The 228,009-nt window shown below is 70.2% G+C and carries 165 protein-coding genes and 7 tRNA genes; 93 read left to right on the top strand and 79 right to left on the bottom strand.

Features of this window, described 5'->3' with window-relative positions; genetic code table 11:
• Positions 1–524: 524 nt before the first annotated feature.
• The gene (locus OEB96_RS10800) at positions 525–1,142 is read right to left on the bottom strand and encodes an RNA polymerase sigma factor (RefSeq protein WP_266215468.1); all 618 of its coding nucleotides are present in this window, start codon (positions 1,140–1,142) and stop codon (positions 525–527) included.
• Positions 1,143–1,204: 62 nt separating this feature from the next.
• On the opposite strand from OEB96_RS10800, the gene OEB96_RS10805 reads away from it, so the two are divergent.
• The gene (locus tag OEB96_RS10805; RefSeq protein ID WP_266215469.1) at positions 1,205–4,258 is read left to right on the top strand and encodes a serine/threonine-protein kinase; all 3,054 of its coding nucleotides are present in this window, start codon (positions 1,205–1,207) and stop codon (positions 4,256–4,258) included.
• 57 nt (positions 4,259–4,315) lie between these two features.
• Here the strand turns inward: OEB96_RS10805 and OEB96_RS10810 are convergent, their stop codons facing one another.
• Positions 4,316–4,993, bottom strand: a complete 678-nt coding sequence (locus OEB96_RS10810; RefSeq protein ID WP_266215470.1) for a hypothetical protein — start codon at positions 4,991–4,993, stop codon at positions 4,316–4,318.
• 121 nt (positions 4,994–5,114) lie between these two features.
• Here OEB96_RS10810 and OEB96_RS10815 point away from each other — a divergent pair, with 121 nt between their 5' ends.
• On the top strand, positions 5,115–5,387 hold the full coding sequence (locus tag OEB96_RS10815; RefSeq protein WP_266215471.1) for a hypothetical protein: 273 nt from the start codon (positions 5,115–5,117) through the stop codon (positions 5,385–5,387).
• Positions 5,388–5,435: 48 nt separating this feature from the next.
• Here OEB96_RS10815 and OEB96_RS10820 read toward each other — a convergent pair whose 3' ends face one another.
• Complete coding sequence (locus OEB96_RS10820) at positions 5,436–6,377, bottom strand: DUF1963 domain-containing protein (protein ID WP_266215472.1); 942 nt, start codon at positions 6,375–6,377, stop codon at positions 5,436–5,438.
• A gap of 211 nt (positions 6,378–6,588) precedes the next feature.
• Here OEB96_RS10820 and OEB96_RS10825 point away from each other — a divergent pair, with 211 nt between their 5' ends.
• The gene (locus tag OEB96_RS10825) at positions 6,589–7,170 is read left to right on the top strand and encodes an SEL1-like repeat protein (RefSeq protein WP_266215473.1); all 582 of its coding nucleotides are present in this window, start codon (positions 6,589–6,591) and stop codon (positions 7,168–7,170) included.
• Between the two features lie 42 nt (positions 7,171–7,212).
• Here OEB96_RS10825 and OEB96_RS10830 read toward each other — a convergent pair whose 3' ends face one another.
• The 6 genes from OEB96_RS10830 to OEB96_RS10855 all read right to left on the bottom strand — a co-directional run bounded on the left by OEB96_RS10830 (position 7,213) and on the right by OEB96_RS10855 (position 12,193).
• Positions 7,213–7,461, bottom strand: coding sequence for a hypothetical protein (locus OEB96_RS10830; RefSeq protein WP_266215474.1), 249 nt, complete (start codon positions 7,459–7,461; stop codon positions 7,213–7,215).
• Between the two features lie 53 nt (positions 7,462–7,514).
• Positions 7,515–7,964 carry a hypothetical protein gene (locus tag OEB96_RS10835; protein ID WP_266215475.1) on the bottom strand — a complete coding sequence of 150 codons (450 nt, stop codon included), beginning with the start codon at positions 7,962–7,964 and terminating at the stop codon, positions 7,515–7,517.
• Positions 7,965–8,341: 377 nt separating this feature from the next.
• Entirely contained in the window at positions 8,342–9,055 is a 714-nt protein-coding gene (locus tag OEB96_RS10840) for a hypothetical protein (protein WP_266215476.1), read from the bottom strand.
• Positions 9,052–9,765 (bottom strand): ATP phosphoribosyltransferase, encoded by a 714-nt coding sequence (gene hisG, locus OEB96_RS10845; RefSeq protein WP_266215477.1) that lies wholly within the window; start codon positions 9,763–9,765, stop codon positions 9,052–9,054. Before hisG ends, OEB96_RS10840 begins: the two co-directional genes overlap by 4 nt.
• A gap of 16 nt (positions 9,766–9,781) precedes the next feature.
• A complete protein-coding gene (murA, locus tag OEB96_RS10850) occupies positions 9,782–11,047 on the bottom strand; it encodes a UDP-N-acetylglucosamine 1-carboxyvinyltransferase (RefSeq protein ID WP_266215478.1) in 1,266 nt (421 codons plus the stop codon).
• Between the two features lie 33 nt (positions 11,048–11,080).
• Entirely contained in the window at positions 11,081–12,193 is a 1,113-nt protein-coding gene (locus OEB96_RS10855) for a hypothetical protein (protein ID WP_266215479.1), read from the bottom strand.
• Between the two features lie 174 nt (positions 12,194–12,367).
• Between OEB96_RS10855 and OEB96_RS10860 the strand changes: the two genes are divergently transcribed.
• The 6 genes from OEB96_RS10860 to OEB96_RS10885 all read left to right on the top strand — a co-directional run bounded on the left by OEB96_RS10860 (position 12,368) and on the right by OEB96_RS10885 (position 17,472).
• The gene (locus tag OEB96_RS10860; RefSeq protein ID WP_266215480.1) at positions 12,368–12,868 is read left to right on the top strand and encodes a hypothetical protein; all 501 of its coding nucleotides are present in this window, start codon (positions 12,368–12,370) and stop codon (positions 12,866–12,868) included.
• Positions 12,869–12,949: 81 nt separating this feature from the next.
• Positions 12,950–13,795 (top strand): OmpA family protein, encoded by an 846-nt coding sequence (locus OEB96_RS10865; protein WP_266215481.1) that lies wholly within the window; start codon positions 12,950–12,952, stop codon positions 13,793–13,795.
• Between the two features lie 17 nt (positions 13,796–13,812).
• Complete coding sequence (locus OEB96_RS10870) at positions 13,813–14,673, top strand: tetratricopeptide repeat protein (protein ID WP_266215482.1); 861 nt, start codon at positions 13,813–13,815, stop codon at positions 14,671–14,673.
• A gap of 120 nt (positions 14,674–14,793) precedes the next feature.
• Positions 14,794–15,303 carry a hypothetical protein gene (locus OEB96_RS10875; RefSeq protein ID WP_266215483.1) on the top strand — a complete coding sequence of 170 codons (510 nt, stop codon included), beginning with the start codon at positions 14,794–14,796 and terminating at the stop codon, positions 15,301–15,303.
• A complete protein-coding gene (locus OEB96_RS10880) occupies positions 15,300–16,535 on the top strand; it encodes a hypothetical protein (RefSeq protein WP_266215484.1) in 1,236 nt (411 codons plus the stop codon). The genes OEB96_RS10875 and OEB96_RS10880 overlap by 4 nt, the downstream gene beginning before the upstream one ends.
• A 151-nt stretch (positions 16,536–16,686) precedes the next feature.
• The gene (locus tag OEB96_RS10885; protein ID WP_266215485.1) at positions 16,687–17,472 is read left to right on the top strand and encodes a DNA-methyltransferase; all 786 of its coding nucleotides are present in this window, start codon (positions 16,687–16,689) and stop codon (positions 17,470–17,472) included.
• A gap of 33 nt (positions 17,473–17,505) precedes the next feature.
• On the opposite strand, the gene OEB96_RS10890 is transcribed toward OEB96_RS10885, so the two are convergent.
• The gene (locus OEB96_RS10890) at positions 17,506–18,801 is read right to left on the bottom strand and encodes a tetratricopeptide repeat protein (protein WP_266215486.1); all 1,296 of its coding nucleotides are present in this window, start codon (positions 18,799–18,801) and stop codon (positions 17,506–17,508) included.
• 856 nt (positions 18,802–19,657) lie between these two features.
• Between OEB96_RS10890 and OEB96_RS10895 the strand changes: the two genes are divergently transcribed.
• The gene (locus OEB96_RS10895) at positions 19,658–20,230 is read left to right on the top strand and encodes a hypothetical protein (protein WP_266215487.1); all 573 of its coding nucleotides are present in this window, start codon (positions 19,658–19,660) and stop codon (positions 20,228–20,230) included.
• A 15-nt stretch (positions 20,231–20,245) separates the two neighbouring features.
• Here the strand turns inward: OEB96_RS10895 and OEB96_RS10900 are convergent, their stop codons facing one another.
• Positions 20,246–20,623: a hypothetical protein gene (locus OEB96_RS10900; RefSeq protein WP_266215488.1), complete on the bottom strand. Its 378-nt coding sequence runs from the start codon at positions 20,621–20,623 to the stop codon at positions 20,246–20,248.
• Between the two features lie 200 nt (positions 20,624–20,823).
• Between OEB96_RS10900 and OEB96_RS10905 the strand changes: the two genes are divergently transcribed.
• The 6 genes from OEB96_RS10905 to OEB96_RS10930 all read left to right on the top strand — a co-directional run bounded on the left by OEB96_RS10905 (position 20,824) and on the right by OEB96_RS10930 (position 29,828).
• Complete coding sequence (locus OEB96_RS10905; protein WP_266215489.1) at positions 20,824–22,311, top strand: serine/threonine-protein kinase; 1,488 nt, start codon at positions 20,824–20,826, stop codon at positions 22,309–22,311.
• Positions 22,260–23,744, top strand: coding sequence for a tetratricopeptide repeat protein (locus OEB96_RS10910; RefSeq protein ID WP_266215490.1), 1,485 nt, complete (start codon positions 22,260–22,262; stop codon positions 23,742–23,744). Before OEB96_RS10905 ends, OEB96_RS10910 begins: the two co-directional genes overlap by 52 nt.
• 153 nt (positions 23,745–23,897) lie before the next feature.
• Positions 23,898–24,914: an ADP-ribosylglycohydrolase family protein gene (locus tag OEB96_RS10915; RefSeq protein WP_266215491.1), complete on the top strand. Its 1,017-nt coding sequence runs from the start codon at positions 23,898–23,900 to the stop codon at positions 24,912–24,914.
• 28 nt (positions 24,915–24,942) lie between these two features.
• A complete protein-coding gene (locus tag OEB96_RS10920) occupies positions 24,943–25,845 on the top strand; it encodes a hypothetical protein (protein ID WP_266215492.1) in 903 nt (300 codons plus the stop codon).
• A 116-nt stretch (positions 25,846–25,961) separates the two neighbouring features.
• Complete coding sequence (locus OEB96_RS10925; protein WP_266215494.1) at positions 25,962–26,438, top strand: hypothetical protein; 477 nt, start codon at positions 25,962–25,964, stop codon at positions 26,436–26,438.
• Positions 26,439–26,456: 18 nt separating this feature from the next.
• Positions 26,457–29,828, top strand: coding sequence for a P-loop NTPase family protein (locus OEB96_RS10930; protein ID WP_266215495.1), 3,372 nt, complete (start codon positions 26,457–26,459; stop codon positions 29,826–29,828).
• Positions 29,829–29,838: 10 nt separating this feature from the next.
• Here the strand turns inward: OEB96_RS10930 and OEB96_RS10935 are convergent, their stop codons facing one another.
• Positions 29,839–30,465 carry a class I SAM-dependent methyltransferase gene (locus OEB96_RS10935; protein ID WP_266215497.1) on the bottom strand — a complete coding sequence of 209 codons (627 nt, stop codon included), beginning with the start codon at positions 30,463–30,465 and terminating at the stop codon, positions 29,839–29,841.
• Between OEB96_RS10935 and OEB96_RS10940 the strand changes: the two genes are divergently transcribed.
• The 10 genes from OEB96_RS10940 (at position 30,464) to OEB96_RS10985 (ending at position 43,806) form a co-directional block, all read left to right on the top strand.
• Entirely contained in the window at positions 30,464–32,734 is a 2,271-nt protein-coding gene (locus OEB96_RS10940; protein WP_266215498.1) for a molybdopterin-containing oxidoreductase family protein, read from the top strand. The genes OEB96_RS10935 and OEB96_RS10940 overlap by 2 nt on opposite strands.
• A 55-nt stretch (positions 32,735–32,789) precedes the next feature.
• Positions 32,790–33,827, top strand: a complete 1,038-nt coding sequence (locus OEB96_RS10945; RefSeq protein ID WP_266215499.1) for a pirin family protein — start codon at positions 32,790–32,792, stop codon at positions 33,825–33,827.
• A 122-nt stretch (positions 33,828–33,949) separates the two neighbouring features.
• Positions 33,950–35,176: an ATP-binding protein gene (locus OEB96_RS10950; RefSeq protein ID WP_266215500.1), complete on the top strand. Its 1,227-nt coding sequence runs from the start codon at positions 33,950–33,952 to the stop codon at positions 35,174–35,176.
• Complete coding sequence (locus OEB96_RS10955) at positions 35,173–37,674, top strand: AAA family ATPase (RefSeq protein ID WP_266215501.1); 2,502 nt, start codon at positions 35,173–35,175, stop codon at positions 37,672–37,674. Before OEB96_RS10950 ends, OEB96_RS10955 begins: the two co-directional genes overlap by 4 nt.
• Positions 37,675–37,822: 148 nt before the next feature.
• A complete protein-coding gene (locus OEB96_RS10960; RefSeq protein WP_266215502.1) occupies positions 37,823–38,905 on the top strand; it encodes a hypothetical protein in 1,083 nt (360 codons plus the stop codon).
• Positions 38,906–38,922: 17 nt separating this feature from the next.
• Positions 38,923–39,894 (top strand): hypothetical protein, encoded by a 972-nt coding sequence (locus OEB96_RS10965; protein WP_266215503.1) that lies wholly within the window; start codon positions 38,923–38,925, stop codon positions 39,892–39,894.
• 180 nt (positions 39,895–40,074) lie between these two features.
• The gene (locus OEB96_RS10970; protein ID WP_266215504.1) at positions 40,075–41,001 is read left to right on the top strand and encodes a ribulose phosphate epimerase; all 927 of its coding nucleotides are present in this window, start codon (positions 40,075–40,077) and stop codon (positions 40,999–41,001) included.
• 221 nt (positions 41,002–41,222) lie between these two features.
• Entirely contained in the window at positions 41,223–42,095 is an 873-nt protein-coding gene (locus tag OEB96_RS10975; protein ID WP_266215505.1) for a ribulose phosphate epimerase, read from the top strand.
• Positions 42,096–42,114: 19 nt separating this feature from the next.
• The gene (locus OEB96_RS10980) at positions 42,115–43,056 is read left to right on the top strand and encodes a hypothetical protein (protein WP_266215506.1); all 942 of its coding nucleotides are present in this window, start codon (positions 42,115–42,117) and stop codon (positions 43,054–43,056) included.
• 78 nt (positions 43,057–43,134) lie between these two features.
• Positions 43,135–43,806: a metallophosphatase domain-containing protein gene (locus tag OEB96_RS10985; RefSeq protein WP_266215507.1), complete on the top strand. Its 672-nt coding sequence runs from the start codon at positions 43,135–43,137 to the stop codon at positions 43,804–43,806.
• 29 nt (positions 43,807–43,835) lie between these two features.
• Here the strand turns inward: OEB96_RS10985 and OEB96_RS10990 are convergent, their stop codons facing one another.
• The 4 genes from OEB96_RS10990 to OEB96_RS11005 form a co-directional block, all read right to left on the bottom strand.
• Positions 43,836–46,979 (bottom strand): serine/threonine-protein kinase, encoded by a 3,144-nt coding sequence (locus OEB96_RS10990; protein WP_266215509.1) that lies wholly within the window; start codon positions 46,977–46,979, stop codon positions 43,836–43,838.
• Between the two features lie 54 nt (positions 46,980–47,033).
• Positions 47,034–50,138: a protein kinase domain-containing protein gene (locus OEB96_RS10995; protein WP_266215510.1), complete on the bottom strand. Its 3,105-nt coding sequence runs from the start codon at positions 50,136–50,138 to the stop codon at positions 47,034–47,036.
• A gap of 62 nt (positions 50,139–50,200) precedes the next feature.
• Complete coding sequence (locus OEB96_RS11000) at positions 50,201–53,419, bottom strand: serine/threonine-protein kinase (RefSeq protein ID WP_266215511.1); 3,219 nt, start codon at positions 53,417–53,419, stop codon at positions 50,201–50,203.
• A gap of 153 nt (positions 53,420–53,572) precedes the next feature.
• The gene (locus tag OEB96_RS11005; RefSeq protein ID WP_266215512.1) at positions 53,573–54,394 is read right to left on the bottom strand and encodes a penicillin-insensitive murein endopeptidase; all 822 of its coding nucleotides are present in this window, start codon (positions 54,392–54,394) and stop codon (positions 53,573–53,575) included.
• Between the two features lie 471 nt (positions 54,395–54,865).
• Between OEB96_RS11005 and OEB96_RS11010 the strand changes: the two genes are divergently transcribed.
• Complete coding sequence (locus OEB96_RS11010; RefSeq protein WP_266215513.1) at positions 54,866–55,165, top strand: hypothetical protein; 300 nt, start codon at positions 54,866–54,868, stop codon at positions 55,163–55,165.
• Between the two features lie 24 nt (positions 55,166–55,189).
• Here OEB96_RS11010 and OEB96_RS11015 read toward each other — a convergent pair whose 3' ends face one another.
• Entirely contained in the window at positions 55,190–55,897 is a 708-nt protein-coding gene (locus OEB96_RS11015; protein ID WP_266215514.1) for a hypothetical protein, read from the bottom strand.
• Between the two features lie 37 nt (positions 55,898–55,934).
• Positions 55,935–57,110 carry an aminotransferase class V-fold PLP-dependent enzyme gene (locus tag OEB96_RS11020; protein ID WP_266215515.1) on the bottom strand — a complete coding sequence of 392 codons (1,176 nt, stop codon included), beginning with the start codon at positions 57,108–57,110 and terminating at the stop codon, positions 55,935–55,937.
• A 67-nt stretch (positions 57,111–57,177) separates the two neighbouring features.
• Here OEB96_RS11020 and OEB96_RS11025 point away from each other — a divergent pair, with 67 nt between their 5' ends.
• Positions 57,178–58,596: a cytochrome P450 gene (locus OEB96_RS11025; protein WP_266215516.1), complete on the top strand. Its 1,419-nt coding sequence runs from the start codon at positions 57,178–57,180 to the stop codon at positions 58,594–58,596.
• Between the two features lie 22 nt (positions 58,597–58,618).
• Here OEB96_RS11025 and OEB96_RS11030 read toward each other — a convergent pair whose 3' ends face one another.
• Positions 58,619–63,847, bottom strand: a complete 5,229-nt coding sequence (locus OEB96_RS11030; protein ID WP_266215517.1) for a hypothetical protein — start codon at positions 63,845–63,847, stop codon at positions 58,619–58,621.
• A gap of 65 nt (positions 63,848–63,912) precedes the next feature.
• Between OEB96_RS11030 and OEB96_RS11035 the strand changes: the two genes are divergently transcribed.
• The 5 genes from OEB96_RS11035 (at position 63,913) to OEB96_RS11055 (ending at position 65,881) form a co-directional block, all read left to right on the top strand.
• A complete protein-coding gene (locus OEB96_RS11035) occupies positions 63,913–65,124 on the top strand; it encodes a M20 metallopeptidase family protein (RefSeq protein WP_266215518.1) in 1,212 nt (403 codons plus the stop codon).
• A gap of 406 nt (positions 65,125–65,530) precedes the next feature.
• Positions 65,531–65,603 (top strand) — tRNA-Arg (locus OEB96_RS11040).
• A 29-nt stretch (positions 65,604–65,632) separates the two neighbouring features.
• Positions 65,633–65,707 (top strand) — tRNA-Leu (locus OEB96_RS11045).
• A gap of 11 nt (positions 65,708–65,718) precedes the next feature.
• Positions 65,719–65,797, top strand: a tRNA-Leu gene (locus OEB96_RS11050).
• Between the two features lie 8 nt (positions 65,798–65,805).
• Positions 65,806–65,881, top strand: a tRNA-Leu gene (locus OEB96_RS11055).
• Here OEB96_RS11055 and OEB96_RS11060 read toward each other — a convergent pair.
• Positions 65,882–66,838, bottom strand: a complete 957-nt coding sequence (locus OEB96_RS11060; RefSeq protein ID WP_266215519.1) for a hypothetical protein — start codon at positions 66,836–66,838, stop codon at positions 65,882–65,884.
• A gap of 13 nt (positions 66,839–66,851) precedes the next feature.
• On the opposite strand from OEB96_RS11060, the gene OEB96_RS11065 reads away from it, so the two are divergent.
• Positions 66,852–67,325, top strand: a complete 474-nt coding sequence (locus OEB96_RS11065; RefSeq protein ID WP_266215641.1) for a gamma-glutamylcyclotransferase family protein — start codon at positions 66,852–66,854, stop codon at positions 67,323–67,325.
• A 77-nt stretch (positions 67,326–67,402) separates the two neighbouring features.
• The gene (locus OEB96_RS11070; protein WP_266215520.1) at positions 67,403–68,515 is read left to right on the top strand and encodes a serine hydrolase domain-containing protein; all 1,113 of its coding nucleotides are present in this window, start codon (positions 67,403–67,405) and stop codon (positions 68,513–68,515) included.
• A 5-nt stretch (positions 68,516–68,520) separates the two neighbouring features.
• On the opposite strand, the gene feoB is transcribed toward OEB96_RS11070, so the two are convergent.
• The 3 genes from feoB to OEB96_RS11085 are packed head-to-tail and all read right to left on the bottom strand — an operon-like array spanning position 68,521 to position 72,940.
• Positions 68,521–70,608, bottom strand: a complete 2,088-nt coding sequence (gene feoB, locus OEB96_RS11075; protein WP_266215521.1) for a ferrous iron transport protein B — start codon at positions 70,606–70,608, stop codon at positions 68,521–68,523.
• Positions 70,605–70,841: a FeoA family protein gene (locus OEB96_RS11080; RefSeq protein ID WP_266215522.1), complete on the bottom strand. Its 237-nt coding sequence runs from the start codon at positions 70,839–70,841 to the stop codon at positions 70,605–70,607. Before OEB96_RS11080 ends, feoB begins: the two co-directional genes overlap by 4 nt.
• A 23-nt stretch (positions 70,842–70,864) precedes the next feature.
• A complete protein-coding gene (locus tag OEB96_RS11085; RefSeq protein ID WP_266215523.1) occupies positions 70,865–72,940 on the bottom strand; it encodes an alpha/beta fold hydrolase in 2,076 nt (691 codons plus the stop codon).
• Positions 72,941–73,092: 152 nt separating this feature from the next.
• On the opposite strand from OEB96_RS11085, the gene OEB96_RS11090 reads away from it, so the two are divergent.
• Positions 73,093–74,118: an aldo/keto reductase gene (locus OEB96_RS11090; protein ID WP_266215524.1), complete on the top strand. Its 1,026-nt coding sequence runs from the start codon at positions 73,093–73,095 to the stop codon at positions 74,116–74,118.
• Positions 74,119–74,125: 7 nt separating this feature from the next.
• Here OEB96_RS11090 and OEB96_RS11095 read toward each other — a convergent pair whose 3' ends face one another.
• Positions 74,126–74,830 (bottom strand): dihydroneopterin aldolase, encoded by a 705-nt coding sequence (locus OEB96_RS11095; RefSeq protein ID WP_266215526.1) that lies wholly within the window; start codon positions 74,828–74,830, stop codon positions 74,126–74,128.
• A gap of 50 nt (positions 74,831–74,880) precedes the next feature.
• Here OEB96_RS11095 and OEB96_RS11100 point away from each other — a divergent pair, with 50 nt between their 5' ends.
• Together OEB96_RS11100 and OEB96_RS11105 are read left to right on the top strand one after the other, a co-directional pair.
• Positions 74,881–75,351 (top strand): hypothetical protein, encoded by a 471-nt coding sequence (locus OEB96_RS11100; RefSeq protein WP_266215527.1) that lies wholly within the window; start codon positions 74,881–74,883, stop codon positions 75,349–75,351.
• A gap of 20 nt (positions 75,352–75,371) precedes the next feature.
• Entirely contained in the window at positions 75,372–77,132 is a 1,761-nt protein-coding gene (locus tag OEB96_RS11105; protein WP_266215528.1) for a hypothetical protein, read from the top strand.
• Positions 77,133–77,161: 29 nt separating this feature from the next.
• Here OEB96_RS11105 and OEB96_RS11110 read toward each other — a convergent pair whose 3' ends face one another.
• The 3 genes from OEB96_RS11110 to OEB96_RS11120 all read right to left on the bottom strand — a co-directional run bounded on the left by OEB96_RS11110 (position 77,162) and on the right by OEB96_RS11120 (position 77,617).
• Positions 77,162–77,371 (bottom strand): hypothetical protein, encoded by a 210-nt coding sequence (locus OEB96_RS11110; RefSeq protein ID WP_266215529.1) that lies wholly within the window; start codon positions 77,369–77,371, stop codon positions 77,162–77,164.
• 59 nt (positions 77,372–77,430) lie between these two features.
• Positions 77,431–77,506: transfer RNA gene (locus OEB96_RS11115), tRNA-Glu, on the bottom strand.
• A gap of 37 nt (positions 77,507–77,543) precedes the next feature.
• Positions 77,544–77,617, bottom strand: a tRNA-Glu gene (locus OEB96_RS11120).
• A 507-nt stretch (positions 77,618–78,124) separates the two neighbouring features.
• Here OEB96_RS11120 and OEB96_RS11125 point away from each other — a divergent pair.
• Both OEB96_RS11125 and OEB96_RS11130 read left to right on the top strand, forming a co-directional pair.
• Positions 78,125–78,748 (top strand): hypothetical protein, encoded by a 624-nt coding sequence (locus OEB96_RS11125; RefSeq protein WP_266215530.1) that lies wholly within the window; start codon positions 78,125–78,127, stop codon positions 78,746–78,748.
• A gap of 104 nt (positions 78,749–78,852) precedes the next feature.
• Positions 78,853–81,720 (top strand): serine/threonine-protein kinase, encoded by a 2,868-nt coding sequence (locus tag OEB96_RS11130; protein WP_266215531.1) that lies wholly within the window; start codon positions 78,853–78,855, stop codon positions 81,718–81,720.
• 40 nt (positions 81,721–81,760) lie between these two features.
• On the opposite strand, the gene OEB96_RS11135 is transcribed toward OEB96_RS11130, so the two are convergent.
• Together OEB96_RS11135 and OEB96_RS11140 are read right to left on the bottom strand one after the other, a co-directional pair.
• Entirely contained in the window at positions 81,761–83,164 is a 1,404-nt protein-coding gene (locus OEB96_RS11135; protein ID WP_266215532.1) for a hypothetical protein, read from the bottom strand.
• Positions 83,165–83,218: 54 nt separating this feature from the next.
• Positions 83,219–84,973: a L,D-transpeptidase gene (locus tag OEB96_RS11140; RefSeq protein WP_266215533.1), complete on the bottom strand. Its 1,755-nt coding sequence runs from the start codon at positions 84,971–84,973 to the stop codon at positions 83,219–83,221.
• 206 nt (positions 84,974–85,179) lie between these two features.
• On the opposite strand from OEB96_RS11140, the gene OEB96_RS11145 reads away from it, so the two are divergent.
• Positions 85,180–85,683 (top strand): FHA domain-containing protein, encoded by a 504-nt coding sequence (locus tag OEB96_RS11145; protein WP_266215534.1) that lies wholly within the window; start codon positions 85,180–85,182, stop codon positions 85,681–85,683.
• A 31-nt stretch (positions 85,684–85,714) separates the two neighbouring features.
• On the opposite strand, the gene OEB96_RS11150 is transcribed toward OEB96_RS11145, so the two are convergent.
• Both OEB96_RS11150 and OEB96_RS11155 read right to left on the bottom strand, forming a co-directional pair.
• Positions 85,715–86,707: a hypothetical protein gene (locus OEB96_RS11150; protein ID WP_266215535.1), complete on the bottom strand. Its 993-nt coding sequence runs from the start codon at positions 86,705–86,707 to the stop codon at positions 85,715–85,717.
• A gap of 51 nt (positions 86,708–86,758) precedes the next feature.
• The gene (locus tag OEB96_RS11155; protein WP_266215536.1) at positions 86,759–88,702 is read right to left on the bottom strand and encodes a right-handed parallel beta-helix repeat-containing protein; all 1,944 of its coding nucleotides are present in this window, start codon (positions 88,700–88,702) and stop codon (positions 86,759–86,761) included.
• A 124-nt stretch (positions 88,703–88,826) separates the two neighbouring features.
• Here OEB96_RS11155 and OEB96_RS11160 point away from each other — a divergent pair, with 124 nt between their 5' ends.
• Together OEB96_RS11160 and OEB96_RS11165 are read left to right on the top strand one after the other, a co-directional pair.
• Positions 88,827–90,902 carry a S9 family peptidase gene (locus tag OEB96_RS11160; protein WP_266215537.1) on the top strand — a complete coding sequence of 692 codons (2,076 nt, stop codon included), beginning with the start codon at positions 88,827–88,829 and terminating at the stop codon, positions 90,900–90,902.
• Positions 90,903–90,943: 41 nt separating this feature from the next.
• The gene (locus OEB96_RS11165) at positions 90,944–92,128 is read left to right on the top strand and encodes a Vgb family protein (RefSeq protein WP_266215538.1); all 1,185 of its coding nucleotides are present in this window, start codon (positions 90,944–90,946) and stop codon (positions 92,126–92,128) included.
• Here the strand turns inward: OEB96_RS11165 and OEB96_RS11170 are convergent, their stop codons facing one another.
• Positions 92,129–92,773 carry a hypothetical protein gene (locus OEB96_RS11170; protein ID WP_266215539.1) on the bottom strand — a complete coding sequence of 215 codons (645 nt, stop codon included), beginning with the start codon at positions 92,771–92,773 and terminating at the stop codon, positions 92,129–92,131. It abuts the gene before it with no gap.
• 189 nt (positions 92,774–92,962) lie between these two features.
• Here OEB96_RS11170 and OEB96_RS11175 point away from each other — a divergent pair, with 189 nt between their 5' ends.
• Positions 92,963–94,651, top strand: a complete 1,689-nt coding sequence (locus tag OEB96_RS11175; protein WP_266215540.1) for a hypothetical protein — start codon at positions 92,963–92,965, stop codon at positions 94,649–94,651.
• Positions 94,652–94,738: 87 nt separating this feature from the next.
• On the opposite strand, the gene OEB96_RS11180 is transcribed toward OEB96_RS11175, so the two are convergent.
• From OEB96_RS11180 to OEB96_RS11195, 4 genes are all read right to left on the bottom strand, one after another.
• On the bottom strand, positions 94,739–95,767 hold the full coding sequence (locus OEB96_RS11180; RefSeq protein WP_266215541.1) for a hypothetical protein: 1,029 nt from the start codon (positions 95,765–95,767) through the stop codon (positions 94,739–94,741).
• A 286-nt stretch (positions 95,768–96,053) separates the two neighbouring features.
• Positions 96,054–96,251 (bottom strand): hypothetical protein, encoded by a 198-nt coding sequence (locus OEB96_RS11185; RefSeq protein WP_266215542.1) that lies wholly within the window; start codon positions 96,249–96,251, stop codon positions 96,054–96,056.
• A gap of 192 nt (positions 96,252–96,443) precedes the next feature.
• Complete coding sequence (gene acnA / locus OEB96_RS11190) at positions 96,444–99,119, bottom strand: aconitate hydratase AcnA (RefSeq protein WP_266215543.1); 2,676 nt, start codon at positions 99,117–99,119, stop codon at positions 96,444–96,446.
• Positions 99,120–99,479: 360 nt separating this feature from the next.
• The gene (locus tag OEB96_RS11195) at positions 99,480–100,520 is read right to left on the bottom strand and encodes a hypothetical protein (RefSeq protein WP_266215544.1); all 1,041 of its coding nucleotides are present in this window, start codon (positions 100,518–100,520) and stop codon (positions 99,480–99,482) included.
• 321 nt (positions 100,521–100,841) lie between these two features.
• Here OEB96_RS11195 and OEB96_RS11200 point away from each other — a divergent pair, with 321 nt between their 5' ends.
• Positions 100,842–105,998 carry a hypothetical protein gene (locus tag OEB96_RS11200; RefSeq protein ID WP_266215545.1) on the top strand — a complete coding sequence of 1,719 codons (5,157 nt, stop codon included), beginning with the start codon at positions 100,842–100,844 and terminating at the stop codon, positions 105,996–105,998.
• Positions 105,995–106,840 carry a mechanosensitive ion channel domain-containing protein gene (locus OEB96_RS11205; protein ID WP_266215546.1) on the top strand — a complete coding sequence of 282 codons (846 nt, stop codon included), beginning with the start codon at positions 105,995–105,997 and terminating at the stop codon, positions 106,838–106,840. The genes OEB96_RS11200 and OEB96_RS11205 overlap by 4 nt, the downstream gene beginning before the upstream one ends.
• Before the next feature lie 23 nt (positions 106,841–106,863).
• On the opposite strand, the gene OEB96_RS11210 is transcribed toward OEB96_RS11205, so the two are convergent.
• The 7 genes from OEB96_RS11210 to OEB96_RS11240 form a co-directional block, all read right to left on the bottom strand.
• Positions 106,864–109,077 carry a hypothetical protein gene (locus tag OEB96_RS11210; protein ID WP_266215547.1) on the bottom strand — a complete coding sequence of 738 codons (2,214 nt, stop codon included), beginning with the start codon at positions 109,075–109,077 and terminating at the stop codon, positions 106,864–106,866.
• 44 nt (positions 109,078–109,121) lie between these two features.
• Positions 109,122–109,958, bottom strand: a complete 837-nt coding sequence (locus OEB96_RS11215) for an SDR family NAD(P)-dependent oxidoreductase (RefSeq protein WP_266215549.1) — start codon at positions 109,956–109,958, stop codon at positions 109,122–109,124.
• 11 nt (positions 109,959–109,969) lie between these two features.
• On the bottom strand, positions 109,970–111,013 hold the full coding sequence (locus OEB96_RS11220; RefSeq protein WP_266215550.1) for a 3-oxoacyl-[acyl-carrier-protein] synthase III C-terminal domain-containing protein: 1,044 nt from the start codon (positions 111,011–111,013) through the stop codon (positions 109,970–109,972).
• Between the two features lie 14 nt (positions 111,014–111,027).
• On the bottom strand, positions 111,028–112,245 hold the full coding sequence (locus tag OEB96_RS11225; protein ID WP_266215551.1) for a sulfotransferase family protein: 1,218 nt from the start codon (positions 112,243–112,245) through the stop codon (positions 111,028–111,030).
• A 90-nt stretch (positions 112,246–112,335) separates the two neighbouring features.
• Entirely contained in the window at positions 112,336–113,283 is a 948-nt protein-coding gene (locus tag OEB96_RS11230; protein WP_266215552.1) for a hypothetical protein, read from the bottom strand.
• A 65-nt stretch (positions 113,284–113,348) separates the two neighbouring features.
• On the bottom strand, positions 113,349–114,101 hold the full coding sequence (locus OEB96_RS11235) for a hypothetical protein (RefSeq protein WP_266215553.1): 753 nt from the start codon (positions 114,099–114,101) through the stop codon (positions 113,349–113,351).
• A gap of 18 nt (positions 114,102–114,119) precedes the next feature.
• The gene (locus OEB96_RS11240) at positions 114,120–115,628 is read right to left on the bottom strand and encodes a serine/threonine-protein kinase (RefSeq protein WP_266215554.1); all 1,509 of its coding nucleotides are present in this window, start codon (positions 115,626–115,628) and stop codon (positions 114,120–114,122) included.
• A 147-nt stretch (positions 115,629–115,775) separates the two neighbouring features.
• On the opposite strand from OEB96_RS11240, the gene OEB96_RS11245 reads away from it, so the two are divergent.
• Entirely contained in the window at positions 115,776–116,075 is a 300-nt protein-coding gene (locus OEB96_RS11245) for a hypothetical protein (RefSeq protein ID WP_266215555.1), read from the top strand.
• 52 nt (positions 116,076–116,127) lie between these two features.
• Positions 116,128–116,595 (top strand): nucleotidyl transferase AbiEii/AbiGii toxin family protein, encoded by a 468-nt coding sequence (locus tag OEB96_RS11250; protein WP_266215556.1) that lies wholly within the window; start codon positions 116,128–116,130, stop codon positions 116,593–116,595.
• A 66-nt stretch (positions 116,596–116,661) separates the two neighbouring features.
• Here OEB96_RS11250 and OEB96_RS11255 read toward each other — a convergent pair whose 3' ends face one another.
• Both OEB96_RS11255 and OEB96_RS11260 read right to left on the bottom strand, forming a co-directional pair.
• Positions 116,662–117,423 carry a VOC family protein gene (locus OEB96_RS11255; protein ID WP_266215558.1) on the bottom strand — a complete coding sequence of 254 codons (762 nt, stop codon included), beginning with the start codon at positions 117,421–117,423 and terminating at the stop codon, positions 116,662–116,664.
• A 174-nt stretch (positions 117,424–117,597) separates the two neighbouring features.
• Positions 117,598–118,239: an RNA polymerase sigma factor gene (locus OEB96_RS11260; RefSeq protein ID WP_266215560.1), complete on the bottom strand. Its 642-nt coding sequence runs from the start codon at positions 118,237–118,239 to the stop codon at positions 117,598–117,600.
• Positions 118,240–118,285: 46 nt separating this feature from the next.
• Here OEB96_RS11260 and OEB96_RS11265 point away from each other — a divergent pair, with 46 nt between their 5' ends.
• On the top strand, positions 118,286–119,395 hold the full coding sequence (locus OEB96_RS11265) for a DmpA family aminopeptidase (RefSeq protein ID WP_266215561.1): 1,110 nt from the start codon (positions 118,286–118,288) through the stop codon (positions 119,393–119,395).
• Positions 119,396–119,490: 95 nt separating this feature from the next.
• Positions 119,491–120,612 (top strand): hypothetical protein, encoded by a 1,122-nt coding sequence (locus OEB96_RS11270; protein WP_266215562.1) that lies wholly within the window; start codon positions 119,491–119,493, stop codon positions 120,610–120,612.
• 7 nt (positions 120,613–120,619) lie between these two features.
• Here the strand turns inward: OEB96_RS11270 and OEB96_RS11275 are convergent, their stop codons facing one another.
• Positions 120,620–121,960, bottom strand: a complete 1,341-nt coding sequence (locus OEB96_RS11275) for a DUF1552 domain-containing protein (protein WP_266215563.1) — start codon at positions 121,958–121,960, stop codon at positions 120,620–120,622.
• A gap of 29 nt (positions 121,961–121,989) precedes the next feature.
• Complete coding sequence (locus OEB96_RS11280; RefSeq protein ID WP_266215564.1) at positions 121,990–123,654, bottom strand: DUF1592 domain-containing protein; 1,665 nt, start codon at positions 123,652–123,654, stop codon at positions 121,990–121,992.
• Positions 123,655–123,742: 88 nt separating this feature from the next.
• Between OEB96_RS11280 and OEB96_RS11285 the strand changes: the two genes are divergently transcribed.
• Both OEB96_RS11285 and OEB96_RS11290 read left to right on the top strand, forming a co-directional pair.
• A complete protein-coding gene (locus OEB96_RS11285; protein ID WP_266215565.1) occupies positions 123,743–125,557 on the top strand; it encodes a right-handed parallel beta-helix repeat-containing protein in 1,815 nt (604 codons plus the stop codon).
• A gap of 68 nt (positions 125,558–125,625) precedes the next feature.
• Complete coding sequence (locus tag OEB96_RS11290; RefSeq protein ID WP_266215566.1) at positions 125,626–127,758, top strand: serine/threonine-protein kinase; 2,133 nt, start codon at positions 125,626–125,628, stop codon at positions 127,756–127,758.
• A 105-nt stretch (positions 127,759–127,863) separates the two neighbouring features.
• Here the strand turns inward: OEB96_RS11290 and OEB96_RS11295 are convergent, their stop codons facing one another.
• Positions 127,864–127,986 carry a hypothetical protein gene (locus tag OEB96_RS11295; protein ID WP_266215567.1) on the bottom strand — a complete coding sequence of 41 codons (123 nt, stop codon included), beginning with the start codon at positions 127,984–127,986 and terminating at the stop codon, positions 127,864–127,866.
• Between OEB96_RS11295 and OEB96_RS11300 the strand changes: the two genes are divergently transcribed.
• From OEB96_RS11300 to OEB96_RS11320, 5 genes are all read left to right on the top strand, one after another.
• On the top strand, positions 127,985–128,935 hold the full coding sequence (locus tag OEB96_RS11300) for an EF-hand domain-containing protein (protein WP_266215568.1): 951 nt from the start codon (positions 127,985–127,987) through the stop codon (positions 128,933–128,935). The genes OEB96_RS11295 and OEB96_RS11300 overlap by 2 nt on opposite strands.
• Before the next feature lie 82 nt (positions 128,936–129,017).
• Complete coding sequence (locus OEB96_RS11305) at positions 129,018–129,665, top strand: RNA polymerase sigma factor (RefSeq protein ID WP_266215569.1); 648 nt, start codon at positions 129,018–129,020, stop codon at positions 129,663–129,665.
• An 89-nt stretch (positions 129,666–129,754) separates the two neighbouring features.
• Positions 129,755–131,002 carry a glucose-1-phosphate adenylyltransferase gene (gene glgC, locus OEB96_RS11310; protein ID WP_266215570.1) on the top strand — a complete coding sequence of 416 codons (1,248 nt, stop codon included), beginning with the start codon at positions 129,755–129,757 and terminating at the stop codon, positions 131,000–131,002.
• Between the two features lie 45 nt (positions 131,003–131,047).
• Positions 131,048–131,947, top strand: a complete 900-nt coding sequence (locus tag OEB96_RS11315; RefSeq protein ID WP_266215571.1) for an FHA domain-containing protein — start codon at positions 131,048–131,050, stop codon at positions 131,945–131,947.
• 2 nt (positions 131,948–131,949) lie between these two features.
• On the top strand, positions 131,950–134,952 hold the full coding sequence (locus OEB96_RS11320) for a WD40 repeat domain-containing serine/threonine protein kinase (RefSeq protein WP_266215572.1): 3,003 nt from the start codon (positions 131,950–131,952) through the stop codon (positions 134,950–134,952).
• A gap of 79 nt (positions 134,953–135,031) precedes the next feature.
• Here the strand turns inward: OEB96_RS11320 and OEB96_RS11325 are convergent, their stop codons facing one another.
• Positions 135,032–136,423 (bottom strand): S41 family peptidase, encoded by a 1,392-nt coding sequence (locus OEB96_RS11325; protein WP_266215573.1) that lies wholly within the window; start codon positions 136,421–136,423, stop codon positions 135,032–135,034.
• Between the two features lie 226 nt (positions 136,424–136,649).
• On the opposite strand from OEB96_RS11325, the gene OEB96_RS11330 reads away from it, so the two are divergent.
• From OEB96_RS11330 to OEB96_RS11355, 6 genes are all read left to right on the top strand, one after another.
• Entirely contained in the window at positions 136,650–137,159 is a 510-nt protein-coding gene (locus OEB96_RS11330; RefSeq protein WP_266215574.1) for a hypothetical protein, read from the top strand.
• Positions 137,160–137,253: 94 nt separating this feature from the next.
• Positions 137,254–137,898 (top strand): hypothetical protein, encoded by a 645-nt coding sequence (locus OEB96_RS11335; RefSeq protein ID WP_266215575.1) that lies wholly within the window; start codon positions 137,254–137,256, stop codon positions 137,896–137,898.
• Between the two features lie 133 nt (positions 137,899–138,031).
• Positions 138,032–139,576, top strand: coding sequence for an ATP-binding protein (locus OEB96_RS11340; protein ID WP_266215576.1), 1,545 nt, complete (start codon positions 138,032–138,034; stop codon positions 139,574–139,576).
• A 56-nt stretch (positions 139,577–139,632) separates the two neighbouring features.
• Complete coding sequence (locus tag OEB96_RS11345; RefSeq protein ID WP_266215577.1) at positions 139,633–140,196, top strand: GNAT family N-acetyltransferase; 564 nt, start codon at positions 139,633–139,635, stop codon at positions 140,194–140,196.
• Positions 140,197–140,257: 61 nt separating this feature from the next.
• On the top strand, positions 140,258–142,960 hold the full coding sequence (locus OEB96_RS11350; protein ID WP_266215578.1) for a serine/threonine-protein kinase: 2,703 nt from the start codon (positions 140,258–140,260) through the stop codon (positions 142,958–142,960).
• 68 nt (positions 142,961–143,028) lie between these two features.
• A complete protein-coding gene (locus tag OEB96_RS11355; RefSeq protein ID WP_266215579.1) occupies positions 143,029–145,053 on the top strand; it encodes a vWA domain-containing protein in 2,025 nt (674 codons plus the stop codon).
• Here the strand turns inward: OEB96_RS11355 and OEB96_RS11360 are convergent.
• Complete coding sequence (locus OEB96_RS11360) at positions 145,010–145,963, bottom strand: NAD-dependent protein deacetylase (protein ID WP_266215580.1); 954 nt, start codon at positions 145,961–145,963, stop codon at positions 145,010–145,012. The two genes, OEB96_RS11355 and OEB96_RS11360, sit on opposite strands and share 44 nt — an antisense overlap.
• A 233-nt stretch (positions 145,964–146,196) precedes the next feature.
• On the opposite strand from OEB96_RS11360, the gene OEB96_RS11365 reads away from it, so the two are divergent.
• The 4 genes from OEB96_RS11365 to OEB96_RS11380 all read left to right on the top strand — a co-directional run bounded on the left by OEB96_RS11365 (position 146,197) and on the right by OEB96_RS11380 (position 151,614).
• Positions 146,197–147,960 (top strand): hypothetical protein, encoded by a 1,764-nt coding sequence (locus tag OEB96_RS11365; protein ID WP_266215581.1) that lies wholly within the window; start codon positions 146,197–146,199, stop codon positions 147,958–147,960.
• Between the two features lie 42 nt (positions 147,961–148,002).
• The gene (locus OEB96_RS11370) at positions 148,003–149,277 is read left to right on the top strand and encodes a DUF1501 domain-containing protein (RefSeq protein ID WP_266215582.1); all 1,275 of its coding nucleotides are present in this window, start codon (positions 148,003–148,005) and stop codon (positions 149,275–149,277) included.
• 172 nt (positions 149,278–149,449) lie between these two features.
• Positions 149,450–149,950 (top strand): hypothetical protein, encoded by a 501-nt coding sequence (locus OEB96_RS11375; RefSeq protein ID WP_266215583.1) that lies wholly within the window; start codon positions 149,450–149,452, stop codon positions 149,948–149,950.
• A gap of 158 nt (positions 149,951–150,108) precedes the next feature.
• A complete protein-coding gene (locus tag OEB96_RS11380; protein ID WP_266215584.1) occupies positions 150,109–151,614 on the top strand; it encodes a DEAD/DEAH box helicase in 1,506 nt (501 codons plus the stop codon).
• A 57-nt stretch (positions 151,615–151,671) separates the two neighbouring features.
• Here OEB96_RS11380 and OEB96_RS11385 read toward each other — a convergent pair whose 3' ends face one another.
• The 3 genes from OEB96_RS11385 to OEB96_RS11395 all read right to left on the bottom strand — a co-directional run bounded on the left by OEB96_RS11385 (position 151,672) and on the right by OEB96_RS11395 (position 156,651).
• Complete coding sequence (locus OEB96_RS11385; RefSeq protein ID WP_266215585.1) at positions 151,672–154,611, bottom strand: serine/threonine-protein kinase; 2,940 nt, start codon at positions 154,609–154,611, stop codon at positions 151,672–151,674.
• Between the two features lie 37 nt (positions 154,612–154,648).
• Positions 154,649–156,268 (bottom strand): TROVE domain-containing protein, encoded by a 1,620-nt coding sequence (locus OEB96_RS11390; protein ID WP_266215586.1) that lies wholly within the window; start codon positions 156,266–156,268, stop codon positions 154,649–154,651.
• Positions 156,269–156,513: 245 nt separating this feature from the next.
• A tRNA-OTHER gene (locus OEB96_RS11395) sits at positions 156,514–156,651 on the bottom strand.
• Between the two features lie 247 nt (positions 156,652–156,898).
• Between OEB96_RS11395 and OEB96_RS11400 the strand changes: the two genes are divergently transcribed.
• Both OEB96_RS11400 and OEB96_RS11405 read left to right on the top strand, forming a co-directional pair.
• Positions 156,899–157,822, top strand: a complete 924-nt coding sequence (locus tag OEB96_RS11400) for a hypothetical protein (RefSeq protein WP_266215587.1) — start codon at positions 156,899–156,901, stop codon at positions 157,820–157,822.
• Positions 157,823–157,850: 28 nt separating this feature from the next.
• The gene (locus tag OEB96_RS11405) at positions 157,851–158,807 is read left to right on the top strand and encodes a ribulose phosphate epimerase (protein WP_266215588.1); all 957 of its coding nucleotides are present in this window, start codon (positions 157,851–157,853) and stop codon (positions 158,805–158,807) included.
• 16 nt (positions 158,808–158,823) lie between these two features.
• Here OEB96_RS11405 and OEB96_RS11410 read toward each other — a convergent pair whose 3' ends face one another.
• Positions 158,824–160,137, bottom strand: a complete 1,314-nt coding sequence (locus tag OEB96_RS11410) for a hypothetical protein (protein WP_266215589.1) — start codon at positions 160,135–160,137, stop codon at positions 158,824–158,826.
• Between the two features lie 281 nt (positions 160,138–160,418).
• Here OEB96_RS11410 and OEB96_RS11415 point away from each other — a divergent pair, with 281 nt between their 5' ends.
• From OEB96_RS11415 to OEB96_RS11430, 4 genes are all read left to right on the top strand, one after another.
• A complete protein-coding gene (locus OEB96_RS11415) occupies positions 160,419–161,540 on the top strand; it encodes a hypothetical protein (RefSeq protein WP_266215590.1) in 1,122 nt (373 codons plus the stop codon).
• A 112-nt stretch (positions 161,541–161,652) separates the two neighbouring features.
• Entirely contained in the window at positions 161,653–169,044 is a 7,392-nt protein-coding gene (locus tag OEB96_RS11420) for a transglutaminase-like domain-containing protein (RefSeq protein ID WP_266215591.1), read from the top strand.
• A 63-nt stretch (positions 169,045–169,107) separates the two neighbouring features.
• Positions 169,108–171,567, top strand: a complete 2,460-nt coding sequence (locus OEB96_RS11425) for a serine/threonine-protein kinase (protein ID WP_266215592.1) — start codon at positions 169,108–169,110, stop codon at positions 171,565–171,567.
• A 213-nt stretch (positions 171,568–171,780) separates the two neighbouring features.
• Positions 171,781–172,551 (top strand): hypothetical protein, encoded by a 771-nt coding sequence (locus OEB96_RS11430; RefSeq protein ID WP_266215593.1) that lies wholly within the window; start codon positions 171,781–171,783, stop codon positions 172,549–172,551.
• Between the two features lie 283 nt (positions 172,552–172,834).
• On the opposite strand, the gene OEB96_RS11435 is transcribed toward OEB96_RS11430, so the two are convergent.
• The 4 genes from OEB96_RS11435 to OEB96_RS11450 form a co-directional block, all read right to left on the bottom strand.
• Entirely contained in the window at positions 172,835–173,416 is a 582-nt protein-coding gene (locus OEB96_RS11435) for a hypothetical protein (RefSeq protein ID WP_266215594.1), read from the bottom strand.
• Between the two features lie 74 nt (positions 173,417–173,490).
• Positions 173,491–174,012 (bottom strand): hypothetical protein, encoded by a 522-nt coding sequence (locus tag OEB96_RS11440; RefSeq protein WP_266215595.1) that lies wholly within the window; start codon positions 174,010–174,012, stop codon positions 173,491–173,493.
• A gap of 134 nt (positions 174,013–174,146) precedes the next feature.
• Entirely contained in the window at positions 174,147–177,209 is a 3,063-nt protein-coding gene (locus tag OEB96_RS11445; RefSeq protein WP_266215596.1) for a hypothetical protein, read from the bottom strand.
• A 118-nt stretch (positions 177,210–177,327) separates the two neighbouring features.
• Positions 177,328–178,608, bottom strand: a complete 1,281-nt coding sequence (locus tag OEB96_RS11450; protein ID WP_266215597.1) for a flavohemoglobin expression-modulating QEGLA motif protein — start codon at positions 178,606–178,608, stop codon at positions 177,328–177,330.
• 420 nt (positions 178,609–179,028) lie between these two features.
• On the opposite strand from OEB96_RS11450, the gene OEB96_RS11455 reads away from it, so the two are divergent.
• Together OEB96_RS11455 and OEB96_RS11460 are read left to right on the top strand one after the other, a co-directional pair.
• Positions 179,029–180,960 carry an MYXO-CTERM sorting domain-containing protein gene (locus tag OEB96_RS11455; protein ID WP_266215598.1) on the top strand — a complete coding sequence of 644 codons (1,932 nt, stop codon included), beginning with the start codon at positions 179,029–179,031 and terminating at the stop codon, positions 180,958–180,960.
• 121 nt (positions 180,961–181,081) lie between these two features.
• Complete coding sequence (locus OEB96_RS11460; protein WP_266215599.1) at positions 181,082–182,053, top strand: hypothetical protein; 972 nt, start codon at positions 181,082–181,084, stop codon at positions 182,051–182,053.
• Positions 182,054–182,068: 15 nt separating this feature from the next.
• On the opposite strand, the gene OEB96_RS11465 is transcribed toward OEB96_RS11460, so the two are convergent.
• Positions 182,069–182,752, bottom strand: a complete 684-nt coding sequence (locus OEB96_RS11465; protein ID WP_266215600.1) for a hypothetical protein — start codon at positions 182,750–182,752, stop codon at positions 182,069–182,071.
• 120 nt (positions 182,753–182,872) lie between these two features.
• Between OEB96_RS11465 and OEB96_RS11470 the strand changes: the two genes are divergently transcribed.
• Together OEB96_RS11470 and OEB96_RS11475 are read left to right on the top strand one after the other, a co-directional pair.
• Positions 182,873–183,592: a DsbA family oxidoreductase gene (locus OEB96_RS11470; RefSeq protein WP_266215601.1), complete on the top strand. Its 720-nt coding sequence runs from the start codon at positions 182,873–182,875 to the stop codon at positions 183,590–183,592.
• A gap of 111 nt (positions 183,593–183,703) precedes the next feature.
• Positions 183,704–184,243 (top strand): hypothetical protein, encoded by a 540-nt coding sequence (locus OEB96_RS11475; RefSeq protein ID WP_266215602.1) that lies wholly within the window; start codon positions 183,704–183,706, stop codon positions 184,241–184,243.
• Between the two features lie 11 nt (positions 184,244–184,254).
• On the opposite strand, the gene OEB96_RS11480 is transcribed toward OEB96_RS11475, so the two are convergent.
• The 12 genes from OEB96_RS11480 to OEB96_RS11535 form a co-directional block, all read right to left on the bottom strand.
• Complete coding sequence (locus OEB96_RS11480; protein WP_266215603.1) at positions 184,255–185,169, bottom strand: response regulator; 915 nt, start codon at positions 185,167–185,169, stop codon at positions 184,255–184,257.
• Positions 185,166–186,218, bottom strand: a complete 1,053-nt coding sequence (locus OEB96_RS11485) for an ATP-binding protein (RefSeq protein WP_266215604.1) — start codon at positions 186,216–186,218, stop codon at positions 185,166–185,168. Before OEB96_RS11485 ends, OEB96_RS11480 begins: the two co-directional genes overlap by 4 nt.
• Before the next feature lie 672 nt (positions 186,219–186,890).
• A complete protein-coding gene (locus tag OEB96_RS11490) occupies positions 186,891–187,376 on the bottom strand; it encodes a hypothetical protein (protein ID WP_266215605.1) in 486 nt (161 codons plus the stop codon).
• A gap of 192 nt (positions 187,377–187,568) precedes the next feature.
• Positions 187,569–190,133 (bottom strand): ATP-dependent helicase HrpB, encoded by a 2,565-nt coding sequence (gene hrpB / locus OEB96_RS11495; RefSeq protein ID WP_266215606.1) that lies wholly within the window; start codon positions 190,131–190,133, stop codon positions 187,569–187,571.
• 33 nt (positions 190,134–190,166) lie between these two features.
• Entirely contained in the window at positions 190,167–190,727 is a 561-nt protein-coding gene (locus OEB96_RS11500; RefSeq protein WP_266215607.1) for a hypothetical protein, read from the bottom strand.
• 96 nt (positions 190,728–190,823) lie between these two features.
• Positions 190,824–191,423: a hypothetical protein gene (locus tag OEB96_RS11505; RefSeq protein ID WP_266215608.1), complete on the bottom strand. Its 600-nt coding sequence runs from the start codon at positions 191,421–191,423 to the stop codon at positions 190,824–190,826.
• Positions 191,424–191,560: 137 nt separating this feature from the next.
• Positions 191,561–192,898 (bottom strand): hypothetical protein, encoded by a 1,338-nt coding sequence (locus tag OEB96_RS11510; RefSeq protein ID WP_266215609.1) that lies wholly within the window; start codon positions 192,896–192,898, stop codon positions 191,561–191,563.
• 149 nt (positions 192,899–193,047) lie between these two features.
• Positions 193,048–196,203: a TonB-dependent receptor gene (locus OEB96_RS11515; protein WP_266215610.1), complete on the bottom strand. Its 3,156-nt coding sequence runs from the start codon at positions 196,201–196,203 to the stop codon at positions 193,048–193,050.
• A 25-nt stretch (positions 196,204–196,228) separates the two neighbouring features.
• Entirely contained in the window at positions 196,229–196,654 is a 426-nt protein-coding gene (locus OEB96_RS11520) for an ExbD/TolR family protein (RefSeq protein ID WP_266215611.1), read from the bottom strand.
• A 10-nt stretch (positions 196,655–196,664) separates the two neighbouring features.
• A complete protein-coding gene (locus tag OEB96_RS11525) occupies positions 196,665–197,123 on the bottom strand; it encodes an ExbD/TolR family protein (RefSeq protein ID WP_266215613.1) in 459 nt (152 codons plus the stop codon).
• Positions 197,101–197,802 (bottom strand): MotA/TolQ/ExbB proton channel family protein, encoded by a 702-nt coding sequence (locus OEB96_RS11530; RefSeq protein WP_266215614.1) that lies wholly within the window; start codon positions 197,800–197,802, stop codon positions 197,101–197,103. The genes OEB96_RS11525 and OEB96_RS11530 overlap by 23 nt, the downstream gene beginning before the upstream one ends.
• A 23-nt stretch (positions 197,803–197,825) precedes the next feature.
• The gene (locus tag OEB96_RS11535; RefSeq protein WP_266215615.1) at positions 197,826–198,656 is read right to left on the bottom strand and encodes an energy transducer TonB; all 831 of its coding nucleotides are present in this window, start codon (positions 198,654–198,656) and stop codon (positions 197,826–197,828) included.
• 190 nt (positions 198,657–198,846) lie between these two features.
• Between OEB96_RS11535 and OEB96_RS11540 the strand changes: the two genes are divergently transcribed.
• The 7 genes from OEB96_RS11540 to OEB96_RS11570 all read left to right on the top strand — a co-directional run bounded on the left by OEB96_RS11540 (position 198,847) and on the right by OEB96_RS11570 (position 207,690).
• Positions 198,847–199,548: a response regulator gene (locus tag OEB96_RS11540; RefSeq protein WP_266215616.1), complete on the top strand. Its 702-nt coding sequence runs from the start codon at positions 198,847–198,849 to the stop codon at positions 199,546–199,548.
• A 497-nt stretch (positions 199,549–200,045) separates the two neighbouring features.
• Positions 200,046–200,438, top strand: coding sequence for a hypothetical protein (locus tag OEB96_RS11545; RefSeq protein ID WP_266215617.1), 393 nt, complete (start codon positions 200,046–200,048; stop codon positions 200,436–200,438).
• Positions 200,439–200,540: 102 nt separating this feature from the next.
• Positions 200,541–200,909 carry a hypothetical protein gene (locus tag OEB96_RS11550; protein WP_266215618.1) on the top strand — a complete coding sequence of 123 codons (369 nt, stop codon included), beginning with the start codon at positions 200,541–200,543 and terminating at the stop codon, positions 200,907–200,909.
• Between the two features lie 47 nt (positions 200,910–200,956).
• Entirely contained in the window at positions 200,957–203,824 is a 2,868-nt protein-coding gene (locus tag OEB96_RS11555) for a CHAT domain-containing protein (protein ID WP_266215619.1), read from the top strand.
• A gap of 45 nt (positions 203,825–203,869) precedes the next feature.
• Positions 203,870–206,104, top strand: a complete 2,235-nt coding sequence (locus OEB96_RS11560) for a S8 family serine peptidase (RefSeq protein WP_266215620.1) — start codon at positions 203,870–203,872, stop codon at positions 206,102–206,104.
• A gap of 78 nt (positions 206,105–206,182) precedes the next feature.
• Positions 206,183–206,779: an RNA polymerase sigma factor gene (locus tag OEB96_RS11565; RefSeq protein WP_266215621.1), complete on the top strand. Its 597-nt coding sequence runs from the start codon at positions 206,183–206,185 to the stop codon at positions 206,777–206,779.
• The gene (locus OEB96_RS11570) at positions 206,776–207,690 is read left to right on the top strand and encodes a hypothetical protein (RefSeq protein ID WP_266215622.1); all 915 of its coding nucleotides are present in this window, start codon (positions 206,776–206,778) and stop codon (positions 207,688–207,690) included. Before OEB96_RS11565 ends, OEB96_RS11570 begins: the two co-directional genes overlap by 4 nt.
• A gap of 148 nt (positions 207,691–207,838) precedes the next feature.
• Here OEB96_RS11570 and OEB96_RS11575 read toward each other — a convergent pair whose 3' ends face one another.
• A complete protein-coding gene (locus tag OEB96_RS11575) occupies positions 207,839–208,567 on the bottom strand; it encodes a hypothetical protein (RefSeq protein ID WP_266215623.1) in 729 nt (242 codons plus the stop codon).
• Positions 208,568–208,571: 4 nt separating this feature from the next.
• Entirely contained in the window at positions 208,572–210,128 is a 1,557-nt protein-coding gene (locus OEB96_RS11580; RefSeq protein WP_266215624.1) for a HEAT repeat domain-containing protein, read from the bottom strand.
• 104 nt (positions 210,129–210,232) lie between these two features.
• Here OEB96_RS11580 and OEB96_RS11585 point away from each other — a divergent pair, with 104 nt between their 5' ends.
• The 3 genes from OEB96_RS11585 to OEB96_RS11595 are packed head-to-tail and all read left to right on the top strand — an operon-like array spanning position 210,233 to position 214,050.
• Positions 210,233–210,985: a hypothetical protein gene (locus OEB96_RS11585; protein WP_266215625.1), complete on the top strand. Its 753-nt coding sequence runs from the start codon at positions 210,233–210,235 to the stop codon at positions 210,983–210,985.
• A 40-nt stretch (positions 210,986–211,025) separates the two neighbouring features.
• Complete coding sequence (locus tag OEB96_RS11590; RefSeq protein WP_266215627.1) at positions 211,026–212,348, top strand: hypothetical protein; 1,323 nt, start codon at positions 211,026–211,028, stop codon at positions 212,346–212,348.
• A 34-nt stretch (positions 212,349–212,382) separates the two neighbouring features.
• Positions 212,383–214,050, top strand: a complete 1,668-nt coding sequence (locus tag OEB96_RS11595; RefSeq protein ID WP_266215628.1) for a Dyp-type peroxidase — start codon at positions 212,383–212,385, stop codon at positions 214,048–214,050.
• 1 nt (position 214,051) lies between these two features.
• Here OEB96_RS11595 and OEB96_RS11600 read toward each other — a convergent pair whose 3' ends face one another.
• Positions 214,052–217,960, bottom strand: coding sequence for a serine/threonine-protein kinase (locus OEB96_RS11600; RefSeq protein ID WP_266215629.1), 3,909 nt, complete (start codon positions 217,958–217,960; stop codon positions 214,052–214,054).
• 231 nt (positions 217,961–218,191) lie between these two features.
• Between OEB96_RS11600 and acs the strand changes: the two genes are divergently transcribed.
• Both acs and OEB96_RS11610 read left to right on the top strand, forming a co-directional pair.
• Positions 218,192–220,135: an acetate--CoA ligase gene (acs, locus tag OEB96_RS11605; protein ID WP_266215630.1), complete on the top strand. Its 1,944-nt coding sequence runs from the start codon at positions 218,192–218,194 to the stop codon at positions 220,133–220,135.
• A gap of 65 nt (positions 220,136–220,200) precedes the next feature.
• Positions 220,201–220,632 (top strand): hypothetical protein, encoded by a 432-nt coding sequence (locus tag OEB96_RS11610; RefSeq protein ID WP_266215631.1) that lies wholly within the window; start codon positions 220,201–220,203, stop codon positions 220,630–220,632.
• 17 nt (positions 220,633–220,649) lie between these two features.
• Here OEB96_RS11610 and OEB96_RS11615 read toward each other — a convergent pair whose 3' ends face one another.
• Together OEB96_RS11615 and OEB96_RS11620 are read right to left on the bottom strand one after the other, a co-directional pair.
• Positions 220,650–221,072, bottom strand: coding sequence for a hypothetical protein (locus OEB96_RS11615; protein WP_266215632.1), 423 nt, complete (start codon positions 221,070–221,072; stop codon positions 220,650–220,652).
• Positions 221,073–221,230: 158 nt separating this feature from the next.
• On the bottom strand, positions 221,231–222,160 hold the full coding sequence (locus OEB96_RS11620) for a two-component regulator propeller domain-containing protein (protein ID WP_266215633.1): 930 nt from the start codon (positions 222,158–222,160) through the stop codon (positions 221,231–221,233).
• Between the two features lie 197 nt (positions 222,161–222,357).
• Here OEB96_RS11620 and OEB96_RS11625 point away from each other — a divergent pair, with 197 nt between their 5' ends.
• The 3 genes from OEB96_RS11625 to OEB96_RS11635 all read left to right on the top strand — a co-directional run bounded on the left by OEB96_RS11625 (position 222,358) and on the right by OEB96_RS11635 (position 224,877).
• Positions 222,358–223,377: a hypothetical protein gene (locus OEB96_RS11625; protein WP_266215634.1), complete on the top strand. Its 1,020-nt coding sequence runs from the start codon at positions 222,358–222,360 to the stop codon at positions 223,375–223,377.
• Positions 223,378–223,541: 164 nt separating this feature from the next.
• Positions 223,542–224,402: a hypothetical protein gene (locus OEB96_RS11630; protein ID WP_266215635.1), complete on the top strand. Its 861-nt coding sequence runs from the start codon at positions 223,542–223,544 to the stop codon at positions 224,400–224,402.
• 157 nt (positions 224,403–224,559) lie between these two features.
• Positions 224,560–224,877, top strand: a complete 318-nt coding sequence (locus tag OEB96_RS11635; RefSeq protein WP_266215636.1) for a hypothetical protein — start codon at positions 224,560–224,562, stop codon at positions 224,875–224,877.
• 54 nt (positions 224,878–224,931) lie between these two features.
• Here the strand turns inward: OEB96_RS11635 and OEB96_RS11640 are convergent, their stop codons facing one another.
• On the bottom strand, positions 224,932–225,441 hold the full coding sequence (locus OEB96_RS11640; RefSeq protein WP_266215637.1) for a hypothetical protein: 510 nt from the start codon (positions 225,439–225,441) through the stop codon (positions 224,932–224,934).
• Positions 225,442–225,547: 106 nt separating this feature from the next.
• Positions 225,548–226,957, bottom strand: coding sequence for a UDP-N-acetylmuramoyl-tripeptide--D-alanyl-D-alanine ligase (locus tag OEB96_RS11645; RefSeq protein WP_266215638.1), 1,410 nt, complete (start codon positions 226,955–226,957; stop codon positions 225,548–225,550).
• Positions 226,958–227,061: 104 nt separating this feature from the next.
• Here OEB96_RS11645 and OEB96_RS11650 point away from each other — a divergent pair, with 104 nt between their 5' ends.
• Positions 227,062–227,574 carry an HNH endonuclease gene (locus tag OEB96_RS11650; RefSeq protein ID WP_266215639.1) on the top strand — a complete coding sequence of 171 codons (513 nt, stop codon included), beginning with the start codon at positions 227,062–227,064 and terminating at the stop codon, positions 227,572–227,574.
• Between the two features lie 18 nt (positions 227,575–227,592).
• Here OEB96_RS11650 and OEB96_RS11655 read toward each other — a convergent pair.
• Positions 227,593–228,009, bottom strand: a 417-nt coding sequence (locus OEB96_RS11655; RefSeq protein ID WP_266215640.1) for a transposase, incomplete at its 5' end; no start/stop codon positions are given.

The following is a 228,009-nucleotide window of genomic DNA, read 5'->3' on the forward strand; positions in this document are numbered from 1 at the left end:
AGCGTGCTACATGATCCAGGTGTCTCGGGGTCCCTGGGCCATGATGGTGAACATGCCTGGGCCATGGTCGCGAACAACGACAAACGGAACACATCGACTCCACGATCGGCACCTTCGTCGATCGAAGCTTCGTGCCCGCCACCACCAGCCAACGATGGTGCGGTGGCGGTCGAGTACATTCCTGCCACAGGAGTTTCGTTGGTCGAATCGGGCACCTCGTGGGCCCAACGGAGCGCCGTTCGGAGGGTCGATGGGTTCCGCCCGCGCGAGTTTGTGAGGGGCCTGCCCACGGCTCTGGTCGTCCACTGGCCCTTGCGATTGTCGTACGCTGTGACTGGGCCCGAATCAACTGTTTGAGCACGGGCGGAACCCATCGACCCTCCGAGAAGGCGCCTTCACCGGCAAATCCAGAGCTCGCACGAAGCCCTCACCAACCCCTCACCAACCTCGTCGTACCCGCGTCCGAGGCCGCCGCCCCTCACCACCCTCGGCATGCCCGCATCCGAAGCCGCCCGCCCGCGCCCTCAGCTCTTGGTCTGCAAGATCTTGGCCCGCAGCGACCGCGCCCAACTATCCAGATTGCTCATCGTGCTCTCGAGATCATCGGTCTCCGCCAGCTCCGCCAGCTGCTCCTCCAGCAGCTGCTTGGCCCGGCGAATCCGCCCCCTCACCGTCCCCTCGGGAATGTCGAGCACCTCCCCCAGATCCTTGGCCGTCATCGACTCCCAGTAGTAGAGCTCCAGCACGATCTGATGATCGAGCGGAATCCTCCGCAACGCCTGCAGGATCAGCAGCTGCTCCTTGCGCTGCGCGATGAGGGTGGTAGGCGAGAGCCCGAGGTCGAACACCGACGTCACCCCGAAGTCGAAGCGCTCCCCCTCCCGCCTACGCTTGCGCAAGTGCGAGCGCAGCACGTTGTGCGCCACCCCGAACAGGTACGTGCGAAAGCTCGACTGCCCCCGGAAGCGCTCCTTGCCCTCCACGCACGCGATGAACGTGCGCTGCACCAGGTCGTCCACGTCGCTTTGCACCTTGTTCGCGAAGAACCGGCAGATGCTGTCGAAGTGGCGCTCGAACAGCTCGCTGCCCGCCTTGCGGTCGCCCGTCTTCCAGGCCTCGAGCAGCTCGAGGTCGGTGCTCACGCCCACGAGCGTACCACCGACCGACCGCGGGCGGATTTGCAGGGCACCGCGCCTGCGGCATCATGAACGCCGACCCGATGGAGGACCCGCGCGAGCCCGGTGAGGCACGGACGCCCGATTCGCCGATCCGCGGTGACAGCGCTGAGTCCTGCGACGAGCCCATCCCAAGCGCCCCGGGCGAGTCCCCCGACGAGACTCGGATGGGCCCCGCCCCCGCGGTGGCCGGGGCCGACCGGCTTCGCGCGGCGTTGCGCGCCCGGCTGTTCGGCGACGAGCCCCCCTCGCGCTCGCCCTCGGACGACGACCTCCAGGACGACGACGAACGCGACCGGGCCTCGCGCTCGGGGATCATCTCCGGCCTCGACACCGACCCCGGCGATGCCGTGCGTCGCCACGTCGACGAGGAGAACGAGCCCGAGGTCGCCGGTCGGATCGGTCGCTTCCGCGTGCTCGATCGGATCGGCCGCGGCGGCATGGGGGTGGTCTACAGCGCCTATGATCCCGAGCTCGATCGCAAGGTCGCCATCAAGCTCCTGCGGGCCGATCTGCACCGCGGCCTGGCCAAGGACGACGCCCAGGCCCGCCTGATGCGCGAGGCCCAGGCCATGGCCCGCCTGTCCGATCCCAACGTGATCGTCGTGCACGAGGTGGGCACGATGGGCGATCGCGTGTTCGTGGCCATGGAGTACGTCGACGGCCAGACCCTGGGCCAGTGGCTCGCCGCGGCCAAGGACGCCAAGGGCCCGAGGACCCGGCCGACCCGGCCCGCCAAGTCGACCAAGAGGGGCAGCGTAGACCCCGAGTCCGGCGTCGCCGAGGCCACCCGGCCCTGGCGCGAGGTGCTCGACGTGTTCCTCAAGGCGGGCTCGGGACTGGCCGCGGCCCACCGCGCGGGGCTCGTGCACCGCGACTTCAAGCCCGACAACGTGCTGCTGGGCCACGATGGCCGCGTGCGCGTGGTGGACTTCGGGCTCGCGCGCTCGCTGGGCGACGACGCCAAGCCCAAGTCGGCCTCGTCGGTGGCCAAGTCGCTGCGCGAGCAGCCCGAGCTCGACAGCCTGGCCACCCCGCTCACCCGCGAGGGCGCGGTGATGGGCACGCCCGCCTATATGTCGCCCGAGCAGTATCACGGCCAGCCCGCCGACGCGCGCTCGGATCAGTTCTCGTTCTGCGTCGGGCTCTACGAGGGGCTCTATGGCAAGCGCCCGTTCGCGGGCAGCTCGCTCACCGAGCTGGTCGGCAACGTGCTCGAGGGGCACATGCGCGAGACCCCGGGCGACGCCCGGGTGCCCAAGCGCCTGCTGACCGCGCTGCGCCGCGGTCTGTCGGTGCATCCCGCCGATCGCTTCGACTCGATGGAGGCGCTGCTCGACGAGCTGCGCCGCGATCCCCTTCGCAAGTGGCGATGGGGCGGCGTGGTGCTGGGCGTGGGCATGCTGACCAGCCTGGCCACGCTGTTCGCCACCGCCGGAGACGATGCCACCGATGCCTGCGCGGGCCTCGAGCAAGAACTGCAGGGGGTGTGGGACGACACCGCGCGGCAAGAGGTCACCCAGGCCATCGAGGCCACCGAGCTGGCCTATGCGCCGCGGGTCGCCGCCACCACCGTGAAGCTGCTCGATGACTACACCGACGAGTGGGTCAAGATGGCCGCCAACGCCTGCGGCGCTGCGCTGGTGGCCCAGGGCGACGACACCGAGCATCGCCGCCGCCGTGCATGCCTCGACCAGCGCCTGGCGGAGGTGGGCGCGCTGGTCGAGGCCCTGCGGCAGCCCGACGGCGGCATGGCCGAGGCCGCGGTCAAGGCCACGGCCAGCCTCACCACCGGGCTGTCGGCGTGCGCCGATCCTCGCCGCCTGGCCGCCTACGACCTGGCCGACGGACCGCAGGCGCGCCAGGATCTCGCCGAGGCCCACGCGCGCCTGGCCAAGGCCAAGGCGATCGGCGTGCTGGGCAACTACGAAGAGACCGTGAGGCTCGCCACCGAGGTCGTCGAGCAGGCCGAGGCCGCCGACGCCGGCCCGCTCCAGGCCCTCGCCCTGCTCACCCGGGGTACCTATCGCGAGCGCACCGACGAGCCCAAGCAGGCCGAGGCCGATCTGCGCGCGGCCATCGACCTCGCCGATCGCCACGGCGACCAGGGCACGCGCGCCCAGGCCCTCATCATGCTGGTCTACGTGGTCGGCCAGGATCACGACCGCTACGAGGAGACGCTGCGCCTGGGCGAGCAAGCCCGGGCCGTGCTCGAGTACATCGACGCCGATCCCCTGCTGCTGGCCGACCTCGACAACAACCTCGGGGTGGCCGCGCGCCTCGATGGCGACCACGCCCTGTCCCTCGAGCTGCACCGCCGCAGCCACGAGCGTCGCGTGGAGGTGCTCGGCGCCGACCACCCCGACATCGGCCGCTCGCTGCTCAACATCGGCATCGCGCTGGGGGGGAGCCGCGAGCACTACGCCGAGTCCGAGGACTACCTACGGCAGGCGCTGCGCAGCCTCGAGCAAACGGTGGGCCCGCACCACCCGATCGTGGGCACCGCCCTGACCAACCTCGGCAACTGCCTCGCGCGCCAGGATCGCATGCCCGAGGCGCTGCCGCTGCAGCAGCGCGCGCTCGCGATCTTCGAGAGCGCCTTCGGGGCCGATCACGTCGCCACCCTGCGGGTCGTGTTCAACGTGGGCAAGATCCTGCAAGACGAGGGTCGACACACCGAGGCCGCCGCGTTGCTGCAGCGGGGCCTGCAAGCGCGCGAGCGCGAGCTCGGCCATGACGACGTGCGCCTGGTCGGCTGGCTCAGCCACCTCGGTCGCAGCGAGCTCGAGCTCCACCACATCGAGACCGCGCGCGCGCTCCTGGAGCGCTCGGTCACGCTGCGCACCCGGAGCGGCGACGGCGACCTGGCGCTGGCTCGCGATCAGATCCGGCTGGCGCGGACGCTGGAGGCCACCGACTTGGCCCGTGCGCGGCAGCTCATGCAGCAAGGCCGGCAGGCCTACGTGGAGAAGATCGACGGCGATGGCGGTCTACAGCGCACCACGGAATCCTCGCGCACCTGGTTGGCCGACATCGATGCCTGGCTCGCCGAGCACCCCGAGACCACGCCCAATCCCGGATGAGCGTCGGTCGGATCTGCGCAGGACTCGACCTCGGCGGGGTCGTCCCGGAAACCGGGGTTAGCCACCAACCTCGGCGGCCGTCACCTTCGTCGCGTCGCACTCGGCATCCGGCTGCCCAAGCGCCAGCGTCCCACCGGTCACGGTGAAGGTACAGCGCGCCTTGAAGGGCCCGGTGCAGACGAAGTGGCACTCGCAGCCCTTGCCCTCCTCGCACTCGCACTCCTCGTCGATGGGCATCACGGAGTCCTCGATCGTCACCGACCAACGATCGCCGTCGCGCCGGATCGAGGCCTTGGTGTTCGCGTTGCAGCTGGTGCCCATCGAGCCGATGCCGAACGGCTCGCTGAACACCAGGCCCGCTGGGCCCACGTCGACGACGTAGTGGATCCACATCGTCGCGTCTTCGTAGTCGAGCCTGACGAGCCACGGCGGCGGGCCCTTGCAGCGGGACTCGTCGCCGGAATCACACATTCGCTCGCGCGCCTCGTCGTCGCTCCTCACGGCCACCGACTCGGGGTGCTCCCTTCGCTCGCCCATGCGGACGAGGAGGTCTCGCCAGCCTTCGACCTCGGTCGCCAGCGGCCCGGTGCCATCCACACTCACGGGCTCGGCGGAAGACGATGCCTCCGCCAGCCCGACCGGGTCGGACGAGGGCGCGGGTGATGGGATCGAGGAAGTAGCGGCATGACAGGCCCCCAGCACTGTGATGATCGAGAGAACGAGCGGTCTCACCACGGCAGGGCAGCATACACCAGCCACCCGGAGGGCCTCTCGACCGCGACGCCTCGAGAGGCAGCCCTGCGAAGCAGCGAACCCGAGTCAGAGGCGCCGCTGGCCCTGGTATCCTGAGTCCGTCGTGCCCGATCCATTGTTCGTCATCGTGCTCTTCATCGCGATTGGGCTGCCGGTGCTCGTCGTCGTCGGCATCCGTCGCATGGGCGGGGTGCGAGGGGGACGAGGCGGGGTCTCGAGCGGCGTGGCCAACTGGTTGGCCGACGTCAACGCCATGCTCCAGCCCCAGCAACCCACGGCCGAGGTGCTGCGCCGGGCCAAGGAGGCCGACGAGGAGCGCGAGGGCGAGGGCGACGACGAGGATCCCGAGGCCATCGACCCGGCCCGCCGGGCGTGAGCATCCGAGTCCGAGGCTTCGCGGCGAGCGACGGGCCCAGGCCGCGGCTCAGTGGCAGGCCCAGCCGAACGCGACCACCTGCGGATGGTTGGGACACTGGCACAGGTGACCCGTGCCGAGATCGCCGAACTGGTGGCGGCAGAGCCCGTTGGACTCGAGCTGCAGCAGATGGACCATGGTGGTCTTGCACTCGGGGCACGTGGGGTACTCGGGCCCTTGTACCCACGCCGGCCAGCCACCGAGCTTGTCGCCCGAGTTCGGTTGCTGGTCGTCGTCGAGGTCTTCCATCGACTCGGGGAGCGGCACGTCCTCCTCGTAGCCCGGGAGCTCGGAAGCGCCCGGCTCCCAGCCCTGCACCAGCGCGACCGGCAGCCCGATCGGATCCTGGGCGGGCGCGGCGGGCCCCGCCAGCTCCTCGGGCGAGAGCCATCGCGCCACCACCGACTTGCCAAACGGCTGCCACGCCTCGTGGTCGACCTCGCACAGGGGCTCGGCCGAGGTGCAGTAGAACAGCTGGACCATCCCTTCGCGGTGCGGGTAGCTCAGGCCGGGCGGCAGCGTGCTCAGGTCGAGCTGCACGAACAGGTTCATCGGCTGCTCGCAACCCGGACAGCTCGGCCACGCCTCGCCCTCGCGCAAGAACGCGGCGCCGCCGAACTTGCTCGCGGTGACCGGGCCGTCGCCCTCGCGCGTCTTGGGCAGGAACGAGCTTCGAGACCAGCGCGCGACCCACTCGTCATGGCCCTCGTCCGTGCCCTCGTCGTCCATCTCGAGGAAGGCGAGGGGATCGGGGGCGCGCTTCGCTTCGGTCCGTGCACTCTCGCCCTCCGCGGCCAGCCGGCGCGCTTGCTCGATCACCGTCGCGGCCAGCCGATCGTCGTCGGCAAACACGTCGTCGATCTCGTCGCGCTCGAGCAGCCACTCGCTGAGCACGCTGCCGAGATCGTCCTTGCCCGCGGCCCCTGCGAGCTGGTCGGCGAAGTCGTCCACCAACCCGCGCCACGGAGACGCGAATTCGACGAGCCCGTCTTGCTCGAGGCACTCGAGGACTCGACCCGCGAGGCGTATCCAGGGGACGCTGATGCCCCGAGCCTAACCCAGGGCCAGCATCGCGCGCACCTGCGCTCGGCTCGATGCCCGGGCGCCACCGCGCAACGCGCGCAATCTGCTCCCAGGCGCACCCTGCTGCTACCGTGGGCCCGTGCGATCGCTCGCCATCTCCACGATCGTCCTCCTGCTCGCTGCGTGTCCGCCCCGCTCCGATGCCACGGTCGACCCCGAGCCCACGGACCACACGTCTGCTCCCGCCGCAAACGAGGGGGCCGCGGCTCCGTCGTGCGCCGAGCTGCCGCCCGCCGAGTCGGCCCAAGCGGCGGCCGAGCAGGGCATGCAGCGGCTCGAGCAGTCTCGTGACGGCGAGCACTATCTCTCCGGTCCGTTCGAGGAGGCGATGGCCCAGCTGCGCACCGCGGCCGAGCAGGGCCATCGCGAGGCGCAGTCGCTCTACGGTCGGACCTTGTTCGAGGTTCGCTTCCTCGCGCAGGCGCCCACGCCCGAGGAGCGCGAGGACTACGTCGCCGCCTTCACGTTCTTGCGCATCGCCGCGCTACGGGGCGATCCCGCCGTCGATGGCTACCTGCCGGGACTCGGCGATCCGCAGCCGCTGGTCACCGAAGAGCCGCTCTCCCAGCTCCCCGCCGAGTGGCTCGCGGAAGCCTGGGCCAACGCCGACGCATGGATGACCTGCCATGGATCCATCGTGGGCGATCGCGGCGCGCAGTGATCACGCGCAACCGTCTTCGTCCTTCGTCTCGCCCTTCCGCTCTCAGCGCCCCGCTGGGTCGACCATGTTGATCCAGCCTCGCAGCTTCTGGATGTCGGCGTGCGACAAGGGGATCCGCTCGGTGACGTTCACCGAGGCCCCCTGGGCGGTGATGCTGGCGATGGTGATGGTGAAGGCGAAGGGCGCCTGGCCTTCATCTCCCTCCGTACCGAGGCACAGCTGCACGTGGCTGCCGGTTGCGTCGCGTGGTCCCGAGAAGCAAATGAGGGCCGTCGTCTGTTCCTTGCTCATCGTCGTTCCGTGGCCGCCCGCATGACACCACAGATCGCACGCTTCGTTGTCGGCTACTCGTCGATCACCACGGTCACCGCCGACAGCGCCATCAGGCTGGCCGACAGGGTCTGGTCGCCGTCGTCGATGCGCTGGTCGCCGAGGTAGGCCCAGTCGGCCTCGCGGTGGGCCACCATGGTCAGGGCGTCGGCATCGGCGTCGCCCAGCATCTCGTCGTCGTAGTCGAAGGTGAGCACCACGGGGCGGTCGAAGGTCAGGCCCATCGGCTCGATCACGTAGAGGTCGCTCGCCGCTCCCTCGGGGCCCGGGACCACCTCGATGGTGATCTCCACGTTCTGCTCGAGCGCTCCGGCGGGGATCGAGAGCGCCATGCGCCCGTCGTCCGACACCACCACACCGCCCTCGCTGCCGATCCCCTCACCCTCGAGATCGAGCACGTCGCAGCCGGTGGCGAAGGTCGAGGCCAGGAGCAGCGAGGCGAAGGCGGTGCGAGCGGTGAGCATGGCGGGGTTCCTTCAGGAGGACCTGGGTGATTGAGCTCCGCTCTCACCCGTTGTCCTACCTCATCCTGCACTACCCCCACCTCATTACAAGAGGAATTTTTCAAACCACACCCAACCCTTTTGTATCCAAATGTGTTTTGAAATACAATCAATGACTTATGAGACGAGCTTTGAGTAGGAATCCGATCCACCTCAGCTCTTTTCCCCTTCCCCCACGCTGGTCCACCTACACGCGCATATCCCGCGGGCCTGGCCTCGCCCGATGAGGGTGCCACCCGTGGCGCGTGTTCTTCGCAGCGGCGGCCAAACGACAGCCCGCCGCGAGCCCTCCCGTGAGCTCCCGGTCGTCGAGGGTCGCGCGAGTCCGCGGTGCCGGCCTACGCCAGCTGCACGTCGGTATCGAACTCGCGGGTCACGGCCTTCTCGTCGAGGTCGACCATGAACACCCGGGCCTTGCCCTGGTGTCCGTCGAACTCGGTGAGCAGCCAGATCTCCACCGCCCAGGTGCTGGTGTTGGCCAGGCACGGAGGCGCCCAGCCGATCACCACCGGTCCGCCCAGTCCGTCGCCCGAGCGAGCCGCCGCCGCCCGTTGGTAGCTCGGCGTGTTCTTGACCGTCTCCACCGCCAGATCGGCCACCGCCGGCCGCACCTGCTTGCGCCACGCGCTCATGAAGCGGAAGTCCTCGATCTCCACCGATCCCGGCGTCATCAAGGCCACGTAGCTCTCGCTGCTGTCGAGGTCCCCGTAGTCGGGCACGTCGAACTCGGGGTAGAGGTTGCCCTCGGCGATCTCCTCGTCGCGGTCCTCGATGAGCGCGTCGAGCCGCTCGAGGTCGAGCGCCCGGTAGCACGCCAGGATCCGCAGCAGCGCGTACTTGCTGGGGATCTGGTGGTCCCAGTCGAGCACCGCTCGCACCCCGATGAACGAATTGTCGCCGAACGCCATCACGTCGGGGATGGTGTCGGCCAGCTGCTGGAGCTGCTCCTCCGTGGGTGCCTTGTTCTGGTCCTGCAGCCGCACGTGCACCTTGAGCTCGTGGCGCAGGACGTGACGGACCTTCTCCGCATCGCGCTCGCGGTTGCTGCTCACCGGTCGCCGACCGCCTTCCTCGGCTCGTTGGCCGCTCCAGCTCTCGTTCCCGCGCTCGCGTCCACCTGGTGCACGGCGAGGCGAAGGCCGTCGATGACACGCGCCACCAGGCCGGGCTTGAGCTTGAGGCTCGCGGGATGAACGATGAGCCGACTGGTGACGTGCATGATCGTCTCGACCTCTGCTAGGCGATTTTGCCGGAGCGTCTCCCCGCTCTCCACCAGATCGACGATCTGGTCGGCCAGGCCCGTGATCGCGCCCAGCTCCACCGAGCCGTAGAGCGGGATGATCTCGGGCGAGATTCCCTTCGAGGAGTAGTGGCGGCGCGCCAGGTTGGGGTACTTGGTCGCCACGCGCAGCTCCATGCCGCGCCGAAGACGCGCCGGACGATCCATCGGCTCGGCCACCGCCAGGCGGCAGGCCCCGATCCCGAGATCGACCGGCTCGTAGAGATCGTGCCCCTGCTCGCGCAGGGTGTCGGAGCCCGCGATGCCCACGTCGGCCACGCCGTGCTCCACGTAGGCGGGCACGTCGCTCGGCTTGACCAGCAGCGCCTTGCCGCCGCCCGGCAGCGCGAACATCAGGCGGCGATCGTTGGCCTCGCGGAGCTCGCCCATGTCGACGCCCGCCGCGGCCAGCAGCTCCAAGGCTGGCGCGAGGATGCGTCCCTTGGGCAGGGCCAGGGTCAGCGCCGCTTCGAACACGGGCACCCTTTCTACTCTGGTTTCAGCCTGGAGCGCCATGAAAGCGCTCGATCCGGGCTCCGAGCCCCCGTAGGCGCTTCTCGATGGCCTCGTAGCCCCGGTCGAGGTGATACACCCGGCGGACCTCGGTGGGGCCATCGGCCACCAGCCCGGCCAGCACCAGGGACGCCGACGCCCGCAGATCGGTGGCCATCACGATGGCTCCAGAGAGCGGCGTGGACCCTCGCACCGCGGCCGAGTTGCCGTTGACGTGGATGTCGGCCCCCATGCGGCCGAGCTCGGGCACGTGCATGAAGCGGTTTTCGAAGATCGTCTCGGTGAGCAGGCTCTGCCCGTGCGCCTGGGTCGCCAGCACCATCAGCTGCGCCTGCATGTCGGTCGGAAAGCCGGGATAGGGGCGGGTGGTGACGTCGATGGGGCGCAGCTGCTCGGGCCCGCGCACGTGCAGCCCGTCGGAGGTCACGTCGCAGCTCACCCCCGCCTCCTGCAGCTTGGCGATCACCGCGTGCATGTCGTCGACCGGAGCGTCGCGCAGCAGCACGTCGCCGCGGGTGATCGCAGCGGCCACCGCCATGGTGCCGGCCTCGATCCGATCGGGCACCACCGCATGATCGATGCCCCCCAGCGAGTCGACGCCCTCGATCTCGATGACCGGCGTGCCGGCCCCGCTGATGCGTGCCCCCATCTTGTTGAGGAACCGCGCCAGCTCCTGCACCTCGGGCTCGCGGGCCACGTTCTCCAGGCGCGAGGTGCCGCGCGCCAGCACGGCGCCCATCATCACGTTCTGGGTGCCGCCCACGGTCACCGTGTCGAACACCACCGACGCGCCGTGCAATCGCCTGGCGCGTAGCTCCACGTAGCCGTGCGAGAGCTCGATCTCGGCCCCGAGCGCGGCGAACCCCTTGAGGTGCTGATCGATCGGCCGCGCTCCGATCGCGCACCCGCCCGGCAGCGACACGCGAGCGCGGCCGTAGCGGGCCAGCAGCGGGCCCATCACCGTGACCGACGCGCGCATGGTCTTGACCAGGTCGTAGGGCGCCTCGAGGCCGCCCCTGGCCACGCCCTCGGGGTCGATCGACAGCGTGCGATCACCCCCCACCTGGCAGCCCAGCCGCTCGAGCAGCTTGCCCATGGTGCGCACGTCCGAGAGCCGCGGTACGTGCCGCAGCGTGGTCTTGCCCTCGCCCAGGAGCGCCGCGCACTGGATCAGCAGTACCGCGTTCTTGGCCCCGTTGATGCGGACCTCGCCCTGCAGGCGCTCCCCTCCGTGGATGACGATCTTGTCCATGATGGCTCTCCTCGACGTCCCTCGGCCGCCGTGTCATTCCGCGAACGGCCCGTGCTCCTCGTCGGCCGCGCGCCTGGTCCGCTTGCGCAGGCGATCCGCGTGGGCGAGCTGGTCGCGTAGTCTCGTCTCCTCGTCGACGAGCTCCGCCGGGCGCTCCCAGCCGGTGGCGGCCAGGCTGCCGGGGCAGCCGTCGATGGCCTCGAGCGTCCAGGTGCGGACCACGGGACCGAAGCTCCCGTCGTGCAGCGGCTGCGCAAAGCGATGATCCACGCGCGTCCGGGACCAGATCGGCCGACCATGGTCCACCGAGATCAGCGTCTTGCGCTCGGCGCTGATGCCCAGCCCGGGGCCGTGGCCGTCGGACCAGCGGCTGTGGATCCACGCATGCAGCTCGCCGTCGTGCTCGTAGAGGCCGGCCAGCGTCTCTTGCCACGGCCCGACCACGCAGGTGAGCGCGTGGGCGTCGACCCCTCCGCCGCCGGTCTGGGGATCGACGCACGCCGCGCGGCTGCACTTGCCCCCCACCCGCAGGCCGCTCCAGTGCTCGCCCACCGCCGTCAGGCGACCCGGGAGCTGGGGCCAGCCGAGCGCCAGCGCGTCTTCCATGGGATCCCACGTGCGCGCCATGCAGGCGGCCGTGGGCGACGCCGGGCCGACCAGCTCGCCGGTCAGGTACACGTCGCGCGTGGCTCCCTCTCGCTCGGCCCGCAGGCCCTGGTAGAACAGGTGCGCGGGCACGACGAGCTCGGAGGGCAGCGGCCCGTCCTCGAGCGGACGCTCGGGCTTCTGCCGCGGATGCCGGCCCACGATCAGGCTCGCCACGTTGTCCTCCTCGAAGCGCAGCGCGGGCTCGTAGCTCGTCGAGAGCCGATAGGCGTGCGGGCAATCCTCGGGCGGTACCTGCCAGCCGAGCTCCACCGACCATGCCTCGGCAGCGGCGAGCTCGATGCCGTAGGCCGCGAGCGCCTGGTGAAGCGGCGGCTCCTCCATCATGCTGCCCGGCGCCGGGCCTCCGCACCCGAGCGCGACCAACGGCACGGCGGCAGCCAGCACGGCGGCCAGCCCGATCCGCGCCCGCTCGGCGGCTCGTGGACCCGGGGCCGCGGCAGCGGCGTGGCGGGCCCCGAGCGCGAACGCGAGCGTCATCGCCGGCAACGATGCCCCAGCCCCGTCACCCCGGCAAATCGCGGAAAAGTTGCCCCTGGGGCGCGTCTCGTGGATGGGTGACGCATGTTTCGTCGCCCTGGTCAACGATTTCTCTGCGGGCGCCTGGCCGCGCTCGTCGTCGCTGCGAGCCTCGGGAGTGCCGCGGGGCCGGCGATGGCCGCCAACAGCCTCGCCACCCCGATCACCGCCGAGCTCACCCAGGATCTGTGGCCGGTGGAGCTCGGGGTCGAGATCGTCGCGGTGGGCCCGCCACTGGGGGAAACCTCGTCATCGCGGGCCCTGGCCAGCACGCTGATGCCCACGCGCTCGGTCACCGTTCCCGACGGTCGGCGCGTCTCGTTCTCGCACGCGGTCTGGACCCCGCGCGGTCGCCGAGCCTTCACCGTGGACGTGGCGGCGCACCAGCACCCTCGCGGCGAGATCGAGATCGAGTGGGATCTGCTCGTGGAGGATGCGCCCTACGAGACCGTCAGCGTGGGCGAGTATCTGTTGCATCGGCTACGTTTCGGACCGCGGCCGGGCGTGGAGGACGAGCGCGTTCGCGTCTCGCGGGCCGACATCGTCACCACCCGGGGCCGTCCGCACCTGGAGACGGTGGAGATCGACGGACAAAAGTACGAAATTCGGGTATTCGCGCTGAGCGTGCGCGGTTGACACCCACCCGCGCCATGATATCCCTTGGCCGCGGACGACCAACGCGTCCCGCGTTGGCCGACACCGCCCGGAGACTCGACGATGCGCCCACTCCTCGCTCGCCTCGCCCCCTTCGCCCTGCTCGCCCTCCCGCTGATGATGGCGTCCGCGATCAGCTGCAAGCCCGACTACCCGCAGTGCAAGAAGGACAAGCACTGCAAGGTCGACCTCGGAGAGAAGTGCGTCGACGGTTCGTGTCAGAACTGCACCACCGATGCCGATTGCACGGGCAAGGGACCCGGCGGCACCAACTGGGTCTGCCACGAATTCCGCTGCACCGATCCCGCCGCGGTTCCGGCCGATGGCGCCGGCGGTCCGGGTAGCCTCGGCTCGCCCTGCACGCAGACGATCGATTGCTCGGGCGGGCTCGTGTGCACCGCCGGCAAGTGCTCGCAGTGCACCGACGACATCGAGTGCAACGGGGGCACCTGCGATCTCGCCACCGGCACCTGCATGGTCGCGGGCGGCGGTGGGTCCTGCACCACCGACGACCAGTGCGCCATGGACGAGATCTGCGACGGCGGCATGTGCGTGTTCTCGGACATCGGCTCGGGCGGCGCCAACCCCTGTGGCCTGGACGCGGTCTACTTCGGCTTCGACAGCCCCAAGATCGAGGACGACGCGGCCCAGCAGCTGCGCGACGTGGCCGAGTGCCTCAAGAACAACGGCGGTCTGGTGTACCTCGAGGCCCACGCCGACACGCGCGGCACCGAGGAGTACAACATCATGCTCACCGACAAGCGCGGACAGACGGTCAAGAAGTTCCTCGAGGATCTCGGGGTGACCGGCGAGAACATGCAGGTCATCTCCAAGGGCTCGCTCGAGGCCACGGGGACCGACGAGGCCGGCATGAAGCAGGATCGACGCGTCGAGTTCGTGTTCCCGTAGGGCCGGCAGGTCGACGTATGCGGAGCTCCACGTTCCCCCACTCCATCGTCACTCGCAGCCGCTCGCTCGCCCTGGTGGCCCTGTGGGCCCTGGGCGCGGGCTCGGGCTGCATCGCCCTCAAGGCCGATCAAGACGAGATCGCCAAGGAGGTCGACAAGCTCCGCAAGGAGGTCCTCGCCAGCAACGAGACGGCCGAGCGCAACCAGGCGCTCGCCGACGAGGTCGAGGCCAAGCTCAAGGAAGTCGAGGAACTGCTGCGACGCAACCAGGCCGACCTGGGCCTGCGCGTGGAGAACCTCGAGCTACAGGTGCAGGAGCTGCGCGGCGCGGCCGAGAACGCCGACTACATGGCCACCGCGGCCAAGCAGGAGCTGCTCGAGCTGCGGGCCGACCTCGACGCGCGGATCACCGCGCTCGAGGAGAAGCTCAACGAGGCCACCAACATCCCCGAGAGCAAGACCGAGCTGCTGGCCGAGGCCGAGAAGCACATGGGCAAGCGCAACTACAAGCAGGCCCGGCGGCTTTACCGGACCTACGAGTCGCGCTACCCCGGCGACGCGCAGATGCCCGACGTGCGCTTCAAGATCGGGCTGACCTACTTCAGCGAGCGCGACTACAAGAGCTCGCTGGGCGAGTTCTACCGCATCATCCAGGACTCGCCCGAGTCGCCGATCGTCCCCGACGCGCTCTACTACTCGGGCCTGGCGTTCGCCAAGCTGGGGCAGTGCAACAACGCCATCGCCTACTTCGAGGCCCTGACCGAGAAGAAGATGAAGGCGCCGCAGAACTACAAGGACAAGGCCGCCGAGCAGATCGGGATCCTCAAGAAGGACAAGGGCGAGCTGTGCATGGACAAGGCCGCCGAGGGCGGGCAGTAGACGCGCCCTTCGCGTGGCGACGCTCGGCCGAGCCTCTCGTCGGGGTCTCTCTCACCTCGGGCGTCGAGTCGGGGTAGGATCCGCCCTCGGGGCGTCCTTGCCGTGCCGAAGAAACCCGAAGTGATCGTGCTCTCTGCGCTCGCCGAGGGACAGTTCGGCCTCTCGAAGGCAAAGGCCGATGCGCTCGTGGAGGCAGCCGAGGTCTGCCTGCACCACAACGAGCATCGCAACGGTGTGCGCCTGCAGATCTCCGGTCGCAGCTCCGCGAGCCACACCCTCGAGTTCTCGTCCCCGAGCAAGGCCGCGCTCAGGGCCAACGCCGATCTCCGAGAAGCCGTGGAGGACGGCGCCACCGCCGTTGCCATCGCGGTCGTGACTCGCACGACCGACTACCGCGTGGTGGAGCGATCGTTCAGGACCACCGGGATCGACTGGTGGCTTGGTCGACAGGACGGCGTGTTCGAGGCTCGCCTCGAGGTCTCTGGCATTCTAAAGGGGCCTCACCGCGTGGGCTCGCGGGTCCAGGAGAAGCTCGAGCAAATGCAGCAGAGCGATGCGACGGGCCGTCCCGGCTACGCCGCGGTCGTCGAGTTCAGCGCCCCCGAGGCGAGGATCGCGGAGAAGGCATGACCCGGCACGTCGCACCGCATCGCGCGGCGATGGAGGCCCTCGACGAGGCACAGAGCGCGCGTCGACGACGAGACGAGCGCGGCGCCCGGGCGGCCATGCGGCGCGCGTTCGTGCTCGAGACGCAGGCCGCAGAGCTCGTGCCGGAGGAGCTCGAGCCCACGCGCTCGATACTGTTTCGCAGCGCCGCTTCGCTCGCGGCGGAGCTGGGGGACACGATCGAGGCGCGCCGGCTCGCGATCGCCGGATTGCGCGGCAACACCCCGGCCGACCTCAAGGCGGAGCTGTTCGAATTGCTCGACGGCCTCGTGCCCCGGCGCGTTCCGGCGAGCGAGGCAACCATCGTCCAGCAATTGCGAATCCACCAGGTCGCGCCAGGGGGGCGCGCGCTCACGATTCCAATGCTCGCGGAATTGCAGGCGCTGTGGGTCCGAACGATCGATGACTTCACGGTCGGAATGAACGACCCCGTGTTCCTCGATGCCGGCACCGGATCCTTCGTGATTCGCTACGAGATCTCGGGTGACCACGCCGACCAGTCACGGCTTCGGTCCGCGCTGGCCGAATTGCGCGATGTCTCCGAGATCCTCCTGGAGTCCCGCCTGCGGCAGGGCGCTCCGGAAGCCCGCGAGGAGCACCTGCAGCGCATTCACAGCGTGCTCGAGCTGCTGACCGCGCTGACCGAGGCCAACGTGGTGCTGGAGGTCACGACCGCGGCCGGGCGGGCCGAGGCAGAGTCATTCGAGCTCCATCCTCCCTCCCGAGAAGATCTCGAGGGATGGCAGAGGATGGCTTCTTCTCGGATCCCATCGGAAGACGTGCCGCAGGCCGACGATCTCGAGCGCGTCCTTCGCTTCGTCGAGATCGTGTCCTCGGGACAGTACCCCACGCCGGAGACGCTGAGCGTCGTCAGCCGACAGGTCAACTACTATCGACGCGCGACCGAGATCCTCGGCTACGTGCGCGACCGCGTGCTCACGCCCAGCGGTCGATTGCTGGTGCGGCTGACGGGCTCGGATCGGTGGATGGACGTCCTCGAGCACGTCACCACGAGCAACGTGGGAAGCGCGTGGATCGACTGGAGCGGCGAGACGAATTTCGTCGACATCGATCCCGCGTCGGCCAGGGCGTTCTTGGCCGAGACGGCCATTGGACTCAGCGATGCGACCATGCGGCGTCGTGCGCTGACCCTGTCGACCTGGCACGCCAAGCTCGTGGAGATGACGTCGCCGTGATCGTCGTGAGCACGCCGAGACCACCTGGCGCTTCGTGCGGGTGGGCCTGCGACGTTGCGGTCCACTCGTACGGCTTGGCATCGTGGCGCGCTGCGAAGGGTCGTAGTGGGGTGTATTGCAGTCGACACCCGGACCGGTAGGCTACGGCGCAGTGCCCAAGCCCAACGAGAGCCCGCGCTTCTCGCTCGCGGAGGACGACGCGGTGGCGTGGCTCCGTCGGCTCGGCGATGCGTCGGTCGATCTCGTCATCACCGATCCCCCGTACGAGTCGCTCGAGAAGCACCGGGCCGTCGGCACCACGACTCGGCTCAAGCACTCCAAGGCCTCGAGCAACGACTGGTTTCGCATCTTCCCGAACGCTCGCTTCGGGGAGCTGTTCGAGGAGCTCTACCGGGTCCTTCGCAACGACCGGCACTTCTATCTCTTCTGCGACCACGAGACCGCGTTCATCGCCAAGCCCGTCGGCGAAGCCGCCGGCTTTCGGTTCTGGAAGCCGCTCATCTGGGACAAGGTCGCGATCGGCATGGGCTATCACTATCGAGCGCGCTACGAGATGATCCTCTTCTTCGAAAAGGGGAAGCGAAAGCTCGATGACCTGGGCATTCCCGACATCCTCCAGGCCAAGCGAATCCTCCGTGGCTACCCGACGGAGAAGCCGGTCGAGCTGTCGGAGATCCTGGTGGGGCAGAGCACGAGGCCGGGAGAGCTCGTGCTCGATCCCTTCATGGGGTCGGGAAGCGTCGGCGCGGCCGCAGTGGGAGCGGGGCGGGACTTCGTCGGCTGCGACATCGCCCACGAGGCCGTCGAGGTGACCCGGCGGCGATTGCTCGAGCAGGGTGCCGTCCACGACTCGGGTCTCATCGTGCGTGATGCCGATGGCCGGGCCGACCAGCTCTCGCTCGGCGTCACGGAGCGCGCGCCCGAGGGACCGCCGTAGGCAGGCGCAGCGTGCCGCGGGGCGGGCTCACGGCTAGCGAAAGTACGCCCTGCCCGAGGCGAACCCGACCACCCCGCGCGCCCGCGGCCGCACCATGTCGTACGGCAGCTCGTCGGGCGCCCCCGGGCGCACCATCTCGATCTCGAACTGCACCCCGGGCGCCTCGATCGTGCGCAAGAACTCCAGCGAGTAGTGCCGGGCCTCGTCCTCGTCGGCGGCGAGCACGGTCAGCCCGCGGGTGTAGCCCTGCACGTCGCGGGGCCAGTACTCGGGCACCTCGCCGGCCTCGACGCGGGCGGTCACGGTGAAGGCGCTCACCTGCGGCGCGTCGCCGTGATCGACCTCGTTGAGGGTGTTGAGCACGTGCGCGGTGATCCAGTCGCGCTGCCCGGCTCGACGCGCCACCTCGCGTGCCTCGCCCCGCAGGCCCCGCTGCCACAGCGCCTCGAACACCTCCTCGAACACCAGGCTCGCGTAGCTCGGGCTCAGGTTGTCGCTCATCGACGAGTCGGTGAGCAGCTCGAGCGCGCCGTAGAGCATGCGCAGCGCCTCGTCGAGGTGGGCCTCGCCCTGGCCGTGGGCCAGGTACCACGAGCCGAGCACGGCCAGGGTCAGCGGGCTCTCGGGATCGGCCCGCAGCGCCTTGTCCATGGCGGTCATGGCCTCTTCGGGCTGGCCCATGCGGTAGAGCGTGATCGCCAGGTTGTACCAGGCGCCCGCGTGATCGGTCTCGAGGGTGAGCGCGAGCTCGAAGCGCTCGACCGCCTGCTCGAACTCGTCGAGGTCGGACAGGCAGATCCCGTGCTCGACCAGGATGTCGACGTTGATCGGATCTTCGTCGAGGTACTGCTCGTAGACCCCAGCCGCCTCCTCGAGGCGACCATTGCGACGCAGCAGGGCACCGAGCGCCGCGGCGGCCTCGTACATGGTGCCGGGCTCGTCGTCGGAGTCGAGCGCGTTGCGGTAGCAGTCCTCGGCCTCGTCTTCCTCGCCGAGCCGCTCGAGCACCGCACCGAGGTTGTAGTGCGCCAGCGAGCCCATGGCGTTGGCCTCGATGGCGCGCCGGAAGGCATCGCGCGAGGCCGGCAGCTCGCCGCGGAGGTCGTGCACGTTGCCGAGCGCGATGAGGATGTCGGGCTCGTCCGAGAGCTCGTCGGCGGCTCGCCGCGCCAGTATGATCGCGTGGTCGAGGTCCCCCATGTCGCAGAGGGCCCGGATCCACATGCAGTAGAGCGGGATGAGGTCGTGGGTGGGGAGCTCTGGTTCCCACGCGCTACGGAGCATGCGAACCGCCGAGCTGGATGCTCCTTCGTCCAGGAGCGTGGCCACGGCATCGAGTTGAGCGCGGATCGTCATCGTCGGCGCAGCAAGAGGGAGCGAGCAAGCAAAAGAGGTGGAGCGGGGTACGGGATTCTTGCCATGGCGCCGTCGCGCTGGCAATTCCTGATTCGCGCGCAGTGGCCCTCGTGGGTGGGCTGTGCGGCCGTTCGGGCCCTCGCGCGGGCGCGCGTGGCCGTGGCTCCAGACGCGAGACGCTCGCGGATGTCTTGCCAGAACGTGCCATGGTGCGAAGCAGACAGCGCAGTGCGTGGCAGGGGCGTGAGTCGTTGCTCCGGTGCGTTCGAGCTGGCTCGAACGCCGGCTCGGAGCGCCGTCGAACGCTGGTCCCGTCCGCCCGAAGGAGCACGAGCATCCGAGGAGCGCAATCGCGAGCGCGCGCACGCAACCGGAGCACGCCCCCCGGCCCGCCCTTGCCCCCGCGTCCTTGCACGGATCCTCACCGAGGATACCCCGGGTGGCTCGAGGATGCGTGAGAAAAGCTCACGTCGTCCGAAGAGTGGGAGATCCGGGTCCCAGCGCGGTTCTTCGAGCGCCCACTGAGGTCGGGGCACGCGACTCGAGGTCGCCGATACCGCCGCAGCGTGTCGGCAGGCCGGTCGACGCCGAGGACGCCACGGGGGCGACCCCATGAGCAGCCCACGAGCAAACCAGTCGAGCACGAGGGATCGAGCGAGGCACGGTCATCGTGCAAGGGCATGGGCGTCGAGCTGCCCGACGAAGCGAGGCCGCGCTAGGTCAACGGGGAAGCGCTCGTTCCGTCCACACCAAGGGGCGGCCGGAGCGATCGCAGCGATTGCTTGCGTAGCGGTCGTGGTGTGGTCACCATTCTCCCATGATTTTCGCGATGCGACAGGGAGCTCGCTGGGGGGCGGTGCTCGTTGCCATTGGATTGCTCATGGGGCCGCTGCCCAGCGTACGGGCGGCGGACGATCCCGAGGACGAGGAAATCGAGGATGGCGAGGAGACCGAGGCCCCGGTCGTCCGTGGGGCCGCCGATGTCAAGATCGAGGTCAAGCTCGAGTCGGGCCGGGTGGTCAAGCCCGAGAGCGCGGTCCATGTCGACTACGGCGTCCAGACCGGCGTCGAGCTGCAGGCCGACGGCTCGAAGCACCAGTTCCAGCTCACCATCATGCCCAAGGGCGACGGCAAGAAGGAGGTCGCGATCACCGTCGGCTACGACCGCGATGGCGAGCCGATCGTGGCGCCCTACACCTTCGATGCGAAGGTCAAGAAGCGCGAGGTCCTGCGCATCGAGGGCGGCATGGCGCTGGCGTTCACCATCACGCCCAAGAAGGTCGACGGCGAGCAGGCGCCTGCCCCCGACGAGGAGCAGCCCACCGAGCCGGTCGAGAAGCCGAAGCCCAAGGACAAGATCGAGGTCTGCGAGGAAGACGACCCGCTCTGCGGCATCAAGTAGCCGCCACGCCCTCGCTCACCAAACCGGCTCGACGCCGCGCGCTCTCCACGAGAGCCGCGGCGTCGCTGCTTGGAGGCGTGGGACCGCCAAGACCCGGCCGGCCCACGCCTCACCCAGCGTGATCATGTCGGGCATCGCGTGGAGCTGGATGGCAGCGTGCTCGAACGGCTCGGCCACGCGTAGTCGATCGAGGGCACGGCGACCGATCGCCCAGCCGAGCTTGGCGTGGACCACGGTCGCGCCGTCGAAGAACACCTCGCCGCTGCGCCCGTCGTGGAGGCGAACGCTCGCGCGCAGTCGATGGTGGCCACGACGTGCGATCGTGGCGACCTCCTCGAGCGTGCGTGGTGATGGCCGTCGGCCGAAGCGAGTGAAGTCGATCGCGGCGCTCATCGGGTGCCTGGGGTGGGCGGAGCATGAGCGATCGATGTCACGGCTCGATCGCACGCAGGCAAGACCTGCGCGACGCACGGGTTACGGTCTCACGTCGTCGGTCGGTGCTCCGGCTCGGCTCGTTGCGCTCGCGCTGGGCGCGGAAACGGTGGCGCGGGTGCGGCAGTCGAGGGGCTTCGCTATCGTGCGGGGACCACCCGATGGACTGTCCCGATGCCCACGTGCTCGCTGCGCTCGGTGAGGGCTCGCTGTCCGCGTCCGAGCGCACGCAGGTGGAGGAGCACATCGATGCGTGCTCGGTGTGCACCGAGCGGGTGGCGGAGCGGCCCCGAGCCGATGCCTCGGGGTCGAGCTCGGATGCCCTGGCCACGATCTGGAGCGGTCCGACCGCGTCCGACCAGGACTCGAAGGGCTCGAAGGGCTCGAAGGGCTCGGATCCGCTCCGCCGTCTGGGGCGGTACGTGCTCCTCGAGCGGCTGGGCGCGGGGGCGATGGGCGAGGTCCATGCGGCCTATGATCCCGAGCTCGATCGCAGGGTCGCGCTGAAGATCCTGCGCCCCAACCTTCGCCGCGGGGCGTCGCAGAGCGTGGGGCAAGCTCGGCTGCTTCGCGAGGCGCAGGCCACCGCATCGCTCTCCCATCCCAACGTGATCACCGTCCATGACGTGGGCTCGGTGGGCTCGCAGGTCTTCATCGCGATGGAGCTGGTCGAGGGCGTCGACCTGCGTCGCTGGCAAGAGGAAGGCGGGCGATCGTGGGCCGAGGTGCTCGCCGTCTATCTACAGGCAGGCGAGGGCCTGGCCGCAGCGCACGGTGCAGGGCTGCTGCATCGCGACTTCAAGCCCGACAACGTGCGCCTGGGACACGATGGGATCGCTCGGGTGCTGGACTTCGGCCTGGCCAAGGCCACGGGGGACGAGACCAACCGCGAGGGTCCACGTGAGCTCTCCGGTTCCTTGCTCGGCAGCGGCGAGCTGACCATGGCCGGTACGGTGCTCGGTACGCCCGCGTACATGGCTCCCGAGCAGCTACGCGGTGACGTGCTCGATGCACGCGCCGACCTGTTCTCGTTCTGCGTTGCGCTGTGGGAGGCGGTTCATGGCGAGCGTCCGTTCCACGGCACGACCTTCGAGACGCTGCGGGCGGCGATCGTGACCGGTGCGATCGCGGCCCCGCCCGCGAGCCGTCACGTGCCGGCCTGGCTCGATCGGGCGCTGCGGCGGGGGCTGGCACCCGATCGCGAGGCACGGCCCCCCTCCATGCGAGCGCTGCTCGACGTGCTGCGCAGCGGGCTGGGCCGCCGGCGACGGTGGCTCTCGGGCATCGGCCTGGGGCTCGGCTTCTGCGTGGTGGCGGGGCTGGCCTACTGGCAGGGACGCGCCGAGCACGAGTCGGTTCCCGCGGCAGCCCCGTGCGCCGGAGCGCCGGCGCGGGTGGAAGGTGTGTGGCCAGCCGCTCGTCGCAGTGCGATCGAGGCGGCCTTCGACGCCACGGGTCTGCCCTTCGCTCGCGCCTCGTGGAGCAGCGTGGATCAGTCGGTCGCCGGCTATCTCGAGCGCTGGCAGACGGGCTCGTGGAAGCCTGCGAGGCCACGCACGTGCTCGGTACGCAGTCCGCGGACCTGCTCGATCGACGCATGGCTTGTCTGGATCGACGGTTGGGCGAGCTCGATGCGTTGCTCGCCTTGATGGCCGAGCCCGACGCCGCCCTGGTCGAGCGCGCCCCTCGAGCGGTGGCCGGGCTGCCGGGCCTCGATGCGTGCGCCGATGCGGAGGGCCTGGCTCGGACGCGACCGCTGCCCGAGGATCCCGAGCTGCGCGCTTCGATCGAGCACGCCCAGGCTCGCCTCGATCGCGTGGACGCGCTGGCCCTGGCGGCTCGCTACCAGGATGCCCACGCCCTCGTGCTCGAGCTGACCGAGCTGACCGAGACGCTCGGCCACGACCCCTTGCACGCGGCCGCCCTCGTCGAGCTCGGTGACCTACAGGATCGTCGGGGCGATCCCCGCACCGCAGAGCCCACGCTGCGGCGGGCGCTGGCGATCGCCGAGGCGGCGGGCGACGACGCGGTGGCGGCCTCGGCCTTTGCCTCGCTCGTGTACGTGGTGGGCCTGGAGCTGGCGCGAGCCGACGAGGGACGACAGCATGCCGAGCTCGCCGCCGCCAAGTCGACGCGGCTGGGTGATCCGGCCGAGCTGCGACGGGAGATCCTCGCCAACCGTGCGATGCTCGAGTACGGGGCGGGCGACACCGAAGCGGCGCGCGCCTGGGCGCAGGAGGCCATCGAGCTGGTCGAGACCCACTGGGGCCCCGATGCGCTGCAGCTGCAGTCCTTGCTCGACTTGCTGGGGTCGATCCACCGCGTGCGTGGCGAGCGAGCACCCGCCGAGGCGGCCTTCCGCCGCGCGCTGGACCTCGTCCACCGACGCCTGGGCCCCGAGCACCCCGCCGCGGCTCCTTCGCACGGAAACCTCGCGACCGTGCTCTACAGCGACTCGCGCCACGAGGAGGCGCTCGAGCACGCCGAGCGGGCGCTGTCCCTGTTCCAGAGCGTGGACGAACGGACCCCGTTCGTGGCCAGCGCGCTCAACAACGTCGCCAACATCCACACCGCGCTCGACGACCACGCCGAGGCGCTCGCCATGCACGAGCGGGCGCTGGCCGTGCGCGTTGCGATCTTCGGCGAGCGGCATCCCGACGTGGCGCAGTCGCTCGACGGCATGGGCTCCGCCCTGGTCGCCCTGGGTCGTGCCGAGGAGGGACTGGCCCGTCACCGAGAGGCGCTGGCGATGCACCTCGAGTTGCTGGGCGACGAGCATCCGGCCCTGGCCTATGACCACCAGGGCATCGGCCGTGCATTGCTCGAGCTCGGACGGCCCCAAGAGGCGCTCGCTCCGCTCGAGGCGGCGCTCGTGCTGCGGAGCGAGCCTCACGACGTCGATCCGGTGGAACGGGGCGAGACGGAGCTGGTCCTGGCCGAGGCCCTGGCGACGGCCGGTGGCGATCGCGAGCGCGCGCGGGCGCTGCTGCTGCGCGCGACCGAGGACCTGAGCGACGCCCCGGATCACGCCAAGGCGCTACGTCGGGTGCAGCGGCTGCTCGGCGAGCGCCCGACACCATGAGGTGGAAGCGTGCAGGTGTCAGGTTGACAGAGGCCACGATGCCCGACCGCCAGCGCGTCACGTGCGGGCCTCGAGCGATCGCGCCGATCCATGCGCTCGGCCCGGTTCTCGGGCTCCGGGGCGTTGGCACATGGCTTGCTCTTCGCGTGGGGCGTGACCAACGTCGACACGATCGCCGGAGTGATGCTCGGCACCGCGCTCGGGGACAGCCTGGGCCTTCCGCACGAGGGACTGCACCCCGCGAGGATCGCCCGGAGGTTGCAGCGGCGTCCGCTGGGGCACGGCATGCTGCTGTCGCGGGGGCTGCTCAGCGACGACACCGAGCACACCTGCATGGTCGCACGCGCGCTGCTGTCTTCGGGTGGTGAGGTCGATGCGCTGCGGCGCTCGCTGTCGCGGCAGCTGCGGTGGTGGGTGGCCATGCTGCCCCCGGGGGTGGGGTTGGCGACGTTGCGCGCGTCGCTGCGCTTGCTCGTGGGGATCGATCCCCGGCGCAGCGGCGTGCGCTCGGCCGGCAATGGGCCCGCGATGCGATCGGCGTTGCTGGGTGTGTGCGCGCGGGACGACGCGCACCTCGTCGAGCTGGTGCGGGCGTCCACGCGACTGACCCACACCGATCCGCGGGCGGAGGACGGCGCGACGGTCGTGGCGAGGCTGGCTCGGTGGGCCAGCGGGGGTGGGGGCTCGATGGAGTCGATCGTGTGTGCGGTGGAGGATGCCGAGCTCGCGCAGCGGCTCGGGCGGGCGATCGAAGCGGCCATGGCGGGGGTGGAGCTCGAGGTGCATCGGAGCGACGCTGGCTACGAGCGGGGGGTCTCGGGCTTCGTCGTGCACACCGTACCGGCCGCCGTGTACTGCTTCGTTCGTCATCGTGGACGGCCCGCAGCCGTGCTCGAGGCTGCGGTTCGGCTGGGCGGAGACACCGACACCGTGGGGGCGATCGCAGGCGCGCTCGTGGGCGCCGAGGTGGGTGCAGGCCGATTGCCCACCGCGTGGGTGCAGGGGATCCGCGACTGGCCGATCTCGGTGGCGCACATCGAGGCGCTGGCGCGGGCGCTGGCGGAGGGCGGAGTGCCTCCGCCCGCTCCCGGGCTCGGCATGCTGGTGCGCAACCTCGGGATGGTCGGGCTCGTCCTCGGGCACCTGATGCTGCGGATGCTCGGTCGCTAGTCGAACGCACGGGGGTGTACTCTGAGCCATGTCCGACGAACGCGAGGCCATCATCGACGGGCTCATCGCCAAGGCGCTCGACGAGCATGGAGACCTGGCGCCACCGTGGGCTCGCCACCCCGACATCCCCAAGGACTCGATCGGCTGGCGCATGGGAGCGGGTGAGGGTTGGCTGATGATGTGGTGGCAGTGGATGGAGCGGCAGCCCACCGATCGCACGTGGCGCCTCGCATACCTCCAGCGTCACGCACCCGCACCGCGTAGCTGGCAGCGCTCGGCGATGTGGGTGCTCGATCCGACGGCCAAGGAAGACTACGACGACCACGAAGACGACGGCGACGAAGACGAGGTGGCCGGCGTGCTCGACGAACGCCAGCGCGCGCTGCTGCACGAGCTCGAGCACGCCGGGGTCGTGGGCGACGACGTGGCGATCCTCGCGTGGCTGCGGCTCGCCGATCCGCCCGGGCCGCCATGGGACGAGCGCCGCACCGTGGCGACCGCGGTCCGCTACGATGCGCGTTCCCTGAGCTTCCTTGCCCGCTGGGCCAGGGACCGCCGAAACGACGGCACGCTCGCGCGGTGGCTCGAGGCCGTGGCCGAGCCATCGCCAGGATGGCGAGCCTTTCGCGACGCGCTGGCCAGCGGCCAGCCTCCCGCGCGGCTTCCCGATGATCCCCGCGAACAGCTGGCGATCCTGCTCGCTGCGTACGGTGAGCCGCCCTCGCCCTGGTCCCGCGGTGAGTCGCCCGAGGCGCTCGAGCTCCAGTTCGAGGACGACACGTCCTTCGCCGGCGCATGGGTCGAGTGGGCGATGGAATCGTTCGACGACAGGACCACGTGGCTGGGCTATCTGAGTCGAGGTCCCGCTGCGCCGCCGGAGTGGGACCAAGCGGTGCGGCGGGAGCTGTCGTGGTTGTTCCGTGCTCCGTGATCCCCCGTGATCCGTGACGCGACTTGCGGTGGATCGATTGCGGCCAGCACGACGCATGCCCGCCAAACGCTCCACGAGTGGTACGCTGACTGCATGGCTGCTACGCTGGCCAAGCAATGGGCACGGTCGAGCTCGATCCTGCGGCACTGCGCAAGCTCGGCAAGGCGCAGTTCGAACGGTTCTGCTGCGACGTGGTGCTGCGCTTCGAGCTGGAACGTAGGCATACTCCACCCTGGGAACACCCCGATGATCCCTCGGGAGAGAACGGGCAGACCGATGGAGGCTGCGACTTCAGCGTCGAGATCCTGCACGAGCCGCGTCTCTCCCTCGCGGAGTTCCTGTATGCCATCACTGCCGACGAGCCCGGACTGACCTGGTATGGCTGCAAGAACACCAAGTCCGACACCAACGCGCGAAAGCTCGTCCTTCGCGATGTCCGGCCCACGAAGAAGAAGCTCGTCGAGATCTGGGACCGAGACGGTGAACCTCCCGCGGATCTCGCCGAACGATGCCTCTCCGACGGCAGGCTCTCCAAGCCGCTCCTCGAGGTTCTCGCGAGTGGTGGCCGCTACTTCGTCCTGTTGGCAGCGTAGGTCCCCAGGAAGTCCGAGTTGCGCAAGGATGTCGCCAACGAGCTCGCCGCGTGGTGCAAGGCGTTGCTCGGCGTGGACGTCGATCTGCGCCAGCGCGTGAAGATCATCGATGCCAACGACCTGGCGCGCTTCATCAACTACCACCAGGTGGCGCTTCCCCGGGACATCGAGCGTGCGCTCGGCATAGAGTCTCCGGAGGGGCTGCTCACGTGGCAGGCATGGCGTGCGCGCTTCCAGAAGGACCGCGACCACCCCCTCGAGTACGAGCTCGACCACGATCGGCAGCAGAAGATCGACCTCATCATCGATCGAACGACACCCGAGCCGGCCATCAAGGAGCGATATGCATGGATCGCGGGCCCTCCCGGAGTGGGCAAGACCAGGCTGGTGCTCCACGCGCTCGAGAACGTGCCAGCACACGAACGCCGCGTGCTGTTCACCGAGGATCCCGTGGCTGCACGGCGGGCGATGAGCTCGTCCTGGTTCGAGCGGTCCGACGACACGATCATCGTGGCGGACGAATGTTCGGATCACGACGCAGAGGTGTTGATCTCCACCTTCATTCAGGACAATGGCGCACGACGCAATGCACTGATCTTGATCGGTCCTCCACCCGAGAGTCTCGAGAAACCACGTGGAGCCCCCGCGCTCCTGTCCCCGCTGCCGTCCAACGCCATTCGCCGGATCCTTCGATCCAGGGTCCCGCTCGATGATTCCACACTCGAGCACCTCGCGAGCCTGGTCGGTGGATACCCCCACTACGCCGTGCTGCTCGCCGGTGGGCTCGGTCCAGAGGATGCCCGTGCCTTGAACGACACTTCCCGGTGGGACGTGGCACAACGAGCCCTCGCCGGCCGACCGAACGATGGCGGGGACGAGGCGTGGCGCCAGCGGGTCGATCGTCGAGCCAAGGCCCTCGTGGCGATTGCGATCGTACCGACGCTTCCCTGGGACGACCTGAGCCCTGCGAAGGAACAGGCGCTGGCACGCGCGCTGATGATCGATTTTCGCACTCTTCGTGATGCGGCCACGGAGTGCGAGAAGCGAGGCATGCTGCGTCACGTCAGGAGCCAGGGGCACCAGTACATCAGCCCCATGGTGCTCGGGGGGATCGTCCTCGAGCACTTCCTGGGCGGAGGTCCGGGCCCGGGAGGGCCGAACCTCGGGCCTCGGATCAAGCGCGAGCTCCCGGAGCACTTCGGAACGCTCTGCAACAGCGCGCGGCGCTACGGGGTCGGTGAGGACGTATGGCGACGCCTCGTGGAGTACGACCTCACGGCACCCGACGAGCACACGTGGGAACGGCTGGACGAGCTGGCCTTCTGGAGCCCGGAATCGACGGCGCAGTCACTCCCGCGGTTGTTCGGTCAGTATGGTCCCGACGAAATCCTCGACTCCGATCTCCGTGACACGGTGTACTTCGCCCTCGTGCATCTCTCTCGCCGTCGCATCGAGCTTCGGTGCCTTGCATCGGTGGAGGACGCAATGTTCGGCCTGGCGCTCTCTGCGTCGCGAAGGCACCGCGACGAGGTACGGCGTGGCGGGGGAGTGAGTCTTCGACAGTTCGTGGATGCATGGGAGGGCTCGTTGTCACCCGATGGCTCCACCCACCAATCGCTTGCCGAGCGTGTGGCAATTCTCGAGCGACGTGGCCACGATGACTCGGCCGAGACCCGGACGGCGGTAGCTCGCGCAACCGCGGCAGCCCTCGATCGTGAGGCACGAGACCACGCCTTCCGGTCTCGAGATCTCGTGGATGGGCCGTGGCCTCGACCTTCGGGTGCCGAGCGCGAGGCCGCCGAGCGCCAGCTCCATCGGCTGCAGGACGTGCTCATCGGCGACGAGGACGAGACGGTCGCCGATGTGGCACGCAGAGGGCTGGCGAGGACGCTACGGACTCGATTGCTTGGCGAGGAGAGCCGGCGGGAGCTGCGAGTCATCGCGGTGCGGGCAAGGAACTGGACGACGAGTCAGAAGCGGGCGCTGCAGCAGGCAATCGATGACCACCGCGAGGTGAGGCGGGTACGCGGAGAACTCCCCGATCGTGGCGTCGAGGAAGCGCTCGTCGACCTCGAGGGGGAGCTCGTGGTCGAAGATCTCGTCGATCGCTTGATGATGCGGGTGGGGCGATGGACACCCGATTCGAGGTCGGACGAGGAGGATCTCGTCGCTCGTACTCGAGAAGGCGATCGGGCGCTCGCGCTGGAATTGCTCGAGTGCCCATCGCGTTGGGACCACGCGCTACGCTGGCTCGAGCAACCAGATGCGCTGCGGAGCGCCGATTTCCTGACCATGCTCGGCATGGCCGACCAGCACGATGGCTTGCTCGAGTCGCTGACGAGTCGGCTGCCGGAAGATCGGGCATCCCGCAATTTCGCCATGTACCTACGAGGGAGGCACGAGCGGTTGGGCGACGAGGCCACCAATGCCTGGATCCACACGGCACTCTCGCGTCCGACCAGTCACCTCGCGATTGCGCGACTGTTGTCGTTGCTTTCAGGGCATGGTGAGCGCATCGAGGCCGCCGTCACCCTCATCGAGGCAGGCACGCTGGATCCAGACGCTCGCGAGCAGCTCGGGCTCACCCCATGGACGAGTCCTGCCGCGGTCTCCCCCCAGGCGCTGCGCGCGGCCGCCCGAAGGGTCTTCGGAAGTGGGGTGCCTGGTCTCGTGGTGGTCCTCGGCGATGCTCTGCTCCGCGCCAACGAATCTTCCCTCGAGGACGATCTCGTCGATGGCTTCGTCGAGGCCCTCCGAGCCGTGGGCTGTTCCCGCTGGTCGATCCAGCACGAGTGGCAGTCTCTGGCCCGCCAGTTGTTCGCGCGGGGACACTCGTCTCTCGTGCTCGCGGCCCTGCTCGATGCCTTGGCCACGGATGACGACGTCTCGACGCGTGTCGTACTCGACATGCTCGAAGAGCTCGTCGAGCACGTTCCAGCGGAGCACTTGTGGCAAGTGCTACGGCCACGTCTCGATAGCGGGCGCCTGGTCACCCGGTTTCACTACCACCGCGGCGAGTTCAAGCCGTTGCTCCACCTACCCGTGGACGAGGCTCTCGCGGCGGCTCGGGATGATCCGTCGATCGCACGAGTGCTGGGGGAGTTGTCACGGCCCTATCGAGATTTCCTCGAGCCGCTGGCAATGCGGCTGATCTCGGAGCTGGGTGCCGATGGCCCCGCCGCTCGAGCCATCGAGGCGCGAGCGGGATCCACCCCCCATGCGGTCCATAGCCTCGGTCATTTCCACTTGAAGCAGGCCGAGCATGCACGTGCGTGGGCGAAGTCCTCGAGCCTCGAGGTCCGTCGGTGGGCGGAGCGCCTGGCCGATCGACTCGCGTCACGGGCCGACGACGAGCTCGCGAGCGAGGCGCTCGAGCGCAAGCTCGGCTGAACCGCGTGCGCTACCCGGGCTTGACCCCGACCGCGAGCACCAGCTGCCCGCCGTGCTCGCGCCGCGACGGCAGCTCGCGACGCTCGTAGCCCTCGGCCAGGCGTTCCAGCGGCAGCCACACCTTGCGCTGGATCTCCGCCCGCGCCACCAGGTTGACCATGCGCCCCTGGAACGTCGGACGCTCGGCGTGGCAGTCCACCACCACTGCACGGCCCCCGGGGCGCAGCAGGCCCCACAGGCGCTCGAACGCCGCCTCCCAGCGCGGAAAGGCGGTCAGCCCAAGGAACACGTGCAGGCGATCGAGCACCACCGGCTCGCCGCGCACCTGCCCGAGCCGCGCGGCATCGACCGCGTGCACGTCGGCCTGGCCCAGGTGCACCTGCGTCCAACCGTTGCGCTCCACCCGGGCCTTCGCTCGCTGCAGCATGCCCTCGCTGAAGTCGAGGCCGATGACCGTGCCCTCGGTGCCCACCCCCGCCGCCAGCCCGTCGAGGCTCTGGCCGGTGCCGCAGGGAAGGTCGAGCACGGTCTGTCCGGGTCGCAGCTCGAGCGCCTCGCAGGCACGGCGGCGGGCGTCGACGTAGAGCGCCTCGAGCGAGCGATCGTAGAAGCGCGAGAAGAAGTCGTACCAACCCATGGCCACGACGATGATACCGTGGGTGGCGGTGAGCGAGACGGTCACGAGCTTCTGTAGGATCTGCGAGGCGCTGTGCGGGCTGGAGCTCGACGTCGAGGACGGACGCGTGGTCCAGATTCGCCCCGACCGCGAGCACGTGGTGACCCGGGGCTACGGGTGCATCAAGGGCCTGCGCCAGCACGAGCTCTACCAGTCGGACGATCGCCTGCGACAGCCGCTGCGGCGCGAGGGCGGAAGGCTGCGACCGGTCGCGTGGGACGAGGCGCTGACCGAGATCGGCCAGCGCGTGCGAGCCATTCGCGGCCGGCATCACCCCGATGCGATCGCGATGTACGTGGGCACGGCGGCGGGCTTTTCGATCCTGCACCCGATCTTCGCCCAGGGCTTCATGCAGGGGATCGGATCGCGCAGCTCGTACTCCTCGGCCACCCAGGATTGCAGCAACAAGTTCGCGGTGGCCACCCTGCTCTACGGCTTTCCGTTCCTGCAGCCGTTCCCCGACATCGATCGCACCCGCTGCCTGGTGGTGGTGGGCGCCAACCCGGCGGTGAGCAAGTGGAGCTTCCTGCAGGTGACCAACCCGGTGCAGCGGCTCAAGGCGATCGAGGCACGCGGCGGCCGGGTGTTCGTGGTCGACCCGCGGCGCACCGAGTCGGCCAAGGCCGCGGGCGAGCACGTGTTCATTCGCCCGGGCACCGACGTGTTCTTCTACCTCGGCTTCCTGCACGAGCTGTGGGCCACCGGCGGGGTCGACGAGGCGCGAGCGCGGGTGCATGCGCATGGGCTCGAGGCGCCGCGCGAGCTGTCGGCCACATGGAGCCCCGAGCGCCAGGCCGAGGTCACCAAGGTCCCCGCCGACGTGCTGCGGCGGATCGTACGGGCCTATCGCGAGGCTTCGACCACCAGCATCGGTGAGGGCGGCGGCGCAGCGCTCTACTGCTCGACCGGAGTGAACATGGGCGGGCAGGGCTCGCTGGCGTTCTGGTTGCAGGAATCGATCAACTTCCTGGCGGGCAACCTCGATCGCCCCGGCGGCACGCTGGTGGGCAAGGGGATCTTCGACTTCCCCGGCTTCGCCAAGCGCCGCGGGCTGCTCGTGAGCCGCGAGCGCTCGCGCGTGGGAGGCCTGCCCGTGGTCAACGATGCGCTGCCGGGCGGAGTGCTGGCCGACGAGATCCTCACCCCGGGCGATCGCCAGGTGCGAGCCCTGTTCGTGACTGGCGGCAACCCGCTGCTGACCATGCCCAACGCGGGGCGGCTGCGACGGGCGCTGCGCGAGCTCGAGCTGTTGGTGGTGCTCGACATCCTGCCCGGCGAGACGGCCAGCGAGGCCGACTTCGTGCTGCCGTGCACCTCGCCGCTCGAGCGGCCCGACCTGCCGTTCCTGTTCCCGCTGTGGCTGGGCATGCAGAGCCGCCCGTATCTGCAGGCCACACGCGCGGTGGCTCGACCCCCGGGGCAGGCGCGCGACGAGGCGACGATCTACCTCGATCTATGCCGGGCGTGCGGCGTCGATCTGTTCGGGTCGAAGGCCGCGCAGCGGCTGCTCGAGGCCGCGAGCTGGATGCGAGGGCGTCTTCGGCCCGAGCTCGGGCGCGGCGTGCCGCAGGAGCAGCTGCTCTCGTCGATGCTGCGAGCCTCGGGCGAGGGCGGGCTGTCGGCGCTGCTTCGGCACCGCCACGGGCGCGCTCGCAAGAGCACCGAGGGGCACGACTTCCTCGGCCAGCGCGTGCTGACCTCCGACGGCAAGGTCGACCTCGCTCCTGCGCCCTTGCTCGAGCTCGCGCGCGAGCTGCCCGCGCAGTTCGAGCGCGAGCGGGCCGCGGCGCACGAGCTGAGGCTCATCACCCGGCGCGCCGTGGGCACCCACAATTCGTGGACCCACAACCATCCCAAGCTGGTCGGCAAGCGCAACACCAACGTGATCTACGTGCACCCCGACGACATGGCGCGGCTGGGGCTGCGGGAGGGCGCGCTGGCCGATGTGAGCACCAACGTGGCAACGATTCGATTGCCGGTGGAGCCGTGCCGCGATCTGATGCCGGGCACGGTGGCGGTGCCCCACGGCTGGGGCCACCAGCGTGCCAAGGGGCTGTCGGTCGCGGCGCAGACCCGTGGCGTCAACGTGAACCTCTTGGCGGCCGACGGCCCGCAGCGCCTCGATCCCGTGTCGGGCATGGCCCACCTGACGGGGATCGACGTGCAGGTCCGGCCCGCCGCCGGACCCAAGGACGAATCGGACTGGTCGGGCATGCCCGCCTCGGAGTGATCCATGGTGTAACCAGCGGGCGACGGACGACGAAACGAACGCGGAGGCAATTCGCATGAGCGAGCGAGTCGTGCAATCGGTGGTCGAGCTGGGGTTTCCCTGGACCACCTTCGATCCCTTCCTCTTCTGCGTGCATCACGACGATGCCTACCCGCGCGGTACCGAGGCCATGGGACCCGATCCCGAGCTCCTGCGCGGACGCAACATCGGGATGGACTTTACGGGGATCGACGGCTGGCGCATGTACCACGGCGACGTGGTGCCCGGCTTTCCTCGGCACCCGCACCGCGGGTTCGAGACGGTCACGCTGGCCCGACGCGGCTACATCGATCACTCCGACTCGCTGGGCGCCACGGCGCGCTTCGGCCATGGCGATGCGCAGTGGATGACGGCGGGCGCGGGCATCGTGCACTCCGAGATGTTCCCGCTGGTGCACCGCGACGCCGACAACCCGGTCGAGCTGTTCCAGATCTGGCTCAATCTTCCCCGCCGCAGCAAGATGGCCAGGCCGTACTTCTCGATGCTGTGGCGCGAGCGGATTCCCCGGCTGCGGCTGGGCGAGGGTGGGAGCAACGGCGTGGAGCTGACGCTGGTGGCCGGATCCATGAATGGCCCGATGGGTGACGAGCGTGCACCCACGCCTCCGCCCGACTCGTGGGCGGCCAGCCCCGAGGCCGAGGTGGCGATCTGGACCATGAAGCTCGCGCCCGGGGCCGCGTGGACGATCCCTCCGGCCAGCGAAGGAGTGCTGCGCACGCTCTACTTCTTCGCGGGCGCCACCCTCGACGTTGGTGACCAGACGGTGCAGGCTCCGCTGGGCGTGCGAGTGCGAGGCGATCGCCCCACCCCGCTACGCAACGGCGAGCTCGAGTCCGAGGTGCTCATGCTGCAAGGCCGCCCGATCGGCGAGCCGGTGGTGCAGCATGGGCCGTTCGTGATGAACAGCCCGGCCGAGATCAACCAGGCGATCATGGACTACCGCCGCACCGAGTTCGGCGGCTGGCCGTGGGGATCCGACGGCCCCGTGCATCCGCGCGAAGACGAACGCTTCGCAGTACACGTGGACGGCCGACGCGAACGGCCGAGCGAGTAGACCTGTCGCGCTCTTTGCGCACAAAGCCAACGGATTCGTTGCCAACAAATTCGTTGGGGTCGGCTTGACAGGGTGCCACGCGCACATCACTGTTCCCAACGGATTCGTTGCCAACGAATCCGTTGGGACTTGCAATGGGACGGAAACTCAAGAGAGAGGTCGGAAACTGGGTTTCTGGCGACCGCTTCTGGGGCCGCGAGTCCGATATCGCGTCATTCACGCAGTTCTTGGACGAGGGCGCGCACGTCCTGTTGATTGCCCCGCGTCGTATGGGGAAAACCAGTCTGATGCGCGAAGTCGCGCGTCGCATCGAGCCACGGTTCACGTGCCTGTTCGTAGACCTCGAGCGTGGCTCGACGGCGGCCGACGCCATCGTCGAGCTCAGTCTGGCCGCTCGTCCCCACGCCAATCTCGGCGAGCGGATCGGGGACGTCTTCCGCAGCATCGGGAGCCGCTTTCACGAGATCCAGGTCGATGAGCTGAAGATCAAGCTCCATGACGCGTTGGCTGGCGACTGGCAGACCAAGGGCGATCGCATGCTCGGTGTGTTGGCCGACCATGACCGCGGCGCCGTGATCTTCATCGATGAGCTGCCGATACTCATCAATCGCTTGCTGCGGACCGAGGGCTCACGGATCACTCCAGCGGGCAGGGCCGCGGCCGATCAGCTCGTGTCGTGGCTTCGCGCGGCCGCTCAGCGCCACCAAGGCCACATTCGCTTCGTCGCGTCCGGGTCGATCGGCTTGGCACCCGTGCTGCGGCAAGCCGGGCTCAGCGCCACGATGAACGGATTCACTCCCTTCGACCTCGATCCCTGGGACTGGGATACGGCTCGAGGATGCCTGCTCGCTCTGGCGAGCAACTACGAGCTGGAACTGCCGGCACCTGCCGTCAGCCGAATCCTGGCTCGCTTGGGGTTCTGCGTGCCCCACCACGTACAAATGTTCTTCTCACACGTGTACGAAGATGCTCGGCGTCGTGGTGCTCTCGTTTGTACCGTGAGTGACGTCGATCGCGTGTACGAGGAACGAATGCTGGGTTCTCGTGGTCATGCCGAGCTCGATCACATGGTGGAGAGATTACGCCTCGTCCTCGATGCCGAGCGCGCCGAGCTCGCGTTCGGGCTGCTGTCCGAGACGGCCGTTGCAGAAGCGCTCACGCCATCCTCCGCGCGCATGATCGTGAAGGAGCCGGCGGTGCTTCGAGAACTGCTGGGCGTGCTGGAGCACGATGGCTATCTCCGTCTCGAGGACGATGGCTATCGCTTCGTATCCGGGCTGGTCGGTGACTGGTGGCGAAAGCGCTTCGGCTTCGAGCACGTCTCGGTCGAGCAGCGGGGGTATGCATGACCCGGCGACCGCTGAGCTACAATCCCGGGCTGCTGAGCGGCGACGAGCTGATCGACGGCTTCATCCTCCGGCACGTCGACCTCGAGCTCATCGTGGAGACCATTCGTGACAACGATGGTCCGTCCAACCAGCACGTCATCGTGACAGGAGCCCGGGGACTGGGGAAGACCACGCTCGTGAACCGGGTGGCCCTCGAGATGAACCGCGATCCACAGCTGCGGCTTCGGTGGACACCCGTTCTATTCGGAGAAGAGTCCTACGAGGTTGGCTCGATTGGAGAGCTATGGCTCAAGGCGCTGCAGCGCCTCGCGGAGATGCTCGGTGACGCTCGCTGGCGCGGGGCGTTCGAAGCCATTCGGGGAGAGAAGGATGAAGAGCGGCTGCGGGAGCGGGCGCTGGGAAGGCTGATCGACTACGCGAAGGAGAGTCGCCGGCGAGTCTTGCTGGTCATCGAGAACATCGACATGCTGCTCCGCGAGCAGATCGCGACCGATAGTGCGTGGACGCTGCGGCACGCACTTCAGCAGCACCCAGAGATCATGCTGCTCGGTACTGCGCTCGACTATGATGATGTCTTCGGGCACCCGGACCTCCCGCTCTATGGGCTCGCACGAGAGCATCGGATGCAGCCGTTGACCTTGGGCGAGACGAGGGAGCTGTGGAATCGCTTCACGGGCGAGGATCGCGGTGAGCGTCCCATGATCCCCATTCATCGGCTCACGGGCGGAAACCCACGGCTGCTCGCCATCGTCGCCTCGTTCTCCACGGGGCGATCGTTCCGCGAGTCGATGAACGAGCTCACTGCACTCATCGACGAGCACACGAGCTACTTCAAGGCAATGGTGGAGGCGCTGCCTCCGGCCGAGCGACGAGTCTACTCGACGCTGGCAGATCTCTGGGCGCCTGCGACCTCCCGGCACGTCGGCGAGCGCTGCCGCATGAACCCGAGCAAGGCGAGCGCTCTGTTGTCTCGCCTGGTTTCGAGGAGGATGGTCGAGGAAGTCGGCAGCGAAGGAAGGGCCAAGCGCTATCAGCTCACCGAGCGCCTCTACAACGTCTACTACTTGCTTCGCAATCGGGGAGGACAGCAGCACGCACGTCTCGAGGGCTTGGTGGAGTTCATGGCGATGTTCTACGAGTCGGACGAGCTCGCAGACATCATGGGCAAGCTGGCCGTCGAGGCGACGACGCTTCCCGAGGGAGAGTGGGGCGAGCACATCGAGACCTATCGGTTGCTGATGGAGAAACTGTCGGATCACCGCCGTGTGCTGTTGGCAACCCCGGATGCGTTCATGATGCGCGTGCTCGAGGCTCGTATCCCGGACCTTGCTGGCGATGGGCCGAAGGCCCTCGATCTCCTGCGGTCGGTCGTCGAGCTCGACGAGCATCCCGAGAAGGACGTAGCGGACCGAGCTCGGAGGGCGCTCGAGGACTTCTTCGGGGCCGACGGCAAGACGGTAGTCACGAAAATGGTCTACGCGCTGGTTCGAAGCGACTTGCTGCAAGACTTGCTGCCCAAGGAGCTACTGCCCGAAGGTCTCGACGCAGGGTCCATGCTGGGATTCGTGGCACGGCTGATTCCGTGGGTGTACGAGCCCCATGAGAGCGTCGCGGTACTCGAGTCCCTCCGTGGCGCCTTTCCCCACGACCGAGACTTGCTCGTAACCTTGACGTTCGCGTTGGGCGCTTGTGGCCGAGTCGACGATGCTCTGGCCCACGCGCGCAGCCTCGTGGAGGCCCGACCCAAGGATGCCGGGGCGTGGGCGCTGCTCGGCCACGTTCTCGAAGCCAAAGGCGAGCTGGCAGATGCAGCCTCTGCCTACAGGAAGTCGCTCGACCAATCGGATGAGCCGAGGTTCAGGCTTCGCTTGGCCGCGATTCTGTCTCGATTCCCCGAGCGCCTCGAGGAGGGCCTCCAGCTCTCGAGGTCGGTGAGCTTCGAAGACGGAGAGTCGCAAGCATGGCTGAGGATTGCACGAGCCGAGCGCGATCCAGAACGTGCTGCGGAGGTCGCCAAGAAGCTCCTGCTCTCGGGAGACATCGCAACGGGCGTGGCAGCCATCGAGGTCCTCGTGCATTCACTCGAGGACCCCGAGACGGCTGGGTTGCTGGTGGACGTGATCGAGAAGCAGCCGGAATCGCCAGGCGCGGCGGTATGCCTGGTGTGGGCGATCGTGGCGGCGGCAGGTGTCGAAGTGGCGGGTGACCACTCGTGGAAGATGTTGTCACTCTTGCTCGAGCATCCACAATGGAAGGAGGATGCCCTCTCGATGGCGGGAGTCTCCCTCGCTGCTCTCTTGGCGCTCGGCCGACGAGATCGTTCACGGACCTTGGCGATGCTCGAAACACTGGATGGCGATGCTCTTGCGGCTCCTCCCGTGGTCGCGGTTCGAATGATCCTCGGCGGCGATGTATCCGACGTACCCCAGGAGATCATGAGCGCCGCTCGGGATCTCGCGTTGGTGCTCGAGCCGAATTGGCTGGAGCCCAGTCCGTGAGCGTGATCGCCCCCACCCGCTCATCGAGTGCAGAGCCGCGCTGATCCATGTTCGTCCACGCCATCCCCAAAGCCCCGTTTCCCACCCGCGAGGGTGCCCTGAAGGCCCGTTGGAATCCGCCCGGCGTTCGAGGCGTAGCATCGGCTCCATGACCTCGCGTGCGCTCTTGCTGATGGCCCTGGTGGTCGGTGGATGCACCAACGTTCCTGCGGCCGAAGACCTCGAGGTGCAGGAGCAACACCAGCCCTGGACGCCGGCCTTCGCCAGCATTCCCGACGCTCGGCCTGCGCCGGAGACACCCCCCCCGACGGTGGCCGACGACGCAGAGGTGGTGCGGCGGGCCGGGCAGCCGTGGATCGAGGTCGGTCGCTACCACGGCAACGCCGACGAAGACTGGTCCGATGACGTGGACAAAGAGTCGTCCGCCCGGTGCCCCTTCGGGGTTCGAGCCTCGGGCTTCCCGGCGGTCGCCATCGAGGGAGACCAGATCGTCGGATCCCTCTCCGAGTGGTCCAGCGCCTCCGACGGAGAAGACGAGATCTTGCGCGTGACCTGGCACGGGGTGGACACAGACTCGGTCGAGCACCGGATGACGGTCTACGACGGAAACAGCGGCTGGAACGACGGGGGCTACCACGAGCACTGCCGCGCGCTATGGGAGCAGGCGAAGACCAACGCCGACCAGATCAACCGCCGCCTCGCGCAGCGCAGCTGGCGGGAGCTGAAGAAGCTCGGGATCCACATCTACGATCCCGGCGAGCACAACTACCTGGAGTGGGAGCACACGGAGATCGTCGATACCCCGGCCGCCGTGCGACCGGCGGAGCTGATGTTCTTGGCCGGACAGGCGATCGTGCGGATTCCGGGGCTCAGGGTGATCGAGCGCACCGAGGTCGACTGGTGGAACGACGGAGACGAAGAGCACTGCGATCGCACGCCTCATCTGCGCGAGGCCTGGGGAGACGTGGAATCGGGGGCGGTCGCGGTGCTCCTGGACCACGAGTCGGGGGCGTGCTTTTGCTACTCCTCCATGAAGATGCATGTGCTGCGGTGGTCGGCGGAGACCTTCGAGGCCGCGGAGCGAGAGGCCGATCCTCGGCCTCGCGAGGACGAGGTCCCCACCGAGGCCGAGGACGAAAGCCCCACCGAGGCCGAGGACGAAGGCCCCACCGAGGCCGATGCCGTCACCGCGGACGAGCCCACCCCATCATCGAGCGCAGCGCCGCACTGATCGCGTTGACTCCGTAGATGAAGACCACGCGCACCGAAGCCGCGAGAGCGAAGAAGCGAAGCCTCGGCTCGCTCGCCAGCGCTCTGCCGCTGTCGCTCTTGCTGGGCTGCGTCAGCAATACCGTGACGCTGCTCGACGATGATGGCGGCAGCTCCGGCTCGAGCGGACCGAGCAGCGGCGGGTCGACGCTCGACCCGGCCACCTCGGGCACCACGATCCCCGAGCCGGCCGACGGCACCAGCACGACCGACGACCTCACGACCGGGGTGCAGCTCATTCCACCGCCCGATGGCGGACCCCTCATCGTGGACTGTGACATCTTCGCCCAGGACTGCCCCGCCGGCTACAAGTGCATGCCGTGGGCCCCCGACGGTGGCTCGTCCTGGAACGGCACCCGCTGCTCTCCGATCGCCGAGGACCCCGCGGGGATCGACGAGCCGTGCATGGTCGAAGGCTCGCCCACCTCGGGCGTCGACGACTGCGAGCTGAGCGCGATGTGCTGGGACGTGGACCCGAAGACCCTCGAGGGCACCTGCATCCCGCTGTGCATCGGCACGGAATCGGATCCCTACTGCGCCGATCCCATGCGGGAGTGCGCCTATGGATCCGACGGCGCGCTCTTCCTATGTCTGCGAACATGCGATCCGCTCGTGCAGGACTGCCCCGCCAGTGAGGCCTGCTATCCGATCCAGGACTCGTGGTCGTGCGCACCCGATGCCTCCGGCGACATGGGGGCCTACGGCGACCCGTGCGAGTTCATCAACGTGTGCGACCCCGGCCTCGTCTGCCTCCTGTCCGAGGCCGTGCCCCCGGGCCAGCCGTGCGAGGATGCGATCGGCTGCTGCACCGAGGTCTGCAATGTCTTCGATCCGCTCGGCGACCTGCAGTGCATGAGCGCCGCCGAGGGCCAGACCTGCCAGCCTTGGTGGGAGGAAGGCTCGGCCCCGCTCGGCTACGACCACGTGGGCGTGTGCGCGCTGCCACTCTAGCCTCGCGGCCCACGAGCAGGAATGGCAGTAATCGAGGTCCAGATAGCCACCCCAGATAGCTATCAAGAGTATGGAAAGGAGTTGACTTTTATTAGTTTGCCATGCAATTCTGGCTCTGATTGGGGCTCGATCCTGCCGGGTTCGTGGACCATGCCATCGATTCGAACACGCTGTTCCTTGGTGGCCCGGGTGGGTCTCTTGCCCTCGATGTTGCTGCTGGGGTGCGTCAGCAACACGATCACGCTGCTCGACGACGATGGCAGCGGTGGATCGGGTGCGGACGGCCCGAGCCCGACGACCACCGATGCCACGCTCGATCCAACGAGCCCGAGCACGACGACCTTCGAGCCGACCGACGACACGGCTGGGCTCGATTCCTCGACCGGCCTCGGCTTCGTTCCACCGCTGGACGGCATGGGTGGGATCTCGTTCGAGTGCAGCATCTTCCAGCAGGACTGCCCGCCCGGCGAGAAGTGCATGCCGTGGGCCAACGACGGGGGCTCGGCCTGGAACGCCACCCGCTGCTCACCGTTGGCCGAGGACCCGGCCGGGGTCGAAGAGCCCTGCATGGTCGAGGGCTCGGGCACCTCGGGAATCGATGACTGCGAGCTGGGGACGATGTGCTGGGACGTCGACCCCGAGACCAACGAGGGCGTCTGCGTGCCGCTGTGCATGGGCTCGGCGTGGAACCCGTTCTGCGCCGACCCGGGCCGCCAATGCGCCATCGCCAGCGATGGCGCGGTGGCCCTGTGCCTGCCGATATGCGATCCCATCGCCCAGGACTGCCCCGATGGCCAGGCGTGCTATCCGATCCAGGACTCGTGGTCGTGTGCGCCCGATGCCTCGGGTGACATGGGGGTCTACGGCGACCCCTGCGAGTTCATCAACGTGTGCGACTCCGGGCTCGTCTGCCTGGGCTCGAGTGCGGCCGCACCCGGTCTGCCCTGCGAAGGCGCGGCCGGATGCTGCCTCGAGATCTGCGCCGTCTCGCTCGGTGATGCCCAATGCACGGGCATCGCCGGGGGCGAGATCTGCCAGCCGTGGTACGAGGAAGGATCCGCCCCGATCGGTTTCGACGACGTGGGCGTGTGCGCGTTGCCTGCATGAAGGAGACGATGATGATGACGTCGAGCCCTCATTGCAGCTCGCCCGCCCGCCCGGCGATACGCAGTGCACGGGCGCGGCCGAGGGGCAGGTTTGCGAGCCGTGGTATGGCGCGTCTGTTCCCTACCCTGAGGAGAGTCATGTCGGACGAAGCGCGAAGAGCGACGACTTGGTGGAGGCTGGCCTTGGTCGGATGCACGGTCCTGCCGACGTCGCTCTCGTGCGTGGAAAACACGATCTCGCTGCTCGACGATGACGGCGGCAGTAGCTCGACCGGAGACGGTCCGACCACGGCCACCACCACGCTCCCCGATCCGACGAGCCCGAGCACCACACTCCCCGATCCGGCCGATGACACCACGCCCGATCCGGACTCGGCGGGCTTCCAGTTCATACCCACTCCCGAGGGCGGGAGCTGGCTCGAGTGCGACCTGTATGCGCAAGACTGCCCTCCGGGTGAGAAGTGCATGCCCTGGGCCAACGACGGGGGGCCATTCTGGAACGCCACTCGCTGCTCGCCGATCGCCGAGGATCCCGGGGCGCCCGGCGACCCGTGCATGGTGGAGGGCTCGGGCGTGTCGGGCATCGACGATTGCGAGCTGGGCTCGATGTGCTGGAACGTGGATCCCGAGACCAACGAGGGCTCCTGCGTGGCGCTGTGCTCCGGCTCGGTGAGCAACCCCTACTGCGAGGATCCCGGTACTTACTGTGCCATCAGTGCCGATGAGTTCTTCGAATTGTGCCTGCCCCAGTGCCAGCCAGTCGAGCAAGACTGCCCCGATGGCCAGGCGTGCTATCCGATCCAGGATCGCTGGTCGTGTGCGCCCGATGCCTCGGGTGACATGGGGGCCTACGGCGATCCGTGCGAGTTCATCAACGTGTGCGACCCCGGGCTCGTCTGCCTGAGCACCGAGGCGGCCCCGCCCGGCCTACCCTGCGAGGGCGCGTTCGGATGCTGCCTCGAGGTCTGCGCGCTCTCACTGGGCGATGCGCAGTGCTCGGGCGTCGCCGAGGGCGAGATCTGTCAGCCGTGGTACGAAGAGGAGGCGACCCCGTTCGGCTACGACGACGTGGGAGTGTGCGCGCTGGCATCCTGAACGAGAGACGATGGTGGTGATGATGACGTCGACCCCTCCTTGCTGGCTCACCTCCGCCCTGGTGTCGGTGGCCGTGACGGGGTGCGGGCCATCCGTCGCCGGTCACGACCCGGTCGCCTCGGGCACGGGCTCGACCACCGCTGCCACATCGGGCTCGGGCGGCTCGGTGTCCTCGGCGGCGCCCAGCGGGAGCGACTCGATCACCACCGGCGACGCGACCGCCTCCGTCGACTCGACCGGCAACCCATTCGTCGTCCCTCCCGACCACACCGTCCACCCCCAGCAGTGCGACCTGTTCGCGCAAGACTGCCCCCGCGGAGAGAAGTGCACCCCATGGGCCGACGACGGCGGCCCGTACTGGAATTCGACCCGGTGCGTCCCCGTGGTCGCCGATCCGGCGGGAACCGGCGAGCCGTGCCACGTGGAGAGCTCGCCCACCTCGGGCCTCGACGACTGCGACCGCGGAGCGATGTGCTTTGGAGCGGATCCCCGTACGCTGGAGGGGATCTGCACGCCCTTGTGCATCGATCCGAGAGACCCACACTGCGAGGATCCGGACCGGTACTGTCCCATCGCGGGCGATGGCGTCCTCTTGTTGTGCCTCGAGACGTGCGATCCGCTGCAGCGCGAGTGCCCGCCCGCCTGGGCGTGCCATCCGGTGCACGAGCAGTGGGTGTGCGTCGCCGATGGTTCGGGCGACATGGGTGCCTACGGCGATCCCTGCGAATTCATCAACGCGTGTGACCCCGGGCTCGTGTGCCTGGACTCGGCCTCGGTTCCACCCGGGCTGCCCTGCCGGGGAGCGCCCGGTTGCTGTACCGAGGTCTGCGACATCACCGATCCGCTCGGCGACCAGCAATGTACGGGCTGGGCCGAGGGGCAGATCTGCCAGTCATGGTACGGCGGGGGCGAGGCCCCGATGGGGCTCGAGAACGTGGGCGTCTGCGCGCTGCCGCCTTGATCCCACGGGCGCGGGGCTGCTGGAGCGGAGAGCGCCCGGGGCGGGCATCGATGCGGTGGAGCTGCTAAGGATCCACCCATGCGCCTGGTCTGCGTCGCCGACACGCATCGCTACGAGTCAACGCTGAACGTCCCCGACGGGGACGTGCTGATCCACGCGGGCGACATGCTCGACTACGGTACGCTCGAGGAGCTCGAGCCGGTGGCAGAGTGGCTCGGCACCTTGCCCCACCGTCACAAGGTGGTGATCGCGGGCAACCACGACTGGTGCTTCGCTCGCACGGCGGTGCCCGCACGCAACCTGCTGCAGCATGAGGCGGGTGCGATCTACCTGCAGGACGACGAGATCACGATCGATGGCGTGCGGTTCTACGGGAGCCCCTGGCAGCCGGAGTTCTGCAACTGGGCGTTCAACCTGCCGCGCGGCGAGGCGCTGGCGGCGATGTGGGCCAAGATCCCCGCGGGGGTCGACGTGCTGGTGACCCACGGGCCTCCGCGGGGCTATGGCGATCGGGTGCACCGCGGCTTGGAGGGGTGCGACGACCTGCTCGAAGCCATCGATCGGGTGCGGCCGGCCGTGCACGTGTTCGGGCACATCCACGAGGACGGCGGGCTGTGGCAGCGGGGACCGACCACCATCGCCAACGTGACCACGTGGATGTGCGAGCGGGCGCCGACCGTGATCGACTACGAGCCCGCGACGCGCACGGTGACGCCAATCCAGGTGCCTCCACGAGAGATCGACCCGTAGCGAGCCCTGGCGGCGTGCACGGGCCGGGCTCAGCGCCGTCGTTCGAGCCAGGCCTGGATCTCGTCGAGCTCCGCGCGAGCGGCCTCGCCCTGCTCGACGAATCGATCCCGGGCTCGGGTCGCCAGCTCCCGCGCCCGCTGCTGCTGCTCGCGCGAGTCTCCCAGGCAGCGCGCGAGCAGGAACCACCCGCGCGGCTCGAAGTAGGCCCGCGCTTGCTCGCCCAAGGTCTCGGTCCGGCGTGCGGCGGCTTCGGCGTGCTCGAGTGCGGCGGTGCGCTCGCCCACGGCCAGCTCGGCCCTGGCCAGCGACCAGAGCGCATCGACCACCACCACGGGCGACGCACCGGGTTCGGCCTCGAGGGTGCGCACGCTCGCCCGAAGTGCATGCACGGCTTCGCCCTGGCGGCCCAGCGCGTCGAGCTCGGTCCCGATGCGCAGCTCGAGCGTGGCCATCCCCACGGGGTCGTGGCCGTCGAGCCGCTCGCGGGCTCGTCGGAGCTCGCCGAGCGCGGTCTCGTGGTCGCCCCTGGTGGAGAGCGCATAGGCGAGCGAATGCACCTCGAGCAGCCAGTCGTTGCGATCGATCGAGTCGAGGGTCGACCCCGGCCGGGGCTCGAGGGCCTCCACGGCGCGGCGATGGGCCGCGATGGCCTCGTCGGGTCGGCCGAGCTGGTCGAGCGCGGTGGCCACGTTCATCAGCCCCCGCGTCTTCTCGTAGCGCTGCACGCCGTCGCCCAGCGCAGCGCGCTCGAGCAGGACCACCGCGTCCTCGTAGCGTTGCTCGAGCATGGCGATCTCCCCGTGGACCCAGTCCACGCGCGAGGGATCGACGGGCTCGGGGGAGCGCTCGACGAGCTCGAGATAGTCGTACAGAGGACGGGTGGCCTGCGAGGAGTCGCCCCGCAGACGGTGGATCGAGCTGAGGTTGAGCAGCGTGCTCCAGCTCGCCTCGGGGTCGTTGGGGGCCGATTCCCGGAGGATGCCGAACGCTTGCTCGAAGGCGTCGAGCGCCTCGGCGTCGCTCGACTCGGCCATCAGCATCAAGCCGAGGTTGGTGAGGGCGCGGGCCACCTGTGGGTGCTTGGGCCCCAGCTCGTCTCGCCACGAGGCCAGGGCCTGGTCGAGGTAGGGGCGGCCCTCCGCGAACCGACCCAGCAGCGCCAGACAGGTGCCGAGCTCGAACGAAGACCTCGCGCCGGGCTCGCCGTGCTCGCGCTGGAGCGCGAGCGCCTGCCGGTGCAGCGCGAGCGACTCCTCGAGCTTGCCCGCGCCGCGCTGGGCCCGACCCCATGCGTCGTAGAAGCGGCTGGTCAGCAGGGGATCGTCCAGTCGCTCGAGCTCGACACGGGCGTGACGAGCCCAGCGGCTGGCATCGTCGATCCGGTCGCTTCGCTTGCCCAGCAGCTCGAGCATGGCCAGTGCGGCCTCGGCCGCGAGGCGGTCGCGTCCCAGGTGCTTGGCCTCGAGGTGGGCCTGCTCGAGCAGCTCGGCGGCGCCCGTGACGTCGCCGAGCCGCTGCTTCAGCGAGCCCGCGCGACGCTTGGCCTCGGCCAGCAGCAGGAGATCACGCTCGCGCTCGGCCCGGGCGAGCAGCAGCTCCACCTGGGCGCTGGCCTCCTCGAAGCGGCCGGCGTGCTCGTAGGCATCGACTCGATCGAGCTCGTCGGCCCAGGGAGGCTCGTGCGGGGGCGCGGCTTCGGCGGGCTCGTCGAGCGCCGCGCGGCAGCGGTCGACCGACGGGAGCGTGCCGACCATCGCGACCGCGTGCTCGACCAGGCCTTCGCTGGGCTCGGCCAGCAGCTGCAGGCGCGTACGCACGCCGTCGGCCAGCCGGGCCAGGCACAGGGAGGCAGGGACCGAGCGCGGAGGATCGGAGCACGTGGCGTGGTGGACCTGCCACCAGTCGTCGGCGTAGGACTGCATGCGCGCGTCCACGCGCGACCAGGTGTCCGCGTAGGTGTCGGCATGGCTCTGGCGCCCCGCCTCGAGCCAGGCGCTGCGCAGACGCTCGCGGGCGCTACGCCCCCACGCCTCTGCCATGATGGCCGCCGCCTCCTCGCAGCGATCGGGGGCGCCCGCGCCCGGGGACCAGTCGAGCGCCCACGGAACCGCCGCCAGCACCCCCACCGCGAGCGCGGCCAACCAGGGCCATGGCCCGCGGGGCTCGAGCGCACGCCGGAGCTCGGACAGCAGCGCATCCATCGAGGGCCAGCGCTCCTGCGGCCGCACGGCCAGCCCGCGCAAGATCGCCGCGGTCAGTCGCTGGGATACCCGTCGGTCGGCGGGCGGAGGGACCACCGTACCCTCGAGCACGTTGAACGGCAGCATCGACCAGGCCTCGTCGACCACGAAGGGATGCTGGCCGAACAGGGCCTCGTAGAGCGCGACGCAGAAGCTGAATTGGTCGCTTCGGGGATCCACGGGAAGGTGGGCGAGCTGCTCGGGCGACATGTACGCGGGAGTGCCCACGATCGCCCCGGTCTTGGTGAGCGACTCGCCGCTGCCGGTCGGGAGCACCGCGGGAGCCGAGCCGTCGCCCGATGCGGGCGCCCGGCGCTCGTCGGCATCGACCTCTCGCACGAGGCCGAAGTCGACCACGCGAACGCGTCCGTCGTTGCCCACGAGCACGTTGCCGGGCTTGAAGTCGCGGTGGACCAGGCCCTGGGCGTGCGCGGCGGCCAGGCCTTCGCCGGCCTGGATGAAGACCGGAACGAGCTCGGCGGGGGTGCGGCGCCGCAAGCGGAGCCAGCGATCGAGCGAGCTGCCGTCGATCAGCTCCATGACCACGTAGGCGTGCGGGGGCTCGCTCGCGTCCGGGTCGTGGTGCTCGCCGATCTCGAACACCTCGACCACGTTGGGGTGGCTGAGCCGAGCGAGAGCCCGGGCCTCGCGTCGCAGCCGCTCGCGATCGACCTCGGCGTCACCCACCAACACGAGCTTGAGCGCCACCGCTCGACCCACGCGCTCGTCGAGGGCCTGGTAGACCACACCCATGCCGCCCGCGCCGAGGCGCCGCTCGATGCGGTAGCGGCCGATTCGTTCGGGCATCCGGTCCGCGATCCGGTCGGCCCGCGAGGGCCTCACCACCGGCCGCGTGCGGGTGCGAGTGGCCTGTACCCGCCGCACGTCGACCGTGTCATCGCCCGGGAGCACGGCATCGGCCGAGGAGCCCATCGGGCAAGAGCATGGAAGGGCCTGGGCGTCGTTGTCGAGGTCGATGTGTCGGCCTCAGCCCGCTTGCTCGAGCCAGGCCCGCACTCGCAGCAGCTCGCGCTCCGATCGCACGCCTTCGGCGGCCCAGCGCTCCTCGGCGCGGCGAGCCAGCGCCAGCGCGCGGGAGCGCTCCTCGCCGGCGGAGCCCAGGCTCCGTGCCAGCACGAACCACGCTCGCGGCTCGTTCAGCAGGGGCTCGCCCTGGTAGCCCTCGGCTCGCTTCACCGCGCGCTCGGCATGCTCGAGCGCCGCGGCTCGGTCGCCCGTGGCCAGCTCGGCCTCGGCCAGCACCACCAGCCCGCCCACGGCCCAGTCGGGCTCGGCCGTGGGCGAGGTCTCGAGCGTGCGAGCGGTCGCCTGCATCGAGGGCAGAGCCTCGTCGCTGCGACCGAGCGCCTCGAGCTGCATGCCGATCTCCGCGTCGATCATCGCCGTCTCGGTCGGATCGGGCAGCGCGACCACCAGCTCACGCGCCCGCTGCAGCTCCCGCAGCGCGGCCGGGTGATCTCCCATCGCGTGGAGCGTGTGGGCGAGCGATTGCAGGGTGGCGACCCGGTCGTTGACGTCGATGATGTTGCCCAGCGTGCCCGGCTTGGGCTGCATCAGCTCGATGACGCGACGGTGGACCGAGGCCGACTCCTCGAGCCGCCCCAAGTAGTAGAGGGCCACGGCCATGCTGAGCAGGCCGCGGGTCTCCTCGTAGCGCTGGACCTGCTCGCCGAGCGCGGCCCGCTCGTAGTGGATCAGCGCTTCGTCGTAGCGCCGCTCGAGCATTGCGATCTCACCGTGGGCCCAGGCCACTTGCGAGGGATCGACCGCCTCGGAATCGGGCGTGCGCTCGACGATGTCGAGGAACGAGCGCAGCGCGTCGGCGGCCTGCTCCGGGTGCCCATCGAGACGGTGCACCGAGCTGAGGTTCAGCAGCAAGAAGAAGCTGGCCATCGGGTCGTCGGGTGACTGCTCCTGCACGATCGACAGCGCCTGCTCGTAGCGCTCGAGCGCCTCGGCGCGCTTCTTCTCCATGAGCGCGAGCGAGCCGAGATTGGCGAGGCTGGCCGCCACCTTGGGGTGCCGGGACCCGAACGCGGCCTCGTGCAGCTCCAGCACGCGTTCGGCCATGGGGCGGCTCTCGTCGAAGCGTGCCATCAGGGTGAGCGTGGAGCTGACGTGGAGCAGCGCGGTGGCGAGCTCGTCGTCCTCCACGTCGGGGAGCGAGCGCAGCAGCGCGAGCCCCTGCTGGTGCACCTCGAGCGCCTGCTCGAGCTCGCCGGTCCCGCGCAGGGCCCGACCCCAGGCGTGGTGGAAGCGAACGGTCAGGCGAGGGTCGTCGATCCGCTCGACCTCGGCGCGGGCGTAGCGAGCCCAGCGGGTGGCCTGATCCTGTCCGTAGTTGCGCCCGGCGAACATCTGCAGCAGGGTCAGCGCCGCCTCGGCGGCCAGGCGATCGCGATCGAGTCGCTTGGCCTCGAGGTAGACGTGCTCGAGCATCTCCACCGCTCGCTCGAAGTTGCCGGTGCGCAGCTGCACGCGACCGATCCGCAGCTGGACCTCGGCTGCGAAGGTCGCGTTGCTCTCGCGCCCCGCCCGGTCGAGCAGCCCCTCGAGCCGCGTGCGGGCCTCCTCGAGCTTGCCTGCCAGCAGCAGGGCGTCCACGTCGTCGAGCCGGTCGCGCCAGGGCGGCACGTCCTCCTGGGCGCCGTCGGGAGCCGCGTCGTCGAGGACGGCCCGGCAACGATCGACCGGGGTGAGCTCGCCGATCATGCGGACCGCGTTGTCGCGCAGGCTGTCGTTGGGCGCGGCCATCACCTGCAGGCGGGCATGGGCTCCTTCGGCCAGGCGTGCCAGGCAGGTGGCGCTGCTGGTCGAGCGCGTGGGGCCCGAGCACGCGGCTTGGTGCACCGCCCACCAGCCCTCGGCGTAGGCCTGCATGCGCGCGTCGACGCGCGTCCAGGTGTCGGCGTCGCTCGGTCGGCCGCCATCGATCCACGCGCTGCGCAGGCGCTCGCGAGCCTCGGGTCCGAAGGCCTGCTCCATGAGCGAAGCCGCGTCCTCGCAGCGATCGACCGAATCGGTCGCGGCCGACGGCATCAGCACGCCAAGGCCGAGCCCGGCCAGTCCCACGACCACCGCGGCGAGCAGGGGCCGTGGTCCTCGGCGCTCGAGCGCGCGGCGAAGCTGGGCCAGCAGCACGTCCATCGAGGGCCAGCGGTGCTCGGGCCGCACCGAGAGCCCGCGACGGATGACCTTGATCAGCCGGGCGGGCACGCGCGGCTCGGACGGCGGCGGGTTGATCGCGCCCTCGAGCACGTTGACCGGCAGCTTGGCCCACTGGCGCCCCACGACGAACGGGTGCTTGCGAAACAGCGCCTCGTAGAGCGCCACGCAGAAGCCGAACTGATCGGCGGCGGGCGTGACCGGCAGGCGAAGCAGCTGCTCGGGCGACATATAGGCCGGCGTGCCGACCATGGCCCCGGTCTTGGTGAGCGACTCGGTCCAGCTCGACGCTTGGGCCAGGGCGCTGGCGGAGCGCTCGGCGAGGGTGGCGGAGCGCTCGGATGCGCTGGGGTCGACGACGTCGCTCTCGCGCACGAGGCCGAAGTCCACCACGCGCACGCGACCGTCGTTGCCGACCAGCACGTTGCCGGGCTTGAAGTCGCGATGGACCAGGCCCTGGGCATGGGCGGCGGCCAGGCCCTCCCCGGCCTGGACGAACACCGCGACGACCTCGGCGGGGGTCCGCCGACGCAGGCGGAGCCAGCGGTCGAGGGAATGGCCATCGACCAGCTCCATCGCCACGTAGGCGCGGGGGCGCTCGCCGGACGCAGGATCGTGGTGCTCGCCGATCTCGAACACCTCGACCACGTTGGGGTGGCTGAGGCGGGCGAGGGCCTGGGCCTCGCGACGCAGGCGCTCGCGATCGACCTCGGCATCGCCGACGAGCATGAGCTTGAGGGCCACGGCCCGCTCGACCCGCTCGTCGAAGGCCTCGTAGACCACGCCCATGCCCCCCACGCCGAGCCGCCGGACGATGCGATAGCGGCCGAGCCGCTCGGGGTCCTGGTTGGGAGCGGCGCGCGGGACGAGGGAGCGAGTGCGGGTGCGGGTGAAGCGGGCCCGCATGGAGTCGACGGTCTCCCGCGCGGAGCTCTCACCTGTCGTCGCAGCACCCGTCATCGCGGACCTCAGCCGTGCGCTGCGAGCCACGCCCCGACCCGCTCGAGCTCGCGAGCCGTGTGCTTGCCCGCCGCGGTCCAGCGTTCCTGCGCCCGACGGGCGAGCGCGAGGGCCCGGGCTCGCTCCGACGGACCCAGGCTCCGCGCGAGCACGAATTCCACGCTGGCCCGCAGCTCCGGGCGCTCTCCGGGCACGTCCTCGACCAGGCGGGCCGCTCGCTGGGCGTGCTCGAGCGCCGCCGCGTCCTCGCCCAGAGCCAGCTCGGTCTCGGCCAGCCGCGCCAGCCCCTGCACGAGCCCCTCTTCGGGGGAATGCTCCCCGAGTTCCTCGACCGCCGCCTGCAGCCGCAGCTTGGCGTCCTCGGGGCGTCCGGCCTCGAGCAGCACCCCGCCGATCGCCACGTCGAGCCAGGACGACTCGTCGGCATCGCCGTGCCCTTCCAGCAATGCGCGCCCCTGCTCGAGCTCCTGCAGCGCCTCGTCGTACCGATCGAGCGCCAACAGCGACTCGGCCAGGGCGCCATGCGACGACACGAGCTCGTGGCGGACGAGCAGCCCCGGAGATGCGCCGATCTTGGCCTTCTGCTCCTCGAGCATGCGCCGCTGCATCACCACCGCCTCCTCGAACCGGCCGAGCCGGAAGAGCGTGTGCGCCAGGCCGAGCGAGGCATTGAGCGCAGCCGCGCCGGGCTGGGGATCGGACTCCTGCGCTCGGATCGACTGCTCGAAGCGCTCGCGCGCCGTCTCGAGCTCGCCCTTGAGCAGGGCAATCTTCCCTTCCACCCACCGCAGGTGCACGAACCCGACCGACTCTGGCTCGGGGGCGCGGGCGATCGTGTCCAGGTGGTGCTGCAGGGCCGCGGCGGCCTCGAGGGGGCGCCCCGCTCGCTCGTGGATGTGGCTGATGTTGATCGACGCGGCGGCGTTGGACATGGGATTGTCGGGGGCCAGCGCCTCGGCGATCGCGATCGAGCGCTCCAGGCTCTCGAGCGCCTCGTCGTCCTTGCCCGCGAACATGTCGAACAGGCCGAGGTTGACGAGGGTGGCCCCCAACCGCGGGTGCTGGGGGCCAAAGGTCTTCTCCTGCAGGCGCAGGGCCTCCTCGAGGTGGGCTCGACCCTCCTCGGCGCGCTCGAGCAGACCCAGGCACGTGCCGATCTGGAACAGGGAGATCGCGATGTCCCCGTCGTCGGGCGAGGGCAGCGAGCGCTGGATCTCCAGCGCTTGCTCGTGCAGTGCGAGCGCTTCCTCGAGCTGGTCGGCACCACGAAGCGCTCGACCCCACGCGTTGTAGACCTTGCTGGTCAGCGCGGGGTCGTCGATTCGCTCGGCCTCGGCACGCGCATGTCGGGCCCATCGCATGGCCTCGGCCTCGCGGTAGTAGCGCTCGCCGAACAGCTGCAGCACGCCCAGCGCGGCCTCGGCCGCCAGGCGGTCGTAGCCCAGGTGCTTGGCCTCGAGGTACGACTCCTCGAACATCGCGGCCGAGCGCTCCACCTCGCCCGTGTTCATGTGCAGATAGCCAGCGCGAAGCTTGGCGGCGGCCGACAGGCGAAGGTTGCTCTCGCGTCCGGCCCGGGTGAGCAGCTCGTCGAGCAGCGCGCGTGCGTCGTCGGACTTGCCCGCCTTGAGCAGCGCGTTCACCTGGTCGAGCTCGTTGGCCCAGGGGGGCGCTTCCTCGGCCACGAACTCGGCGGGAGCCTCGTCGAGCGCGGCGCGGCAGCGATCGACCGCGGGCAGCTCGCCGATCATCTGCACCGCGTTGTCGAGCAGGCTGTCGTTGGGAGAGGCCATCACCTGCAGGCGGGTGTGCGCGCCCTCGGCCAGGCGGGCCAGGCAGGTGGCGCTGCTGGGCGAGGGCGTGGGGCCCGAGCACGCGGCGCGGTGCACCGCCCACCAGTCGTCGGCGTAGGCCTGCATGCGCGTGTCGATCCGCGACCAGGTGTCGGCCTCGCTGGGGCGTCCCGTGCCCATCCACGCGCTGCGCAGCTCCTCGCGGGCCTGCCGTCCCCAGGCCTTGCCCATGATCGCCGAGGCTTCCTCGCAGCGGTCGGGCACGTTGGCCTCGGTGGGGTTGGCCAGGGCGGCCAGTCCCAGCACGGCCACGCCGAGGCCGACCACGGCGAGCACGGGCCGCGCTCCCCGGCGCTCGAGCGCCCGGCGCAGCTCGGCCAGCAGCACGTCCATCGAGGGCCAGCGATGCTCGGGTCGCACCGAGAGGCCGCGGTTGATCACCTTGACCAGCCGGGCGGGCACGCGCGGCTCGGGCGGCGGCGGGTTGATCGCGCCCTCGAGCACGTTGAACGGCAGCTTGGCCCACTGGCGGTCGACGACGAACGGATGCTGGCGAAACAGCGCCTCGTGGAGCGCGACGCAGAAGCCGAACTGGTCGGTGGCCGGAGTGACCGGCAAGTGGGTGAGCTGCTCGGGCGACATATAGGCCGGCGTGCCGACCATGGCCCCGGTCTTGGTGAGCGACTCGGTCCAGCTCGCGATCTGGGCCAGGGCGCTGGCGGACCCGTCGGCGAGGCTGGCGTTGGGGCCGGCGTTGGGGCCAGCGTTGGAGGAGGAGCGCTCGGCGAGGGATGCATCGGCCGAGGAGCGCTCGGATGCGCTGGGATCGACGACGTCGCTCTCGCGCACGAGGCCGAAGTCCACCACGCGCACGCGACCGTCGTTGCCGACCAGCACGTTGCCGGGCTTGAAGTCGCGATGGACCAGGCCCTGGGCATGGGCGGCGGCCAGGCCCTCCCCGGCCTGGACGAACACCGCGACGACCTCGGCGGGGGTCCGCCGACGCAGGCGGAGCCAGCGATCGAGGGAATGGCCATCGATGAGCTCCATCGCCACGTAGGCGCGCGCAGGCTGGCCCGAGCCAGGCTCGTGGTGCTCGCCGATCTCGAACACCTCGACCACGTTGGGATGGCTGAGGCGGGCGAGGGCCTGGGCCTCGCGACGCAGGCGCTCGCGATCGACCTCGGCATCGCCGACGAGCATGAGCTTGAGGGCCACGGCCCGCTCGACCCGCTCGTCGAAGGCCTCGTAGACCACGCCCATGCCCCCCACGCCGAGGCGCTGGACGATGCGATAGCGGCCGATCCGCTCGGGGTCCTGGTTGGGCGTGGTGCGCGAGGCGAGGGGCCGGGTGCGGGTGCGGGTGAAGCGGGCCCGCATGGAGTCGACGGTCTCCCGCGCCGAGGTCTCGCTCCCCATCGAAGAATCCACCATCGTGCTCCCAGGATTGGCCCCCTTGGACCCGGATGTCGAGGCGTATGTGACAGCAGGAAGTGAGGTCGAGGCGAGAAATTGGCCCCCCTCGCCGTGGGTTGACGCCGGCAACCTCGCTGCGCGCGGTGTCGCACCGATTTCGGCCCGCGGCCCTCAGGACGCCGAGAACCGCACGTGGAAGTGATCGCGGTGGCCCTTCCAGTGGCGGATGATGCCCTGCGCGGCGCGACGCCCGTAGGGGTACTGGAACAGCGGCTCGAGCTGCTCGGGGGACATGCCCTCGGCCAGCGCATGCTCGTAGAGCAGGCGCTGGACCTCGTAGTCGACGAACACGTAGGTCACGGCGTGGGTGTCGAGCAGCGCCTGCAGCAGCGCCCAGGTGCGCGCTTCGTCCAGGATCCCCGCGGTCGCCACCGCGAAGCGCTTGCGACGGTCGTGCAGCACGTAGGCGATGTCGACGTCGCGGCCCTCCCGGTGGGAGATATGGGGGGCGAACGGCCCTCCGCCGCGCCGGCTGATGTCGCCGATGTGCACCGTGGGCATGCTTCGGCCCTTGGCGTACTCGTGGATCGCATCGCGCAGCAGCGCGATGGTGCGCGGCGTGGCCCAGGCGTAGGTCTCGGACTTGATCGTGTACTCGGGCCCGGGCGGCAGCAGCGTGCCGTCCTCCATCGAGCCCGACAGCTGCAGGTCGGCGACCAGGTCGGGGTAGAACACGTCGTTGGCCGACAGCTCCACGGGGATCTCGGAGATCGACAGGTACTCGACCTCGCCCGCGTTCGACAGCTCGACCAGGCCGTCCTCGATCGACAGCACCTCCACGCCCTCGCGGATCCGATCGCCGGGCCGATAGCTGGCGATGACCCCGCTGTCCTCGTCGCGTAGGGTGGCGCGCGACGAGGCGGGGTCCTTGGCGCCCATGGTGGCCAACAGCGCCAGCGGAAGCGTGGTGGGGGGCCAGGGGCGCCGGAGCACGATCGTCGTCGCGTCCTCCGGAGGCTCGGGCGCCGATGCGCCGGCATGGGGCTCGGATCCGGGAGCTCCGGGTTCCGCTTCGACGGGCTCTGCTCGGGGTCCGAGCCGCGTGCCAACGACGGCACGATCTGCTGCTTCGGCGGGCTCGCCGTCGCCCTCGGAATCACAGCCGAGCGCAACGGCGATTGCCCCAACGAGGGGGGCGACCAGAGCGGCGTGGAAGAGGCGAACCATCCCAGTCGGCGACGAGCAAGGGTCGTACCACGCGAGCATCCCTGGAGATCGGCGTCACCAGGCGGTCTCGAGCCTCGATCGGGCTCGCGATGGCGTGACATCTCGTCGCGCTGGCCCTTCGAGTCGGGTCGGATCGTCGCGCAGTGGGTCGCGGGCTCGAGCACCAAACAGATGTTCAGATGTCACAATTCGCGGCTCTTGTTTGTGTTACGTTGGGGTGACGCTATGATGGCATTGATGAAACGCATCCAGGTCGAGCTGCTCGCGGTGGGCTTCGCCCTTGGGGCGATGGCATTGTTCGCGGACCACGCATCCCCACTGAAATCCAACGATTCCATGTGGTTGACCGAAGCACAGGCGCGTGGGGAGTCGATGCTCTACCTCGACGGCCCGGTCGAGGATGCGCGCTTCGACCGCGTCACCGGTCGCTGGCGGGTGACCGACGGCCAGGACACCGCATGGCTCGATGCTCGCTCGGGAGAGCTGCTCGAGGTCGAGCTCGATCCCGGGCCCTCCCGATCGCCCGTCGACCGCTGAGCGTGGCAACCCACGCGCGTCTCCCTAGGCGCAGCCCTGCTCGAAGCACTGCCACGGGCCGTCGAGCGACGGGGTGCACGCCTCGGAGAGGCTGAAGTCGCAATCGTCGTTGGCCCGGCAGGTGTCCTCGGCCGTGGTGCAGGCCATCCTCGGGGACAGCTCGCAGCCCTCGGGGGTCGTGGCCATGTGGCAGCGCTGGTCGCCGCAGTCGGTGCTCAGCGAGCAGGCGGCGGCGATGCACGTGGTCCCGCCGGGGTAGCCGGCGGCCGCACCTCCACAGGCGCAGATCTGGCCCCCGGGGCAATCGGCGTCGGTGGAGCAGCCATACACGCAGCTGCAGTTGGTGACGCCGGGTCCATTGGTGACGCCGACGCAGACACCGTGGGGGTTGGCCACGCAGTCGGCATCGGTGGTGCAGACGGAATCGGGGCTGCCGTCCACACACGAGCCAGCCGGTGTGGGGGCGGTGCAGGTGACCGCCTCCGTGCGCTCGAACGAGCCGTCGCTACAGCGCACGAAGCCGGTGGGAGAGCCGTCGGCCTGCAGGATCGGCTCGGAGGGATCGCAGCCGCCGACGCCCGCGGTGGTATCACCGACCTCGGAGGTGGATGGGTCGGAGGAGGTGGCGGTGGTGCTGGTCGCTTCGCTCGAGCCGTCGTCGCCGGGACAGGCGAGCGTGGTGCAGACGAGGAGTACGAGCATCCACGTGGGGCGTGAGGTCGAGATGGTCATGAGACCCCACGATAGTACGGCTGCAAGCTCCCATCCCTCATGCCGAAGGCCGTCGGCGCACCAGCGCCCGGGCCAGCGCGCGATACTCCGCCTCGTCGTTGTAGAGGTGCGCGGAGATCCGCACCAGCCGCTGCGGCGGCCCGGGCCACGGTGGAATGGGCACCTCGATGCGGTCTTCCTCGAACAGCGCGATCTGAAGCGGATCGGCGTAGAGCGCCGAGGTCGGCGGGGCGTCTTCGCCAGGCCAAAGCGGCACCGCGGCCAGCGTGCCGATCATCGACTCGGGCGCGGGCGCGGAGACGTCGAGCGCCTCGCAGAGGATCTCACGCCCTCGTAGCACCAGCGCGCGGTTGCGAGCGCGGATCTCGGGCCACCCACCCTCGACCAGGCTGCCCACGAACTCGATCGCCCTGGGTACGCACAGCCACGAGGTGGGGTCGTCGGTGCCCTGCCAGTCGATCTCCTCGAGCCAGCGCTTGCGCAGGCGCTTGGAGTTGTAGCCGTGGCTGATGGTGGCGGGGTGTAGATCGGCCTGCACGTCCTCGCGGGCCCACAGCATCGCCGCTCCCTTGGGCGCGCAGGTGTGCTTGTGGAAGTTGGCGGTGTACCAGGTGGCTCCGAGGGCGGTGAGATCCAGCTCGAGCATGCCGGGGGCATGGGCCCCGTCCACCAGGGTCTGCACGCCTCGCTCGCGCAGCATCGGCAACAGGCGCTCGAGGGGCAGCACCAGCCCGGTCGGGCTGGTCACGTGATCGAGCAGGGCCACGCGCGTGCGATCGGTGACCGCGGCGAGCACCGCCTCGACCACTTCGTCCTCGGAGTGCAGCGGGAACGGGAGCCTGGCCACCGCTACCCGAGCGCCCGCGCGTCGCGTGACGAAGTCGGCGACGTTGGAGCAGGCGTTGTAGCCGTGGTCGGTCACCAGCAGCTCGTCGCCCGGCTCGAACGACAGCGAACGCAGCACGGCATTGACCCCGCTGGTCGCGTTGCGCACGAACCCGAGGTCCTCGGCGCGTGCGCCCACGAACGCGGCCACTGCCTCGCGGGCCTGCTCGAGCATGGGCGGCAGCTCGTGCAAGAAGAAGTGCACGGGCTCGGACTCGAGGCGCGTGCGCAGCTCGGTCTGATGCTCGAGCACCACCCGCGGGCACGCGCCGAACGAGCCGTGGTTGAGGAACGCGATGGATGGATCGAGCAGCCAGTGGTGGCGCATCGTGGCAAGGGTACCGCCGTTGCCACTGGCGCTGCGATGCATCACGCTTGGCGAGCCGGCCCGCCCAATGACGCAGCCCCAGCCCGTATCCACGATTCCTGGCCTTCGACCGCTGCCGCTGGTGGGCGATCGCCTGGCGCTCGTGCGGCTGTTTCGGAACCCGCTCGAGGTCCTGCTGGGACTCCATCGCGAGCACGGGTCGATCGCGGCGCTCTCCCACGAGCCGTTGCTGGTGTGTGCATTCGGTCCCGAGCTCAATCAGCAGATCCTGCCGCACGCCAGGGAGTTCGAGCACTTCACCGAGCTGCCCGTGCGGATCCCACCGGGATCCGCCGCCGAGCGCATGAACGGCAACCTCACGGTGATGACCGGCGAGCGCCACCAGGCCCACCGTCGCCTGATGATGCCCGCCTTCCAGCGCATGGCCGTGCGGGCGCATCGCGACGACATGGTGCAGATCGTGGAGCAGCACATCGCGCGCTGGTCGGTGGGCACCACGGTCGACCTGGCGAACGAGCTGCAGGAGCTCACCCTCACCGTGATGCTGCGGTGCCTGTTCGGGGTGAGGCTCGGCGACGACCCCCACGATGTGCTGCGCCTGCTGGGCAAGGAGCTGCTGGGGATGTTCACCTCCCCCGCCACGATCCTGCTGCCGCTCGACCTCCCGTTCACGCCCTATGGCAAGTTCATGCGGGTGTGCGAGCGCATCGTGACCCGCATGCACGAGCTGGTCGAGCAGGCACGCGAGCGCGAGGGGCACGACGTGCTGTCGACGCTGGTGCGTACCCACGACGAGGACGGCACCCGGCTGACCGACACCGAGCTGGTGGGGCACATGATCCTGCTGGTGATCGCCGGCCACGAGACCAGCGCCAATGCGCTGCTGTGGACCCTGCTGCTGCTGCCTCAGCACCCGCGGATCCACCAGGAGCTGTGCGAGGAGCTGGACGGCGCGCTGCATGGCGATGCCCCCACGGTCGAGCAGCTGACACGCCTGCCGCTGCTCGATGCAGTGGTCAAGGAGAGCATGCGGCTGATGCCGCCCACCTACATGATGTTCATGCGCCGCGCGAACGGGGACTTCGAGCTGGGGCCCTACCCGATGCCCACGGGCACGACGCTGCTGCTGAGCGCCTTGGTCACCCACCGCATGCCCAGCGTGTGGCCCGACCCCGAGCGCTTCGATCCCGAGCGCTGGCAGTCCCGCAGGCCCACGCCGTTCGAGTACCTGCCGTTCGGCGCTGGGCCTCGGTTGTGCCTGGGGGCCACGTTCGCCGAGCAAGAGGTGCGCGTGCTGCTGGCAGTGATGCTGCAGCGCGTGCGGCTGCGGCCGGTCGACGGGCTACGGGTGGATCCCAAGGGGCGGGGGATCACGATGGGGCCGAAGGACGCAGTGCCCGTGCGAGTGGAGGCGAGAGATCGGGTGGCCGGGCCGGTCGTGAGGATCGGGGGGTCGATTCGTCGCTTCGTACGGCTGGGGTCGTGATGGGCGGCCCACGATCCCCCGCTCACCGCGACAGCCCCAGCTCGTGCCGGAGCTTGAGGTAGGTGGTGCTGCAGCTGTACGCGATGAGATCGCGGATCCGATCCTTGAACGGCACCGCCATCCCCTCGTCGCCCTGCTGCGTCAGCACCCGCGCCGCGGCCTCGATGCTGTCGCACAGCACGAACCCGGTGCGGCTGGCGGTGTACGCCACGCCCTGCGTCCAGCTCTTGAGGTCGGGCTCGCCGCGCTCGAGCACCTTGCGGGCCAGGCCCCCGAGCTGATCGACCTGGGCCGGGGTCATGAAGCGCTTGAGGTGCTTGGCCAGGCGCTCGGCCTCGGCGGCGGAGTCGGGCGGGAGCTCGAGCCCCGACAGCGAGCCCGCGGCGAAGAACACGTGCCGCAGGCTGGCGGCCGAGGGCAGCACCGAGGCCAGGATGTGGCCGGCTCGCACCCGTGCGATCGCGGCGGCGGCGCGGAACTTGAGCCCGGCCTCGCTGTCCTCGCGCAGCGTGTCGCGGCCGGCGAGGATCGTGGGATACACCCGGCGCTCGTCGGCCTCGCCCACGCACAGGGCGTCGATGCGGATGCCGCCCGGCTCCTTGGCGCGCGGGAAGTAGTCGGGCACGGGCACCTCGAACACCCCGGCCGCGTAGGCCAGGTAGCGCGCGAGGTGATCGTCGGACTCGAGCTTCACCTTGGAGCGCTCCTCGCGGGTGACCGAGTGGTGCGCGTGGGTATGGCCCTCGCGCGCGGCCACGATCGGCCACACGATCGAGAACAGCTCGGTCAGCCGCGGATCCTGCTGGGAATGGTAGAGCGCCTTGCGCCACAGCTCGGGGGTGACCACCGCCTTGATCTGCGCCTCGCGCTCGGCCGCGGCGGCCGCCAGCGCCTGCTCGGCCTCGTTGGCCTGCTTGAGGAAGGCCAGCGTGCGCGCAATGGTGGTCGAGCGATCCTCGTTGCCTCGCCGCTGATAGAGCTCGACCAGGCGGTGATAGTTCTCGAAGTCCATCGGGTCGCTGCCGATGAGCGCATGACCCTGCACGATGGCCTTGTCGAGCTCGTCGTCGCCCAGCGACAGGGCCAGCTCCATGATCTTCACCCGCCGCTGCCGGGTCTCGGCCTCGCCCTCGCGCTCGGCCGGCGTGAAGCGCACCGCCTGCTCGTACGCGACCAGTGCGGTCTTGGGGTCTTCCAGCTTGCTCTCGTAGAGCTCGCCCAGCGCCAGGAACAGGCCGATGCGATCGTCGTTGCTGGCGTCCTTGGGCAGCGACTTGAGCCGGTTGCGCAGGTGCTTGGCCAGGTCCTTGTACGCGCCCTTCTTCTCCAGGTGGTCGGCGTAGCCGCGGTTGGCCTTGGCGTGGTTGGGGTCGGCCTCGAGCACCCGCGAGATCCACTCGCCGTAGCCGTCGGCGTCGTTCAGCTGATCGCGGAGGATCGCCGCTCCCGCGTAGAGGTACTTGGCCCGCATCGCGTCGGTGTCCTGCTGGGCCGCGAGCAGCTCGATCACGCGGGCCACGTCGCGCCAGCGGCCGGCCTTGGTGAACGCGTCCATCAGGCCGTGCAGCACGGCCGAGTCGCTGGGCGACAGGGCGAGCACCGCCTCGAGCGAGCGCGCCGCGTCGTCGGGCGCCTTCAGCTCCTCGAGCTGGATCCTGGCGATCTCCTGCAGCAGCTCGATGCGCTCGGCCCGGACCTTGGCCTGCTCTTCGCCCTCGAGCTTGCCCTCGCGACGCGCGAGCAGCTCGACCAGCCGTTGCTTGGCCTTGACGCGATCGGCCGGGTTCTCGGCCAGCTCGACCAGCTTCTCCACCGCGGCGCGCTGCTCGGGGTCGATGTCGAGCGCACGCTCGACCAGCTGGATCGCCTTGGGGCGCTCCTTCATGCCCAGCCGCGCCTCGGCCATGCGCAGGTACACCTGCGACAGCTCGGGGGGCGGGAGCCTGTCGGCCGCACCCAGCACCACCGATTGATAGCTGCGCAGCGCCTCCTCCCAGCGCAGCGCCTCCATGTCCATCTCGCCCAGCAGGCGCAGCACGTCGAGGTTGGTGGCGTCGAACGAGCGCGCCTTCTCGAGGTACTCGCGCGCGCGGTCGGGCTCCTCGGCCGCCACCGCGCAGCGGCCCGCGACGGACAGCGCCCGCACGTTGAGCGCCTTGTCGTCCTTGGCCTGCGCCCGCACCTGCGCCACCCAGATCTGCGACACCGGCCACGCGCGCCGCAGGTCACCGTCGGAGACCAGCCGCTGCACCAACGTGCCCGCGGCCTCGCGGTGATCGGGGTCGAGCTCCACCAGCTCCTCGAGCAGCTGCAGGCCCTTGTCGGGCTGCCCCAGCGCGTCGAGGTAGGTCTTGGCCGCTTCGAACGTGAGCGCAACCCGCTCGATGCGCGACGGGTGGGCGCGCGCGGCGGAGACCTGCGCCTCGATGGCCTTGAGCGGCTGCTCGCGCTGACGGTAGAGGTCGCGCAGGGCCAGCCACGCGTCGTGCAGGGTGGGGTCGAGCGCCACCGCTTCCTCGAGGGCCTCCACCGCGCCCTCGGCCTTGCCGATCTGCTCGCGCAGCTGGCCTCCGCGCCACAAGAGCGCCGCCTTGCGCTTGGGATCGATGCCCTCGTCGGTGACCTGCTGTCGAATCAGCGGCCCGGCCTTCTCGAAGTCCTCGCGGGCCAGGTAGCGCTCGAGCAAGGCGTCGCGCCAGGCGTGATCGTCGGGAGCGAGCGCGGTGAGGGCCTCGAGCGCCTCCACCACCGCATCGTCGGAGTCGCTGGCCTTGGCCAGCTCGAGCACCTTCGACCACGCGTTCACGCGGAGCTTGGCCTCGGCGTGCTTGTCCTCGCCCACGCGGCGCAGCAGGGCCAGCAGCGCATCGTGCCGCTCCTCGCGGCGGTAGAACACCTCGAGCGCCTCGACGGCCTCGCGCGCCAGCGCGTGCTCGAAGCCGAGGGTCTGCACCACCTGCTCGCGGCAGCGCGCGGCCCCGGCCTTGCCGTCGGGCTCGGCGTCGAGCAAAGCGGCCTGCTCCGACCACAGCGCGGCCTTGTCGTCGGGCCGCTCGGCCCGGCCCGCCAGCGCCTCGAGGGCGGCCACGAGGGCGGGGCGCCGGGTCGCGTCGGACTCGACCAGGCCCCGCAGCAGCTCCACCCGGCGCCGCATGGTGGGCTCGTGCTGGGGCTGTCGTGCGAGGATCCCATCGAGGTGCTCGACCGCGAGGGCGGCATCCCCGAGGTGCTCGGTGGCCAGCTCGGCCGCCTCGGTTCGCAGCTCGCGGATCACCTGGTCGTCGAGCGAGGCGGAGGCCCGCTTGTCGAGCAGATCGACCAGGCTGTGCCAGTCCTCGAGCTCGCGCGCGAACGTCTCGGCCGTGGTCAGGGCCTGCGCGTGGTCCGGCTCTTCCTCGAGCGCGGCGCGCAGGGTGGCAAACGCTCCCTCCACGTCGCCGAGGTCGTCGTGCAGCACGTTGGCCGCCTCGCGCAGGGTCGCGGCCCGGTCCGTGCCCTGCTGGTGATCGGCGAGGCTCAGCAGCGTGGCCACCAGCTCGGCCAGCTTGCCCGCCTTGCGGTACAGGAGCACCGCGGCCGAGAGGCTCTGCGCCGTGGCCTCGATGCCGATCGCCTTCTCGTAGGCGGCCAGCGCCCGATCGGCCGCGCCCAGCCGCTCGGCGTAGATCCGCCCCAGCTCGGTGTAGAGCCGCGCCTGCTCGGCGGCCTCGGGCACGCGCTGGGCCACGATCTCCAGGCTGTCGGCCAGCGGCCCCCACTGCCCCGTGATCTCGGCCAGGCGCTGCAGCTCGCCCACCATGGCGAGCTGCTCGCCCACCGCGACCTCTTCGATCAGCGCCTGAAGCTCCCGGAAGGCGCTGGCCGGCGCGGACAGCTTGGTCTCGTAGGTCGTCACCAGCTCGCGCCGCAGCTCCACGCGCTGCTGCTGCACTTGCGCGAGCTTGGCCCGCAGCGCGAGCGCCTCGGCCACCTGGTCCCAGCGATCGGCATCCCGCGCCGCCGCTTCGATGCGCGCGACGGCGTCGAGCGCCTCGCGGTGGGTGGGCTTGCGCTCGAGGATCCTCCCCCAGCCCTCGAGGTCGTCGGGGTCGGCGGGCGGGCTCAGCGGCTGCGACGCGGCCGTCTCGACCGCCGCGGCCTGCTCCGGGGTGGCGGCGATCGCCTTGGCACGCTCGATCAGCGTCGCAATGTCGAGGCGCGCCTCGGGGTCGGGGTGCAGCGCGTCGGCGAACAGCGCATCGAGGCGAGCATCGAGTGGCTCGGGGCTGGGTCGCGGCATCGATCCGACCGGGGCTCGGCCGGTCAGCAAGCGGTAGAGCAGGGCCGCCAGCGCATACGCGTCGCCCTTGGCCGAGGGCGCCGCGCCGGCCAGGCGCTCGGGTGCGACCAAGCCCTGCGCGGCCTCGTGCACGCTGGGGAAGAGCCGCGCGCCCATGCCCAGGCCACGGAGCACCGGCCCCGCGGGGGCCAGGGTGACCAGCGCCGGCCCGATCGCCCCGTGCACCAGCCCCTCGCCGTGCGCGGCCCGCAGGCCCTCGCCCAGCGGCTCCACGATCGCCAGCGCATCGTCGAGCGAGCGCGGGTCGAGCTTGGTGGCCAGCGAGGGGCCCGGCGTGGTCTCGCGTCGCAGCGTGGCGGTGCGCTCCCCCAGGGTGAGCGCGCCGTAGCCCGCCACCGCAGGATGCGACAGCCTGGCCAGCGACTCGGCCGCCGTCTGCAGCGCCTGCCGCTCGGCCTTCAGCCACGGTCGCGGCAGCGACAGCAGCTCCACGTCGTGCTCGCCCTCGGCGTCGTCGGCCGCGAGCACCACCAGTGCTCCGATCCGCGCGCGCACGCCGGCCAGCGTGGTGCCCTCGGGCAGCAGCGACGCCTCGGGATCGAGCTGCGCCGCCGCGCGCAGTCCGTCTGCACAGGCCTCCGCCTGCCCCGCGGCCCACGACACCCACGCCAGCCCAAGGCGCGCGAGCCCGGCCGAGGACTCCCGACCCTCGAGCGCCGTGAAGCAGCGCGCCGCCGCCTCGCCGTGCCCGTGCGCCAGCAGGGCCGCCCCCGTGCGCAGCAGCGTGTCGTCCTCGATCGCGGCGAGATCGTCGACGCCCAGCGCCCGCACGTGCTCCGCGATGCGCAGGCCGTCGTGCCCCTGGGCCAGGGAATGCGCCACATCGGCGCGCCGCGGCAGGCCATCCACCAGGCTCGCGAGCTCGGCGTTGGGGGTGGCCTCATCGGTTGCGGGTCGGGTTTCTTCCACCATCGGGCCTCTTCGAGCGGGTGCCGACTTGTACCAAGCGCCCTCGCGACCTGATAGCCTGCCGAGCCATGGGCCAGGGCATGACCGGGGGTGGGTGGACCGATGCCGAGATCGAGGCGCTGCTGCCCGAATTACGTGAGATCCGCCACGACCTCCACCAGCACCCCGAGCTCGGCTTCGAGGAGCACCGCACCCAGGCCAGGGTACGCGGCTGGCTGGAGACCCATGGCTATGCCCCGCGGGACTGTGCCGGCACCGGCCTGGTCGCCGAGCTCCACCCCGAGGGCCCGGGCCACGACGCCGGTCGCTGCATCGCGTTGCGGGCCGACCTCGATTGCCTGCCGATCCATGAGAGCACCCCGCTGCCCTATCGCTCGGTGCACGAGGGCCGCGCTCACAAGTGCGGCCACGACGGCCACACCACCATCTTGATGGGGGTGGCCGCGCTGCTCGCCCGCCACCGCGACCGCGTGCCCGGCCGGGTTCGCCTGCTGTTCCAGCCGGCCGAGGAGGGCGTCGACGGGGGCGGGGCCAAGGTGATGGTGGCCGAGGGCGCCCTCGACGGCGTCGACGAGGTCTATGGCCTGCACAACTGGCCCCCGTTCCCGCATGGCGAGCTGCGGGTCACCGCTGGCGCCACCATGGCCCAGACCCGCGAGCTCGCCATCACCGTGACGGGCAAGGGCGGGCACGGCAGCCAGCCGCAGGCCTGCCGCGATCCGATCGTCGCCGCCGCCCACCTCGTGACCGCGCTGCAGACGGTGGTCAGCCGTGGCCTGGGCAGCGACGGCGGAGCCGTGGTCAGCGTGTGCCGGTTCGCGGCCGGCCACGCCAACAACGTGATCCCCGATCGCGCCGAGCTCGCGGGCACGGTTCGCAGCTTCGACCCTGCCGTCGACCAGCGGGTGGTCGAGCGCATCGAGGAGATCGTGCGCGGCATCGCGGCCACCTTCGGCGTGGAGCTCGAGCTGTCGCTCGGGCAGGGCTATCCCGTGCTGATGAACCACGAGCACTGTGCCAGCGCCGTGCAGCGCGTGGGCGAGCGCGTGGTCGGGCCCTCGCGGGTGAGCGCCACCGGGCTGCCGATCGCCGGCGGCGAGGACTTCGCCTACTTCACGCAGGCCGTACCGGGCGCCTACTTCTTCCTCGGCGCCGGACGGGCGGGCGAGGACACCCCCGGGTGCCACCACCCCGACTTCGACTTCGACGACGCACTGATTCCGATCGGGATCCGCATGTTCCTGGGATTGGTCGAGGATCGGCTCGGGGCGGCGAGGTGATCGATCGTTCCGATCGTCCCACTCGAAGAACGAGCGCGTCGATTTTCTTGCTTGACGCCTCGCGATCGATGCTTCATATGAAACCCATCATGGCCACGTATCACCAGACGCAGACGCTGCGATTGGGCCGCCAGCACCGGCTGGGCGCTCGATTGCTCCTGCGCCGTGCGACGGGCCTGCGCCTTCGCTAGGCCACGACTCGCCAGTTCGGGCGAGTGAGCCCCCACGGGCGTCCTGAGGGCGCCAACGGGGAATTTCAGCCAAGTCCGGGCCACGAGGGCTGCGGGTGCCGATGCTTCGGCACCCGCGGGCGTGCGGGCTCGAGCGCTCGTGCGCGCTCACGTCGATCCACGTTCGGCTCGAGGTGATCGCCACGCGGCGTTCGACCCGAGCGCTCGCTTCCCTTGCGGCGTTGGCTCAGCGGATGGAGCGCCCGACTACGGATCGGGAGGTCCGAGGTTCGAATCCTCGACGCCGCACCGCCAAGCCCTCGTGACCCGCGATCCACGGACGGATGGCCCAACTCGGTAGAGGCGCGCGGTCGAGGGCCGCGAGGTTGAGGGTTCGAATCCCTCTCCGTCCACTTTCATTCATGCCTGGATGGCCCAAACACGGTAGAGGCGGCCGGCTCAGAACCGGCAGGTTGGGGGTTCGAATCCCTCTCCAGGCACCATCGACCACGCCCAGGTGGCCCAAGTACGGCAGAGGCGGCCGATTCAAGCTCGGCAGGTTGGGGGTTCGAATCCCTCCCTGGGCACTACTTCATCAGCGCGACCATCACCACCACCACGCCCAACGCCAACACCACCAGCGCTCCGGCCAGGATCCACAGCAGGATGTTGTCGCGAGCGCTCGTCTGCGAGGGGTTCGAGCGCGTTCGTGCGTGAGGCCCCGAGACCATGAAGCCCGTGGGATCGGAGCTGACTCGCGCGCCCATCGTGGGCACCGCTCCCGACTGGTTCATCCCGAGCACGGGATGGGAGCCCGAGGACGTCATCGTCGGGCTCGTGGTCGGCTGACCCACGTAGATCGGATGAGAACCCGAGGCGGCCACCATCGGCTGCGGAGCGGGCGGGGCCAGGACCGGCTGGGGACCCGACGAGGACATGGGAGCAACGACCACGTCGGCCGACCGCGGCACCTCGGGCTCTTCGCTGCTCGACTGCACGGCGACCTCGCCCGCCACGCTGGGCGGATCGTCGCGTCGGTTGGGGTCGACCGGTCGCGAGCGTCGAGGTCGATCCCGCGAGGCCGATGGTGGTGGCGAATCGAACAGCCCGACCGGTCCGTCCTCGGAGATCGCGACCTCGCCCGCCACCGCCGGTGGATCATCGCGCCGCGGCTTGACCTCGCGTCGCGGCTTGGCGGCCGTCTCGGGCACCGTGGGCATCTCGGACCGCGCAACGGGAACGTCATACGACGCGACCTCGAGCTCGTGCACCAGCGCCTTGACGTCGAGTCCCGGACCTTCGACCTCGACCTCTTCGTCGAGAGCCTCGACCTCTTCGACCTCGTCCGCATCGCCCGTCGACGTGGGCGACTGGGCGCGAACGTTATCCTCCTCGGGCAGCTTGGGCGGCATGGGAACCTTGACCGTGGTCTCCGTGGGAGACGTGGACGGCAGGGGTGCACCGGGCTCACGAACGATCGCATGCGCGGCCTGGGCGAGAGGCTCGGGCGAGGGCTTGGGATCGTCGTCGGAGGAACCGGGCATGAACCCGGCACGAATGTACCAAGCCTCTGCGCCCTTGCGCGGCAGGAGGACCCGCCCTACGCTCGCTGCGCGTCGGCCGCTCACCTTCGCGCATCCTGTGCATCTGTTCGTCTATGGCACATTGCGGTGTTCCGCCGCACATCCCATGCACCGTCTCCTACGCGCGGCGGCGAGCTCTTGCGAGCCGGCACGGGTCCGCGGCGTGCTCTACCGAGCGGACGGCTACCCCGGGATCGTGCTCGATCCGGGGGCGGGTTGGGTGGTGGGAGAGCTGTACCTGCTGCGGGATCCCTCGGTGTTGGAGACGCTCGACGCCTACGAGGGTGCAGGGGCCCACGATCCCGAGCCCCGAGAGTTCCAGCGCGTTCGGACGATGGTGGAACCGGTCGGCCAGGCACCGCTGCCGGCGTGGATCTACGCCTATGGCTGGTCGGTCGAGGGACTTCCGGTGATCGAGTCGGGCGACTTCCTGGAGGGCGCCCGTTGACGGTTCGGTCGGGCAGACCGACGCCCGGCGTCTTGGTCGTGCTGTGCGCCACGTCGCTTGCGTGCTCGGCTTCGCCCGTGGATCCGCAGCCCGGCCGGCTCGAAGCGGCCGGAGGCTCCTCCGAGGACCTGCCCGAAGATCCTCCGGCAGATCCCGCCGAGGATCCAAGGCTCGCCTGCGTCCGTGATCTCCTGGCCGCTCCCCACCCGGGGCACGCGTCGCTCGAGCCGAGCCTGCGCGCGGCCGTGGTGCGATCCCTGTGTGCCGAGGTGCACGATCTGCGTGGCGTGTCGGCCAGCGTGGCGATCGTGCAGGAGGACGAGGTGGTGTTCGCCGCCGCCGTGGGCCCGCGCTGCCGCGGCCAGCCCGAGCGGCTGCGCTCGAGTACACCGCTGCGGATCGGCTCGATCACCAAGCTGGTCACCGCCGCGCTGGCGCTGGCGGAGGCCCAGCGCCAAGGCGTGGGGCTCGATGAGCCGCTCGCTGCGCTGTCGGAGCTCCAGCCACCGCCGTCACTGCGAGAGCTGCTCACCCATACCTCGGGCTTGCGCGATCCCGAGCCCCACGAGCTGCTGTCGCGGGGCGATCGGTGGGCGCTGGCGCTGGCGCTCCATCGCGAGGCGCCGGGGGCTCATGCCTACGCCAACGCCAACTTCCTCTTGGTGGGCGCGTGGCTCGAGCGCGTGACGGGGCGGGAGCTGACATCGCGGCTGGAGACCGAGCCCACGCTGGCCGCGGTGCGCGAGCGGATCGCCCTTGCGATGGACGACGGAGCACGCCTCGCCTGCGACCATCGCGAGGGGTGGGGCTGGCAGGCGATCGAGGCCAGTGCCTCGCCACCGCTGCCCGCATGGACCCGGGCCGCGGGCGGCGGCCTTGCATCGGCCGAGGATCTCGCGCGACTACCGTTCGCGCTCGAGCGCAGCGGCTGGCTGCCCGCGATGACCAGCACCCGCGTGATCTCCGATCGTCCCGGCTGGGACTACGGCCTGGGGATCCGCATGCAGGGCACGGGCGACGCGCTCGTGCTCGGGCACTCGGGCAACACCGGCACCCACTGGGCCGAGCTGCAGTGGTCGCCTCGGCATCGCGTGGCGGTGGCGGTGCTCTCGAGCACCCCGCAGGCCTACAAGGCCACGCTGCACGCCGCCTTCACGGCGGCGCTCGCCCTGCAACCCCAGGGCCCATGATGGGGTCAGCCCAGCCCCAGCGCGCGTCCGCCCTGGAACACCAACAACGCCATCACGTAGGCCAGCCCCGTCATCGACACGAACATGAATGCCGGCCACTTCCAGCCGCCGGTCTCGCGTCGCACCACGGCCAGGGTCGACATGCACATGCACGCGTACACGAAGAACACCATCAGCGCGAACCCGGACAGCGGGGTGTGCTGGGGGCGGCCGGTGTCGGGATCCTTCTGCTCGCGCAGCGCCTGCCGCAGCTGCACCGGGTCGTCCTCGTCGGTCTCCATGCCGTAGACCAGGCCCAGCGTGCTCACCAGCACCTCGCGCGCGGCAAAGCTGCCGATGATGCCCACGCCCACCCGCCAGTCCTGGCCGATCGGCTGGAGCGCGGGCTCGAGGGTCCGGGCCATTCGACCGCCGTAGCTCTGCGCCACCATGGTCGCGCCCCCCTGGCCCGCGCCCGTGCGCTCGGCCGGAAACGACAAGAGCGCCCACAGCACCACCGTGCACGCCATGATCACCGTGGCCGCTCCGCGCAGGAAGTCCTTGACGCGGTCGTACACCATCAACAGCGTGTCGCGGACCCGCGGCAGGCGATACGGCGGCAGCTCGAGCACCAGCGGCGGCGTGGGGCTCACGAGGATCGTGCGCTTGTAGAGGAAGCCCATGGCCAGCGCCGAGACCGTGGACAGGAGGTACATCGACAGCAGCACCAGGCCCTGGTCGACCCCACGCGAGATCACCGGCTCGGTGCTCACGAACAGCGCCCCGATCACCAGCGTGTAGATCGGCAGCCGCGCCGAGCAGCTCATGAACGGAATCATGAGGATGGTGACCAGCCGATCGCGCGTGGTCGAGATCGTGCGCGTGCCCAGGATCGCCGGGATCGCACACGCATAGCCCGAGAGCAGCGGAATGAACGCACGCCCGTGCAGGCCCATGCGCGCCATCAGGCGATCGAGCAGGAACGCCGCGCGCGCCAGGTAGCCCGAGTCCTCGAGCAGGCCCAGGAACAGGAACAACAGGGCGATCTGCGGGACGAACACCACCACGTTGCCCACCCCGGCGATCACGCCTTCGGTGACGAGCTCGGTGAGCAACCCCGGGCCCAGCGCGTCGGACACCAGGCCCGAGAGCCACCCGAAGGCATCCTCGATGAGGCCCATGATCGGATCGGCCCACGAGAAGATCGACACGAAGATGAACGCCATCACCGCGATGAAGATCGCCAGGCCCGCCACGCGGTGGGTGAGCACGGCATCGATCCGCTGCGAGGGGGCCATCGCGGGCGCGTCGTCGCGCACGCGCTCGCGGTGGCCGAGCACCTCGAGGATCTCGTCGACCCGGCGATAGCGGGCGCACACCAGCTGCTGCGCCGCCGCTCGTACGTCCGACTCCGGCAGGCTCGCGAGGAACGTGCCGGCCGCTCCGGGCACGCCCTTGCCCGCGCGGCGGGCCAGGAGCGCGGTGCGAGCCTCGGCCGGCAACAGCGACGGATGTAGGCCCTCGAGCGCGCGCTGCAACGCCGTGTCGTCGGGGCCGGGGGGCACCAGCACCGGCGCGTGGGACTCGGCCCGATCGAGCGCCCGCAGTGCGTCCACCAGCGCCTGGACTCCCTCGCCCGTGCGCGCCACGGTGGGCACCACCGGCACGCCCAGCTCCTTCGCGAGCCGCTGCGGCTGCACCGGCAGCCCGGCCTCGCGCGCCATGTCGACCATGTTGAGCGCGACCACCAGGGGCAATCCCAGCTCGAGCACCTGCAGCGCGAGGTAGAGGTTGCGCGCCAGGTTCGAGGCATCGAGCACCAAGAGCACCGCGTCGGGCGCGTCCTTGGCGGTGAGCACGTCGAACGCCACCACCTCGTCCTCCGAGGTGGGGCTGAGGCTGTAGATGCCCGGCAGGTCGACCAGGCGGATCGGCGGCCCCTCGCCCGCGAGCTTGCCGACGACCTCGCCCTCGAGGCGCTGGACCGTGACCCCCGAGTAGTTGCCCACCCGGTGGCGTGATCCCGTGAGCACGTTGAACAGGCTGGTCTTGCCCACGTTGGGGTTGCCGGCCACCGCCACGCGCAACGTCGAGGGCGCGCTCGTCTCGCTCATTGGAGGGTCACCTGCACGTACGCTGCCTCGGCGCGGCGCAGCGACAGGTGATAGCCGCGCACGCGAAGCTCGAGGGGATCGCCCAGCGGCGCCACCTTCACCAGCTCGACGCGCGTGCCGGGAACGAAGCCCATCTCGAGCAGGCGCACCGCCATGTCACCGGGGCCATCCACGCCCACGACGTCGGCCTTGCGACCCGGCTCGAGGCGATCGAGGGAGGTGGGTGCGGACACCGGGCGCGGAGTCTAGCAGACGGCTACGGAGCGACACAGGTCGGGGCCACGCCCCAGCCAAACAGCTGGTAGGCGGGCGTTGCCATCATCGAGCCGTAGTCGTGGTCTTGGCCGTCCACGATGCACAGCTGCACGCCGCTGGTCTTGTTCTCGCTGGCCATGAAGGTGTCGGTCTTGGTCTTGTAGCCGATTGCCGTCTGCACGTGGGTGTCGCCGCCGCTCTGCTCGAGCTCGCCCACGTCGATGTAGATCGGGTGGGTCAGCGCGTCTCCCCAGTCCTCGGCATCGGGGGCGAAGGAGTAGTAGGCGACGTCGAGCCCGCTGAAGTCGTCGCGGATCCACCGAAACTCCGTCCAGCCGAGCGCGCCCAGACCGTAGCCCCACGTCGCGCCGTCCGGCTCGGCCACCGTGTTCGGCGAGCTCATCGCCGCCTCGATGATCCGGTCCGGGTTGCGGGCGATGTAGCGCGACACCATCTGGGCCCCCGCGGAGTGCCCGTAGATGTAGATCTCGCCGCTGGGGTTGAGATCGACGTCTTGGTAGCTGTCGACGATGGCGTTGACCCACGCGTCGGCCTGGATGTCTCGCCCGTACAGGTTTCGATAGCCACCGTGGTCATCCCGCAGATCGTCGAGATCGGACTCGGGGTGCCCGGCGTCGAGGCTCACGCTGCCAAAGCCCGTGGCGGTGAAGCCCGGCGCGATGATGATGAGGTTCTCCTGCTCCGCGATGTCGATCCACATGTCCTGCAGATCGATCCAGAAGCGCGCGGCCCGGGCGGCGTGATCCCACGGATCCTCGCTGGCCAGCAGCGGGGTGGGCGTACCGTGCACGACCACGAGCACCTCGGAGGTCTCGTCGACCCCGGTGGGCAAGTACTGCATGTAGGGGCCGTAGCTGTCGCGCTTCTCCACGATCCAGCCCACCTCGGTGTCGTGCAGCCCGGGCTCGTGACGCGAGCAGAACCGGGTGTCGCCCGCGGTGGTCAGCCCGCCGGAGCCGCCGCGGATCGAGTGGAAGCGGCGGTCGTCGGGATCACCACACAGCTCGCCCGGGACCTCGACCCACAGGTCCTCGCCGACCGACAGGCTGGCGGTGCCCAGGTTCGAGCCGAACTGCTCGCCCGCCGCGGTGGTGCCGTCGACCCCCGCGACGTCCTGGTGCCACAGCGTGCCCGACAGCGACAGCCCGAGCACGGTGCCGGGGAGGGTGTAGACCGCGCCCGCATCGCTCTTGCCGCTCACGTCCTGGCGCGGCACGCCGATGGCCAGCGTCTCGCACGTGAAGCCGTAGCCGCCTCCGGTGCTGGTGTCGAAATTGCCGGCCGTGAGCGCACCGCCGAAGTAGTCGTAGGCCTCGATCGTGCCGCCCACCAGGCTCTCGGCGAAGTACTCGTCGCCCGTGGTGGTCAGGCCGCTGCCCGAGCCGTAGAGCACGTGCATGATCCCCGCATCGGTATGGGTCTGCGCCGCGTACACGAGGTCCTCCCGCGGCACGCCGATGGCGAGGTCGTCGATGCCGTCGCAGTCGAAGTCGCCCGCGGTGAAGAACTCGCCGAAGTAGTCGTAGGCCTCGGGTGTGCCCGCGACCCCGGCCGCCCCCTGCTGGTAGGCGCTGGCCACGGTGTAGGTCCCCGTGACGGGGTCGATGTCCTTGCCGTAGAGCACGTACGCGAGGCCCGCGTAGCTGTTGCCCGACACGGCGGCTCCGGGCGCACCGAACACGATGTCGTCGCGACCGTCGTCGTCGAAGTCGCCCACCGCCAGGCCCGCGCCGAAGCGGCGGTACGAGCCGGCGCTGCCGACGAAGATCCCATCGTCCTCCGTCATCACGACCGGCGGGTTGGGCCAGCTCGAGTGCGCCACCCCCTTGTGCCACAGCGAGCCCTGCGTACCGTCGCCCAGGAACAGCTCGATCTGCCCGGCTTGGCCGTTGGCCTTGGGGCTCGCGACGACCTTGTCGAGCTCGTCGTCGCCGTTGAAGTCACCGACGACGGTGTGGGCGGGATACTGGCCAACCTCGTGGGCCGCGGCGAGGGCGGGCAAGGCCGTGACGGCCAGCAACGTGCAGACGGGTAGCAGAGTGCGATCGATGTCCATTGCGTTCCTCGAGGAGTCATGGGCCAAGTGCCCGCTCGGCAACGGGCGGATCACCAGCCAGCAGCATTCGCGCGAAACAGCGCGAACGGCGGTGGCGTTGGTAGAGCCGCGTCTGCTACTCCACACCCGCTCCACCCGAGAGGAACCGCACCATGGACTACCGTCAGCTCGGCCCCACCGGACTTCGCGTCTCCACCCTCTGCCTCGGCACCATGACGTTCGGCGAGGCCGACGAGAACTCGTTCATGCACCAGGTCGGCTGCGACGAGCGGACCTCGTTCGCCATCATGGATCGGGCGCTCGACGCGGGGGTGAACTTCTTCGACACCGCCGACGTGTACGGCCAAGACGGCCTGAGCGAGCGCGTGATCGGCAAGTGGTTCGAGAAGCACGGCCGTCGCGACGAGGTGGTGCTGGCCACCAAGTTCCGCTTCGTGATGGGCAAGGGCCCCAACAAGAGCGGCGCCTCGCGTTACCGCATCGTCAAGACGGTCGAGGACAGCCTGCGAAGGCTCGAGACCGATCGCATCGACCTCTACCAGATCCACATGCAGGACATCGACACTCCCGAGGAGGAGACCCTGCGGGCGCTCGACGACCTGGTGCGGCAGGGCAAGGTGCTCTACCTCGGATGCAGCAACTACGCCGCCCATCGCCTGGTGGACAGCCTGTGGATCAGCAAGACGCAGGGCCTCGAGCGCTTCGTGACCGCGCAGATGCAGTACAGCCTGGTGACCCGCGATATCGAGCGCGAGCACGTGTCGGTGTGTCGCGAGCACGGGCTGGGGATCCTGCCGTGGTCGCCGCTGGGGGCGGGGTTCCTGACCGGCAAGTACCGCAAGGGCGCGCCGCCGCCCGAGGGCTCGCGGCTCGAGAAGTGGAAGGACCGCCTCGGACGCTTCGACAACGAGCGCAACTGGAGGATCCTCGAGGCGGTCGATCGCGTGGCCGAGCAGACCGGGGGCACGCCCAGCCAGGTGGCGCTGGCGTGGCTGTTGCGCAAGCCGCAGGTGACCTCGGTGATCTTCGGCGCGCGCTCGCTTCAGCAGCTCGACGACAATCTGAAGGCCGCGGAGCTCCGGCTCGACGACGCCCACATGAGCGCGCTCGACGAGGCCTCGGCCTTCGACCTGGGCTACCCCTACGACTTCCTCGCGCGGGTGCAATCGCGCTGGTAGGCTCGCCCTACGACCACGAGCGTCGGTGGACCGTGCCCGGCGGTGGGTCGTGCTCGTGCAGGGGCGGGGGGCAGCCGCAGAAGAACAGCGTGGCGACGTCCTTGCCGTAGTTGCGGTAGGCGTGGGAGTCGCCGCGTGACAGCTCGGCCGGCTGCGACGCCACCATGGGCTCGCCGTCGAGGCGCAGCGCGCCGTCCACCAGCCACGAGAGCTCGCGCATGCCCTCGGCCGGGCTCGGCAGCAGCTCGCGCCCGGGCTCCACGTGCAGCAGGTAGAGCCCGGCCTCGGCCGTCTCGAGCAGGACCTCGGCCTGGCCGAAGCCGGTGGGCTCACGACGGGTGGGAAGATCCTCGCGGGCTCGGCGGATCCGGACGGCGGTCGCGTCGGCTCGCCCCCCGAGCGCCTCGGGCTTGGCCAGGCGCAGCTCGAGCCCCTGCACCAGCGAGTAGCAGCCCAGCAGCATGGCCGACAGCTCGGCGGCCGCGTTCTCGAGCAAGCGATAGCGGCGAAAGCGAAGCAAGGCGGTGACCTCGGCGGCCACCCGCGAGTAGTCCACAGTGTCCTTCAGGCTGGCCGTGCGACCGGCGCGGCCGAGATCGAGCCACAGCTGCAGGTCCACGCGCACCGGCTGCTCGCGTTCGCGCTCCTGCGGCCAGACCCCCACCACGCAGCGAAGACGCAGGTTCTCCAGCTCGATCGCGTCGACGGTCACGGAGCAGAAAGCTACACCAGGCCCGGGTCGGCCGGTGATACGGTGGAGCGGTGAGCGCACGACATGGCCTGAGCTTCTCGTTGGTGGTTGGGCTGCTCTGCCCGGCGCCGGGGTGCATCATCGTCAACGACGACGATGGATCGGAGACCGGCAACGACACGGGGCCTGCGACCTCGGGGCCCGCGACCTCGGGGCCCGCGACCTCGGGCGCCGAGTCGGAGACCGGCGGGACCACGGCGGCCACCGCGAGCGACGAGACCGCGAGCGACGAGACCGCCGCAGGCGGGGCATGCGGCTGGGGTCCGACCGGCGATGCCACCGTGCCCGAGGGCTACGTGTGCGGAGGCGACGGGGAGGACCCCAACGGGAACTACCCGCTGCTTTGCCCCGACGGCGTGACGCTCGAGGCGGGCGAGGCGTGCAGCGGGATCGAGGGCCCGGGCTGCTGCGATGCCTCGGGCAATGCCTGGTACTGTGGCGACGAGGGCAACGGCCCCGCGCTCGCGATGATCGAGTGCTGACCACGTAGGAGCTCGACGACATGCGCGGACGCGTCGTCGCTCGGGCCAGGCGGTGGGCCCTGGCGCACGCAGCCTGCGTGGTCGTCGCGACGCTCGTGGGCCTCTACTGGCTGCCGGTGCTGTGGCGCAGCAGCCTGCTCAACTGGCACGTACAGACCGCCTACACACAGGCCCAGCTGTGCGACTGGCCGGCGTGGCAGGAGGGCTTCAGCAGCGCATGCACGGGCGGCGAGTGGTTCTACCGGCTGCTCGAGCGACGGACCATCAAGCTGCCCTCGACCCTGTGGACCAGCGTGGCCGCGCACCAGTGGGGCTCGGCGCCGCTGTTCTACGCGCTGCCGTGGGCCCTGCACGTGGGGTCGTCGGTGCTGGTGGCGGCGCTGGCTCGACGGATGACGGATCGAGCGGGGCTGGCCGCGCTCGCGGGGCTCGCGTTCGGATTGCACCCCGCCGCGGTCGAGGTGGTGGTGACCGGTCAGTTCACGCAGTACGTGTTCGGCGGGTTCTGCTCGCTGCTGGCCCTGTGGATCGCGCGCCACGGGGAGTCACGAGCGAAGGTCGCGGCAATGCTGGCGGCGGCCTGCCTGTGCGACGTGACCTTCGTGGTGATGCCCCTGGTGGTGCTCTCGTCGGTCGACGAGCGCCGCCGGTGGTGGCTCCCCTGTGCAGGGGCGCTGGGCCTCGGGATCGCGGTGCATGCCGTGCACGGCCTGCACTACCCCACGGTGCGACAGCACCACGCCGCGTTCGAAGCGGTGGCGCTCGACGAGCGACTGCTGCGGGCGCTGGTGATCGAGCCCGTGCTGGCGCTGCGCCGCATGCTGCTGCTGTGGTCGCCGGGCTCGGGACCGTGGAGCATGGACCCACCCGTCGACGAATTCGAGGGACTCGGACCGCTCGAGCCGAGCGCGCTGCTGGGGCTGGCCGGGATGCTCGCCGCGCTCGCCTGGTTGGCGCGTGCAGACTTCGGCAAGATCGCGCGGCTGGGTGTGCTCCCGATCGGGCTGCTGCTCCTGGACGTGTGCATCAAGGCCGGCTGGAGCGACGTGTACGCCAGCCGATGGAGCGGGCTGCGGCAGGTCTACGTGCCGGTCGCCTTCGTGGCCCTGAGTGCGGCCTGGTGCCTGCGCCGGATGCCCTCGGCTCGGGCGATCGCGGTCGCAGGGATCGCCACGTTGGCGTGGGCCGCCTGGTCGTCGCACTCGCTCGCGCAGCGAACGTGGAGCCGCATGGCCGATGACGAGCGGGCCCTGAGCGCGGCGGTGGCGAAGCTGCAGGCGCTCGGGCTGCCGGCCGGCACCACCGCCTACTTGCTCGAGGTCGGCGATGCCCGTCCGTTCTCGATGTGGCAGGGCACGCTGCGGGATCGGCTGGGCGACGTGCGCTTCGGCGTCGTCACCCACGATGGGGCCGCAGGCAGGGGCACGCGGGTGTCGCAAGCGGGTCCGCGAGCGCTGGCGATCGAGCTCGAGGGCGAAGACGCGAGCTTCCTGCGGCTCGATCGCTTGCCCTCCTGGGCCGGCCCCATCGAGCCCTCCGAGAGCCTCGCGCTCTATCTACGACGGGGCGGTCAGCTCAACCTGCGGCCGATCTTCGATCGTGGGGTGCTCGACGGGCGATGGATACCGCTGCCCGGCCTCGACGGATCGGAGGTGCGCGTGGCTTCCGGCCAAGACGGCGGGACCATGCGGCTCGTGCTACGAACGCACCACGAGCTCTCCGACCCACGGGTGGAGATCTTGGTGGAGGGTCCCGAAGGGTGGATCAGGGACCGAGGGTAGCGAGCGCCTCTCTCGTCGAACCGCGGCGATCAGCCGCGCGGATCGTCCGGGAGCGCGTCCTCGGAGGCCCAGGCCCACGTTCGCCCCGTGCGGACGTTCGACACCGCCGCCGGCGACACGCCCAGCACCCGGGCCAGCGCCGCGTTGCTCTCGCGCGACCCGAGGATCGTGCGGACCTTGACCAGGTCGAGCTTGGCGTTGTGATTGCGGCTGCCTCGCTTGTCGATTCGAGCGTACATGGCGTTCGAGCTCCTCGTCCCGTGATGCCGGGCCGCGGCGGTGAACCACGGCCCGGCACTGGCATCCCTGGGGGGAATCGAACCCCCGTCTCCGACATGAGGAGCCGGCGTCATCGGCCACTAGACCACAGGGACGTGATGGATCACCGCCGATGGCTGGTGATCGCGGTCGTACGGGCGGCGGGGCTCGAACCCGCATCTTCGGCATGAAAGGGCCGAGGTCCTGGCCGGTTGAACGACGCCCGCGCGAGAGGGCCTCCCCGAAGGGGGCCGCCAAGAACAGCCACGCCAAGCGTGGCCACGAAGGGTGAAGCCCTCCCGCGCAGGCCGGTCGTGATGGCGGAGCGATGCTCAGCCCAGGGACCCGCGCGGGTGGACTTCACCCTCGCGCTCTCGTTCGACGAGAGCGGGGCCGCGCAGATCCGTGGTGAGCGACGGAGCCATGACGTTGGGTGGTCTAGGAGCCGAGTCGGGTGCCGTCAAGCAAGCGCAACGACAAAGCACGTGCACTCGAATCGTCGGCGGCGTGGAGTGTAACGATCGCGGTGGACGTACCGGCGGTGGACGTCCTGCGTTGCTTGCGCACGTACGTGCTCTCGAGCCCGTGCGCCACCGGTACGTTGGAATTGGTCTCAATTCGAGTGATCCTTGGCAGTTTTCGCGCCAGGCGACGGCTCCATCCGGGACTCCGGAGGGCAAAAATGCTTCGTGGGTGCGCAACCGCGCCGATGGCTGATCGTCTGGCCAACCAACATGAAGTCTCAGACCCTCGCGCTGGTCCTCACCCTGCTCGCCCCCTTCGGCTGTGATTCCAAGCCGGCCGACGACGCCAAGAAGGCGGATGCCAAGGCCGAGGCCAAGGGCGACGCCAAGGCGGATGCCAAGGGCGACGCCAAGGCCGACGTCAAGGCCGTCGAGGCCGATGCTGGTGACACCCTCCCCACGGAGACCGAGACGCTGGCCCTCGATCAAGGCGAGAGCAAGATCCCCGCGACGATCGACGTGCCCAAGGGCTGCACCACCTTCAACGACGACGAGACCACGATCCGCGTGGACTTCGGCGAGAAGCGCGACTCGGGCAAGCTGTTCGGCGTGCAGATCGCCAAGGGCAACGAGTACAACACCAATCTCGACGATCTCGAGAAGATGATGCTCGAGAACAAGTACGGCAGCACCAACACGATCGTCGAGAAGACCGACACGCTGCTGCGCTACACGATGCAACCCGAGGGTGGTCAGCCCAGCCATCACTTCCAGATGATCATCGACGTCGGCGGCGAGAAGTGGGTGTGCAAGCAAGGCAACCACGGCGGCTACGACGAGGCCGCGAGCAAGCGCCAGATCGAGGCCTGCGGGACGCTCAAGGCCAAGTCGTGAGACGCGGCTTGGCCGCGCCCATGCCGGGGGCTGCTGCATCACGAGCAGCTCCCACCAACGGTGCCTCGGCGAGCGCGTTCCGGATCCAGTAGACTGTTCGCGCGGTGGAACGCGAACCCAGCACCGACGACGAGGAAACGAAGTTCCAGGGCCCGGCCGATCCACCCTCGGTCGGGTCCGAGGACGTGCCGTTCCCCGCGGGCGTCGTGCTCGGCCGCTACCAGATCCACGGGGTGCTCGGCCGGGGCGGCATGGGCTTGGTCCATGCCGCTCACGATCCCGTGCTCGACCGCAAGGTCGCCCTCAAGGTCCTGCGCGGCCACGACGGGAGCAGCAGGCTCGACGACGCTCGCGACCGCATGCGCCGCGAGGCTCAGGCGCTGGCGCATCTGTCTCACCCCAACGTGGTCACCATCTTCGACGTCACCGTGGTCGAGGGGCAGCTCGTGCTCGCGATGGAGCTGATCGAGGGCCCCACGCTGCGCGAGTGGCTCGACGACCGCCCGCGCCCGTGGCCGGAGATCCTGGCCATGTTCGCGCAGGCGGGGGCGGGCCTGGCCGCGGCCCACGCGGCGGACATCGTCCACCGTGACTTCAAGCCGAGCAACGTCCTCATCGATCCCCTGGGGCGCCCTCGGGTCGCGGACTTCGGACTCGCTCGATTCGGCACGATCGCGCCTTCGACCAAGTTGGTGCAGAGCAGCGCGGAGCGCTCGATCAGCATCGTGGACGAGCGCATGACGGCGACCGGCACGGTGCTGGGGACCCCGCTCTACATGGCGCCCGAGCAGCGCATGGGCGAGGCGGTCGATCAGCGCTGCGATCTGTTCGCGTTCTGCGTGGCGCTCTACATGGCGCTCTACGACCAGCGCCCCTTCGAAGGACCCACCGACGTCGAGCTGCTGCGGGCGCAGATCCACGACGAGCTCGTGGCACCGCCGCGCTCGTCACGGATCCCACGGGCGGTGTTCGCCGTGCTGCGACGAGGGCTCGCGAGCAAGCCCGGCGAGCGGTACGAGACGATGGACGCGCTCTTGCGGGCGCTGTCGCGGGCGGCTGGGCAGACCCGCCGCCGCACGACCGCGACGCTCGCGGCCGGAGGCGTGCTGGCCCTTGGCGCGCTCCTGTTCGCGTCGGCACCAGCGGCCGAGCCTCCATGCCCGCGCGATCCCTCGGTGCTCGGCGCGGCGTGGGATGCCGAGCGTAGAGCGTCGGTCGCCGCGGCCTTCGCGAGCAGCACCGAGCCCTACGCCGCGGCCGCCTGGTCGCGGCTCGAGCCCCGCCTGGACGCCCAGGTGGACGCATGGCTGGACACGCGCCAGGAGGCGTGTCGCACGGGTCTGGGCCTGACCTCGCGGCCCTCCGCGGATGGCGATCGCATGATGGCGTGCCTCGAGCGCCGCCGGCAGGAGCTGGACGCGCTGACCGAGGTGCTGGCCACCGCGCGCCCCGAGGTCGTGCAGCACGCCGTCGCGGCGGTCTCCGAGCTGGTGCCGGCCGAGGGCTGCACCACGGTGGCAGAAGGAGGCGCGCTGGTGCCCGAGGATCCCGAGCTCGTGCAGCAGGTGCTGGCGTTCCAGTCGAGCATGGCCGGGGTGGAGGCGGAGCTGGCCGCGGGCTCGTACGCCCAGGCCCTGGTCGAGGCCGAGCGCCTGGCCGAGCGGGCGCAGGCGCTCGGGCACGAGCCCACCCTGGCCGACGCGCTGTTCGTGCTCGGCACGCTGCAGGGGCGGGTGGGTCGGCACGATCAGGGCGTCGCCACGCTCGAGTCGGCCGCCCACCTGGCCTCGTCGGTGGGCCACGATCGGCTGTCGGCGCGGGTGGCCATCGAGCTGGTGTACCTACTGGGTCAGCAGCTCAAGCGCTACGAGGACGCGCTGGAGTGGGTCCGGCACGCCGAGGCCGCCACCCAGCGGATCGGCGATCCGCCCGAGATGCTCGGCCGCTTGCTCGGCGCGCGGGGCAATGTGCAGGAGGGGCTGGGTCACTACCCCGAGGCCGAGCAGGACTACCAGCAGTCGCTCGAGCTGCTGCGCCAGGTCGACCCGGAGTCGGCCCAGGTCGCCCGTGCGATCAACAACCTGGGCAACGTGCGGTTCCGCGACGGGCGGATCTCGGAGGCCGGTGAGGCCTTCGAGCAGGCGCATCGGGCCTGGGCCCGAGCCCTCGGCCCCGAGCATCCCGATGTCGTGATGCCGCTCAATAACTTGGCGTCGGTGAGGCTCATGCTGGACGACCGAGAGGAAGGCAAGCGGCTGCTCGAGCAGGTGCTGGCCAACTGGGAGCGATCCCTGGGTCCCGACCACTTTCGTCTTGCCCTGCCGCACCACAACCTCGCGGTGCTCGCCCGCAACGTCGCCGACTACGACACCGCCATCGATCACGATCGGCGCGCGATGGAGATCCGGCGCAAGGCGTTCGGCTCGGATCACATCGAGGTGGCCCAGTCGCTGAGCGCCATCGGCAAGAGCATGAGGTATCTGGGGCGCTGCGCCGAGGCGGTCTCGTACTTTCGCGAAGCGGTGGAGATCCAGGAGCGCCTGCTGGGGCCCGAGCACGTCTCGCTGGCGCCCGTGCTCAACGACTACGCGAGGTGCCAGGTCGAGCTGCCGGACCAGCAAGCCGCGCTGCCGCTGGTCGAGCGGAGCCTGGCCATCCACACGGCGGTGTACGGGACCGACTCGTCCGAGGTCAGGACCTCGCTGTACCCGATGGGCCTGGTGCAGAGGACGCTGGGTCGGACCGAGGAGGCCATCGAGACGCTCGAGCACGCGCTGCGCCTGTCGGCCGGCGAAGGCGAGCAGATCGACGACGGGCACATCCGCTTCGAGCTGGCCAAGGCGCTCGCGCAGGGAGGCCGCGAGGAGGCGCTGGTGCTGGCCACCGCCCGCCAGGCTCGCGAAGACTACCTCGCCGCCGGAGACGAGGAGCGAGCGAACGAGGTCGAGGCCTGGCTCGCACGCGCTCGTTGAGCCCGACGCGATCCAGACCCGGTCACGGCGCCGGACGGCCTCACAGTGACGTCATCTGCCCCGCGTCGGCCGGGGCATACCCCGTGGTGTTGCCGCCCGGATCGCCGTCGCAGTAGACGAAGCTCCCGCCCGAGTTCCCGCTGAAGCGATAGGCATAGTCGTAGACTCCGGGCGCTGGCACCACGAGGTCGGCCTGGTACTCGTCGTTGTTGGGCTCGCCGAAGACGTTGCCATCCCAGCCCGGGTTGGGCACCGCGGGGGTCCACACCCAGCCGGGATCCACCGCGGGATCGCTGCCGTCGGGGCCGTAGCCCACCCAGCCGCCCACGGCGGCGGCCAGGTCGTTGCCGGTGGACATGTCGGTGAGACCCGCGGCGTAGAAGCGACCGTAGACGGTCACGTTGGTCCCGGCGAGCTCGTCGATCGTCAGCGGGAACTGCAGGCGGCAGAACCCGATGGTGTAGGTGGGCGTGCAGCCGACGGGATCGAGCTGGCACGAGGCATCACACGCCAGCGCGCCGCCGGTGTAGCCCACGCCCAGGCCCACGCAGTCCAGGCCGCCGAGGTCGGCCCCGTCGCAGGACTCGCCGGGATCGAGGACTCCGTCGCCGCAAGTGGTACAGCCGCTGGTGTCGAAGGCACAGCCAGCCGCGCAGGCCAGGGTGCCACCGGCGAAGCCCAGCGAGACGCAGGTCTCCCCCCCGAGGTCGGCCCCGTCGCACTGGTCGGCCCCGTCGATCACCCCGTTGCCGCAGGAGAGCGAGATGCAGCCAGAAGCGTCGAGCATGCACGCGGCCGAGCACGCCAGCACGCCGTCGTCGAAGCCCTGGGTCACGCAGGTCTCGCCCGCCAGATCGACCCCGTCGCAGATCTCGCCCGGCTCGAGCGCCCCGTTGCCGCACTCGTAGCAGACGCTGGTGTCGAACGTGCAGTCCTCGTTGCACCCGAGGATGCCCGCGTCGAAGCCCTGGGCGACGCAGGTCTGGCCTCCGAGCTCCTTGCCGTCGCAATCCTCGCCCGGGTCGACCACGTCGTTGCCACACTCGTGGCAGCCCGTGGCGTCGAGCTGGCAGCTCGCGCTGCAGGCCAGGGTGCCGCCCGCGGGGTAGCCCTGGCTCACGCAGGTCTCGTCGGCCAGCTCGGCTCCGTCGCACTCCTCCCCGGCATCGATCATGTCGTTGCCACACGAGTCGCCCGTGTCGGTCGTCGACGAGCCGGTCTCGGTGGCCGTGCTGCTGCCGCTGCTGCTGGTTCCGGTGGAGTCGGCCGTGCCCTCGGTCGCGTCGGTCGAGCCACCGGTGCTGGTGCTCGTACCGTCGATGACGATCGAGTCGTTGCCGGTGCTCGAGCCGGTCGCATCGGTCTCGGCCGGCACCGAGGGGATGGGATCACCGCAGGCCGCGGCGGAGAGGAGGAGCGCAAGACAAGGGATGTTCGATCGCATCGTGAGACCTCGGGCGTTGGGCCACCCCCGCAGCGGCGGCACCCCGCGCGCGGGCTACTCTCGCACGATCACCGTGGTCCCGGGACTCCCCTCGTGCGCATGCACGCCGTGCCACCCCTCGGGCAAGAACGGCGTGCTCCACATGAAGATCCACCGCGCATCGCTGGGCCCGAGGTTCACGCACCCATGGCTGCGCACCCGCCCGAACCCGTCGTGCCAGAACGCGCCGTGCAGGGCGTAGCTACCCTCGAAGAACATCGCCCACGGCACGTCCTGGATCGAGTAGTTGCCGTCCGACGCCGAGTTGCCATCCATGGTGGTCGACACGTGCTTGCTGCGGATCCGGTACCGGCCCGGCGGGGTGTCGAACGGCTCGTCCTTGGTGCCCTTGCGGCCGGTCGAGACCAGCGTGACGTAGACGGGGCGGTCGCCCTCGTAGGCCACCAGCATCTGCTTGGCCAGGCTCACGTCGATCCAGCGCTCCCATGGCTCGATGCCCTCGGGCATGGGCTGGGCCTCGGCCAGCCGCAGGTCCTTCTTGCGCAGCAGCTGGCCGCCGGGCGTGGTCATGTAGGTCTTGCCGCCGAGCTCGAGCTCCTCGCTCAGGTTCACGAAGGTGCGGCGCGGCAGCGTGGACACGGCCTTCAGCCCGCCGTCCTCGCCGAGCTCGTAGACCTTGGCTTCTTCCACCATCGCCCAGCCGAACGGGAACGTGACCTCCTCGCCCAGCTCGACGCCCGCGAAGTCCTTGGCGTCGTACTCGTACGCCGCCTCGGCCTCCACGTAGGCACCGCGGGCGGTGTGCCACCAGCTCTGGTCGCCCTCGGTGACCTTCTGCCCCAGGCTGATGAAGAAGCCCTTCTCGAGCCATGGGTTGTCGGGGTTGAGCGGGAGCCTGGGCGGCTCGGGCACGGGGTCGGCCGTCGCCACCACGGGCGCGGTCTCGCTCGGGGGCTTGGCCTGCGCCGCGGGGGCCGGAAGGGCCGCGGTCGCGGGCTCGTCCTTCGCGACTGCGACGGAGGGCGCCGCGATCGTGGGCTTGGCATCGGCCGCGGTGGTCGGCGCCGCCGTCGTCGCGGGCTTGGTCTCACCCGGCAGCGGCTTGCCCTCGCGCACGGCTTCGCGCGCGGCTCGCTCGGCCTGCGCCTGCGTCTGCTCGGCGGCCGAAGGCACCTTCCACCACATCGGGCTGTTCCACTTGCGCACGTACGCGTAGCGGTAGGGCAGCGGCTCTTCCAGGCGAGCGGGCGGCGGTGGCTTGGGGAAGTAGGGGGGATTCTTGGCGTCGACCAAGAGCCCCTTGCTCGCGCACGCGTAGCCGCCCGCGGGCAGCCCATACCAGCCCTTGGGGCAGCCATCGGTGCCCTGCTTCTCGCTCACCATCATGCGCGTGCCCAGCCGCACGTAGCCCAGCTTGGGGGACTCGATGTCGGGCTCGGCGTAGACGGCCACCACCTCGTAGCCTGCCACCGCATGCACCACCAGCTCCTCCCCGGCGGGAGGAGGCAGGCTCAACGCCAGCATGCCGTAGTCGGCGGGCGCCTGCGGGCGCTCGGGCAGCAGCTCCTCGAAGTACGGCACCACGTCGACGAGGGCCGGGCCGACGTCGATGGTCCTGGGTTCTTCCGGCCGGGGAGCGGCTGACGGGGTCGCGGCGGCCACGGGGGCAGGGGTCGGGTCCGCGTTGGCATCCTCGTCGAGGATCTGGGCCTCGTTGCGGGTTGGTGGCGCCTGCGGGGGCTTGGCGTGATCACACGCCATGGCCAGCCAAAGGCACGCCAGCCCGATCTTCGTGGCGTCCATGCGCATCGTGCTCCTGCATAGCCTACGCGGGGCGTACCCCCGAAGAATCCCGCGAAACCGCGTTTGGACGCGCGAAGAACGCCGGATGCCGTCCCGATTGCGAACCCCTGCTCGTGGGGCGGGTTGGGTGCCTCGTCAGGCGGCGTTCCGCGTACCCCCGGTCGCCAAAACAACTCGTGGAAATCAGCTTTCTAGGGTCGTAGGCTGTCCTGGTGGCAGTGGTCGAGTCCCTGTTCCCGGCGGCGATGCGTCTCGGTCGTCCCTCGTTCATCGCCGAGCACCAGGGCTTCCACTTGCTCAAGCCACCCACCGCCTACGATGCGGCGAGCCTCGGCTTTACGACCCTCGAGTCCGATCCCAACGATCCCTCGCAGATCATCCCGTCCACTCAGCACTGGCAAGCGGTCAAGGTCGCCAAGCGGCCTGGCAATCCCTACCCCGAGCGCATGAGCGTGGGTCGGGCCCTGAACTGCGACCTGGTGCTGCGCTTTCCCGTGGTGTCCAAGCTGCACGCGCACTTCCTGGTCGGCGCCGGTGGTCAGCTGAGCCTGGTCGACCTCGGCTCGTCCAATGGCACGTGGCGCAATGGGGTGCGGCTCCAGCCCGGCCAAGCGATACCGGTGGGGCCCCGCGATCTGCTGTCCTTCGGCGGGGTGCACTGCGAGGTGCTCGACGCTGGCGGGCTATACGAGCTGGTGAGCGGCGAACGCCGCTAAAGGCAACGAGCGATCTGGCGGCCGTTGCCCGTCACGCCACCGGCGAGATCCCGTCGGGCGCCTCGTCGCTCAAGATCTCGAACGCCGCCCGGTACTCCGTCTCGAGCCGCCGCGGCGGCTGCCCCGGTTGCTCGACGAGCAATCGACACGCAGCCACCTTGCTGTTGAGGCACACCTTGGTCCCCCCGGGGGGATCGTCGTAGCGCAGCGCCACGAAGTCGCTGGCCGCGGCGCTGATCGTGCCCTCGATGCGCACCTCGGGCCCGTGCGAGGAGAACCGCCACTCGAACGGCCGAAACCTCCCGTGCGCTCGCAGGGCCCGGCCCACGGAGTTCAGCGCATGCTCGCGACCGCCGAGCCGCAGCACCAGCGGGGTCAAGAAGGGCGTCCACAGCGGTCCCAGCCGAATGCGCGCGGTCGACAGCTCGAGGAACGCGGTGGGGTCGTCGTCGAAGCCCGCCACCTGGCCCCACGCATAGTGGTCGGTGTGCTGGCGTCCCCAGTTGTGGTTCTGGCTGCCCACCCAGCCATCGATCTCGATGCGCTCGCCGTCGACGTGCAGCTCACCGTCGTAGCGCGCGAGCGGGGTGCCCACCAGCGCCTTGGCCTTGGGCAGCGCGGCCTCGTAGAGACTGGCCGGCAGCAGCAACAGCGGCGCCTCGTCGCCCGCGTAGCGCAGCGACCATTGCAGCTCGTGATCGGCGTGGTGCGCCCGGCCCTGCAGGCTGGCGTCGTCGAGGGTGGCGGCGCCGATGCGGGCGCTCAGCCCCGAGCGCGACAGCTCGCACTCTGCCAGTGGATGGACCTCCTTGACCGCGACGATCCGCCGACGCTCGCGGTCGAACCAGATCGCCCACAGCTCGCCCACGGCGTCGTTCGGGCGCCCTGCGGGCGAGAAGATCGTGTAGCGGATCCAGAACGCCAGCGGTCGCGACGGGTGATTGGCGCGCTGGAACCAGCTCTCGTAGTGACCGCGGTCCGATCCGTCGTAGCGGCAGCGGTTCAGCTCGTCGCGCGTGGGCATGGGCGCGCAGAGGGTAGCATTCCCCCCAACCGGTCATGGCCGGTCACGGCCTCAACCCCCGGAGTAGCCCTCGCGGATGTAAGCCCTGGCCGCGGGCGCGGTCAGCTCGGGCCGATGGTCGTGCCGCGACTGCATGCGCGCCTGCTCGGCGAACGCGGGCAGGCTCGGATCGAAGCCCAGCTCCCCCGCGTAGCTGTCGAGGTTGCGCACCTCCACCCCTCCCGCATCGGCCTCGCTCGGTCCGGTCTCGGGTGCACTGGCCGACCACCCCGCCAGGTCGTACCCCGTGCCGTCGATGCAGAACCACTGGTCGGGGCTCGCGGGGCTGAGATAGGCGTTGGCGTCGTACTCGAAGGCCCCGAGCGGGCCGTTGTGGGCCACCAGGCAGTTCTCGCTCGCGTCCGCGATCATGGTGTTGGACGCCACGCGCAGGCTCGACCAGGAGGCATTCGCGTCCACGAACATCGCGCGGCGCTGGAGACCGTGCATGAAGTTGCCCTCGATCACCACGTCGCGGTTCGAGCCGCCGGTGAGGTGGATGCCGTAGGCGTTGCCCAGGTCCGGCTGGTTCACCAGCAGGTTGTCGCGGATCTCCGTGCCGTCGTTGTCGATGATGTCGATGTACCAGGTGAGCGTGCGCCCCGTGGGCTGCGCGCGCCCGATGTCCGTGAACACGTTGCCCTCGATCCGTGCGTCGACGAACCGGTGCTCGGTGTTGGCGTTGCCCCCCATGCTGATGCCGATCTCGCCCTCCGCGAACACGTTGCCCTCGATCGCGATGTTGCTCGCGGCCCCGGGCCCCGAGGCCGACAGCTTGATGCCGATGCTGGAGGCGCGGAGGATCAGGTTGTCGCGAACGGTCAGATCCGTGATGCTGGCGAGGTAGAGGTCGTGGTTGTAGACGGTGGCGCACGCATCGGGGACGTCGGGGTTCCAGCCGTTCTCGTCCCACACGTTGCCCTCGATGAGCAGGCCGGTGACCTCCCCCGCGAACATGCCGGAGGGCCGATACGTCGGGTCGCCGCTGGGATCGCCTTCGAGGCACGTGCCGACGTGGTAGCTGCGATACACCACGTTGTTGCGCACCTCGACGTTGCTCACGTTCTGCACGACGAATTCGCCGTACTCGACGTAGTCGTCCTCGATGAGGATGTTCTGCCCGGTCCCGACGAACCGGAGCGCTCCGCCATCGGCCCCGTTGAACTCCGGGTCGCCGGGGATCTTGGGGAACGAGATGAAGGCCAGGCCCACGATCGCCATGTTGCTGCGCTCGTTGCCGTCGTCGTCGACGAAGGGCTTGTCGATCTCAAGGCGAGGTCGCTGGGTGGAGTCGCCGTAGCTGTAGATCACGATCGGGTGCTCGGGATCGGGCCCGGACTTGAAGCGCCGGGCAACGCGATCGGGCCCCAGGTCCATGCCCCGCCAGGTATCACCCCGCTTGAACAGCAAGAAGTCCGGGAAGCCATCGCGTACGAGCTCCGCACCGCGAGTCGGCGTGGCGACCGGGGTCTGCGGAGAGAGGCCGTCGTTGGCGTCGTCGCCGTCGCTCGAGCTGACGTAGACGACCATCGAGTCGGGACTGAGATCGAACGTGGTGAACCCGCTCTCCTGATCCCGCGGCGCGCTGGCCTCGGTCACGTCGTCGGCGCTCCAGCAGCCCATGTCGAGCTGCCAGTCGACGAGCCCGTCGCCGTCGTTGTCGATTCCGTCGTTGCACTCGGTGACCGGTGGATCCTCGCAGGGCCCGCAATCGCCGGGGCAGGTCTCGCAGTCCTCGTCGGCCCCACACATCTGGTCGCCGCAGTCGGGCCCGGCGGTCGGAGAGTCGCCGCTCGAGTCCAGCGGGCCGTCGGACGCGGTCGTGGCGTCGCTGGTCGTCGATGACTCGGTGCTGCCACCGGAGTCGACCGGCGGATCCTCGCCCGGGCAGGCGGCCAGCAGCGGGGCCGCGGCCAGGGCACTCACGAGGGGAAGCATCGAGCGCGTCGACATCATGGCGCCCAGCATATCGCGAGCACGGTCGCCCGGGATCCGCTTCGTCGACGCGCGATTCCGTGGCGGCACCCCGAGGAACTCATGGGGGCGAATCGTGTGAGGCGCCCGTGTATCCTCCCCGTCCATGCGTCGGCTCTCGACCTTTGCCCTCACCTTCCTGCTGCTCGGCTGTGCCAAGCCCGCGCTGGCCCGGGCAGGAACGTCCGCTCCCGCTGCGAGCGTGCCCAGCGTGCCTCGAACCGATGTGCTGACGGTGGAGGCCATGGTGGACCTCGAGTACGTCGCCGACGTTGCGCTGTCGCCCGATGGCAAGACGGTGGCCTACGTGCTGCGCGTGCCCCCCGACGCGATGGACGGCCCAGCCGGCATGCGCAGCGCGATCTGGGTGGTGCCGACCAAGCCCTCCGGCGCCGCCGGCAAGGGGCATGGCGGGCGCTCGTTCACCACGCCCAGCGCCAGCTCGTCCTCTCCGCGGTGGTCCCCCGACGGCAAGCGCATCGGGTTCCTCTCGCGCCGGCCGGGCACGTCCCATACCCAGGTCTATGCGGTGCCGATCGACGGCGGAGAGGCCGAGCCGCTGACCAACGCTCCCGCCAACGTGCACGAGTTCGAGTGGTCGCCCGACGGCAAGCGCCTGGCGTTCATCGCCGACCAGCAGCCCACCGCCAAGGAGAGCGACGATCGCAAGGCCGGCCGCGACTGGGTGGAGAGCGACGTGCAGGGCACCATGCATCGGCTGTGGGTGATGGACCTGCGCACCGAGGAGGCCCAGCCCATCAGCCCCCGTGGCTTGCACGTGTCGCACCTTGCGTGGTCGCCCGATTCCAAGCGCCTGGCCCTGCAGGCCAGCGAGCGCGCCGACGTGGACGCCACGATGATGTACAGCCGGCTCTACACCATCGACGTCAAGGGCGACGCCAAGGGCGATACAGCCCAGCCCCAGCCGCTGTGCGAGACGGCGGGCAAGCTCTCCCACATGGCGTGGTCGCCCGATGGCTCGCAGCTCGCGTTCCTCGGGGCGGCGGATCTGCACGATCCCACCGCCGGGGTGCTGCACGTGGTCTCCACCGCCGGAGGCACGCCCGGCGCCAGGGCTCGGGCGCTCACCATGGACTACGAAGGCACGGGACAGTGGATCGACTGGGTCGCCAAGGACACCGTGCTGATGCTGGCCAACGAAGGGACGCGCACCACGCTGCACCGCGTCGGGACCGATGGGGCCCGCAAGGCGCTGGGTGACACGGGGCCCGTGTGCTTCTCCTTCGATGCCAACGCCAGCGGCTCGGTCGCGGCCTGTGCGGGCGAGCGCGCCGATCATCCGCGCGAGCTCTACGCCGGTCCTCTCCCCCTGGGCGGTGGCAAGCTGCGCCGCGTCACCCATCACAACCCCGGGCTCGACGCGGTGCGCCTGGGCGACCGCAGCATCGCGCGCTGGAAGGCGGCCGATGGCGTGGAGATCGAGGGCGTGCTGACCAAGCCGGTGGGCTACGAGGCAGGCAAGCGCTACCCGCTGGCCCTACTGGTCCATGGTGGCCCCGAGGGCATCTCGCTCGACGGCTGGAACACGCGCTCGGGCTACCCCACGCAGCTCTTGGCCACCCGGGGCTACGTGGTGCTCGAGCCCAACTACCGCGGCTCGTCGGGTCGCGGGGTGGCGTTCGGCAAGTCCGACCAGGGCGATCTGGGCGGCAAGGAATTCGAGGACGTGCTGGCCGGGATCGACCACCTGGTGGCCGAGGGCCTGGTCGACCCCGAGCGCGTGGGCATGGCCGGCTGGAGCTACGGCGGCTACTTCTCCGGCCTCGCCGCCACCAAGCACTCCAAGCGCTTTCGGGCCGCGGTGGTCTCGGCCGCGATCACCAACTGGATCTCCTTTACCGGTACCAGCGAGATCGAGCACGAGAACTCGCTGGTGCACTGGACCCTGTGGCCCTACGACGAGCCCACGCTGGCGTGGGAGCGCTCGCCCATGGCCCACACCACCGGCAGCACCACCGCCACGCTGGTGGTGCATGGCATGGACGACACCCGCGTGCCGCCCGAGCAGGCCAAGGAGCTCTACCGAGCGCTGCGCCATGCCGGGACGAAGACCGAGATCGTGCTCTACCCCCGGGAGGGGCACGGGCTGCGCGAGCGGGCGCACCAGATCGACTTCGCCGCTCGGCTCTGCGAGTGGCTCGACGAGCACGTCAAGGGGTAGATGAGCGCCAACGCCCGCCCTGGTGCACTACCCTCCCCCGCATGAATGGGACGTTGCGACATGTGGGCCTGCTGGCCCTTTCTTCCCTCTCGCTGCTGCTGGTGGCATGCCCCGAGCCCGAGGCAGAGGACACGAGCTCGGGCTCGGAGACGACCGATGGTGACACCACTGCGGCCCCGACCGATTCCGGCTCGACCGGCTCGACCGGTAGCTCGTCCGACTCGAGCACCAGCACCGTCGACTCGAGCTCGACCGGCGAGGACACCACCACCGGCACGGTCGAGCCGCGCTCGTGGGTGCTGGTGGGCAACACCCGCGGCGACGACGTGATCCGCATCGATGCCGAGACCGGCCTGATCGACGGCACGATGGTCGCGGCCGGAACCGGAGGCCTCTACCATCCCGACACGTTGTTGATACGCGATGGCATGCTCTACGTCGCCAGCGGCGACACCCCCGAGACCTCGGCCATCCTGCGCTTCGATGCGACCACCGGAGATCTGGTCGACACCTTCATCATGGGCGGGGGCCTGCACCGTCCCTATGGCTTTGCCTTTGGCGGCGACGGCATGATCTACGTGGCCAGCTTCCTCACCGACGAGCTGCTGCGCTACGACGACACCACCGGGGACTTCGTGGACGTGTTTGCCTCGGGCGACGGGATGCCCGGCGGCCTCAACGGTCCCAACGACGTGAAGCTCGGCCCCGATGGTGCCCTCTACGTGAGCACCCAGGGCAGCGTGGCGATGGACGGCATGCCCACCTTCCCCGGCCTGCCCAGCGAGGTCCTGCGCTTCGACCTGGGCACCGGGCAGTCCACCGTGCACGTGCAGCAGCCCACCCCGCTGCCCGACAGTCTCGGCTTCGTGAGCATGCTGGGGGTGGCGTTCGGTCCCGATTGCGACGGCGGAGCGTGTGATCTCTACACCACCGACTTCGCGGGCGGGCTGCGCCGCCACGATGCCATGGGCGCCGTGGTCTGGGAGGTGAGCACCAGCTACGTCATGGGAGCCGCCACCGGGGCGCTGGCCTTTGGCAGCGATGGCGAGATCTACGTGCCCGCCTTCGACACCGCCGATGACACCGGGCCAGGGGTGCTGCTGCGCTTCGATGCCGCCACCGGCGATCCACTCCCCGGCGATGGGCTCTCCGGGGCGATCTTCGTGGGCCCGGACTCCGCGCTGGTCCGCCCGATCGGGGTGGCCTTCGTGGTGGAGCCGCAATAGCTACGGCCCGAACGACAGCCGCATGGCCACCAGCACGGTCTGGGCCACGCGCCCGGTGGTGTCCATGCGGACGTCGTAGTCGAGGCCGATGCGGCCTTCCACGTCCTTGATCCGGCCCACGAAGCCGCCGCCCACGAGTCCGCCCATCATCGGTCGCACGTCGTCGATGTCGAGGCGGGCCGGGATCCCGGTGGCCGTGCCCGCTCCCACTCGCACGTAGACGTGCCGCAGGCTCAGGGTCGCCATCGCATCCACGCCGAACCCCGGCTTGCGGCGTCCGTAGTACTGGAGGATGTGGATGTCGGGGCCCACGGAGATCTTCATGCGACCGCGCCTCCAGGCCATGCCGGTCTCGATGTCCCAGCGCACGCCCGGGTGGAAGCCCTGCGCGTGCAGGGTGGACATGGGCGCGAGCCCCAGCGAGAAGTGCAGGCCGCCGTCCCACTTGCGCGCGTCGGCGGGCCGGGCCGAAGCGGAGACCTCGTCGTACGCGAGCGGGGCCGGCTCGGCCTCGAGCGGGGCGGGTCCGTACTCGTCGAGATCGTGTGCCTCGTCGGTATGGTCGAGCGCATCGGCGCTCGTGCACGCGGAGGCGGTGGGATCGCACATCAGCAACATCGCGGTCATCGCAGTTCCAAGGGCCATGGGGTGGAGCCTGAGGCGAGGGCCCCCAAGCGGCCAGTGAATCGTCCGTGGACGCGATGAACCTCGTGTGAAACCGCTGGACCGGCCTCAGAACGACGAATTACGCAGTCCGGGTGGAGCTGGCCGAATTCGCCTCAGATGGGAGATTAATCCTATTCCTCCCATCTCGAACCCCTTCATCATCCGCCCATGTCAACCCTGGCTTGCCGTCCCCTTCCCTGGGCTCTGTCGTCGATCGTGCTGCTGGCGCTCGGGTGCACGCCCGATGCACCCGAGACGGGGGATGGCAGCGGGACCGAGGCGAGCTCGGGCGATACGGGCAACACGGGCGAGACCGGTGAGACCACCGCGGTGGCCGACGACACCGGCACCACCACCGGTGATGCGGCGGACGTGCCGGCCCGCGCGGTGCGGATCTCCCTGGTCGAGACCAACTCGGGCGTGGCGGTCCCGGTGGGTCGCGATGGCGAGTGGGTCGACGGCAGTGGTCGCAATGCGCCGATTCCCCGGCTGCGCGACACCCTGTTCCGGGTTCGCGTCGACGTGGACGATGCGGCGTGGGTGCCTCGCGAGCTCGAGGCGCGGATCAGCCTGCACCAGCTCGATGGCACCGTGGATGTGGTCAGCGGCGTGGCGATGATCACGGCCGACTCGGCCCAGGCCGAGGACGCGCTCGACTCCACCTTCATGCTGGTGGTCCCGGCCGAGATGATGCAGCCGTTCGTGCAGTTCGAGGTGGAGCTCTTCGAGGCCGCGCCGACCGGCTGGGAGGGCCTGCCCGAGCCCGACCCCGCGGCTCCCCGGCTGCCCGCCGACGGGCCCAACTTCGTGGGCGTGGAAGATGGCGAGCTGGTCATGCGGGTGATGCTGGTCCCCGTGCAGTACGAGAGCGCCGCGTGCACGGCGACCTTCGACACCTCGCCCGAGGTCATCGCGGCCTACGAAGAGGCGATGTACCAGCAAAACCCCGTCGAGCGCGTGGAGCTCGAGGTCCACGAGCCCTATGTGGTCGACGACCTGAACCTGGCCGACGCCAACGACTTCTTCACCTTGCTCAACCGGATCCAGCAGCTGCGCGCGGGCGATCAGCCCGATCCCAACGTCTACTACTACGGGATCTTCGACAACTGTGCGCAGTGCATCGGCTTTGGGGGGCTGCCCGGCTGTGTGCTGGGGGTGGCGGCCGGCTTGCCCGACGACTCGATGGGTAGTGCGGGGGAGCGGGTGGCCATTGGGGCGATCGAGCTCGATGCGCCCGATGGTTCGGGGTTGCTGGACATTGGCGCCACCACCTTCGTGCACGAGGTGGGGCACACCCAGGGGCGTCAGCACGTGGCCTGTCCCGGAGTGCAGGCAGGCGGGCCCGATCCCACCTATCCCCATCCCGAGGGCCAGATCGGCGCGTGGGGCTGGGGCACGCGCGACGGGCAGATCCGCGTGTCCGAGGGGCACACCGACTACATGAGCTACTGCAGTCCCGTGTGGGCCTCCGACTGGCAGTGGGAGGCGACCTTCCAGCGCATTCGCACGCTCTCGAGCTGGGATGCGTCGGGGATGGGGGCGGTGGATCAGCAGGCGGTGCTCGTGGGGTCGATCGATCCCGTGAGCGGGGAGGCGACGTGGTGGACCGATCGCGGCTGGGTGACGCGGGCGGCGGCGGATCACGTGCTGCGGTACGTGGGCGAGGACGGGGCGGTGGAGGAAGTGCCCGTGCAGGTGAGCCCATGGTCCGAGGGACCGCGCATGACCGTGCGGGCACCGTTGACCGAGGCGTTCGAGCGGGCGAAGGCGGTGGAGCTGGTGAGCCCGGGGAGGACGTATCGAGCGGAGCGGGGGGCGGTGACGGTGTATCACCGCGCCGATCGCTTGACGCAGTAGGCGGCCGTCGCCGGGTGGGCGGGGCCCGTGTCGTCGTCGTGCGGGGAAACTGCCCGTTGGTTTCGTGCTCCGAGCAGGCGTGAGTGATCAGGTCCAGATGCGCTGGAGGGCAAAGCCAACGAGCTCGCCGCTCTGGCGGTCGATGCCACCCACCAGGTGAACGGCGAGCACGGGCTCTTCCGTGGCCGATACGACGGCGACGATCGTTGGCTGCTCGACGAGCTCGCGCAAGCTGGCGAGCACCGCTTCGCCGGGGAGGACGAGATCCCAGGCCAGGCGTGCTTGCCTGGTGTAGGGGTCCAGCCATGAGCCCGCGCGCCCACCGATGCATCGGGCGACGGCGTCGAGCTCGAGGTCCTCGATCCATCCGCGCGTTGGATCGTCGGGGATCAGCCGCCCTTCCTCGACGGGTTCGCCACCGCCGTCGAGGAGCCAGATCTCGGCGTGCTCGCGGATGAGAGCGGTGAGCTCGGGATCTTCGCGAGCGTGGTCGAGGAGCGCTGCGCGGACGTTGGTCTCGTCGTGCATGGGCGCGCGAAACGAGTGGACCAGGCCGGGCCCGCTCTCGTTGGCCACCCAGCTCAGATCGATGGTGCGGGCCTGGAGGTCGGCGAGCCAGGCGGGGAGATCGGCGGGAGGAGGCTCGTCGGTGGTGTCGATGATCAGCGCGGCGGCCTCGGGAGGCAAGGCTTGCATGCCAAGGGCCTTGGCGAGGAGGCCCGGCTTGGGCGGGGGTGGGACGTCGAGGATCTGGTCGAGCAGGGCGGTGGGATCGGTGCGCGTGGGGTCGGGGGCTTGGGCCGCCCCTGCGGTCACGACGTAGCGGATGTTGGGCTTGGGGACGAGCGAGACCCACGAGCGAGGCTCTGGGTTCTCGAGACCTGGTGGGGATGCTTCGCTTGGGGGGAGCCGCGCGCGGGTGCCGGAGCCGATGGCGTAGGCATCGTGGCCGCTGAGCCACAGGGAGCCATCGAGCCAGAACGCGGCGACCGAGGTGCTGGTGGTGTCGACGAGCCAGGCTTGATGCTCGACCTCGAGCTCGAGTTTCGGACGGGGAAAGGTACGGCGCGGTGGCGGCGAGCCGAGCACGCGGTACGAGGCGACGGGGCGAAGCACCACGGCGACGCTAGCACGTAGGGGGTGCCGAGGCGTCCTGGGTGTCCCCCGCTGAAGTGCTCGATGGTCGACGGCTTCGACCGGGAACCGGGGCTCAGGTCGGGTCTGGTGGCATGCCGTGGCGAGAACGGAGCGAGCGCGGCGAGCAGTCGGGTGAGGTTGTCCACCGTCATTCGTGAGGACCCGTGCAACAGCGCGGCCACGCCTCCGATGATCACGAGTTCGACGCCGCCCTCCAAGAGGACCCGAAGCAGTCGCTCGTTCTGTTGGGGGGCCCGGGCTCGACTCATCGCCGTCGCCCGAAGTAGAGTCTCAGCGCCTCATCATGTTGCTGCATGCGCTCGGTGGGAGTCAGCGCGAGGTTTCGCTCGAGTAGGGTCAGGTCGAGCCCGTGGTCGATGGCTGCTTGGGCCGCGGGCCCCCGACCCGCTCGTATGTGGTCGGCGAAGTTCTCGGGGGTGAGCAGGAGGGGATCACGCTCCACGGTACGCCCAGGATAGCACCTGTGGTCGAAGGGAAGAGGGCGACGTCGCTCACGTCGAGTCGCTCACATCGAGTCACTCACGTTGCCAGGTGCCATTTCACGACCCTCGGAACGACGACGGGGCGGCCTCCCGTGGAAGAACCGCCCCGCTGGTCTCGTGAGGACCGGGCGCGCGCCGTCGGCCCCGCCGCCCTACTCCTTGAGCATCCGCCGCAGCACGTACTGCAAGATGCCCCCATTCTCGTAGTACTCGACCTCGTTCGGCGTATCCAGCCGCGCCACGACCTCGAACTCCTTGACGGAGCCATCGGCCGCCTTGGCGCTGACCTTCACCATCTTCTTGGGCGTCAGCCCCTCGGCGATCCCGGTGATGCTGAACTCCTCCTCGCCGGTCAGCCCGAGGGTCTGCGCGTCCTCACCGTCCTTGTACACGCACGGCAGCACGCCCATCCCCACCAGGTTGCTGCGGTGGATCCGCTCGAAGCTCTTGACGATCACCGCCTTGACCCCGAGCAGGATCGTCCCCTTGGCGGCCCAGTCGCGCGACGACCCGGTCCCGTACTCGACCCCGCCGAGCACGACCAGCGGCACGCCCTCGTCGCGGTACTTCACCGAGGCGTCGTAGATGCTCATCTGCTCGCCGCTCGGAATGTGCCGCGTGACGCCGCCCTCGGTCCCGGGCGCGAGCTGGTTGCGCAGCCGGATGTTGGCGAAGGTCCCGCGGATCATCACCTCGTGATTGCCCCGCCGCGCACCGAACGAGTTGAAGTCCTTGGGCTCCACCCCGTGCTCGACGAGGTACTTCCCGGCCGGCCCGCTCTTGGGGATGTTGCCGGCAGGCGAGATGTGATCGGTGGTGACGCTGTCCCCGAGCTTGGCCAGCACGCGCGCCCCGGTGATGTCGGCCAGCGGCGCCTTGTCGCGGCTCATGCCCTCGAAGTAGGGCGGGTTGCGCACGTAGGTGCTGCCGTCGTCCCACGCGTAGAGCTCGCCCTTGGGCGTGGCGAGCCGCTGCCAGCTCTCGTCGCCCTCGAACACCGAGGCGTACTGCTGCGCGAACATCTCGGCGCCCAGGCACTGACGCACGACGTCGCGGACCTCCTGCGGCGAGGGCCACACGTCCTTCAGGAACACGTCGTTGCCGCTGGCGTCCTGGCCGATCGGGCTCTCTTGGAGGTCGAAGTCCATGTGCCCGGCGATGGCGTAGGCCACCACCAGCGGGGGCGAGGCGAGATAGTTGGCCCGCACGTTGGGGCTGATGCGACCCTCGAAGTTGCGGTTGCCCGAGAGCACCGAGGCGGCCACCAGATCACCAGCGTCGATCGCCTCCACGATCTCGTCCGCGAGCGGCCCGGAGTTGCCGATGCAGGTGGTACAGCCATAGCCGACCACGTTGAAGCCGAGCGTCTCGAGGTCGTTCAATAGGCCCGACTTGGCGAGATACTCGGTCACCACCCGCGAGCCAGGGGCGAGGCTGGTCTTGACCCACGGCTTGCGACGCAGGCCGAGCGCGGCGGCCTTGCGGGCGAGCAGGCCGGCGGCCACGAGCACCGAGGGGTTGGAGGTGTTGGTGCACGAGGTGATCGCGGCGATCACCACGCTGCCGTGCGAGAGCGAGTAGTCCTTGCCCCGAACGGCCACGGGCCCGGCCTTGGCCTTGTCGCCGATGAGCTCGCGCCACGCCCCCTGCGAGGCCCGCAGCGGGATCCGATCCTGCGGGCGCTTGGGCCCGGCAATGCTGGGCTCCACGGTCGACAGATCGAGCTCGAGCGTGTCGGTGAACTCGGGGTCGGGCGTGTCCTTGGTGCGAAACAAGCCCTGCTCCTTGGCGTAGGCCTCCACCAGGGCCACGGACTCCTGCGGCCGATTGGTGAAGCGCAGGAACGAGAGCGTCTCGTCGTCGATGGGGAAGAACCCGCAGGTGGCGCCGTACTCGGGCGCCATGTTGGCGATGGTCGCCCGGTCGGGCAGCGAGAGGCTGTCGAGGCCGGGGCCGTAGAACTCGACGAACTTGCCCACCACGCCCTTCTTGCGCAGCATCTGGGTGACGGTGAGCACGAGGTCGGTGGCGGTGGCGCCCTCGGCCAGGGTGCCGTGCAGGCGAAAGCCGACCACCTGGGGCAGGAGCATCGAGACCGGCTGGCCGAGCATGGCGGCCTCGGCCTCGATGCCACCCACGCCCCACCCGAGCACGGACAGGCCGTTGATCATGGTGGTGTGCGAGTCGGTGCCGACCAGCGTGTCGGGATAGGCCTGCGTGACGTCGCCGACCTGCTTGGTCCACACGGTGCGGCCGAGGTACTCGAGGTTGACCTGGTGGCAGATGCCGGTGCCGGGCGGGACCACGCTGAAGTTGCCGAAGGACTCCTGGCCCCAGCGCAGGAAGGCGTAGCGCTCGCGGTTGCGCTGGTACTCGAGCTGGACATTGAGGCCGAAGGCCTGGTCGGTGCCGAAGTGGTCGATCTGCACGGAGTGATCGATGACGAGGTCGGCGGGCTCGAGCGGGTTGATGCGCTGCGGGTCGCCGCCCATGGTCTTGATCGCGTCGCGCATGGCCGCCAGATCGACCACCGCGGGCACGCCGGTGAAGTCCTGCAGGAGCACGCGCGCGGGGTGATAGGCGATCTCCACCGTGGGCTCGGCCTTGGCGTCCCACGAGGCGGCGGCGGTGATGTCGGCCTGGGTGACGGCGACCCCGTCCTCGTTGCGCAGCAGGTTCTCGACCAGCACCCGCAGCGAGAACGGCAGACGGTCCACGTGGCCCACGCCAGCGCTGCGCAGGGCGTCGAGGCGGTAGATCTCGTAGCTGCGATCACCCACGGTGAGAGTCGAGCGCGCGCCAAACGAGTCGAGGTTGTTCTGCGTCATACTCCGATTGCTCCCTGGCCGGCCGCACCGCACCGCGCCGTACATCGCGGAGGGGGGTGGGCTCGGCGGGCGCATCTTGCAATGGGCCGCACGGGTTGTCGAATGGGGGCGGCGAGCCGACCGCGCGTCATTTGTGGGTTTGGGCGTGGCCTCGTGGGGGCAGGCCGACAGGGCCGTTCGCCGCAATGGTGAGCAACGGCCGAAGTCGCACGGTCGACCTGGGAGCACGACGCGACGCGCGGCTCGCTCGCAACCGCTTGCGGCGCGCACCCTGCACGACGCCACGGTCGCCCACCATTTACGCCCCCTTGGGGGCAAGCTCGCTGTACCGCATGCCCGCAACCGGTTGCGGGGGCCAGGTCAGAAGCGGCCGGAGAGTGCCATGCCCCAGGACTGCTGGCTGGCGACGGGGGCGAGGCGAACGTCGGCCACGTGACCGAAGCGCTTTTGGTAGCCCTCGAAGCCGGTGGCGTAGCCACCCATGATCGCACCCGGCACGGTGCCAGCCAGGCTGACGTAGTAGCCCGCCTCCCAGACCCGAGAGGCACAGACTCCGTCGCGACAGCTGAGCAGGCCGGCCAAGCGGGTCACCGTCCACACGGCGACGCCGCTGCCGAACAGGATCCAGCCCACGCGCTTGCGACGGGGACGCGCCGCTTCCTCGCCCTCGAACAGCTCGTCGTGCGCTTCGAATCGACCGCGTCGAGCCATGCCGCCCGCCGCGAGGCCGATCGCGGTGGCGATCAAGGGCGCGTGGAACACGGCGCCCTGCATCGCGACGGCAATGGGGGCGTCGCCCTCGAGCTCGCCGGCTCGCACGAGGGCATTGGCCCGGGCCACCTGCACCGAGGTGCCGATGCGGATGATCCCTCCGAGGGTGCCGACCGCGGCGGCCGCGATCAGCAATCCTCGACCATTGGACGGTGGCGGAGGCGGAGCCACGGGAGGCTCGGCGGGCTGCGAAGGGGCCGGGACGGCCTCGGGCTCCGCGGCCACGATCTCGATCGCCGAGTCCTCGGCGGGCACGGCTTGCTCGGGCCCGGGCGCGAGGTCGGAGGGTGGTGGGTCTCCGGGCGGTGGGGCGGCCCCGGGCGGCACCGCGCCCGAGGGCGGTGGGGCCGGAGAGGGGGGCGGAGCCACGGCCGTCGGTGGGGCGGCGGTCTCGGTTGGAGGGGCCGCGGTTGGAGGGGCCGCGGGCGGTGGGGCGGCCGGCGGTGGAGCGAGGTCGGCCGGCGGAGGGGCCGTGGGCGGAGCGAGGTCGGCCGGCGGAGGGGCGGCGGGTGGAGCCGTCGTGGGGGCCACCTCGGTGGGCGCCGCGCTCGATGAGGCGAAGCCGGGCGCGGTCCCGACGGTCGGTACGAGGGCCAGGGACGACGCGAGGGCAACGACGGGCACGATCATGGCAAGTCCTCCGAGCATGCCCTGCGCGGCCCAAACGATCACCTGCGAAGGGACGAACACGGCTCGGGGGCCACTACGGGGCTGCGTTGGCCCTCTCGGGATCGCCGCCGCCAAGACGAATGCGGATTCGAGCCGCGGATTCGAGCCGCGGATTGGGGCCGCGGATTGGGCCACCAGTCGAGCGGCGACGCGAGGCGGGTGGATCCGCGCCCTTCGTAGCCGACCGCGTGATCGTGATGACGCGCCCGACAGCCACGGTCGCGGTCTTCGCCACAAGGGCAGACCCGTTCAGTGGTCTCGCTCGGGTCGGGTCGGGCATGCTTGCCAACCCGGTCCAAGCGCTCGGGCAGCGAGATGAGCAAGGACGGCAAGTTCGGAACCTTCGGCGGCGTGTTCACGCCCTCGATCCTCACCATCCTCGGCGTGATCATGTATCTGCGCCTGCCGTGGGTGGTGGGCCAGGCCGGGCTGTGGACGGCGCTGGGCATCATCCTGGTGGCCCACGTCATCTCGATCACCACGGGGCTGTCGATCTCGTCGATCGCGACCGACAAGAACGTGGGCGCGGGCGGGCCCTACTACATCGTGTCGCGCAGCCTCGGGCTGCCCATCGGCGGCACGCTGGGGCTGGCGCTGTTCGTGGGGCTGTCGTTCTCCATCAGCCTCTACGTGATCGGGTTCTGCGAGAGCTTCCTGACCACGATCGATCTGCCGGTGACGCAGAACAACCTGCGCATCGCGGGCACGATCACGATCTTCTCGGTCACGATCATCACGTTCATCTCCACGGCGTTCGCAATCAGGACGCAGTACGTGATCCTGGCGCTGATCGGCGCCTCGCTGATCTCGGTGCTGCTGGGGCACAGCGATCCTCCGCCCGCAGCGGGGCACTACGAGCCCGCCACGGGCGCGCCATCGCTCGGCGAGCTGTTCGCGATCTTCTTCCCGGCGGTCACCGGCTTCACCGCGGGCGTGAACATGTCGGGCGACCTCAAGGACCCCAAGCGCGCGATCCCGGTGGGCACGCTGGTGGCGATCGGCACGGGCCTGGTGGTCTACGTGAGCCTGGCGGTGTTCGTGGCGCTGCGGATCGATCCCCAGGCGCTGCGCGAGAACACCGACGTGCTGTCGCAGATCGCGTTCTGGAAGCCGGCGGTGCTGGCCGGGATCTGGGGCGCCACGCTGTCGTCGGCGCTGGGCTGCATCCTGGGCGCACCGCGGATCCTGCAGGCGCTCGCGGTCGACCAGGTGATGCCGCGGTTCTTCGCCAAGGGCACGGGCAAGACCAACGAGCCCCGCAACGCGCTGCTGCTGGCGTTCGCGATCGGCGAGGGCGGCATCCTCATCGCGGAGCTCGACATCATCGCCCGCGTGGTGTCGATGGTGTTCCTGGCGACCTACGGGTTCCTGAACTTCAGCTCGGCGATCGAGAGCTGGGCCAGCCCCGACTTTCGCCCCGCGTTCCGCATCCCCCGGCTGGTGAGCGTGATCGGGGCGATCACGTCGATCCTGGTGATGATCCAGCTCGACTTCGCGGCCATGGCCGGCGCCACGGTGCTGCTGTCGGCGCTGTTCCTGTGGCTCAAGCGGCGGCAGCTCACGCTCGACGCGGGCGACACGTGGGAGGGGATCTGGTCGTCGATCGTGCGGACGGGTCTGCACCGCCTGAGCCAGGCGCAGGGGCAGCGCCGCAACTGGCGGCCCAACGTGCTGGCGTTCACCCGCGCGGCCAGCCCGGTACGGCCCCACGTGCTCGAGCTGTCGCGCGCGCTCATCACCGGCAACGGGCTGCTCACCGACTTCGAGCTGGTCGATCCCGGCAAGGCCGCCGACGGCGAGGACGACGAGCCCGCCCAGATGGGCGTGTTTCGCCGCCGCACGCCCAGCCGCGACGACCACGCCACGGTGGCGGCCGCCTGCCGTCACCACGGGTTCTCGGGGCTCGACCCCAACACGGTGCTGCTGCCGTGGGAGCCCAAGCAGGGCCGCAACGACGAGAGCTTCGGGGCGCTGGTGCGCGACACGGTGGAGCAGGACTTCAACGTGCTGCTCTTGCGCTACGACACCGAGCGCGGCTGGGGACAGCGGCGGCGCATCGACGTGTGGTGGCGACCCCAGCAGGGCAACGTGGCGCTGTCGCTGTCGCTGATGCGCTTTCTGACCCGCTTCGAGCCGTGGCAGGGAGCCAGCCTGCGGTTCTTGCTGGTGTCCGAGGACACCTCGTTCAGCGACGACCTGCTGCATGCGATGCGCAGCGTGCTGGCGGACGCGCGGGTGGAGGCCAAGGTCAAGGTCGTCGCCAGTCCTTCGCAGGCCCACGGGTTCGAGAGCACGGTGCGCCAGGAGTCGGGCGATGCGGATCTCGTGGTGCTGGGCCTGCCGTCGCAGCGGCTGGACGACAAGCGGCTCGCGCAGCTCGACGCCTTGGTGGAGGGGCTGGGCACCACGCTCCTGCTGCGCGGCTCGTCGCTGTTCGGCGAGGTGCTGCCGATCGGCCGCCGCTCGGGGCTGTCGGAGGCGATCGAGCGCGCGCAGGCCAGCAGCACCGAGCTGCGGCCGCTGCACCTGCCCAAGATCGGCGAGCTCGAGGAGCCGGCCGCAGACTTTGCCGCGACCCTGGGCAAGCTCGGCGACGAGCTCTACCGCCACGGGCTGGCTCCGATGCTGGGGCGGCAAGAGTCGCTGCTCGCCGACGTCAAGCAGCTGGTCACCCGGCAGCTCGAGATCGTGCGCAAGAGCGTCGGCGAGACCGAGCTCGCGCGCGCGCGCAAGCCCGCGGGGCGGGCCCAGGGCGGCTTCCTGTTCCAGGCGCGCAAGCTCTTGGCCACGTTCGAGGAGGACGAGCTGCCCGCCCAGACCAAGGCGCTGCAGGCCCGGGTGGACGCGTTCGTGGAGGGGCTACGGCGCCTGCGCGACGGCGGGCCCAAGACGGTGCGCGTGCGCCTGAGGGCCGAAGAGCTGCGACCCTCGCCCGAGGACGACGCGCACCTGCGTCGCTTCAAGCGACGGCGCCGCTGGGCCGCCATGTTCACGCGCACGCCCGCCTACGAGGCCCCGGTGGGCGCGCTGCGGGCGTGGGCGGTGGACGAGGCCGGGGCCGAGCTGCTCGAGCACACCCTGCGCTCGATAGAGAGCAGCAGCCATCGCCTGGCGGTGCAGCTGGGCAAGATCCTCAACGAGGCGGCGACCGAGCTGTCGGCGGTGGCCGCCTCCATCGATCGCCGGGAGATCGACGCCGATGGCGTCGAGGAGCGCAAGCGTCGGCTGGTGTCGCACGTGGATGCGGTCACCCAGCTCGCCCGCGATCTCACCGACGGCACCGCGGCGCGCCTGGCCGAGCGCACCCACGAGTTGTCCCAGACCTTCTGCCGCGACATCGAGCGGCTCGACATTCGGCGGCTGGTCAAGGGCGAGCGACGCCCCCCCAAGCCGAGCCGGGCCGCCGCTCGCTTCGCCACCCTGCGCGGCAGCCCCGAGACGTGGCGCCATCACCAGGTGCTGCTGCTGCACCGCGCCCAGCTCGGCCTGCAGATCGCCGCGTTCCAGCACCGCTTCTCCGTGCTCGCGTTCAAGACGCGCAACGACATCGCCCAGGGGATCCGCGGCTCGTTGCTCGGCGACGTGGGCAAGCAGCTCGAGGCCCTGCAGGCGTTCGTGGCCCAGGTGGAGGCGGGGCAGGCTCCCAAGGCGCCCGTCGAGCGCGAGCTCCGGGCGCGCTTCGACGGCCATGCCGCGCTCGAGGCGATCGCCCGCGACGTGGACGAGCAGGTCCGCGAGCTGCCCGAGACCTCGACCACCCTCTCCGACGAGGCGATCGCCGCGCTCGAGAGCGGCGTGCCCACCGAGGCCGAGGAGGTCGCCGTCTCGGTGCGCCCGCTGGTCAAGTACCTGGTGGAGACCGAGTTCCTCGACGTGATCAACCAGGAGATCTCGGGCATCCCGCTGCAGGAGCAGCGCACGGTGGGGGTGGCGCGCGACGTGATGCGCCTCTTGTCCTTCACCATGGGCGACCTCGAGGCGCTCGGCGGCTGGGACAGCCCCGAGTTTCGCAAGCAGGTGCTGGGGGTGGCCAAGGAAGGCGCAGGGCGGCTCGAGGCCGAGGTGCAGGTGCTGCGCTCCACCGTCGACGGCTTCGTGCGCCGCGTGGCCCAGCAGCTCGACAGCCTGCGCGAGGAGACCGCCCCCTACGCCCTCACCAGCCGCTCCGATCGCCTGGCCCACTACATCCGCAGCCGCGGCGGCCAAAAGGCGGTGTCGCGATTGCGCGAGGGCGGGCGCAGGCTGGCGGAGCTCGTGCGCGCGGGGTTCGTGGCGCTGCTGTACCGCCGCAGCTCGGGCGTGCTGCTGGCCCGCAAGCTGCGTCGCGACGGCGAGACGGCCGAGGGCACGGCCGTCGATCGCATCATCGCGGTCACCCACCCGCTCACCCCCCGGCGCGAGCAGCTGCGGGCGCTGCCGTTCTACTACCGCCAGCTGTTCTCCGGTCAGGGCACCATCAGCGACACCTTCTGGGTGGGACGGCAGCTCGAGCTCGAGCGCGCCCGCGCGGCCATCAAGCGCCACGAGCAGGGTGGCGAGGGATTGCTGTTCGTGGTGGGCGAGATCGGCTCGGGCAAGACCGCGCTGTGTCATGCGATCGTGTCCAAGCTGCTGCCGCGGCGCCCCGTGATCCGCATCGCGCCGCCGCCCGGCGGCTCGGTCGACCTCGCCGCCTTCCGCCTCGCGCTCGAGGGCGAGCTCAAGGAGCGCGGCGAGCTGCCCGAGCTGCTGCGGCGGATCCCCGACGGCGCGGTGGTGCTGCTCGACGACCTCGAGATGTGGTGGGAGCGCAGCGAGGGCGGGATGGTGGTGATCGACCGCATCCTCGCCGCCGTGCGCGAGCACGGGCGCCGCTGCCTGTTCGTGGCCAACCTCAACGTACACGCGTGGCGGGTGCTGCGAAGCTTCGTCCGGCTCGCCGAGCACGGCCTGGCCGCGATCGAGTGCGACCCGCTGCCGGCCGAGGCGCTCAAGTCGATCATCTCGCTGCGTCACGGCTCCACCGGCATGGAGCTCGAGCTGGCCGGCACCGCCGAGTCCGACCTCGCGCCCTGGCAGCAGGCCCGGCTGTTCACCCGCTACTTCGACTTCTCGGGCGGCCTGGTGGCGGTGGCCCTGCGGGCGTGGCTCCTGCACATCGACAAGGTCGACGGCAACACGCTGCTGATGCGCTGGCCACGTAGGCCCAGGGCCGATGCCCTCGCCGCGCTGCGGGTGGAGCTGCGGGCGCTCCTGGTGCAGCTGGTGGTGCACAAGCAGGTCGGCCTGCGTCGGCTCGAGCGGCTCACCGCGCTGTCGCCCATGCAGCTCGAGGAGGACGTGGGCGCGCTGGTGCGCATGGGCCTGGTGCGACGCGACCATCGCGACGTGCTGCACGTCGATCGCTTCGTGGCCCACCTGGTGACCGATCGCCTCCGGGCACAGGGGATGCTGGCATGAGCACCGCGCAACGCCTCCTGGGAGCGATCGGCGACCTGGCCTTCTGGGTGCTGGGGGGGCTCTTGCTCGCGTGGCTCCTGCGGCTGCTCGTCTCGCTGGTCGAGGTGGGTCCCATGTCGACGCGGCTACGGGCCACGATCCTGCGCTTCGCCCCCGTGGTGGAGCTGACGGTCGCGGTCGCCTACGTGGCCTCGGCCGTGGTGGCCCTGCGCGCCGGCGAGCCCGCGTTCGCATGGACCCTGATCGCGCTGGTGGGGATCATGGGGGCGCTCGCATGGTCGTCGCTCTACGACCTCGTGCTGGGGGTGGCCTTCCGCGTGGCCCAGGTCTGTCAGGTCGGCGACCAGGTGCGCGTGGACGACGTGGAGGGGCGTGTGCTCGCGGTGGGCCTGCGCGCGCTGGTGCTGCAGACTCGCGAGGGCGACGAGGCGGTCGTGCCCTGGGGTCGGGTGGGCCGCCGCACCTTGCGTCGCACGCAGTCGGTGTCTGGTGCCTACGTGCACGCGTTCGTGCTCGACGAGCCCGCTGGTGCCGACTTCCTCGAGCTCAAGCGCCGGGTGATCACCGCGGCCATGCGCTGCCACTGGGCCTCGGCCGTGCACGAGGCCAAGGTCGAGCGTCGCACGGGCGGGCAGATCGAAGTGAGCGTCTATGCCCACGATGCCGATCACGCGTCGCTGGTCGAGGCCGCGGTGCGACGAGCGCTGGCACAAGGCGTGACGGTCGGTGGTGAATCGCTCGGGGTGCCGACGGAGGCGGAGGGCGAGGATCCCTCGGCGGTGATGGATCTGCGATCGGTCGACGGACCGAGGCTTCCGCCACCACCGACGTGGAAGGGGTGATGGCACGAGATCGGCGCAGTCCGCTACGGGATCACGTTGTACCCAACGAACCCCGGGTTGACCTGCTCGACCGCACCTTCGTACTCCGCCGCAAGCCGGGCCGCCTCCACCCAGTCGGCGGCGATGTCCCAGCCCACCGCCACCGTCTCCTCGTAGTGGTCCGCGGGCTCGCCCGCCACCTGCCCGAGCTGGCACGACAGCGCGGCAAAGACGTCACCTCCCGGCACGTCGGTGTACGGCGGTGCACCCAGCAGCGTGGGATCATCGAGGATCTCCTTGCAGCGCTGCCCGGTGATCCACCATGCGCCCGAGGGATCCTGGCCGTCGAGGATCCCCGCGGCCCCCATCGCATCGCACAGGCCCGCGACTCCGCCGAACGCCGGGATGTCGGCGATGCACAGCAGCCGCCAGTCGCTCATGGGGAAGATGTAGCCCATGGCGTCCTCGGTCAGCCCGAGCGACCAGCGGTAGGGCTCGGTGAGCATCTGGCGGACGTAGCCCGGCGTGACGTACTGGTCCCGGGCCATGTGGTTCATCGCGTCCTCCGGGTGCGGGTAGTAGACGCCGGCGGGATCGGCCACGAAGTCCATGGGCAAGCCGTGCACGAGCTCGGGTGCCGCCTCGCCGGGGATGCTGAGCATCTCGATGGGCCCCAGGTGCACGTAGACCACCTCGGAGCGCAGGTGGTCGCCCACCCGCGCCACCAGGCCGCCGCCGAGATCGGCGCCCATGAAGCCATCGGACACGCAGGTGGCGTCGTCCTTGGGGCCCATCGGCGGGCAGGTGTAGAGCTCGCGCGGCAGGTGCCCGAGCTGGGTGACCTGTCCCATGCCGTCGAGCAGCAGGCCGATGCGGAAGCCGAGGTTGGCCAGCCGCGAGTAGAACGGCTGCCGGCGCACCTCGATCGGCCCGTCGTCGAAGGTGTCGGCCGCCTGCAGATCGGCGAGCACCCGGCGCCCGAGCTCGAGCCCGTTGACCGCCATGCGATGGAAGTTGCGGGGGATCACGTCGGCCCCGGCCGGCACCTGCTGGCCATCGCCCGGTGGCTGGGCGGTGGGCCCCTCGGTCTCCCAGGTGAGGGTGAACAGCGGCGACTGCAGGTGCCCCACCGGCCCCTCGATCACCATCGCGGGCGCGCCCGTCTGCTCCATCAAGTAGCGCACCGTGTAGCCCGAGAAGCCGGCCGAGATGTACTGCCCCTCGATGTGACAGGTGGCCCCGCCATCCTCGCTGTGGCACTCGCCCATGGCCTGCAGCACGCCCGCCTGCGCCGGATCGGCGGCCACGTCGTCGCCGAAGAACAGCGTGTCCTCGGGGTGGCTCTGCCACTGCACCACGGTCGCGAGCACCTGCGAGGGATCGTCGCGATCGACCGCCTGCAGCGTGTTGAGGGTGGGATCGACGATGCGCGGGGTGGTGCCGTCGGCGGTGCCGAACTGGTAGTCCGAGCTGGCCACGAGCAGCGTCGCCGGCCGCATGGCAGCGGGATCGACCGCATCCGCGATCGCCAGCGCGATCTGATCGGTCATGTACTCGTAGTACTCGTGGTTGATCCCATCGAGGCCCGAGGTGTCCGGTCCCATGTGATTGTGGGTGGCCGAGATCACGATCTCGAGCCGGTCGAACGCCTCCTGGCCCACCAGGGCCAAGACCTTGTCCTTGATCGAGGCGATCCCCGGCGCGAACAGCATGTAGACGTCGGCCGTGACCAGCACCAGCGTGGGCGCGCGGTCGTCGTCGATGCGCGTGAAGGCCACCGCGTGGGCGCGGATCTCGTCGTGCACCCAGTGCGACGTGGGGTAGCCGTTACCGATCGCGATCGTGCCCACGTCCCACTGCTCCACGAACACACCGGGATCGAGCCCGGGGTCGCCCGGATCGAGGGCCAGCGGGGGGTCGTTGCGCAGCGGATCGGCATAGGCGGTGGAGCCCTCCACCTCGGGCAGCAGGGTGACCACCGCCGCGCCCACGGCGATCCCCCGCGCCGGCGGTGGCTCACCGGTGCTGCCGGTGGTCTCGTCGGTGGTGGAGCCCTCGCTGGTGCCGGTGGAATCCACCGCGGACGACGACGACGTGCTGGTGACCTCGAAGGTGTCGGTGGTGACCGGTCCGGTGGTGGTGCCGGTGGAGCCCTCGCTGTCGCTCTCCGTTCCGGTGCCGGCTGGATCGTCGGGGCAAGCGGTCAGCCCCAGCAGCACCACGAGGCCCGCTCCCCATGTCAGTCTGCCCAGTCTCATGGCCAGGGAGTCTCTCGTAGGCGGAATGCGCAGTCGAGCGCGGGCTACTCGACGCCGTTGGCCCGCGCGACGCCCTCGAACACGCGATGGCCTCCCAACCGGCGCACGAGCCACTCGCCGAGGCGAGGGGACGCGGCCGCGAGCATCAACAGCAGGCGAATGGGGCGCGGGCTGACCACGACCTCGAGCAGGTTGCGATCGATCGCGCGAAGCACCGCGTCGGCCACCTCGCTCGCCGCCGACGTCCCCAGGGCCCAGGGGGCCTCGATGCCGCGAGAGGACGCTTCGTCGTCGTACATGCCCACGTCGTCCACGAACCCGGGGCAGACGACCGAGGCGCTCACGCTCGAGCCCCTGGCCGCGAGCGAGGTGCGGAGCGAGCGGGTGAAGCCCACCAGGCCGTGCTTGCTCGCGCTGTAGGACTCGCCCCAGCCGATGCCGATGAGGCCCCCCAGCGACGCCACGTTCACGATGTGGCCGCGCTGCTGCTCGAGCATCACCGGCAGCACGCGGCGGGTGAGGGTCATGGGTGCGGTGAGGTTGAGCGCGAGCACGCGCTCGATCTCCGCGGGCGGCAGCCGCTCGTAGGCCGATGGTGTGACCGCCCCCGCGTTGTTGACGAGCCAGTGGATCGCTCCGAACGCGCTCAGCGTTCGCTCCACCAGGCGGGCCTGGTCCTCCGCACTCGTGACGTCGGCCGGGATCGCGATCGCCTCGCCGCCGCGCGCGGTGATCTCGAGGCGAACCGCCTCGAGCGCCTGCTCCGAGCGGGCCACGAGCGCAACCCGAACCCCGCGCGCCGCGAGGGCTCGGGCGATGACGGCCCCGATGCCCTTCGATGCGCCCGTGACGATCGCCGAGGTACCCGAGAGATCCTTCATGAGAGCCTCGATCACAGCTCGAAGGAGTAGGCGGCGAACGACATGCCGGCACTTCCCACCCAGCCGGCGACGCGATCGCCCCGCTGCACCGCGCCGGCGCGCCACGCCAGGGCGAGCCCCGCCGGGACCGAGGCGGATACGAGGTTGCCGTAGTCCGGGAAGATGTGGTGCATCTTGTCCTGCACGCCGGCATCGCGCGCGAACACGTCCCACTCGCGGTAGGACGACGCATGCGGGAAGATCACGCGAACGTCGGGGTGGACGGCGAAGACCTCGCGGAGCAGCCGAACGCACGGCTCGCGCGCGTGCTCGTGCAGCTCCTTGCCGTAGGAGGTGAAGCGAAACGGACCGTTCTTGCCGATCTTGTCGTCGTCGGCCGAGAACGTGCCCAGCCCGAAGCTGGGGATCGTGCACAGGTCTGCGAAGTCGGGCCGCGACTCGAAGCGCCACGTCCACGGGCGATCGGAGTCGGGCTCCACGATCGTCGCGGTCGCGGCGGTGCCGATGGTGTAGGTGGGCATGGTCCACGACAGCCGCTCGGCGCTGTCGAGGCGGAAGTTGCCAGGGCGCAGGGGCCCGCCCTCGGCGGTGTTGAACTCGCCGTTGACCACCAGGATGCGCCGGTAGGATCTCGTGCGAAAGAAGCTCTCGGCGATCTGCATCGCGCGCGTCCAGCTCATGCACGCATCGATGAGGTCGAAGCACTCCACCCGGTGCATCCCCAGCGCGTGGGCCACCATGTACGCCTGCCCCGGCTCCAGGAACCCCTTGCCGATTCCAACGTAGATCAGCAGCTCGATGTCGTCGGGCTCCATGCTCGCGTCGCGGAGGGCCGTGTCCACCGCGTTGCGGATGTGCGCGATGGGGGTGTCTCCCTCGGCGAGCCAACGACGCGTGCGGGATCCCGTGCGCGAGAGCAGCCGGCCGATCGTCGCCAGCGTGCGCTCGAGATCGCCGTCGAAGCCGTCGCGACTGTGCTGACGAATGAGATCCAGGATTTGCTCGTTGTCCACCTGCCACGAGGGCATGGACACACCAACGGAAGTGATGCGCATGTGAAACTATCCAGTCACGTCGAGGTCTCGACGACGTGCTTGCGATGATACTCGGAGAAGCGCTCGCGCAGCGCGGCCGCCGTCGTGCCGAAGTCCTCTGCGGTGTACTGGTGCGTGCCGAACTTGTCCTTGGGGCGCGCGGCGACGAACCGTTCCATGCGCGTGACGAACTCGTCGGTGACGGGCAGATCGAAGCTGCGATGGATGTCCCGCACGACCGCGACCGGATCGCGCACCAGCTGCTCGTACCGCACGTCCACCCAGGTGTGGCCGGCGGCGCGGGTGGCCTCGGCCGTGGCCACGATGTGCTCGAGGTGCGCGAGGTTGCCCTGGCACATGCGCTCGACGGCGACGGGATCGCCCACCATGGAGTGGAGCGAGAAGATGAGGCTGTGCAGGCTCGGCGCCACCTGGGCGGGATCGCGATGGGTCTGCACGAGGCGTGCGTTGGGCACGGCCTCGAGCAGTGCTCCGAGGGCGGCGGTGTGCGCCGGGGCCTTGAGCACCAGCCGGCGTCCGGGGCTGTCACGCTGGAAGCGCTGGAGGTACCAGCGATAGACCTGGTAGCCCTCGCGCTGATCCTGGTGCCGCAACCACGCGAGGTAGCCGTGCACGGGGGCGAACACCCAGAACGACACGCTCATGAGCGTGGAGTCGAGCAGGAGCATGCACTCCTCGGGGTTGTCGACGCCGAAGTGGTGCTTGCCGTCGATCCCCCCGTCCATGCGCTTGATGTCGCGCAGCATCCGAGCCAGATCGTCGCGGCGGCGATCGGGGCCCGGGCCGGGGATCGGCTCCCGCAGCTCCCAGAACAACAGCGAGCGCGCCTGCGGATCGAGGGCCAGGAGATGATGCAGCAGGGTGGTGCCCGAGCGCGGCAGGCCGATCACGATGATCGGTGGCTCGAGCTCGACCTCGGCCACCTCGGGCTCGACATTGCGCGCATGCACGTAGCGGAGGCGGTTGACCAGCGCGTGGACCACGTAGTCGCGGATGGCCACCCGCCCCGCGAGCGACAGCGCCGCGTCGTCCTCGGCCGAGCGACACAGCACGGCCAAGGCCTCGCGAAAGCGTGGATCCTCGTCGAAGTCGCTCAGGCCCGTCTTGCGCATCGCGAGCTTGCGCAGCGCATCGGGGTCGAATGGAGCGATGCGAATGCCACCTCGGGCAAGCCAGCGTCCCACCCCGTTGAGCATTCGTATGCGCAGCGGTAACTCGCGAGCGATCGGCATGGCCCAGCGGCTGCAACGCCTATCGCACTCGTCGGAGTGTTGTCAATGAATTCGGAGGCGCGCAAGCGAGCACTTCGAGCCACGCTCGGACTACTCGCACCCGATCCGAAACGTCGCCAGTGCCACGGCGTCCCACACCACGTCGTGAGCCGGGGCCGACTGTGCGGCCTGGAACGTGCGCCAGCCGATCTCGAAGTCCTCGAACACCGGGGCCACCCACGTCTGCTCCTCCGAGGTCGCGGTCACCGTCATGTCCACGATCTCCTCGCCGTTCATCCAGTAGCGCATGGAATCGTTCGTTCCGTCGTACTCCCACTCGATGCACAGCCACTCTTGCTGCGGCACGTCGTAGCCGAACTTCTTGAGCCCGCCGTGCTGCTCGACGGTGGGGTTGTGCACGTAGCGGCTGTTGAACTTGGCCCCGTTGCTGTCGAGCCGGTACTGGGCGACCGCGCCATCGAGCTGCCCGCGTGCGGTCAGGGCCGCGCTGTGAGTCTCGGGCACGGTAGGATCGACGTGGAAGAAGGCGCGGCCGAAGAAGTGGTTGCCCTCCACCGGGAACACCACGCCATCCTTGGTGCGCAGGCCCGCGCGAGCGCCCTCGCCCGAGGGCAGGTGGATCCGCAAGGCGCCGCCGCCGTGGTAGGCCCAGGTGCCGTCGATCGAGACCTGCCCGCCGTTGATCTCCAGCACCTCCCACAGCGAGTCGTCGACGGTGCCGTCCTCGAAGTCGTCGCACAGCAGCAGGTCGTCGCGATTGCAGCCCAGGCCCGGCGGGGGCGGGGGCTCGTCGCCGGTGCTGGTGCCCGAGTCGTCCTCGGGCTCCGGCTCGGGCTCGTCACCGCTGCTGCCCTCGGCTTCGCCGCTGGTCGTGTCGCCGTCCTCGGGCTCCGGGTCGGGGTCGGGCTCCGGCGCGGAGGCGGTGTCCTCGCTCGCCATGCCGGTGCTCTCGTCACCGCCGTCGCCGGCGGTCGGGTCGTCCACGCCCGCGCACGCAGTTGCCCACAGGATGGCCAGGATGCTCGTCGTCGTCCGCACGAGCCCGTAGTTGCACGAGCCGGCGTCTCGTCTGCGCTTCGGGTCGAAAATTCGGCAGGGCGCGCTCAGAGGGTCGGCCGCCGCCGCAGGGCCTGCATGCGCGAGGCTCCCCGGCGCGCAACCAGCACATAGCGGACGATCGAGCCCACCAGCAGCGCACCTCCCACGGCCACCGAGGCAATCGCCCCCGCCCGCAGGGCCCGCGCGTCGGCCAGCCCCTCGGCGTAGGCGGACTCGTCGGGGGCGGAGCCGAGTCCTCGGGTCTCGCGGATGGACAGCCCCCAGAGCGTGCCTCCGGCGCCCCCGGCCACGCCCAGGCCGAGGCCGAGCATCACCCCGCCCAGGGGATCGCGATGCCACGGCCGGGGCCCGCGATCGACGACGGGTGGGGTGGGCTCGGGCTCGACCGCGGGCTCGGGTTCCGGCGCGGGCTCGGGCTCCGGCGCGGGCGTGGGTTCCAGCGCATCCTCGCACAGCCTGATGCCCTGTCGCGTGTCGGCCACCAGCGCTCCGAAGGCAGGGTCGTCCTGCACGCTGGCGAGCACCCGCGCGTAGAGGATCAATGCCTCGCGGCAGTGCCCGAGGCGGCGCTCGGCCAGGGCCTGCGCGTACAGGTGACGGGGGTCGCCCGTGAGCGCATGGGCGCGGGCGGCCAGCTCCACCACGTCCTCGAAGCGGCCCTCGGCGAACGCTCGCTCGGCCGCGGCTGCCAGCGCGTTGGGATCGTCGGGCACGGTCGCCGACGTCTGCTCGGGGGGAGGAGCGTCGGTGGTCGCGGGGGCGACGAGCGCGAGCGCGAGCGCGAGCGAGGGCAGCACCGCCGCGATGCTACCGTGCTACCGTCCCTTGACGGGATAGAGCACGTTGGGATCGGAGTCGGGCCGCTCGCGGGGCGGCTTCGCCTTGGAGCGCTTGCGTCGCTTGGTGCGCTTGCTGGGCCTGGAGGAAGCCTCGCCCGACGTGCCCGAGCCCTCGTCGGTGGAGGCACCGGTCGTGCTGCCGGTCTCGCCGGCTTCGTTCGCGGCCGCCAGGCTCGAGGGCTCGGCCCCGACGGCCGCGGTCGGCACGATCACCACGGGAGCGGGCTCGCTCGCCCTGGAGCGATCCGTGACCTCGCCTCGGCTCGACGCCAGCCCCCAGCCCAGCACCCCCAGCCCGACCGCCGCGCTCACCCCGAGCGCCATGATCCATCGCGGGCGACGAGGTGTTGCCACCATCGTCTCGCCTGCGGGCACCAACGCCACCGCGGTGCTCACCTCGGCCTCGGCCCGCGTGGACGCCGAGGGATCCGCCGGTGCTTCGTGGCTCACGGGCACCAGCGTGGGGATCGTCTCCAGCGGATCGTCCCCCTCTGCCGGTCGCAGCTCCACCCGCGGGAACGGAGGATGTCCGAACACCTCGGCCATCCACTCGCCCACCACCGCCGGGGTGCAGCGCAGGTGCTCCTCGTGGACGAACGTCTCCACGTCTTGCAAGAGCGCCGCCGCGGTCGGATAGCGGTCGTCCGGCTCGAGCGACAGCGCGCGCAGCACGATGCGCTCGAGCGCAGGTGGATAGTCGGGCACCCGCACCGACGGTGGATCGAAGCGCCCCTGCACCACCCGGTTGAGCACGGCGAAGTCGTTGTCACCGAAGAACAGCCGCTCGGTGGTGGTCAGCTCGTACAGCAGGATCCCCAGCGCGAACACGTCGCTGCGTCGATCGACCGCCTCGCCGCGGCACTGCTCGGGCGCCATGTAGCCGATCTTGCCCTTCATGGTGCCGCCGATCGTCTCGGTGGAGCGAGCGCTGGCCTTGGCGATGCCGAAGTCGGTCACCTTGATCGCGCCGTCGTGGCTGATCAGCACGTTGCTGGGCGACACGTCACGGTGCACGAGCCCCAGCGGGTTGCCGTCGAGATCGGTGCGCTCGTGCGCGTGGTGCAGGCCGGCCGCCGCCGCGGTGACGATGGTCAGCGCCACCGGCAACGGCAATCCCCCGCGCTCGGCCGCCGCGCCCAGGATCTCCCGCGCGTTGCGACCGTGCACGTGCTCCATCACGTAGAAGTACTCGCCGTCGGCCTCGCCGATGTCCATCACCTGCACGAGGTTGGGATGGTCGAGGTTGGCGGCCAGCCGCGCCTCGTTGACGAACAGCCGAATGAAGTCGGCGTCGGCGGCCAGGTGCGGCAGCACGCGCTTGAGCACCACCACCTTCTGGAACCCCGCCAGGCCCTCCGCGCAGGCCAGGTGCAGCTCGGCCATGCCCCCGATCGCCAGCCGCCGCAGCAGGTGGTAGCGGCCCACTCGCATGCCGGGCGCGAGCACCTCGACCTTGGCGACGGGCGGCTGGGCACCGGGATCCACTGACCCGAATCTATCAGCTCGAGCCGAAGGGGACGAAACCGGCGCCGAGCCGGCGAAGCAGGACGGGCGGCGCCGGGTCGAGCCGGGTCGTCGACGCTCCTCGTTCGGACCCGAGCTCCGCGTGCGCGATCTGCTACCATCACGCTCGTGAGCCGGGGTCTGACCACCGATCTCGATCGCGAGGAGCTCCGTCCCTACTTCTTCTGGGACGAAGACGTATCGATCGGCGAGCTTCAGCGCGTGCTCGCGGGTCCGCTCTCGGATGAGCGCGATCGCTTGCTCGCAAAGCTGCTCCGTGAGGCCCGAGACATCGACGTGTGGCGCTTCGTGACGCCAGGCGATGTTGCCGAGGCACTGCCGCGCCTACGTCGGCGCGTGGGTCGACGGTTCGAATTCTGGAGGTGGCTCATCGATGGTTGGCGAAGCGACGGGCTCATCCCCGAATAGGCTCGATCTCTTCACCACTCGGCCCGAAGCCTTCGAGCGCGGAAGATTCGTGATGGCGGAGGTCGCCGCGGCCGTGGAGGCCACGCTGCAGGTCCGCCAGGACGCACCAGGATTTCGTCGTGTGGTGCTCGAGTGTGGGGACGAGGCCGTCGTGGTGGACACCGTGCTCGATCGCGTGCCTCAGGTCGTCGCGGACAAGCCCGAAGTGGAAGGCGTGCGGGTCGATCCTCTGCGGGAGATCTTGGCCAACGAGCTTTGCGCCGTCGTTGGTCGGGCGGAGGAGCGGGATCTCGTAGACCTGTGGGCGCTCGAGCGCAGCGGATTGCGCATCGAGGATGCCCTACCGGACGCACTGGCCAAGGACGGTGGGTGCACTCCGGCCACTCTGGCGTGGTTGCTCGATCAGGTCGTGATCCCCGAAGGTGCTTCATTGCCGGGAGACACGTCGGCGCCGGAGCTGCGCGAGTGGTTGCACGCGCTGGTCCGGCGGGTGCGCCAAGTGGCGCACCCCGGGGGGTGATGGGCTGTCATCACCGGCCTCGGGGTGCGACCACCGAAGGGCTTCGAGTGCACCGTCGCCCGCGGCTCACATCTGCGGCTGGAACAACGAGATCACCGCGCCCTGGGGATCCTGCACGACCGAGATCAGACCGACGCCGGGCACCGCGATCTCCTCGGCCAGGATGGTCCCGCCGAGCCGCTTGGCCTTGGCGCGCGCGTCGGCGGCCGACTCGACCACCACGTGCGAGCCCCAGTAGGCGGGCATTCCCTCTTGCGCCAGCATCAGATCGGCGACCTGGTTCTCCATGCCCTCGCCCACGCCGAACACGGTCATCCCGTTGAACTCCGACGTCTTCCAGCCGTAGACCTCCGTGTAGAACGCCTTGGCCTGCTCCAAGTCCTTGGCGGCGAGCGACTCCCAGCAGAACCGGCCGGGCTTGGGGGGCTCGGTCATCGGCGTGTCGCCGTGCACGGACTTGAACGCCCACGTGATCGCGCCCGAGGCGTCGATGACCAAGCCCATGCGACCCACGCCGTCGAGGTCCATGATGGGCATGGGCGAGGAGCCGCCCTTGGCCTTGGCGCGGGCCACCGCCGCGTCCACGTCGTCGACCGAGACGTAGGCCGACCAGTGGCTGGGCACCTCGGCCTCGTCGGGCTTCTTCATCATGCCGCAGATGTGCGCGTCGCCGACGTGGGCGATCCAGTAGGTCGTGCCGTGGGGCATGTCCATGCCCTTGAAGCTCCAGCCGAACAGCTCGCCGTAGAAGCCCTTGGCGCCCTCGTCGTCGGTGGTGAGGAGCTCGCGCCAGACGAAGCGACCGTGGGTGTAGATTTTCTCGCTCATGGGGTGATCCTCCGGGCGAGCGAATAGGTCGGCTGCCGCCGGCATGTCAACGCGGGCACCGGGTCGGATCGAGGCCGCATCCGGACGCATCGGGTACGTCGTTCACGATGGATCCCACGGACCAGTCGCGGCTGATCGATCGGCGAGACCCGTGCTTGTCAGTCGTCAACCGGCTCATCCCGACGGCCGGCGCCCCCGCGGATCGACCAGCGAGCGCGTCCATCCCGGAACGTCGCGCACGATCGACGCATGCATCTTGGGCGTCAGCTTCATCTTCACCAGGCTGCGCTTGACCAGCTCGCGCGCGCGGGCCAGCCGGGTGGTCACGGTGCTCGCGGGAATCTGCACCACCTCGCCGATCTCGGCCGTCGCCATGCCCTCCCAGTAGTAGAGCTGCACGACGATCTGCAGATCGGGCGGCAGCTCCACCAGCGCCTGCAAGAGCAGTCCCTGCTGCTCGCAGCGCGCGAACACCCCGGTGAGCGTGGTCTTGCGCGACGGTCGCTCGGGCGAGCTCTCGGCGAAGCTGCGCAGGCCATCGATGCGCGACGAGCTGCGCAGGTGCATCAGCATCTGGTTGCGCGCCACCCCGAACAGGTACGAGCGAAAGCTCGTGTGCAGGCTCTGCTTGGACAGCGACTCGATGCACGCGAGGAACGTGCGCTGGGTGAGGTCGTCGGCCGCGTGGGTCAGGCGCACCTCGAAGAACCGGCGCACGCTGTCGTAGTGGCGCCGCGCCAGCTCGTTGCTGGCCGAGGGATCGCCGTCGCGCCAGCGCTCCAGCAGCTCGAAGTCGGTCTCGTCGGTGGTCGGCATCGAAGGGCCGCAGCGGGCTCACGGTAGCATGTACCATCGCCGACGCATGAGCACCGCGTCGTCCCGTCCGATCGAGCCCCGCGCCCGTGACCTCGGGATCCCCCTCGATGGGATCCCGGGACCGCGCGATGCGATCACCGACGTCCCCGGCGTCGCCGTGGGCTTCTCGACGCTCGTGCGGGGCTCGGGGCCGCTTCGCGTCGGCGAGGGCCCGGTGCGCACGGGCGTCACCGCCATCCTCCCTCGTGGGCTCGGATCCCACGCCCCGGTGTTCGCCGCTTGGTTTCCGCTCAACGGCAACGGCGAGATGACCGGCACGGCATGGATCGACGAGTCCGGGTTCCTCGAGAGCCCGATTCTCCTGACCAACACCCACAGCGTCGGGGTCGTGCGCGATGCCGTCGTGGAATGGCAGGCGCGCACCAAGCGGTTCTTCCAGCCGTACTCGTACCCCGTCGTCGCCGAGACCTACGACGGTACGCTGAACGACATCAACGGATTCCACGTGAAGGCCGAGCACGCGATCGCGGCGATCGAGAGCGCGACCGAGGGCGACGTGGCCGAGGGGAACGTGGGTGGCGGAACCGGCATGGTCTGCTTCGGCTTCAAGGGTGGTACCGGGACCGCGTCGCGCCGCACCGGCGAGGGTGATCACGCGCATACGGTCGGTGTGCTGGTCCAGGCCAACTTCGGGCTCCGCTCGCAGCTCACCATCGCCGGCGTTCCGGTCGGGCGCGAGCTCCCCCTGTCGCCCGCGGCGACGTCCGTGCCGAGGACCGAGCAGGGATCGATCATCGTCGTGGTGGCCACGGACGCACCGCTCTTGCCCCACCAGCTCGCGCGCGTCGCCCGTCGGGCCGCGCTCGGGCTGGGCCGCACGGGGTCGTGCGCGGGCAATGGATCGGGCGACATCATGATCGCGTTCTCGACCGCGAACCCCGATGCCGCCAGCCTCACCGCGCCGACGCGCACGATAGAGATGCTCTCGAATGCGGCGCTCAACCCCGTGTTCGACGCGACGATCTTCGCGACGGAGGCGGCCATCCTCAACGCGCTCGTCGCTGCGGAGACGATGACGGGCATCGACGACGTCACGATCGAGGCGCTCCCGCACGACCGCGTCCGGGAGCTGCTCACACGCTACGGCCGCGGCTGATGGCCGCGAGGAACCGCTGCGGTCTCGCGTTCCGAGGCTCGTTCGTCGCGGCCATGGTCGCCCCCGCGCGAACCTGCGTATGCTGGGGCCGCTCCATGCCACGCCGTGTCCCGTCGTTCTCACTGTTGCTCTCGCTCTCCCTGCTGGCGCCCGCGTGCAACGAGGACGTCACGATCGAGGCCAAGGTGATCCGCGCCTCGAGCAAGGAGTACGAGATCGAGGTGAAATCCAAGCCGGGCATCGAGATCGACGTGGGTGGCCAGGAGGCCACGACCGATGACCAGGGAGTCGCGCGCGTGGTCGTCTCCGTCGAGCGTCTCTCGTACATGAGCACCACCACCGATCTGCACGTGATGGCGATCGGCGGAAACTTCTTGTTCAACTACTTCGGCGAGACCACGGTCGAGCTGCCGTTCTCGCCGGCCGATGCCGCGAAGGTCGGGGATGCGACCCACTGGGTGAAGATCGGCAGCGGGCCCCGGGCCAGCTCGGGTGGGGCGCTGTGGTCGTTCGGCGAGGACGGCGGGGCGCTGATGAACGACGACGGGAGCGTCACGATTGCGCTCCAGGGCCCGGGCAAGGCGACCGTCGAGCTCCTCGAGCGCAAGGCGGACCTGAGCGAGGACGGGCGCGGTGCGATCGAGTTCACGCCGGAGGAGACCCTGGCGATGGTGCCTTCCGACGCGCTGATGGGCTACGGCTCGGCCCCCGAGACGCCGATCACCGCCAAGGTGACCCTCGCCGACGGCTCGGCCAAGGACGTACCGCTGACTGCCCAGTGGATGTCGGTGAGCGGCGATGGCCTGCGTGCACGCCTCACTGCCGTTCCCCAGCAGCCGTTCCCGGGCGAGCGCAACGCCGAGCCGTTGGTGGTCCACCTCGATGGCGAGGGCCACCTGCGAGGCGGCGGTCGCAAGGGGCCGCTGTCGACGATGGACATCGTCTCGATCGGCGCGCCCAAGGAGCCGCGCAAGCTCTCCGACTGCGACGGCTACAAGGTGGTGACCGACGGTGTCGAGAGCACGGGCACGTTCTCGCTGCCGCGCGAGGGCATCGACGAGGAGGTCGTGGCCTGGGATGCACACACCGGCAAGGAGCTCGGTCGCAAGGTGTTCCCCGCGCAGGACTACTGTCCATTCTCCGCGACCAGCGACCAGAGCGTGCTGAAGGTCCGGCCCGACGGGGACGACATCGTCGCGTGGCTGATGACGCTCTAGATCCGGCCTACAGCGGCAGTGCCCCCGTGCACAGATCGGGGTCGCCAAAGCTCGTGTCGTCCATGCCCATCAGGTTGCACACCGAGACCAGCAGATCGTTGTGCGGTCGTCCCGGCAGGGACACGAAGCGCCCGGTCTGCAGCGCGCCGCCGGCTCCGCCGGCGAGGATGTAGAGCATCTCCCTGCCCGAGTGGTTGTAGCCGAGGTTCTTGCACCACAGCACCACCGTGTCGTCGAGCAGCCGTCCGCCGTCGGGCCCCTCGGGGATCGCGGCCAGCCCGTCGAGCAGGTAGGCGAACATGTCGAAGAAGAACGTCTCGAGCTGCACGCGTCGCGTGGTGGCGGCGCCGCTGGGGTTCTGGTTGTAGTCGTGCGCGATGGTGTGGCAGTCGAGGTTGATGTCGAGGCCCTCGCCGGCCCACAGCGGGGTCAGGTCGCCCGCGCCCGAATTCGACAGCTGCAGCGAGGCCACGTCGGTCAGCCCGCACGCCAGCGCCTGCACCAGCAGGTCGATCTGCCGCCGCGCCGTGGTGGGGAACGCCGCGTTCGACTCGTAGTCGACCCCGCCGGGGATCGCCACGGGCTCGCAGGTCACCCCCTTGTCCTCCGTCAGCTGGAGCTCGAGGTCGCGCACGAGCTCGAGATGCACGTCGAGCTTGCTCCGTGCCTCGCCGGGGAGCTGCGCCTTGATCCCGTCGAGGTCACCCGCCACCCGGTCGAGCACGCTGAGCCTGCGCCCCCGCAGGGCGGCCAGCTCGTCGGCGGGCAGCGTGGCATCGGCGAACAGCGAGTCGAACGCGTCGTCGGGCCGGGTCAGCGGGTGCACGGGCTGGTTGGCGCCGGTGTACGAGATCCGCGAGTTGCCGTTGGCGCCGCCGGGGCGGGCGGCCAGGGTCAGCGCGTTCACGCCGAGGTGGTTGGCCACGTGCTGGTCGACCGAGATCCCCGAGGCCCAGAACTCCGCGTTGCCGGAGCCGTAGGGCGAGACGGTACGACCGGTGAGCATGTGCCCGATGCCCACGTGCCCGGCCCCGAACGCCTCCACGTCGCGGGTCTTCATCTCGAGATCGCCCACGAGCACGAGGTCGTCGCGGTGCGCCTCGAGGCCGCTCATCATCGTGGGAAGGCTGGTCAGCGGGAACGCGCTGCCGTTGCCGGCGGGCTTCCAGTGGTCGCGGTCGATCGGCTCGTTGGGGGTGAAGAACACCACCAGGCGCTTGGCGTGGGCGCCGTCGGCCGCCTTGGCGCTGCGGCCCAGCAGGCTCGAGAGGAACGGCAGCGACATCGCCGAGGCGGCGGCGGCTCCACTCAGGAAGCCACGACGGGAGGTGCGAAGCAGGTTGGCCATGGTCGTCGATCTCCTATGATTCGTTGGGCCTATTCGTTGATCTGGAAGCGGAAGGCATCGGACACCGCGATCGCGACGATGAGCTCGCGAACGTCGAGGTCGCTGCCGGTGAAGGCCTCGCGCACGTGCTCGAGCGTGCACTCGTCGACCTCCGCGGTCAGCCGGCGCGCGCCGTACTGGAACCACTGCTCGGCCACGCAGTCGTGCACCTGCGGCGACTCGGCGAGCGCTCGGGCCAGGTCGACCGCGCCCTCGAACGCCCCGAGCCCCTCGGCGCCCTTGACCTCGCCCTGCACCGGGATCGGCTCGCCATCGGGTCCCTCGGGCTCGAACGCGCCGATCGGCGTGTAGGCATCGAGGCCCACCCCGATGGGATCCATCATCGTGTGGCAACCCGAGCACTCGGGGTTCTCGAGGCGGTTGGGGTCGTTGACCTCCATGGTCTCGGCCCCGGGCGGCGGCGGCGGCAGCACCTGGCACAGCAGGCGCTCGCGCACGAACTTGCCGCGAAAGACCCAGGAGCTCTCGGCCGCGTGCGCGGTGCTGGTGAGGAAGCTGGCGTGGGTCAGCAGGCCCGCGCGCTCGTCATCGGGCAGCTCCACCTGGCCAAAGCCGTCGGCATCCACGTCGGTGGGTGCTTGCACCCCGTAGAGATCGGCCAGCGACTCGTCGGCCATCGTCCATGGCGCGGTGAGCAGGGTTCGCAGCGAGCCGTCGCCGTGGCGGATCACCGCGTCGGCAAAGCGCAGCGTCTCCTGCTCCATGCTCTCGCCCAGCGAGGGATTCCACTCGGGGAACAGCGCGGCGTCCTTGACCCGATCCGGCAGCCCCTGGAGGTGCAGCCACTGCTCGTGAAAGCTGGCGATCGCGTCGGCGGCCCGCTCGTGCTCGAGCATGCGCCGCACCTGCGCCTCGATGCCCGCCCTGTCGCTCAGCTCTCCCGCCTCGGCCGCGTCGAGCAAGACGTCGTCGGGCATGGAGGCCCACACGAAGTAGGACAGGCGCGAGGCCAGCACCGGCCCGGTCAGCGCAGCGACCTCGCCGGGCTCGGTGCCCTGGCTGATCGGCTCGACATGATAGAGGAAGAGCGGCGACATCAGCATTGCGTGGATCACCACCGCCACGCCCTCGGTGGCTCCCCACTCGGCTGCGGCGTCGTGATAGACCGCGAGGTAGTCGGTGCGCTCGGCCTCGGTCAGCGAGCGGCGGAACGCCCGCCGACCGAAGCTGGCCACGAAGCCCTCCACGCAGCCCGCCTCGGCCGCGTCACAGCCCACCACCGCGTCCCAGCGCTCGCTCACCGCGGTCTTGGCGAGATCCTCGGCCGCTGCCATGTACTCGTTGAGCGGGTTCTCGGACAGCGGAGCGATCGAGTTGGCGGCAAAGCCCCCGAGCTCCTCGTCGGGCGAGAACCGTCGAGCCGGGCGGGTGGTGTCGCCCAGTAGATCGCGCACCGTGTTGTCGTACTCGAGCCGGGTCAGCCGCCGCATGGGGCTCTGGGCCGGGGTGGGCTCGCCGCACTGGGCCTGCTCGCCCTCCGGCTCGTCGTCGGCGGCCGGCTCCCCGTCCTGATCGGCGGTATCGTTCGGATCCGCGCCAGGGTCATCGCCATCGAAGCCCTGAACGCCGGAATAGCACCCGCCCAGGGCGAGCAGGGCGCACAGCGCGAGCGCGGAGCGGTCGTTCGTCGTCATCGCGCCCGTAGTTGCACGAGGGCGCGGCTCGTCTGGGGCGATCTTCGAAAAAGTGCAGGGGGTCGTTTCTGCTACCGTTGGGGGCATCATGCGGGGGTTTGGAGCGATCGCGGTCGTCCTTGGCTGGGCGTGCATCCCTGCCGGCCAGTTCGAGTGCGAGCAGAGCGCGCAGTGCTCCCGCTTCGGCGACGGCGTCTGCCAACCCGACGGCCGCTGCAGCTACCCCGACGACACCTGCCCCTCGGGCCAGCGCTACAGCGACTTCGCCGGCTCGGCCGCGGGCGTGTGCGTGCCCGAGGACGCGACCGACACCGGCACCACCGGCTCGGGCACCAGCTCGACCACCACCGAGCCAGGCACGGGCTCGACCTCGACCTCGACCAGCGCCGACGGTTCCTCGAGCGACTCGGGCCCGATCCCCGGCTCCTGCGACGGCATCGACTGCTCCGGCCAGGGCACCTGCGTGGTCGTCGACGACCAGGCCACCTGCGCCTGCGAGCCCGGCTACTACTCGGTGGGCCAGTCGTGCGAGGAGGACCCCTGCGGGTCGACGACCTGCTACTTCGTCGACGCCACGGAGGGCGACGACGCCAACGACGGCAGCCGAGAGCAGCCCTGGCAGACCATCGCGCGGCTCGAGGCTGCGCTGGCCCAGGCCACGCCGGGCGATCACTACCTGCTCCGCCGCGGTCGCGAGTGGGCCGACCAGCTCGACGTGCGCAACGTGAGCGGCTCGCTCGATGCTCCGGTGGTCGTGGGCGCCTACGGTGCGTTCGAGGACGGCGCCCCCGCTCTGCATCCGGGCGCGGTGCGAGTGTACGACGCCGAGCACGTGGTGGTGCGCGACCTCTACGTCGAGGACGACGCCGCCATGGTCGGCAATCGCCCCTGCATCATGATCGAGGCCAGCACCCACGTGGTGGTGCTCCACAACACCCTCACCCGCTGCGCCACCCGCGGCATCCGGGTACACGACGAGGCGGCCTACACCGTGATCGCCGACAACGTGATCATCGACGTGGAGCCCCAGACCGCGATCTTCGTGGCCGATGTCGACTGGGAGCCGCCCGCCAGCGTGGGGGCGCACCACTGGATCATCGACAACGTGGTCATGGGGATTCCCGGGATCGGGATCATGGTCAAGTCCGACGACATCACCGCCGACGTGAAGGTGGCCGGCAACGTGGTGGCCGACGTGGATGGTGCGGGCATCACCATCGATTCCCGGGGCTTCGTGTGGGCGGTGGCCAACGTGGTCGCGCGGGCCGGCGACGAGGCGGGGGCCAGCGGCGGCGCCATGATGTTCGCGGCCGAGGGACCCGTCAGCGGCAACGTGCTGATGCACAGCCGCTATGGTCTCGAGCTGCGCAGTACGGCCACGGCACACCACAACACCATCGTGCACGAGGGTAGCGGCGGGGCGCTGGTGGTGTCGAGCAACTCGCAGGGCGCCACGATCGGCGACCACCTCGTGCTCGCCCGCGGAGGCGCTCCGTGGGTACGGATGCTCGGCGATGACCTGGCCGACGACGTGTCCGCGATGGATCTCGACTGGTTTGCCACCGACGGCGAGCCGTGCGTGCTGCAGACGATGGGCATGGACCTCGACCTGCCCGGCTTCGTGGCGGCCACCGGTCTCGAGGCCAACGCCACGTGCGCCGAGGTCCCGGGCTTTGGTGCGGTGCCCACCGGGGTGCTGCCGTCGGAGTGGGACGCCGCGTTCTGGGAGACGCTCACACCCGACCCGAGCTGGGAGCGCTGCGACGCGCCCGCTGGCGCCCGCGGCTGCGATGGCGCGGCGCTCGGTCGGGAGATCGAGGCGATCCCCGACTACTTCGAGAACGATGGGTTGGGCTGGGAAGGGCCGCTGCTGGTGCGCCAGCGCTACGGCGCCGACCCCTGACACTGTGCGCAAATCACGCGATCGAATTCACCGCAATCGATTCTCCGGCTCGGGTTACCGCCCCCGCGATGAACGAGCCCGCTCTCTCCCTCGACGCTTTGCACACGTTCTCGCCCGCCGGACAATCGCTTCACGAGGTGGGGTTGGAGACCGAGCCCGACGAGCACGAGGCCGAGCGCGCCTCGAACGTGGACACCCTGGGGGCCCAGGACGGCGTGGTGGCGGCCAGCCTCGACGATCGCCTGCTGCATCGCGACCTCAAGGCGCGGATCTTCGGCTCCGATGGCCGGGTGACGATCGGCAAGTACGAGGTGCTGCGACGGATCGGCCGCGGTGGCATGGGCACCGTCTACGTGGCGCACGACCCCGAGCTCGATCGCAAGGTGGCGCTCAAGGTGCTGCGGGCCGATCGCACGCGCGGCCGCGAGCGCATGCTGCAGGAGGCTCGGGCGCTGGCCAAGCTGTCGCATCCCAACGTGGTGGCGGTGCACGAGGTGGGCCTTCACGACGACGACCGCGTGTTCGTGGCCATGGAGTACGTCGAGGGCAAGACCCTGCGGGCGTGGCTCGAGGCCGGCCCCGCTCGCACCGCGCTCTACGATGTGTTCGTGCAGGCCGCCCGCGGATTGCAAGCGGCCCACCGTGCCGGTCTGGTGCACCGCGACTTCAAGCCCGAGAACGTGCTCATCGGTGACGATGGTCGCGTGCGCGTGGTCGACTTCGGGGTGGCCAAGACCTCCGACTCGCTCGATCCCGAGGTGCGCTCGGATGGCGCGGCGGGCTCGGCCCAGGCCGACGAGCGGACCCACCAGGCGAGCCTCACCCTCACCGGACAGCTGCTGGGTACGCCCGCGTACATGGCCCCCGAGCAATTCATGGGGGCCTCGGTCGACGCGCGCACCGACGTGTTCGCGTTCTGCGTGGCGCTCTACGAGGCGCTGGCCGGGCGGCGGCCGTTCGATGGCGACGATGCGGCCTCGGTGTCGGCGGCGGTGCTCACCGGTCGGCCGCATGCGCTCGGGGCGAGCGACGTGCCTTCGGCCCTCGCGACGCTGATCCAGCAGGGCCTGTCGCGCGAGCCCGCCGAGCGGCCCGAGTCGCTCGACGCCCTCATCCGCGCGCTGGAGTCCACCCGCGCGCTCGTGCCCGCGCCCGTGCGGGCACCCAAGCGACGGGCTCGCGCGATCGTGGCGGGCGCGATGGCGGCCGGGCTCGGCGCGGGCTTGTTCGTGATGTCGGCCGGCACGACCGAGCACGAAACGACCTCCGCCGCCGCCGCGAGCGGCCCGATGGTGTGGGTCTCCAAGGACGTGGTCGACGAGCGCGTGCTCGCGGGGGCGGCCGAGGCCACGACCGAGGCCGAGGCCGAGGCGTTCGCGGCGATCCTCGCGGCCGCCGATGACGATGCGCGGCTGGCCGCCGCCGAGGTGTTCCTCGAGCGCTTTGGTGAGCATGGCTCCGAGGTGCACCGCGCCGTCGCCCACTCGGCGGCGGGCGACGTGCAGTGGCGTCGCTCGTGCACCGATCCGCGTGCCACCCATGACCTGTGCATCGTCGAGCAGCCGGTGGCCGCCTCGGACGAGCCGTGCTCGACGCCCACCCGCGGTCGGATCGAACGCATCGAGCGCGCGCATGCGCAGGCCAATGCCGCGCAGCAGAACCTACGGGCGGCCACGACCCTGGGCGGGGTGGCCCCGCCCAACGACGAGCAGACCCGCGCCGCGTTCGTCGACGCGATCGCCCGCGCGCAGGTCCAGCTCGCCGACGCGGAGCTCGAGGGCTTGCTGACGCTCGAGGTGCCCGCGGAGATCGACTTCACCCAGGCCAAGGCCCTGTCGGAGACCGCGTTCAAGCTGTTCTATACGCAGCTGACCACCGACGGCGCGCGCCTTCTGCAGTCGTATGCCGCGGTGAAGAAGATGGGCGACCACCGATGGACGCTGGTGGCCGCCGCCCGCAGCGGCATGGTGAGCGAGACCGCCTCCAATGCGCTCGCTCGCACTCCCGCCCCGGCCGGCCTGAGCGCCGAGCAGCGCACGGCCTACTGCGGGGCGCTCGACTCGTTCGCGGCCGAGCCCCGCAACATGGCCCGGGCCACCTATGCCTACTGCGTGCAGAAGGGCGCCGAGCATGGGCTGGAGGGGGAGCCGATCGTCGGGTTCTGCCGCGAGCGGCTGGCGCTGTACCCCGAGCCGAAGTGAGAGGGGTGATCGCGTGGGTCCTCGCGGCCTAGCCTATCCGAGGCTGCGGGGCGACTTGGAGGCGACGAGCGTGGATCGATGCATCGACGCCGCGACACGCTCGCATCAGGGCGTACGGGACATGGGCGCGACACCGGTGTCGTAGGCCGCCGCCCCTCCCATCGCCTCCACGCCGCTGATCTCGGCCTCCGGGCGGTTGGCACCATGCGTGCATCGTGGGCCGGCCATGGCTTGGCTTCGCTCCTCGTTCCTCCTGCCCTTCCTGCCTCTGCTGTTGCTCGGCGCCTGCGATCCCGAGGTCGAGGGTCCAGACGACGACATGGACGAGGAACTGACGGAGAACCCGGGCGTGGCCGGCCCGCCCGTCGGTCCTGGTCCCGGCTCGCCCGACGACCCCGCCTCGCCGCCGAAAACCAAGCCCGACGCAGCTCAGGTCTGCGACCTGAACCACTGGGGCGGCTACGAGTGCACCACCCAGGATGGCCAGCCCGGCGTCGAGTACTGCATCGTGGTCGATGGCGAGGAGTTCTACACACCGTGCTCGACCACTCCACCCGAGTGCGAGCCCGGCGACGGCTATGACATGGGCTGCGTCGGTTCGATCTGCTACTGGGATGGCGAGGCGTTCCACGAGTACTCGTGGTCCGAGCCCGACTGCAACACCCCGCTGGTGGTGAGCCTCGACGGTGCCCCGGTGGAGCTGTCGCCCGCCTCGGCCATGTCGTTCGACCTCTCGACCGACGGCACCTGCATGAGCACCGACTGGCCCACTGCCCCCTGGCTGGCCCTCGATCGCGACGGCGATGGCTTCATCCGCGACGGCAGCGAGCTGTTCGGCAGCGCCACGCCGATGTCCGCCGGTGGGTACGCCGAGCACGGGTTCGAGGCCCTCGCCGAGCTCGACACCAATCGCGACGGTCGCATCACCGCCGCCGACCAGCGCTTCGGCGAGCTGGTGCTGTGGAGCGACCTCGACGGCGATCGCCTCGGTGCCCATGCCGAGCTGCGCCCGCTCCGCGAGACCACGGTCGAGGCCATCGACCTCGGCTTTCGGCGCCAGGCCACCTGTGACGACCGGGGCAACTGCGGCTACGAGCGCGCCACGATCGAGCTGCGCACGCAGAGCGGCGCGCTCGCGGTGGGCGAGGTGGTGGACCTGCACCTGACGTGCTGGTAGGCGCTCGCGCCCGCGGCACCGAGCTCGCGGCCCTGCTGCCGTTCCCCACCAGAGGGCTGCGAGCCTCTGCTATCGTGGCCCGGTGACGGCCGCCACCGACGACGAGCTGCTCGCCGCCTGGCGAGCCGGCGATCGCCGGGCGGGTGAGCAGCTGTTCGACCGGCACTTCAAGGCGCTGACCCGGTTCTTCCGCAACAAGGTGGGGCCGGGCGGCGACGGCCTCGACGACCTCATCCAGCAGACGGTGCTCGGGCTGCTCGAGGCAACGGGCGGCCCCGGCGACCGGCACGAACGCTTCCGCGGCGAGGGCAGCTTTCGCAGCTTCGTGTTCGGCGTGGCCTACAACGTGCTGCGCAACCACTACCGCCGGGTCCGTCGCGACGAGGAGCGGCTGGACTTCGGGGTCACCTCGATCTTCGAGCTCGCGGCCGGCCCGGTCGAGGTGCTGGCCGACCAGCACGAGCAGCGACTATTGTTACAGGGACTTCGCAAGATCCCCGTCGAGCACCAGGTGCTGCTCGAGCTGTACTTCTGGGAGCCGCTGCCGGCCCCCGAGATCGCCGCGATCCTCGGCGTTCCCGAGGGTACGGTGCGCACCCGCATCCGCCGGGCCAAGGCCCTGCTCGAGGCGGAGGTGGGGCGGCTGTCGGCCGACCCCCGGCTGGTGCAGAGCACCCTGTCCAACCTCGAGGACTGGGCCCGCTCGGTGCGGGACGGCGCAGCGGGCTGACCGCACCCCGCGCGAGCCCGCTGGGCGTGGGCATCCCGTGACGGGCGATTCTTCGCGCCCGGCCCCGTGATGGTGCACCATCATGCCCGATGCGCGAAGCCGACAGGCGTCCCCGGGTCCTCAGCGTGGTGCTCGCCGGTGGCGAGGGCAAGCGGCTGATGCCGCTGACCCGCGATCGCGCCAAGCCGGCGGTCCCGTTCGGCGGACAGTACCGCCTCATCGACTTCCCGCTCTCGAACCTGGCCAACGGCGGCTACCGCCGCATCGTGGTGCTCACGCAGTACAAGAGCCACTCGCTCGACGTGCACCTGGCCCGTACCTGGCGTCTGTCGGCGTTCCTGGGCAACTACGTGACCTCGGTGCCGGCCCAGATGCGCAAGGGTCCCACGTGGTTCCGCGGCTCGGCCGACGCGCTCTACCAGAACCTCAACCTCATCGACGACGAGCGACCCGAGTACGTGTTCGTGTTCGGGGCCGACCACGTCTATCGCATGGATCCCCGGCAGATGCTCGACCACCACATCGAGTCGGGCGCGGGGCTGACGATTGCGGCCATCCGCATGCCCCGGGATCAGTGCGACCAGTTCGGGGTGATCGAGCGCGGCGAGGGCAGCAAGGTGGCTGCCTTCAAGGAGAAGCCGGCCAGCACCCCGGGCCTGCCCGAGGCGCCCGACATGATGCTCGCCTCCATGGGCAACTACGTGTTCACCACCAGGGTGCTGCTCGAAGCGCTGCATCGCGATGCCTCGGACGAGGGCAGCCGACACGACATCGGCGGCAACCTGATCCCCGCCCTCGTGGAGCAGGGCGAGGCCCATGTCTACGACTTCAACACCAACGAGGTTCCCGGCGAGGCGCCGCCCAAGCACTACTGGCGGGACGTGGGGACCATCGATGCCTACCACGAGGCCAACATGGACCTCGTGGCGCCGTTGCCCGAGTTCGACCTCTACAACGAGCGCTGGCCGATCCACACCATGGTGCGCGCGATGCCGCCGCCCAAGATCGTGGCCATCGGCAAGTACGGGGCGGGACACGTGGCCGACACCATCCTGGCCAACGGGGTGATCTTGAGCGGCGCCACCGTGCATCGCTCGGTGCTGTCCACCGGGGTGCGCGTGGGGGGCGGAGCCACCGTGGAGGACTCGATCCTGCTCGACGACGTCGACGTGGGCGAGGGGGCGATCGTGCGCCGAGCCATCATCGACAAGGGCGTACGAATTCCCGCCAACGCCACCGTGGGCATCGACCACGACGCCGATCGTGCGCGCGGCTTCATCGTGAGCGAGGGCGGGGTGGTGGCGCTGGGCAAGAAGCAGAAGCTCCCCGAGGGTTGAGCCGCTCGTCGGAATAGCGCGCACCCGGTCTGGCGTACGGCCCCCGTGCGGGCCTACGCCACCCTTCAGGCGCCCGACGGGGCGCTCCACGAGCTCGTGCACGGCGACCTCGTGGGTCGGCTGTGGTCGGCCGCCATGCCGCTCGACGACGCGCGCGTCAGCGAGGCGCACGCGATGGTCAGCCTGCGCGAGGGCGAGCTGCGGCTCATCGCGCTGCGCGGCGGTCTGGCGCTGCGCGGGCGGCCGGTCAACGAGGTGGTACTGCGACCCGGAGTGGAGATCGTGCTCGCCCGCGGGCTCTCGATCGAGGTCGTGGGCGTGCACCTGCCGGGCTTCGTGCTCGGGCTCGAGGGGCCCTCGCTGCCCCGGCAGGCCCTGCCTCCGGTGGCCTCGATCGACGCGAGCGCAGGGCTGCGGCTGCAGGCGGGTCATGTCGAGCACGCGGCGGCGTGGGTCTGGAGCACCGGGGCATCGTGGCGCTTGCGCGTGGAAGGCCGACCGCCGCGCTCGCTCGAGCCCGGTGACCAGCTCGAGCTGGCCGGGCACTGGGTGCGCGCGGTGGCGATCCCGCTCGATGCGGCCGGTCAGTCGCCGACCCGCGCCGGAGGAGGCGTCGAAGCGCCGCTACGGCTCCTCGCCAACTTCGACACCGTGCACGTGCACCGAGAGGGCGCGGCCGTGCTGGTGCTGGGGGGCGTGCATGCCCGCATCATCTCCGAGCTGGTTGCGCTGGGTGGGCCCGCCCACTGGACGGTGCTCGCCGGGTTGCTGTGGCCCGACGATGCTCCGGCCAACGGCGTACGCTCGCGCTTCGACGTGACGCTGTCGCGCCTGCGACGCAAGCTCAAGGACGCACGCGTGCGGGCCGACCTGGTGCACACCGACGGCGCCGGACAGGTCGAGCTGCTGCTCTATCCGTACGACGTGGTCGAAGACCGAACCTGACCGTGATCGAGGACGTGCCGCATCCGCGTAGCGGGGCGTCGCTGGGGCTGGTCTCGGAGTCCGGCGATGCCGGGGATCCGGGGGATCCGGTCGACGAGCGCACTTCGTTCGAACTCTCCGAGCCGCTGCGCTACGCCGATGGAGGCCTGCTCGGCCGCGGGGGCATGGGCGAGATCCGCTCGGCCCACGATCGCCGGCTCGGACGCACCGTTGCGATCAAGACTCCGGTGGGGTGCGATCGCTCCGCGGAGCGGCAGCTGGTGGCCGAGGCGACCCTCACCGCGGGTCTGGCCCACCCGGGCATCGTGGCGATCCACGACGCGGGCATCACGGCCGACGGCCGACCCTTCTACACCATGCCGATCGTGCAGGGGCGGTCCCTGGCCGAGGCGCTGGGCGAGCGGCCCCGGCTGACCGAGCGCCTGCGCCTGGTCCGACACTTCCTCGATGCGTGCGAGGCCATCGCCTACGCGCACAGCCAGGGGCTGCTGCACCGCGATCTCAAGCCGGGCAACATCCTGGTGGGTCGCTTCGGCGAGACGCTGGTGGTCGACTGGGGCCTGGCCGGGCCCGCGGGCGTGGCTCCGCCCGGGGTGGTGGGCACGCCGGGCTACATGCCGCCCGAGCAGGCGCGGCGCGAGGTGCTGGAGCCCTCGGCCGATGTGTACGCGCTCGGGGTCACGCTGCGAGAGCTGGTGACCGGAGCTCGTCACGGTCGCCCCGGGCCGGGCGTGCCCTCCGAGCTGTGGGCGATCGTGGTGCGCGCCACCCAGCCCTTGCCCGCCGATCGCTACCCCGACGGTCACGCCCTGGCCGAGGACGTGGAGGCGTGGTTCGAGGGGCGGCGGGTGGCTGCTCATCGCTACGGCGTGCGCGAGCTGGTGATGCGGATCTGGGCGGCGCATCGCGTGCCGCTGGTGATCGCCGTGCTGGCGATCGTGGGCATCGGGGTGGCGATCGGCGTGGGGGTGCGGCGCACGGCGGCCGAGCATGCGCGCGCCCAGCAGTCCGAGCGCGTCGCCCTGGCGGCGCTCGACCGCGCCGAGCACGGCCTCGCGCGGGTCGAGGTCGCGCAGGCCCTGGGGGCCATGGAGCAGGGCATCGGGTCGCACGCCGAGCTGCTCGCGGCCGGGGCGCTGACCCACGGCCCCTCGGTCACGGCGCGCGGCGTGCTGGCGCGCTTCGATCCCACGGTGCGGCCTCGGCTGGTGGGGCGCAGGGACATGCCGCCGTGCGACCGGGTGGTGGTGTCCAGCAGCAGCGATCGGATCGCATGTGCACGCAACGGTGAGATCCGCGTGGCTGGCCCCGGGGCGGCATGGGATGCGGTCGAACCCCTCGCGATCCGCGGCGAGCCGCTGGCATTGCTGGACGATGGCGCCGCGCTGGTCGATGCCGGCAAGGACCTCGCGATGATCGACCCCCGGCGTCCCGGGGGTCGAGAGGTGCTCCGGGTCGAGAGCTCGCACCCCAAGCAGATCCTCGCGAGCGAGCACGGTGGGGTGGCATGGGTGGTCGGTACGGCCGAGCATTGGGTCGACGTCGAGCGGCGGAGGGTCGAGGTCACCGAGCACTGTCGCACTCGGGGGCACGTGGCTCCCGGGGCGATCGGAGCCCGCAGCGACGGCTCGCGCGTGATCGCATGCCACGATGGCGGGATGCTCCTGTGGAGCCCGCGGCACGGGTTTCGCGAGCTCCCGGGCGTGCCCGCCTCGCTGGGGGGACCGCTGCTGCTGGCGCTCTCGAGCCCCCACCAGCGCTTCGTGGCGGTGGCATCCACGGGGGGCCACGCGGTCGTGCTCGACCTCGAGCAGGAGCGGATCGTGCGAGTGCTCGAGACCAACGCCAGCACGCCCCACGACCTCGCGCTCACCGCGACGCGCGTGGCCCTCTCGGATGGTCGCGGCAGCGTGCACGTGTGGGAGCTGGCCAGCGGGGCTCCCGTGGTTGGTCTGGCCGCGCGGGGCGTGCGGGTGCGGTGGCTCGACGGGGGGCACTCGCTGCGGCTGATCGGATCGACGATCGAGGACTGGGAGCTGCCGACGCAGCCGGTCCGCCCGCACGTGCGGTCCACCGGTCAGGGCATCTCGGCGCTCTCGTTGTCACCCGATGGTCGCACCATCCTCACCGCGCACGGCGATGGTCGCGTGCGGCTGGCCGGGGTCGAGCACGGTGAGACCCAGGCCGAGCTGGCCCTGCACTGGAGCGTGGTCAAGGACGTGGAGATCGCCCCCGATGGTCGGCATGCGGTGGCCGTGTGTGCGCAGGACGAGCTGGTGCACCTGCTCGACCTCGACGCGCTCGCTTCGTCCTCCACGCTGGCGGGGAGCCCCGGGCTGCGCGTGGCGTGGCTGCGGGAGCAATCGCTGCGGCTCGCCCCCTACCGGGGGGGCATCGTGGCCTGGCACCACGGGGTGGCCCAGCACAGTCCCGCACCCGACCTGCGGATCCGGGCGATCGACATGGAGAGCGATCCCGATCGGGGCGGGGCCACCGTGCTCGCGGCCGACGGTCGGATCTTGCGACTACCCGCGGGCCCCGACGAGCCCGCTCGGACGATCGTGCAGCGCCCCGATGCGGTGGCGGTGGCGGGCAGCGACCAGCTCGTGGTGGTCGCCAGTCGGTCCGGCCTGGAGGTGATCGACGCCGAAGGACGCTCGCGCCACGCAGCCGTGCCCGAGGGCTCGATCACCGAGCTCGCGCTCGCGCCCCACGGGCGTCACGTCGCAGTGGGCCACCACGACGGCAGCCTCTCGGTGTGGTCCACCGTCACCCTCGAGCCACTTGCGGCGCTGCGAGGGCACAGCAGCCGCGTCTCGGCCCTCGCGTTCGATGGCGCTGGCCAGTGGCTCGTGAGCGGGAGCTGGGACGGCGACGTGCGCCAGTGGTCGATGGTCGCGCTCGAGCGCCCCGCCGCCGAGCTGCTCGCCGAGGCCGAGCACGCGTGGGGGACGACCCTCGACGCGCTGCTGCGGTCCCAGGCCGGCGAGGCAGGGAGCCCGTGAGGGGTCGATGGAGCGGGCCACCACCATGTTCCCGGGCCGCGCCCACGAGGTCCGCATCCGAGGCGGGCGCGAGCGAGGCTCACCCGTGGCTCTCGATGCGCGCGAGCACTCGCAGGTGCTGAACCGCCGCGCGCAGCTGCAGGTCGTCGCCCGCCGCCCGTACCGCCTCGGACTCGTCCACGCGGGGCGGGCTGTCGCGATCGAAGTCCTCGGGCCGAAGGTGCCCCGGGGTCTGGCGCTCCGAGGGCAGCTCGGGTCGACTGTCGCGGTTGGGCATCGCGGCCGTGCCCACCTCGGGGGACACCGCGCCCACGTAGACGTCGGGGGTGATCCCGCTGGCCTGGATCAGCCGATCGGCCGGGGTGTAGTAGAGCGCGGTGGTGATCTTGAGCAGGCTGCCGTCGTCGAGCTCGTAGGGCGCCTGTACCGAGCCCTTGCCGTAGCTGCGCTCGCCCACGATCACCGCGCGGCGGTGGTCCTGCAGCGCGCCGGCGACGATCTCCGAGGCGCTGGCCGAGCCCTTGTTGATGAGCACCGCCAGCGGCAGGTCGCGCTCGGTGCCGGCTCGGGTGGCGCGGCTCTCGTCGAGCACCAGCCCCTGGCGGCCACGGGTGCGCACGATGATGCCCTTGTCGACGAACAGATCGACGATCCGCACCGCCTCGTCGAGCAGGCCGCCGCCGTTGTCGCGTAGGTCGATCACCACGCCCTGCAGCTCGCCCTCGCCCGATCCGGACTTCGACTGGGTGCGCAGGGCGGCGATCCCATCGGCCAGCTCGCGGGCCGAGTCCTCGGTGAAGTCGCGCAGGCGCAGCACGCCGATGCCCTCGCCGAGATAGTCCACCTCGACCGCAGGAGGATCGATGATGGCGCGGGTCAGCTCGATCGTGCGTAGCAGCCCGCGCTCGGGGTCCTCGATCGTCACCGAGATCTTGGTGCCCGGCTTGCCGCGGATCTTCACGATCGCCTGCTCGAGGTCGCCGAAGTCGGCGATGGGCTGGCCCGCGATGCGAACGACGCGGTGCCCCACCTTCACTCCGGCGAGGTCCGACGGACTGCTCGGGATCACGTCGCGGACCTCGAGGAAGCGATCGCCGTCGTCCTTGCGCCCGAGCACCACCACCATGCCCACTCCGCCGAACGTGCCCTCGATGTCCTCGCGCAAGAGCTTGGCCTCGCGCGGGGGCAGGAACTGGGTGTGCGGATCGAGCTGGCTCATCATGCCCTCGAGCGCGGCGTAGATGAGCTGCTGGTCGTCCACAGGGCGCACGTAGTACTGCTCGACCACCGCGAGCGCGCGCGCGAACACGTCGAGCTTCTGGTAGCGCGAGTAGGTCTTGGGCGGGGCGCCGGCCGGGGCGGCCTCGGTCGGCAGGCTGGCACCAATGCCGATGCCCGCGCCGAGCCCGAGGCCCAGGTAGGCGAGCGCGAGGGCCAGGGAGGGCAGGCGAGGACGGAGGCGGGAGCGCATGCGGGCGGCAGTCTAGCAGCCTGGGGTCGGCGCCGTGGTCACCCGACCGCCCCCGTGGTGCGCCAGCGCCCTTGCGCGGCGGAGGGCACTTCTTCGACCGCGTCGTGATCAGCCGGCTCGCCCGCGGCAACCCCCAGATCGTGCGCGCCCCCAGTCCCGATCGCGAGGGTCGGGCTCACGAGCGCTCCACCCTTTCACGTCTCCCAACGAAACGACGGAACACACCATGAAGATCGAACACACGAATGCTCGTAGGACGAGCCGACGCCTGCTGACCTGCGGCCTCGGGCTGGCGATGATCGCGGCCATGACCGCGGGCGCCCCGGAGGTGGAGGCCCGCGGGGTCACTCCACTCGACGGCAAGGCCTGGTGGCACAGCGACGCCGATTGCTTCATCAACAACTGGAGCATGCTCGAGAACCAGTGCAACACGCCCCGCAAGTGGCTTTTCGATGCGCCGATCGACACCAGCGGCAACGTGCACAACAACCTCAGCATCTACGGCCGCGGCACGGGCACGAGCGTGGTCAAGTGCTGGATCGTCAGCACCACCGATACCGGCGTCCTCCACATGAGCGTCTATGGCGAGCGGGGGCAGGCGACCTACGGAGCCCTGGCCCTGAACCAGTATGAGATCTCGATTCCAGCCCACGGCAACCTGCACGTGGACTGCGATCTGCCCGCGTTCACCGGCGGTACGAAGGGCGGGATCTCGGCCTTCCACTACGACCAATGACGCCAGACCAGGCGCTCCTCGATGGACGCACCGCTCGGCCGCGCGAGGCGGCCGAGCGGTGTGCTCCTTGCTGCTCCCCAAGGAATCGATTCCCATGACCACCAAGACGACCACGATCTCCCTGGCGCTACTGGGGCTCACCTGCCTCGGCTCGATCACCTGGCTGGCGCTGCACGGCGACGCGGGCACGCACGGTGCACGGCCGCAGGTCTCGACCGCGGAGACTCGCTCGCAAGCTCGCCCCATGCCTTCGCCCACCCGCTCGTCGGGAATCCGGTCGGCGCCGCTCGATCCACCGCGCTGGGTCGAGCGCCCGCGCCACGACGACGACGCGGAGCCGGCCGAGCCCGTCGAGCCGCCCGAACCACCCGAGCCCGGATCGCACGACGAGGCGGCGGCGATCGAGCGGGTCACCACGCATGTGGCCGACGCCTTCACCAACGAGCCCATCGATGGCCGGTGGGCCTCGGCGGCCGCGGTCGAGATCGAGCGCGTGACGCTCGCGATGCTCCCCGAGGGCTCGGCGATCGAGGAGGTGGCCTGTCGCAACTCGATGTGCCGTCTGACGAGCGTGCTGCGCGACGAGGACGCCTACCGCGAGCTCACCCACGCACTCGCGCGCTCCGAGACCTGTCATGTGTGCCTGTACGTCGAGGACGGCTCGGAGCCCGACGGCCGCCCGCGCATGGTGGTGTACCTCGCCCGCGAGGGCACGGCGCTCCCGCTGCCCGAGGCGTAGCCGACTCGACCGACTCGAGCACGAGTGGCGCGGCCGGTCGGTATGGTCTCCAGTGGCTCTGGCGCCGGACCTCGATGGCTCACCGCATCGAGCTTGCGCTCGGCGCCCGCACGCGCGACCGTGCACCTCGTCCATGCCGCGTTGGTTCAACATCGCCGGTCCTTGCAATGCCGAGCGCCACTACATGCTCCCGGTGATGCGACGCCTGCCCAAGGTACGGCGGCTCATCGACCAAGAGAGCTACTTCGTGCTCCACGCGCCGCGGCAGGTGGGCAAGACCACCGCGCTGTTGACCCTCGCCCACGAGCTCACGTCCGAGGGTCGCTACGTCGCCGTGCTGCTCTCGATGGAGGTGGGAGCGGGATTCCTCGACGACACGGGCGCCGCAGAGCTGGCGATCTTGGACGCCTGGCGAGGCCGGGCCCAATCGCGGCTACCCGGAGATCTCCAGCCTCCCCCATGGCCCGACACCTCGCCTGGCCGCCGCATCGCGAGTGCGCTGCAGGCCTGGGCTCGTGCGGCGCCGCGCCCACTCGTGGTCTTCCTCGACGAGATCGACGCTCTACAGGGCCCGCTCCTCGTCTCGGTCCTTCGCCAGCTCCGCGACGGCTATCCCGATCACCCCCACGACTTCCCCCATGCGCTCGCGCTCGTTGGGCTCCGCGACGTCCGCGACTACAAGCTCGATCCTTCCGATGGATCGTCGCACAGCGCCAGCCCCTTCAACATCAAGGATGCCTCGCTGACGCTCCGCAACTTCACGGCCGACGAGGTCGCCGAGCTCTATGCCCAGCACACCGAGGAGACCGGTCAGGCCTTCTCTCCCGAGGCCGTTGGTCGCGCCTTCGAGCTCACCGACGGACAGCCGTGGCTCGTCAACGCGCTGGCCAAGGAGATCGTGGAAGAGCTCGTGCCCGATCCCTTGCAGACGATCACCGAGCTTCACGTCGATGCGGCCAAGGACGTGCTGATCCGCCGCCAGGATACGCACCTCGACAGCTTGGCCGAGCGCCTCCGCGAGCCGCGGGTCCGCCAGGTGATCGAGCCGATCCTCGCGGGCACGGCGCTCGGTCTCATGCCCGAGGATGATCTGCGCTACGTGCAGGACCTCGGCCTCGTGCGGCACTCCGAGGGGGGCGGCCTGGTGGTCGCCAACCCGATCTACCGCGAGGTGATCCCCAACGCCCTCGCCAGCATCGCGATCGCGTCGCTCCCCCAGATCCGAACCACGTGGCTCGGCCCCGACGGGAAACTCGACGAGGACCGCTTGCTGGCCGCATTCCTCGGGTTCTGGCGACAGCACGCCGAGCCCTTGTTCGGCGCCGCTCCCTACCACGAGGTTGCCCCCCACTTGGTCCTGTTGGCATTCCTCCACCGCGTGGTGAACGGCGGTGGCAGCATCGAGCGCGAGTATGCGATCGGCTCGGGCCGCATGGACCTCTTGGTTCGTCACCATGATCGGACCCTCGCCGTCGAGCTCAAGGTTTGGCGCAAGGGCCGGCCCGATCCGTTGCCCACCGGGCTCGAGCAGCTCGACCGCTACCTCGCCGGTCTTGGGCTGGACCATGGGTGGCTGGTGATCTTCGACCGCCGCTCGGACGTGGCGCTCGCCGAGCGCACGAACGCGGAGACCAGGACGAGCCCCGGGGGGCGCAGAGTGGTCGTCGTACGAGCGTGAGGGTCGCGATCACCCCAGCGGGGTAGGAACTCGCACGCTTGGCATACTCCCGCGCCATGAACCCCGACGTGCCCTTGCCCACCACCACGAGCCTTCGCATGCGTCGGTTCGGTCCGGGTGATCTTCCCGCGATGGTCGCGTACCGCTCGAACCCCGACGTTGCGCGCTACCAGTCGTGGACCGAGGACTGGTCGATGGCCGACGCGGAAGAATTCCTGCGCAACGACCAGGCACACGCGCTCGGCACCCCCGGCACGTGGACGCAGATCGCCCTGGAGGAGCGGGGCAGCGGTGTGCTGGTGGGCGACCTGGCGCTTCACTTCGTCGCCGCCCAGCCCGACACGGTGGAGCTCGGCGTCACGCTCGCGCCCGCCCACCAGGGCCGGGGCCTGGCCACCGAGGCGCTGCGCGCCATGATCGCGTGGCTGTTCGAGCACCACGGCACGCACCGCGTGCTCGCCCAGGCCGACGCCCGCAACGTCGCCGTCCGCGGCCTGCTGCAGCGCGTGGGCATGCGTCAGGAGGCCGAGCTGCGCGAGGCCGACTTCTGGAAGGGCGAGTGGACCACGCTGTGCATCTACGCGGTGCTCGCCCGTGAGTGGTCGGCCGGGGCGACGTAGGCGAGATCCGCGGCCCTCGCCCTACCGCGACTTCCGCGGCCTGCTACCCTCGGGGGGCCCCGTGGACATCCAGCTTCGCATGGTGCAGGCGGCCGTCGAGGCGCAGCTGTTCGGCAAGCCGACCCACCCCGTGTCGGTGGGTCGCTACACCGTGCTCGGCCCGATCGGCTCGGGGGGCATGGGCAGTGTGATGCGGGCCTTCGACCCCGAGCTGCAGCGCGAGGTGGCGCTCAAGCTCCTGCGGGCCGAGCGCATGGGCGACGCGAGTACCCGGGCGCGGCTCGTGCAGGAGGCCCGCGCCATGGCCCGCCTGTCGCACCCCAACGTGGCCATGGTGTTCGAGGTCGGCGAGGCCGACGGGCACCTGTTCGTGGCGATGGAGCTCATCGATGGCCGCGATCTTCGGGCCTGGCTCGACGAGGCGCCGCCGCGGCCCTGGCGAGACGTCCTCGGGCTGTTCGAACAGGCGGGTCGCGGTCTGGCGGCCGCCCATGCCAAGGGGCTCATCCATCGCGACTTCAAGCCCGAGAACGTGGTGGTCGACGCCGAGGGCCGCGCGCGGGTGGTCGACTTCGGGCTCGCGCGCGAGCAGGCCGATGGTGCGGCGACCACCGAGGACGGCTCGGAGCCAGCGCCACCCGTCGCATTGCCCCCGGGGCGGCTCGACACCGCGACCCCCGCCAGCCTCACGGCCACGGGCACGCTGCTGGGTACGCCCGCGTACATGTCGCCCGAGCAGTGGCTCGGCCACGCGGTCGATGCTCGCAGCGATCAGTTCAGCTTCTGCGTGTCGCTTTGGGAGGCGCTCCTGGGCGAGCGCCCGTTCCCCGGTGAGGACGCGAGCTCGCTGATGAAGGCGGTCACCAGCGGACGCGTGGCCGACTCCAAGGCCGGCGCGGTCCCGGGAAGGATCCTCCGAGCGCTGCGGCGCGGCCTGTCCGTCGATCCCGAGCAGCGCTGGCCCGACATGGACGCCCTGCTCGCCGCCCTGCGCCCGCGCGCCCGCGGGAGTGTGCTCGTGGGCGGCGTGGTGGTGGTCGCGCTGGCCGGCACCGTGGCGATGGCGATGCGCGTGGAGGGCTCGCCCGGCGACGAGTGCAGCCACGAAGCCGAGCGCCTGGCCGACGTGTGGGACGAGCCCGCTCGCGAGGCCTCGGGCCGGGGTGTGCACGCGACCGCGCTGCCCTACGCCGACGACGTGTGGAACGCCCTCGCGCCACGACTCGATGCCTATGCCGACGAGTGGGTCGAAGCCGCTCAACAAAGCTGCATCGGTGCGCTGGTCTCGACCGAAGCGGCGACGGCCCGTCGCGCTCGCCAGCAGCGCTGTCTCGAGGACGCTCGCACCGCGCTCGACCTGCTCGCCGACGGACTGGTCACGGCCGACGAGGCCACCGTGGTCGATGCCGCCCATGCCGCCACGCGCCTGCCCGATCTCGGCGCGTGCGCCGACGATCGCCGCCTGATGGCGTGGCCCACCGATGATTCCCCCGAGCGCGAGGCGGCGGTGACCCGAGCTCGCCGGGCGCTCGCCCGGGCCCGGCGGTCGCTGGCGGTGCTCGACACCTCCGAGGGCAATGATCACTACGACGCCGAGCTCGCGGCGGGTCGAGACGCGGCCACCGAGGCCCAGCAAGCCGCGAGGGAGGCCGGCCATCGCTCGCTGGAGGCCGAGGCCGCGCTTGCGCAGGGGCGGCTGCTGCTCAAGGCAGGGGAGAAGCCCGCCGCCGAGCAGGCGCTGCTGGTGGCGATGGAGGGTGCCGAGTCGTCGGGCGACGAGCTGACCCGATTGCGCGCACGCATCTACCAGGTCTACGTGCTGGGCACCGATCGCGATCGCACCGATCAGGCCATTCGCCTGGGCGAGCAGTCGCTGGCCCAGCTCGACGGCCTGGGCCCGCGGCCGCTGCTGCGCGCGCGCCTGCTGGGCAACATGGCCACCGCGGTCGCCCGCGCCCGCCGGCCCGACCACGAGCGCGCGCTGGCCCTGCACCACGAGGCCATCACCCTGCTCGAGCAGGAGCTGGGCGAGCACCATCCCCACCTCATCACCGCGCGCCTCAACCTCGGCCGCGCGCTGTCCTATGCGCGCCGCTACGAGGACTCCGAGGCCCAGCTGCGCCTCGCCCTCGCGCGCGCCCAGGAGGTATGGGGCGACGATCATCCGCACACCGCACGGATCTTGGGAACGCTGGGGCTCACCCTCGGCTCGCTCGGGCGCTACGACGAGGCCGAGCAGGCCCTGCGCCGCTCGCTGGAGGCCCGCGAGCGCATCCTGGGCCCCGAGCACCAGGAGGTGGCCAGCGCGCTCTACAACCTCGGCACCGTTCTGCGGCGTGCCGATCGCCACGACGAGGCGGTGGTGGTGCTGCGCCGCGGCCTGGCCATTCGGCGGCGCCGGGCCGATCCCGACGAGGACGGTCTGATGCCGTGGCTCTACGCGCTCGGAGACTCGGAGATCACCCGGGGCAACGCCGCGGCCGGCCGCGAGGTGCTCACCGAGGCCCTCGCCCTGGCCGAGTCCGATGGGGCCTCGCCGTTCGACTTTGCCCGCGTGCGCTTCGGGCTCGCACAGGCCACCGCGGCCGAGGATCCCACCGCCGCTCGCGTGATGGCCCGGGCCGCCCGCGACTCGTTCGAGAGCCACGGACACACCGAGCGCGCGGCTCGGGTCGACGCGTTCCTGAAGCGCCTGGAGAGCGGACGCGAGGCGGAGGATCTCGTACGCGAAAGTCCCGCCCCGAGCTTCCCGCCCTCGCCGTGAGGCCACGGCGATCGAGGTCCGGTCGCAGGTCGGGAACCTTCTGGCCCCCGCAGTGTCGTGCGGCGGTCATGCCTTCCCGCCCGGATCCCCGCAGGTTCGTCGCCGCCCTCTCGCTGCTCGCCGCGCTCGTGCCGAGCACCGCGGCTGCCGACGAGGTCTGGGGGACCCGCTCGGAGAAGCTGGTCGAGCGCTCGCACGAGATCCACCTGGTGCTCGACCACGGCGTGGCCACCCTCCGTGCCCGTCGTACCGTGTTCAACGGGGGTGAGCGTCATGATCAGGCCGTGATGTTCCTCGACCTGCCGTCCGGCGCGGTGGCCACCGGCCTGCGTACCAAGGGCACCCTGCGGGGCCGCCCGCACTGGTTTCAGGGCGAGCTGCTCGAGGCAGAGCTGGCGGCGGCGCGCTACCAGGAGCTCACCGGCATCGGCGGCTACTACCCCAAGGACCCCGCGCTGTTGTCGTGGCGCGACCAGTCGCTCTTGGCCTTGCAGGTGTTCCCGGTGGCCCCCGGCACCGACAAGACCGTGGAGTACACCCTGCAGATCCCCACCGAGTACGACGACGGCCGCGATCACCTCGAGCTGCCCGCCATGGGCACCGAGGCCCATCCCGCGCGCGTCGTGCTGCAGACCGTCGACCCCCGCGATCAGCTGTTCGTCGACGGCGATCCCGTCGCGCGCGGCTACCCGCTGATCCTCGACGACGACCGCGAGCTCGCGCTGGCCCGCCATCGGGCCCCCCGCATCGACGCCACCCTCGCCGCCGTGCCGTTCGGGGCCGAGGGCGTGCTGCTGCACTACGACGTCGCGCTCGCGCCCACGCTCTCGACGATCCCCAGAAACGCCCGCGTGGTGGTGCTGATCGATGGCTCGTTCTCCATGGGCGAGGTCGAGCGCCAGGTGGCCATCGCGGCCGCGCGCAGTTACCTCGAGCACTTCACCGGCTCCAAGCTGGGCGCCCAGGCCGAGGTCGTGACCTTCGATCGCAAGGTCTCGGCGCGCCATGATGGCCTCGTGCCCGTGCGCGAGGCCATCGCCGATCTCGATCACCTGCAGCTGCCCGGCGCCAACGGCAGCGCCGTCGACGATGCGCTGGCCCGCGCCCATGCGCTGCTCGAGGACGCCCCCGAGGGCCCGCGCCGGGTGCTGCTGCTCACCGACGCCCGCACCCGCGACGCGCTCCAGCCCGAGCGCCTGCGCACGCTCGCCGAGCGGACCGGCGCCATCGTGCACGTGGGCACCGTCGAGGCCGGCGAGGCCTCGCTGCAGCGTCTCGACGACCACGAGTGGGCCTCCGTCGCCACCGTCACGGGTGGCGTGACCTGGGCGCTCGCCCTCGATCCCGAGGGCCCACGCGACGAGCCGCACGCGGTGCTCGAGGAGCTCGCCCGTCCCGTGCGCATCGATCACTTGCAGGTCGCGGTCGCCCCGCTGTCCGATCCTCGGACCGACATCCCCGAGACCCTCGACGAGGGGCAGGGACTCGCGGTCTTCACAATCGTGACCGACTCGGTCGACCACCTGCGCATCGAGGGCCAGCTCTGGAGCACCCCCGTGAAGCAGACCGTGTTCCCCGATGCGGCACAGGGCCGCCGCTGGGCCGCGTTGCTGTTCGGCGACGATCTGCTCTACGAGCTCGACGAGGAGCAGATGATGCCGCTGGCCCTCCACGGCGGCGTGGTCTCGCCGGTCACCAGCTACCTCGCGATCGAGCCCGGCGTGCGCCCCTCCACCGAGGGCCTCGACGAGAGCGAGGGTCTCGGCCTCATCGGCAGGGGCGGTGGTGGTGGATCGGGGAGCATCGGCCTCGGCAGCACGGGCATGATCGGCTTCGGCGGCCGGGACATGCGGCAGGAGATCCTCGAGCGCCGCGTGCGAGAGGCCCTCGACGCGTGCGGCGGGCAGATGCGTGCGATCCGGCTGACCCTCGAGACCACCCTCGACGAGATCGTGCAGGTCGAGCCGCCGACGATCGGCGGGGCCAAGGACGCGGTGCTCGAGCAGTGCCTGGTCGATGGCGTGTGGGAGACCCCGCTGCCGCCGATCTTCAACGACGAGTGGAAGCGCTGGGCGGTGGATCTGCAGGGGTGAACGCCACGGCGGGATCCACTGTGCTCATTCCGAGCTGCTCCGCCAGCGCCGGCAGGACCTGCTCGACCCGATCGTCCACGCGCAGCTCGATCAACGGATCACCCCGCGTGGGCCCGAGGTTGATCACCGCCACCGGCATCCCGACTTGCGCCGCCTTGCGCACGAATCGATAGCCGGAGAACACGGTGAGCGACGAGCCCACCACCAGGAGCACCTCGCCCTCGGCGAAGAGCGACCACGCCGTGGCCGTGACGTCGGGCGGCACGTTCTCGCCGAAGAACACCACCTTGGGCTTGAGCACGCCGCCACAGCGGTCGCAGCCGGCAACCCGAAAGCCGGCGATCCGGTCGGCGGGCAGCTCGGCATCACCATCGGGCGCCTGCTCGGCGAGCTCGGCGAGCGTCGCCCGATCCCAGTCGGGGTTGAGCGCGAGCAGCCGGGCCTGCAGTGCATCGCGGGGCTCCACCGCCTTGCACGACAGGCAGGTCACCTCGTGCAGCGCCCCGTGCAGCTCCACCACCCGCTCGCTGCCCGCGGCGTGGTGCAGGCGGTCCACGTTCTGCGTGATGAGCCCGCGCACCACCCCGGCGCGCTCGAGCGTGGCCAGGGCCACGTGCGCGGGGTTGGGCCGTGCGGCGCGAAATCGCGTCCAGCCCACCATCGCGCGTGCCCAGTAGCGCTGCCGCCCCGCGTCGTCGCCCACGAAGGTCTGGTACTGGATCGGGTTGCGCGCGCGCTCTCGCGTGTGGGGACCGCGATAGTCGGGGATGCCCGAGGCCGTGCTGCAACCCGCGCCCACCAACGCCACGACCCGCCGTCCGCGCAGCAGCGCGACCAGGGCCCGCACCGCCTCCTCGCCGCGCAGGGCCGGGGCAGCCGGAGCGCCCGCGGTGGTGCCTCGTGCGTCCACGAGCCCAAGAGTAGCCCCACGCAGCGGCCCCGCAGGCCTCGATCCCGACCCCGGGTGTGGCGACCTGCAACGTCGCAGCGTGCAACGCCGCAACGCCCCACCCGGGGTCTCCGATCGCAACCCCCCGAGATCTCCTGGCTTTATCCAGGTGACAGGCTGGCCCGCGAATTGGACGATGGGGGCCGCCAAGGGGGACCGACGACGTGAGCAGACCAAGCCCAACCCGATCGTTCGTGACCAGCATCGGCATGACGCTGGCGCTGGCCCTGTCGACGACGGCCTGTCGCGACGACGCGCTGCCCGGGTCCGACGAGGGCACCGGCTCGGAGGGGGGCGATGCCACGGCGGCGGTCGATGAGACCGCCGACTCGGGCGAGCCCGCCGACGACACCAGCGACATGGGCCCGGAGCCCGTGTATCTCCAGCCCACCGAGCACCTCACGCGGATCTCCATGGCCATCCGCGGCGTGCGACCCAGCGTGCAAGAGCTCGCCGCGGTGCAAGACGATCCCGATGCGCTCCCCGGCATCGTCGACGGCTACCTCGACGACCCGCGCTTCGGCGCGATCGTTCGCGACCTGCACAACGACGCCCTGCTCACGCTGATCGACTTCCTGGTGTTCCCCGCCGGCTTCCTCCCCAAGGGCCCCGTGGCCGACGTGGACGTCTACCGGCTCAATCGCTCGATCTCCGAGGCCCCGCTGCGCCTGGTGGAGCACGTGGTGATGAGCGATCTGCCCTACACCGAGATCGTCACCGCCGACTACACCGTGGCCGACGGCGTGGTGTCCGAGGTCTGGGGCATCCCCTACGACGGCGACGGCGAGTCCTGGGAGCTGTCGCAGTGGCAAGACGAGCGCGACCACGCGGGGATCCTCTCCGATCCGTGGCTGTTCCAGCGCTTCCAGAGCACCGTGAGCAACGCCAACCGCGGCCGCGCCAACGCGATCTCCCGCGCGCTGCTCTGCTACGACTTCCTGTCGCGCGACATCGAGGTCGATGCCAGCGTGAACCTGGCCGATCCCGAGTCGGTGGCCGATGCGGTGGTGGAGAACCCGGCCTGCGCCAGCTGCCACCAGGGCCTCGATACGCTCGCGGGCTTCCTCAAGGACTGGTCGCCGGTCTACGTGCCCTCCGACGTCACCTACCCGCACGACCCCTACGAGCCCGACGTGTTCGTGAACATCGGCGCCACCGTGCGCGATGCCAACTACTTCGGCCAGGCGGGCAACGGCCTGGCCGACCTCGGCCACTTCATCGCCGAGGACCCGCGGTTCTCGCTGTGCGCCGCCAAGCGCTTCTACTCCTACCTCCACCAGATCAACCTCGAGGACGTGCCGCTGCAGACCGCGGCCCACTTCCAGAGCGAGCTGGTCGACAGCGGGATGAGCGCCAAGGCGCTCGTCCGGGCCATCGTGCTCGACGACGAGTTCCGCGTGTCGCATGCCGACCCGGACGACGAGGGCATGCACGATCCCGTGGGCGTCAAGAAGGCCCGCCCGGTCCAGCTCTCGCTGCTGTTCGACGACCTCACCGGGTTTGGGTGGCGCACGGATCTGAGCGAGTTCGATCTGGCGCCCATCGACCTGCTCGCCGACTCGTTCCTCGGCTACGGCGTGCTGCTCGGGGGCATCGACGCGCTGTTCGTCACCCAGCCGTCGCACACCTACAGCGCCACCGCCAGCCTCGTGCTGCGCAACCTCGCCCGCGAGGCCGCCAACCACGTGGTCGACCAGGACTTCGCCAACCCCAACCTCGGCAGCCGCCACCTGCTGACCGAGGTCACCGACACCGACACCGACGAGGCCGTGATCCGCGAGCAGCTCGCCCAGCTGCACCTGCGGATCCTCGCCCGCGCCCTGCCCACCGACGACCCCGAGATCGACCGCGGCTACGATCTATTCGCGGCCGCGCTCGACCACTCGGGCAGCGTGCCGCGGGCCTGGAAGGTCACCCTCACCGCCCTGCTCCAGGACGTGGAGATCGCCTACTACTGACGCACCCCCGTGGGCTGGCGCCACCGAAGAGGAGACGAACCAATGTCGATCATCACTCGCAGGGGAATGTTGCTGGGAGCAGCCGCCATGCTGGGAGCGGGCACGCTCGTGAACCGTCGCCAGGCTCGCGCCGGGACCGATCGCCCGCCGCGGCGGCTCATCATCGTGATGGCCGAGGGGGGCTGGGATCCCACCGCCGTGCTCGACCCCAAGCCGGGTCTCACCACCATCGATGCGCTGCCGGGCGACGTGCAGGAGTTCGCTGGCCTGCCGGTCTACGTGGACGGCACGCGGCCGGCCGTGACCAGCTTCTTCCAGGCCCACGCCGCGCTGTGCACGGTGGTCAACGGAATCCAGGTGCAGTCGCTGAACCACCCCGACTGCGCCAAGCGCATGCTCACCGGCACGCCCTCGGACACCAACGCCGACATGGGCGCGATGACGGCCCATGCGCTCGAGGCAGAGCTCGCGGCGCCCTACCTCGTGCTCGGCCGCAACTCGTTCTCGGGGCCCTACGCCTCGATCTCCGCGCGGGCCGGCACCGCCAACCAGCTCGGCACCCTGCTCGCGCCCGAGCGTGCCTACCCGGTGGGCAGCCCCGCCGACTTCACCCCGCGGCTGCCGCTCGACGCCACCGAGGAGGACCTCATCCGCGCCCACGTGCTCGGTCGCGCCGAGGATCGGCTGGCGGCGCGGGGGCAGATCGGCGAGAACCAACGCCGCCTGCAGGACTTCGTCGATGCGATCGATCGCGCCGACGTGCTGGCCGCCACCGCCGACTTCGGCGACTTCGGCTTCACCGGCGATCTGTCGTTCCAGGCCCAGCTCGCCGTGGACGCGCTCGAGCAGGGGCTCTCGTTCGCCGCGCAGATCGAGCTGGGCAGCTTCGACACCCACGAGAACAACCTCGGCCAGATCCCGCTGCAAGATGCGTTCTACGCCGGTTTGCAGGCGCTTGTCGACGACCTCGCCGCGCGGCCCGGCATGCAGGCCGGCCAGAGCATGATCGACGACACCGTGGTGCTGGTGGTGTCCGAGATGGGGCGCACCCCCAAGCTCAACTCGACCGGCGGCAAGGATCACTGGCCGGTGACCTCCGCCATGCTGATCGGCGGCGGCCTGCCCGGCGGGCGCGTGCTCGGCGGTACCGACGAGCTGCTCTACGGGCGTACCGTGGATCTGGCCACGGGCGAGCCCGACGACGGGGGCGTGCAGATCCAGTACGGCAATTTTGCGGCGGGCTTGCTGCAAGCGGTGGGCGTGGACGCGGCGACATATCTCCCTGGCGAGGAGCCGTTCCATGCGCTCTGTGGATAGGACCAGCCATGCCCCCCGCAGCCCACGAGCTGCGAGCACGCATCCGGGTGCCCCCCAAGGGGGGGCTGGCCATGCCCCCCGCAGCCCACGAGCTGCGAGCGCGCATCCGGGTGCCCCCCAAGGGGGGGCTGGCCATGCCCCCCGCAGCCCACAAGCTGCGAGCCTTGGCGCGATGCTGGCGGCGATCCTGGGCCTCTCGCCGGGCTGTCGCGACGACGGGCAGGACGATGGTGCCTCGGGCGAGGACACGGCGAGCACGAGCGAGGGCGAGGCCACCGGTAGCGGCGGCACGGGCGACGGCACCGCCGACGAGACCGGCTCGGGCGATGCCGCCGACACCGAGGACCTGGGCCCGTGGACCAGCCTCGACGAGCGCCCCTGCCCCGACGACAGCTTCCTGACCTACGAGAACTTCGGCGGACCGTTCATCCTGAGCTATTGCACCACCTGTCACGCCTCACGGCTGCCCGCCGACATGCGCCAGGGCTCGCCGATCGAGGTCGACTTCGACGACATCGACGACATCCGCGCCTTCGACGACCGCATCTGGATCCGCGCCGCCGACCAGAACTTCACCATGCCCCCGGTGGGCCCGCCCCCCGAGGACGAGCGGGCGCTGCTCGGCGAGTGGCTGGCCTGCGGTGCGCCCACCGAGGCCGACCTGGGGCTGTGACCGGGTCCACCAACGGCCTCGTGCGGGCACCAGCGGCAAAACGTGTGAGGCAACGGAGGTCGGTACCCGCGCCCGCGCCCGCACGGGGTCCCAAAGGGTGATATGGCGTGCGGCTCGCGGGGTCGATCGACGGTCTCGCCCACGGCAGCCGAGGCCTCATGAGCACGCTCGATCCCTTCGCCGGTGTTCCCGGCCCCCTTCGCATCGCCCTCGAGCGTCGCGGCTTCACCTCGCTCACCGCCGTTCAGCAGGCGGTGCTCGACGGCGACGCCGAAGGCCACGACCTGCGGATCTCCTCGCAGACCGGCTCGGGCAAGACCGTGGCCCTGGGCCTGGCGCTCGCGCGGTGCCTGCTGGCCGAGCGCGAGCAGGCCGACGCCCCCCGCCCGCGTGGGCCGGTGGCACTGGTCATCACCCCCACCCGCGAGCTGGCCGTGCAGGTGCGCGACGAGCTGCGGTGGCTGCTGGCCGAGCTTCCCGGCCTGCGCGTCGAGGTGGTGACCGGAGGTACCGACCTCGGCGGCGAGCGGCGGATGCTGCGGCGCCCGCCCACGATCCTCGTGGCCACTCCCGGGCGCCTGCTCGATCACGTCCGCAGCGAGGTGCTCGATTGCTCTGCGGTGGGGCACGTGGTGCTCGACGAGGCCGACCGCATGCTGGAGATGGGCTTTCGCGAGGAGCTCGAGGCCATCATCGACGCGCTCCCGGCCGAGCGTCGCAGTCACCTGGTGTCGGCCACGTTCTCGGGAGTGGTGCGTCACATCGCCGATCGCTTCCAGGGGCGCACGCTCCACGTGCAGGGCACGGTGCTGGGCGAGGCCAACGAGGACATCGCCCACATCGGCCAAGTGGTCGCGCCCGGCCAGGGCTACGGCGCCCTGGTCAACGCGCTGCTGCTGGCCCAGGGGGAGCGCGTGCTGGTGTTCGTGGATCGCCGCAGCGATGCCTCCGACCTGGCCGAGCAGCTCGCCGGCGACGGGTTCGCGGCGCTGCCGTTCAGCGGCGACCTCAGCCAGGCCCAGCGCACTCGCACCCTGCATGCGTTTCGTACCGCCACCATCCAGGTGCTGGTCTCCACCGACGTGGCCGCGCGCGGCATCGACGTCCCGGAGATCTCGATGGTCGTGCACATGACCCCGCCGCAGGATCCCGATGGCTACACCCATCGCAGCGGCCGGACCGGACGTGCGGGTCGACGGGGACGCAGTCTCTTGCTGGTCCCGCCCCGCGCCCGCGGCTACGTCGAGCGGCTCCTGGCCGCCGCGCGCGTGCAGGTCGACTGGCAGCCGGTTCCCACCCCCGCCAAGGTGCGCAAGGCGATCACCAAGCGCACGCGCAAGCAGCTCCATGCGCGGCTCGACGCCGAGGTGGGCCCGACCGACAAGACCCTGCAGTACGCCACCCAGCTGCTCGAGGGCCGCGACCCCGCAACGGTGGTCGCGGCGCTGCTCGAGCTGGCCGAGCCCAAGCTGCCCCGAGAGCCCGCGGAGGTCGAGGTGATCGCAGCCGCCCCCGAGCGACGCGAATGCGACGAGCGGGGGCCCCGCGACGACGGGCGCCGGTTTCGAGGCCGCGGGGGGCGCCTCCACACACGAGGGCCGCGAGGACCGGCCACCCATCGTCGGGGCGCTCGACGAGCATCGGCAGGCCATCCAGGCGAGTGAGGGGCGAGCCGGCGGGGACACCAGCGCGAGCTCGCGTTGGCGAGGCGGGCCCGGAAGTCATCCCGTGGGCTGGTGCGCCGCCAGCCACTCCTCGATGTGCGCGAGCTCGCGGGAAAAGCCCTTCCCCCCCTCGCGGAAGCCGTCGCGGGCGAAGCGGGCCTCCTTCAGCGCGCGCTCGAGATCGCCGCCCGTGGCCACCAACGCCTTGGCCAGGAACATGTGGGCCTGATACTCGCCGTTCTGCACGCCGGGCAGCGCATCGAGGATGACCACCGCCCGCTCGAACAGCGTCAGCGCTCGGGCCGGATCCCCGCGCTCGAGCATCAAGGTGGCGAGCTGGATCAGGCTCACCGCCACCCGCGGATGCTCGGGGCCGAGCGCCTTCTCCTTGATCGCCAGCGCGCGCTCGTACAGTGCTCCCGCCTCGTCCAGTGCGCCAGCGGCCTTGCGAATGTTGGCCAGGTTCGACAGGGCGCTCGCCACATCGGGATGATCGGGCCCCAGGGCATGCTCCCAGATCGCCAGCGCCCGCTCGTACAGCGGGCCGGCCTTCTCGTGGTCGCCCATGGCCTCGTGCGCGACGGCCACGTTGTTCAGGGTGCTGGCGAGATCGGGGTGCATGGGCCCCAGTGCGCGCTCGCGGATCGCCAGTGCGCGTTCGAACAGCGTCAGCGCTTCCGCGTGGGCTCCCCTGGCCTTGGCGGTGACGCCGAGGTTGCCGAGGTACTTCGCGACCTTGGGGTGCTCGGCTCCCAGCGCACGCGTGGTGATGTCGAGCCCGCGTCGATACAGGGACTCGGCCTCGTCGTGGTCGCCCACCTCGCGATGCACGTCGGCGAGGTTGCCCAAGGTGTTGGCGACGTCGGGATGATCGGGTCCCAGCTCCTTGGTCCGAATGGTCAGCACACGCTGGTAGAGCTTCAGCGCGTCGTCGAAGGCGCCCATCATCTCGTGCACGATCGCCAGCTGCTCCAGGCTCGCCGCCGCCAGGTAGTGCTCTTGGCCCAGCTCGCGCTCGCGGATCGCCAGCGCGCGCTCGAGGAGCTCGCGGGCATCGTCATACGTGCCCCCGACCCGCAGCACGGCCCCGAGCGCGTGCAGGCGCTGCGCTTCCAGGAGCCCTCGCCGGTCCCCCGCATGCTCGAGCGCCACGCTGGCGTGCTGCGCCCATCGGCGGCCTTCGGCCGGACGTGCCTGCAACGCACCCACGATCGTGATCGCGGAGATGGCCGCGGCTGCGGCCTCCGACCACGCACCCACCCGGGCTGCCTCGAAGTACGCCTCGGCCATCATCGACTCGGCCTCGTCGTAGCGTCCCATCCTTTGCAGGAGATCGGCCTCCTGCGCGCGCGCAGCGGCCCACAGCGGCGGCCATCCCAGCGCCTCGGCTTCGCTGCGAGTCTGCTGGGCCACGACCTGCGCTTGGTCCCAGTCACCGTCCAGATCGAGCGAGGTGGAGCGAGCGAGCGCCTCGCGGATCGGCCGCGCGGCCTCGCGCCCCTCCGTCGGCGGCATCGGCTGTCGCAGCAGCCACTCCTCGTCGAGGCACGCGTCCGCATCGCCGAGGCTGCTCACGGCTTGGACCGCTCGCTGCACCGCGGTTGCATCCGCCCGAGCGAGCCGGTTCACCAGCGACTCGAGCTCGATCCTCTCCTGCTCGAGGCACCACTGCGAGCGGTCGAAGGCGTCCTCGCCCCACGTCTTGCGAACCTCGAGCGCGAGGCAGGCCTCGCTGCGCGCGTGCTTCCACTCCTGCGCTCGCTCGTCGAGCCACGGCGTCACCTTCTCCGCCGTCGCCTCTGCGTAGCTCACTCCCGTAGCCACCAGCGCCTCACGCAGCTGCTCACGCGTGGTGGCGTTCCAGGTCTCGTCGATGACGGCTCCCTGCGCCTCGCAAGCCGCGATCTGCTGCGCCTCCGACCACCGCTGTTCCACGACGAACCCCGCAATCGCAGCGGCGATCCCCAGCCCCGCCACGGCCATCGTCCGCCGTCGCGAGCGCACGCGGCCGCGCTCGAGCTCGGCCACCAGGATCGCCATCGTCGGCCACCGCTGCGAGGGCCTGGTCGCCAGCCCCCGCTCGACGATCCGCCGCAGCCACCTGGGTACGCGGCGGCGGCCAGGCGGCGCGCGGCGCTGGCCCGACAGCACGGCCGCCGCCAGCTCGACCGGGGTGGAACCATCATATGGCCGCTCACCGTGCATGAGCTCCCACGCCATCACGCTCCAGCCGAACTGATCCGTGGCGGCCTCCGCCTCGCGTCCTTCCCACTGCTCCGGGGCCATGTAGGCCGGCGTGCCCTGGATCGCGCCCGCTCGGGTCAGCCGCAGCGACAGCGCGCTGTTGGGCTGCAGCGACAGCGCCGGCTCGGGGGGATCGACGTACCCGTCCTCGGTGACCTCGAGGTCCGGAGCCTCGCTCGCTTCGCTGCCCCCGCGCCCGTGCGCGAGCCCGAAGTCCATCACCCGCACCCGACCATCCACACCGATCATCACGTTGTCGGGCTTGAGATCGCGATGGACCAGGCCCGCGGCGTGAGCGGCCGCGACCCCGCGTGCCGCATCGGTCAGCACGCGCAGCAGCTCCGGCCACTTGGGCTCCCGCTCCCGTGCCCATGCGCCGAGCGTTCGACCCTCGACGAATTCCATCGCGATCCACACCAGCTCGCCGTGGGTGCCCACGTCGTGGATCGCCACCACGTTCGGATGGCTGAGCTTGGCCAGCGCCTGTGCCTCTCGGAGCAGCCGTCGCGATCCCTCCGTCGCCCCGCGCCCTTCGTTGGCCTCGATCAGCTTGATCGCCACGCGCCGGTCGAGCTCCGGATCGTAGGCCGCGTGCACCACTCCCATGCCGCCCGCGCCGATCCGATCGAGCAGCAGGTAGCGACCCAGGGTGGTGCCACGCACTGGCGCCGCGTCAGCACGCGAGCGCGGGCTCAGCGGGCGCGTATCCTCGCCCGCCGAGCTCGTCGCCACCATGGTGCTGTCGGGATCCACGACGGCATCGTACCGCCGCCAGCGCCATCATGGAGCCTCAGGCGGCTTGCTGCTCCAGCGCGGCCATTTCGGCCGCATAGCCGAGCAGGCCGGGACCCCAGCCGCCGAGGATGTACGTGCGCCGATAGTGCTCGGGCATCAGCGCGTCCTGGTAGCCGGCCACCTGCACCAAGAACACCCGCACGTCCGGGTTGACCTCGGCGCGGTACTTGGCCACGAGCTTGGGCACGTCGATGTACTGCTCGCGGCCCTCCCAGGCGTACGCGCGGTAGGCCTTGGGGGTGGTGCCGTACAGGCCCCCGTGGCCGGCCTGCATGTCCGAGAACACGAACACCTGATCCCAGTGCTCGCGCTGGCGGATCGCCCGATCCCAGAACAGCCAGATGCCGTTCTCGGTGCCCAGGCCGATGTCCTTGGCCGCGTGCTCGGCCGCGTCGAGCCGGTCGAAGACCGAGCTGCGCTTGCGGATCGACATCGTCTTCAGCCGATCGCCGAACACGCCCACGTGTCCCTCGTCGGACCGCATCGCCGCGAGCACGGCGGTGAGGTTGGCGATGGTCGAGACCTTCATGGTGCCCATGGCCGACGTGGTGGTGCCCTGCGCCGAGCCGCTGCTGTCACACAGCGCCATGGTGCGGCCGCCGAACCAGGGCAGGTTGTCCAGCGAGGTCATCAGGCAGTCCTCCACCGCGTCCTTCAGGGCCGCCGGAGCATCCGAGCCGAGCGCCTGGTAGGCGCTGTAGTAGCGGAACGGCAGCTGCTTGCCCGTGCGGGCGCCGGCCATCAGCGCGCTCGCCACCTGCTGCGCGGGGATGCCCGCCTGCATCAGGTTCCGCAGGTTGCGGAGCAGCGCCATGTGGCCCATCACCGGCAGCGCACGGGTCCATGCCTCGTGGGTGCTGCCGTGAGTCGAGACGATCGACTCCCACGTGCGCTCGTCGTTGGTCAGCGTGCCCTTGGCCAGCTCGTCCACCGCCATGCTCTTGGGGTGCACGAGGTTGACCACGTCCACCGTCCTCTCCGTGCGCGTCTGCATGCGGTACTTGGCCAGCGCATGCGCGGGAAAGCGCTGCAGCGCGTCGCGCCACGCCTTCTTGAGCGCGTTGGGGATCGGCTTGCCGAAGCGATGGAGCTGGTAGGCCAGGCCCACCGCGGGCTCGTCGGCGCGGGCGATGATGCGGGGCCCGAAGCGCCGCACCAGGCCCGTGCCCTTGACCGCCGCGTGGTTGGCGGCGCGGACCAGGATCACCTGGGGAGTCGTGCGGATGAACGCCTCGTGACGCAGGCGGACGGCCTCGGCCAGGGTGGCCTCGGCATCGTGGCCCAGCGCCTCGTCGACGGTGCGCTCGATCAGCTCCGCGGGCGACAGGCCCCGCCAGTCCTGGGGATCGACGGCCCCCAGCATCTCGCGCAGGCGCGTCACGTCGGCATCCGTCAACGCGAACGCGGGCGCACGCCGACGAGCCCGACGGTCGGCACCATCGCGGTGGTAGTACATGGGCTCGCCGAAGAAGCACGACGCCGCGGCCATGCGCAGGCGCAGCAGGGGATCGGTGATCGCGTAGGACGTGCCGTTCATCCAGTTGCGGTGGCAGTCGAGGTTGGCCTTGGCACGGTCGTCGTGCTCGAGTCGCTTGCTTCGGTGGAAGAGAGCCATGATTGCACTGTCCCCTTGCCCGCGGGTGCGGGAGCGATGGGAAGAAGGAGGAGCCTTCACCGCTGTCGTCGCAAGACATCCCGGATGCTGGGCCGTGATTGCGAACGAGAGACCCGTTTCGCTCCCAGACATCGTGCGAAGACAGAGGTGAAGGCCGTAGAGCTCGGCTCGAGGAGAACGATGGTCGCGGTGTGTTTCAACCCAAATGAAGTAACCGCGGACCTCACTGCCTCGATGGAGCTCGGACTCGGGAGCAGGAGTCGAACCTGCAACCTCACCAATCAATGGTTCGAAGGAACCCCGTCTCTCACTGCCCCTTCACGGGAGGAACCGAAGCGGGGGATGATCTTCTTTGGCGTGCTCTACCGTTGAGCTATCCCGAATGCTCCCCGAGAAAAGCACGAGGCGTGCCACGGAAGCACGAAGGAGCCCGTGGCCGCGGGTTCCTCGTTTGGTTTCGAGAGGTTGAAGCGATCGATGCCGCCCGCGGCCCGGGATCACGAGCGACGCATGCTATCCATGTGGCTCTTGATATATCTCGAAGTATAGGGAACGAGGCGGAACTTCCGTGAACCACCGTTCCTCATGAAACCGATCTTTCTTACACCAATTCGTGGTATCTCTCACCTGGTGCGAGGACGGCGATTGGTGCTCGTGGCCACGGCGATCGTGGTTGGGACGAGCCTGGGCTGCGGTCCGGCAATCGATCTCGGGAACGATGCGAGTGGCTCGAGCGCGGACGGCTCGACGGGTCCGGCCACGATCTCGTCCGGGACCACGGCCGAGCCCCCACCCGGGACCACGGCCGAGCCCCCGCCGGGCACCACGGCCGAGCGGCCCGACACGACCACCGGGGCCGACTCCGGCGGTGCGCTCTTCCTCGACGGAGGCCTCGACTTCGGGGGTCCGCCGAGCTGCGACCCGTTCGAGCAGGACTGCGGGGAGGGCGAGAAGTGCGTGCCGTGGTCGAGCGACGGCAGCCCCGAGTGGAACGCCACCCGCTGCGTGCCGATCCTCGGGATGGGCGAGGCGGACGATCCCTGCACGACCCCCAACGGCCCCTACGGTGGCTTCGACACCTGTGGGTTCGGCCTGATGTGCTGGACCGTGGACCCGGGGACCAACGAGGGCACGTGCATTCCGCTGTGCGGCGATTTCGGAGGCGGCCTGGGCTGCAATGATCCCGATCGGCTCTGCTTCACCTCGGGTGAGGTGCTGGCGGTGTGCGCGTATGCGTGTGATCCGCTGCTGGTCGATTGCACCGAGGCGGGCGACGGCTGCTATCCGGTGACCGATGGGTTCGTGTGCCTGCCCGATGAGTCGGGTGACATGGGGGCGCCGGGCGGGCCGTGCGAAGCCGTGAACTCGTGTGATCCCGGCGCCGCGTGCCTGGACGCGGCTGCGGTGCCCGACTGCCCGGCGTCGAGATGCTGCTCCGCATTCTGCGAGCTCACCGAGCCGATGCCGTCGTGCCTGCCGGGGCAGATGTGCACATCGTGGTATCGGGATGACCCATGGGGGTTGGACCTCGGGATCTGCGTTTCGTCGATGTGAATGGCGCCAAGGCAACGGAGGAGACCCAATGATCGTGCATCCATCATCGAGGAGGGTTCGTTCGCAGGAGCCCAGGCATGGCCAGTGGGCCGTCGTGCTCGTGCTCGCGCTCGGCCTGGGCTGCGGCCCGACGGTCGAGGTCGAGGACGACACGACGAGCACCACCGGGACCAATCCCACGAGCACGAGCACGAGCACCACCGGCGTGCCGCCGGGCACCACCACGGTGCCTCCAGGAACCACGGTGCCGCCTCCGCCCGACGAGACCACGACCGGGCCCGCGGACACGGGCCTGGTCTTCCTCGACAGCTTCGGCGACCCGGCGCCCACGGTCGAGTGCGACGTCTTCGCGCAGGACTGCCCGCTCGGCGAGAAGTGCATGCCGTGGGCCAACGACGGCGGCAACGCCTGGAACGCCACCCGCTGCTCACCCGTGGTCGACGACGCCGCAGGCGAGGGCGAGCCATGCCTGGTGGAGGGCAGCGGCGTGAGCGGCATCGACAGCTGCGACTACGGGCTGATGTGCTGGGACGTGGATCCCGAGACGCTCGAGGGTACCTGCGTGCCGTTCTGTACGGGGGACCAGAGCAATCCCCAGTGTCCCGACGGATTGGTGTGCGTGCTGGCCAACGATGGCATCCTGCCCCTGTGCCTGGCTCCGTGCGATCCGTTGGTGCAGGATTGCGATGGCGGTCTGACGTGCGTGTCGTGGGCGGATCAGTTCGTCTGCGTGCCACCGTTTGCGGGGGGCGTGGGCGGGCCGGGCGATCCTTGTGAGTTCGTCGCGGCCTGCGAGCCGGGCCTGATGTGCCTCGCGGCCGAGTACGTGCCCGATTGCATGGCGCTCGGGTGCTGCAGCCCGCTGTGCGATCTCACCGACCCGATGCCCGCGTGTCTGCCCGGGCAGATGTGCCTGCCGTGGTACGAGCGCGGCATGGCGCCTCCTGGCTACGAGAACGTGGGCGCGTGCGTCGTGCCGATGTAGCGAGGGCGCGGCGCCGTCACATCGAACGCAGTCGCGACAGCCCCAGTCCGACCACCGCGCCCGGGATCAACCACCACAGCAGGAACTTGCGCTGGAGCTCGCCGAGCACGTCGTCGATCTCCCCCTCGACGGCCGTGGGATCGCGGTGCTTGCCCGATGCGACTCCGACGGGATCGTTGAGCGCCGCGGCGAGCTCCTCCTCGAGCGGAGGCAATTGCTCCTTGGCGTCGCCGCGCTGCATCACCATCCCGAGCCCCATGCCGAGCAGCGATCCCACCACCAGGCCCACCAGCAAGGCGGACACGCCGTCGGCACGCAGCGCGTCGGCGAGCCCGCTCGGCTCCCGCTCGTGACCGCCGGCCGAGACACCGGTGCCGCCCATGTGCCCCGCGCGCGTCCGCCGGGGCATGTGGCTGCTGCTGCGCTCGGCCGTGGGTGCCTGAGGAGCGGCTGCCATCGGGCGGATTCCACCCTTGGGCGGAGGTCGCCCGAGCCCAGCGGCCTCGAAGTCGAGCTCGAGCCCACCGCCCGGATTCGGGCCCCTCGCCGATGCCTTCCTCGCGGGTTTCTCCGCCGGCTTGGCCGGCTTGGCCGGCTTGGCCGGCTTGGCCGGCTTGGCGGAGGGCTTGGCTGGCCTGGCCGCCAGCTCGATGGGGGGCCCGAGATCGTCGAGATCGTCGATGCCGCCGAGAAGATCATCGGCATCGGGCTTGGGCCGCTTCGGGGCGGCCTTCTGCTTCGGGGCGGCCTTCTGCTTCTTCGGAGCGGCCTTGGCCTTGGCCCGCGGAGAGGGCTCGGCCGGAGGGTCCGGTGGCGGCAGGTCGAGCTCCGGTGGGCCGCCGAGATCACCGAGTTGATCCAGCTCGAGATCATCCGAAGACGACGCCGAGCCCGATCGCGGGGTCCTCGACCGTGACCGCTCCCGTGGCTCGGACGCGCCCTCGAGGTCGGGCTCGAGCTCGGGCAAGCTCACGGACTCGCCCACCATGGGCGGGGTGGCGGAGTCGTCGATGATCCCTCCCACCGCGAGACCGATGGTGCGCTCGGCGTCGGGCTTGAACACGGGGAACACCAGGCTGCTCTCCACCGTCAGGCGCAGGTCGACCACGGCGCCGAGCTCGGACAGCTCGTTGGCGGCGCGCTCGGCTTCGGCACGGTCGATGTTGCCGAGCACGAACAGCTCGCCCTCCTCGAGCGCGCTCTCGATCTCATGCGGCGGCAAGCTCGCGTAGTGAGCCAGCTCGGCGATCACCATCACGACGCTCGCCTGTGAGGGGTCGCGAAGCCCCACCACCACCACGTCCCATCGGTCGTCCCCCGCGGCCGCCACGAGCGCCACTGTATCGCGCTCTCCGAGCGGAGCACATCGCGCCGCGTCGGCTCGGGGGTTTTTTGGCCGCGATCCGCCCGAGCCGTATGCTCCGAGGCCGGATGCTCCCGCGTTCTCGCAACCGCCCGCGACGAAACGGCACGCCGGCTCACCGTTCGGGACGGGATGTCTCGCCCGACCCCGCCTCGGCGACCGAATTCCCGCCGTCTGGCGGGCTGACCCGCTGCGCACGGGGATTGCAAGCACGCGGGACCAACCGGACGACCGGGGAGACGACCACCGTGCGACGACTTGCGAGCCTCGCCCTCGGCCCGATTGCGGTCGCGGCCGCCCTGCTGGGGCTGTCGGCCCCGGCTTCGGCCCACCCCGGGGTGGAGGGCACCCGCAATCTCTCGCTGGGCAGCGTGGCGCGCTCGTCCTCGTTCGGGACCAACGCGGCGCTCATCAACCCCTCGAACATGCCGTTCGTCCAGACCTTTGCGATCGAGCCGATCTATCAAGCGGGGCTCGCGGGCAAGCGGCACGGGCTGGGCTTCGTGATCATGGACTCGCTCAACAACCCGCGGCTGTCCGTGGGCCTGGGCTACCTGGTGATGCGGGGCTCACCCACGGTGTCGTTCACCTCGGACGATCCGGTGCGCGTGCCGGCCGACGGCGAGACCTCGCTGGAGCGGCAGCTCGAGCTGGTCCACGTGGCGCACGAGACGTTCGGGGCAATCGGGGTGACCGTGGTCAAGAACTGGCTGGCGGTCGGAGCCAAGCCCAAGTACCAGTTCTCGAGCCTGCGCTACAAGGATGCGATGGGCGTGGCCCACGACGCGCACGACCGCCTGAGCACGTTCGGGCTCGATTTCAGCGCCACGCTCAACTTCCAGGGCTGGGCGGCGATCTCGGCCGTGACCACCAACGTGGTGGGCAACCACCCGCCCGCGTTCCACGAGCGCCGCGAGCTCGACCTGGCCGATGCTGGTGCGGCTGCGGGCTCGGTCGACAGCGGCAACGTCTCGGAGCTGTCGGACTTTCCGCTGACGTTCGAGCACGGGCTGTCGGTGTTCCCGCTGCACAACCCCAACTTCAGCCTCAACTTCGACGGGCTCTACGACTTCTCGTCGTTCTACCACCAAAGGCACACGCGGATGGCCTACGGCGGCAGCGCCGAATTCGTGCTGGGCCCGGTGCCCATCCGCTTCGGCACGCTGTGGGATGGCCGCGGCCAGAGCAAGGACGACGATCGGATCTACGTGGCCGGCGGTCTGGCCTACGTCAAGCCGGCCAAGGAGGGCGGAGTGGGCGTGGACATCGGCGCGGGCGTGCGCCAGCAGGTCACCGGGCCGGGGCTCGGCGGGCAGCTCGAGACGGTGCTCAGCTTCAACCTCGGGCTACGACTCCGCCCGGATTTGTAGTCCGTAGGGAGGCCGTTCCGCCGGCCTCCACGAACTGGTGCGCGCGCGTGGGATGGATGCGATGATCGGGCGTCGCGAGCGGCGATCGGCATCGCTCGTTGCCTGCCCCGTCATGCTTCGCCTCTCGCTCGTCGTTGGCTCGCTGCTGTGGTCCTTGCTGCTGTCCGGGTGCGCGCGAGTGCCGGGGGGAGCACTCACGCCCCTCGAGCCCGGCCAGCTGAGCGCCCGCGTGGCGCTGGCCGAGGCGGTGCCCGCCCAGGCAGATCCGGTGGAGCACGCGTTGGCGCTGGCCGAGGCCGAGCTGGCGCTGGGGCGGCACGATCGCGCGGCGTCGCTGATGGCGCTGGCCCTGCGGCGCGGCGACGTGGCCTGGCAGATCGCTCGCATGCAAGGGGACGAGGCGGCCGCCAAGCAAGCTCGCGCGACGCTCGATCGCGTGGCCCGGCAGGCGCGGCGCATGGCCGCGCAAACCGACGATCCGCAGCTGATGGTGGCGGCGGTGCTGGCGGACCGGCACCCTCGACGGCACAGCAAGGCGCTGCGGCGAGCGATCGTGCAGGGAGGGCGGACCCTCAACGACGCCGACCTTCCGCGTGTGCTCGAGCTGGTGGGCTCCGACCACGAAGCTCGCTGGTGGCTGGGTCGCTCGCTTTACGACGAGGATCGCGAGTGGCTGGGCCTTGCCCCGGCGCTCGGTCGCGAGGGGCTGCGGCAGGCGATCGAAGCCCGCGGTACCCCCGATGCGCTGGCCGAGAATGCCGCCGCGACGCTCGCAGCCGATGCATGGGAGGTGGATGCCCAGCTCGTGCGGTTGATGCTCGACGAACTCGCGGCGGGGGTGCTGGTCGAGGATCCGTTGCTGCTGGACGATCTGGTCGGGCCATTCTACGAGGGGCGCGACCGGATGGCGCGCCTGCACGTGCGGCGCGAGGCCGCCTCGCACTCGCGCGCGCTGGGGCTGGCCCTCGGCTGGTGGCTGCTGCGGGCCGAGCTCGTCGGCGATGCCCACGGAGTGCTCGAGTCGCTGGCCGTTCCCGAGCACGAGTCGAAGGCGCATCACCTGCACGAGCAGCTGCGGGCGATGACGGCGGCCCGCCGCGGCGACCTGGCGAGCTTCGAGCGCTGGCGCATCCGCAACGGGGTTCGCTCGGCGTCGGTCGACGAGTGGCTCGCCGTGCTCGACCACGCGGGGCAGGGACCTGCGCTGCGCACCGCGGCCGCGCGAGCCCGGAGGCGACGGGCCCGGCTCGAGCATCCGTTCGATCGCCCGCCCGACGACTACACGCTCCGAGAGGCGATCGTGTTCGACGCGCGTCTCGACGCGCGGGCGCGCGAGCGCGTGCGACACTGGATCCCCTGGGGCACGGGCGAGGCGGCAGCCTGGCGCGAGCTTTGCGACGAGCTGCACCAGGACGTGAACACCTGCGCGTCGCTGTGGCAGCACGAGGACGTCATGGCCGGGCTCGCGCTGGCCTCGGGCACCCGGCACCTGCACCCGGATGCGCTCGACGTGGCCGGGCTCGATGCCGCGTCGCTGGCCGAGCTCGAGCCGCTGCTTCGGCCCTACGAGGACACCGTGCTCGCCGCCTCGCCCGAGTACCAGGGCGCCCGGCTGCGGATCGCCCTGGCCACCGGTGACCATGCCCAGGCACGCGCGCGGCTCGAGGACCATGGCGCGCTGCTCGAGCCCAGCCTGCGAACCTGGGCGTGGCTGGCGATCGACGACCTCGCGGCGGGCACGGCCAGCTACGACGAGACCAATCCCTGGGTGCCCGGGTTCGCGGACGAGTTCGAGGAGCCCGAGGAGCCGGTGCCACCCGAGCCCTCGGCCCCGCTGCGGACCGATCGCTATCGCCAGGGGATGCAGGCGGCGGCGCAGGGGCGCCACGCCGAGGCGCTCGAGCACTTGCTGCCGGTGCTCGACGCCGTGCCCGATGCGGCGGTGAGCCAGGGCCTGGCCGCCGCTGCGCTCGCGGCCCACCACGCGGGCAAGGCCTCGGTGCGCGATGATCTACGCGTACGGCTGCATGCGGTCGACCCCCATGGCTCGGCCTACGCGCGCATGCAGGCCCACCTGGCGCTCGCAGCCGGTCGGCCCGACGAGGCGCGCCGCTTCCTCGCCCATGCGCTGCGCTGGAGTCCCGACGACATGGTGCTCCATCGGCGCATGGTGGCCTTGCTGGCCGAGGGCACCGCGGTCGCGGACGAGCCGGCGCTCGACTTCGTGACCCGGGCGCCCGCCGAGGGCCGGTATCACGCGCTACGCAGCCGGATCCTGCGGGGTGACCTGCGGACGCTGGCCGAGGTCGATCGCGTCCGCCGGGGTCTGGATGGCACGCCACAGGACGCGTGGGCGGTGGGCCCCGAGCTGCTGGTCCATCTGCCGTGGCTGTCGGAGACGGCGGCGCGCTGGGGGATGGAGCAGATCGAGACGGCGACCGAGCTCGAGACCGCCCGACGCTGGGCGGCCCAGACGCTCGCGATGCTCGAGGCCAACCCACCGCCGCACGGTCAGGCCCGGGTCCAGCGCTTGTGGCTGTCGCTGCTGCTGGGGCGGGCCGACGAGGGCCTGGCCCTGGCCCAGCACCTCGACCGCGAGCACGGCCTGCGCCCGCTGAGCGAGGGCGAGGGCGTGGTGATGCTCTTGCGCGCCCTCGAGGCGGCAGAGATCGACGACGCACTGGTCTGGGACCTGTGGCGCTGGAGCTACGAGACCGACGAGGATGCCATGGCCCGGGTGGAGGCGCTGCTGCTGGATCCGCCCAAGGGCTCGATCTTGCAGGCATTTGCGTGTGGGGAGCTGGTCAGCCGCGAGGACGCGAGCCCGGCGATCCCCGTGTGCGCCGAGGCCTGGAAGGCACAGCCATCGCTGCTGGTGGGGATCAGCCAGTCGTTCCTCGCGCTGAGCCCACCGTCGCCCGTGCCCTCGGGCGCCGGAGCCGTGCCCGAGGCGACCGCAGTGCTCCCCAACATCGCCGAGGTGTTCGCGACGGTGAGCGCTCCGTCGTTCCTCGAGGCGCCCGCGCTCGCGCTCGGCGAGAACCTGGCCGAGCCGTGGTACGTCAACCAGGCGATCTGGCTCGCGGCCCAGGGGCGGCACGAGGCGGCGGCGCGGGCGTGGTGGCAAGCCCACGCCTTCGGGTTGGCCGACACCTCGAGTCTGCAGGACGTGGTCGAGCAGATCCGCCAGCGTGGCCTGCTCATCCGCGCCATGCAAGGCGTCGACGAGTGGATGGAGCCGCTCGCGCTCGATCTGTTCCGCGCGCGGCTGGCCCTCGCGGGCGCCGAGACCGGGGTGGCTCGTGCGTATGCCGAGGCCGCACGCGCACGGGGGCTCGTCGACCTCACCCGGCTCGCTCGCTCCCAGCTCGACCTGCCCGATCGACTGCGTCACCTCGCGGACTGGGTCGAGCAAGATCTGGCCGCGGGGCGCCTCCAGCCCGATGCGCTCGTCTTGCTCGCGGACGTGGTGCTCGAGCCCGAGCTCGAGCCGGCGCGGCAGCTCCACGCCACCCATCCCGAGGCCAGCTCGACCCGCCTGGCCCTGGCCCTGGCCTACCGCGCGCTGGACGATGCCACCGCGGCGCGCCCCGTGGCGGAGGCGCTGCTCGAGCGTCATCCCGATCATCCGCTCGCGGTCGCGGCGGTGCTGCCCCTGTGGGTCGCCGCCGGTGAGGACGATCGGGCCCGGGTCCTCTACGAGGCCAGCGCCGCCATGCACCCGGGCGACCTGGTCCTGCGCCATGCCGACGTCCCCGAGTCGATCACCGGGCCGCACGACGGCGTGCCGGCCTGGGTGCGCGATCCGGCCCGCTTCGACGAGCGCATCGCCCGGATCTCCGACGCCAGCGTCGACGCGCTGGCACCCGAGCGCCACGTGGTGGCCGAGGACGCGGTGGAGCTGCTGGTGCCCGCCGGCTGGGTGCCCAGCGAGGGCAAGACCCTGCGCTTCGACGACGAGCTCGGCGCGCGGATGATGGTCTTCACCACGCCCCGGGCCTCGCGCTGCCAGGGGGCCGATTGCGCTCGCGACATCCTCGACGCCTTCGGCGGGCAGGGGCGCACCAAGCAGTGGATGCGACAGACCACCCTGGCCGGGCTCGAGGCCACCCAGATCCTGCTCACCAACACCGAGGAGGTGGCCGTGATGTGGGTGCTGCCCAGCGGCGGTCGGGTGTTCTCCCTGGTGATGGCCGCACCGCTGGCGCGCTTCGAACTCATGGGCTCCACCGTGGCTCTGCTGCGCGACGGCTTTCGCCCGCTCGATGCGGTGCTGCCTCCGTTCGCGGCCGAGTCGCTGCGTGCAGCCGGCGCGGGGGTGGACGACCGCGTGCGCCTGGCCGGACGCCGCGAGCAGGCCCGCGCCAAGCCCAGCGCCAAGCCCAGCACCAAGGACGATGGTGCCTGCCCGGTGCCCAGGGCCCTGGCCGCCCTCGCCGATGATGGTGCGCGCGCCGAGCTGCTGGTCGATCTGTGGCTGTCCACGCCCGACGCGGGGGCTCGCCGGGCGCTGGTGAGCTGCGCCGAGCCGCGCTCGGCCGCCGCCGGTCGCCTGGCCCTGGTCGCGCTGCTCGACGAGGACCCCCGCGTGCATGCCCTCGGCCGCCGTGCGGTCGCCCAGCATCCCGATCGGGTGACCGACGACGTGCGCACCATCCTCAGCACCCCGCTGACGCCGCCGGTCTCGGCCCCCGACTACCTGCTGCGCAGCGATCTGCCCGTGCACGGCCTAGTGGAGGCGATCGGGGCGCTGCCCGACGCGCACGCCGGTCCGCTCGCCAACCGCCTGGCCCAGAGCACCGACCTGCACGACCGGGCCCTGGCCTGGGCCGCGCTGCAGCTACGGCCCGAGCTGGCCAGCGACGCGACCATCGATGCAGCCCTCGCCGACCCCTCGCCGCGCATGGTGAGCGACGCCGCGTTCCTGCTGGCCATGCGCGCCGGCCCCGGCGACGCCCAGCGCCTGCGCGAGCACCTCGACGCCACCGGGCCCGCCACCTCCGACGACGAGCAGATCGTGCTGCGCGCGCTCGCCCGGCACCTGGCCAGCTTCCTCGAGCCGCAGGACCACTCGCGGCTGGCCGCACTCGCGGCCCGGGTGGTCGATGGCGACGACCCCAAGCGAGCCAAGCGTACGCGCGAGGAGCTCGGCACCCTCGCGCGCGACCACGCCCGGGCGCTCGAGCTGTCGCGCGAGCCCTCGCCGAGCCCCGGCCCCGACGACGGCCGGGCGCTGTCCTGGCGTGCCACCCAGCGCCGCCGCAGCCTGCCGATCCGCTCCGAGACCGACCTGCGCACCAAGAGCCTGGCGCAGCTGCTCCCCGGCCACGACTACGTCTTCGCTCGCCTGGCCGCCCCAGGCCTGTTCTCGAGCACCGTCAGCGACGTGGTCGAGCGCCTCACCACCGGCGACGAGGCGGTGGACCAGCGCCTGGGCGAGCTCGGCGCCCGCATGCTGCGAGAGAACGGGTTCGCGGCGCTGTCGAGCAGCGGCGGCCTCGATGCGGCCAAGCCCATCGAGTGCGCCGAGCCGGCCGACGGCTACGGGTGGGTCTGCACCGCGCGGGTCACCGACCGCGATGCGCTGCTGGCCGTGTTGAGTCAGCGCTCGGGGGGCGAGGACGCCGGGGTGTCGCTGCCGCTGACGGTGGCCACCACCGCGGGCGTGGTGCCCCTGGCCCTGAGCCTGCTGCCCGCGATCCTGCACCCGCTGGTCTACCCCGAGGACGACGACGAGCCCAAGGGCCCCAACGCCGACGAGGGGGCCGAGCGCGCGCGCATGGTGGTGGTGCGCGGCTCCATGGAGCTGCAGCGCTACTCGATCGTGGAGGCGAGCACCCGTCGGCTCTCGATCGACTCCGAGCGCTACCTGTTCGTCGGCGATCGCCTGTGGGTGTTCTCCACCGAGGACGCCATGGAACGGGTGCTGCGCAAGCACGAGGGCCCCGTGCTCGCCGACTCGCCCGAGCTCGCCCGGCTCACCGCCGACTGGAAGGATGGCGCCGCCTTGCAGGCGGTGGCCCTCGGGCGCTCGTGGCCGTGGGCCAAGAACGGCGCCTCGGTCGAGGTCGTGGTCGACGAGACCGGCCTGCGCTTTCGCTACGCAGGCGCGTTCGATTCCGAGCAAGGCATCGACGACATCGGCCCCGCCTTGGCCCAGCTTCCCCCGGGGGCGGTGACCTCGTTTGCCCATGGCCTGGGTCCCATGAGGTCGCTGGAGATCGAGCCGCTCGAAGCCGAGGGCTCCGATGCCGGCCGTGTGCCGCCCCTGTCCGTGCTCATGGCGGCCCGCGGCCTCGCATTCGGTTGGTACCTGCGCGATGGCGATCGCCTGTGGCGACGGTGGCTGGCCGTGACCCCCCTCGACGATGCGCTGCGCAAGGTCCTGCGTCGCGAGCGGATCACCCTCGGGCCCGCGGGCAAGAGCCGCCGCCAGGGCGCGCTCTGCTACGCCCAGCGCAGCGGCGCCGGCCCGGGGCACGCCTACCTCTTGATGGGCGACTGCGCGCTCGTCGACGACGCGCTGACCGGATCGCCTCCCCCCGCCCCCTCGCGCGATCACCTGCGGGTCGCCCATGGCACGTTCGACGGACCCACCGCGGCCACGGCCCTGCCCGGGCTCGACGGGCTGCCCATCGACCAGCGCATGGTGCTGCGCGCCGTGGCCCCCCTGCTCGGCGTCGTCACCGACCTCAGCGTGGAGGCGCACTGGAGCCCGACCGAGCGCGTGGCCGTGCTCGAGGGTCACATGGCGATGCGACTGCGCCCGCCCGGCGATCGCGGCCGCGTGATCGACGACTGGCTCGCGGCCTCCGAGGGCCACAACGCCGCGGCCCTGCCTCGACGCCTGCGCGACGACGAGATCGAGGCCCCGCTGCGCTACGTCGTGGAGGTGCCGGATGCCGAGGACTTCGTGCGTCACACCCTGGCCGAGTCCCCGCGCGTGCAGGCCGAGGTGCTCGGCCCCACCCGGGTGCGCCTGACCGTGTCTCCGGCTCCCGCCAAGGGCGGCACCCCCGCCCCGCTGACCGAGAAGCGGCGCAAGGAGCTCACCAAGCGAACCGACGTGCTGCCGATCGACGACCCCCGCATCGTCGGGGTTGCCCGTCGCCTCGCCCCCAAGGGGACCGCGCCCGCGGCGGCGGCCGAGCGCATCGGTGCGTGGGTGCACGAGCGGATCACCTACGAGATCACCCCACGCTCGCTCGATGGCGCGCAGATCCTCGAGGCAGGACGGGGCGACTGCACCGAGTACGCGCGGCTCACCGTCACCCTGCTTCGCGCCGCAGGGGTCCCCGCCGAGGTGCGCGACGGCATGGCCGCCTCGGGCGACGAGCTGGTCGCCCATGCCTGGGTCGCCTACCACGACGGCGAGCGCTGGCACGAGATCGACCCCACGTGGGGTCGCAGCATGGTGAGCGCCGGGCACCTCGAGATGTCCGTGCTCGACGCCCTCGCCCTGGTCTCGCTGGGCAAGCTGAAGGTGGTGGAGGTCACGCCCTAGATCGATCTTTGGGGGGCGCGCGCGTTGCCGGGTCGAAGGCACGTCGTAGCCTGTTGCGCAGTCATGCCAGCACCCCGATCCCGCGCCGAGCCCAGCCGTGGACCTCGGACGGGCAGCGATGTGCCATGCATCGAGCCCGAGTCGTCCACCCTGACCCTCGAGGCCGCCGTCGCGATGGACGCCGACGTCAGTGGATCACGCACGGAGTGTGATCGCCTGGGGCGGTTCCTCATCCTCGACACCCTCGGCTCGGGGGGCATGGGGGTGGTGCGCGAGGCCCATGACCACACCCTCGACCGCACCGTCGCCCTCAAGGTGCTGCATCCCGGTGCCGCGCAGCAGCACCGCACCCGGCTGCTGCGCGAGGCCCAGGCGCTGGCTCGGCTCTCGCACCCCAACGTGGTGCAGGTCTACGAGATCGGCACCGTCGGCGACGACACCTTCATCGCCATGGAGCTCGTACGCGGCCAGACCCTGCGCGACTGGGCCTGCGAGCGGCGTTCATGGCGCCAGACGGTCGAGGTCTACCTGCAGGCCGGCGAGGGCCTGGCCGCCGCCCATGCCGAGGGTCTGGTGCACCGCGACTTCAAGCCCGACAACTGCATCATCGGCGACAACGGCCGGGTGCGCGTGCTCGACTTCGGGCTCGCCCGCGAGGTCGAGCTGTCCTCGCGCGAGGATCGATCCGGCCTCGAGGACACCGATGCCCTCGACGAGGTGCCCTGGTCCGACAGCCTGCTCGGCGAGCCCCTCACCGCCGCCGGCGCGGTGCTCGGCACCGTGGCCTACATGCCCTACGAGCAGCTCCAGGGACACGCCGCCGACGCGCTGAGCGATCAGTTCAGCTTCTGCGCCTCGCTCTACGAGGCGCTCTACGGCATGCGGGCCTTCAGTGGACAGAGCGCGTTCTCCCTGATGACCGCGCTGCGCCACAATCGCATTCGCCCTGCCCCGCCCCACGTCAAGGTGCCCCGGCGGCTGCGGCGAGCGCTGGTTCGAGGTCTCAGCGCCGATCCTCGCGCGCGTTGGCCGTCGATGCGTGCCTTGCTCGACGAGCTTCGTGCGCTGCTCCCCCGACATCGTTGGTGGCGCACCCCCCTGCTGCTCGCGGTCGGGGTGGGCCTGGGCGGAGGTCTGTTGGCCTTGTGGGGTCCTCGGACCGACGTGTGCGATCGACCCGAGGCCGGCCTCTACGACGCATGGAGTCCCGAGGACCGCGAGAAGCTGGAGCGCGTCTTCCTTCGCTACGGCTCGATCGAGTCGCCGCACGGGCTGCGCGAGCGCGTGACCGGGCGGCTCGATGCCTATGTCGCCGATTGGACCGCAATGGCCCAGGACTCGTGCCACGCCACCTTCGTCACCCAGCAGCAATCCGAGCAGCTGTTCGACCGCCGCATGCGCTGCCTCGAGCGCCGCCGCAATCATCTGCGCTCCACCATCGATGCGCTCACCGAGTCCAGCGATCGGGCGCAGCTGGTGCAGCGCTCCATCCTCGCCTTCAAGCTCCCGGTGCTCGAGCCGTGTGCCGACCTCGACGCGCTGATCGAACAGCCGATCATCGTCGAGCCCGTCGAGGATCGGGATCGACTGGCCGAGCTACGCCAGCGCATCGATCGTGCGCACACCCTGCGAGAGGCCGGCGCGCTGCATCGGGGGCTCGAGCTGGCCAAGAGCGCGCGCCGCGAAGCCGAGGCGCTCGGCGATCCGCTGCTGCGGGCCGAGGCCCTCGAGTGCATGGGGCGGCTGCAGGCCGAGTCGGCCTACGCGCTCGATGCGGTGCAGACGCTGTCGGAAGCCGTGCTGCTGGCGTCGCGCATCTCGGCCAACGAGGTCGAGGCGCGCGCGTGGCTCTCGATGCTCTATGCGATGACCATCGACCGCAGCCTCACGGCGGCCAAGTCCCGCATGCTGGCGGTGCGGGCGGCGGTGGAGCGCACCGGAGATCGCGTGCTGCAAGCATGGTGGCTCAACAACGTGGGGATCCTCTACGCCGAGACCGGACAGCGCAGGCAGGCTCGCGACTACCTGCGGCGCGCGCTCGAGCTCAAGTCCCGCACGCTCGGCGAGGATCACGTCGACGTAGGGATCACCTGGCTCAACGTCGGCACCCTCCTCGTCAACGACGGTGAGCTGCGCGGAGCCCACGACGCCTTCGAGCGGGCGCGGGCGATCTTCGAGGCCACGGTGGGCGACGAGCACCCGCTGATGGCCTACGTCGACGCCGGTCGGTGCCGCGTGGACACGGGCTTGGGCTCCTACGACGCCGCCATCGAGCGCTGTGGTCGAGCCATGCTGCGCTTCGAGTCCACGCCACAGTCCGACGCCAACGAGTATCGCGTTCGAACCGTGATGGCCCGAGCCCTCTGGGGGGCCGGCCGGTATGCAGAGGCTCGGGCGATGGCTCAACGGGCCCGCTGGCTGAGTGGATCGGTGGGTCCCGAGGAAGAGCGGGAGCTCCTCGAGTGGATCGACGAGCACGATGAGCCCGTCGACGGTGGTCCGCATCGAAGCGAGCGCGAGTGAGGCGAGCGCGGGCGCGCGGTGTGTCGCTTCGTGACGCGCGGATCGATCGCACACACTCGCCACTGCCGAGATGGTACGGGATTTCACGAGAATTGCAGTCGTCACACGAGGTGGCATGGTCGATGAAGTCACCGTGTGCTCATGCACGACATCACTCATCGTTGGTCTCGGCGTTCGCTGCTCGCTGCCGTTCCCTATTCGATGGTGGGTTGGATGGTGGGCTCGATGGCCGCGTGCGATCAACCAGCAGAGCGCGACCCCATCGAAGGCGTACGAGTCCACGACGGCGCGCTCGTCGATCCGGACCTTCGCTTTCGGTCCGGAGGCAACGGTGGGGGAATTTGGGTCAACAATGGTCTCGCTGATCCCAGCGTGGGAGGCGTCGATCCTGCGTTCGGTCTCTCGACCCCGCAGGGTCTGTCCGAGGAAACCGGCGTGCTGGTCGAGCCTGGCGCCTGGATCGTGGCGCAGTACCTGGTGGAGTGTGCGTTGCCGCCGGGCGCGAGCATCGTCAAGGACGTGGAAGGCCAGCTTCTGGAGTTCGAGGGAGCGGTCGGCCTCGCTCCCGAGTGGCAAGACGGGAGCTGCGATGAGGACTGCCAGCAGTGGGTCTCGGCCTGCATGCTGGCGCGAACCAACGTCAGTCAGCAGAGCGTGGTGATCTCGCTGAGGGCCGACGCACCCAGCATCGGTACGGTTGGCGTGCCAGGCTATGGTGTGTACGAGGCCAGCTACTTCGGCAACATCTTCACCGACGAGCGCCACGTGTGTAAGGGCAACCCGTGGCAACTGACGCTGGCGACCGCGGTGGGGCGCACGTGTGCACCGAATCCCGAGCAATGCGGAATGATCGGCTACGACGACTGCATGCTGGATCAACGCTGCGACTTCGAGTGGGACGATGGCGTCACCGCCATCGACTGCGTGGCCGACGGCGATCCCGCGCCGTACCACACCATCAGCGTCTACGTCCACGACGAATGAGGCTGGCACCATCGCCTGTGCGCATGCGCTCAGCTGTGTCGTCGTGACACGGTTCATGGAGACACTATCGGGTCGATGTTCGCGAGAGTCTTGGCCCGAGTGGATCGGCATCGCACTTGCAGTCGTGAGCACCTCATATCAGGGCGGAATCGGGTACCGGGGCAAGAGGCGAGCATGGCAGCTCCGCCACGGTACCCACCATGTTCCCGACATGACCGGCCCGTCCGCTCGAAGGCCCCCAATCGAGCGGGCGGGCCGGGTCTCTGCCACCGGCCGGGCTCCGTCACTCGCACGGGAGCGGCGGTGTGCCGTCGCACCATTCGTATGTGAATGCGCAGCCATCGGGGACGGTGGTCCTCGCGCAGACGTTGCCGCGGTGGTACTCGTATGGGACCCAGGTCATCGTCTCGGTGGGGAGATAGCTGACGATGATCGCATCGCAGGTATCGCCGGGCTCGACCACTACACCGGATACCTGATGGCCGTTTCCGAACGTGAATACCTCGGCAGGAGGGACCGGTTGGACGCTCAAGCTCCGCCCGTCGTCGGCCAACGTCCAACGAAACTCTTGGAGTTCTTGCCGCTCTGCGCAGACGTACATGTCGAAGAGGAACGCCCCGGTTGCATCGATCTCGACGTTACCCCAGATGTAGAGATCGTCCGAGAATGACATCCCAATTTTGTCGACGGCGCTGCTGAAGATGCCGAGCGCCCACTGCGGAAGTGGCGCTCCCAACGTGTCCGTAGAGCCATCCCCGGAGTCGCCCTCGTCCGTCGTCGAGGAATCCTGGCTAGATGCCTCCGTCTCCGTGCGGACCGTAGGGTCGCTGCATGCTTGTGCGACCATGCCCGTGAGCGCCACCACGACCAGCGCATTCGCGCGAGCGCGACGACGTGCAAACGATTGACGTGGTCTCACCATCGCGTGCTCGACTTCTCTCACTCACACGGAGGTGGCGGTGTGCCGTCGCACCATTCGAAGGTGAACGTGCAGCCGTCGGGGGCGGTGGCTCGGGCGCACACGTTGCCACGTTGGTACTCGCCTACGCCCCAGTTCATCGCTTCGATGGTGAAGTAGCGAACGACGACTGTATCGCATGTGTCGCCGGGTTCGATGATGACCTCCGACACCTGAGTACCGTTCCCGAACGTGAACATGTCGGTAGGAGGCTCCGGCCGGACGGCCAAGCTCCGTCCGTCGCCCGCCAACTTCCAACGGAACTCCTGGCGTTCTTGGTGCCCCGAACAGACGTACATGTCGAGAAGGACCGTCCCCGACGCCATGATCTCGATCTTGCCCCACCAGTAAGGATTGTCGGAGAAGGACATTCCGACTCGGTCCACTTCACTGCTGAAGATACCGAGCGCCCACTCCGGAAGTGGCTCTGCCATCGTCTCCGTGGCGCCATTCTCCGAGCCGCTTTCCCCCGTTGTGGAGGTCCCAGCATCCGATGTTGCCATGGTGACGGTGGGCTCACCGCAAGCCTGTACGACCAAGCCCGTGAGCGCCACCGCCAGCGCGCGTGGGCGAGTACGGCGACGATGCCGTCGTACGCAGAGTTGGACTGGTCTCACCATCGCGTCAGTCCGTTCTGTCACTCGCACGGAGGTGGCGGCTTGTTGTCGCACCATTCGTACGTGAATGCGCAGCCATCCGGGACGGTGGTCCTCGCGCAGACGTTGCCGCGGTGGTAGTGACTCTCGCTCCAACTCAACGCTTCGACATGAAAGGAGCGGACTACGATTGTGTCGCAGGAGTCGCTGGGCTCGACGATGACCTCCGACACCTGACTGCCATTCCCGAAGGTGAACACCTCGGACGGAGGCACCGGTTGGATGTTCAAGCTCTGTCCGTCACTGGCCGATGTCCACCGGAACGCCTGGAGTTCTTGCCGCTCTGCGCAGACGTACATGTCGAGGAGAAACGTCCCGGTTTCGTCGATGTGGACGTTGGCCCACGCATACAGGTTGTCCGAGAAGGACATCCCGACTTTGTCGACTGCGCTGCTGAAGTCGCCGAGTGCCCACTGTGGTAGCGGCCCTCCCACCGCCTCCGTAGAGCCGCTTTCGGAACCGCTCTCGCCCGTCGTCGAGGGATCTTCGTCCGACGCCTCCGTCTCCGTGCGGACCGTAGGGGCGCTGCAAGCCTGTGCGGCCAAGCCCGTGAGCGCCACGACCAGCGCGTTCGCGCGAGCGCGACGACGACGCCGTCGTGCTCCAACGAGCGCGAGCAACCCGAGGCCCGTCGGGACGAGGTCCGCTCCGCGATTGGAGCCAGTGCTGCATTCACAGCCGCCGCCGTCATCGTTCACACCACCGCCGCCCGTCGCGTCGCCGTCGGTCGCGCCGGGTCCGGTGACGTCGTTGTCGACGTCCGTCGCCCCCGTCACGTCGGCCCCCTCCGCGGCATCACACATCGATGTGTCGAGCATGCACGAGGCATCGCAGGCGAGCAAGCCGCCGCTGAACTCGAGGCCGACGCAACTCGCTCCGCCGAGGTCGTTGCCGTCGCAGAGTTCCGAGTCCTCGCGAACCCCGTTGCCACAGGTCTCGCAGGTTGCTGGAGGCGGAGCACCACACGCTCGAAGGTCGTGATGGCACAGCACCTCGTTGACCTCCTGGTAGACCACGGCACCGAGGTTGCACGACACGTGCGTCGCGAATGCGTCGATGAATTGGCGGACGGAGTTCGCATCGATGCGCAAGGCATAGAGGAACGCCGGCATGAAGGCGTCGCTCGCCGACAGCCCCGGCGGAAGGTTCATCGGCGTGCACACATAGGGCGGCGTCGCAGCGCAGCGCTCGCCGTGGAAGATCTCCCAGAACGCCTGGTGAAGGCTGTCGACTCGGTAGCCTCTCGACTGAGCGCACAGCCCCGTTGGCGGGTCCACTTGGGCGGCGAAGTCGTGGTCGCAATGCGCTCCCACTGCGCAGGAAGCCGGGTCGAGGAAGTGCGAGTAGGGCTCACCGCCCGGCCGACACGCATCGTTGTGCGGGGCACCATCGGCGCCGAGGCTGATCGCGGGTAGGGGGTCGCAATCGTCGAAGGTCGCCATGGGGAAGAGTTCGCTCGTGGCCGCGATGGTGAACACCTGGGCAACGGCCTCCCGTAGCGCTGGCGCTTCCTCCGAGGTGTCGGGCTGGCAGCTCGGCATGCACCCAGGAGCTCCCGTGCAGCCCAAGCCGGCGCCGACGAAGTACGGCGCCGCGAACAGATCGACGATGTGGCCGAATTCGTGGGCGAGCACGTGCGCCGACGCGCCGGGGAATTCGATGGCGATCCTCGATCCGTTCTCCAGCGTGGGGCCGCCGAACGGCTGCTCGTACTCGTCTGCGATACTCTCCGTGGGTAGCCCTTCGAGCGAAACGTAGTTGGCGCAATAGCTCTGCATCGGACACAGGTCGAAGCCAGGCTGCACCCACAGCATCACCCGCGGCTCGAACTGACCGGGTGGGATACTCGGTACGACGTTCAAGGACTCCCACACGCCGGCCATGTACTGATCGACGAACGCGTAGTAGCTCTGCACGCGAACGTAGTCGTTCTGGACATCGTACGCGATGGTCCCCGGCGCCGCATCGAAGTTCGTCGTCACGCTCGCCAGCGGCGGTACGGTGTTGATGCCCATGAAGCTCATCGCCGAGCTGAGATCGTAACCAACCACGCGCTCCGTCCCGACGATCACCTCGCCCCCGCGCGTCGAGCCTCTCAGCGGGCTTGCATCGAAGAGCTGCGCCAGGCTCGCCGTCTGGTCCGGCGAGCCGAACACATCCGATGCGGGATCCTCGGCCAGCACGCTGACATCCACTTCGTCGGCCAGTCCCGCGGCCTCGATGTGCTCGGCATGCAGGATCGGCAGCGGAACGCTCGCCTCGGGATCGGCGTCGACCACGATCGTCGTCACGGGCGAGAGCCCGGAGCGCACAGTCCCCATCCAGCCAACGCGTTGCACCCTCGGCACAGCGACCAGGCGCAGGCTCGCGAGCTCCAACTCTCCGACGGACAGCCCCGAGCGCTCCACCGCGTGCGAGAGGATCGACCGTCGAGCCAACCCCTCGCTCGCGTGCTCCTCGACGTTCGCCCAGTCCTGCCGTCCGTCTACGATCGCACCGTCGAACGCGATCGCCCCCCTCGGCCCCAGCGTCACCCGCACCGTACCGTCCGGCCCGTACACCGGGATCCCACGGTACTTCTGCTCGAATCGCAGCACTTCCAGCTTGCCTGCGGGTGCTCGGAACGCCGGAGCCGGCACCAGATCGAGATCCTCCGGCGACACGCCCGCCGCGAGCCCCAAGTCCTCGGGATGCTCGACCACGAACTGTTCGAAGAGTGCATGGATCTCCTCGTCCGGAAGCTTCGGGCTGGCCTCGAACAGCCGTGCCCCGAAGGCCGCGAGCCCCCATGTACGCCCGTCCCCGTGGCAGTACGACGCAAAGCTGCACTCCGCACCATCACACGGCCAGTCACACCCGGGCCCCGTCCATCCGGGTGAGCACGTCGGAAGCACCTCACCACTGCAGGCCCTCGCGTTCGCTCCTGCCGCCACCGCCCGCTCGGGCCCCTCGAAGCAAACCTGCGCCGCCCGCCCGCTGCCGTCACGCATGGTCGCCAGCTCCCCCGGGCTGCAGGCGGTGGCCGCTCCCACCGCCGTGAGCACGCATGCCCGATGAATCGGTGATTCCCTCATCCACCCGACGGCCTAACCGTCAGCAGGCCGGGGGCAACCTCCAGGGTAGAGGAAACTCCAGGTGCCCGACGCGCTAGGCAGCGCCCCCCTACCGCCCGTCCGCTTCGAAGTCCTCGAGATCCACCTCGCGCAGGCTCACCCCGTTGACGAACACCGAGTACAGCAAGAATGCAGTCAGCGAGGGCAGCTCCTTGGCCCAGCGCGGGAGGTAGACCGGGGCCTCCACCCAGCCGCTCGAGAGCCATGGCGACAGCGCGATCACGTCCCGCAGCGCCACCCTCCCGGTGAACAACCACGGGATCAGCTCCAGCCGGCCGTGCTGGATCGCCTTGCGCATGAAGGTGTGCACCTCCACCAGCCCTCCCACGTAGACCACGTCCTTGGTGAACGCCACTCGGCCGCGCACGTCTCCGCCGCGGAACACTCGCGCGGCCGACTGGAAGCTCTCCGCCTCGCTCTGCCCCGCCTCGAGGAAGAAGCGAAACACGTCGATGAAGTCGGCGCCGGACAGCGCCAGATCGATCGCCTTGACCCGCAGTGCAATCCGCCGCAGGCGCTGTAGATCGATCGCCACCGAGATCAGCTCGGCGAACAACGCCAGCCCCTCCTGCGTGCGCGTGGTCCTCGGCGCGCCCAGTCCCAGGCTGGGCAGGTTCGGCTGAGCTCGTCCGTTGAGCTTGGTCAGGGTGTGCACGAACGCCTCGTGGACCAGCAGCTGCGGGATATCCTGGGGCGAGAAGCACGTCGAGCTGCGCAGGCGGATGGCGCTCGCCCCCGCGGCCGCCTTGGCCGAGAGCTTGGGGTCGAGCACCACCCGCACCTCGTGACGATCGAAGAACGCCGAGACCTCGCGCTGCAGCTCCTCGGCCACCGTCGTCGCGAGCAAGCAGATCTCGTCGTCGGGGATGAGGCAGCTGCGCTCGAACTCGATGGTGCCCTTGATGAAGCCCTCGGCCGCGTCGAGCAGCGACTTGTCGCTGCCGAGCACCGGATCGTTCGGACGGCCATAGAGCTCCTCGGAGTAGCGGGTGAAGTCGGGCGTGCCCGCGGCGCGGAGCATTCGCACCGCGGTCGCGAACGACAGCGCGGTGCGCCGCACGTAGTCGCCCACCGGGTGGCTGGCATCGCACGCATCGGCGATCTCGGTGAGCGCCGAGAGCTCGTGCCCCAGGCCCAGCGAGGCCGTCACGATCTCCGGCAGCACCGGGTTGCCCGCGCGCCACCCCACGAGGAACTGCTCCGAGATCCCCGCGGGCCATGCGACCTCCGACAGCACCTTGATCGAGCTGGCAATGCGTACGAGCGCGGTGTCGAGCTCGGTATGACGGGCGAGCGAAGCATCCATGAGGTTCTCCGTCCGGCCGAGCATGACACGACGCTCGCGGAGCAACGACGGTGCCCACGGGAAACCCTGACAGTGGCATCCGGCCTTGCGTCGCCCGCGCGGTGCACGACGGCACGAGACGGCGCGAGGCGGTCGAGCGAAGGAATCTCCTCGCCAAACCAACCCATGCCGTCCCCGAGCGAATAGGGATGCCCGCCATGAGGAACCTTCGCACCGCGGCTTCCACGCTTCGCTTCCTTCGCTCGGTCTTCGCCGCGCTCATCGGCTACCCCCCGGTGCTGCACGGCATGCTGCCTCGTCGCCTGCATGGCTGATCTGCTCGCCTCGAGGGCCGCGCTCGCATGGCCCATCGATCGAGATCACGGGAGGATCGATCTCCACCGCCTCGGCGGTGGTGTCGTTTGAGCAGGACTTGCGGGGCCGACCTCGGATACCTTGGCGACGATGCGATCGACTACTCTTCTCGCAACGGCCACGGCACTGTGCACGGCTGGCCTGGTCGGAGACCGGGCCGAGGCGGCGACGGGGGGACCCGATGTCTTCGGCTACACCTACTTCGACCAGGCCGACGGTGCCATCTACACTTACGTGGACATCACGTCGAGCGGGATCGAGTTCCGGTCGTTTGCCGACGACATCCTGGCTCCGCTGACGCTGGCGGCTCCGTTCTACTTCTACGGCCTCGAATTCACCGACCTCGACGTCTCGACCAACGGGTTCATCACCCGGTCGGCCGCGACCGCCAGCGACCTCGGCAATGCCTGCCCGCTCCCGGACCTCAGCGATGCCATCAACCCGCGCATCGAGTTCGTTCACGACGACCTCGAGACCCGGATCTTCTATCAGTTCTTCGACGAGGTGCAGGCGGCCGCGGTCGGCTACCCGGGCCTGACCCACGGCATGAGCGTGATCCAGTGGACCGGTGATCACTTCCCCGACTCGCTGCCCGATGACGTGAACCTCGAGGTGATCCTGTTCCACGGCAGCAACCAGATCCTCATGATGGTGGCCGCCGACCCCGAGGGGGGCAGCGGCAGCACCACGGGTCTGTACGATCCCGTCACGGGATCGGCGCTCACCTATACCTGCGACACGGGAGGGTCGCTCGTGCCCGGGGTGACCGCGGTGCGGTGGATCGCTCCGTGCGGCGACGGATTGCTCGATGTCGGCGAGGACTGCGACACCGCAGGCGAGTCGGCGACGTGCGATGCCGACTGCTCCGCCGTGGCATGCGGAGATGGCTTGACCAACGCCGCGGCGGGCGAGGATTGCGACGACGGCGGCGAGTCGGCCACCTGCAATGTCGACTGCACCTCGGCGGTCTGCGGCGACGGCATGGTCAACATGGCCGCCGGTGAGATCTGCGACGACGGTGGCGAGTCGGCCGCCTGCAATGCCGACTGCACCCCGGCGATGTGTGGCGACGGCGTGGTCAACATTGCCGCCGGTGAGGCCTGCGACGACGGTGGTGAGTCGGCCACGTGCAATGCCGATTGCACCGCGGTCTCCTGTGGCGACGGCATGATCAACATGGCCGCGGGCGAGGAGTGCGACGACGGCGGCGAGTCGGCCACGTGCGACGACGATTGCACCGCCGCTTCGTGTGGCGACCTGACGGTCAACGCGACCGCGGGTGAGACGTGCGACGAGGGCATGCGCACGCCGACCTGCAACGCCGACTGCACCGCGGTCTCCTGCGGCGACGGCATGGTCAACATGGCCGCGGGCGAGGAGTGCGACGGCGACGGCATGGGCGTGCCGGGCGAGACCGCGACCTGCGACGAGGACTGCACAAACGTGATGTGCGGCGACGGAGTGGCCAACGCCACCGCGGGCGAGGTGTGTGATGACGCGGGCGAGAGCGAGACCTGCAACGCCGATTGCACCACCGCGTCGTGTGGCGACGGAGTGGTCAACGCCGCCGCGGGCGAGGATTGCGACGACTCGGGCGAGAGCGAGGCCTGCGACGACGACTGCACCAGCGCGACGTGTGGCGACGGAGTGCTCAACTCCACCGCGGGCGAGGAGTGCGACGACGGCAACACCGACGACGACGACGACTGTTCGGCGGACTGCACCATCAAGGAGGAGCCCGGGAGCACCGGTGGGGCCGACTCCACCGGCGGTGACGACTCCACCGGTGGGGCCGACTCCACCGGTGGCGGCCCGCAGCCGCCGACGACCCTCGGTACCGCGGGCTCCGTCGGCACGACCTCCGACGGCAGCGACGAGTCGTCGACCGACGCCCCGATCACGGGCGACGATGGCGGTTGCGCCTGCACCACCGGCCAGTCGCAGCCGCGTGGCATGATCTGGTCGCTGCTGGCCCTGATTGGCTTGAGTGGCCTGCGGCGCCGCCGTCCCGACGAGGCTTGACACCTCCGGCCCCCCCGCCGACGCTGGGATGGTGGGACGCATCCGATCGGCGACGTGGGGGCTCTGTGGACTCGGCCTCGGGCTCGCTGGTTGCCCGGACCAGGGCGACCAGCAGCCCTTCGTGACCTCCACCACCCTCCCGGGCACCAGCACGCTGCCCGAGCCAACCTCCAGCAGCGGCTCGGGCAGCGACGGTCTCGACGAGACCGGGCCTCCCAAGCTCGACGTGGCCGGAGGCACCATGGGCGACGACGGCATCGAGACCGGCGACGAGAGCTGCAAGAAGGTCGACCTGCTGTTCGTGATCGACGACTCGGGCAGCATGGCCGACGAGCAGGCCAACCTCGCGGCCAGCGTCCCCGGCTTCATCGAGGCCATGCGGGCCGAGCTGGCCGAGACCGACGGCTACAACATCGGTGTCGTCACCAGCGACCTCTACATCTTCGACGTCAGCTGCGGGCCGGTCTCGATCGGCAACCTGGTCACCCAGACCGGCGGCGTCGACTCGAGCAACAACGTGTGCAGCCCATATTCGTCGGGCATGCGCTTCATGACCGAGAACGACAACCTCGACAACAAGTTCGCCTGCGCGGCCCAGGTGGGCACCTCGGGCGACGGCGACGAGCACCCCATGGAGGCCATGCTCACCGCGCTCAGCCCGGAGCTCACCGATCCGGGCATGTGCAACGAGGGCTTCCTGCGCGACGATGCGCTGCTCGTGGTGGTGATCATCACCGACGAGGAGGACGACCACGAGACCGAGGAGCAGGCCTGCAACATGACCGTGCAGCCGGGCTCGCCCGGCGAGCCTGGCGACTGGTTCGATGATCTCGTGGCGGTCAAGGACAAGGAGAGCCACATCGTGGTGCTGTCGCTCGTGGGTCCCGACGCCGAGGCGGGCAGCATGTGCCCCGCGCTCGACAAGTGCAACGGCGGCATCGAGGGGGCCGAGGTCGCCACCCGCATCCTCGAGTTCACCCGCATGTTCACCTACGGGTTCATCGGACCGGTGTGCGAGGACTACGGGCCGATCTTCCAGGAGGCGATCGGGGTGATCAAGACGGCGTGCGACGAGTTCGGGCCGGTGGGGTAGGGCAGGGCGCTCCTGCTACTCGCAGGGCAGCTCCTGCTCCACCACGCAGTCGAGGGTGCTGCCGTTGTCGGCGTCGACCAGTGCGTAGGTGGTCTTGTACACGCAGTCGGGCTGCTCCCAGTCGTAGCTCGCGTGCACCGTGAAGTCCAGCTGGTGGTCCTGGCAGGGGTCGTAGGTCAGCAGCGCGTGGCAGGCCTCGACCTCGTCGGTGATGTCCTCGGGTGGGACCACCGAGGAGGGGATCACCCAGGTGTCGACGTGGGCCTCGAGCTCGTCGCGCAGCAGATCATCGGTCGCGGGCACCGAGAGCGAGAGCGTGTTGGCCACGCGAAACCAGCCCACCTGGAGCTGGTAGTCGATCCGCAGCTCGTTGGTCAGCGCGTAGTACTCGGCCACGGTGGGTGAGAACCGGCTCGAGTGGCCGGCGTCGCGCACCACGTCGAGCATGAGCTGCAGGTAGTCCTGGGCCTCCGCGCTCGTTCCACAGAGCGCCATGCCGCAGGGGGAGTCCCGCATCGCACGCTCGCACCCGCTGTAGTCGACCATGGGCTCGACGTAGCCCTCGGTGGTGTCGCTGCCGTCGTCGAAGAAGCCGTCGTCGTCGCTGCACCCGCACGGTGCGAGGGGGAGGACGAGCGCGAGCGTACGAGCGCCGACCAACCGCCACCGTCCATGCCCCCGAGCCAAGAACCAGCGCATGGGGCGATGATACCCGCCCGGGCGTGCGCGAGTCACCGTGGAGATGGGGCGAAGGGGACGTTCCTACGGGAGGGCGCATCCCGGTTCCCAGGGGCGAGCGAAGCGTCTACGCTTGGTCTCGTGAATGCGCTGCGCGTGGAGATCTGGTCCGACGTCGCGTGCCCTTGGTGCTGGCTGGGCAAGCGGAACCTCGAGGCGGCCATCGAGCACTTCGGGCATCCGGTGGAGGTGGTGTGGCGGGCGTTCGAACTCGATCCCAGCGCTCCGCGCAAGCCCGAGCCCGGGGTCGGCCTGGTGGAGCGACTGGCTCGCAAGTACGGAGCATCGCGGGCCCAGGCGCAGGCGATGATCGATCGCACGACGCAAAAAGGCGCCGAGGCCGGGCTCGAGTTCCGCTTCGATCGCGTGCAGCCGGGCAGCACCTTCGACGCGCATCGATTGCTGGTCTGGGCGGCAGAGCACTCGGGGCACGAGGTGCAGGGGGCGCTGAAGGAGCGGCTGTTCCAGGCCTACATGTACGAAGGGCGGCTGGTCTCCGATCACGAGGTGCTGGTGGAGCTCGCGGCCGAGGTGGGGCTGCCGGCCGAGCTCGCCCAGGCGATGCTGGCCAGCTCCGACTACGAGCGAGCCGTGCGTGAGGAGCAGGCGGTGGCTCGTGGGCTCGAGGTCACCGGGGTGCCGTTCTTCGTGATCGGCGAGCACCATGCCGTGTCCGGGGCGCAGCCGACCGAGGTCCTGCTGCAGGTGATGATGCGCGTGCAAGCCGAAGAGGATGCAACGCGGCCGCTCGATGATGCAGAGGCCTGCGGGCCCGATGGGTGCGCAGTCCCAACCGCATGAGGCCCAAATCCGGACCAACCTCGAGCCTCGGGTGCTCGTGCCAGTCGCTCGCGTGTCGTGAGGGTCGATTCGGGACGCTACGCTTCGCGGCTTCGGGCGTATGCTGAGTCGGTGCTGTGTCTTCGCGGTTGGGCCGGGTCGATCCTGGCTTCGACATGGCTCGTCGCGGGCTGCTCGTACGACTACTCGTGTGATGACGATGTGCTCGCGTGCGAGCAGGGCGAGGCATTCGAGATCGTCGACGACTGCGACGCGGACGAGCCCTTGATCCTGACGGTGCTGGAGACCGACACCATGGAGCCGCTTGGCGACGATCGCTGGCCGGTGATCCACCACGGGGCGCAGGGAGGGATCCACTTCGATCTCACCATGGAGGTGGAGGGGCTCGACCCGGCCCACGAGCAGATCCAGCTCACCATGGATGCCATCGAATGTGCGCGTACCGACTGCTCCGACGAGGTCACCCTAGGAGAGCGCCTGCTCTACGCGGGCGAGGAACAGCTCGAAGAGGAGGGCGACGACGACGACGTGCGCCTGCCCAGCGTCGTGCTGCTGCTCGAGGACGATCCCTCGGGGCGCGGTGAGCTCCGCGTGGACGTACTCGATGCATGCGGGCGCGAGGCTTCGCTCGTCCACCGTGTCTCGGGCTGAGACTGGGGTGCTCAGTCGGTGCCCACGGTGGCGCGCTGGTGTAGGGCCTTGAGCGTCTCTCCGACGTTGGGGGCCGCCACGAGCTCATCGAGGTCGGGAGCGCCGACGGGTACCACGAGGACGTTGTTCGTGCGCCCGGTCCGTCGGGTGGTCTCGAACCCCTGGGTGAATCCATTGGCCGCCACGAACAAGCCCAGCTTCGCGCGGTCGTAGCGACGGCCGAGCTTGTTCGTGAAGCGATCGAGCTCGTCGGGTCCGACCCTGGAGCTCCAGTTCTTGCATTCGACGAGGATGTACGGGCTCTCCTTGGACCAGAAGGGATCCGAGGACTCGTTGCGTACGACGAGGTCGAATTCCTCGTCGGTTCCATTCTCACGGGCTACGACCACGAAGCCCGGCACCGTGGAGAGCAACAGCTCGAGCAGATCCTCGAGCAGACGGCCCTTGCGTGCGGCATGGTGCTCGGTCCGGGAGTCGGAGAGGAGCCTCGCCAGCGTCGGCGAGGTCTCCTCCGAGCGAGCGAGCTCGAGCCAGCGCGAGCGAATGCTCTCCATCGCGTTGCGAACCTTGATGCGCAAGAGTGCCGTGAAGCTCTCGGTCTTCTCGACGAAATCATAGGCGCCGTCGCGATAGGCACGCTCTACTGCATTCGGGCTCGCGTAGGCCGTGACCACGATCGATCGAGCCTCCGGCTGTGCGCGTCGGACCTCCGCGATGAGCTCGAGCCCCGAGTCGGGTCCCTTGGGTCCTCGAAGCTTCTGGTCCACGAGGACGACCGACCACGGCTCGCGTGCGAGGGCGTCGAGAGCTGCCGTTCGCGTCTCGACCGCCTCCACGCTCCACCCATCCTTCGCCAGCTCCTCGGCGAGCATCGTGCGGTAGAACGGCTCGTCGTCGACGACGAGCACTCGGCCTGGCCTCTTCATGGGGAATCCTCTGCCGCTGGTAGCATGATCTCGAACCTCGCGCCCCCCAGCTCGCTGGTCGTGCAGCGAACCTTGCCTCCGATGTCCTCCACGACGGCGCGGAGAGAGGCCAGTCCGTGTCCGGTGCCGTCCTGACGGTAGGAGACACCGTTCTCGAAGATGTGCTCGCGCACCGCGTCGGGGACTCCAGGGCCGTCGTCGTCGATGGTGAGCAAGACCTGGGAGGAGTTGCGGGCGTCGACGCGAATGGCGATCCGAACGTCGGGCCCCTTGGCCTGCTGTGCGTTGCGCAGAACGTTGAGCATCGCCAGGACGAAGTGGCCGCGGTTGCCGTGGCAGAGGGGATCGGCAGACGCCGGGACCGTTTCCACGTTGAGCGAGCCGACGCCATCGGGCCCGAGCTCCTTGCGTGCGTCGGCGATCGCGTCGAGCACGGAGAAGGGTTCGACGCGCCGTGACTCGGGTGGCACGAGCCGTACCGCCTCGGTGACGAAGCGATGGAGGCGGTTGACGCCTCGATCGATGGCATCCAAGAGCTCGACGGCGTTCGTGAGAGCCGTGTCGTCTCGTACCGTCGATCTCAGCGCTCGCGATGCATGCTGCACGGGACCGAGCGCATTGCGAACCTCGTGAGCGACCATGCGGGCGTGGAGGAGCATCGCTCCAACGTGCTCGTTGGTCTGAGTGGGTGCACTGGCCCTCGACTCCACGACCACCATGAGCTCGTCCTCGTGGATCGCCTGGGCGAGCACGCCGATGGGGTCTTCTGGTCCCTTCGCTACCTCCTCTAGCAACGCTTCGCCTAGCGGCGTGAGCTGCCAACCCTCCGATGCGAACCCCTCCTCCTCGATGGCTTCGACGATTCCCATGGCCGAGAGCTTCTCCAGGTGGATCCAGCTCGTATCCTCGGGTTGGTCATGGTGTCGCGGTGCGGTGCCATGCACCAGTCCGCGTTGGGCTACTAGCTCCGACAGCAGCTCGGTGCTGGCACGCCATTGGTCCCGTCGACCAGCGGTCCGTTGCACCTCGAGGGCGAGGAGCCACTTCACCGCGTCTCGTCCTCGTAGTCGTAGCAGCAACTCGCCAGCACTGGTGACCCTGCAGGCCCCTTGCTCCTCGTCCGTCAGACCAAGCTCTGCGCAGTAACGAGGGATGCGTGGCCATGTCATGGACTCGAAGAGGTCCCACCAGCTCGTGCTGAGGGAACGTATCTCTACCGACCGGAAGGTCAGCCACTCGAGACGCAAGGGGGTGATCCAAGGGTGTCCCAGAAACTCGTCGTGTGGTGCGCGAGCTGCCAATGTGATCCCCAGATCGACGAGAGCCGCACGCTCATCGAGGTTCAGCTCCGAAGCTGCGCCCGCAAGCAACACCCAATGGAGCTCTTCGACGAACCACTCCAGGCGATCCGTCAACCATCGCTCGGAGTCATCGTAGTGCCGACCGGAAGGTCCCGGTTTCCGGCGCTGCAGCAGCTCGAGCGCGTGAGCCTCGTGCCGCCCATGGTTGATCACCACCCGCTTGTCGCGCGCTCCACCCTGGGCGATCTGCTGCACGCGTCGCACGTGCTCGATGACTCGTTCGACGAACGACACGGGAGCTCAGCCTAGCCGACAGCACCAGCGCCATCAAACGGGCCGTCGAGATCCAATGTCCCCAGAATGGCTGGGCTGAACGAGTCCGCCCAGTCCCGACGGTAGATCCCTCCGTCGACCGCGGCTTCACGACGACGTCGCCGGTTCCATCAACGCTCGTACCGCCGCTGCGATCGCCTCCGACAGATCGATCAACGCGCGCGTGCTGGGCTCGGCGTCCACCACCAGCCCGCCGACCAGGGCTTCCTCGCTCTCGTCGGACACTCGCTCGGTCACCATCGCACGGCCGTCGCGCGTGCCGAGGATCACCGCCAGCCGCACGGCCTTGGAGGTCGACGGCGTGCGGCCGGGATCGAAGGCGTGCTTGATCGCGGCGGGGCCGGTGAATCCGCGTACGCGCCACGCGGCGATCGTCGACTCCACGGGCTCGGCTCGGAACACCTCGAGCACCGAGCCGCTGTCGAGGGTCACGCGCACGGTGGGAATGGAGAGCTGGGTGGGGTCCAAGCCGCGCGACAGGCCCTCGAGCTGCTCCCACAGGCGCGCGGCCACTTCGGTCTGGACCATGCCGCGCAGCGTTTCACCACCCCGCAGGGCTGGCAATCGGGACATTGGTACAGGGCTCCCGCCCTATCAGCATGGGGAAGGGCACGGATGCGAAGCACCAGGGGCAGCGCTGGCAGATCGGGGTTTCCCCACCCCGTCGCCCGTTCCGTGGACAACCGTGCAGTCGACCGTCGCATGAAATCGAGCGCTCGTGCGCTCGTCGTCGCGAGCGCCACGGGATCGGCGAGGGCTCGATGCTCACCGTCGCCCGCGGGGCGGCGGTGGGGTGGCCGTGCGGGGATCTTCGGGCCACGCGTGCTTGGGATAGCGCCGCATCAAGGCCTTGCGCAGCTCCGGGTAGTGTCGCAACCAAAAGCCCTCGAGGTCGGTCGTGACCTGCACCGCGCGACGGTTGGGTGCAAGCAGGTGTAGCACCAGCGCAACCGTGCCGCTCTGCCCCACGGCGGGTCCGGTGCCCGAGCCAAAGAAGTCCTGAAGCCACGACTCGACCCATGGCGGACGATCGCGCTCGTAGTGCACCACCAGGCGTCGCCCTCCGGGCAGGGTCACGTGCTCGGGTGCGATGCGACGCAGCGCCGCGCTCTGCTCGGGGGACAGCGCGGCGGCGAGGTGCGCGAGCAGATCGGCGCGACGGAGCTCGGCAAAGCTGCGTCGCCCCTCGCACATGCTCGCGAGCACCCGGGCCACGTCGTCCTCGCCTTGCGGGGCGAGCTCGGGGTGGTGCGTGGCGGCGAAGGCGACGCGGGCGAGCCAGGCATCGAGCGCGGCGGGGTCGCCCACGAACGCGCGAGCGCCCCGGGAGAGCGCTGCGTCGCGCAGCACCGCGGTGGCCTGCGGGGGCAGCTCGGGCCGCGGGGTCGCGTCGATCACCAGCGACTCGTAGCGGGTCTGCCGCATGGCCTCCACGCGCTCGAGCTTGGGGTCGAAGCGAACGAGGGTCTCCTCGACCAGGGGGGCGTCGTCGAGCTCGAGCAGCTGCTCGGGCTCGATCATGGCGGCGCTTCGAACCACGGTGCGCGGCGCTCGACGGCCGGGGTCGTGGCGTTGCTCGGCCGCGACGGCGACGACGAGCGTCGCCCCATGGACGACCGACGAGGGCGACAGCTCGGCTTCACCACCGGCCGCCATCACCAGGCGATCGGGCTGTCCGCGACGCGCCTCGACCCGGGCCACGCGATCGGGAAACGCGACCAACAAGGCCATGCACAGCTCGTCCTCGGGAGTGCGGCTTGGCGGAGCGCGGTGGTCGAGGCGATCGAGGAGCTGCCGCCGTACCCGCTCCACCTGTCGCACCGCGCCACGATCGAGACCCAGCCGGCTCACCTGGCCCGGATCGCGCCGTACTCGCTCGAGCCGCTCGAGGTCGGCGAGCACGTCGGCCGCGGCGGCGTCGGAGGCCGTCTCGTGCTCCGACGAGCCCCGCCGCAGCGGTCGCTCGCCCAGCACCGCCGCCGCGCCTGCGCCGAGCCCGGCGATGCCTCGACGGCGGGCCTCGACCAGCAGCCGGGCCAGGCGTGGATGCACGGGGTAGCGCAGCATCTCGCGACCCACCGCGGTGGGCTCGCCGTCGCGGGTGACGGCGCCCAGCCGGCGCAGCAGGCTCTCGGCCGCATCGACGGCCGCGGGCGGAGGCGCGTCGAGCCAGCGCAGCTCGTCGGCGCTGCGCAGTCCGTGTGCGCGCAGGTCGAGCATGGCCCCGGCGAGATCGAGCCGATGGAGCTCGGGCTCGTCGAACGCGGGGCGCCGCTCGAGCTCGTGCTGGGGGTAGAGCCGGATGCATCGCCCGGCCCGCGTGCGCCCGGCTCGACCCGCGCGCTGCTCGGCCGAGGCGCGCGAGATCTTGGCCAGCGTCAGTGTGGGCAGGCCCGACCATGGATCGTGGCTGGCCCGTCGCGCCAGCCCGCTGTCGATCACCGCGGCGATCCCCTCGATGGTGATCGACGTCTCGGCCACGTTGGTCGCCAGGATCAGCGTGCGACCCGGTGCCACCGCGCGATCCTGCTCGGCCGGCGGCAGCTCGCCGTGCAGCGGCACGATCGGCAGCCCCAGCGCGCGCGCCGGGGCGGTGCAGGCCTCGGCGCACTCGCGGATCTCCCGTGCACCCGGCAGGAACACCAGCACGCTGCCGTCGAGCTCGCCAGCGCTTCCGCCTCCACCCTGGCCCAGATACCGCAGCGCCTCGGCCACCTGTGCGCCCAGCGGGCGATCGCCCTTGCCCGGGCGATGCTCCACCTCCACCGCAAAGCTCCGCCCCGGTGAGCACAGGGCGGGTGCATCGAGGAACGCGGCCACCGGTCCCGGGTCGAGCGTGGCCGACATCGCCAGCAGGCGAAGGTCCGGGCGCCGGGACTGCTGCAGGCGTCGCAGCAGGGCCAGCGCGAGATCGGTGTCCACGTGGCGCTCGTGCAGCTCGTCGAGCACCACCGCGGCCACCCTCGGCAGGGTGGGCTCGTCCCGCAGCCACCGGACCAACAGACCCTCGGTGACGAAGCGGATGCGGGTGGCATCGCTCACCTTCGACTCGAACCGGACCTGATAGCCCACGCGCTGCCCCACGGGCTCGCGAAGCTCGCTGGCGACCCGCTGGGCCGCCATCCGGACGGCCAGGCGCCGGGGCTGGGCCACCACGATCTGCATGCCTTCGCGAAGGCCCCAGTCGTCGCTGAAGCGCTCGAGCAAGAACGGCGGCACGCGCGTGGTCTTGCCGGCGCCGGGATCGGCCTGGAGCACCAGGTTGGGGCCCCGTCGCAGCCGGGCCTCCACCTCGGGCAGCAGGGCGTCGATGGGCAGCGCGGCGGGCACTGGCGACGGAGCCTAGCAGGCAAACGAGGCGCTTCAGGGCAGGAAGCTCAGCACGGAGAAGGTGTGGCTCTCGGAGTGCTCGAGCACCACGCCCACGAGCGGCAGCAGCCGCTCCTTGCCCGCGGCGTCCGCCACGATCAGCCGGGGTCGGCGGTGGATCACCCAGTCCTGCCGGGTCTCGCTCCCGGAGGACTCCATGCGCACGAACGCGTAGCCCTTGCCGCCGTGGTCGCGCAGCATGGTGACCATGGCCTGGCGGTTGATCCGGTCGTGCATCGCCCAGCCCTCCGAGGGCCCCTGGTCCAGCACGCCGGGCTCGGTCTCGATCTCGGAGAACTGCTCCTCGTACTCCGCCCTGGGCATGATCAGGGCGGTCAGGGCGCGAGCGTCGTTGGCGTCGAGCGCGGCCACGATCGCCTCGCCGAGCTGCGGCAGCGAGGGGCGGCCGTGGGGTTGCGTGGCGCCCTTGGCCGCGGTCTGGTCACCTGCCTGCCCTCGAGGAGGGGTATCGCCAGCCGAACCGGGGCTGGCGTCGGGGCACCCCGCAAGCAGCAGCGTCAGCGGCAGCGCAACGCGAGGAGGGATCGTGGTCATGGCCGAGTCCACCAAGTAGAACAAGCCCGGACGGTGCACGAAAGAGGTCGCCCCCGGTGGGTCGCAGGGTGGGTCCACCGGTGCTTTGGCCGAGCTTCAGTCGACGAACGCGAGGATCGAGAAGGTCTGGCTCGCCGGGTGCTCGATCACCGCGCCCAGGATCCGCAGCTCGTGCGTGGCGCCCTGCGCATCGGTCACGGTGAGCCGCGGCTTGCGGTACACGACCAGGCCGCTGCGCTCCTCGCGGGCCGTGGGCTCGAGGCTCGTGAACGCGTAGCCCTTGCCGCCGTGACGTCGCAGCGCAGTGGCTCGGTCGCCGCGATTCTCGGCCTCCTGGTTCTGCCACGCGAAGGTGGGGCCGAGCCGCAGCATGTTGGGGTGGCTCACCAGCGCCGGAAACAGCCGCTCGTACTCCTCCTTGGGGACCGTGAGCGCGAGCAGGGCCGCCTCGTCGTTGGCGTCGAGGGCATCGACGATCGCCTGACCCAGTGCCGACAACGAGGGCTTGGCGTGGGTCAGCGGCGCGTCACCGATGTCGGCGGAAGGGGCGGTGGGTGGGGACGTGATGGCCATCGGCGGCGTGGCCTCGGGGATCTTGCCGTCGCTCTGCGGCACGGGCGTGCTCTCGCGGCCGCAAGCGCCGACCAGCAGCGTGCCCGCCAAGAGCAGGCCGAGTCGTCCGGGGGGGATCGTCACGAGCGATTCCATAGACCAACGTCGAGCGCGGACCAAGATCGAGCCAGCCACTTTCGCGGGTCGTTCTCGTGAATTGGCGGAAGCCGGGCGGGGTCTTCCCCATGCCCGGCTTCCTCGGCGAGCTCGAAGCAGCTGCCTCAGGTCCCGTAGTTGATCCAGCCGTCGAGCGTCCAGTTGTCACCGGCCGGATCCACCGCACCCGCGTAGCCACCCTCGCCGGCGATCTCGGCGGCGGGCTGGATGTTGGGCGAGCCGAACGTCGCGTCGGGCAGCATGCAGTCGGTGCCGATGGTGGCGCCCGCGGTCTCGGTCAGCCACATCTCGAGTCCCGCGGAGTCCCAGGTCGCCATGTCGTCGCCCGCATCCACCTCGAAGGTGCTGGTGCCGCAGAAGTGCGTGCCGGGGAAGGAGATCGCGCCCGCCTCGGCCTGCGCCTGCGTGGCCAGGTTGGCCAGCACGATCGCGGCGTTGGTCGCGTTGACGAACAGCGAGTTGCGGATGGTGGCCTGCACGCCCTCCTTGAGCGTGGCGCCCTTGCTGTCGGTACCCCCCGACCCCGAGCCCACACAGGTCAGGTTGCTGATGGTGGGATTGGTCAGCGGCGGCGCCGTGAAATCGGTGCCCTGGTTCGACCACTCGAGGCAGTTGTCGCCCGTGGTGGGGTCCTGGTGGATGAACACGTCCTGCAGGGTGCCCCGGAAGCCCTCGTCGCTGTCGATGCTGTCGTCGGCCGCGCCCGTGACGATGATGTTGTTCGCGTCGAAGGTGCCACCGAACATCTCGATGCCGTCGTCGAGGCCCATGTGGACCTGCACGTGGTCGACGCTGGTCGCGGTGCCGCAGGCGAAGAACGTGATGCCGTTGAGCTCGTTGCCCGGGGAGATCTCGTTGCCGGCCCACTCCACCCGCACGTAGCTCAGGGTGCCGCAGTCGTGGCCGTTGTCGCTGCCGCCGTAGATCGGCGGATCCTCGGCGAAGCCCTCGGCGGGTCCCATTCCGATGTTGGCCTCGGCCAGCCCGAGCAGCGCCAGGCCACCCCAGTCGCCCCGCGCCGGGGAGCCGCCGTCGGCGACCTGGATCGAGGTCATCACGATCGGCGCGTCCGCGGTGCCCTGCGCATCGATCCGCGCCGCGGGGGTGATCGCGAGGGCCGAGCCCGCGCCGCCCACGATCCACGTGCCCGGCTCGATGGTCAGCGTGCCGCTGTTGACCAGCGTGATCCCCGTGAGCACGTGCACCCGGTCGCAGCCGAGCGTGGTGTCACCGTCGATCGCGGTGGCGACCTCGCTGCGCGGGCCGTCGATGCCGACACAGCCCTCTGCGCCCGTCGCGGTGCCGTCCGCGGAGTCCGTCTCGCCTCCGGTGGGACCGGAGGTGTTCGACTCCGTCCCCGAGCTGGACGTGTCGTCGCCCGGGCACCCGGCGAGGGTAAGGGGAAGCGCTAGCGAAGCGGCGAAGCCAATGAACCTCTTCATCCTGGATCTGCTCCTCGTGAGACCACGCCGGTGGTCCGGGGGCCTGCGCGGAGCGTTATTGCTTCCCCATGTGACAGATGCATTTCAACCAGCGCAAATCTTCGTCACGGAAGCGAGTCGTCACGTCACGTTCACGTAGAGCACGGCCGTCAGATCTTGTAGGACAGGCCCAGCACGAACGTGGTGCCCGGCCATGCGAGGTAGGTTACGGCTCTGTCCGCGCCCTGAGTGAAGCGGCGGGGGTAGTTGAGGATGTCCTCGATCGTGAACGAGAGCGAGAAGTTCTTGCCGATCTCCTGTCCGATCACGAGGTCGAAGGTGTGGATCGACTCCTCGTAGATGTCGGGCAGGCCGAGGGCACCGACCTCGTCGATGCGGCGCCCGAACGCGTTGTAGAGCAGCCGTCCGTTGGTCCCGCTCTTCTTGTTGGTGTAGTCGAGGAAGGCGTTGACGACGAACGGCGACTGACCCTGCAGCGGGCGCTCGCGGGAGGTCGAGGCGTCGGGCACCGAGATGTCGCACGTGGGATCGGACGGATCGCACTGTTCCCCCAGCCGCACTCGCGAGAACACGTAGGCGAAGTTCCCGCCCAGCGAGAAGTTCTCGAGCGCCTTGCCCAGGAACTCGAGGTTCTTGCGGGCTTCGAGCTCGAAGCCCACGTTCTGCGCCCAGGTGGCGTTGCGGAACGATGCCAGCCGGCTGCCGGCGCGGGCGCTGGCGATCTTCTCGATCGGCTCGTCGAAGTACTTGTAGAACAACGACACCGCCACCACCTCGGACGCGCTGGGGAACCACTCCCAGCGAAGATCGGCGTTCCAGATGTCGGTGGACACCAGACCGCGGTTGCCCACGATCGCGGTGCCGCCCACGAAGTCTTCGAACTCGAACGGCGCGAGCTCGCGGAACTCGGGCCGGGCCAGGGTTCGCGCGCCCACCAGGCGGATGTTCATCTCGTCGTTGGGCGAGAAGATGAGCGACGCCGAGGGCAGCACGTCGTACTCGTCGAGCGATGCGGCCTCGGCCGACACGTCGTTCTGACCGAAGTAGTCGAACGGCTGCACGTCGATGAAGCTGGCCTCGAAGCGGGCGCCGCCCGCGAGCTTGAACCACCGCACGATCGGCAGGTCCATCATCGCGTAGGTCGCGTAGATCTCCTGCTCGGCGTCGTAGTTGTCGAGCGCGCGGGTGGTCTCCCGGTAGAAGAACGGCGCGGGATCCATCGGGGCGTTGCCTCCGATGTTCTCCGGCCCGAGCACGTCGCCCGTGCCCGGGGGCACCATCGAGCCGCTGGTCTGGCCCACCGCGAAGCGCCGGGCGAAGAACTCGCGCTGCTTGCCCTCGACCCACACGCCGGTCTTGAACTTGGAGTCGAGCTGACCCCACTGCTTGAACGGCAGCGTGAAGTTGGCAGCGCCGCTCTCGGTGTCGTCGGTGAGATCGAGGAACAGCTGCTTGCCGCCGCCGTTGGTGATGTTCAGCGCGGTCAGCCCCGCGTCGTTGGTGGTGAACACCATGTCCCGCATCGAGGGGTCATCGCGGCGCGCCATGGCATAGGAGCCGAACCAGTCGAACTGCAGACCCTTGGCCCCGGGGAACGTGTGCTTGCCTCCGAGGCGCGTCAGCAGGATCGAGCGCATCACATAGCGCAGGCGGGTGTTGGTGACCAGCGCGGCGCCCTGGGCCACGTTGCGTGCATCCCCCTGGTAGAGGCGCGTCTGATCGTCGGTGTCACGCGAGTAGAAGCCCAGCAGCTCGAGTCGGTGGTTCTTGTTGGCCTTCCACTTGACCAGGCCCACGCCCGACCACGCCACGTTGTAGGTGGTATCGATGCTCCCTTCGCCATAGTCGGTGCGCGGCGTGTCCAGGTCGAGCTCGCCGCCGTCCAGGCCGAACACGCGCACCTGCTCGCGCAGCGTCTCGTGCTTGGCCTTGTAGCGCGCCGAGGCCAAGAACCCGATCTTGCCGTCCTTGCCATACTCGCGCCCCCAGCCGGTGGTGGCGTTGAAGCCGAAGTTGGGGGGAGCCTTGGCCCCGCTGCGCACGCGCGTGTCCGACAGCAGCGACTCGCCGAAGGCCTCGGTCTGCTCGGGTGTCCACGCGGTGCTGAGCGTGTCGGGGTCGAGCACCGTGGGGCCGATCGGCAGGTTGGTGGGCAGCACCTCGGGGATCCCCCGCGGGTAGTTGCCGAACCCGAACGCGTCGGCTCCGGCGAACCCCGCGCTCGTGACCATCTGCCGCCCGGTCGTCGCCGTGTTGGCCCCGATCTCCGCCCCCACCTCCAGGATGAAGTCGTCGGGCACCTCGCGGCTCTCGAGCTGTACCGAGGCGCCCGCGAAGTCGCCCGGCACGTCGGGGGTGAACGTCTTTTGGATGTTGATGGCCGACAGCGCCCCCGACGGGAAGATGTCGAGCGGCACCGTGCGCAGCTCGGGCTCGGGGCTCGGCACGCGCGCCCCGTCGAACAGGGTGTTGCCGTAGCGGTGCCCCAGGCCGCGGCAGAACAGGTAGCGCCGCTCCACGAGCGTGCATCCCACGATGCGCCGCGCCACCGAGCTGGTCGAGCCGCCGCCCGACTTGGCGATCTCGTCGCGGCTCATCAGGTCGCGGGCCGAGAGCGACTCCTTGCGCTGGAGCAGCCGCGCCCCCTCGCTCTCGCGGTTCATCTCGGCCTCGACCTCGACCACCTGCCCCGCGCCCTCGAGCGGCTTGAGGTCGCGGTTCAGCTCCACCGTGCCGCCCTGGCGAACCTCCACGTTGGAGATCCGCAGCGGCTGCGAGCTGTCGCTGCGCAGGCGCAGCTCGTACACCCCCGGCGGCAGCCGCAGCGAGAACTCGCCGTCTTGGTCGGTCTTGGTCTTGTACTTGCCGCCCACCACCTCCACCGTGGCCGCGATCACCGGATCGCCGCTCACCGAGTCGCGCACCTTGCCCGTCACGGTGCCCACCGGGCCCTTGGTCGCCTCGACGGTGGACGCCTTGATCTCCTCCTCGAGTGCGCCCGAGTCCTCCGAGATGTCCTCGACCTCGAAGCTCCAGTCGCCGTCGTCCTCGGGCACGTCCGCGACCGGACCGTCGTCGACCGGCGCGGTCGAGGGCATGATCACCTCGCCGCCATCCTCGTCGATCGGCTCCTCCTCGACCGCAAACCCATCGTCCCCCGGCGGAGGCTCGGCGGCGCTGTCGTCCTCGACGACGAAGCCGTCGTCCTCGGGCGGGGCGAGCTCCTCCGCATGCGCTCGCGCGCTGCCCCCGAGTACACCCAGCACCACCAGCGCCTGCGTGGTCCCGCAGCGTCGCACGTTCATGGCTCTCCTTTCGGGCGGTCGCAGCTCACTGGAGCTTCTTGGTCAGGAACACCACCGGCGAGGCGCCGCCCTGCCGCGCCAGGTCGACCCCGTGCAGCACCGTGCCCACCGCCGCGTCGTCCTCGCCGTCGATGTAGATCACGTTGTCGGGACGCGCATTGAACATGCGGTGCAGGCGGACCGACAGCTCGGGCTCGTCGATCGTCACCCCGTTGACCTCGAAGGTCTGCTCGTCGGTCACGGTGAGCACGAGCGGCTGGTTGGGGTCGTTGGCCTGATCGAGCTCTTCTTGCTTGTCGTCGTCCTTGGGCGGCAGCCGCACCGCGAACGCCTGCGTGATGATCGGCGCCAGGATCATGAAGATGATGAGCAACACCAGCACCACGTCGACCAGCGGCGTGACGTTCATCTCGGGCTGCACGCGGCCCTTGCGGCCGCCTCCGACGCTCATCCCCATGCTGCTAGCCCTCTCCCTCGGCCGACTTGCTGGCCAGCTCCTTGCCGTCCTTGGCCACGCCCACCGCCAGCGCGATGTTCGTCAGCCCGCCTTGTTGCAGCTCGTGGAACAGCTCGCGGACCGGCCGGTAGGGCAGCTTGGCGTCGGCGCGCAGCAGCACCCGCTGCCGCGGATTGGCTGCGGCCTGCGCCAGCACCTCGCGCACCGCCTGATCCATCGGCAGCTCCTGCGACCCCACCAGGAAGGTCTCGTTGCGGTCGACGGTCACGATGATCGGCTCCTGGTCGTCGGCCAGCTCGTCGGCCGCGTCGACCTTCACCATCTCGATGGGCTTGCCCTCGTTCTGCACGTTGGGGATCACCAGCATGAAGATGATGAGCAGCACCAACACCACGTCGACCAGCGGCGTGACGTTGATGTTGGGGGCGATCTTCCCCTTGCTACTTCCCAGGCTTGCGCCCACGGCCGGCACCCTCCAGGAAGTCGACCAGCTCGCCCGAGGCGTGCTGCATGTGCATCTCGAACTTGTCGAAGCGCGCCGTGAGGTAGTTGAACACCAGCACCGCTCCGATCGCGACCACCAGGCCCACCGCGGTCACGATGAGCGCCTCGGCGATACCGGCGGAGACCGCCTCGAGCCCGCCGCCGCCCGCGGCCGCGATGCCCTGGAACGCGGTGATGATGCCGATGACCGTGCCGAACAGCCCGATGAACGGCGCGGTGGAGCCGGTCGAGGCCAGGATGCCCATCCCGCGGCGCAGCTCGGAGTCGAGCTGCTGCTGGCGGCGTGTCAGCTCGCGCCGCGCCATCTCGGCCGGGGTCACCGCCTCGTCGTCGTCGTTGATCACGTGCTTTCGCTGGCTGAAGTACGACTCGAGTCCGAACGCCATCAGCCGCGGCAGCGGGGTGCGCTCGTAGTCCTTGCCCTTGGCCAGGTCGAGCAGCGGCTCGAAGTCGCGATCCTCGAGCAAGGGCCGGGCCTTGGCCGCGAACTCGTTCGACATCGCGGCGGCCTTGCCGAGCACCAGCACGCGCTCGATGGCCACGAACAGGCTCGCCACGCCCATCGCCACCAATCCGATGGCGACCAGGCGCGACAGGAAGCCCATCGATTCCCAGATTTCCAAGAGTGACAGCTCCATGATGGATGCTCCTACTGCGGGTCTCAGCCGGCGGTGAGGGTGAAGGGCACGGTGACCTGGTGATACACCGTGATCGGCTGACCGTTGAGCTTGGCCGGCTCGAACGTCCAGGTCTTGACCGCGGCGATCACGGCGGCCACGAACAGCTTGTTCGCGCGCGCTTGATCCTCGTCGGTCGTCGCATTGTTGGTCTTGCGCAGGATCTTGGCCCCGCGCACCGTGCCGTCGCGGTGCACGTGCAGCTTGATCACCACCTTGCCCGTGATGCCCTCGTCCTTGAGCTCCTTGGGATAGGCGGGCGGGTTGCCCGACTTCTGCTTGGGCGCGGTGGCGTTCTCGGGCCGATCGATCGGCACGGTGGGGTCGATCTGGGGCTTCGCCTTGGGCTTGGGCTTGGGCTTGGGCGCCTCCGGCTTGGGCTCCGGCTTGGGCTTGGGCTTCTCCACCGTCTTGGGTGGATCCTTGCCCTGTCCCACGCCGCTGCCGCCGGGCGAGCCGCCGCCCGGGCCGATCTGTATGGTCTTCTCGGTGTCGCTCTCTTCGGCGGCGTCGGTGACCTTCTTGTCGGGCGGCTTGGGCTTGGGCTTGGGCTTGGGCTCTTGGACCACCTCCACCTTGGTGTTCGGCGGCGGGGGCGGCTCGGGCTCGGGTTCGGGCTCGGGTTCTTCCTCGATCGCGAAGTCCTGGATCTCGGGCTCGAGCTCGACCTCGACGATCCGCTCCTTCTTGGGCGGATAAGCCAGCCAGGCGGTCGTGCCCGTCACCGCGAGTAGCACCGCGCCCCACAAGAACGCGCCGCCGCGGCGACGGCGGACGAACAGTTCCTCGAGGCGGGGGTCGAATCCACCAAGCATTGGGCGCTCGGACTATGGTGTGGCCGGATGTCCGTTGGGTGTCCGATTCGTCTCAGATCTGTGACAACCCAAAATCGTCACGCGAACGTCACGGGGTCATCGCTCGTGCGCAGCGCCGCACGGACGGGCCCTGTGATTTTTCCGGCGCGTGACCCCGACGTCACACGAGCGGGGCAACGTACGCGAACCGATGGGTAAGTCGATCTTGATCGTGGACGACGAGCACGACATCGCCGCCACCTTGGCCTATGCGCTGGAGCAGGAGGGTTGGCAGACCCTGGTCGCCCATGACGGCCGCACTGCGCTCGACCTCGCAGGGGCTCACCCGACCCCCGACCTCGTCCTGCTCGATCTGATGCTGCCCGATCTCTCGGGCACCGAGGTCTGTCGCACGCTGCGTTCTCAGGAGCACACCAAGGCGATCCCGATCGTGATGCTCACCGCGCGCAACGACGAGATCGATCGAGTGGTCGGCTTCGAGGTGGGCGCCGACGACTACGTGGGCAAGCCGTTCAGCGTGCGCGAGCTGGTGCTGCGCGTGAAGGCGATCCTGCGTCGAGCCGACCAGCCCGATGCGACCGGCAGCGAGCTGCGCTTCGGTCGGCTGCGGCTCGACGCCGCGGGGCACCAGGTGTGGGTGGACAGCGAGGAGATCCCGCTCACTGCCCTCGAGTTCCGCCTGCTCTCCACGCTGCTCACGCGACGCGGTCGGGTGCTGACCCGCGAGACCCTGCTGCACGACGTGTGGGGACACGATCCCGGCCTGCCCACGCGCACGGTCGACACGCACATCCAGCGGCTACGCAAGAAGATCGGGCCGGCGTCACGGTACATCGAGACCCTGCGCGGAACGGGGTACCGGTTCCGCGCCTCGCCCGAGATGGCGGGGTAGCGGTAGCAACGGCAACGGCCGCTCGTGTAGTGGTCGGAGATCCAACGAGGATGAACGCAAGGTCGCGGGCACTCAGTGCCCGCAGCGTGGCCACGATGTCACCCGCCGGACGTTCCACGTCGCAGCCACTCCAGTCCTCGAGTGTTGCACGTGCACACTCGTAGTCGCTCGAGCGGATCGAGGCTCAGGAACCACGCCAGCAGCGAGCGATCCACCTCCCGTGCCGCTGCCACGAGGTCCGGATCCGTTCGTAGGAGTATCTCCTCGATCTCTGCTGCGGTCCGAGGCCACTGCTCCACGGCGACGAGTCTAGCCCGAGGCGGCCTGGCGGGCCATCCGCCGCTGGGGTCGTGGCCCGGGCAAGAGAAAATTCGACGGACCTCCGTCAGATCGATCGAGCCCACCGGAGAGGGGTCTGCGAGCCCGGGGAACGCGGCGCACCAAGCCAAGCCGAGCCCCGGGCCTGCCCATCACCACCCAGAGAAACGAGACCCGTCATGTCCAAGCTCATCGCCTTCGCCTCCTTCGCCGCCCTCGTCCTCACCGCTGGCCTCGCCCACGCCGAGCCGCCCTGCCCCGGCAGCAACGGCAACGGTTGCTCGTGGAGCTGCAGCGGCGGCACCTATTACGTGACGTGCCAGAACACGAGCGTGGGAGGCCTCGTCCCCCGCTGCTACGAGGTCACCGGTGGCACCACCACTTCCGTACCCTGCAGCATCGCGCCGCCGACCCCTGGGCTCGACGAGACCGACAACGCGTTCGAGATGATCCTCGAGCTCGAGGACGACATCGCTGCGCTCGAGGACGACATCGGCGTCTGCTACGGGCCCACCAAGGGCGAGACCGCCGAGGAGCCCGTGACCGAGGACGGCCTGGCCCCGGCCTACTGAGCAAGAACCCCACGACCGCGATCGAACCCAACGCACTTCTCGATCACACCACCTTCCCAAGTTCCAAGTCCCAAGTCCCAAGTCCCGAAAGCGAATTTCGTCATGTCCAAGCTCATCTCCTTCGCCTCCTTCGCCGCCCTCGCCCTCACCGCCGGTCTCGCCCACGCCGAGCCACCTTGCCCCGGCAGCAACGGCAACGGCTGCTCGTGGACCTGCAGCGGCGGCACCTATCACGTGACGTGCCAGAACACGGGCGTGGGTGGCCTGGTCCCCCGCTGCTACGACGTCAGCGGCGGCACCACCACCAACGTCCCGTGCAACCAGGCACCGCCGCCCCCCGGACTCGACGAGACCGACAATGCCTTCGAGGTGATCCTCGAGATCGAGGACGACCTCGCGGCGCTCGAGGAGGAAGCCGGCGCGTGCTACGAGCCCCCCAAGAAGGGAAAGACGGTCGAGGAGGCCTATTGAGCCGCCGACGCCGAGCGCCGCGTTCACGCCCGCGATGACGCATCGTCGTGGGCACGCTACCCTCCGCGCGGAGGCCCGACCAAGCCGGGCGCCGCAGCGGAGGCATGCACGTACGAGCGGTCATCGGAGCAGCGTTGTTGATGCTGTCGTGCGGCCGCGATCCTCCCGCGCCGGCTCGCGAGGCCCAAGGCCCACCAACGAGCGAGCCCTCGTCGACGGCCACGCCAGCCCCCCGCGCCCTGACGGCGTGGTTCGGCGGCTGCCGCGAGGTGCGAGAGGGGCCGATCTGTGCGTTCGAGCCGGGATCGACCACGCTGCGCCTGTGGATCGAGACCGACCCTGGGTTCCCGAGCACGATCGCGATCGACGGGGCTCCCCTCGATGGGAAGCCCGAGCCGATCGAGGGCGGTCTGCGCTGGGTGGTCCAGCCTTCGGCGACTGCCCGACACCTGGAGATCCTCATCGATCTCGACGGCGCGCCGGGCAAGTTCGCGCTGACGCTCGATCCCTCGCCGCCATCGCGCTCGGCCGAGCTCGATGCGATCGCGAGCATGGTCGACATCATGGAGGCGCGTCGACGCCTCGACGCGCTGCTGCCCACGCTGGCCGACGACGCGGCGCGAGCCGAGGCGTACATGCTCGCGGGTGATCTGGCCTTCGAGGTGGGCGATCTCGACGCGGTGGCCGAGTCCTACGCCGAGGCGTTCGAGCGAGCCGTGGCCGCCGGTCACCTGCGCAATGCGAGCACGCTGGCCCAGCGGCTGACGTTCGTGTACCTGGCCCTGCGCCACGACGAAGAGCACGCGGCTCGCTGGCTCGAGCGCGATGCCCCGCTGGTGGTGGCCGATCCCGAGCAAGGCATGCTGCACGCCTACTACGAGGGGTTGCTGGCCGAGCACCGGGGAGAGCTGCGAGCCGCCGGCCTGGCGCATGCCAGCGGCGAGCGCATGGCTCGGGCGCTCGGGCTCGACGCTACCGAGGCGGCCGCGCTGGTCGAGCAGATGCTGCTGGTGGGGCGGCTGGGTGCGTGGGAGCGCGCGCGAGCGCTGGAGGACCGGGCGCTCGCGCTCGTGCCCGCACTGACGCCCGGGCCCGATGCGGTGCCCCTGGTGCGCAGCCAGCTGCTGAACGCGGTGGCCTGGATGCTGCTCGAGGCACGGGGTCGCGGAGCATCGGTCGAGCAGGATCCCGTGCCGCTGCTCCGGCAGGCGCTCGAGGGACTGGGCGACAGCCAGGACGTGGCCTCGCTGCACACGCGCAATGCGATCATGCTCAACCTGGCCTATGCGGCGGCGCTCGACGAGCGCGCGGGCGAGGCTCGGTCGTGGCTCGAGCGCGTGGACCAGTCGCAGCTCGATCACGAGGATCGCCTGTGGCGCATGCTGCTACTGGCCCGGGTCGCGCGACTCGACGGCACGCTGCCGCTGGCGCGCCGCCGCTTCTCGGCGCTGCTGACCGAGGCCGAGCGCCTCTACGAGCCCGAGCTGCGCTGGCAGGCGTTGCTCGAGCAGGGGCGCATCGAAGAGGCGCTCGGGCGTCCCGAGCAGGCGCTCGCCCGCTATGCCGAGGCCGAGCGCCTGCTCGACGAGCAGCTGCCCAGGATCGCGCTCGGCGAGGGTCGCGGACGCTTCGGGGCCGAGCGCGACCGCGGCGTGCGCTGGCAGGTGGACCTGCTGCTGCGGCTCTCGCGGCCCGACGAAGCGCTGTGCGTGGCTCGGCTGGCACGGACCCGGGCCCTGCGCACGGTGGCCCGGCAGGTGCGGCGCCTGAGTCGAGCCACGCCGGAGCAACGCGAGGCGCTTCGGCAGCATCGCGAGGCCCGGGCCCGCCTCGAGGCCGCCTATGACGAGAGCTGGTCCCTGCCCGCCGCGGCCTCGCGTCAGAAGCAACGCGAGCTCGAGGCCGAGCGTCGCGAGCACCAGCGCGAGCTCGACCAGCTGCTCGGCGCGCTCGATCCCGGGGGAGAGTCCAACGAAGGCTGCAACGACCTCTCCCATCCAGGGCCCGGCGAGCTCGACCTGCACTTCGTTCGGCTCGACGACGGCTGGGTCGGCTTCGCCGAGCTCGCCAAGGGCCTCACGGTGCGTCGGCTCGGCCCGCTGGCGCTCGACGGCGAGCCCGATCCCCAGCACCGCGCCCGCTGGAGCGCGGACTTGCTCGCGCCGTTCGCCGAGGCGCTCGCCCAGGCCGACTCGATCCGCGTGATGCCGGTGGGTGCACTGGGTCGCGTGCCGTTCCATGCGCTGCCGATTCCACCGCGGTCAGATGGCGATCCCACGCAGGTGCTGCTGGAGCGGGCCGTGGTGCGCTACGGCCTGGATCTTCCGCGCAATCCTCGGGAGCCCGGACCCTCCGAGCGCGCCGCGGTGATCGTGGCTCCGCCCAGCAACCTGCGCCACGCCGCGGCCGAGGCGGAGATGGTCGCGCGTCTGCTCGGCGAAGCGGGCTGGCAGGTGCAGCGCATCGAGGGCGAGGATGCGCTGGGCGATGCGGTGCGACGCGCGTTGCCGCAGGCGGGCTTGCTGCACTACGTGGGGCACGCGCGCGCGGACGGACTCGAGGGCTGGAGCAGCGCGCTCGTGCTCGCGCGCGATGGCACCGTGGACGTGGGCGACGTGCTCGCGCTCCCGCGCGCCCCGACCACGGCGATCCTCAATGGCTGCGAGACCGGACGCATCGACCCCGCCGCGCTGGCGGGCGGCATGAGCCTGGCCCATGCGTTCGTGGTCGCGGGCGCACGGCTGGTGGTGGCGACCGATCGAGAGGTCGACGACGCCGCGGCCAGTGCGCTGATCGAGGCGTTCCACCGGGCCCACGCCGCGGGCGAAGACGCCCCCCAGGCCCTGCGTAGCGCGCTGCGCCAGCGCATGGGTCACGACGATGGCTGGCTCTACACCCGCGGTTGGATTCCTTGACCGAAGCCGCGTCAGAAGAACGGCCGTCGATGTAGAAGGTAGGGCGTGTCCCGCTCCAACTCTGCTCGCCTCGCATTCTCGTTGTTGATCGGCTCGGCTGCCTGCAGCGGTCCTTCGTCGGGGGACGATGCGGCCCGTGACAAGGCGGCCGCCGCCGCGGCCGGCCTCGCGGGCTCGGTGGCCGGAGCCGTGGCCGCGAAGCCGGCATCCCTCGACGCCCAAGCCCTGGCGCCCTCACAGCCCGTGCGCCTGCGCTACGTGGCGCTGATGAACGCCGGCGCCCCGTGTGCGCCCCTGCGGGGATGGTCGGCCCAGCGCTTGTTCCGCTTCACGGGCCCGGCCGCCGAGGCCTGGGGCGCCTACGAAGCCGCGGGCGGGAAGATGCCCGCACCCCTCGAGCGCTTCTGCCTCTACACGTGGACGGGTGCCGGACAGCCGCTCGCGCCTCCGGCCGTGCCCGGCTCGGTGCGGGTCGATCCCGACCCCGATGTCGTCGTACCGCAGGCCAGCCCGACCCAGGTGCTCGCAGCGGCCCGCAGCACCGCGCTGCTGCAAGGCCTCGGCGCCACGCCGGGGGCTCCGCCCTCGGTCACGCCCTACAGCCGCGAAGAGGGGCTGCCCTACGTGGCGGTGGTGGACACGGCCGACTCGCGCGGCCCCGGGCCGACCACGCTGCCGAGCTACGCCTCGGCCCCCGCGCGGCTCCAGCACGGGCTCACCATGGCTGCGCTGATCCAGGCCGTACGCTGCCCTCATCGGCAGGCCCAGTGCACCTCGCGGCAGTTCTTCGCGCAGGCGTTCCCGTTCGACGCCGCCCACGTGCAGCCGCTGCCGTCCGGCGGAGAGCGAGGCAGCCTGGGCTCGCTGGCCGCGGCGCTCGGCGAGTCGATGGTGCGCTGGAAGGCCCGCCCCGATGCCGGCAGCTCGCCCCTGGTGATCAACATGAGCCTCGGCTGGGACCTCGAGCACGGCGGTGCACTGCCGCCGAGCCACGGCGATCTGCTCGACGTCGCGGCGCCCGATCCCACCGTGCCCGCCACCGTGCAGGCGGTCCACACCGCGCTGGCCTGGGCCGCCTGCGAGGGCGCGCTGTCGATTGCGGCGGCCGGCAACACCGAAGGAGCCCTGTGCGAGCGCCAGGGTGCCCTGGCGCCGGCTGCATGGGAGAGCCTGCCCGAGCTCGATGCCACCGCCTGCGCCCACCTGGGGGTGGCCCTGGCTGGCGACCAGTCTCCCCCCAAGCTCACCTACGGCGTGGGCGGTCTGGACGCGACCGGGCAGCCGATCGCCAACAGCCGCCTCGGCAGCATGCCATCGCGCGCGCTCCATGCCCACCAGGCGACGGTCTCCGTCGATGGCGGCAGCGCGACCACCCAGCCCTGGACCGGCACCTCGATCGCCGCCGCCGGGCTGTCGGCCATCGCGGCGCAGGTGTGGAGCCACCGGCCCAGCAATCGGGCGACCGACGTGGTGGGCATGTTCGATGCCCACGGCACCCCGATCCCGGTGGCGTCCCAGTGGCGCAGCCAGACCTCGGGCAACCCGGCCGCGGTGCATCGCATCGACGCCCATGGCGTGATCGCGGCGATCGACGCGGCCAACAACCCCTACGTGTCGTCCCAGGCCAGTTCCGCGATCTCGCAGGCGCTGCGCGACGTGGTGAGCGCGCGCCTGCAGGCGCCCAATCCCCTGGGGGCCGTCTCGCTGGTGTCCAGCAAGCCCGTGCAGAGCAACTGCGGAGCCCTGCCCGTGTCCACCTTCGTGGCGCCGGGCACCAGCGGCACCACCGGGCTGCCGGCCACCTCGTATCTCCGCGACGAGACGCGGCCGCAGCCGCACGTGCCCATCTGTCCCAACTGCCCCGTGGTGCGCAAGACCTCGAGCGGCAGCGGAAGCGGCAGCAGCAACAACGGCGGCAGCAGCGGCACGACGACGACCACGACCGCCACCGCTCTCACCACCGGCACCGTCGAGTACGCGCTCTACGTGGAGCTCGACGGCTACTACGCCGGTGCCACCGTCGATCGACCCGTGCTCACGTTCTACGACTCACAGAGCGGCACCACCGTCTCGATGGCACTGGGGACGATCTCCCTCACCACGCCGACCCAGATCGATCTGCACACGTTCACCTTGCCCTCGGGCGAGACCGTGGCCGACTGGCTCGAGCGGCACGGCGGCGTCGTGTCCGGGCGCCTGACGCTGCAGGTCGACGACGACAGCCCCAGCGGACCCAATCCACCCCAGACGATGAACCAGGTCGTGGACGTGGTGCGCTGATGAGGATGGAGCCTCGCCGTGCTCGAATCGACGCCCTCGGGGCCGCGGCGGGGCGTGATATCCTCCCGGTCTTCCGCCTTGACCCCCGACGAGATCCGAAGCGCATGCCGAGGCGAGCGTCGTGCCCTCGCCGCGCTCGTCGACGTGCTGCTGCCGGTGATCAAGGTGGAAGCCGCGGTGGCCTTGCGCCGCCGCGCCAATGCCTCGGGCCGCGATGCTCGCCAGGACGTGGACGACTTCGTGCAGGACGTGATGGTGCACCTGATGGCCGACGAGGGACGGGTGCTGCTGCGCTGGGATCCGCAGCGGGGGCGCTCGCTGGCCAGCTTCGTTCGCATGGTCACCCGCCACCGCGTGGCGCGGATCCTCGAGGGCTTTCGCGGCAATCCCTGGAGCAGCGAGCCCACCGAGGGCGAGCAGCTCGAGGGTCTGCGTGCCGATCGCAGCGGCACGTTTCGGCGGCTGGAGTCGCGGGCCCGGCTCGAGCGCCTGCTCGAGCAGCTACGGGCGCGGCTCGACGAGCGCGGCCTGCGGTTGTTCCACAAGATCTACGTCGAGCAGCGCTCGATCGCCGAGGTGGGTGAGGAGGAGGGCATGAGCCGCGCCGCCGTCGATCAGTGGAGCGCGCGCCTGCGTCGGCTGGCGCGAGGGCTCGCCCGGGAGGAGGCGGCATGACCGACGACGAGCACGACGACGAGCACGACGACGATGATCTGCTCGACCAGCTCGGGGCCCTCGAGCGCGAGTACGACGAGCGCTTCCCCCACGAGTGGGAGGACGTGGTGCGAGGGCGGCGATCGGTCGAAGAGGTCGCTGCGGTTCGGCGGGCGGCCGGGGACGATCCCGAGGAGCTCGACGCGCTCGTGGCCATGCTCGCGGTCGGCTCGGACGAGGAGCGCATGGCCGAGCGGGAGCGCTGGGTCGACCGCCTCGCCGCCGCGCGGACCGAGCACCACCCCGACGCGGGCGAGGCAGCATCGGACCGTGGGGACGACGCGCACGCCAACGAAGACGGAGGCGCGACCGTGATCTCCCTGGCCGAGCGCCGCCGCGGCGCGGCCACCTGGGTCACGGCCGGGCTCGGGGTGCTGGCCGCCGCCGCGCTCGCGCTATGGCTCGTGCCCCGCGACCACGACGGCCAGCTTCCCGTCGATGGTGGCGCGTCCGCCTTGCCCGGGTTCGGCCTGGTGGTGCGCAACGAGACCCTCCACGACGTGCGCTCCAGCGACGTCGATCCCACCGATCCCACCAAGGTTCCGCGCTATCGCGCCGACACCCGCGTGCACTGGGTCGTGCGACCCGAGCGCTCGGTCGCGAGCTCGCTCGGACTGCGGGTGCTGGCCGAGGCCGTGGGTCCTGGGGTCGAGCCCTCGCGAAGGCTGCTCGACCCCGGTCCCGCCACGGTCTCCGAGCGCGGCGTCATCGAGCTGCAGGGCCGCTTCGGCGACATGCTGGGCTTGCCTCCCGGGCGCTGGTCGCTGCGCCTGTTGGTCGGCGATCCACCGCCGCAGGACCTCGCGGCCTTCGATCACGGCGGTGCCTTCATCGTGGTCGAGCCGGCCTATGTGATCGACGTGGTGGAGTGAGCACCCCCGAGTTCGACGGCAGCAAGTGGGGCAGCCTCATCCGCGGCGGCCGCGAGAGCCTGCCCGTCGACGTGTTCGCCGATGCCGGTCGCTACAACGTGAGCTTCTGCGCCGTGCAATCGCAGGAGGGTCTCGACGCCGCGAACGCTCACTCCTCCTCCGGCTCGGGCAGCGCCTTCGTTCCACCCGCCGCCAGCCCCATCAGCTCCCCGAACGCCCCGCGCAGCAGCAGCTCCCGCCCGGTGCTGTGGCGCTTCCACAGCCTGCGCCCCACCAGCCACCCCGTGCCGGCTCCCAGCACCATCAACGGCCCCAGCGCCATCATCAACACCGACTTGAGCAGCAGTGCCTTGAGCGGGACCATCGTCATGATCCCGAGGAACAGGCCCAGCAGGGTGCTCACGCCGACCACGGCGCCCGCTTCGGTCGGCATGCTCTCCTCGAGGCGCACGGTGGTGCTGCCCTCGTGCTCGACGATGGTGAGGTGGACCCGCCGCCCCTCGCCCTGCGTCGACCAGATCCGCGTCTCGCCCTCGCGCTCGAGCTTGCCGGGATCACCCAGCAGGCGGCGCAGGACCTCGAGCATTCGCGTGATCGTGGCGTCGTCGATGCGCCTGTCGACGACGTCCTCGAACATCAGATCCGTCTTGCCCCCGAGCCACCACTGCGGCCGATTGCGGTGGTCCCGGACCGACAGCTCGCCCGCCGCCCGCGCGACCAGGGCCTTGGAGATCCCCAGCTCGCCCACGATCTGCTCGATCTCCGCCCGCGTCATCGACCGCGCGTCGGCCCGCTCACCCTCGCGCCGGTGGAGCTCCGCCACCCGCTCGAGGATCAGGCCGACCTCGCGGTCGTCGTAGCGTCGATCGTCGGTCACGGCGCTAGAGGTCTTCGAGGGACTCGCGCGCCGAGCTGGCCACGTCGGCGAACTGCGCTCGGGTCAGCTCCTGCATCAGCGCGCGCGCGGCCGGCTCGTCCTCGAGATCGCTGCAGATCCCATAGTAGACCCCCCAGTAGGTGCTCTCGGTCGGCCGGGCTGCCATGCGGTGGCGATAGAACTGCGCCGCGTTGTCGAAGCCCATCAGCCGCCCCATCCCGCGCAGGGCATCCTGAGCCACCTCCTCGTCGGGGTCGTCGCACGCCCGCATGAACAGCTCGGCCAGCTGCGGATGATCGCCCATGTTCACCCCCTGCCAGGCCATCGCGCGCCGTACCTCGGGGCTGGGGTCGCTCAGCAGCGCGTGTACGATCCCCGCCAGCCGCGGGTCACTCGGCAGCCAGTGGCACGAGTCGGCGAGCTCCTTGCGAACCTTCACGTGCGGGTTTTGCAGGTGCTGCTGGAAGCTCGAGAACACCAGCTCGCCAAAGCCGTGGTGATGCGACAGGGTCAGCGCCGACAGGCACGCGGCCTGCACCTCCGGCGAAGGATCCGACATCGAGCGCTGCGCGAACTCCTGCACCATCGCGGCCTCGTCGTTGTGCTCCGAGAGCCCCCCGATGGCCGAGGCTCGCACGCCCGCGTCGGGGTCGTTGGCCAGGGCGGTCAGGATGGCGCGCTTCTCCATGAACTCGTCGTCGGCGTCGAAGCGCAGGCGATCGGCCATCTCCTTGCGTACCTCGGGGTTTTGGTGCTGGGCAAACCAGTGCACGAGCTGGGCCGCGCCCTCCTCGGCGAACTTGGCCGCGACCGTTACCACCTCGCGCATCAGCCGGCGATCGGACTGCACGGACGGATCGTTGGCCATGGCCACCAGCGCCTGGATGTGCTCGGGCTTGGCCCGGTTGTTGAGCACCGTGCCCCACGCCTCGAGCGCGGCCGCCCGCACCTCGGCGGTGCCGCTGGCCATCATCCGCCCCAGGTGCCCGGCGATGTTGACGAAGTTGTTGTCGTCGTCGTAGGCGGCGCAGTTGAGGTCGCTGAGCGCCTCGGTCTGCTCGTCCTCGTCGGACGACATCAGCCCGGGGAACTGCGCGAGGATCTCGTCCTCGCTGGCCTTGCCGGTCAGGCGGCTGAAGATCCCCCGGTTGGCGCCCTCCGAGTCGGGCGAGAGCACCTTGACCTTGGCCTCGGCCGAGGGGTCCTTGACCTTGGGGATGTCGGCCGTGGCCATCACCCGGTACTCACCGTCGGGATCGGTGCCGGTGGGGACCTTGAACGAGAAGTCGTACTTCTGCAGCTGTCCCGGAGGCAGGTCGGCGTTGGCCGCGATGGTGTTGTCGATCAACACCTGCATCTCGATGTTGGGCAGCGGCGAGTCGTCGCGCTTCTCGACCTTCACGTAGACCAGCCGCACCTTGAGCGCGGTGAGCCGCAGCGGCTTCTTGCCCCCGGACAGCGACACCGTGCCGCAGAGCGTGCCGCCCTCGGGGATCTTCTCGGTGTCGAGCCGCAGCTCGAGGTTGGTGCCTCCGCCGAACATCTTGTCGAGTAGTCCCATCGTGCGTTGCTCCTGGCGCGCGGAGTCTACCCGAACCGACCGGCGTGCGGCGTTCCTGCGCGTGAGCCCCTTCGCGCGACCCCCTGGGATAGACTGCGAACGCCATGCCACGCGTCTTCGTGCTCGTCCTCGCCGTCCTGCCGATCGCATGCTTCAACCCGGACACGCGGGAGCCGAGCGCCTCGACGAGCCCGTTCGGCCCCACCACCGAGGATCCCACGTCGATCACGACCTTCGAGGCCAGCACGTCGGCCACGTCGGCCACATCGGTCGCCGACGGCTCGGACGACACCAGCGGGGGCACCACGATGCCGCTCGATGGCACATCCACGGGCCCGGGCGCCACCACCGACGACACCACGGGCTCCATGGCCACCACCTCGGGCAGCACGTCGGGCGAGAGCAGCGGCGAGGGCTCGTCGTCGGGGACCATGGCCTGCACCCCGGGACCCGCCGAGGTGGAGTTCGAGAGCCTCGGCGACTTCATCAGTCAGGGGGACGCGTGGCAGTCGTTCACCGCCGACACCAACGGCGACATCGTCAGGATCGACTTCTACTGGAACCTCTCGGGCACCAACGACTCGTTCACCATCAACGTGTACGAGGGCGAGGGCATCGCAGGCGCGCTGCTGCACAGTCAGCTGTTCCCGGGGCAGGGCATGGGAACGTTCGTGGGGTTCGACTCGATCAACGTGCTGTCCACCCCGGTACCGATCACCGCAGGCTCGATCTACACGGTGCAGGGCACGGACACGTTCGGCTGGCAGACGGCCAGCGGTGCGATCGCCGGCAGCAATTCGAGCCTCGGCGCGGGGCAGCACAAGAACATCCGCGTGTGGGTCGAGCCCTGCGAGTGAGCCGAGACCTCCGGGGCCGATCGGGTTATGCTGCCCCCCGATGCCGAGCTTCCACGACTTCGACGCGGAGTCCGAGCCGCACGGTGACGAAGCCGACGAAGCCTGCGAGCGGCCCGAGGCCTCCCCGTTTGCCCGATCGGCCGGGATGTCCCGCCGAGCCCTCGCGCGCGGCATGGTGGGTGCAGTCGTCACCTCGGGGCTGTTCGCCGGCTGTCGCCCGTGCTTCTCGCCGTTCAGCCCCAAGCACGAGACCAAGCTGAACCGCGGCCCTCGCACGTTCACCTTGCGCATCGAGATCCAGCCCGGCCGCTACCGCCGGCTCGAGGCCATGCTCGACGACCCCTCGTTCAACCCGTTCGAGACGCCGTCCTCGGGCATCCACTTCGCCCGCTTGTTCACGGCCGAGCATCGCTACTTGTACTTCATGGTGATCTACGACGACTACGAGGACGCCATCACGTTCCTCAACGTCAACGCCAAGGGCGTCGATCCGGTGTTCGAGAATTGCACCGACTACCCGGGCGCCTCCAATCCCGAGCTGCTCGACGAGTACGTGCGCAGCAAGTTCCTGTGCGTGGAGCTGTTCTACCGCGCCTACGACGAGTCGCAGCGGGAGATCCGCGACGCGCTCGCGCTGCGCGACGCGTTCCTCGTGTTCGTGCGCAGCATCGAGGGCGTGTCGGACAAGGAGCTGCGAACGCGCTACGCCGAGTTCCTCGTCAACCCCAACATGCTCAACCACGACCGCATCCGGGACAACGACGTGGACTGGGCCGACACCGAGGCCGGCCGTCCCCTGCGGCTGCGCCCGCTGGCCATGCCCGATCCCGAGCAGGCCATCAGCGCGCCCGACCGCGTCAGCCCCTTCACCCTGATGGCGCGCGTGCACCCCAGCAAGCTGCCCAAGCTCGTGCGCACGCTGCGGCTGGGCACCTTCGCCAACATCGAGCTCGCGGCGAGGCCACTGCGCAACCTCCCCACCCTGCACTTTGCCCGGGTCAGCGTCGTCGACGGCAACCAGATGCTGTTCGCCAGCGTCTACGACGGCGACTTCATCCAGTACGTGGAGGACTTCAGCACCCGCATCTCCAAGGAGATCGACACCGTGTTCGGGGCCAGCGTGGGCTACCCGATTGCGGGCTCGGCCGACATCTTCGCGTTCAAGGACTTCCTGCGTGCCAACCAGATCGTCACGCGCGACTTCGCCGGGTCCTACCTCGACCGGAGCCTGCTGCAGATCCAGTCCAGCGTGAAGCTCACCAAGGCGCTCGCCCGCTTCAGCAAGCGCGTGGGTCCAGATCACCGCAACCTGCACACCAGGATGCAGTGCTTCCTCCACGATCACCAGCACCTGCTGACCTAGACCAGCCGACCCAGGCCTGCCGACGGACGAACCCATGCTCGAGCTCGGTCAGATCCAGAGCACCATCTTGCGGGAGTACTATCGCAAGGACTCCCCGTCCTTCGAGTGCTACCTGTTCCTCCACTTCACGGAGGCCGAGGACGCCCGGGCGCTGATCAAGCGGCTGCTGCCCATGGTCACCAGCTGCGCCGACGTGGACCGGGGCGTCGCGCACGTGCTGAACATCGGGCTGACCTACCCCGCGGTGGACATGTTCGGCTTTGGAGGGGCGGCTCATGCCCTCAACCAAACCGACCACGAGGCCACCGGGGCCATCGCGGCCTTCAAGTGCGGCATGAAGGCCCGTGCCGTGTCGATCCTCGGCGACGTGGACGAGAGCGATCCCGACAACTGGGAGCCGGTCTACCGCAACGGACGGATCCACGCGGTCGTGTGGGTCACCGCCAAGCAAGAGGAAGCGCTGCGCCAGGGAGTCGGCAAGGCCCGCGAGGCGATCGACGCGGCCCCCACGGTGGAGCTGCTGCACGTGCAAGAGGCCAGGGGGTTCTCGGGCGAGTACGCGGGGACCGAGCACTTCGGCTACGCCGACGGCATCGCCCAGCCCTCCGTCCTCGGCTCGGGCATCCCCGATCATCCCGGCGACGGCACTCCCCGCAAGCGGCGCGGATGGGATCGCCTCCAGCCCGGCGAGTTCGTGCTGGGCCAGATCGACGAGTCGGGGCAGAACCAGTTCCGCTCGCCGTTCTTCGTCAACGGCAGCTTCCTGGTGGTGCGCAAGCTGCAGCAGCACGTGGTCCGCTTCCGCGAGTACGTGGCCGAGGTGGCGCAGCGCAACGGCACCACGCCCGAGCTCGTCGCTTCGAAGATGGTCGGCCGCTGGCCCAGCGGGGCGCCCCTGGTCCTGTCGCCCGATCGAGACGACCCCGCGCTGGGGGCCGACGATCGGCGCAACAACGACTTTCGCTACGACGGCGACCCCGACGGACTGCGCTGCCCCCTGGGGTCACACATTCGCCGCAACAACCCGCGAGAGGATCCCTCCGGCCCCGGCGCGGTCCAGACCCGCCTGCACCGCATCATTCGCCGCTCCACGCCCTACGGCCCCCGCCTGCCCGACGGAGCGCCCGACGACGGCAAGGAGCGCGGGGTGATGTTCGCGGTGATCAACGCCGACATCGCGCGACAGTTCGAGTTCTTGCAGCTCAACTGGATCAACAGCGTGCTCAGCTCCACCGTGCTCACGCTGCCGGCCGATCGCGATCCGCTGGTCGGGCAGCAGCTGCGCGGCCGCAGTGCCGGCAAGTTCTTGATCCCCTCGTCCCATCGCAAGAAGGCGCCGACCATCGCGTGGGGGCTGCCCACGTTCGTGACCACGCGGGGCGGTGCCTACTTCTTGCTGCCCAGCCTCGACGCGCTGTGGGACATTGCCCACGGCAAGACCTACGAGGATCCGAACGGCTGCGAGCAGGACGAGCCCCAGCGTCCGCCCGATCCGCTGCCCGAGCCCAGGCAGCCCTCACCGTGCGACAAGCTGCCGCGGGGCGAGCCCGAGCCCGCTCCGAGCGAGCCTGCGGTCGAGGCTCCTGCGGCCAACGCCGACCCACCCGCCAACGCCGACCCGCCCGCCGAGGTCACTGCCCCCGCGGACGCCAATCCGCCCGCCACGCCTCCGAGCGGCGCTCGCTCGAAGGAAGGCGGGTAGCTCAAGCCCCCGAGACCCCGCCCCCCCGCTCGTCGTCCAGCCGTCGCACCACCGCCGTCGCCCCCCATGCCTGGTACGCATCGCGGGCGGCCTCGTACGCTGCCTCGGCCACCAGCCCCTGGCCTCGCCGCCGGGCGAGCTTGCAAAAGCGCTCGGAGGCGAGCCCCGTGAGCCGCAGGATCGCCTGCGACGAGGCGCTCGCCCGTGCGCGCTCGAAGGCACTCGCTGCTTCGTCGTAGCGCTCGTCGAGCGCCGCGAGCTCGGCATCGATGATGTCGAGCATGGGCTGGAAGTTCTCGGGGCAGCGCTTGGCCCAGCGCTGGCCGACCTTGCGACGCTGCCGCATGGTACGGCGTAGCTGCCGGCGCTCGCGACGGCTGCTGTGCGGCCATCGATCGGCCATCGCGATCACGCTCATCATGGCGTAGGCCGGTGCATGCCACAGGGTGCCGACCTTGCGCTGGTAGTCGCGCGACAGCGAGTCGCACAGCGCCCATGCCCGCACGGTCTCGCCGAGCAGCAGCGCCACCTCGAGCTGCATCACGGTCACCGAGCCGGTCAGCGCATCGGTGACGGCCGAGGGGCCCTCGTAGTGACCGATCTCGTCCTCGCCATGGGTCAGCTCTTGCCGGCCATGGGTCAACAGGTGCGCGTAGTGACGGCAAGCCACCACCAGGTGCGCGACCCAGGACAGCTTGAAGCCGTCGTGCTGGGCCTCGAAGGCGTCGATGAACGCGAGCAGCCGGGGCAAGGGCACGCTGGCGCAGTAGCGATTGGTGGCGCAGCACAGCCCGATCGCCTCGACCAGGGTCTGGGGCGCGACCTCGTAGGCACGCGCGTAGATCGCCTCGCCCCGGGCCACCACCTCGGCCAGCGGGTAGATGGTGTTGAGCGCGCTGAGGATGATCGCCTGGGGCCCGAACTGGGCAAACGTGGAGAGCGTGCGATCCTCGCCAAAGCCCTGGACCGCCTCGCTCAGCGTTCGGGCCTGCTCGAGCTTGCCCTGGGCCGCCGCCGACATGGCCAGGGCCGACAGCGCCACCCCGGCGCCGTCGTGGAACCCATGCCTGGGCAGCAGCCGCCCGTAGATGCCCGCCAGCATCAGGTGGAGCCTGATGTCCACCATCATCGAGTAGCTGTCGGCGGCCGCGAGCATGTCCATGGCGGCGCGCGTGCGCAGGTCCTCGATGGGCGGCAGGGCACGCACCTGGCCGGGACCGATCGCCCACACCGACCTCCAGCCGAGCATGTACGAGAGCACCGCGCGAGGCCATGACGGCCTCGACGGCGACGGCCACCCGATGTGCCGCAGGGCTCGCAGCCCGAACTGGACGCACTCGGCCAGGCGGCCTCGCAGCGAGAGGTTCCAGCAGTACCACTGCGCGATCCGGCAGTAGTCCTCCATCGAGAGCGACCAGCCGAGGAGATCCTCGAGGGCCTCGTCGCTGCCGGGACGATCGAGCGTGAGCTCGACCTGCGCCCGAGCAAACGCCACCGCCACGCACAGCTCGTGGTGCCCCTGGCCCTCGCGCGCCTGCTCGAGCCAGGGCTCGGCCAGCGCATGAGCGAACCCGAGGTAGCGACGGGCCGCCACCCATGCGGTCGAGTCGAGCGCGCGCCGACCCGCGCGGTGGTTGAGCTCGGCCAACCGCAGCCGCCGCTCGGGCGCGAGCGCAGCGGCATCGTCGACCCCCGCATCGAGCTGGTTGACCACCGCGAAGATGTCGTCCCCCGGGGGATCACCGCCGTGGTGGTCCAGCAAGCGCTCGCCGATCCTACGGTGCAGCGCGATCCGTTCCGCCGCCGGCAGCTCCTCGAGCACCACCTCGCGCACGCGATCGTGGGCCGTCTCGACGCGGTCGTCGACCCCGCTGCCCTCGCGCACCAGGAGGCCCAGCTCGCACAGCGACTCGAGCACGGCGGTCGGCGCCGACGACAGCTCCTGGGCCAGCCCGGTGGCCAGCGGTCCGCCGAACACCGCCACCACCTCGAGCAGCCGTCGCGCGTCGTCCTCGAGATCGGACAGACGACGCACCATGATCTGGTCGAGGTTGGACTCGGAGCTGTCCAGCGCGTCCCCGCCTCGAGCCATCTGTGCGATGAAGAACGGGCTGCCGCGCGCGCGCAGGGCGATGGTCTCGGCCCGCGCCTGCCGTGGACCGGGATCGGCGTCGCCGCTGGCGCGCAGCAGCTCGCGCGCCAGCTCGCGTGCATCCTCGGCCGACAGCACGCCCAGCTCGATGGTACGAGCGTCGGGACCATGGAGGATGTCGCCCCCTCGCAGCTCGCGGAGCGTCTCGGTGTCTTCTTCGCTGCGGTAGCTCAGGATGAGCAAGAACCCCGGCGGATCGGGAGGGCGCGCGAGCGCCTGGAGCAGGCTGATGCTGTCGAGATCGGCCCACTGTACGTCGTCGATGCACAGCACCAGGGTGCTCGTGGCGGCGATGCGCTCGAGCAGCTTGCGCAAGGTGACCACCCCCAGCTTGCGGATCTCGTCGAGGCCCAGCACCTGGACCTCGCCGGGCTCCCACAGCTCGTCGAGCACGGGAAACAGGCGCACCAGGGCGTCGAGATCGGGCGGCCGCAGGGCGTCGCGCTCCTCGGGGGGCAAGGTCCGCAGGTGGACCGACAGGGCATCCACCACCGCGTCGATGCCCTTGTAGGGCACGGCCTCGCGCTCGCGGCAGCGCCCCTGCAGCACCACCGTCTGGGTGTCGAGCAGCTCGGAGCGAAAGCGCCGTACGAGCGAGGACTTGCCGTCGCCGCTGCGGCCGCGCAGGTGCACGACCACCGGGGCCCGGCACTCGACCACGTCGCGCAGCGCCTGGCGCAGCGTGGCCAGCTCCTGCTTGCGACCCACGAACACGGAGGCCGGCCCCCTCGTGGCGGGAGTGCTCGGGACCGAGAGCAGCTCGAGCAGCTCGCGACCCCCGGGCCGGGCCTCGGGCTCGCGTGCCAGCAGCCGCACGCACAGCGAGCGCAGCCACGATGGGATCCCCGTGACCTCGTCCCCGGGATCGGGCGGTGGCCCCTGCTTGGCCACCAGCACCTCGAACGCCGCACCGCGGTGGGGCAAGCGCCCCGTCAGCGACTCGTAGAGCATCACCCCGATCGCATAGAAGTCGGCCGCTGGCCCCACGCGCTCGCCCGTCGCCTGCTCGGGCGCCATGAAGCTCGGTGTGCCCACGATCTGCCGGTCGTACGTGATCCCGGCGTCGAGGCTCGTCATCTCGGACACCAGCCCGAAGTCCAGCACCACCACGCGCCCACTGCGGGTGATCAGCACGTTGGCGGGCTTGATGTCGCGGTGCACGTAGCCCTTGTCGTGAAGGAAGCACACGCCCTCGATCACCTGGCGCAGGGCAGCCTCGAGCCGGGCGAAGTCGGGGAGCTGCCCCTCGGGCTTCTCGTCCCTCACCCAGTCCACGAACTGCCGGCCGTCGAGCAGCTCCATGGTGAAGAACGGCACCCCTCCTTCGCGGACCGACAGCTCGTACAGGCGGATCAGGTTCGGATGCGAGATGTCGGCAAGCGCCCGGAATTCCTGCTTGAAGCGATAGAGGCGGGTGGCCGTGATCGTGGAGAGGCTCTTGAGCGCGACCTGCTCGCCACCCTCGAGCGGCCGCGCGGCGAACACGTCGCCCATGCCGCCGGTTCCCAGGCGGCGCAGCAGCAGATAACCCCCGAGCTGATCGCCCACGTCGACCAGGTTGCGCGGCCGACCGCCGTCGCGGCTCCGGGTCCCACTCGACAGCCCCGACAGCCCCGAATCCGACAGGATCGTGTCCGCGGCGGGATCTCGCGTGATCGGACGACGACGCGAGCCCCGATCGGACGGCTCGGTCGGCTCGTAGTCCACCGTGACGACCGTCTTCGAGGACGATTGCCGTGGCTCGTCGCGAGAACTCATGAGGGGGTCCGCGAATTCTACGTCGGACCCGGCCTCCCATGGCCCTGCGCCTTGTCCGCAACCGACCGACCGGAATGTCAGCGGCAGTGCCAACGAGTCCTCGGGACGTCCCGAGCCGGGCCTGGGCGCTGCTTTGAGCGTGCCCGATTCATGGTATCCCGGACCCCGTAGTCCCGTTAGCGTCCACCCCATCACCCCCGAGCCACCGACCGTCACCCGAGCCATCGACCGATGTCCACGATCAAGAGCGTTTCCAAGGAGTCCCGCATCTTCGAGCCCCCCGCCGCGTTCGCGCAGCAGGCCCGCGTGAGCACTCGCGAGCAGTACGACGCGCTCTATCGCCGAAGCATCGACGACCCCGAGGGCTTTTGGGGCGACCTCGCCAGCGAGCTGCACTGGTTCTCCAAGCCCACCAAGATCCGCCAGTGGGATCCGCCGTTCGCCAAGTGGTTCGAGGATGGCACCACCAACCTCGCCTACAACTGCCTCGATCGACACGTCGCCGAGGGCCGGGGGGATCGCGTGGCGCTCGTCTGGGAGGGCGAGCCGGGGGAGACGCTCACGTTCACGTACGCCGAGCTGAGCCGGCAGGTGCAGCGCTTCGCCAACGGCCTGCTGCGCGCGGGCGTGGTCGAGGGTGATCGCGTGGTGATCTACATGGGCATGGTCCCCGAGGCCGCCATCGCCATGCTGGCCTGTGCGCGCATCGGGGCCGTGCACAGCGTGATCTTCGGGGGCTTTGCCGCCGACGCGGTCCGCGACCGCGTGCTCGATGCGGGCGCCACCACGATCCTCACCCAGGACGGTGCATGGCGCCGCGGCAAGGTGGTCGCGCTCAAGGCCCAGGTCGACAAGGCGCTCGAGCAGTGCCCCGACGTGGCCCGCACCATCGTGCTGCGCCGCACCGGCAACGAGATCACCATGAAGGAGGGGCGCGATCACGAGTGGACCGCCGTGCTCGAGGGCGTGTCCGACGAGCACCAGGCCCCCGCGCTGCCCGCAGAGCACCCGCTGTTCATCCTCTATACGTCGGGCACCACCGGCAAGCCCAAGGGCGTGCTGCACACGACGGGCGGCTACATGGTGGGGACCTACGTGACCACCAAGTACGTGTTCGACCTCCGCGACGACGACGTGTACTGGTGCACCGCCGACGTCGGCTGGATCACCGGCCACAGCTACATCGCGTACGGCCCGCTCACCAACGGGGCCACGGTGCTGATGTACGAGGGCGCACCCAACCATCCCGGCCTCGATCGCTTCTGGGAGATCATCGCCAAGCACCAGGTGACGATCTTCTACACGGCGCCCACCGCCATTCGGGCGTTCATCAAGTGGGGCGACGAGCACCCGAGCAAGCACGATCTCTCCTCGCTGCGCCTGCTGGGCACGGTGGGCGAGCCCATCAACCCCGAGGCGTGGATGTGGTACCGCCGGGTGATCGGCGGCGACCGCTGCCCGATCATCGACACCTGGTGGCAGACCGAGACCGGCGCGATCATGATGACGCCGCTGCCCGGTGCGATCCCGGCCAAGCCCGGCTCGTGCACCCTCCCCTTCTTCGGGGTGAGCCCCAAGATCCTCCGCGAGGACGGCAGCGAGGCCGAGACCAACGAGGGCGGCTACCTGGTCATCGACCAGCCGTGGCCCTCGATGCTGCGCACGGTGTGGGGCAACGACGAGCGCTTCCGCCAGGGCTACTTCTCGCGCTTCCCCGGCAAGTACTTCACCGGCGACGGCGCCCGCCGCGACGAGCACGGCTACTTCTGGGTGATGGGTCGCGTGGACGACGTGGTCAACGTCAGCGGTCACCGGCTGGGCACGGCCGAGCTCGAGAGCGCGCTGGTGGCCCACCCCACGGTGGCCGAGGCCGCGGTGGTGGCCCGGCCCGACGAGCTGACCGGGCAGGCGCTGGTCGCCTTCGTCACCCTCAAGGGCGGGGTCACGCCCTCGGGCGAGCTCAAGAAGGAGCTGGCCGATCACGTGGGCAACGAGATCGGCAAGTTCGCCCGTCCCGCCAGCGTGCGCTTCGCCGACGCCGTCCCCAAGACCCGCAGCGGCAAGATCATGCGGCGGCTCCTGGCCGAGCTGGCCGCCGGCAAGGAGCCCGCCGGCGACGTGACCACGCTCGAGGACATCTCGGTGCTGGCGGCGCTGCGGGGGGACGACGAATAGCGACACGGAAACCGACCCGGCCGGCCATCGCCCTGGCAATGGCCCCGCCTGCTATGCTCCGACCAATGGGAGCCCGAGTCGTCACCGTGCTGCTCCTCGCACTCGCGGCCTGCTCCTCGCGAGCGCTGCCCGATGACGACGTGGGCGACGAAGACCCCACCGTCGGTCCTCCCCAGGGCGAGCACGAGCCGGGCGATCAGCCCTCCGCGCCCGGGGAGATGTACTCTCCCTGCGAGATCTCCGCGCAGTGCCCACCGCTGGAGTTCTGCGTGTTCCCGCAGGACGAGTCGGGCTACTGCACATCTGCGTGCGTCGCCCCCACCGATCCGAGCAATTGCGCCGAGCCGCCGGGTGACCAGCCCTCGACCTGCTTCGACATCGGCCTGCAGGACGGGCGCTGGGTGTGCGCGCTCGATTGCGAGGACGCGCCATGCCCCCGCGGCATGCGCTGCGAGGCGGTGGCCACGGGTGCGGGCGAGCGTTCGATCTGCTTTTGAGCCTCGTGGCCCGCAGCTCAGTCGCCGCTGCCCTCGAGGGCTCGCTGCAGCGAAGCGAGGTAGTCGTCGAGGTCGCGGTAGCTCTTGATCGCGCCCAGGAAGAGCAGCCCGATGGTGGTGACCGTCATTCCGATGAGCGCCGACTTGACGAGCGTGTGGATCTTGACCCACCGCGACCTGTGCTGCTTGAGCAGAGCCAGCACCCCGTCGCGAAACTCGGGGTCGAAGCCCTGGAAGTCCGCGGTATTCCAGAAGGACTGGCACTGGTCCGAGCCCGCGAACAGCTCCCCCAGCTGCGGGAGCACCACGTCCAGAGCGTCACGCGTGGCGGTGCCATGGAGATCGACCGCGATCACGTTGCGACTCAAGGTCACCACCTCGATGTAGCTGTCGCCTCGCTCCCAGCGCGCGACCTTCAGCGGCTCGCGTGGCCAACGCACTCGCGACCTCGTGGGACTGGCCGAATTGGTCATGACCTGCGCGTCCTCCCCATTGCCGCAGATTCCAGGGCGTCGAGCAACCCTCGACGTCCAATTGTCGAGCCGCCCTACCTCTGCCGAGAGGTGGTAGGTCGATCCCTTAGGCGCAAGAGAGCCGCTCAGCACCCGTCCGGGGGCACCACGATCGGCGCGAGATCGCTAATGAAGATCCCGAGCTCGACCTCCACCACCGGCGCCACCGGGCCGGGATCCACGTCGAGCAGGTCGTCGAGCTCGACCCGCGCGAGCACCCCGTTGACGGTGGCCACCCATGCTCGACCCAGGGGATCGCGGGCGATGCCGGTGAGATCGGGGACTCCGTCCACGGCCTGGATCGCCAGCGGGAACTGGAGCGGCTCGACCTCGGCGTCGAGCCGCGTCAGCCACAGGTTGCCATCGCGACTGGGCACGACCACGGAGCCGTCTTCGAGGAACAGCATGTCGCCGCCCGCGCCCAGGCCCGGTCGCAGGAGCTCGCTGGCCATCTCCGCGCCGGGCGGGAACGAGATGAAGAGATTGCCCAAGCCGTCGGTGCCGAGCCACAGGTTGCCCTCGGGATCGAAGGCCGCGCGGGCGATGTTCACGATGTTGTTGCCGGGAACCATCACCGGGACGGGATCACGAATGAAGCTCACGGGTGAGACGCGCCACACCGTACTCGGGTGGCCGTACTGGCTGACGTGGAGGATGCCGGTCGTGGGGTCGGTGGCCAGCGCCCAGCTCGACAGCTGTGATTGCAGCTCGACCATCGACATCGACCACCCTTCGTCGACATCGAGGAGGTAGAGCGCGCCATTTTGGTTGATCGCGTAGAGATCGGCCTGGCAGGCATCCGGCTCCCCTTCGCTCCCGTGGGACTCGTCGGCCTCCTCGCTCCCAGCGACCGTGCCGCCGTTGGACGTGCCCCCGCTGGCGCTCTCACCGACACCCGTCGACGTCCCCGTGCTCTCTCCCTGACCCACCGAGCCCGCGGTGGTCGGATCGAAGGCAGGGTTGGCGGAGGTGCACGCCGTCAGCCCGAGCACCGCCATCCACCACCGAGGGAGCATCAAGGGCAGGGTACTCCGCCACCGGGGGCCCGCACGACTCCATCTGCGGTGGGCCGCTGCAATCTTCCGGAACCGTCGCAACCTGAAGCGTTGCAGACCGCCACACCCGCTCCTGGCTGTCACCTCAAACATTCGAAATCATTGAAGTATCGATCCGGGGTCTCGACGGATCGGTCTTCGCTAGAGAGGCAGGCACCATGCTTCGCCACACCGCCGCCGCCGCCTTGTTCCTGACCGCCTCCCTCACCTCGGCCTCCGGCTGCTGGATGACCAACCCAGACACCCCGGTGATCGAGGCCGAGGACGTGCGGATGGATCCCCCCGGCGCCAACGGCTTTCGGGCCGCCGGCGATCGCGGTGACGTGTACCAGCTCGCGCTCGACGTCTCGGGCGACGTCAACGGCTGGGTGACCGACGTGGCCGTGGGCATGACGCGGATCGTTCGCGAGCTGAACCGCTACCCCGAGGATCGCATCGAGGACGACTGGCGGATCTACGGCCCCCACGACGACGAGGACGGCAAGGACGGCGCCTGGATGGCCAAGATCCAGGGCGACGAGTCCGGTGCCGTGTTCGAGGTCTACATCGGGCGGCGCGGGGCCAGCGAGGCCGAGATGACCCTGCTCATCGACGGTGAGATCTCGGTGAGCGACGAGCAGCGCGACGGCGCGTTCACCATCGACTTCGACACGATCTACGCCTACTCCGACCTCATCGACGATGCCGATCCGTTCGCGCGCTACGGAGGCAAGATCGCCGTCACCTTCGAGCGCGACACCGACTCCAAGCACAAGCAGGTCGACCTCGACTTCCGCGGCTTCTGGTACGACGACGGCGAGGACGACCTGGACTTCGACGGCGAGAGCTACACCTACCGCCGCGACGCCGAGGGTGCCGGCCAGTTCCACTTTGCCACCTTGAGCTCGTTCGAGCGCTCGGAGTGGAGCGGCCCGCAGCTCGAGCGCATGGTGGTCGACATGCGCTGGGACGCCGAGGAGGCCGGCCGTGCCCGCGGCATGATCGTCGAGGTCGACGGCGAGGGCGACCTTCGCCACGGCGACATCACGGTGCACGAGTGCTTCGACGGCACCGGCGGTCTGACCTGGCGCGAGCTGAACGAGCCCTACGCCGACTACGATCCCTCGTACTCGTTCGGCGACGAGCGCTCCTGCGAGTTCGACGAGGCCGCGCTCGCGATCCTCCCGGTCCGGGAGTAGCGCGAAGCTCGACTCTCGGTCGCCGGAAGGCGTCCTCGCGAGGCGGCGGGCCGGAAGGTACTCGCCGCCTCTTTCGCTCTTTTCAAGCGAGCCGATGGCAGCCAAGGTTGAGGACCATGAGCCTGATCCTGCTTCGATCCACCCTACGATCCCCTCGTACTGCCATGGCCGCGCTCGGTGTGGTGCTCCTGACCGCCTGTCCCGGCGACGACACCACCCAGGACACTGAGGGCACGACCAGCGGCACCTCCACCGAGGGTCCCGATCCCGACGGTACCACTTCGACCACCACCTCCACGACCGTCGACCCCTCCTCCTCGAGCTCGACGACCGAGGCGGTCGACGAGACCGGGACCAGCACGGGCGGGGAGGCCGGGCTCTGCGAGGGCCTGACCATCGTCGGCCACGTCGGCTCGGTGCTCGCGCGCGACGGCATGCCGATCGATACCACCTGCAGCCCCGACCCCGTCCCCTGCGGCGGCGACCTGGTGGGCGACTGGTCGCTCGAGTCGCTCTGCGGCTTCGAGGCGTTCCCCAACCCCTTCGAGGACATGTGTCCGGGGTCGAGCCTCTCGGTCGAGATCCTCTCGCAGTCCGGCACCCTGTCGTTCGCCGACGACGGGACCTTCGTGCAGGACTATGACATCGAGCTGCAGATGACCCTGGACTTCGACCCCATGGCCTGCCTCGGCATCTCCTGCGACGCCTTCGAGGCTGGGCTCCAGATGGACGATCCCACGGCGTCCTGCCAGTCGATGGGGCCCAACTGCCGCTGCACGATCCCCGACGACGGCATGCCCGAGCTGGGCATGGGCACCTACGAGGTGATCGGCAACGTGGTGGTGCTCACCGTCGACGGCGAGAGCAGCGCCGGAGAATTCTGCATCACCGGCGATCGCCTCGACGCGTGGCAGCCGCTGGTCGACGTCCCCACACCCACCCGAGTGACGTGCATGGACGCGGAGGATTGCGTCGATGCTCTCGGCGACATGTACGACGGATACACGTGCACGCCCGAGGGCTGATCACCGACTCGAACGTCCCACGGTAGGGCGCTGCCCTCGGGGGCTCACCGAGCACGCCTCCACGGTGAGGACGCACCCCGACGGGAGTGGACCAAAAATGCGACGCTCACGGGCGCTCGCATCGATCGATCGCGTGCTAGCTTGTTCGGTGCTGGTCATGAACGTCTATTTGCTGACCAACTCCCGCTCGGGGGCGCAGGCCCTCGTGTTCGCCCGCGTCGAGCATGAGGCACGCAATCGGCGACCCGATGGGGCCGTGTGGCGCTTGGGCCGATGGTTGCATCCCCACTCCGGTCGCGTCGCGAGCCCGTTGTCGTGGTGGCCGGGCACACCCCGCGACGTGTGGGCAGAGCCCGTGCTCGAGCGCATCGATCCCGACCGCGAGGCCGCTTCGCTCCCGCCGACGCTCGCGGTCAAGACCGATCGCCTCCCCACGCGATGGTCTTCGACCCATGGGGCCGAGGACCGAGCATAGAGGCCGGTTGCCCGGAGCCTCCGACGCCGAGGTCTCGAGACCACGGTCCGCGGCTCACAGCCCCGCGAGCGGATCGGTGGGATCGAGCTCGGGCTCGAGCTTGTCCTCGCGCTCGGTGGGTCGAGCCGCTTCGAGCGGCTTGGTGGTGACCGTGATCGCCAGCGCCACTCCGTCGGTCCGCAAGACCTCGCGCTTCTTGGCCTTGGTGTCGTAGGTGAAGCCCTCGATCACCAGCTCGCCGTCGAGCTCGTAGGTCAGCGTCACGTGGAGCTTGCCCGACCCTTCCTTGCGGCTCACGGCCAGGGTGACGTCATGGATGCGATCGCCTCGCTCGAGCCGAATGGCTCCGGGCTCGTCCCAGCTCAGCCGCTCCGGCTTGGACTGGATCACGCGGCCCTGGTGCTGGATCTCCACCTTCGCCACGGGCACCACCATGGTCGCGGCCGAAGACCCGGCATCGGCCACGGGCTGCGCCGGCTGCTCGGTGGCGCGGGCCCAGTCGGGCGCCCACAGGGCGGTGACGAGAGCGGCAGCGATTCCCAGGTCGATGATCTTGCGCATCATGTGTGTCGTTCCCCTGCAATGTCGGACACCAGGAGCACTCGCGTTTTCCGGGTACGCCTTGCAACGAAATCAACAGCGCAGATCGCTCTGGGCGTGAGCGGGCGGATCAGCCCTCGAGGCCCAGCCGCGGCAGCAAGCGCTCGAGCCGCACCCCGCGGCTGGCCTTGAGCAGCACTGCACCCGGCTGCGCGCCCTCGAGCGCCTCGCGAACCAGGACCGCCGCCGCCTCGAGATCGTCGCCCACGTGGTGGGCGGTGGCGCCGGCGTCATGGGCTGCGCGAGCGATGGCTTCGCCCAGGGGCCCCAGGGTGATCACCAGATCGAGGCCCAGCGCCGCGCAGCGACGCCCGACCTCGGCGTGGAGCTCGTGTTCGCGCGGACCGAGCTCGAGCATGTCTCCGAGCACCGCCACGCGTGGGCCTTGGCGATCGATCGCAGCGAGGCTGCCGAGCGCCGCCTCCATCGAGCCCGGGTTGGCGTTGTAGCAATCGGCGACGAGCAGGTGGGGACCCAGGTGGTGCACGCGACCGCGGTCGCCCACCGGCTCCACCGCTTCGAGGGCCTGCAGCATGGGCGGCAGCGGCAGCCCCAGGTGGGTGCCCACGGCAAGCGCGGCCGCGGCGTTGCGGGCGTTGTGGGCCCCGAAGCAGCGCAGGCGCACCGTGATCACGTCGCCGGTGCGAAGGCGCAAGGTGGCCTCGGTGCGCTCACCCAGGGCCACGCCGAGCACGACGACGTCGGCATCCTCGGTGGGTCCGATGCCGAGCACCGCCGGACCGCGCTCGGATGCGGGCAGATGGGGCCGCAGGGTGGGCTCGTCGCTGGGCACCACCACGATCCCGTCGGGCGCCACATGGGGAACGACCTCGGCCTCGGCGGCTGCAATCGCCTCGAGCGTGCCCATGAACTCCAGGTGCTCGAGCGCGATGCTGGTGATGATGGCGACGCTGGGCCGCACGATCGCCGCGAGGTGATCGTTCTCGCCCGGAGCGCTCATGCCCAGCTCCACCACCATGGCCCGGGGCTCGTGGGGCTCGTCGAGCAGGGTCAGCGGGACGCCGAGGTGGTTGTTGAGGTTGCCCCGGGTGCACAGCACCGGGTGCATGGCCGAGGCCAGCACCGCCTGCACCATGGCGCGGGTGGTCGTCTTGCCGTTGCTCCCGGTGATGGCGACGACGGGACCCTCCACGCGGTCGCGACTGCGCGCAGCCAGGCGCGTCAGCGCGGCCAGGGTGTCATCGACCTCGACCACCGTGATCTCGGGGGTGAGATCGCCAGGGCCATCGGCGTCGACCGAGCCAAGAGGATGCCCGCGTCGTACCAGGATCGCGGCGGCTCCGCCCGCGATCGCATGCGCGAGGAAGTCGTGGCCGTCGCGCGCGGCCACGATCGGCACGAACAGCGCCCCTGGGCGCGGGCTTCGGCTGTCGATGAAGGCGCCGGCGATCTCGGTGGCGCCGCGTCGCCGCAGCTGCCCCTCTGCCTGCGCCGCCAGGCTGTCGGGAGACCAACGCACGCCCTTGCCCCATAGGATGGCGCGGGGCCGCGGGCAAGTTCGTGACGTTTCGGTGGCGCCGTCCCGAACGCGGCCCCGGGCGTGCTACCGTCGCAAGTGGGTCGATGACGATACGGGATACGTTGCTGCTCGATCAGGGGTATCAGCCGCTCAAGGTGATCAGTTGGCAGCGGGCGCTGGTGATGCACTTGGTGGGCAAGGTGGAGCTGGTGACCGCGCATGCCTGGTCGGTGCAGACGGTGAGCCGACCGTTCCCGGCCCCGGCCGTGGTCCGGCTGCTGCGGGCGATCGCCCACCGCCCGCCCTTCGTCAGGTTCTCCCGCGAGAACGTGTACTTGCGCGACGAGTACCGCTGTCAGTACTGCGGTCGACACCTGCCCTCCCGCGATCTCACCCTGGACCACGTGCTGCCGCGCTGTCAGGGCGGCAAGACCAGCTGGACCAACGTGGTCGCCGCCTGTACCCCCTGCAACCGTCGCAAGGGCCGCCATACCCCCGACGAGGCCGGCATGCCGTTACTGAGCGCACCGCTGCGACCGCGATGGCTGGCGCCCCGGGTCATGGTGGCGGTGGGCGAGGCGCAGCTGCCCCCGATCTGGCGCGACTGGCTGCACTAGAGCGGCGAACAGATAGTCTCATGCGGCAAGGGCGCGTTCCATGCGGTCGGCCACGAAGAGATTCTCGATGACGGCGTAGCGCGTGAGGTCGAAGATGTTCTTGTCCACGCCCAGGTAGCGCGCGCGTCGTCCTTGTCGTTGGCAGATGTGGGCGAGCCCATGCTCGACGGGGACGCGCTTGCGAAGCTCTGCACGGCCCTCGGGTGTGGCTTTGGCGGCCGCGAGCTTCTGGAGCAGCTGCTCTTGAGGATGAATGCTGATGCTACGGCCGTGCTTGGCCATCGTGCAGCGCTCGCGATGGGAGCACTGCTCGCACGTCGATGCCTCGAATCGCGCCACGGCTCCGTGGATGCGTGTGGTCTCGCCGGCTGGGCAGCGGACCGTCCCGCCTTCGAGGTTGATCGCGAATTCGTGCTTGGCGTAGCGGTCTCCATT

Origin of the sequence: Paraliomyxa miuraensis (assembly GCF_026337845.1) — a bacterium.
Lineage (GTDB): Bacteria > Myxococcota_A > Polyangia > Nannocystales > Nannocystaceae > Paraliomyxa > Paraliomyxa miuraensis.

Coding starts and splice junctions, on each gene's coding strand:
- OEB96_RS10805 (WP_266215469.1), top strand. CDS start 1,205: ATGAACGCCGACCCGATGGAGGACCCGCGCGAGCCCGGTGAGGCACGG.
- OEB96_RS10830 (WP_266215474.1), bottom strand. CDS start 7,461: ATGAGCAAGGAACAGACGACGGCCCTCATTTGCTTCTCGGGACCACGC.
- OEB96_RS10835 (WP_266215475.1), bottom strand. CDS start 7,964: ATGCTCACCGCTCGCACCGCCTTCGCCTCGCTGCTCCTGGCCTCGACC.
- murA (WP_266215478.1), bottom strand. CDS start 11,047: ATGGACAAGATCGTCATCCACGGAGGGGAGCGCCTGCAGGGCGAGGTC.
- OEB96_RS10855 (WP_266215479.1), bottom strand. CDS start 12,193: ATGACGCTCGCGTTCGCGCTCGGGGCCCGCCACGCCGCTGCCGCGGCC.
- OEB96_RS10860 (WP_266215480.1), top strand. CDS start 12,368: ATGGCCGCCAACAGCCTCGCCACCCCGATCACCGCCGAGCTCACCCAG.
- OEB96_RS10865 (WP_266215481.1), top strand. CDS start 12,950: ATGCGCCCACTCCTCGCTCGCCTCGCCCCCTTCGCCCTGCTCGCCCTC.
- OEB96_RS10870 (WP_266215482.1), top strand. CDS start 13,813: ATGCGGAGCTCCACGTTCCCCCACTCCATCGTCACTCGCAGCCGCTCG.
- OEB96_RS10880 (WP_266215484.1), top strand. CDS start 15,300: ATGACCCGGCACGTCGCACCGCATCGCGCGGCGATGGAGGCCCTCGAC.
- OEB96_RS10895 (WP_266215487.1), top strand. CDS start 19,658: ATGCGACAGGGAGCTCGCTGGGGGGCGGTGCTCGTTGCCATTGGATTG.
- OEB96_RS10900 (WP_266215488.1), bottom strand. CDS start 20,623: ATGAGCGCCGCGATCGACTTCACTCGCTTCGGCCGACGGCCATCACCA.
- OEB96_RS10905 (WP_266215489.1), top strand. CDS start 20,824: ATGGACTGTCCCGATGCCCACGTGCTCGCTGCGCTCGGTGAGGGCTCG.
- OEB96_RS10910 (WP_266215490.1), top strand. CDS start 22,260: ATGGCTTGTCTGGATCGACGGTTGGGCGAGCTCGATGCGTTGCTCGCC.
- OEB96_RS10920 (WP_266215492.1), top strand. CDS start 24,943: ATGTCCGACGAACGCGAGGCCATCATCGACGGGCTCATCGCCAAGGCG.
- OEB96_RS10925 (WP_266215494.1), top strand. CDS start 25,962: ATGGGCACGGTCGAGCTCGATCCTGCGGCACTGCGCAAGCTCGGCAAG.
- OEB96_RS10940 (WP_266215498.1), top strand. CDS start 30,464: ATGGCCACGACGATGATACCGTGGGTGGCGGTGAGCGAGACGGTCACG.
- OEB96_RS10935 (WP_266215497.1), bottom strand. CDS start 30,465: ATGGGTTGGTACGACTTCTTCTCGCGCTTCTACGATCGCTCGCTCGAG.
- OEB96_RS10945 (WP_266215499.1), top strand. CDS start 32,790: ATGAGCGAGCGAGTCGTGCAATCGGTGGTCGAGCTGGGGTTTCCCTGG.
- OEB96_RS10955 (WP_266215501.1), top strand. CDS start 35,173: ATGACCCGGCGACCGCTGAGCTACAATCCCGGGCTGCTGAGCGGCGAC.
- OEB96_RS10960 (WP_266215502.1), top strand. CDS start 37,823: ATGACCTCGCGTGCGCTCTTGCTGATGGCCCTGGTGGTCGGTGGATGC.
- OEB96_RS10965 (WP_266215503.1), top strand. CDS start 38,923: ATGAAGACCACGCGCACCGAAGCCGCGAGAGCGAAGAAGCGAAGCCTC.
- OEB96_RS10980 (WP_266215506.1), top strand. CDS start 42,115: ATGATGACGTCGACCCCTCCTTGCTGGCTCACCTCCGCCCTGGTGTCG.
- OEB96_RS10985 (WP_266215507.1), top strand. CDS start 43,135: ATGCGCCTGGTCTGCGTCGCCGACACGCATCGCTACGAGTCAACGCTG.
- OEB96_RS10990 (WP_266215509.1), bottom strand. CDS start 46,979: ATGGGCTCCTCGGCCGATGCCGTGCTCCCGGGCGATGACACGGTCGAC.
- OEB96_RS10995 (WP_266215510.1), bottom strand. CDS start 50,138: ATGCGGGCCCGCTTCACCCGCACCCGCACTCGCTCCCTCGTCCCGCGC.
- OEB96_RS11000 (WP_266215511.1), bottom strand. CDS start 53,419: ATGGTGGATTCTTCGATGGGGAGCGAGACCTCGGCGCGGGAGACCGTC.
- OEB96_RS11010 (WP_266215513.1), top strand. CDS start 54,866: ATGAAACGCATCCAGGTCGAGCTGCTCGCGGTGGGCTTCGCCCTTGGG.
- OEB96_RS11015 (WP_266215514.1), bottom strand. CDS start 55,897: ATGACCATCTCGACCTCACGCCCCACGTGGATGCTCGTACTCCTCGTC.
- OEB96_RS11020 (WP_266215515.1), bottom strand. CDS start 57,110: ATGCGCCACCACTGGCTGCTCGATCCATCCATCGCGTTCCTCAACCAC.
- OEB96_RS11025 (WP_266215516.1), top strand. CDS start 57,178: ATGACGCAGCCCCAGCCCGTATCCACGATTCCTGGCCTTCGACCGCTG.
- OEB96_RS11030 (WP_266215517.1), bottom strand. CDS start 63,847: ATGGTGGAAGAAACCCGACCCGCAACCGATGAGGCCACCCCCAACGCC.
- OEB96_RS11035 (WP_266215518.1), top strand. CDS start 63,913: ATGGGCCAGGGCATGACCGGGGGTGGGTGGACCGATGCCGAGATCGAG.
- OEB96_RS11060 (WP_266215519.1), bottom strand. CDS start 66,838: ATGCCCGGTTCCTCCGACGACGATCCCAAGCCCTCGCCCGAGCCTCTC.
- OEB96_RS11065 (WP_266215641.1), top strand. CDS start 66,852: ATGTACCAAGCCTCTGCGCCCTTGCGCGGCAGGAGGACCCGCCCTACG.
- feoB (WP_266215521.1), bottom strand. CDS start 70,608: ATGAGCGAGACGAGCGCGCCCTCGACGTTGCGCGTGGCGGTGGCCGGC.
- OEB96_RS11085 (WP_266215523.1), bottom strand. CDS start 72,940: ATGGACATCGATCGCACTCTGCTACCCGTCTGCACGTTGCTGGCCGTC.
- OEB96_RS11090 (WP_266215524.1), top strand. CDS start 73,093: ATGGACTACCGTCAGCTCGGCCCCACCGGACTTCGCGTCTCCACCCTC.
- OEB96_RS11105 (WP_266215528.1), top strand. CDS start 75,372: ATGCGCGGACGCGTCGTCGCTCGGGCCAGGCGGTGGGCCCTGGCGCAC.
- OEB96_RS11110 (WP_266215529.1), bottom strand. CDS start 77,371: ATGTACGCTCGAATCGACAAGCGAGGCAGCCGCAATCACAACGCCAAG.
- OEB96_RS11125 (WP_266215530.1), top strand. CDS start 78,125: ATGAAGTCTCAGACCCTCGCGCTGGTCCTCACCCTGCTCGCCCCCTTC.
- OEB96_RS11135 (WP_266215532.1), bottom strand. CDS start 83,164: ATGCGATCGAACATCCCTTGTCTTGCGCTCCTCCTCTCCGCCGCGGCC.
- OEB96_RS11140 (WP_266215533.1), bottom strand. CDS start 84,973: ATGCGCATGGACGCCACGAAGATCGGGCTGGCGTGCCTTTGGCTGGCC.
- OEB96_RS11150 (WP_266215535.1), bottom strand. CDS start 86,707: ATGCCCACGCGCGACGAGCTGAACCGCTGCCGCTACGACGGATCGGAC.
- OEB96_RS11155 (WP_266215536.1), bottom strand. CDS start 88,702: ATGATGTCGACGCGCTCGATGCTTCCCCTCGTGAGTGCCCTGGCCGCG.
- OEB96_RS11160 (WP_266215537.1), top strand. CDS start 88,827: ATGCGTCGGCTCTCGACCTTTGCCCTCACCTTCCTGCTGCTCGGCTGT.
- OEB96_RS11165 (WP_266215538.1), top strand. CDS start 90,944: ATGAATGGGACGTTGCGACATGTGGGCCTGCTGGCCCTTTCTTCCCTC.
- OEB96_RS11170 (WP_266215539.1), bottom strand. CDS start 92,773: ATGGCCCTTGGAACTGCGATGACCGCGATGTTGCTGATGTGCGATCCC.
- OEB96_RS11175 (WP_266215540.1), top strand. CDS start 92,963: ATGTCAACCCTGGCTTGCCGTCCCCTTCCCTGGGCTCTGTCGTCGATC.
- acnA (WP_266215543.1), bottom strand. CDS start 99,119: ATGACGCAGAACAACCTCGACTCGTTTGGCGCGCGCTCGACTCTCACC.
- OEB96_RS11195 (WP_266215544.1), bottom strand. CDS start 100,520: ATGATCGTGCCCGTCGTTGCCCTCGCGTCGTCCCTGGCCCTCGTACCG.
- OEB96_RS11205 (WP_266215546.1), top strand. CDS start 105,995: ATGAGCACCGCGCAACGCCTCCTGGGAGCGATCGGCGACCTGGCCTTC.
- OEB96_RS11210 (WP_266215547.1), bottom strand. CDS start 109,077: ATGAGACTGGGCAGACTGACATGGGGAGCGGGCCTCGTGGTGCTGCTG.
- OEB96_RS11215 (WP_266215549.1), bottom strand. CDS start 109,958: ATGAAGGATCTCTCGGGTACCTCGGCGATCGTCACGGGCGCATCGAAG.
- OEB96_RS11220 (WP_266215550.1), bottom strand. CDS start 111,013: ATGCGCATCACTTCCGTTGGTGTGTCCATGCCCTCGTGGCAGGTGGAC.
- OEB96_RS11225 (WP_266215551.1), bottom strand. CDS start 112,245: ATGCCGATCGCTCGCGAGTTACCGCTGCGCATACGAATGCTCAACGGG.
- OEB96_RS11250 (WP_266215556.1), top strand. CDS start 116,128: ATGGCGGAGGTCGCCGCGGCCGTGGAGGCCACGCTGCAGGTCCGCCAG.
- OEB96_RS11255 (WP_266215558.1), bottom strand. CDS start 117,423: ATGAGCGAGAAAATCTACACCCACGGTCGCTTCGTCTGGCGCGAGCTC.
- OEB96_RS11260 (WP_266215560.1), bottom strand. CDS start 118,239: ATGCCGACCACCGACGAGACCGACTTCGAGCTGCTGGAGCGCTGGCGC.
- OEB96_RS11265 (WP_266215561.1), top strand. CDS start 118,286: ATGAGCACCGCGTCGTCCCGTCCGATCGAGCCCCGCGCCCGTGACCTC.
- OEB96_RS11270 (WP_266215562.1), top strand. CDS start 119,491: ATGCCACGCCGTGTCCCGTCGTTCTCACTGTTGCTCTCGCTCTCCCTG.
- OEB96_RS11275 (WP_266215563.1), bottom strand. CDS start 121,960: ATGGCCAACCTGCTTCGCACCTCCCGTCGTGGCTTCCTGAGTGGAGCC.
- OEB96_RS11280 (WP_266215564.1), bottom strand. CDS start 123,654: ATGACGACGAACGACCGCTCCGCGCTCGCGCTGTGCGCCCTGCTCGCC.
- OEB96_RS11285 (WP_266215565.1), top strand. CDS start 123,743: ATGCGGGGGTTTGGAGCGATCGCGGTCGTCCTTGGCTGGGCGTGCATC.
- OEB96_RS11290 (WP_266215566.1), top strand. CDS start 125,626: ATGAACGAGCCCGCTCTCTCCCTCGACGCTTTGCACACGTTCTCGCCC.
- OEB96_RS11300 (WP_266215568.1), top strand. CDS start 127,985: ATGGCTTGGCTTCGCTCCTCGTTCCTCCTGCCCTTCCTGCCTCTGCTG.
- OEB96_RS11295 (WP_266215567.1), bottom strand. CDS start 127,986: ATGGCCGGCCCACGATGCACGCATGGTGCCAACCGCCCGGAGGCCGAG.
- glgC (WP_266215570.1), top strand. CDS start 129,755: ATGCGCGAAGCCGACAGGCGTCCCCGGGTCCTCAGCGTGGTGCTCGCC.
- OEB96_RS11325 (WP_266215573.1), bottom strand. CDS start 136,423: ATGCGCTCCCGCCTCCGTCCTCGCCTGCCCTCCCTGGCCCTCGCGCTC.
- OEB96_RS11330 (WP_266215574.1), top strand. CDS start 136,650: ATGAAGATCGAACACACGAATGCTCGTAGGACGAGCCGACGCCTGCTG.
- OEB96_RS11335 (WP_266215575.1), top strand. CDS start 137,254: ATGACCACCAAGACGACCACGATCTCCCTGGCGCTACTGGGGCTCACC.
- OEB96_RS11340 (WP_266215576.1), top strand. CDS start 138,032: ATGCCGCGTTGGTTCAACATCGCCGGTCCTTGCAATGCCGAGCGCCAC.
- OEB96_RS11345 (WP_266215577.1), top strand. CDS start 139,633: ATGAACCCCGACGTGCCCTTGCCCACCACCACGAGCCTTCGCATGCGT.
- OEB96_RS11355 (WP_266215579.1), top strand. CDS start 143,029: ATGCCTTCCCGCCCGGATCCCCGCAGGTTCGTCGCCGCCCTCTCGCTG.
- OEB96_RS11370 (WP_266215582.1), top strand. CDS start 148,003: ATGTCGATCATCACTCGCAGGGGAATGTTGCTGGGAGCAGCCGCCATG.
- OEB96_RS11375 (WP_266215583.1), top strand. CDS start 149,450: ATGCTGGCGGCGATCCTGGGCCTCTCGCCGGGCTGTCGCGACGACGGG.
- OEB96_RS11380 (WP_266215584.1), top strand. CDS start 150,109: ATGAGCACGCTCGATCCCTTCGCCGGTGTTCCCGGCCCCCTTCGCATC.
- OEB96_RS11390 (WP_266215586.1), bottom strand. CDS start 156,268: ATGGCTCTCTTCCACCGAAGCAAGCGACTCGAGCACGACGACCGTGCC.
- OEB96_RS11405 (WP_266215588.1), top strand. CDS start 157,851: ATGATCGTGCATCCATCATCGAGGAGGGTTCGTTCGCAGGAGCCCAGG.
- OEB96_RS11420 (WP_266215591.1), top strand. CDS start 161,653: ATGCTTCGCCTCTCGCTCGTCGTTGGCTCGCTGCTGTGGTCCTTGCTG.
- OEB96_RS11425 (WP_266215592.1), top strand. CDS start 169,108: ATGCCAGCACCCCGATCCCGCGCCGAGCCCAGCCGTGGACCTCGGACG.
- OEB96_RS11430 (WP_266215593.1), top strand. CDS start 171,781: ATGGTGGGCTCGATGGCCGCGTGCGATCAACCAGCAGAGCGCGACCCC.
- OEB96_RS11440 (WP_266215595.1), bottom strand. CDS start 174,012: ATGGCAACATCGGATGCTGGGACCTCCACAACGGGGGAAAGCGGCTCG.
- OEB96_RS11450 (WP_266215597.1), bottom strand. CDS start 178,608: ATGCTCGGCCGGACGGAGAACCTCATGGATGCTTCGCTCGCCCGTCAT.
- OEB96_RS11455 (WP_266215598.1), top strand. CDS start 179,029: ATGCGATCGACTACTCTTCTCGCAACGGCCACGGCACTGTGCACGGCT.
- OEB96_RS11465 (WP_266215600.1), bottom strand. CDS start 182,752: ATGCGCTGGTTCTTGGCTCGGGGGCATGGACGGTGGCGGTTGGTCGGC.
- OEB96_RS11480 (WP_266215603.1), bottom strand. CDS start 185,169: ATGAAGAGGCCAGGCCGAGTGCTCGTCGTCGACGACGAGCCGTTCTAC.
- OEB96_RS11490 (WP_266215605.1), bottom strand. CDS start 187,376: ATGTCCCGATTGCCAGCCCTGCGGGGTGGTGAAACGCTGCGCGGCATG.
- OEB96_RS11500 (WP_266215607.1), bottom strand. CDS start 190,727: ATGACCACGATCCCTCCTCGCGTTGCGCTGCCGCTGACGCTGCTGCTT.
- OEB96_RS11510 (WP_266215609.1), bottom strand. CDS start 192,898: ATGAAGAGGTTCATTGGCTTCGCCGCTTCGCTAGCGCTTCCCCTTACC.
- OEB96_RS11515 (WP_266215610.1), bottom strand. CDS start 196,203: ATGAACGTGCGACGCTGCGGGACCACGCAGGCGCTGGTGGTGCTGGGT.
- OEB96_RS11520 (WP_266215611.1), bottom strand. CDS start 196,654: ATGAGCGTCGGAGGCGGCCGCAAGGGCCGCGTGCAGCCCGAGATGAAC.
- OEB96_RS11530 (WP_266215614.1), bottom strand. CDS start 197,802: ATGGAGCTGTCACTCTTGGAAATCTGGGAATCGATGGGCTTCCTGTCG.
- OEB96_RS11535 (WP_266215615.1), bottom strand. CDS start 198,656: ATGCTTGGTGGATTCGACCCCCGCCTCGAGGAACTGTTCGTCCGCCGT.
- OEB96_RS11540 (WP_266215616.1), top strand. CDS start 198,847: ATGGGTAAGTCGATCTTGATCGTGGACGACGAGCACGACATCGCCGCC.
- OEB96_RS11545 (WP_266215617.1), top strand. CDS start 200,046: ATGTCCAAGCTCATCGCCTTCGCCTCCTTCGCCGCCCTCGTCCTCACC.
- OEB96_RS11550 (WP_266215618.1), top strand. CDS start 200,541: ATGTCCAAGCTCATCTCCTTCGCCTCCTTCGCCGCCCTCGCCCTCACC.
- OEB96_RS11570 (WP_266215622.1), top strand. CDS start 206,776: ATGACCGACGACGAGCACGACGACGAGCACGACGACGATGATCTGCTC.
- OEB96_RS11580 (WP_266215624.1), bottom strand. CDS start 210,128: ATGGGACTACTCGACAAGATGTTCGGCGGAGGCACCAACCTCGAGCTG.
- OEB96_RS11585 (WP_266215625.1), top strand. CDS start 210,233: ATGCCACGCGTCTTCGTGCTCGTCCTCGCCGTCCTGCCGATCGCATGC.
- OEB96_RS11590 (WP_266215627.1), top strand. CDS start 211,026: ATGCCGAGCTTCCACGACTTCGACGCGGAGTCCGAGCCGCACGGTGAC.
- OEB96_RS11595 (WP_266215628.1), top strand. CDS start 212,383: ATGCTCGAGCTCGGTCAGATCCAGAGCACCATCTTGCGGGAGTACTAT.
- OEB96_RS11600 (WP_266215629.1), bottom strand. CDS start 217,960: ATGAGTTCTCGCGACGAGCCACGGCAATCGTCCTCGAAGACGGTCGTC.
- acs (WP_266215630.1), top strand. CDS start 218,192: ATGTCCACGATCAAGAGCGTTTCCAAGGAGTCCCGCATCTTCGAGCCC.
- OEB96_RS11610 (WP_266215631.1), top strand. CDS start 220,201: ATGGGAGCCCGAGTCGTCACCGTGCTGCTCCTCGCACTCGCGGCCTGC.
- OEB96_RS11620 (WP_266215633.1), bottom strand. CDS start 222,160: ATGCTCCCTCGGTGGTGGATGGCGGTGCTCGGGCTGACGGCGTGCACC.
- OEB96_RS11625 (WP_266215634.1), top strand. CDS start 222,358: ATGCTTCGCCACACCGCCGCCGCCGCCTTGTTCCTGACCGCCTCCCTC.
- OEB96_RS11630 (WP_266215635.1), top strand. CDS start 223,542: ATGGCCGCGCTCGGTGTGGTGCTCCTGACCGCCTGTCCCGGCGACGAC.
- OEB96_RS11635 (WP_266215636.1), top strand. CDS start 224,560: ATGAACGTCTATTTGCTGACCAACTCCCGCTCGGGGGCGCAGGCCCTC.
- OEB96_RS11640 (WP_266215637.1), bottom strand. CDS start 225,441: ATGATGCGCAAGATCATCGACCTGGGAATCGCTGCCGCTCTCGTCACC.
- OEB96_RS11650 (WP_266215639.1), top strand. CDS start 227,062: ATGACGATACGGGATACGTTGCTGCTCGATCAGGGGTATCAGCCGCTC.